The organism is Pseudomonas sp. TE12234 (assembly GCF_054061835.1).
In genome coordinates, this window is sequence record NZ_JBSSEP010000001.1 from 227,733 (window position 1) to 452,865 (window position 225,133).

General features: G+C 58.4%; 209 protein-coding genes, 1 other RNA gene and 2 pseudogenes (2 of these 212 only partly in view). 123 read left to right on the top strand and 89 right to left on the bottom strand.

What is annotated here, in order from left to right:
• The 3 genes from ACVWYU_RS01075 to ACVWYU_RS01085 form a co-directional block, all read left to right on the top strand.
• Positions 1-72: the 3' portion of a hypothetical protein gene (locus ACVWYU_RS01075; RefSeq protein ID WP_457371716.1), read on the top strand. 198 nt of this gene lie to the left of the window's left edge; the window shows 72 of its 270 coding nt (coding positions 199-270); its start codon lies beyond the left edge, outside the window; it ends in the stop codon at positions 70-72.
• A 58-nt stretch (positions 73-130) separates the two neighbouring features.
• The gene (locus ACVWYU_RS01080) at positions 131-313 is read left to right on the top strand and encodes a BPSL0761 family protein (RefSeq protein ID WP_457371909.1); all 183 of its coding nucleotides are present in this window, start codon (positions 131-133) and stop codon (positions 311-313) included.
• A gap of 227 nt (positions 314-540) precedes the next feature.
• Positions 541-1,305 carry an SIR2 family NAD-dependent protein deacylase gene (locus ACVWYU_RS01085; protein ID WP_457371717.1) on the top strand — a complete coding sequence of 255 codons (765 nt, stop codon included), beginning with the start codon at positions 541-543 and terminating at the stop codon, positions 1,303-1,305.
• Positions 1,306-1,375: 70 nt separating this feature from the next.
• Here ACVWYU_RS01085 and ACVWYU_RS01090 read toward each other — a convergent pair whose 3' ends face one another.
• The 3 genes from ACVWYU_RS01090 to ACVWYU_RS01100 all read right to left on the bottom strand — a co-directional run bounded on the left by ACVWYU_RS01090 (position 1,376) and on the right by ACVWYU_RS01100 (position 5,574).
• Positions 1,376-3,037, bottom strand: coding sequence for a P-loop ATPase, Sll1717 family (locus ACVWYU_RS01090; protein ID WP_457371718.1), 1,662 nt, complete (start codon positions 3,035-3,037; stop codon positions 1,376-1,378).
• A 23-nt stretch (positions 3,038-3,060) separates the two neighbouring features.
• Positions 3,061-3,948, bottom strand: a complete 888-nt coding sequence (locus tag ACVWYU_RS01095) for a TIR domain-containing protein (RefSeq protein WP_457371719.1) — start codon at positions 3,946-3,948, stop codon at positions 3,061-3,063.
• Between the two features lie 804 nt (positions 3,949-4,752).
• Positions 4,753-5,574: a MinD/ParA family protein gene (locus tag ACVWYU_RS01100; RefSeq protein ID WP_090324455.1), complete on the bottom strand. Its 822-nt coding sequence runs from the start codon at positions 5,572-5,574 to the stop codon at positions 4,753-4,755.
• Positions 5,575-5,768: 194 nt separating this feature from the next.
• Between ACVWYU_RS01100 and ACVWYU_RS01105 the strand changes: the two genes are divergently transcribed.
• The 8 genes from ACVWYU_RS01105 to ACVWYU_RS01140 all read left to right on the top strand — a co-directional run bounded on the left by ACVWYU_RS01105 (position 5,769) and on the right by ACVWYU_RS01140 (position 13,948).
• Complete coding sequence (locus tag ACVWYU_RS01105) at positions 5,769-5,978, top strand: hypothetical protein (protein WP_090324456.1); 210 nt, start codon at positions 5,769-5,771, stop codon at positions 5,976-5,978.
• 183 nt (positions 5,979-6,161) lie between these two features.
• Positions 6,162-7,151 carry a hypothetical protein gene (locus ACVWYU_RS01110; protein WP_457371720.1) on the top strand — a complete coding sequence of 330 codons (990 nt, stop codon included), beginning with the start codon at positions 6,162-6,164 and terminating at the stop codon, positions 7,149-7,151.
• A 195-nt stretch (positions 7,152-7,346) separates the two neighbouring features.
• Positions 7,347-8,570 carry a hypothetical protein gene (locus ACVWYU_RS01115; RefSeq protein ID WP_457371721.1) on the top strand — a complete coding sequence of 408 codons (1,224 nt, stop codon included), beginning with the start codon at positions 7,347-7,349 and terminating at the stop codon, positions 8,568-8,570.
• A gap of 42 nt (positions 8,571-8,612) precedes the next feature.
• On the top strand, positions 8,613-9,701 hold the full coding sequence (locus ACVWYU_RS01120) for a hypothetical protein (protein WP_457371722.1): 1,089 nt from the start codon (positions 8,613-8,615) through the stop codon (positions 9,699-9,701).
• Positions 9,702-9,762: 61 nt separating this feature from the next.
• The gene (locus ACVWYU_RS01125) at positions 9,763-10,467 is read left to right on the top strand and encodes a hypothetical protein (protein WP_457371723.1); all 705 of its coding nucleotides are present in this window, start codon (positions 9,763-9,765) and stop codon (positions 10,465-10,467) included.
• 56 nt (positions 10,468-10,523) lie between these two features.
• Positions 10,524-11,750 (top strand): CsgG/HfaB family protein, encoded by a 1,227-nt coding sequence (locus tag ACVWYU_RS01130; protein WP_457371724.1) that lies wholly within the window; start codon positions 10,524-10,526, stop codon positions 11,748-11,750.
• A gap of 34 nt (positions 11,751-11,784) precedes the next feature.
• Complete coding sequence (locus tag ACVWYU_RS01135) at positions 11,785-13,119, top strand: hypothetical protein (protein ID WP_457371725.1); 1,335 nt, start codon at positions 11,785-11,787, stop codon at positions 13,117-13,119.
• The gene (locus ACVWYU_RS01140) at positions 13,109-13,948 is read left to right on the top strand and encodes a hypothetical protein (RefSeq protein ID WP_457371726.1); all 840 of its coding nucleotides are present in this window, start codon (positions 13,109-13,111) and stop codon (positions 13,946-13,948) included. The genes ACVWYU_RS01135 and ACVWYU_RS01140 overlap by 11 nt, the downstream gene beginning before the upstream one ends.
• 978 nt (positions 13,949-14,926) lie before the next feature.
• Here ACVWYU_RS01140 and ACVWYU_RS01145 read toward each other — a convergent pair.
• Together ACVWYU_RS01145 and ACVWYU_RS01150 are read right to left on the bottom strand one after the other, a co-directional pair.
• Positions 14,927-16,066, bottom strand: a complete 1,140-nt coding sequence (locus tag ACVWYU_RS01145) for a glycerate kinase (protein WP_457371727.1) — start codon at positions 16,064-16,066, stop codon at positions 14,927-14,929.
• A gap of 106 nt (positions 16,067-16,172) precedes the next feature.
• Entirely contained in the window at positions 16,173-17,273 is a 1,101-nt protein-coding gene (locus tag ACVWYU_RS01150) for a CdaR family transcriptional regulator (RefSeq protein WP_457371728.1), read from the bottom strand.
• Positions 17,274-17,628: 355 nt separating this feature from the next.
• Between ACVWYU_RS01150 and ACVWYU_RS01155 the strand changes: the two genes are divergently transcribed.
• The 6 genes from ACVWYU_RS01155 (at position 17,629) to pcaC (ending at position 22,024) form a co-directional block, all read left to right on the top strand.
• Complete coding sequence (locus ACVWYU_RS01155) at positions 17,629-18,153, top strand: type II 3-dehydroquinate dehydratase (RefSeq protein WP_457371729.1); 525 nt, start codon at positions 17,629-17,631, stop codon at positions 18,151-18,153.
• A gap of 23 nt (positions 18,154-18,176) precedes the next feature.
• Positions 18,177-18,863, top strand: coding sequence for a GntR family transcriptional regulator (locus ACVWYU_RS01160; protein WP_457371730.1), 687 nt, complete (start codon positions 18,177-18,179; stop codon positions 18,861-18,863).
• A 26-nt stretch (positions 18,864-18,889) separates the two neighbouring features.
• Positions 18,890-19,273: a hypothetical protein gene (locus tag ACVWYU_RS01165; protein ID WP_457371731.1), complete on the top strand. Its 384-nt coding sequence runs from the start codon at positions 18,890-18,892 to the stop codon at positions 19,271-19,273.
• Positions 19,274-19,275: 2 nt separating this feature from the next.
• Positions 19,276-20,115, top strand: coding sequence for an alpha/beta fold hydrolase (locus ACVWYU_RS01170; RefSeq protein ID WP_457371732.1), 840 nt, complete (start codon positions 19,276-19,278; stop codon positions 20,113-20,115).
• 118 nt (positions 20,116-20,233) lie between these two features.
• Positions 20,234-21,604, top strand: coding sequence for an MFS transporter (locus ACVWYU_RS01175; RefSeq protein WP_457371733.1), 1,371 nt, complete (start codon positions 20,234-20,236; stop codon positions 21,602-21,604).
• Positions 21,605-21,646: 42 nt separating this feature from the next.
• On the top strand, positions 21,647-22,024 hold the full coding sequence (gene pcaC / locus ACVWYU_RS01180; protein WP_457371734.1) for a 4-carboxymuconolactone decarboxylase: 378 nt from the start codon (positions 21,647-21,649) through the stop codon (positions 22,022-22,024).
• Between the two features lie 78 nt (positions 22,025-22,102).
• Here the strand turns inward: pcaC and ACVWYU_RS01185 are convergent, their stop codons facing one another.
• Positions 22,103-23,020: a LysR family transcriptional regulator gene (locus ACVWYU_RS01185; RefSeq protein WP_457371735.1), complete on the bottom strand. Its 918-nt coding sequence runs from the start codon at positions 23,018-23,020 to the stop codon at positions 22,103-22,105.
• A 114-nt stretch (positions 23,021-23,134) separates the two neighbouring features.
• Here ACVWYU_RS01185 and ACVWYU_RS01190 point away from each other — a divergent pair, with 114 nt between their 5' ends.
• The 7 genes from ACVWYU_RS01190 (at position 23,135) to ACVWYU_RS01220 (ending at position 31,018) form a co-directional block, all read left to right on the top strand.
• Positions 23,135-24,325 (top strand): CaiB/BaiF CoA transferase family protein, encoded by a 1,191-nt coding sequence (locus tag ACVWYU_RS01190; protein WP_457371736.1) that lies wholly within the window; start codon positions 23,135-23,137, stop codon positions 24,323-24,325.
• 16 nt (positions 24,326-24,341) lie between these two features.
• Entirely contained in the window at positions 24,342-25,307 is a 966-nt protein-coding gene (locus tag ACVWYU_RS01195) for a hydroxymethylglutaryl-CoA lyase (RefSeq protein ID WP_457371737.1), read from the top strand.
• Complete coding sequence (locus ACVWYU_RS01200; RefSeq protein ID WP_457371738.1) at positions 25,304-25,705, top strand: VOC family protein; 402 nt, start codon at positions 25,304-25,306, stop codon at positions 25,703-25,705. Before ACVWYU_RS01195 ends, ACVWYU_RS01200 begins: the two co-directional genes overlap by 4 nt.
• Before the next feature lie 10 nt (positions 25,706-25,715).
• Positions 25,716-26,657, top strand: a complete 942-nt coding sequence (locus ACVWYU_RS01205) for a D-2-hydroxyacid dehydrogenase (protein ID WP_457371739.1) — start codon at positions 25,716-25,718, stop codon at positions 26,655-26,657.
• A gap of 43 nt (positions 26,658-26,700) precedes the next feature.
• The gene (dctA, locus tag ACVWYU_RS01210; RefSeq protein ID WP_457371740.1) at positions 26,701-27,999 is read left to right on the top strand and encodes a C4-dicarboxylate transporter DctA; all 1,299 of its coding nucleotides are present in this window, start codon (positions 26,701-26,703) and stop codon (positions 27,997-27,999) included.
• A gap of 89 nt (positions 28,000-28,088) precedes the next feature.
• Positions 28,089-29,312: a CoA transferase gene (locus tag ACVWYU_RS01215; protein WP_457371741.1), complete on the top strand. Its 1,224-nt coding sequence runs from the start codon at positions 28,089-28,091 to the stop codon at positions 29,310-29,312.
• A 398-nt stretch (positions 29,313-29,710) separates the two neighbouring features.
• The gene (locus ACVWYU_RS01220; RefSeq protein ID WP_457371742.1) at positions 29,711-31,018 is read left to right on the top strand and encodes an OprD family porin; all 1,308 of its coding nucleotides are present in this window, start codon (positions 29,711-29,713) and stop codon (positions 31,016-31,018) included.
• Positions 31,019-31,174: 156 nt separating this feature from the next.
• On the opposite strand, the gene ACVWYU_RS01225 is transcribed toward ACVWYU_RS01220, so the two are convergent.
• The 3 genes from ACVWYU_RS01225 to ACVWYU_RS01235 form a co-directional block, all read right to left on the bottom strand.
• On the bottom strand, positions 31,175-31,408 hold the full coding sequence (locus ACVWYU_RS01225) for a BPSL0761 family protein (RefSeq protein WP_457371743.1): 234 nt from the start codon (positions 31,406-31,408) through the stop codon (positions 31,175-31,177).
• A gap of 541 nt (positions 31,409-31,949) precedes the next feature.
• A complete protein-coding gene (locus ACVWYU_RS01230; protein ID WP_457371744.1) occupies positions 31,950-32,564 on the bottom strand; it encodes an HAD family hydrolase in 615 nt (204 codons plus the stop codon).
• A 76-nt stretch (positions 32,565-32,640) separates the two neighbouring features.
• Complete coding sequence (locus ACVWYU_RS01235; protein ID WP_457371745.1) at positions 32,641-34,095, bottom strand: TnsD family Tn7-like transposition protein; 1,455 nt, start codon at positions 34,093-34,095, stop codon at positions 32,641-32,643.
• Between the two features lie 657 nt (positions 34,096-34,752).
• Between ACVWYU_RS01235 and ACVWYU_RS01240 the strand changes: the two genes are divergently transcribed.
• From ACVWYU_RS01240 to ACVWYU_RS01250, 3 genes are all read left to right on the top strand, one after another.
• On the top strand, positions 34,753-35,715 hold the full coding sequence (locus tag ACVWYU_RS01240) for a hypothetical protein (RefSeq protein WP_457371746.1): 963 nt from the start codon (positions 34,753-34,755) through the stop codon (positions 35,713-35,715).
• Positions 35,716-35,843: 128 nt separating this feature from the next.
• A complete protein-coding gene (locus ACVWYU_RS01245) occupies positions 35,844-37,721 on the top strand; it encodes a transposase (RefSeq protein WP_457371747.1) in 1,878 nt (625 codons plus the stop codon).
• On the top strand, positions 37,718-39,067 hold the full coding sequence (locus ACVWYU_RS01250; protein WP_457371748.1) for an AAA family ATPase: 1,350 nt from the start codon (positions 37,718-37,720) through the stop codon (positions 39,065-39,067). Before ACVWYU_RS01245 ends, ACVWYU_RS01250 begins: the two co-directional genes overlap by 4 nt.
• A 335-nt stretch (positions 39,068-39,402) precedes the next feature.
• Here ACVWYU_RS01250 and ACVWYU_RS01255 read toward each other — a convergent pair whose 3' ends face one another.
• Positions 39,403-40,410: an AraC family transcriptional regulator gene (locus ACVWYU_RS01255; protein ID WP_457371749.1), complete on the bottom strand. Its 1,008-nt coding sequence runs from the start codon at positions 40,408-40,410 to the stop codon at positions 39,403-39,405.
• A gap of 218 nt (positions 40,411-40,628) precedes the next feature.
• Between ACVWYU_RS01255 and ACVWYU_RS01260 the strand changes: the two genes are divergently transcribed.
• A complete protein-coding gene (locus tag ACVWYU_RS01260) occupies positions 40,629-44,039 on the top strand; it encodes a dermonecrotic toxin domain-containing protein (RefSeq protein WP_457371750.1) in 3,411 nt (1,136 codons plus the stop codon).
• 77 nt (positions 44,040-44,116) lie between these two features.
• Here ACVWYU_RS01260 and ACVWYU_RS01265 read toward each other — a convergent pair whose 3' ends face one another.
• The 3 genes from ACVWYU_RS01265 to aspA all read right to left on the bottom strand — a co-directional run bounded on the left by ACVWYU_RS01265 (position 44,117) and on the right by aspA (position 48,537).
• Positions 44,117-45,121 carry an asparaginase gene (locus tag ACVWYU_RS01265; protein ID WP_457371751.1) on the bottom strand — a complete coding sequence of 335 codons (1,005 nt, stop codon included), beginning with the start codon at positions 45,119-45,121 and terminating at the stop codon, positions 44,117-44,119.
• A 166-nt stretch (positions 45,122-45,287) separates the two neighbouring features.
• Complete coding sequence (locus ACVWYU_RS01270) at positions 45,288-46,739, bottom strand: alanine/glycine:cation symporter family protein (protein WP_457371752.1); 1,452 nt, start codon at positions 46,737-46,739, stop codon at positions 45,288-45,290.
• A gap of 373 nt (positions 46,740-47,112) precedes the next feature.
• Positions 47,113-48,537, bottom strand: coding sequence for an aspartate ammonia-lyase (gene aspA / locus ACVWYU_RS01275; protein WP_090326741.1), 1,425 nt, complete (start codon positions 48,535-48,537; stop codon positions 47,113-47,115).
• Between the two features lie 180 nt (positions 48,538-48,717).
• Here aspA and ACVWYU_RS01280 point away from each other — a divergent pair, with 180 nt between their 5' ends.
• Positions 48,718-49,629 carry a LysR substrate-binding domain-containing protein gene (locus ACVWYU_RS01280; protein ID WP_390957790.1) on the top strand — a complete coding sequence of 304 codons (912 nt, stop codon included), beginning with the start codon at positions 48,718-48,720 and terminating at the stop codon, positions 49,627-49,629.
• Positions 49,630-49,678: 49 nt separating this feature from the next.
• Here ACVWYU_RS01280 and ACVWYU_RS01285 read toward each other — a convergent pair whose 3' ends face one another.
• A complete protein-coding gene (locus ACVWYU_RS01285) occupies positions 49,679-50,272 on the bottom strand; it encodes a reprolysin-like metallopeptidase (protein WP_457371753.1) in 594 nt (197 codons plus the stop codon).
• Positions 50,273-50,674: 402 nt separating this feature from the next.
• On the opposite strand from ACVWYU_RS01285, the gene purE reads away from it, so the two are divergent.
• The 4 genes from purE (at position 50,675) to ACVWYU_RS01305 (ending at position 53,237) form a co-directional block, all read left to right on the top strand.
• Complete coding sequence (purE, locus tag ACVWYU_RS01290) at positions 50,675-51,166, top strand: 5-(carboxyamino)imidazole ribonucleotide mutase (RefSeq protein WP_090326730.1); 492 nt, start codon at positions 50,675-50,677, stop codon at positions 51,164-51,166.
• A gap of 11 nt (positions 51,167-51,177) precedes the next feature.
• Positions 51,178-52,260, top strand: a complete 1,083-nt coding sequence (locus ACVWYU_RS01295) for a 5-(carboxyamino)imidazole ribonucleotide synthase (RefSeq protein WP_247255264.1) — start codon at positions 51,178-51,180, stop codon at positions 52,258-52,260.
• Positions 52,261-52,366: 106 nt separating this feature from the next.
• The gene (locus ACVWYU_RS01300) at positions 52,367-52,612 is read left to right on the top strand and encodes a GlsB/YeaQ/YmgE family stress response membrane protein (protein WP_259497681.1); all 246 of its coding nucleotides are present in this window, start codon (positions 52,367-52,369) and stop codon (positions 52,610-52,612) included.
• An 88-nt stretch (positions 52,613-52,700) separates the two neighbouring features.
• Complete coding sequence (locus ACVWYU_RS01305) at positions 52,701-53,237, top strand: DUF3299 domain-containing protein (RefSeq protein ID WP_090326720.1); 537 nt, start codon at positions 52,701-52,703, stop codon at positions 53,235-53,237.
• Positions 53,238-53,352: 115 nt separating this feature from the next.
• Here the strand turns inward: ACVWYU_RS01305 and ACVWYU_RS01310 are convergent, their stop codons facing one another.
• Together ACVWYU_RS01310 and ACVWYU_RS01315 are read right to left on the bottom strand one after the other, a co-directional pair.
• Positions 53,353-54,252, bottom strand: coding sequence for a D-hexose-6-phosphate mutarotase (locus ACVWYU_RS01310; protein ID WP_457371754.1), 900 nt, complete (start codon positions 54,250-54,252; stop codon positions 53,353-53,355).
• A 72-nt stretch (positions 54,253-54,324) separates the two neighbouring features.
• Positions 54,325-54,729, bottom strand: coding sequence for an acyl-CoA thioesterase (locus ACVWYU_RS01315; RefSeq protein ID WP_047535207.1), 405 nt, complete (start codon positions 54,727-54,729; stop codon positions 54,325-54,327).
• Between the two features lie 364 nt (positions 54,730-55,093).
• On the opposite strand from ACVWYU_RS01315, the gene ACVWYU_RS01320 reads away from it, so the two are divergent.
• The 8 genes from ACVWYU_RS01320 (at position 55,094) to ACVWYU_RS01355 (ending at position 65,803) form a co-directional block, all read left to right on the top strand.
• Positions 55,094-56,392, top strand: a complete 1,299-nt coding sequence (locus ACVWYU_RS01320) for an MFS transporter (protein ID WP_390957779.1) — start codon at positions 55,094-55,096, stop codon at positions 56,390-56,392.
• Positions 56,393-56,627: 235 nt separating this feature from the next.
• Positions 56,628-57,632: a phosphate ABC transporter substrate-binding protein PstS gene (locus ACVWYU_RS01325; protein ID WP_090326711.1), complete on the top strand. Its 1,005-nt coding sequence runs from the start codon at positions 56,628-56,630 to the stop codon at positions 57,630-57,632.
• Positions 57,633-57,796: 164 nt separating this feature from the next.
• Positions 57,797-60,079, top strand: a complete 2,283-nt coding sequence (locus ACVWYU_RS01330; RefSeq protein WP_390957777.1) for a phosphate ABC transporter permease — start codon at positions 57,797-57,799, stop codon at positions 60,077-60,079.
• A 15-nt stretch (positions 60,080-60,094) separates the two neighbouring features.
• Complete coding sequence (pstA, locus tag ACVWYU_RS01335; RefSeq protein WP_090326702.1) at positions 60,095-61,765, top strand: phosphate ABC transporter permease PstA; 1,671 nt, start codon at positions 60,095-60,097, stop codon at positions 61,763-61,765.
• Between the two features lie 184 nt (positions 61,766-61,949).
• Positions 61,950-62,783: a phosphate ABC transporter ATP-binding protein PstB gene (pstB, locus tag ACVWYU_RS01340; RefSeq protein ID WP_457371755.1), complete on the top strand. Its 834-nt coding sequence runs from the start codon at positions 61,950-61,952 to the stop codon at positions 62,781-62,783.
• Positions 62,784-62,854: 71 nt separating this feature from the next.
• Positions 62,855-63,616, top strand: coding sequence for a phosphate signaling complex protein PhoU (gene phoU / locus ACVWYU_RS01345; RefSeq protein ID WP_090326700.1), 762 nt, complete (start codon positions 62,855-62,857; stop codon positions 63,614-63,616).
• A 166-nt stretch (positions 63,617-63,782) separates the two neighbouring features.
• Complete coding sequence (locus ACVWYU_RS01350; protein ID WP_457371756.1) at positions 63,783-64,700, top strand: response regulator; 918 nt, start codon at positions 63,783-63,785, stop codon at positions 64,698-64,700.
• A gap of 206 nt (positions 64,701-64,906) precedes the next feature.
• Entirely contained in the window at positions 64,907-65,803 is an 897-nt protein-coding gene (locus ACVWYU_RS01355; RefSeq protein ID WP_457371757.1) for a peptidoglycan DD-metalloendopeptidase family protein, read from the top strand.
• Positions 65,804-65,871: 68 nt separating this feature from the next.
• Here the strand turns inward: ACVWYU_RS01355 and ACVWYU_RS01360 are convergent, their stop codons facing one another.
• The 3 genes from ACVWYU_RS01360 to phoB form a co-directional block, all read right to left on the bottom strand.
• Positions 65,872-67,212 carry a hemolysin family protein gene (locus ACVWYU_RS01360; protein WP_090326691.1) on the bottom strand — a complete coding sequence of 447 codons (1,341 nt, stop codon included), beginning with the start codon at positions 67,210-67,212 and terminating at the stop codon, positions 65,872-65,874.
• A 112-nt stretch (positions 67,213-67,324) separates the two neighbouring features.
• Positions 67,325-68,611, bottom strand: a complete 1,287-nt coding sequence (gene phoR / locus ACVWYU_RS01365) for a phosphate regulon sensor histidine kinase PhoR (RefSeq protein WP_457371910.1) — start codon at positions 68,609-68,611, stop codon at positions 67,325-67,327.
• Between the two features lie 75 nt (positions 68,612-68,686).
• Positions 68,687-69,376 (bottom strand): phosphate regulon transcriptional regulator PhoB, encoded by a 690-nt coding sequence (gene phoB / locus ACVWYU_RS01370; RefSeq protein WP_034149326.1) that lies wholly within the window; start codon positions 69,374-69,376, stop codon positions 68,687-68,689.
• A 152-nt stretch (positions 69,377-69,528) separates the two neighbouring features.
• On the opposite strand from phoB, the gene ACVWYU_RS01375 reads away from it, so the two are divergent.
• Positions 69,529-69,915 (top strand): COG4315 family predicted lipoprotein, encoded by a 387-nt coding sequence (locus ACVWYU_RS01375; protein ID WP_390957771.1) that lies wholly within the window; start codon positions 69,529-69,531, stop codon positions 69,913-69,915.
• A gap of 54 nt (positions 69,916-69,969) precedes the next feature.
• Here the strand turns inward: ACVWYU_RS01375 and ubiA are convergent, their stop codons facing one another.
• Together ubiA and ACVWYU_RS01385 are read right to left on the bottom strand one after the other, a co-directional pair.
• Positions 69,970-70,860: a 4-hydroxybenzoate octaprenyltransferase gene (gene ubiA / locus ACVWYU_RS01380; RefSeq protein WP_090326680.1), complete on the bottom strand. Its 891-nt coding sequence runs from the start codon at positions 70,858-70,860 to the stop codon at positions 69,970-69,972.
• Entirely contained in the window at positions 70,860-71,423 is a 564-nt protein-coding gene (locus tag ACVWYU_RS01385; protein WP_457371758.1) for a chorismate--pyruvate lyase family protein, read from the bottom strand. Before ACVWYU_RS01385 ends, ubiA begins: the two co-directional genes overlap by 1 nt.
• Positions 71,424-71,624: 201 nt before the next feature.
• On the opposite strand from ACVWYU_RS01385, the gene ACVWYU_RS01390 reads away from it, so the two are divergent.
• The 5 genes from ACVWYU_RS01390 (at position 71,625) to ACVWYU_RS01410 (ending at position 75,644) form a co-directional block, all read left to right on the top strand.
• The gene (locus ACVWYU_RS01390; protein WP_007995385.1) at positions 71,625-71,795 is read left to right on the top strand and encodes a rubredoxin; all 171 of its coding nucleotides are present in this window, start codon (positions 71,625-71,627) and stop codon (positions 71,793-71,795) included.
• A gap of 18 nt (positions 71,796-71,813) precedes the next feature.
• Positions 71,814-72,962: an NAD(P)/FAD-dependent oxidoreductase gene (locus tag ACVWYU_RS01395; protein WP_247255273.1), complete on the top strand. Its 1,149-nt coding sequence runs from the start codon at positions 71,814-71,816 to the stop codon at positions 72,960-72,962.
• Between the two features lie 194 nt (positions 72,963-73,156).
• On the top strand, positions 73,157-73,432 hold the full coding sequence (locus tag ACVWYU_RS01400) for an HU family DNA-binding protein (protein WP_003213368.1): 276 nt from the start codon (positions 73,157-73,159) through the stop codon (positions 73,430-73,432).
• 397 nt (positions 73,433-73,829) lie between these two features.
• Positions 73,830-74,216, top strand: a complete 387-nt coding sequence (locus ACVWYU_RS01405; RefSeq protein ID WP_090326673.1) for a helicase — start codon at positions 73,830-73,832, stop codon at positions 74,214-74,216.
• Positions 74,217-74,381: 165 nt separating this feature from the next.
• Complete coding sequence (locus tag ACVWYU_RS01410) at positions 74,382-75,644, top strand: hypothetical protein (RefSeq protein WP_457371759.1); 1,263 nt, start codon at positions 74,382-74,384, stop codon at positions 75,642-75,644.
• Positions 75,645-75,770: 126 nt separating this feature from the next.
• On the opposite strand, the gene ACVWYU_RS01415 is transcribed toward ACVWYU_RS01410, so the two are convergent.
• The 6 genes from ACVWYU_RS01415 to exbB form a co-directional block, all read right to left on the bottom strand.
• Entirely contained in the window at positions 75,771-77,171 is a 1,401-nt protein-coding gene (locus ACVWYU_RS01415; RefSeq protein WP_247255276.1) for an aminoacyl-tRNA deacylase and HDOD domain-containing protein, read from the bottom strand.
• A gap of 78 nt (positions 77,172-77,249) precedes the next feature.
• Positions 77,250-79,325: an ATP-dependent DNA helicase RecG gene (gene recG / locus ACVWYU_RS01420; protein WP_090326664.1), complete on the bottom strand. Its 2,076-nt coding sequence runs from the start codon at positions 79,323-79,325 to the stop codon at positions 77,250-77,252.
• Between the two features lie 9 nt (positions 79,326-79,334).
• Positions 79,335-80,264 carry a hydrogen peroxide-inducible genes activator gene (locus ACVWYU_RS01425; protein WP_090326662.1) on the bottom strand — a complete coding sequence of 310 codons (930 nt, stop codon included), beginning with the start codon at positions 80,262-80,264 and terminating at the stop codon, positions 79,335-79,337.
• Positions 80,265-80,518: 254 nt separating this feature from the next.
• Positions 80,519-81,268 (bottom strand): TonB family protein, encoded by a 750-nt coding sequence (locus ACVWYU_RS01430; protein WP_457371760.1) that lies wholly within the window; start codon positions 81,266-81,268, stop codon positions 80,519-80,521.
• Complete coding sequence (exbD, locus tag ACVWYU_RS01435; protein WP_090326656.1) at positions 81,265-81,693, bottom strand: TonB system transport protein ExbD; 429 nt, start codon at positions 81,691-81,693, stop codon at positions 81,265-81,267. The genes ACVWYU_RS01430 and exbD overlap by 4 nt, the downstream gene beginning before the upstream one ends.
• A gap of 6 nt (positions 81,694-81,699) precedes the next feature.
• Positions 81,700-82,668: a tonB-system energizer ExbB gene (gene exbB, locus ACVWYU_RS01440; RefSeq protein WP_390957758.1), complete on the bottom strand. Its 969-nt coding sequence runs from the start codon at positions 82,666-82,668 to the stop codon at positions 81,700-81,702.
• 189 nt (positions 82,669-82,857) lie between these two features.
• On the opposite strand from exbB, the gene ACVWYU_RS01445 reads away from it, so the two are divergent.
• Positions 82,858-83,715, top strand: a complete 858-nt coding sequence (locus tag ACVWYU_RS01445; RefSeq protein WP_457371761.1) for an SDR family oxidoreductase — start codon at positions 82,858-82,860, stop codon at positions 83,713-83,715.
• Positions 83,716-83,780: 65 nt separating this feature from the next.
• On the opposite strand, the gene ACVWYU_RS01450 is transcribed toward ACVWYU_RS01445, so the two are convergent.
• The 6 genes from ACVWYU_RS01450 to ACVWYU_RS01475 form a co-directional block, all read right to left on the bottom strand.
• The gene (locus tag ACVWYU_RS01450; protein WP_390957756.1) at positions 83,781-84,521 is read right to left on the bottom strand and encodes a hypothetical protein; all 741 of its coding nucleotides are present in this window, start codon (positions 84,519-84,521) and stop codon (positions 83,781-83,783) included.
• Positions 84,522-84,588: 67 nt separating this feature from the next.
• Entirely contained in the window at positions 84,589-84,969 is a 381-nt protein-coding gene (locus tag ACVWYU_RS01455) for a RidA family protein (RefSeq protein ID WP_003229509.1), read from the bottom strand.
• A gap of 27 nt (positions 84,970-84,996) precedes the next feature.
• Complete coding sequence (gene spoT / locus ACVWYU_RS01460) at positions 84,997-87,102, bottom strand: bifunctional GTP diphosphokinase/guanosine-3',5'-bis pyrophosphate 3'-pyrophosphohydrolase (RefSeq protein ID WP_090326644.1); 2,106 nt, start codon at positions 87,100-87,102, stop codon at positions 84,997-84,999.
• A gap of 57 nt (positions 87,103-87,159) precedes the next feature.
• Complete coding sequence (rpoZ, locus tag ACVWYU_RS01465) at positions 87,160-87,423, bottom strand: DNA-directed RNA polymerase subunit omega (protein ID WP_007921129.1); 264 nt, start codon at positions 87,421-87,423, stop codon at positions 87,160-87,162.
• Positions 87,424-87,590: 167 nt separating this feature from the next.
• A complete protein-coding gene (gene gmk / locus ACVWYU_RS01470) occupies positions 87,591-88,211 on the bottom strand; it encodes a guanylate kinase (RefSeq protein WP_090326641.1) in 621 nt (206 codons plus the stop codon).
• Positions 88,212-88,223: 12 nt separating this feature from the next.
• Positions 88,224-89,087, bottom strand: coding sequence for a YicC/YloC family endoribonuclease (locus ACVWYU_RS01475; RefSeq protein ID WP_090326638.1), 864 nt, complete (start codon positions 89,085-89,087; stop codon positions 88,224-88,226).
• Positions 89,088-89,353: 266 nt separating this feature from the next.
• Here ACVWYU_RS01475 and rph point away from each other — a divergent pair, with 266 nt between their 5' ends.
• From rph to gltS, 3 genes are all read left to right on the top strand, one after another.
• On the top strand, positions 89,354-90,076 hold the full coding sequence (gene rph, locus ACVWYU_RS01480; RefSeq protein WP_090326635.1) for a ribonuclease PH: 723 nt from the start codon (positions 89,354-89,356) through the stop codon (positions 90,074-90,076).
• 28 nt (positions 90,077-90,104) lie between these two features.
• Positions 90,105-90,473 (top strand): DUF4870 domain-containing protein, encoded by a 369-nt coding sequence (locus tag ACVWYU_RS01485; RefSeq protein ID WP_090326632.1) that lies wholly within the window; start codon positions 90,105-90,107, stop codon positions 90,471-90,473.
• A gap of 432 nt (positions 90,474-90,905) precedes the next feature.
• Complete coding sequence (gene gltS, locus ACVWYU_RS01490; RefSeq protein WP_457371762.1) at positions 90,906-92,111, top strand: sodium/glutamate symporter; 1,206 nt, start codon at positions 90,906-90,908, stop codon at positions 92,109-92,111.
• 76 nt (positions 92,112-92,187) lie between these two features.
• Here gltS and ACVWYU_RS01495 read toward each other — a convergent pair whose 3' ends face one another.
• Complete coding sequence (locus tag ACVWYU_RS01495; protein ID WP_003176915.1) at positions 92,188-92,967, bottom strand: exodeoxyribonuclease III; 780 nt, start codon at positions 92,965-92,967, stop codon at positions 92,188-92,190.
• Positions 92,968-93,048: 81 nt separating this feature from the next.
• Here ACVWYU_RS01495 and pyrE point away from each other — a divergent pair, with 81 nt between their 5' ends.
• Entirely contained in the window at positions 93,049-93,693 is a 645-nt protein-coding gene (pyrE, locus tag ACVWYU_RS01500; protein WP_090326626.1) for an orotate phosphoribosyltransferase, read from the top strand.
• A gap of 173 nt (positions 93,694-93,866) precedes the next feature.
• Here pyrE and ACVWYU_RS01505 read toward each other — a convergent pair whose 3' ends face one another.
• The 7 genes and pseudogenes from ACVWYU_RS01505 to coaBC form a co-directional block, all read right to left on the bottom strand.
• Entirely contained in the window at positions 93,867-94,250 is a 384-nt protein-coding gene (locus tag ACVWYU_RS01505; RefSeq protein WP_390957749.1) for a hypothetical protein, read from the bottom strand.
• Positions 94,237-94,809: a hypothetical protein gene (locus ACVWYU_RS01510; RefSeq protein WP_457371763.1), complete on the bottom strand. Its 573-nt coding sequence runs from the start codon at positions 94,807-94,809 to the stop codon at positions 94,237-94,239. The genes ACVWYU_RS01505 and ACVWYU_RS01510 overlap by 14 nt, the downstream gene beginning before the upstream one ends.
• An 18-nt stretch (positions 94,810-94,827) precedes the next feature.
• Entirely contained in the window at positions 94,828-95,088 is a 261-nt protein-coding gene (locus ACVWYU_RS01515; RefSeq protein WP_457371764.1) for a hypothetical protein, read from the bottom strand.
• A gap of 190 nt (positions 95,089-95,278) precedes the next feature.
• Entirely contained in the window at positions 95,279-96,184 is a 906-nt protein-coding gene (argB, locus tag ACVWYU_RS01520; protein ID WP_047535093.1) for an acetylglutamate kinase, read from the bottom strand.
• 24 nt (positions 96,185-96,208) lie between these two features.
• Positions 96,209-97,612, bottom strand: a pseudogene (locus ACVWYU_RS01525) (phosphomannomutase/phosphoglucomutase); the annotation flags it as partial.
• A 236-nt stretch (positions 97,613-97,848) separates the two neighbouring features.
• Positions 97,849-98,304 carry a dUTP diphosphatase gene (dut, locus tag ACVWYU_RS01530; protein ID WP_047535088.1) on the bottom strand — a complete coding sequence of 152 codons (456 nt, stop codon included), beginning with the start codon at positions 98,302-98,304 and terminating at the stop codon, positions 97,849-97,851.
• 5 nt (positions 98,305-98,309) lie between these two features.
• Positions 98,310-99,518, bottom strand: a complete 1,209-nt coding sequence (gene coaBC / locus ACVWYU_RS01535) for a bifunctional phosphopantothenoylcysteine decarboxylase/phosphopantothenate--cysteine ligase CoaBC (RefSeq protein ID WP_090326620.1) — start codon at positions 99,516-99,518, stop codon at positions 98,310-98,312.
• 135 nt (positions 99,519-99,653) lie between these two features.
• Here coaBC and radC point away from each other — a divergent pair, with 135 nt between their 5' ends.
• A complete protein-coding gene (gene radC / locus ACVWYU_RS01540; protein WP_247255282.1) occupies positions 99,654-100,328 on the top strand; it encodes a RadC family protein in 675 nt (224 codons plus the stop codon).
• Positions 100,329-100,438: 110 nt separating this feature from the next.
• Here the strand turns inward: radC and ACVWYU_RS01545 are convergent, their stop codons facing one another.
• Positions 100,439-102,022 carry an ABC transporter substrate-binding protein gene (locus ACVWYU_RS01545; protein ID WP_457371765.1) on the bottom strand — a complete coding sequence of 528 codons (1,584 nt, stop codon included), beginning with the start codon at positions 102,020-102,022 and terminating at the stop codon, positions 100,439-100,441.
• A 447-nt stretch (positions 102,023-102,469) separates the two neighbouring features.
• On the opposite strand from ACVWYU_RS01545, the gene rpmB reads away from it, so the two are divergent.
• Both rpmB and rpmG read left to right on the top strand, forming a co-directional pair.
• Positions 102,470-102,703 carry a 50S ribosomal protein L28 gene (gene rpmB / locus ACVWYU_RS01550; RefSeq protein ID WP_034147715.1) on the top strand — a complete coding sequence of 78 codons (234 nt, stop codon included), beginning with the start codon at positions 102,470-102,472 and terminating at the stop codon, positions 102,701-102,703.
• An 11-nt stretch (positions 102,704-102,714) separates the two neighbouring features.
• On the top strand, positions 102,715-102,870 hold the full coding sequence (gene rpmG / locus ACVWYU_RS01555) for a 50S ribosomal protein L33 (RefSeq protein ID WP_007894709.1): 156 nt from the start codon (positions 102,715-102,717) through the stop codon (positions 102,868-102,870).
• A 188-nt stretch (positions 102,871-103,058) separates the two neighbouring features.
• Here rpmG and ACVWYU_RS01560 read toward each other — a convergent pair whose 3' ends face one another.
• On the bottom strand, positions 103,059-103,421 hold the full coding sequence (locus ACVWYU_RS01560; protein WP_247255284.1) for a cupin domain-containing protein: 363 nt from the start codon (positions 103,419-103,421) through the stop codon (positions 103,059-103,061).
• Positions 103,422-103,643: 222 nt separating this feature from the next.
• Between ACVWYU_RS01560 and ACVWYU_RS01565 the strand changes: the two genes are divergently transcribed.
• A complete protein-coding gene (locus tag ACVWYU_RS01565; RefSeq protein ID WP_090326607.1) occupies positions 103,644-105,137 on the top strand; it encodes an aldehyde dehydrogenase in 1,494 nt (497 codons plus the stop codon).
• A gap of 187 nt (positions 105,138-105,324) precedes the next feature.
• The gene (locus ACVWYU_RS01570; protein ID WP_248914549.1) at positions 105,325-106,470 is read left to right on the top strand and encodes an MFS transporter; all 1,146 of its coding nucleotides are present in this window, start codon (positions 105,325-105,327) and stop codon (positions 106,468-106,470) included.
• Between the two features lie 27 nt (positions 106,471-106,497).
• Here the strand turns inward: ACVWYU_RS01570 and ACVWYU_RS01575 are convergent, their stop codons facing one another.
• Together ACVWYU_RS01575 and ACVWYU_RS01580 are read right to left on the bottom strand one after the other, a co-directional pair.
• The gene (locus ACVWYU_RS01575; protein WP_457371766.1) at positions 106,498-108,060 is read right to left on the bottom strand and encodes a phospholipase D family protein; all 1,563 of its coding nucleotides are present in this window, start codon (positions 108,058-108,060) and stop codon (positions 106,498-106,500) included.
• 60 nt (positions 108,061-108,120) lie between these two features.
• Positions 108,121-109,554 carry an aminotransferase-like domain-containing protein gene (locus tag ACVWYU_RS01580; RefSeq protein WP_090326599.1) on the bottom strand — a complete coding sequence of 478 codons (1,434 nt, stop codon included), beginning with the start codon at positions 109,552-109,554 and terminating at the stop codon, positions 108,121-108,123.
• A gap of 179 nt (positions 109,555-109,733) precedes the next feature.
• Between ACVWYU_RS01580 and ACVWYU_RS01585 the strand changes: the two genes are divergently transcribed.
• Positions 109,734-109,979 carry a DUF1127 domain-containing protein gene (locus ACVWYU_RS01585; protein WP_090326597.1) on the top strand — a complete coding sequence of 82 codons (246 nt, stop codon included), beginning with the start codon at positions 109,734-109,736 and terminating at the stop codon, positions 109,977-109,979.
• Positions 109,980-110,052: 73 nt separating this feature from the next.
• Here ACVWYU_RS01585 and ACVWYU_RS01590 read toward each other — a convergent pair whose 3' ends face one another.
• Positions 110,053-111,366, bottom strand: a complete 1,314-nt coding sequence (locus ACVWYU_RS01590) for an NAD(P)/FAD-dependent oxidoreductase (RefSeq protein ID WP_457371767.1) — start codon at positions 111,364-111,366, stop codon at positions 110,053-110,055.
• A 147-nt stretch (positions 111,367-111,513) separates the two neighbouring features.
• On the opposite strand from ACVWYU_RS01590, the gene ACVWYU_RS01595 reads away from it, so the two are divergent.
• A complete protein-coding gene (locus tag ACVWYU_RS01595; RefSeq protein WP_090326591.1) occupies positions 111,514-111,867 on the top strand; it encodes a YkgJ family cysteine cluster protein in 354 nt (117 codons plus the stop codon).
• A gap of 105 nt (positions 111,868-111,972) precedes the next feature.
• On the opposite strand, the gene ACVWYU_RS01600 is transcribed toward ACVWYU_RS01595, so the two are convergent.
• Positions 111,973-112,461 carry an Lrp/AsnC ligand binding domain-containing protein gene (locus ACVWYU_RS01600; RefSeq protein WP_003177284.1) on the bottom strand — a complete coding sequence of 163 codons (489 nt, stop codon included), beginning with the start codon at positions 112,459-112,461 and terminating at the stop codon, positions 111,973-111,975.
• A gap of 157 nt (positions 112,462-112,618) precedes the next feature.
• Between ACVWYU_RS01600 and dadA the strand changes: the two genes are divergently transcribed.
• From dadA to ACVWYU_RS01630, 6 genes are all read left to right on the top strand, one after another.
• Positions 112,619-113,923 carry a D-amino acid dehydrogenase gene (gene dadA, locus ACVWYU_RS01605; protein ID WP_090327608.1) on the top strand — a complete coding sequence of 435 codons (1,305 nt, stop codon included), beginning with the start codon at positions 112,619-112,621 and terminating at the stop codon, positions 113,921-113,923.
• Positions 113,895-114,248 carry a RidA family protein gene (locus ACVWYU_RS01610; RefSeq protein ID WP_457371768.1) on the top strand — a complete coding sequence of 118 codons (354 nt, stop codon included), beginning with the start codon at positions 113,895-113,897 and terminating at the stop codon, positions 114,246-114,248. Before dadA ends, ACVWYU_RS01610 begins: the two co-directional genes overlap by 29 nt.
• 97 nt (positions 114,249-114,345) lie before the next feature.
• The gene (gene alr / locus ACVWYU_RS01615) at positions 114,346-115,419 is read left to right on the top strand and encodes an alanine racemase (RefSeq protein ID WP_457371769.1); all 1,074 of its coding nucleotides are present in this window, start codon (positions 114,346-114,348) and stop codon (positions 115,417-115,419) included.
• Between the two features lie 128 nt (positions 115,420-115,547).
• The gene (locus ACVWYU_RS01620) at positions 115,548-116,096 is read left to right on the top strand and encodes a cupin domain-containing protein (protein WP_090326586.1); all 549 of its coding nucleotides are present in this window, start codon (positions 115,548-115,550) and stop codon (positions 116,094-116,096) included.
• A gap of 182 nt (positions 116,097-116,278) precedes the next feature.
• Positions 116,279-116,695 carry a c-type cytochrome gene (locus ACVWYU_RS01625; RefSeq protein WP_090326582.1) on the top strand — a complete coding sequence of 139 codons (417 nt, stop codon included), beginning with the start codon at positions 116,279-116,281 and terminating at the stop codon, positions 116,693-116,695.
• A gap of 255 nt (positions 116,696-116,950) precedes the next feature.
• Positions 116,951-118,876: an acetyl-CoA hydrolase/transferase C-terminal domain-containing protein gene (locus ACVWYU_RS01630; protein ID WP_457371770.1), complete on the top strand. Its 1,926-nt coding sequence runs from the start codon at positions 116,951-116,953 to the stop codon at positions 118,874-118,876.
• 104 nt (positions 118,877-118,980) lie between these two features.
• Here ACVWYU_RS01630 and ACVWYU_RS01635 read toward each other — a convergent pair whose 3' ends face one another.
• A complete protein-coding gene (locus ACVWYU_RS01635; protein WP_090326577.1) occupies positions 118,981-119,553 on the bottom strand; it encodes a xanthine phosphoribosyltransferase in 573 nt (190 codons plus the stop codon).
• A gap of 56 nt (positions 119,554-119,609) precedes the next feature.
• Positions 119,610-121,619, bottom strand: coding sequence for a DNA helicase Rep (gene rep, locus ACVWYU_RS01640; RefSeq protein WP_090326575.1), 2,010 nt, complete (start codon positions 121,617-121,619; stop codon positions 119,610-119,612).
• 264 nt (positions 121,620-121,883) lie between these two features.
• Here rep and ACVWYU_RS01645 point away from each other — a divergent pair, with 264 nt between their 5' ends.
• A complete protein-coding gene (locus ACVWYU_RS01645; protein WP_090326572.1) occupies positions 121,884-123,557 on the top strand; it encodes a putative bifunctional diguanylate cyclase/phosphodiesterase in 1,674 nt (557 codons plus the stop codon).
• Positions 123,558-123,691: 134 nt separating this feature from the next.
• Here the strand turns inward: ACVWYU_RS01645 and ACVWYU_RS01650 are convergent, their stop codons facing one another.
• The gene (locus ACVWYU_RS01650) at positions 123,692-125,089 is read right to left on the bottom strand and encodes a NorM family multidrug efflux MATE transporter (RefSeq protein WP_457371771.1); all 1,398 of its coding nucleotides are present in this window, start codon (positions 125,087-125,089) and stop codon (positions 123,692-123,694) included.
• A gap of 158 nt (positions 125,090-125,247) precedes the next feature.
• On the opposite strand from ACVWYU_RS01650, the gene ACVWYU_RS01655 reads away from it, so the two are divergent.
• Together ACVWYU_RS01655 and ACVWYU_RS01660 are read left to right on the top strand one after the other, a co-directional pair.
• Complete coding sequence (locus ACVWYU_RS01655; RefSeq protein ID WP_457371772.1) at positions 125,248-126,168, top strand: LysR substrate-binding domain-containing protein; 921 nt, start codon at positions 125,248-125,250, stop codon at positions 126,166-126,168.
• Positions 126,169-126,351: 183 nt separating this feature from the next.
• Positions 126,352-128,328 (top strand): methyl-accepting chemotaxis protein, encoded by a 1,977-nt coding sequence (locus ACVWYU_RS01660; RefSeq protein WP_457371773.1) that lies wholly within the window; start codon positions 126,352-126,354, stop codon positions 128,326-128,328.
• Positions 128,329-128,361: 33 nt separating this feature from the next.
• On the opposite strand, the gene ACVWYU_RS01665 is transcribed toward ACVWYU_RS01660, so the two are convergent.
• Together ACVWYU_RS01665 and ACVWYU_RS01670 are read right to left on the bottom strand one after the other, a co-directional pair.
• Positions 128,362-129,855 carry a YifB family Mg chelatase-like AAA ATPase gene (locus ACVWYU_RS01665; protein WP_457371774.1) on the bottom strand — a complete coding sequence of 498 codons (1,494 nt, stop codon included), beginning with the start codon at positions 129,853-129,855 and terminating at the stop codon, positions 128,362-128,364.
• 1,316 nt (positions 129,856-131,171) lie between these two features.
• A complete protein-coding gene (locus ACVWYU_RS01670) occupies positions 131,172-131,432 on the bottom strand; it encodes an accessory factor UbiK family protein (protein ID WP_090326561.1) in 261 nt (86 codons plus the stop codon).
• A gap of 418 nt (positions 131,433-131,850) precedes the next feature.
• On the opposite strand from ACVWYU_RS01670, the gene glnK reads away from it, so the two are divergent.
• The 4 genes and pseudogenes from glnK to sutA all read left to right on the top strand — a co-directional run bounded on the left by glnK (position 131,851) and on the right by sutA (position 134,628).
• Positions 131,851-132,189 (top strand): P-II family nitrogen regulator, encoded by a 339-nt coding sequence (gene glnK, locus ACVWYU_RS01675; RefSeq protein ID WP_002555808.1) that lies wholly within the window; start codon positions 131,851-131,853, stop codon positions 132,187-132,189.
• A gap of 35 nt (positions 132,190-132,224) precedes the next feature.
• Positions 132,225-133,562, top strand: a complete 1,338-nt coding sequence (locus ACVWYU_RS01680; protein ID WP_090326559.1) for an ammonium transporter — start codon at positions 132,225-132,227, stop codon at positions 133,560-133,562.
• Positions 133,563-133,777: 215 nt separating this feature from the next.
• Positions 133,778-134,203, top strand: a pseudogene (locus tag ACVWYU_RS01685) (secondary thiamine-phosphate synthase enzyme YjbQ).
• Between the two features lie 101 nt (positions 134,204-134,304).
• Positions 134,305-134,628 carry a transcriptional regulator SutA gene (gene sutA / locus ACVWYU_RS01690; protein WP_090326552.1) on the top strand — a complete coding sequence of 108 codons (324 nt, stop codon included), beginning with the start codon at positions 134,305-134,307 and terminating at the stop codon, positions 134,626-134,628.
• Between the two features lie 101 nt (positions 134,629-134,729).
• Here sutA and ACVWYU_RS01695 read toward each other — a convergent pair whose 3' ends face one another.
• From ACVWYU_RS01695 to lptM, 6 genes are read right to left on the bottom strand one after another with little or no spacing between them, the layout of a single operon-like run.
• A complete protein-coding gene (locus ACVWYU_RS01695; RefSeq protein WP_090326549.1) occupies positions 134,730-135,437 on the bottom strand; it encodes an HAD family hydrolase in 708 nt (235 codons plus the stop codon).
• Entirely contained in the window at positions 135,434-136,333 is a 900-nt protein-coding gene (xerC, locus tag ACVWYU_RS01700) for a tyrosine recombinase XerC (RefSeq protein ID WP_247255300.1), read from the bottom strand. The genes ACVWYU_RS01695 and xerC overlap by 4 nt, the downstream gene beginning before the upstream one ends.
• A gap of 2 nt (positions 136,334-136,335) precedes the next feature.
• Positions 136,336-137,061 (bottom strand): DUF484 family protein, encoded by a 726-nt coding sequence (locus ACVWYU_RS01705; RefSeq protein WP_130205640.1) that lies wholly within the window; start codon positions 137,059-137,061, stop codon positions 136,336-136,338.
• A gap of 13 nt (positions 137,062-137,074) precedes the next feature.
• On the bottom strand, positions 137,075-137,905 hold the full coding sequence (dapF, locus tag ACVWYU_RS01710; RefSeq protein WP_248914533.1) for a diaminopimelate epimerase: 831 nt from the start codon (positions 137,903-137,905) through the stop codon (positions 137,075-137,077).
• 4 nt (positions 137,906-137,909) lie between these two features.
• Entirely contained in the window at positions 137,910-139,157 is a 1,248-nt protein-coding gene (gene lysA / locus ACVWYU_RS01715) for a diaminopimelate decarboxylase (protein WP_090326539.1), read from the bottom strand.
• A 9-nt stretch (positions 139,158-139,166) separates the two neighbouring features.
• Positions 139,167-139,340 (bottom strand): LPS translocon maturation chaperone LptM, encoded by a 174-nt coding sequence (gene lptM, locus ACVWYU_RS01720; RefSeq protein ID WP_090326537.1) that lies wholly within the window; start codon positions 139,338-139,340, stop codon positions 139,167-139,169.
• Positions 139,341-139,649: 309 nt separating this feature from the next.
• Between lptM and cyaY the strand changes: the two genes are divergently transcribed.
• The 3 genes from cyaY (at position 139,650) to rnk (ending at position 140,765) form a co-directional block, all read left to right on the top strand.
• Entirely contained in the window at positions 139,650-139,982 is a 333-nt protein-coding gene (gene cyaY / locus ACVWYU_RS01725; RefSeq protein ID WP_090326534.1) for an iron donor protein CyaY, read from the top strand.
• A 4-nt stretch (positions 139,983-139,986) separates the two neighbouring features.
• Positions 139,987-140,202, top strand: coding sequence for a DUF1289 domain-containing protein (locus tag ACVWYU_RS01730; RefSeq protein ID WP_090326532.1), 216 nt, complete (start codon positions 139,987-139,989; stop codon positions 140,200-140,202).
• 152 nt (positions 140,203-140,354) lie between these two features.
• Positions 140,355-140,765: a nucleoside diphosphate kinase regulator gene (gene rnk / locus ACVWYU_RS01735; protein ID WP_390957711.1), complete on the top strand. Its 411-nt coding sequence runs from the start codon at positions 140,355-140,357 to the stop codon at positions 140,763-140,765.
• Positions 140,766-140,772: 7 nt separating this feature from the next.
• Here the strand turns inward: rnk and ACVWYU_RS01740 are convergent, their stop codons facing one another.
• From ACVWYU_RS01740 to ACVWYU_RS01750, 3 genes are all read right to left on the bottom strand, one after another.
• Complete coding sequence (locus ACVWYU_RS01740; protein ID WP_457371775.1) at positions 140,773-143,619, bottom strand: class I adenylate cyclase; 2,847 nt, start codon at positions 143,617-143,619, stop codon at positions 140,773-140,775.
• 193 nt (positions 143,620-143,812) lie between these two features.
• The gene (locus ACVWYU_RS01745) at positions 143,813-144,058 is read right to left on the bottom strand and encodes a TIGR02647 family protein (RefSeq protein ID WP_247255303.1); all 246 of its coding nucleotides are present in this window, start codon (positions 144,056-144,058) and stop codon (positions 143,813-143,815) included.
• A gap of 158 nt (positions 144,059-144,216) precedes the next feature.
• Positions 144,217-144,501 (bottom strand): hypothetical protein, encoded by a 285-nt coding sequence (locus ACVWYU_RS01750; RefSeq protein WP_090326520.1) that lies wholly within the window; start codon positions 144,499-144,501, stop codon positions 144,217-144,219.
• A 124-nt stretch (positions 144,502-144,625) separates the two neighbouring features.
• Between ACVWYU_RS01750 and ACVWYU_RS01755 the strand changes: the two genes are divergently transcribed.
• Positions 144,626-145,285, top strand: a complete 660-nt coding sequence (locus tag ACVWYU_RS01755) for a glutathione S-transferase family protein (RefSeq protein ID WP_457371776.1) — start codon at positions 144,626-144,628, stop codon at positions 145,283-145,285.
• Positions 145,286-145,419: 134 nt separating this feature from the next.
• On the opposite strand, the gene argH is transcribed toward ACVWYU_RS01755, so the two are convergent.
• Complete coding sequence (gene argH, locus ACVWYU_RS01760) at positions 145,420-146,814, bottom strand: argininosuccinate lyase (protein ID WP_047534921.1); 1,395 nt, start codon at positions 146,812-146,814, stop codon at positions 145,420-145,422.
• Positions 146,815-147,269: 455 nt separating this feature from the next.
• Between argH and ACVWYU_RS01765 the strand changes: the two genes are divergently transcribed.
• The 7 genes from ACVWYU_RS01765 to rsd all read left to right on the top strand — a co-directional run bounded on the left by ACVWYU_RS01765 (position 147,270) and on the right by rsd (position 153,671).
• A complete protein-coding gene (locus tag ACVWYU_RS01765) occupies positions 147,270-148,016 on the top strand; it encodes a LytR/AlgR family response regulator transcription factor (protein WP_090326516.1) in 747 nt (248 codons plus the stop codon).
• Positions 148,017-148,154: 138 nt separating this feature from the next.
• Positions 148,155-149,096: a hydroxymethylbilane synthase gene (gene hemC, locus ACVWYU_RS01770; protein WP_390957704.1), complete on the top strand. Its 942-nt coding sequence runs from the start codon at positions 148,155-148,157 to the stop codon at positions 149,094-149,096.
• Entirely contained in the window at positions 149,093-149,860 is a 768-nt protein-coding gene (locus ACVWYU_RS01775) for a uroporphyrinogen-III synthase (RefSeq protein WP_248914530.1), read from the top strand. Before hemC ends, ACVWYU_RS01775 begins: the two co-directional genes overlap by 4 nt.
• 16 nt (positions 149,861-149,876) lie before the next feature.
• Positions 149,877-151,019 carry a uroporphyrinogen-III C-methyltransferase gene (locus ACVWYU_RS01780; RefSeq protein ID WP_247255307.1) on the top strand — a complete coding sequence of 381 codons (1,143 nt, stop codon included), beginning with the start codon at positions 149,877-149,879 and terminating at the stop codon, positions 151,017-151,019.
• Positions 151,016-152,254 carry a heme biosynthesis HemY N-terminal domain-containing protein gene (locus ACVWYU_RS01785; protein ID WP_457371777.1) on the top strand — a complete coding sequence of 413 codons (1,239 nt, stop codon included), beginning with the start codon at positions 151,016-151,018 and terminating at the stop codon, positions 152,252-152,254. Before ACVWYU_RS01780 ends, ACVWYU_RS01785 begins: the two co-directional genes overlap by 4 nt.
• Positions 152,255-152,483: 229 nt before the next feature.
• On the top strand, positions 152,484-153,035 hold the full coding sequence (locus ACVWYU_RS01790) for a disulfide bond formation protein B (protein WP_247255309.1): 552 nt from the start codon (positions 152,484-152,486) through the stop codon (positions 153,033-153,035).
• Between the two features lie 177 nt (positions 153,036-153,212).
• Complete coding sequence (gene rsd / locus ACVWYU_RS01795; protein ID WP_090326498.1) at positions 153,213-153,671, top strand: sigma D regulator; 459 nt, start codon at positions 153,213-153,215, stop codon at positions 153,669-153,671.
• Positions 153,672-153,731: 60 nt separating this feature from the next.
• On the opposite strand, the gene ACVWYU_RS01800 is transcribed toward rsd, so the two are convergent.
• On the bottom strand, positions 153,732-154,397 hold the full coding sequence (locus ACVWYU_RS01800) for an FKBP-type peptidyl-prolyl cis-trans isomerase (RefSeq protein ID WP_090326496.1): 666 nt from the start codon (positions 154,395-154,397) through the stop codon (positions 153,732-153,734).
• 192 nt (positions 154,398-154,589) lie between these two features.
• On the opposite strand from ACVWYU_RS01800, the gene ACVWYU_RS01805 reads away from it, so the two are divergent.
• Positions 154,590-155,774 (top strand): AlgP family protein, encoded by a 1,185-nt coding sequence (locus ACVWYU_RS01805; protein ID WP_457371778.1) that lies wholly within the window; start codon positions 154,590-154,592, stop codon positions 155,772-155,774.
• Here ACVWYU_RS01805 and ACVWYU_RS01810 read toward each other — a convergent pair.
• Positions 155,771-156,235, bottom strand: a complete 465-nt coding sequence (locus ACVWYU_RS01810; protein WP_247255312.1) for a TIGR02444 family protein — start codon at positions 156,233-156,235, stop codon at positions 155,771-155,773. The two genes, ACVWYU_RS01805 and ACVWYU_RS01810, sit on opposite strands and share 4 nt — an antisense overlap.
• Positions 156,236-156,285: 50 nt before the next feature.
• Between ACVWYU_RS01810 and ACVWYU_RS01815 the strand changes: the two genes are divergently transcribed.
• The 5 genes from ACVWYU_RS01815 (at position 156,286) to ACVWYU_RS01835 (ending at position 162,215) form a co-directional block, all read left to right on the top strand.
• Positions 156,286-158,196, top strand: coding sequence for an ATP-binding cassette domain-containing protein (locus ACVWYU_RS01815; protein WP_090326489.1), 1,911 nt, complete (start codon positions 156,286-156,288; stop codon positions 158,194-158,196).
• Positions 158,196-158,777 carry a mechanosensitive ion channel family protein gene (locus ACVWYU_RS01820; protein WP_090326486.1) on the top strand — a complete coding sequence of 194 codons (582 nt, stop codon included), beginning with the start codon at positions 158,196-158,198 and terminating at the stop codon, positions 158,775-158,777. Before ACVWYU_RS01815 ends, ACVWYU_RS01820 begins: the two co-directional genes overlap by 1 nt.
• Positions 158,778-158,892: 115 nt before the next feature.
• The gene (gene rhtB / locus ACVWYU_RS01825; protein WP_247255313.1) at positions 158,893-159,525 is read left to right on the top strand and encodes a homoserine/homoserine lactone efflux protein; all 633 of its coding nucleotides are present in this window, start codon (positions 158,893-158,895) and stop codon (positions 159,523-159,525) included.
• A gap of 229 nt (positions 159,526-159,754) precedes the next feature.
• Complete coding sequence (locus ACVWYU_RS01830; protein WP_457371779.1) at positions 159,755-161,653, top strand: FTR1 family protein; 1,899 nt, start codon at positions 159,755-159,757, stop codon at positions 161,651-161,653.
• Between the two features lie 106 nt (positions 161,654-161,759).
• Positions 161,760-162,215 (top strand): YaiI/YqxD family protein, encoded by a 456-nt coding sequence (locus ACVWYU_RS01835; RefSeq protein ID WP_090326478.1) that lies wholly within the window; start codon positions 161,760-161,762, stop codon positions 162,213-162,215.
• A gap of 42 nt (positions 162,216-162,257) precedes the next feature.
• On the opposite strand, the gene elbB is transcribed toward ACVWYU_RS01835, so the two are convergent.
• Positions 162,258-162,926, bottom strand: a complete 669-nt coding sequence (elbB, locus tag ACVWYU_RS01840; protein WP_248914523.1) for an isoprenoid biosynthesis glyoxalase ElbB — start codon at positions 162,924-162,926, stop codon at positions 162,258-162,260.
• 115 nt (positions 162,927-163,041) lie between these two features.
• Between elbB and ACVWYU_RS01845 the strand changes: the two genes are divergently transcribed.
• Entirely contained in the window at positions 163,042-164,277 is a 1,236-nt protein-coding gene (locus ACVWYU_RS01845; RefSeq protein WP_457371780.1) for a sterol desaturase family protein, read from the top strand.
• Here ACVWYU_RS01845 and ACVWYU_RS01850 read toward each other — a convergent pair.
• Positions 164,258-164,890 (bottom strand): DedA family protein, encoded by a 633-nt coding sequence (locus ACVWYU_RS01850; RefSeq protein ID WP_247255316.1) that lies wholly within the window; start codon positions 164,888-164,890, stop codon positions 164,258-164,260. The genes ACVWYU_RS01845 and ACVWYU_RS01850 overlap by 20 nt on opposite strands.
• A gap of 207 nt (positions 164,891-165,097) precedes the next feature.
• On the opposite strand from ACVWYU_RS01850, the gene hemB reads away from it, so the two are divergent.
• Positions 165,098-166,111 (top strand): porphobilinogen synthase, encoded by a 1,014-nt coding sequence (hemB, locus tag ACVWYU_RS01855; RefSeq protein ID WP_090326469.1) that lies wholly within the window; start codon positions 165,098-165,100, stop codon positions 166,109-166,111.
• Positions 166,112-166,129: 18 nt separating this feature from the next.
• Positions 166,130-168,349, top strand: coding sequence for a polyphosphate kinase 1 (gene ppk1 / locus ACVWYU_RS01860; protein ID WP_090326467.1), 2,220 nt, complete (start codon positions 166,130-166,132; stop codon positions 168,347-168,349).
• A 127-nt stretch (positions 168,350-168,476) separates the two neighbouring features.
• Here ppk1 and ppx read toward each other — a convergent pair whose 3' ends face one another.
• The 5 genes from ppx to ACVWYU_RS01885 all read right to left on the bottom strand — a co-directional run bounded on the left by ppx (position 168,477) and on the right by ACVWYU_RS01885 (position 172,956).
• Positions 168,477-169,979 carry an exopolyphosphatase gene (ppx, locus tag ACVWYU_RS01865; protein ID WP_090326463.1) on the bottom strand — a complete coding sequence of 501 codons (1,503 nt, stop codon included), beginning with the start codon at positions 169,977-169,979 and terminating at the stop codon, positions 168,477-168,479.
• Positions 169,980-170,108: 129 nt separating this feature from the next.
• Positions 170,109-170,846, bottom strand: a complete 738-nt coding sequence (locus tag ACVWYU_RS01870; protein WP_090326459.1) for an amino acid ABC transporter ATP-binding protein — start codon at positions 170,844-170,846, stop codon at positions 170,109-170,111.
• Positions 170,833-171,483, bottom strand: a complete 651-nt coding sequence (locus tag ACVWYU_RS01875; RefSeq protein ID WP_090326456.1) for an amino acid ABC transporter permease — start codon at positions 171,481-171,483, stop codon at positions 170,833-170,835. Before ACVWYU_RS01875 ends, ACVWYU_RS01870 begins: the two co-directional genes overlap by 14 nt.
• On the bottom strand, positions 171,480-172,148 hold the full coding sequence (locus ACVWYU_RS01880) for an amino acid ABC transporter permease (protein ID WP_248914521.1): 669 nt from the start codon (positions 172,146-172,148) through the stop codon (positions 171,480-171,482). The genes ACVWYU_RS01875 and ACVWYU_RS01880 overlap by 4 nt, the downstream gene beginning before the upstream one ends.
• Before the next feature lie 22 nt (positions 172,149-172,170).
• Complete coding sequence (locus ACVWYU_RS01885) at positions 172,171-172,956, bottom strand: transporter substrate-binding domain-containing protein (protein ID WP_457371781.1); 786 nt, start codon at positions 172,954-172,956, stop codon at positions 172,171-172,173.
• Positions 172,957-173,212: 256 nt separating this feature from the next.
• Between ACVWYU_RS01885 and ACVWYU_RS01890 the strand changes: the two genes are divergently transcribed.
• The 6 genes from ACVWYU_RS01890 to ACVWYU_RS01915 all read left to right on the top strand — a co-directional run bounded on the left by ACVWYU_RS01890 (position 173,213) and on the right by ACVWYU_RS01915 (position 180,489).
• A complete protein-coding gene (locus ACVWYU_RS01890) occupies positions 173,213-173,920 on the top strand; it encodes a FadR/GntR family transcriptional regulator (protein WP_457371782.1) in 708 nt (235 codons plus the stop codon).
• Positions 173,921-174,041: 121 nt separating this feature from the next.
• Positions 174,042-174,371: a thioredoxin TrxA gene (trxA, locus tag ACVWYU_RS01895; RefSeq protein ID WP_003206727.1), complete on the top strand. Its 330-nt coding sequence runs from the start codon at positions 174,042-174,044 to the stop codon at positions 174,369-174,371.
• A 247-nt stretch (positions 174,372-174,618) separates the two neighbouring features.
• Complete coding sequence (rho, locus tag ACVWYU_RS01900) at positions 174,619-175,878, top strand: transcription termination factor Rho (RefSeq protein WP_003206716.1); 1,260 nt, start codon at positions 174,619-174,621, stop codon at positions 175,876-175,878.
• Between the two features lie 140 nt (positions 175,879-176,018).
• Positions 176,019-177,974, top strand: a complete 1,956-nt coding sequence (locus ACVWYU_RS01905) for an acyltransferase family protein (RefSeq protein ID WP_457371783.1) — start codon at positions 176,019-176,021, stop codon at positions 177,972-177,974.
• An 80-nt stretch (positions 177,975-178,054) separates the two neighbouring features.
• The gene (ubiD, locus tag ACVWYU_RS01910; RefSeq protein ID WP_090326443.1) at positions 178,055-179,521 is read left to right on the top strand and encodes a 4-hydroxy-3-polyprenylbenzoate decarboxylase; all 1,467 of its coding nucleotides are present in this window, start codon (positions 178,055-178,057) and stop codon (positions 179,519-179,521) included.
• The gene (locus ACVWYU_RS01915; protein ID WP_457371784.1) at positions 179,521-180,489 is read left to right on the top strand and encodes a CDP-6-deoxy-delta-3,4-glucoseen reductase; all 969 of its coding nucleotides are present in this window, start codon (positions 179,521-179,523) and stop codon (positions 180,487-180,489) included. Before ubiD ends, ACVWYU_RS01915 begins: the two co-directional genes overlap by 1 nt.
• Positions 180,490-180,536: 47 nt before the next feature.
• On the opposite strand, the gene ACVWYU_RS01920 is transcribed toward ACVWYU_RS01915, so the two are convergent.
• The gene (locus ACVWYU_RS01920; protein WP_457371911.1) at positions 180,537-181,013 is read right to left on the bottom strand and encodes a sn-glycerol-3-phosphate transporter; all 477 of its coding nucleotides are present in this window, start codon (positions 181,011-181,013) and stop codon (positions 180,537-180,539) included.
• A 350-nt stretch (positions 181,014-181,363) separates the two neighbouring features.
• Between ACVWYU_RS01920 and ACVWYU_RS01925 the strand changes: the two genes are divergently transcribed.
• Positions 181,364-182,032, top strand: coding sequence for a gamma-glutamylcyclotransferase (locus ACVWYU_RS01925; RefSeq protein ID WP_457371785.1), 669 nt, complete (start codon positions 181,364-181,366; stop codon positions 182,030-182,032).
• Positions 182,033-182,144: 112 nt separating this feature from the next.
• Here the strand turns inward: ACVWYU_RS01925 and ACVWYU_RS01930 are convergent, their stop codons facing one another.
• Complete coding sequence (locus ACVWYU_RS01930) at positions 182,145-183,122, bottom strand: NADPH:quinone oxidoreductase family protein (protein WP_457371786.1); 978 nt, start codon at positions 183,120-183,122, stop codon at positions 182,145-182,147.
• Between the two features lie 150 nt (positions 183,123-183,272).
• Between ACVWYU_RS01930 and ACVWYU_RS01935 the strand changes: the two genes are divergently transcribed.
• Positions 183,273-183,680 (top strand): flagellar basal body-associated protein FliL, encoded by a 408-nt coding sequence (locus ACVWYU_RS01935; protein ID WP_247254382.1) that lies wholly within the window; start codon positions 183,273-183,275, stop codon positions 183,678-183,680.
• A gap of 34 nt (positions 183,681-183,714) precedes the next feature.
• On the opposite strand, the gene ACVWYU_RS01940 is transcribed toward ACVWYU_RS01935, so the two are convergent.
• The 4 genes from ACVWYU_RS01940 to ACVWYU_RS01955 form a co-directional block, all read right to left on the bottom strand.
• Entirely contained in the window at positions 183,715-184,833 is a 1,119-nt protein-coding gene (locus ACVWYU_RS01940; protein WP_090326428.1) for an ABC transporter permease, read from the bottom strand.
• Positions 184,833-187,556 carry a ribosome-associated ATPase/putative transporter RbbA gene (gene rbbA, locus ACVWYU_RS01945; RefSeq protein ID WP_457371787.1) on the bottom strand — a complete coding sequence of 908 codons (2,724 nt, stop codon included), beginning with the start codon at positions 187,554-187,556 and terminating at the stop codon, positions 184,833-184,835. The genes ACVWYU_RS01940 and rbbA overlap by 1 nt, the downstream gene beginning before the upstream one ends.
• Positions 187,553-188,518, bottom strand: a complete 966-nt coding sequence (locus ACVWYU_RS01950; protein ID WP_247254384.1) for an HlyD family secretion protein — start codon at positions 188,516-188,518, stop codon at positions 187,553-187,555. The genes rbbA and ACVWYU_RS01950 overlap by 4 nt, the downstream gene beginning before the upstream one ends.
• A gap of 132 nt (positions 188,519-188,650) precedes the next feature.
• Positions 188,651-189,100, bottom strand: a complete 450-nt coding sequence (locus ACVWYU_RS01955; RefSeq protein ID WP_457371788.1) for an EVE domain-containing protein — start codon at positions 189,098-189,100, stop codon at positions 188,651-188,653.
• Between the two features lie 196 nt (positions 189,101-189,296).
• Between ACVWYU_RS01955 and ACVWYU_RS01960 the strand changes: the two genes are divergently transcribed.
• On the top strand, positions 189,297-189,452 hold the full coding sequence (locus ACVWYU_RS01960) for a hypothetical protein (RefSeq protein WP_090326416.1): 156 nt from the start codon (positions 189,297-189,299) through the stop codon (positions 189,450-189,452).
• 34 nt (positions 189,453-189,486) lie between these two features.
• Here the strand turns inward: ACVWYU_RS01960 and ACVWYU_RS01965 are convergent, their stop codons facing one another.
• The 4 genes from ACVWYU_RS01965 to ACVWYU_RS01980 all read right to left on the bottom strand — a co-directional run bounded on the left by ACVWYU_RS01965 (position 189,487) and on the right by ACVWYU_RS01980 (position 190,911).
• A complete protein-coding gene (locus ACVWYU_RS01965; RefSeq protein ID WP_247254386.1) occupies positions 189,487-190,092 on the bottom strand; it encodes a 5-formyltetrahydrofolate cyclo-ligase in 606 nt (201 codons plus the stop codon).
• 86 nt (positions 190,093-190,178) lie between these two features.
• A non-coding RNA gene (gene ssrS / locus ACVWYU_RS01970) (6S RNA) lies at positions 190,179-190,357 on the bottom strand.
• A 30-nt stretch (positions 190,358-190,387) separates the two neighbouring features.
• A complete protein-coding gene (locus ACVWYU_RS01975) occupies positions 190,388-190,705 on the bottom strand; it encodes a cell division protein ZapA (RefSeq protein WP_090326411.1) in 318 nt (105 codons plus the stop codon).
• The gene (locus ACVWYU_RS01980) at positions 190,702-190,911 is read right to left on the bottom strand and encodes a TIGR02449 family protein (RefSeq protein ID WP_007982902.1); all 210 of its coding nucleotides are present in this window, start codon (positions 190,909-190,911) and stop codon (positions 190,702-190,704) included. Before ACVWYU_RS01980 ends, ACVWYU_RS01975 begins: the two co-directional genes overlap by 4 nt.
• Positions 190,912-191,103: 192 nt before the next feature.
• Here ACVWYU_RS01980 and ACVWYU_RS01985 point away from each other — a divergent pair, with 192 nt between their 5' ends.
• From ACVWYU_RS01985 to gcvH, 9 genes are all read left to right on the top strand, one after another.
• Entirely contained in the window at positions 191,104-191,664 is a 561-nt protein-coding gene (locus ACVWYU_RS01985; RefSeq protein WP_090326407.1) for a YecA/YgfB family protein, read from the top strand.
• A 26-nt stretch (positions 191,665-191,690) separates the two neighbouring features.
• Positions 191,691-193,025: a Xaa-Pro aminopeptidase gene (pepP, locus tag ACVWYU_RS01990; protein ID WP_390957663.1), complete on the top strand. Its 1,335-nt coding sequence runs from the start codon at positions 191,691-191,693 to the stop codon at positions 193,023-193,025.
• Complete coding sequence (gene ubiH, locus ACVWYU_RS01995) at positions 193,022-194,209, top strand: 2-octaprenyl-6-methoxyphenyl hydroxylase (protein WP_090326402.1); 1,188 nt, start codon at positions 193,022-193,024, stop codon at positions 194,207-194,209. Before pepP ends, ubiH begins: the two co-directional genes overlap by 4 nt.
• Entirely contained in the window at positions 194,202-194,687 is a 486-nt protein-coding gene (locus ACVWYU_RS02000; protein WP_090326400.1) for a DUF4442 domain-containing protein, read from the top strand. Before ubiH ends, ACVWYU_RS02000 begins: the two co-directional genes overlap by 8 nt.
• A gap of 9 nt (positions 194,688-194,696) precedes the next feature.
• Positions 194,697-195,914 (top strand): 2-octaprenyl-3-methyl-6-methoxy-1,4-benzoquinol hydroxylase, encoded by a 1,218-nt coding sequence (locus ACVWYU_RS02005; protein ID WP_247254539.1) that lies wholly within the window; start codon positions 194,697-194,699, stop codon positions 195,912-195,914.
• A gap of 246 nt (positions 195,915-196,160) precedes the next feature.
• Positions 196,161-197,165 carry an extracellular solute-binding protein gene (locus tag ACVWYU_RS02010; protein WP_457371789.1) on the top strand — a complete coding sequence of 335 codons (1,005 nt, stop codon included), beginning with the start codon at positions 196,161-196,163 and terminating at the stop codon, positions 197,163-197,165.
• 185 nt (positions 197,166-197,350) lie between these two features.
• The gene (locus ACVWYU_RS02015; RefSeq protein ID WP_457371790.1) at positions 197,351-198,967 is read left to right on the top strand and encodes an ABC transporter permease; all 1,617 of its coding nucleotides are present in this window, start codon (positions 197,351-197,353) and stop codon (positions 198,965-198,967) included.
• A 156-nt stretch (positions 198,968-199,123) separates the two neighbouring features.
• Entirely contained in the window at positions 199,124-200,206 is a 1,083-nt protein-coding gene (gcvT, locus tag ACVWYU_RS02020) for a glycine cleavage system aminomethyltransferase GcvT (protein ID WP_090326388.1), read from the top strand.
• A 47-nt stretch (positions 200,207-200,253) separates the two neighbouring features.
• Positions 200,254-200,637 carry a glycine cleavage system protein GcvH gene (gene gcvH / locus ACVWYU_RS02025; RefSeq protein ID WP_457371791.1) on the top strand — a complete coding sequence of 128 codons (384 nt, stop codon included), beginning with the start codon at positions 200,254-200,256 and terminating at the stop codon, positions 200,635-200,637.
• Between the two features lie 46 nt (positions 200,638-200,683).
• On the opposite strand, the gene ACVWYU_RS02030 is transcribed toward gcvH, so the two are convergent.
• Positions 200,684-201,823 (bottom strand): DegT/DnrJ/EryC1/StrS family aminotransferase, encoded by a 1,140-nt coding sequence (locus ACVWYU_RS02030; protein ID WP_196585223.1) that lies wholly within the window; start codon positions 201,821-201,823, stop codon positions 200,684-200,686.
• Positions 201,824-201,977: 154 nt separating this feature from the next.
• Between ACVWYU_RS02030 and gcvP the strand changes: the two genes are divergently transcribed.
• The gene (gcvP, locus tag ACVWYU_RS02035; protein ID WP_457371792.1) at positions 201,978-204,851 is read left to right on the top strand and encodes an aminomethyl-transferring glycine dehydrogenase; all 2,874 of its coding nucleotides are present in this window, start codon (positions 201,978-201,980) and stop codon (positions 204,849-204,851) included.
• A 109-nt stretch (positions 204,852-204,960) separates the two neighbouring features.
• On the opposite strand, the gene ACVWYU_RS02040 is transcribed toward gcvP, so the two are convergent.
• The 3 genes from ACVWYU_RS02040 to ACVWYU_RS02050 all read right to left on the bottom strand — a co-directional run bounded on the left by ACVWYU_RS02040 (position 204,961) and on the right by ACVWYU_RS02050 (position 207,563).
• A complete protein-coding gene (locus tag ACVWYU_RS02040) occupies positions 204,961-205,278 on the bottom strand; it encodes a DUF2388 domain-containing protein (protein WP_010466645.1) in 318 nt (105 codons plus the stop codon).
• 71 nt (positions 205,279-205,349) lie between these two features.
• On the bottom strand, positions 205,350-207,134 hold the full coding sequence (locus ACVWYU_RS02045) for a GspE/PulE family protein (RefSeq protein ID WP_390957648.1): 1,785 nt from the start codon (positions 207,132-207,134) through the stop codon (positions 205,350-205,352).
• A gap of 90 nt (positions 207,135-207,224) precedes the next feature.
• Complete coding sequence (locus tag ACVWYU_RS02050) at positions 207,225-207,563, bottom strand: hypothetical protein (RefSeq protein WP_457371793.1); 339 nt, start codon at positions 207,561-207,563, stop codon at positions 207,225-207,227.
• Between the two features lie 125 nt (positions 207,564-207,688).
• On the opposite strand from ACVWYU_RS02050, the gene ACVWYU_RS02055 reads away from it, so the two are divergent.
• Complete coding sequence (locus tag ACVWYU_RS02055) at positions 207,689-208,153, top strand: Lrp/AsnC family transcriptional regulator (protein WP_247254396.1); 465 nt, start codon at positions 207,689-207,691, stop codon at positions 208,151-208,153.
• 124 nt (positions 208,154-208,277) lie between these two features.
• Here ACVWYU_RS02055 and ACVWYU_RS02060 read toward each other — a convergent pair whose 3' ends face one another.
• Positions 208,278-209,645: a CYTH domain-containing protein gene (locus ACVWYU_RS02060; RefSeq protein ID WP_457371794.1), complete on the bottom strand. Its 1,368-nt coding sequence runs from the start codon at positions 209,643-209,645 to the stop codon at positions 208,278-208,280.
• Between the two features lie 156 nt (positions 209,646-209,801).
• On the opposite strand from ACVWYU_RS02060, the gene argE reads away from it, so the two are divergent.
• Entirely contained in the window at positions 209,802-210,962 is a 1,161-nt protein-coding gene (argE, locus tag ACVWYU_RS02065; RefSeq protein ID WP_457371795.1) for an acetylornithine deacetylase, read from the top strand.
• 246 nt (positions 210,963-211,208) lie between these two features.
• Positions 211,209-212,507 (top strand): amino-acid N-acetyltransferase, encoded by a 1,299-nt coding sequence (argA, locus tag ACVWYU_RS02070; RefSeq protein WP_090326363.1) that lies wholly within the window; start codon positions 211,209-211,211, stop codon positions 212,505-212,507.
• A gap of 107 nt (positions 212,508-212,614) precedes the next feature.
• On the opposite strand, the gene tauA is transcribed toward argA, so the two are convergent.
• On the bottom strand, positions 212,615-213,604 hold the full coding sequence (tauA, locus tag ACVWYU_RS02075; protein WP_457371796.1) for a taurine ABC transporter substrate-binding protein: 990 nt from the start codon (positions 213,602-213,604) through the stop codon (positions 212,615-212,617).
• 363 nt (positions 213,605-213,967) lie between these two features.
• On the opposite strand from tauA, the gene ACVWYU_RS02080 reads away from it, so the two are divergent.
• The 9 genes from ACVWYU_RS02080 to ACVWYU_RS02120 all read left to right on the top strand — a co-directional run bounded on the left by ACVWYU_RS02080 (position 213,968) and on the right by ACVWYU_RS02120 (position 223,063).
• Positions 213,968-215,323: an OprD family outer membrane porin gene (locus ACVWYU_RS02080; protein ID WP_457371797.1), complete on the top strand. Its 1,356-nt coding sequence runs from the start codon at positions 213,968-213,970 to the stop codon at positions 215,321-215,323.
• A 412-nt stretch (positions 215,324-215,735) separates the two neighbouring features.
• Positions 215,736-217,103: an OprD family porin gene (locus ACVWYU_RS02085; protein WP_090326354.1), complete on the top strand. Its 1,368-nt coding sequence runs from the start codon at positions 215,736-215,738 to the stop codon at positions 217,101-217,103.
• 363 nt (positions 217,104-217,466) lie between these two features.
• On the top strand, positions 217,467-218,105 hold the full coding sequence (locus tag ACVWYU_RS02090) for a peroxiredoxin (RefSeq protein ID WP_247254401.1): 639 nt from the start codon (positions 217,467-217,469) through the stop codon (positions 218,103-218,105).
• A gap of 291 nt (positions 218,106-218,396) precedes the next feature.
• The gene (ssuE, locus tag ACVWYU_RS02095) at positions 218,397-218,990 is read left to right on the top strand and encodes an NADPH-dependent FMN reductase (protein WP_457371798.1); all 594 of its coding nucleotides are present in this window, start codon (positions 218,397-218,399) and stop codon (positions 218,988-218,990) included.
• A gap of 90 nt (positions 218,991-219,080) precedes the next feature.
• The gene (locus ACVWYU_RS02100) at positions 219,081-220,046 is read left to right on the top strand and encodes a sulfonate ABC transporter substrate-binding protein (RefSeq protein WP_047534739.1); all 966 of its coding nucleotides are present in this window, start codon (positions 219,081-219,083) and stop codon (positions 220,044-220,046) included.
• A 25-nt stretch (positions 220,047-220,071) separates the two neighbouring features.
• A complete protein-coding gene (gene ssuD / locus ACVWYU_RS02105; RefSeq protein WP_457371799.1) occupies positions 220,072-221,220 on the top strand; it encodes an FMNH2-dependent alkanesulfonate monooxygenase in 1,149 nt (382 codons plus the stop codon).
• A gap of 8 nt (positions 221,221-221,228) precedes the next feature.
• Complete coding sequence (gene ssuC / locus ACVWYU_RS02110; protein WP_047534732.1) at positions 221,229-222,011, top strand: aliphatic sulfonate ABC transporter permease SsuC; 783 nt, start codon at positions 221,229-221,231, stop codon at positions 222,009-222,011.
• Positions 222,008-222,814: an aliphatic sulfonates ABC transporter ATP-binding protein gene (gene ssuB, locus ACVWYU_RS02115; RefSeq protein WP_090326342.1), complete on the top strand. Its 807-nt coding sequence runs from the start codon at positions 222,008-222,010 to the stop codon at positions 222,812-222,814. Before ssuC ends, ssuB begins: the two co-directional genes overlap by 4 nt.
• Before the next feature lie 33 nt (positions 222,815-222,847).
• Positions 222,848-223,063, top strand: coding sequence for a TOBE domain-containing protein (locus ACVWYU_RS02120; protein WP_007967989.1), 216 nt, complete (start codon positions 222,848-222,850; stop codon positions 223,061-223,063).
• 57 nt (positions 223,064-223,120) lie between these two features.
• Here the strand turns inward: ACVWYU_RS02120 and ACVWYU_RS02125 are convergent, their stop codons facing one another.
• Positions 223,121-223,753: a TetR/AcrR family transcriptional regulator gene (locus ACVWYU_RS02125; RefSeq protein WP_457371800.1), complete on the bottom strand. Its 633-nt coding sequence runs from the start codon at positions 223,751-223,753 to the stop codon at positions 223,121-223,123.
• 225 nt (positions 223,754-223,978) lie between these two features.
• Positions 223,979-225,133 carry the 3' portion of a glutamine synthetase family protein gene (locus ACVWYU_RS02130; protein WP_090326336.1) on the bottom strand. It continues 222 nt past the right edge of the window, so the window shows 1,155 of its 1,377 coding nt (coding positions 223-1,377); its start codon lies off the right edge, out of view; it ends in the stop codon at positions 223,979-223,981.

Genomic DNA, 225,133 nt, shown 5'->3' on the forward strand with positions numbered 1-225,133 from the left:
AAACTGCTTACCCAGTACCTGATCAGCCCTGGTTACATGGATTCGGACGCGGACGCTGAGGATATCTATTGACTAAATTGGCCCTATTACATTGATCAGTCGATTTCAACACGTGGAGGCTAAAATGACGATGCCATTCGAACGGACCAAGTGTGTTGCACAAGCTCACTCTTTCCTGACGGAACTCGCTAGCGACACAGAGGTGCCCGAGCGCGTTAGAAGAGATGCTCATTTTTTGTTGCGCCACTTTCCCACTAAGCACGATGTGCTACAGGCTGGCCGAATTGAAGAGCAAGCAAAAAAATGGGGATAGGAACATTCAGCCCTGTGTTTTGCTCCTCAATGGAAGACTGGTAGGTACATCTGGCAAGCGCTGAAAACTGCTTTTTGCGACAGACTGCTTATGGCCACGAGCCTCCTTCAAACTGGCACACGAGCTAGCTCATTGCTCATCGAAGATGGCCTGCTTGAACAAATAGTAATAGTACTCAGCCACAACTCCAATAATCCAAAGCGGGAAGATGGGAGAAAATTGGTGTCATGACTGTCATAGAGCAAGCTGTAGACATACTTCAGAAGGCCAAGAAGGTGGTCTTTTTCACTGGCGCCGGTATCTCTGCCGATAGCGGTATCCCTACGTATCGCGAAAAACTTTCAGGAATCTGGGCCGGGCTCGATCCGAGGGACCTAGAGACGGCCAAGGCCTTTCGTGAAAACCCTGCCTTGGTATGGGGATGGTATCTATGGCGCCGTCTCCGAGTCGCACAGGCCGAACCAAATGCTGCACATATTTCGATACCACGCATGGCTCACTCACAGCGCCAGGTTTCTGTGATCACCCAAAATATTGACGACCTTCATGAGCGAGCAGGCTCTTCAGATGTCGTGCATTTGCATGGAAGTTTAGCAATGCCCAAATGCTTCGCCTGCCATAGGCCCGGGGCTGTATCTCCTGATCAATCTGCAGTGCCGGAGGAGGGCGCTCTGATTGAGCCTCCCAGGTGTCAGCGTTGTAACGGAAGAATGCGCCCTGCGGTGGTCTGGTACGGAGAGGATTTGCCACCCCAAGCTTGGAAAGCCGCAGTGCTTCTGGTGAAGGATTGCGATCTTATGGTCTCGGTGGGCACCTCTGGGATCGTCATGCCTGCCGCTGGCCTTCCCGACCTTGCATTGGCATCTGGTGCTTCAGTCATTCATGTGAATAAGGCTGACGTCGCGATGGGGGACCAAAAGGAGTTAATGCTGATAGGGTCTGCCGCCGAAGTACTGCCGATGCTGCTCGAAAAGATAAGTGACGGCGGGTAGTTATCGTCCAGAAACTGACGCTCAACGTTGGTAGTCACTCGCGCCCCCTAGCCGTCGCAGCCCAGCAAGACTAATCAATGCTTTCAGGGTCAAATATATCATGCTGGTCTGCAATTATATCTAGAGAACGATGAAGCATTTTGTGAACTTTAAAATGCTCTGCTCGTTTAATTTCTCCCTTGGTTACTGAGGATTGATCTACGTGTGACCAGATGTACGTGTCTGATGAACTGACCTTGATTCCAAGGGCTCCAACTCGATACAGGCATGAAAGCATGATTGTCTGTATTTCAGACTCTTTTACCGTGCTATTTGTTTCGTAGTATTTGCGCACAATGGCTACGCACGGGTCACGTGAGTCTCCTTCACTAAGACTAACCATAATATCTTCTAGGGTTGTGTCTTTGATCATCGATCTCGTAAAAGTGGACTTAATGTTGCGAAGAATCTCTACAGTATCTTCGAAGCTTGGGAATACGTCGCCCCATTCTTCCTTGAGAGATTTCAATCTCTTTTCTGAGTACTGAGCTTCGGCGGCTAGCATTGCGCGCCAAGAAATTCTTTCACGCTCATAAGCGATAGCAAAACATTCGTTGACAAATTGTAGTGCATCCCTAGGGCGCCTGAGAGTTCTCTCAATGATAAAATCTATGGAGGTCTGGCCACCGCCTTTCCTAGGTTTTGGGAATAAGTCCGTAAACTTTATTCGTTGTCTTGTGTACTGGCTTTTGAATACTTCGTTAAGTCGTGTTTCGATTAGATTGGAGAGATCATCAGCTGACCATTTTAGTGTCATTAGGTAGGATTCGTACTTTTCCTGTTGGAATCCAGAGTCTCTGGTCTTATCGAATACTTGGTCGAGAAGGTCTTTCCTTAATGCGGCGATAATTTTTGCCTGCCGTATTTTTCGAAAGGTTTTAATTTCCTCAATTAGAGCTCGTATAAATCGTACACGTGTCTCGGTTGCGGCCCATTCTTCATCAAGCTGGTCTATTAGGATGAAGAATTTTTTCTGAGGATCTGAAAACGAGTGCTCAGCGAGCAGGTCTAGGACTTCATTTAGCTTTCTGATTTGAAGGCCACTGACTACTTGGCTTGCCCGTTGAGAAACCTCGATTCGTTCTTGGTCGGACAGCCTGGAAACGCTTGCCGAATTCAAACCTATTCCGGAATACTTAACTCCGATGGTGCTTTTTGTATCGGACTCTAGCTTCCTTGTTATCTCTTTAAGATGTTCGTCAGTGTCTAGCCAGAATTTATTGCCCCATTCGTTGAAGTATTCAATAGCTTTCTTTTTTGTTACATCACGGCTGAACGTATTGAATAGACCGTCAATGAAGCTCCGGCTGTCGCTTTCCGATTTGATGTCGTACCGCAGCTTCAAGAACTCCACCGTAAGCACATGGCGCCAGAGTAGTCTATAGAACAAATCGAGACTGACACCAAGACTATCAAAAAACTGGATGATGTCTGAGCTTTCTAAAAATCGGACTGATATATCATTTGGATCAAGCTTTACAAATTTCTGGGCCGTTTTTGCTACTTTATAAAGCAGAGCACTTTTGCCTGAGCCGGTGCGCCCTAAAATGATTGAGGCTGGCGAATCGACATCCATTATTTGGCTGAGATAGCCATTATCGATGAAGCACTTATTAAGAAGATCTGTATCAGCCTCAGCGTCCAATGCACCGACTTTGAGGTTTCGAGTTATTTTTAATACTGGCTCGTCCATGATATCTTCACCTGCTGACATGCTCACGACAAGGTATAGCCCGAAGCTTTCAGGTCTTTAATTATACTGTATGCGATTTCTTCAACGCTTTTTTCGAAGCGCTTGTACACCATTCCGCTTACGTCGCTGGGTAATGTCGTATGGCCTGTGTGAAGGCAACATACGCGAGATCTACCAAGTTTCCCTATAAAGTATCCAAACTCAAATATCACATTAGGGCGCGCACGGTATTCTTTGTTTCGGTCGTTGTCAGGCAGTGTATCTTCGGAAGCGAGATAGGCGACTTCATCAGGAGTGAGTAGGATAAATGCATAACCAACATCGCTATGCTTTTCAAACTTCTCAATGATTGTCATTCCTTCATCAGCCTGTCGGTGTAATACAACTGGCTCGAGACCTATTTCGTGTAAGAAAACCTCTAGGTTGGTTTTCGATATTTCATCCCTACCATGCACTACGAATACTTTATTCGACTTGGATATTTTCAAGTCAAATGATTCTGTCGAGTGTTGACCTATATCTTTTAGGGTTTCATCCAAAGGAATTAGCTCGAGTCGTTCCGAAATCGAGTCTAGGCGATGAATTTTCTTGTCGATGTCCTTATATGTGTCAGCAATTTTTTCGCCGAGTGAAGGCTCTCTTAAAGCGAGAGCTGCGACTCCCCAATAACTATATTCTTTTGCGATTTCGTCAGTGTTGAAACTTTGCTTTAGCAGTTCTACGTTAAACGAATCCCACTTGCTGTAGTCATTTCTCAGCGTGTCATAAGACTCATGAGTGTCAACCTGCCGTTGTTTGAGTTCTAACCCTTTTTCGATTCGCTCTTCAATCTTGGCCTTAGCCTCGTCCCTTGAGCGGGTGAGCTTTAATGTAGGCTTGGGGGATTGAGCGCTGGGACGCTTGCTTGGCATGATTCATTCCTTGATTTCGGGCAGGGGTATTGCCAAAAGTAGCAAGTGGCCACCCTCAGGTCTAGCCAAGTCAGTCGAATAACTTGACCATTTTTGAAAAAGAACATGCACAGGAGCATGACTCCCGGGCCGAAAGGCAACCAATGTCCATCTATTCGCGAATCACATGCTTACCAACTAATTGATCCGATTCGCAGGCAGTAGGGCGTCATTGATGTGCTGGTGGGAGAAAGGATGCAGCGCAGTGACATTATAGTGCAGGGGTTGACAGTACCAGACCTGTCGCCAGTAACACTACCGCACAAGGGCGCACAGAGAATTCACGTGTGGCGATTGTGATGCCTTCGCAGTGAGAACTTCCATGCGGCCTAGGAAAATCTGAGAGATCACATTGGCACCTGGTTTCATACATAGTGCGCTATTTCACGGCCATGAACGCGTACATGGAGCGGCGCAGCTCGTCAATCAACTCGAGCAAGGGCCGCTTCTGGCCGAATTCTGCCGCTGCTGACCGGCAGCTATGGGTCGAAACAGCCTTTTTGAATAACATAATTCAGCTGTTTGTCACTCCGCCTCCTAGCACCCCATACTTGAAAATGGGCTTAATGCCCAGCATTTACTGGGTCTCCCTCTGGCGCTCGCTGCAAACGGTGCCTTACAGAGCCAAGCAGAAAATAGCGAATCCCCGAAAAAGTCCCCATCCCTTTGCGGCGTAATCGGGCGCAGTTGTTCACCTGACGGTCTGGCAAAACACACGCTTTTTTATGCTTATGCAAACGGAAGCACGCTGCCAGAAGTTAGATGTCACCGCCTCGAATTATGGACGAGTCGATCAACGAAGAACTCTATATGCCCTCTGGGAGACGCCGGCAACGGCCAAGCGTCGACCTTTAAAGCGATTTCCTGAAATGCTAGGGCACACTTGGAGCGCGGAAAGTGTTCGTAGACTGCTCGCTGCTTCTGTACTGCCCTACGCGCACAATCATCGTACGGAATCGCTCCGACATACTGTAGCTTTACGCTGAGGAAGCGATCGGTGATTTTGCCCAATTTAGCGAACAGCGCGCGACCTTCCTTTGGGCTCTGCTCCATATTGACCAGCACCCGGAAACGGTCCATTCCGTAATCACGATTAAGCAGTTTGATCAGTGCGTAGGCATCAGTGATGGAGGTCGGTTCGTCGCACACCACCAGCAAGACTTCGTGGGCCGCCCGGACGAGACTGATCACCGAGGAGCCGATGCCCGCTGCTGTGTCGATCACCAGCACATCGAGGCTGTCACCTATTTCACTGAAGGCATGGATCAGGCCTGCGTGCTGAGCCGGAGACAAATGCATCATGCTCTGGATACCTGAAGCCGCGGGGACGATTCGTATCCCGCCCGGACCGCGTAAAAGTACATCGGAAAGCTCACAGCGACCTTCGAATAAATCGACAAGCGTGTACTGCTGCGAAAGTCCCAACAGGACATCGATATTCGCCAAGCCAAGATCGCCATCAAGCAATACGACTCGCCTTCCAAGTTTCGCCAGCGCCAATGAAAGATTCACAGCCACAGTCGTCTTGCCGACGCCACCCTTTCCGCCGGTCACGGCGATAACTTGCACAGAACGCGCACTATCCATCTTATTGATTCCCTTCTATGCGCAACGCGTGCGTGTAGTCGCAAACTATCCCTAAAGCGCAATGGTAGCTGAAAAGTCCAGACACATAGCCCTACCTGTATTACAGGATCTCCTGAAACGTTGTAACCACTACATTGCAATCACGCGAACCGGAGCGGCCGCTGCTACGCTCACCTCTCCACGGAGGATTCGCGATGCCAAATTCAGACCTGCTCCCTTCCCTACTTTCCAAACTCAACGAAAACCAGCTCGCCCTCGAGGCTGCCATCATGGAGCTCACGCTTTGGGTTGAACAGCGCGGCGCTGCCGATGTGGCCGACAATGTGCGCGGCGCCCTGGTCGCAATCGATCGCAATGAGGAATTCATCAAGATGACGCTTGCGGTGATGATGACTCCGGAGTGACTGCAATCGGCCAGAAGCTGCCCCTCACTTACGGGACAGCTGTTTCAGTGTGAGAGCCACTTTTTTACCCAGTGGCTAGGTGGACGGCGCCAATGGGAGCAACTTAGCGCCATCCCGATACGTAAAAAGAGAAAATAATTGTGGCTCGCGATGATCGTAATCTGCCATCATCGGCATGGCTCAGTGGTTCTGCGTGAAGGACCAAAGCTCTGTAGCTTAGAAGCTGAACTTACTACTCTTCTTTTTAGAAAAGTAGTAAACATAATAATGCCTTGGGCGAAATTTATGATTGACACGGATGTTTTCAGCACACCATTTCGGCTCATTAGGCATGTTGATGGTTTTTTGTTGAGGCTCAGATCTGTTTTGTCTGAGACCTATTTCGTATCTAACGAAAATGCGTTGTTTAAGTACGGGTACTGCGCTGCCTTGTTTTTTTCGGTCCATGTTATTTTAGTTGGAATATGGGCCGCTATAAAAACCGACTCATTTTCTTTTTTTGTTGGTGCCATCGGCGTTTCAATTGGATCGCTGCTGATTTTGTATATATCAACGAAATTGATGCCTTCTGTTCTTGCTTTAGTAAAAAACTCACCCTCTACGGTATCCAGTCCTGTTATTTTCGACATCATGGCACTGCTCTGTTTTATGCTGGGTGCTCTGGTTTTGATTTTAGCGATCTACTCTGGAATAAAGTCATCCTCCAGTAATCTTGTATTTTATGGCGTCGGCACATTTATCTCCCTGTGCTATGCCGCCTCAATTTTTTTCAACCCTTCTTTAATCTCGGTATCTGTATCGGAAAAGACCTCGCCAGCCCTTGAAGGGCTGAGTGTTCTGTCCAGCTTTATCAAGGCGGGCGCTCGAGTCGTTGTTATAAATTTTGGCTCGTGGTTGGTGATTGGAGAATGCTCTCTGATCATTGACACCTTCGGTGCCATTTCTGACAAACACTCTGACAGTGTTTCATTCCTTCTCGAGTCTGCAACGTCTCATCTTTCGTTAATTGGTGCTGGCCTTTTTGTTGCGATCATTACCTATTTCACCTTTATCGGTAGCATGTTTGTATTGCAGATTACGGAAGCAATACTCATCATTCCTGATCGATTCCTGGGGTTAAGTAAGGTGATAGCGATCACGTCAAGATCCAACTCAAAAAAACCAGCCCCATAGTCTATAGCCTCCACTGTTGATGTCTGAGTTCCAGTCTGGGGCGACGAGGCGTAAACATTCGAATATACTTTGGCGCGATGTCTTATTGCCATCATCCGGGTTAAGTTTAACTCTTGGATGGATAGGCGTAGAGGCGTAATCATTCGAAGCGAGTTGGTGTGAAATCCTGCCAAGAATAGTTAGAGACTGACTTCATTGAACAAGATTTTTTGCGGTATTCTATTTCGCTTCACGGCGCGTCTACTTAAGTTTAAGCCTTCACTGCGTCTTCTGAGTGGATGCCTTCTGCTGATCGCCGCATTCCCTTCGTTTTCCGCTGAGCCCACAAATGTCTATTTTGCAGGGTTTGCTTTGGCCGGTAACGCGGCTGAGTCGGAAAAGGCTTTTCCGATCAGCTCGCGACTGCTTCAGGAAAAGAACAGCAAGGATGGCACATACCTGCTTGAGGGGGAGCTTTGGAAATATGTCCAAGGTAGCAATCATCCCAAACTGACCATCAAGCGAGACCTTGCCTCAGGCCTCGTTCCTGGTGATTCGGTTGCCATGGCGTTTGTTCTTGAGTGGGAGAATGTCTCGAGCGAGACAGTAGCCGGTAGAACAAAACTGGTTGCTGATTTGCACGGGCAGGTGTTGATTTTCGACTTCGAGAGCAAAAAGGTGATTGGCTCTTATCCTGCAGCCGTGCAGTTGCTGGATGTCATCGATGGCCCGGTTAACGACAAGGTCAAAGAGTCACTCATCAGGAGCCTGTATTTCGGAACCTCGGGTAACAGCCTCTTCGCTCAGGCGGCGAAGCGGTTACCTTCGGTCAGCGTCAAACCATCGACTGGCAATTATATCCAGATCGTCTCCGTCGATCTGGAAGCCAAGGCCAGGCAAACCCTCACTGAGTTTCGTGCAGATCCACAGGTTCTGATTTCTCGTGTCGCAGACGCCTTTGGTGAGCGGCTCTACGAAAATAATCATGTCGCTTATATCCCGTACTCCAAAGGCTCGGCCATCGGTTCCAAGATGGCGGCTAGGTTTGCTAATGGTGATGTTTTCCAACTGGAGCTACCGACCCCTGATTACCGTATTCATTTGGTTGTACGTGGCTATAAGAAACAGCTGCTCGACTCAAATAACGTGGAGGCGGCTTGGGGATACGCCGCTTACATGAATGTTGCGATCAAGAGCTTTGACGACAACACGGTATATCTGGATAGCCCGTTCAAATTTGCCGTTTCGAAGAATGTAGTGTCGGGCACCCACGACCAAGACGATTGGTCGGCGTTCCAAGAAGCAACGTTCTCGCTTATTGACCAGATTACGTTGCAGGTAGCCGCTCCGGACAGCGATTGGCTGAAGCAATGGTCAGAGGGTGGTTCGACGAAGGATCAGCTTAAAAAATTGTCCGGGATTTTGGCTCGCGCCCGTTAGCCTCAACGCATAAGTCAGCCATTACGACACAAGGAATGAGTGATGAGAAGTAAGTGGATTGGAACGCTGTTGGCTTCGTGGCTATTGGCTTCAGCGGTACAAGCAGCCGAAGTCCAAGGAAAAGCAGACCTACCGTTTGAGAATGGTTTTTTCTCGAAAGGTCCTGATTCCAAACTGCGACAACAAGGCATCGTCGCCGCTAAGGCCAATGCATGGAACCGTTACACCGCAACCTTCAACCCGGCCCGCATGAAGAGCTACAAAGCCATACAAAAAGACGTTCTTGCGAATATTGATGAGTACATCATCGACTACAGCGTTTTGGACGAATCCGTTAACAAAGAAACCCAGCTTTTTTCAATTGCCATTCGGGCGAACATCAACGAGGCAGCACTTGATGCGCGCCTCAACGCCTCTGGTAGCGGCCCGGCCAGTTCCGGGGGGGGGCAAATGTTTAGCTTCGTTTTTGTGGCGAGAGAGACGGCAACGCTCAAGTCGTTCGATGATCGCAAGACGGCGATCAACATGGACGAGTCAGAGTTAAAGGCCAAGAAGAGCGGTGGGATTAGTGGTGGCGGGGCTTCAGTTGCTGAGTCTTCGACCTCTATGAACAAGACAACTACTGGCGGTAGCACGCTGCGCCAGGCTGACGACCGAACCTACCGTGTCCGCTCTGGTAGTGATGTGGATGCTGCACTGACCGAAACATTGTCAGGCGATGGCTTTGAAGTCGTTGGCTACCCGGATGTTTATTCCAACTGCGGTGGTCCTGCCCCTGATGTTCTGAATAAGGAATTTGCGGCCTCGGACGAAATGACCCCTGGGTCTCGCTCGGCGGCAATTGCCTCTGCTCGTAGCTGCGAGGTGAAGTATTTCTCCGTTGGAACCCTCGACATTGGTCTGAGCGATGTTGATCCGGTAACGGGCAACAAGCGCGTTTTCGTTTCGGTACGCAGTCAGGTATGGGATATCTCTTCAAAAATGCCGCGTCGAGTGGCCTCGGTTGGCCCAATCCAGTATGCCGGCCTGGGTCCTGACCCAGAGGTGGCATCGCGCAATGCTCTGCGGTTGGCGGCCACGTCGTCGGCCAAGACCATGGTCGATCAGCTGAACTCCAAAGGCGTCCACTGATCCCGCCAGAAAATCCGCACTACTGCCACATACATAACTCCCCCCTGATAAGGAACTTCGAATGTACGTTAAGAAAATCGCCGCCCAGTTGGGTTTGACTGGCTTCATGGCTCTTGCCGCTGCCTTTTCAATGCCTGCTGCCCAGGCTTTTGGTTTGGCGGACATCGCCCCTGCTGGCGGAGCAGCCAAGAGCAGTGCGGTTGATGTCGGTTCTCTGCTGACGCAACAGAAAGACCTGATGGGGCGCTTCAAGCAGTCGATGAGCAACATGCTTACGGCTCAATCGCTGACCCTTGAGGCCGGCGGTTTGAAGGAAGAGGCCCAGAAGGCAAGCGCTGCTGCGGCTAACTACGGTCAAGGCTCTGTCATCACTAAAGACCAACTGGCACGTGATACCAAGGTCTCCGACAATGCCTCCAAGGCGATCAACGACCTGATCAGGAAGAATGGCACCCTGTCCGCGGCAGGTCAGGAAAAACTGCTGTCGGCCGTACCTCACTATGGCGCGGGTATGTATGAAGGCACCAAGTTGCCGAAATCCTTCCAGTCCTGGACCGACTCGGCCAAGAGCGGCCTGAGCGGCTTGAAGACCGACCCGATGAATGCCAGTAAGCTGACTGGCAGCCTCGATGACGTGACCACTGTGGCCACTAACTTGCCGGCCCTGTTGGGTACCTGGACCACCACATCGAAGGCTTTCCTCAACTACGCCAAATCCAACAAGGTCGACACTAAGGACCTGAGTAGCAAGATGGGTAACCTCTAATCAGGTGATGGATTGAAGGTGGCCTCGGCCACCTTTTTTATGCAAGGTGAGAAGACATGAAGTCCAGGGTGTTGGTCGCGTTGACCGGAATTATCGCCATGCTAGCCGTACCTCTCGCATTGGCTGCAGGCAGTCTTGAACGAGTGACCGTGCAGACCGAAGGCTCCGGCAGTTCCTTCGGGACGGCTACGGCCTCGGCGTTGTCGTCCGCTGTCGCTCAAGTGAATGGTGCTGAATTAGCTTCAAGCACCCTGAGTACGGAGCTGACCCAGACGTTGGATACGAACGCAGGCAGTGACTTTGCAGCGGCCAGCGCAACCGTTGAGGCCATTGCCCAACGAACAAAGGGCTTGGTTCAAAGCTACCGGATTTTATCAAAGGCTGAAAACGCAGGAATCTGGACAGTATCGGTCGAGGCCACAATTTCAAAATATGCAAGGTCGGAACAAGCCGATCGTCTGCGTATGACGGTTTTACCCTTTCGCAGCCAAGGCGCCGATCATGGAAATATCAGCGACCGCTTCGTCATGGACTTGACCACAAACCTCACCAGCAGCCGAAAATTCGCAATGCTGGATCGTGCCTTTGAGGGGGAGCGCCAATCTGAAATGGGTGTGCTTTCCTCAGAAGGAACATCGATGGAGGAAATGGCCAAGCTCGGCAACCGGTTGGGCACGGACTACATGATTGTTGGCGTGATTGATGATGCAAGTATTCATACCCAATCAACAGAATTGGCCGGCAGAACACTGACCGCCAAATCGGCCACCCTGTCCATAAGCTACAGGGTCATCGATGCCCCGACAGGCCAGATCAAGATGGCGGATAGCTGGACTGGCGCCATGCCGGGTGGCTCCGTAGACGGGCTGGCGGCCAAAGCAGCCGAGGCCATTAGCCGGCAGATCGTTGATTCCATCGCGCCAATTAAAGTGGAAAGCGTTTTGGGTGATCAGCTTTTCCTTGGCCAGGGCGGCACGTCGATCAAAGTGGGTCAAAGGTACAGGTTGTTACTCGCGGGTGACGTCATTGTCGATAGCTACACCAAAGAGAGCCTGGGCCGTCAAGAGATAGAAGTTGGGCTGATAGAAATCATCGACGTCCAAAGCAAAATCGCCAAAGCCAAAGTTCTGAAATCGAATGTGAACATCGCGGAGAAATTCCCGACATCGACGTTCATCGTGCGCCTGCAATCGGAAGCTGCGAAGCCAGTGTCGGCGGGTGCGTCATCCAAAAAATCTGCTCCAGTGACAGCTCTCAAGCAAAAAGTTGAAAGCGACTGGTGAGATGTTGTTAGAGCGTAAGGAAGGAATACTCGCCATGGAATATCCGTTCAAGAATTTGGCTTCATCAATCGCCCTTGGTGTTGCGCTGATTGCTGCTGTAAGCGTCGCCAATGCGGCAACGATGTCGCTGGATGATTTTGTTCCACCGGTCAGTGGCGGTACAGACAAGCCGCAAAAGGCCGCCTCGCAGGCCGGCGACGTAGTGACTGCCGAAAACATGCAAGACGGCCTTGGGTATGCGTACCAGCAGCTCATTGCCGATAACGGCCAAGGCATTCTCACCGTCAAGACAAAGACCGGTATGGGGGTCATTTCCGCATCGACAGAAGGTTACACCCGTTACGAAAACCTGAACGCTACTTTGCTTAGTAAGCGCGGTGCATACTTCAAGGCGTTTAATAGCGCCCAAGGCCAGATGGTCAAGTACCTTGAGGGCCTTGAGAGCAATTGCAATAGCGCGACTACGTCCAAACAGTTGACGTTGGACACCGGCAAAGAGTCGCAGGCAAACAGCGCGACGGGCGCTGCAGAATCCTGCAAAGAGACCGCCAAGGGCATTCTTGCAGGTTATGTCACTTACAGCGTTAACGATAACGATGCCGACAATCAAGTCACGATCACGCTGGCCAGCAGTACCAAAACCCGTGGTGCGCTCGATCGCATGAATAGTGCGGTTGTCTCGACAGCCGATCCAAAGAAAGCCTTCGAGTACATCGCCAAGGAAATTTCTTTGGGGATCGTCCCTCCCATGGGGGCGAAGCTGATCAATGACCCGGTTACGGGTGAGTCCATTGTGATCGGATTTGGCAGCAGCATCATTCGCCAGAACAAAGACAAGCAAGTCATGGCGACGATGGCCAAGATGGCGAACGAACAGTCCAGGATGCGCGCAAACAATTCCTTGGTGGCCTTCTTGAATGGCAGTGAGGTTTACTGGCAGGGTGGCTTCGACGAAGTTCAGGGCGAATCGGCTCAACAGTTCGATGTGCCTGTGGGGCAGGATAGCAAGCCGCAAACCCCGGTTGCGTTCGACGACACCCGTCATACGTTCTTGAACACTCTAAGCCATTCCGAGGACTTCAAATCAGTCACCGGTGGCAAGCTGCCGGCTGGGGTCATCACCAAAACTTTCTCCAGTGAAGACGGTTATTGGTCCAACACCATCTCCATCTACCGTGCGTCGGCAACCGCTCAGGCCCAGCAAGAGAGCCTTGAGAACCGTCAGGCCGGTGGCAAACTGGGCGTCGGAGGTGTGAGTAGCCAGCAGCAGACTCAGGGCCGCACCATTGAGATTGAAGGCGGCGTATCTCCGGGAAGTGTGAATCCGAAAGGGCCAAGTGGTGCCGTGGTCAGGGACAATGATTTCTGATCGGCTAGCGGTGAAGGTTCTGGTCCTGCTGGGTGCCCTGCTTTCAATGGCAGTTGCACCCACCTTTGCATTTGCCGATGCACAAAGTGAGCTGCGCCAATTCATTCAGGACACTCCTGAGCTTCGTGCCGTATTTGGTGGTTCGGCGGTGGATGCCATATCGCCTTTGCGTGCCGAAATCAGCACGACAAGGGGGAGTGCCAGGCATGCCGTAGTGCTGTTCGAATCAACCCTGAAAATCGGCATTGGCGAGGCTTTTTGCCATGCAGCCTTAGGTGGGGCGGATCGCATCGCCTGGCTATCGCAACTTGAGGGCATGCCTAATAGCGATGGTCGGGTGGCAGAGGTGCTGGCAACAGAGCGATCAGTCAAATCAACGATGCGCAATGTTGAGTATCACTCGCTGAACAGTCCTTCCGGCTGGGAGTCTGGTGTTTGCGTGGTCAAACTGTCCGACCTCAATTCAACCTACCCGGAGCTGCCAGATCAAGCGATGGTGCGAGCCGCTACCTATCAACTTGGGAAGCAGTTATTCGCTGCTGGACGTACCGGTGAGGCCTTAGATCGGTTCAAGTCGTTAAAGCTGGATTCGAAAATATACCCCAATGCGCTGCTCTATATCGTTGTGATCCTGGACAAAGAAAATCCGGCGATTGCCGATGCACTGCGCAACGATTATGTGGATCTGTCGAAAGTGACCGACGTGGATGCCTTGGGGACTTATGTCCAATTCTGCGTGACACGGAAACTGTTAAAGGAAGCTCGTGCTGGAGAGTTTAGATGTGTTGTGCTTGGGAGTCGGTGTTACAAAGTTCCGGCGGATCGATAGAGTCAGATCAGTTCTCTATTGACTCTAACTATAGGTAGACGACACGAGTGGGGTAATTTTTTGCGCTATTTGTGCCTGATAAGGTTCTTTATTCGTGCGTAACTCCTTGTTTGGCTTGAGTGTCGCGGAAGAAAACGGTCTCGGGAGAAAAAACGAGATGACAGACGTGCACATAACGGAGCTAGGGATACCGTGTCCACAGTCTGCTCCTGGCCGTTTTTTGCCTGTCACGAAGGACGGCAACTGACCCAAAGCAGTAATCGATGAGTTGAAGGGATAGTCAGCTATTCGCTTGGAATGTGGGGTTCGTGGATCGGATACAGTTGATCGGAGCATCCCTAGGGATTGCTAAAGCGTTGGGCAGAGTCGATACCCGATCACCAGCCAGGCCAGGAGCTGGCACTATGTTGGCTAGAAGACGCTGGGTGTTGGCGCTGACACGATTTTGACCCAGGATGCTGATTTTGACTGACCCATATGCAGGCTCTGAAATCCTGCGCAAGGTCATCGCCTACTGAGTATTCGGATGGGTTAATGAGTTCCGGCAGTCTGGGTCAACATCCCCTCAGCACCAACAGTGAGTACCTTCGCCGATTTTCACCAAGGTTCCAAAGGCGTCGAAAATAGCCGCCAGTACAGCATACGGTTTTCCGTTCACATAAGGTTGTCTGGTATCCGTAACGTCCGGTTGAAACAAAGGACATCGGATGCAGATTATGGTTGGGCGAAGTGAGTTTGCACGCCCCAGTCTACTCGTCGTCACCGAAAAATTAATCCAGTCCCACGCTGTTGTTTTTACCCGCGAGAGCTCCCCATGGCTCTGGCGAATGAGAAGGTAACTTCAGAAGGGCTAAGGGTATGACAGGATTCGCGGTTTCATAGTTTTCCAAAATATCTCAATTAATACTGACATTGGCGGCTATGGAAGAGAAATCCATAGCCTGTGTTTTTGCTTGATTATCCTGGCTAGCAAGGGAGTCACCGTGCTCCCCCTATTCGAAATAAACTGCCCACATCTCTGGCTCGCTCCCTAAGCAATTCAGGTGCTTGCTGGCACGCTTCTGCAAGCGACATCGGGCCAGATACTACAGAGAACGCGGCACTTATCCCGTGTTCATATAGCTGCGCATATCCGTCGCCTAAGGTCCCGGCAAGAACCACCACAGGTACACCAGCTTGTTGAGCGATACGAGCTACACCCAAAGGAGTCTTACCTCGCAGGGTTTGACCATCAAAGCGCCCCTCGCCGGTTACAACCAGGTTTGCACCCTCGACGTGATCAGCCAGCCTCGTGAGAACTGCAACTACCTCGACGCCCGGGCGGAATGTTGCGTTAAGAAATGCGAGTGCTGCGAACCCAATTCCACCTGCAGCCCCAGCTCCCGGTTCATTACGCCAGTCATTGTCCAGCAGATGCGCGGCATGATCGGCAAAGTTGGCCAGCGCTGCGTCCAACAAAACTATTTGCTCAGGGCTTGCCCCCTTTTGCCGACCAAATGTAGCCGAAGCGCCGTAAGGACCGCAGAGCGGATTATCAACATCCGCGGCTACTTTGACTGTCAGCGAAGAGAGGCGTGGATCTAGCCCAGAGAGGTCGATGTTGGCTAGATTTAATAGCGAAGCGCCACCTGGGGCTAAGCTGTTGCCGTCCACATCGAGGAGGTGCGCTCCCAATGCCTGGAGCATTCCTGCGCCACCGTCATTCGTTGCGCTGCCACCAATGGTGAGGATGACTGATTGTGCACCCACGTCGAGGGCGGCAGTGATCAGCTCCCCGGTTCCCCAAGTTGAGCTGCTGCATGCATCGCGCAGTTCCACTGGTACCAGCTGAAGTCCGCTTGCTTCTGCCATTTCGATGATTGCTGTACATGTATCTGCCAACCAACCCCATCTAGCATTGACCAAGCCACCCAGCGGACCGCTAACTTTTGTAGTGCGCAGCTCACCGCCGAGCGCGGCAAGAATTGCATCAATAGTTCCTTCTCCCCCATCAGCCATGGGGCATGCCACAAGCTCGGCATGTGGAAATACTTCACGAAGTCCGAGTGCGATCGCCTCAGCCGCTGCCGCAGCACTCAGGCTGTCCTTGAATGAGTCGGGTGCGATTACGATTTTCATAAGGAGCTCCAGAATTAGCGATGCTCCTAATCCTGCCCGCTTTCCGAATCACACGCGTTAGGCAAAATTTAACCAAATCAGATCCAGACTTGTGCAAAAGTACAAATTAACCATCTTGAGGTACCAATTGAACACCGACGTATAATTCGACCAGATCGCTCAATCTGTTTACATCCTTTCCCGTCAATTCGGCTATGCGATCCAGTCGATAACGCAGGCTATTTCGATGCACTCCCAAGTCATCCGCGCAGGCTTGCAGCTGGCCGTCATTCTCATACCAACTTCGAAGTGTCCGAAGCAACTGCCCGTTAGCATCTCGATTGGCAAGAGCATCAATTGGGGATATCAGTTCGATGAGTGCGTCATGATTTCGATGAGCCCAAAGCAACGCCGGCAGGCTGTGTTGGGCCAGAGATGAAAACATCAGAGTGGGTCTCACGGCTTGTACATAGGTCAGCAGCTCCGCTGTACGCTGGCAAAGGCGACGTAGATGATGAATGTCGTCTGATGCGCCTCCTGACGCCACGTGCCGCACGATCCAGCCCTGAGATCTAAGCCGCTCACACAAACGAGGAAGGTTGGCCGAAAGTGAAGATGGGCAGCACCACTGCAGAGTTGTATGAGACGGAGCAATACACCAACTGTCCGGAAACTGGCCACGAATCCAGTTGGCCAGATTGATCGAGTCGTGACCCTCGCTGATTTCTAATAGGTGTGGTGTGCGGCTTAAGTGAGGTTTCAACCCAAGCTGATGAGCTTCATCAATCAAACGTTGTGAGCTTCCCGACTCTCCTAAAAGCGCCGCGAGCAAATCATCGCGCCGAGAGTTATGCCATTGCTGCTCAGCTTGAATGTGGCTCTGATCCATAAGCATTTCTGCGGTCATTCGTACCAAGCTGGCATATGTGCGTAGTTCCTGAGGGACTCCGGAAATTCCCAGGACTCCAACCAGTCTTCCATCGTGCATCAGAGGCAAATTGATCCCAGGCTGCACACCTTTCAAGTGACGAGCGGACTGTTCATCGATTTCAACGATCCGGTGGTTGGCCAGTACCAGTTGCGCACCCTCGTGGCGAGTGTCAATCCGATTAGCTTCACCGCTTCCGAGAATTAGGCCTTGGCTGTCCATCACATTCACGTTGTAGGGAAGGATGGCCATGGCTCGATCGACAATGTTCTGCGCGAGCTGGTGATTGAGTTCAAACATACAATTTCCTTTGTCTCGGCAGGTGTTGTTAAAAAATACAATAACTCTTCTTTTTGGCTGTTGAAATGCCTAAATCCACGCCACTGCATTGCTCCTAGACTACTCAGAGGCGGCGCGTTGCCTCCCCGCCAGCTCTATGACGAATCCCTCACCCTTGCGGCATTCTCAATACGATTTTCATCGCAATAGACTGATTTTAAAGAAATATTTTGGCTAAGCGTTTCGGTTCTTCATGCGAGTTCCAGAAAACAAAGCCCAGTTCGTTGACATAACCAGTAATACGGTATTACGGTAATACTCGATGAGCCGCTACAGCGGCAGCACAATTCCAACAACGCGTAAGAAAGGTGTTTGTATGTCCCAGCAATCTCTCCGCACTGGAACCAAGGTTCACCGCATTGCCGTAATCGACGGGCCGAACATGACCAACCTGGGGGCGCGCAACAAACGCGTTTACGGGAAAATTAACTCCTTGTCTGACTTGCAAGGCTATGTGGTCGAGTCGGGTCAAAAGCTCGGTGTTGAGGTCGAAGTCTTCGCTTCGAACTACGAGGGGGCGATTCTGGAATTCATCCATGCCTCCGCGTCGCGTGTAGATGGCTACATCATCAATCCGGCCGGCCTGACCGTGGTGGGTGAAGCAACTCGTCATGCGCTGGAAGAAACACAAAGGCCCGTAGTGGAAGTGCATTTTGCTAATATCGTGTGCCCGCCTACCGCCCCTCGTGGCTTGCCAGGCGGCCCTTGGGAATCAAAATTCAGTCGCTCAGCTACGGGCGTTGCCATGGGCCTGCGTCAATACAGCTATGTAGCTGCGCTGACAGGCTTGACCTTGGCATTGGATGACGAAACTTTCCTGGGCGCACCGGCAGTGGCCTAAATCGTCAAACCTAGGATCTCGAAATGACTCATAACCCTTTTCTTCAGCTCGCAGCACCGCTTAGGCAGCAGACCGCTGACCTCCTGAGGGCGGCAATCGTTGCGATGGAGTTCAAGCCAGGTGAGCGTCTGATCGAGACCCGGTTGTGCGAACGTTTCGACGTTAGCCGGACTGTAGTCCGGGAAGTGCTTCGGCAGCTGGAAGCTGAAGGTATCGTAGAGATGATTCCGAGACGCGGCCCTCGGGTGGCGATCCTCACTGAAAAAGATATTCGGAATCTCTATGAACTTCGAGGTGTTCTGGAGGGCTTGATTGGTCAGCTATTCGCGATTCGTGCTACGCCATCTCAGTGTGAGCAAGCAATCGTATTAACTGAGCAAATTATCAGCTCTCTGGAGCATCTTCCCGTCGGCGAGCGTACTCAACTTAAAGACAAGTATTATCACGTTCTGCTTGCCGGAGCTGATAATGAGGCCGTCGAACGCGCACTGCGCGCTATTCATAGCCGAACAGAGTTGTTACGTGCTTTTACCCTGAATTTGCCTGGACGTGCTGCTCAAAGTGCTGCGGAAATTAAGATCATTACCGAAGCCGCAGCCGTCCTACGCGATCCTATTGCAGCCCGAGCAGCGTGTGAGAAACATGTAAAGGCTGCGTATGAAGCGGCTAAGGGAACCTTTCACGTATTAAGTCAGTTAGGCGGTGAGTGACGGTTACAAGCCCATAGGTGCATGTAATGTCCGAAATACTGAGTTCCGAGTGGATCAGTCAGTGGCTGCAAAATGTTAGTTTGGATAAAGAGCTTTCCCATATTGGGAAGCTCTCCCAGTTTTTTATAAAACTTACGGTAGAACGCCAAGTTTTTTATTTCAGTTTTGAGTGCGGTGAATTCCGGGCCGTCGATGCCATCTCTGCGCCGAACTGCGATGTAGTTGAGTTCGTAGGTATTCGTGACGCGTGGAATAAAATCTTTAAAGTTGTGCCAGAACCTCTCTACAACGATTTTCTGGCACTTGAGAAAATCCATCCTGATTTCTCGATTACGTCAGATCGTATCTATCTACTGCGGCATCTGAGAGTGCTGCAAAAGCTTTTCAGCGTCGCGCCTCGGAGGGGTTGATCATGGCTCACATTGAAAGCGTCACTGGTCGTTACATGCACCTCAATGTGGCTGGGGTCGAGCAACGCATTTTTTTTGAAGAAGCTGGTCAGGGTATACCACTGATTTGCCTCCACACTGCAGGTGCGGACTCTCGTCAATATCGTCAACTGTTGAACGATGCTGAAATCACTAAGTCCTTCCGGGTAATCGCGTTCGATCTGCCGTGGCATGGACGGTCCTTACCTCCAGATCGGTGGTGGGAGCAAGAGTACCTACTGACTGCGGAAGTGTATGCCCAAACCGTGGAGCGATTCGCGGAAGCGCTTAATCTTGATCGTCCCATTGTTATGGGCTGTTCCATGGCCGGCTCGCTGGTATTAGAGTTAGTGCGCCGCGATCCGAAAAGGTGGCGTTGCGTGATCGGATTGTCAGGTGCGTCAAACGTCAAGGGACGCTTTCAAGACTGGTCGCTGGCTCCGAATATCAATGCTCAACAGAGTGTCGCATCTTGGACTTATAGCCTCATGGCGCCTATGAGCCCGGAGTCTTCAAAGCGCGAGGTATGGTGGATTTATAGTCAAGGCGGGCCCGGCATCTACCGAGGTGACACTTATTTCTATAGCCAAGACCTTGACCTGCGTGGTCGGGAAGCAGAGATCGATACTGCGGCCTGCCCGGTGTATTTGCTCACAGGTGAATATGATCATGCCTGCACGGTTGATGATACGCAGCGTACGATTGATGCAATTCCAGGGGCTAAGGGCGGCCGAATGGTTGGTATTGGCCATTTTCCGGTAAGCGAGAACTACCAGCTTTTCAAAGAGTATCTCATCCCAATTCTGGGTGAATTTGCTCAGTAAGTAATGATGGCCGCGCTTATACGGTAAGTGGGGCCATTTAATCAGCGCCTAAATTTTTATGTTGCATCTTTAAAGATGACGGCGCGGCTGCACTCATAATTACAAAAAGGTGTTGGTCATGATAGATCAAAACATAGTTGAGGCTTCACTCAGAGAACCGAGTGCGGCAGACGCTGCCAAAACTGAAAAGATTTCCACGCAAACTGATCAGGAAAAAGTCTTTTCTAAAGTTAAGCGTCACATCATTCCAATAGCAATTCTTGGTTTGTTTGTAGCGTTCATTGATCGCACTAATCTCAGCGTTGCTGGCCACTCCATGAGCGACAGCTTGAGTTTGGGGCCGGCTGCATTCGGTTTGGCCGCCGGCCTTTTTTATCTTGGATATATCCTGACGGAAGTGCCGAGTAACATAGCTTTGCGCCGTTATGGTGCGCGCCGATGGATTGCTCGGATCATGATTAGCTGGGGGGCGATAACAGTGCTCACCATGTTCGTGAATACCGCAGAATCTCTATACGTGGCGCGGTTCCTTCTCGGTATTGCAGAAGCAGGTTTTTACCCTGGAATTCTTTTCTGGATGAGCTTTTGGCTGCCTTCTCGGTCACTTACTCGGGCATATTCATTGTTCCAGCTTGGCATTCCGATTTCCTTGGCCCTCGGCTCACTGGTAACGGCCCAGCTGCTTCGTTTGGATGGTATGGCCGGACTTCACGGGTGGCAGTGGGTGTTTCTGCTTGAAGGTGGAGCAGCGGTGGCCATGGGTCTATTCACGCTCAAATTCATGGCCGACACACCAAGCGATGCGAAATGGCTATCCGACGAAGAAAAGAAGGTGCTGAAGGACGCGCTCAGCGAGGAATCAGCAGATGTAAATGATTCCGACGACGGCCATTCGCGAGCGCTTCGGGAAGTGTTCACAAGTGGAGCCGCTTGGGCGTATGCGATTTGTTTTCTTTTCATGATGATCGGCTTTTGGACCGTCACCTATTGGTTGCCGCAAATCCTTCAGGAGCGGCTGCAAGTTGACAGTGTTCAGGCAGGTGTCCTGTCAGCAGTACCGTGGGTCATCTCAGGTCTGTCTCTTCTGATTGTTTCCAAACGCATCGAGAAAGGCGGTGCGCTGGAGAGATACCTCGTTGGAGTTCTGTTTTTCTGCGCAATCGGATTTGCCATGTCGAGTCTGGCTAGTTCAGCCACTGTTGCATTCATTGGGTTATGCATGGCGGCCTGTATCCAAGCGGCAGTACCACTACTGTTCAGCTTCCCATCGCGGCACTTCGACGGCGCTCGGGCGGCTGTCGCTTTGGCGATGGTCAACTCGGTAGGCAGTCTCGGCGGTTTCATCGGGCCAGTGCTGCTCGGTTGGATGAAAGGAGCTACGGGCAGCAATCAGGCTGGGTTACTGGCCATGGCCGGAGCCTTCGTACTCGCCGGGCTCCTAGCACTCACACTTCCTTCCATTCTTCGTGCTGCAAAAGCAAAAGCTTAACCCCTTAGCCTGAACCTAATAACTTATCTGGAGATCAACCCTATGAATCAAGAACTCTTTGAAATTGGTCTGAAAACCCGCCGCGAGGTGCTCGGCGACGAATATGTAGATACCTCCCTCGCGAGCGCTGATGACTTCAACCGCCGCATGCAGGAACATGTCACCCAGTACTGCTGGGGTGATGTCTGGAATCGCCCAGGATTGGACCGCCGCACTCGCAGCTTCCTTAATCTTGCCATGTTAACCGCGCTGAATCGTCCGCATGAGATCAAGCTGCACGTTCGTGGCGCTATCAACAACGGTCTGACCAAAGACGAGATCGGAGAAGTCTTCCTGCAGTCCGCCATTTACTGCGGCGTTCCTGCGGCCATTGACAGCTTTAAGATCGCGAAAGAAGTGTTCAAGGAAATGGGCTTGTAATCAAAGCCGCTGCCATGGCTGTTCGATTTTTGGGCAGCCAGGGTTTCCTAAGTGTGAAGGCTGGATTGAGTAAGTTCGCTACTCCATTTCATCCTCTGTGTGTTCCATTCGCGCCAGGTAGTCAAAAAGCTTGGCCGCCTCTGGCGACAACAGCGCCTCGTTTGACACCCCTACATACAGAGTGCGCCGAGCCCAGTTATCCGTCAGTGGGATGGCCACCAAGCGAGTGCCCAGCAGTTCCTTTCTCACGGATGCCAATGGCAACACCCCTATGCCCAGGCCCGCTTCAATCATCCTGCAAATGCCATCGAAACTGCTTACCTGAATACGGACCTTTAACATTTTGCCGTTGGCTACAGCCGCATCTGTGAGGCGGCGCAACAACGAGCTTCCCTGATTAAGGGCGACAAAATCATGATCCAATGCCTCTAACAATGCGAGTTCGCGGAAATCTGCAAGTGGATGTTTTACGGGTACGAGTAATACGAGCTGATCGCGTCGGTATACCCGTTTGATTAGTTCATCGGAAGCCACATTGTCTGCAAAGATGCCGATATCCGCTCGACCATCATGTACCGCCGCGACAATGTCATCACTCAACGCTTCTTCCATACCGATTCGCACGAAGGGATTGTCCGCCAAGTATATGGCCAGATCCTGCGGCAGGAACTGAACGACAGCGGATGTGTTTGCGGTAAGACGGACATGTCCTCGCACTCCCATCGCGAAGTCATTCGCATCACATGCCATCCGATTCACGCTATCGAGGATATGACGTGCGTGGTCGACTATTCCACGACCGGCGGCAGTCAGCTCCACACCACGGGGCAAGCGCACGAACAGGGCGCATTCTGTTATCCGCTCAAGCTCCGTCAATCGCTTACTGGCAGTCGAAAGCGTCATATTTGCTCGATTAGCTGCCTGAGTAAGGTTCAGGGTTTCAGCCGCAAATACCAGAAGGCGGAGTGAAACCAGATCGACATGAAGAAGGTTCATTACGAGTACCTAGCCTTTCGCTTTTGGAAAGGGTACTGGAGAATTTCGCAATTTTCATCAACCCAAAGCAGGGAGATCATCGCGCCATAACAAACAACAAAAGCGGGTTACGCCATGAACCTTCCATTGCAAGGCATCAAGGTCATCGAAATGGGTCAGCTGATCGCGGGCCCCTTTGCTGCCAAAATTCTCGCTGAGTTCGGCGCTGACGTTATAAAGATCGAGCCTCCCGTCACCGGTGATCCCCTGCGTAAATGGCGCATGCTCCATAACGGCACTTCCGTTTGGTGGGCATCTCAATCTCGTAACAAGCGTTCTGTAACCCTCGACTTGCGCCAAACCGAAGCCCATGAGGTGGTTAAACGTCTGGTCGAGGATGCAGATATCCTGATCGAAAACTTCCGCCCTGGCACGCTGGAAAAATGGGGGCTGGGCTGGGATGTTTTGCGCGAAATCAACCCTCGACTTGTCATGCTCCGCGTATCTGGTTATGGACAAAGCGGTCCTTACCGCGACCTTCCAGGCTTCGGCGTAATTGGCGAAGCGATGGGCGGTCTGCGCCATCTTTCCGGTGAACCTGGTCGCACTCCGGTTCGCGTCGGTGTATCGATTGGCGACTCGCTGTCCGCGCTGCACGGTGTCATTGGAGTTCTACTTGCCCTACGTCACCGAGAGCAAAATAACGGTGAAGGGCAGCAGGTTGATGTGGCTCTCTATGAGTCCGTTTTCAACATGATGGAAAGCCTGATTCCCGAGTATTCCGTATTCGAGGCAATCCGCCAGCCAGCTGGTAGCAGCCTTCCAGGCATCGCTCCGACCAACGCCTACCGTTGCAAAGACGGAAAGTACGCTTTGATCGCCGGAAACGGTGACAGCATCTACCGTCGCTTGATGGAAAAGATAGATCGCCTCGATTTGGCCAACGATCCCGAGCTTGAACAGAACGATGGTCGAGTACGCCATGTTGCGCGAATCGACGCTGCAATTTCTACCTGGACAGCGGATCGATCTCTTGAGGAAGTGCTGGACGCCCTGAACGAGGCACGTATACCCGCAGGGAAAATCTACGATGCCGCAGATATCGCTAATGACCCCCATTACCAGGCCCGCGGAATGCTGCTTCCGAGCACCTTGGAAGACGGCACTCCCGTCACGCTGCCTGGCATTGTCCCCAAGCTTCTGTCTACTCCAGGGCAACTACGCTCGAAGGCTCCAAGCTTGGGTGAGCATACCGATGAGGTGCTCGCCGCCCACGGTATTGACGCTCAAACACGGGATGAATGGCGCAGCCGCGGCATAATTTGAAGTACGGAGTAGGTAGATGAAACGTCTATATATGCAGGAGGTCGCGACTCGTGACGGCTTCCAGAATGAAGCTACCTTTATTGAGACTGCCGACAAGATCGCAATGATTGATGCGCTCAGTCAGTGCGGTTATGCCAAGATCGAGGTGACCTCTTTTACGTCGCCCAAGGCGATCCCTGCGCTTCGTGACGCAGAGGCGGTGATGCATGGCATCACGCGCAAACCAGGTGTCGAGTACACCGTATTGGTGCCCAATGTGCGAGGGGCGGAACGCGCCCTTGGTTGCGGTGTGGATGAAGCGAACCTGGTGATGTCGGTCAGCGAGCCGCATAACCGTTCGAACCTGCGCATGACGCGTGAACAATCTTTCGCACAGCTCAAGGAAGTTGTTTCGGTCATCGGTCAAGGCCCGGTGGCAGTGAATGTATCCCTGTCGACCGTGTTTGGTTGCCCCATGCAGGGCGATGTCGCTCTCGATGAAATCCTTGGCTGGGTCGACCGATTTGCCAACTTGAACGTGCGAGGCGTGACGCTCTGCGACACGACTGGTATGGCTTATCCATCTCAGGTACAGGCGCTATCGTCAGCAGTGATTCAGCGCTTCCCGCAACTTCAAATCACACTGCATTTCCACAACACCCGCGGAATGGCACTGGCCAATGCCTTGGGCGCCTTAGAAGCGGGTGTTGACCGGTTCGATTCATCGTTGGGAGGGCTTGGTGGCTGTCCGTACGCACCGGGTGCGAGCGGCAACGTCTGCACCGAAGACCTAGTCCACATGCTCGAACTGATGGGCTATGACACTGGAGTGAATCTGGATGGGATTCTCGCAGCATCCGCAAAACTTCCTGGACTCATTGGGCACCCTACGCCGAGCCAAATCCTGACGGCAGGTAAACGACTAGATCTTCATCCGATTCCGGAACACGTGCACACCCTCAGCAAGCAGGTGGTCTCTGCTTTTGCGGAAGTAACCAAATGATCCACCACCTGGATCACCTCGTGCTCACCACCATCGATGTGGAGGCCTGCAAAGACTTCTACGTCCGCGTTATGGGCATGCGACTTGAAACCTTTGGTGCCAATCGGATCGCATTTCAGTTTGGTGAGCAGAAGATCAACGTTCACGTACATGGTCGTGAGTTCGAGCCTAAGGCGCACCTGCCAGTGCCTGGGGCGTTGGATTTCTGCTTCATCGCCAGTACGAGCTTGGAGAAAGTTGTTGCTCATTTCGAAGCTGAGAGTTGGCCGATCGAAGAGGGTCCAGTTCAACGGACTGGAGCTATGGGGCCGATTCGATCGGTGTATGTCCGGGACCCGGATTTGAACCTGATTGAAATCGCCGAGCAGATTGATTCACGCATCACTGCAGAACAATAAGAGGTACACCATGAAAATCGTTTTTCTCGATGGCGCGAGTCTGCCGTCTCCTCTTGAGCGACCAGCGTTTGCTGATGTCTGGACTGTTCGCGAGAGTACCAATGCAGGGGAAATCGTAGAGGCACTCGCGGACGCGGATGTGGCTATCACGAACAAGGTCAAGCTCGGACGCGTCGAGTTGGAGCAATTGCCCCAACTGAAGCTGATATGTGTTGCAGCGACCGGCTATGACTGTGTAGATATTTCAGCATGTCGCGACCACGGCGTTACCGTCTGCAATGTCCCAGCGTACTCAGCTGTCAGTGTTGCAGAGTCGGTCATCGGTTCGTTGTTCGCTCTGCGCCGCCACTTGGTTGAATACCGGGAGGCTGCAATTAATCAGTGGTCAACCTCCAACCATTTCTGCGTCCATGGCTCTCCCATCCTGGATGTTCAAGGATCCACCCTCGGCATAGTTGGACGCGGTGATATTGGTAGCCGCGTCGCTCGGCTGGCCAGCGCCCTTGAGATGAATGTGATCTTTGCGGAGCATCGTGGTGCATCTACGGTGCGGCAGGGGTATGTGTCTTTCGACAAGATGCTCGACCAAGCCGACGCCATTTCCCTGCATTGTCCGTTGACACCTCAAACCCGCCACCTGATTTCTGCTGATCAGTTGGCCCAAATGAAGCCCGGTGCACTCCTGATCAATACGGCCAGAGGACCGCTGGTTGATGAGGATGCCGTGCTGGACTCTCTCAAGCGTGGTCACCTCGGCGGCGCTGCCCTAGATGTACTGGGCTGCGAACCACCTCGGGCGGATCACCCATTCCTGAGCAGTAATCTGCCGAATCTCATCGTAACTCCACACGTTGGTTGGGCTAGCCAAAGCAGCGTTGCCCGGTTGAAAAGCACACTGATTTCAAATGTTGAAGCTTTCACCGCAGGGAAGCCTGTGAATGTGGTGTCGTAACTAACAGATCAATATCAACAACTAATTTTATAGGTAGAGCGCCATGACAAAAACAATCAGCTCTTCGTCCAAATTACCTGAGCTTCCATTGGCTAAACGGAAACCGTTTTACCACCACCTCTATGTTCAGGTATTGGCGGCGATCCTGCTGGGCATCTTGCTGGGCCACCTTAGCCCAGGTCTCGGTGAGCAGATGAAGCCTTTGGGTGACACGTTCATCAAACTGATCAAGATGCTTATCGCTCCGATCATCTTCTGCACCGTCGTCAGCGGCATCGCCAGCATGCAGAACCTCAAAAAAATCGGACGGATCGGCTTTAAATCTTTGATCTACTTCGAGGTTTTGACCACGCTGGCTCTGGTGATTGGCCTTATCGGTGTGAATCTCTTTAAGCCTGGCGTTGGAATGCATATCGATCCGTCAACCCTTGATGGCAGCGCTATCGCGGGTTATGCAAAGGCGGCGCACGATCAGAGCGTGGTCGGATTCCTGACTCATATCATTCCAACAACTGTTTTCGGTGCTTTCACCGAAGGGGATATCCTTCAAGTTCTGTTTATCTCTGTATTGTTCGCATTTGGACTGCAGTTGCTCGGACCAATCGGCAAGCCGTTGCTGGACACGATCGATCTAGTTGCTCAAGCGTTTTTCCGGATGCTTAAAATCGTCATGTACGTTGCTCCGCTTGGCGCTTTCGGTGGCATGGCTTTCACAGTTGGGAAATACGGCATCGGCTCACTCGCGTCCTATGGCAATCTACTGATTTGCTATTACGTGACGGGTTTTTTCTTCGTATTCGTGGTTCTCAATCTAGCTGCACGCCTCGCTGGCTTTAGTCTTTGGAAGTTTCTGAAGTACATCCGGGAGGAGCTGGTACTGGTGCTCGGTACATCATCATCCGAGTCTGCACTGCCACGGTTGATGGGCAAGCTGGAAAAGCTGGGTTGTGAGAAGTCGACAGTGGGATTGGTCGTTCCTTCTGGTTACTGCTTCAACCTCGATGGCAGCTGTATCAATATGACTGTGTTGGCCATCTTTATCGCGCAAGCTCTCGATATTGATGTGTCTATCTACCACCAGGTCACCCTGCTTCTCATCTTGCTGCTGACCTCCAAAGGTGCAGCAAGCGTCACAGGCGGTGCATTCATCACTTTGGCGGCAACCCTTGGCTCTGTTGACGTGATCCCCGCGGCTGGCCTCGTCCTTGTATTGGGTGTCTACCGATTCATTTCCGAAGGTGGTGCCTTGATTAACGTGATCGGCAACGGCGTTGCAACTCTATTCGTGGCTCGATGGGAGGGGGTTCTCGATCGGGAACAACTGAAACGCGAGCTGGGCTAGGTTTGCGTTCTGGCTTACCTGCTTGCCCGCCACGCACGGGTCAAGCAGGTAAGCCGGTGCGTAATAAATCATCAAGTACGAGACCAGACATGCCTTATCCGTTTCTTCAGGACATAAGCGTTATCGAAAGTTCGGCATTCGTGCCGGCCCCGTTGGCTGGTTTGGTACTGGCTCAATTCGGCGCAGATGTTATTCGCATTGATGCAATCGGTGGCGGCATTGACTATCGTCGTGCGCCTCGCGTTCATCCCAGTGGACGAAGCTTGTTCTGGACATCACTCAATGCTGGAAAGCGTTCCTTAGCGCTAGATTTCAGGCGGCCCGAGGCTCAAGAGTTGGTACAGGAGCTGGTCTGTCGTACAGGCAACTTACTCACCAATCGAGCTGCATCCTGGCTGTCGCACGCCAAGCTCGCAGAGCGCAGGTCAGATCTGATCTCTTGCATCATCGAAGGTAATCCTGATGGTTCTTCAGCAATGGAATGTACAGTAAATAGTGCAACCGGCTACCCGATGCTTGCGCGAGAGAGCGATCACGCGAGACCGGTGAACAGCCAGCTGCCCGTGTGGGACGTTGTGACGGCATACCAGGCAGCATTTGCATTCGTTGGCGCCATTAATCGCCGCCTGGTAAGTGGTGAAGGTTCATTGATCAAATTGGCGATTGCTGACGTCGCCTTTTCGACAGTATCCCATTTGGGATTACTGGCCGAAGCTGATGTGCTCGATCGTGACCGGCTACACGTTGGCAACCACATATACGGAGCGTTCGGGCGAGATTTTGAAACCTCCGACGGGCAGCGAGTTATGGTTGCCGCCATCACGATTCCGCAGTGGCAGGCTCTTGTCAGTTGCTGTGGTGTTCAAGCGGAGATCGCAGCAGCTGAGTCTCATTTGGGCCTCGACTTCAATGATGAAGTACAGCGATATCAGGGGCGAGAGGCTATTGAAAAGCTTCTAGCTCCTTGGTTCATTCAGCGGAGCTTATCCGTAGTGCGAGACCTGCTGGACAAGCATCAAGTCTCTTGGGGAAAGTATGCCACGGTGAAGCAACTTCTCCGGGATGATCCTCGTATTGGAATCCTCAATCCCGTTTTCGAGCAGCTAACTACGGAAGGAGTGGGCCATCACATCAGTGCTCAGCTCGCAGCGCGTTTTGAAGGGATAGATCGATCCGCTGGGACTGGGGCACCACTGTTGGGAGCGCACACGGACGAAGTACTGCACGGCGTGCTGGGTCTGTCTGGAATGGAAGTTGCTCGTCTTCATGATGCCGGCGTTGTGGCTGGGCCTGATGCAGACCCCTGCAATTAATTCAGTGCAATTTGAGATCTAATGGTAGCTAGTGACCTGTACGGTTAGTTTTTTATCTAAAGCCGCCGCGTATGCGACACAAAATATATTAAATAGATAAATTAAGTACACGTTCAGTTCACTAGGGGCAACTTTGAATAGGGAATACTACGATTATCATTGTGGCAGGTGCTTTCAGTAGGCTTGGATTTTGCGCTGCGCGATACCATATGGAAGCAGGAAGTTAAATATAATTAATACCTCACTTTCAGCAGGAGACACAGACCAAGAACACGGCGTATCACTTGTCAGATAAGTAAAGAATAACTACATGCCAGTCGGTCGCGCGCGATGCGTTGACCTAGAAGAGTTTTGTGTTTTTTCTGTTGCCTAAAAATAAAAAGAGCGGAGCGTTATAAGTGAGCTTAAAAAAAATTGCTGCAACTTCTTTGTTTGCCGGTTTTATTCTGAGTGCCCAAGCGTATGCTGACTTTCTAGGTGATAGCAAAGCCACCTTGGGAATGAGAAATTTCTATTTCAACAACGACAACCGCGATGGCTCTGCCACCCCCTCGAAAACCGAAGAGTGGGCGCAGGGTTTCATGCTGGATTATAAGTCTGGTTATACCGATGGCACGGTTGGATTTGGTGTCGACGCCCTAGGGCTAATGGGTGTCACTCTGGACAGCGGCAAAGGACGGCACGTCGGTAGCACTATGATTCCTTCTGACAGCGACAACAGTGCTGTGGACGAATGGAGCCGGCTAGGACTGACCGGCAAAGTCAGAATGTCGAAGACTGAACTTCGCTACGGCACCTTGATTCCGAAACTTCCGATTCTGGTCGCCAACGATGGACGTCTGCTCCCACAAACCTTCGAGGGTGGTCAAATCACCTCAAGCGAGTTCAAAGATCTAACCCTGACCGGCGGACGTATTGAGCATGCAACAGGTCGCGGTTCGACCGATCAAACAGGGCTAGCCGCTCTAGGCGGTACACATGAAAGCAACCAGTTCGACTTCGCCGGGGGCGATTGGAAAGTTACCAAAGACCTGACCGCTCAGTATTACTACGCCAATCTCGATAACTACTACACTCAACAGTTTTTCGGCCTGATCCACACCCTGACGATCGCGGAGGGTCAATCGCTGAAAACCGACCTCCGCTACTTCAAAACAGACTCGTCAGGTGAAAACAGCTCCGGTACATCAGGTTACAGAATCAGTGGTTACACAAAAAACGGTGATGGCGAGATCGACAACCGTACCTGGAGCGCCGCGCTTGTTTACACACTGGGAGGTCATGCTATCACTGCGGGCTACCAAAGCGTTTCGGACGGTAGCAGCTTCACCCAACTCAACCAAGGCAGTCTGGCAGACAAAGGCGCTGGCGGCACCAGCCTGTACCTGTATACGGATCGTCTGATCCAGAGCTTCACCCGCGCAGGGGAACGCACGTCATTTGGTCAGTACGCCTATGACTTTGCCGCTCTGGGTGTCCCCGGTCTGAAAGCCTCGGTCATTTACCTCTCCGGCGACAATATCAAGACGAGATCTGGCGATGATCAGAAAGAATGGGAAAGGGATATCAGTCTGGACTATGTCCTTCAGTCCGGAGCGCTCAAAGGTGTTGGCTTCGGCTGGCGAAATGGTAAATCCAATAGCGAAGCCGCTCGGGATCAGGATCAGAACCGGGTATTTGTAAGCTATAGCATCCCGCTTCGCTAACAAATGTCATGCGTGTACAAACTCTCCCCTAAGACCCGGAGCAAAAAGGGCCCTCTCCAGACTGTGTGAAACGTACCGAAGGCCAGCCCAGCAAACGCCCCGACTTGTTCGGGGCATTTGCTTTTGTGCGAGCCATAGACGAAAAAAATCAGCCCATTACCAGTCTTCAGTTGAGGAGCTAAACACAGTACTAAATGCGCCTAAGCCAAGTTTTTTTGCTTCCTCTTCAATTCGGCCAGCCAGTAGAACGTCGCGCTTAGTGGGAAAGTGACGCAAAAGGAATTGAGCGTTTTGTCTAATACGCTCGGGTACTTCCGAGTCGCACGTAAGCTCTGTCAGGAAAGCGTGAGTTTGTGCGACTGATCTGGTCCGTTCAAATGGCATCGTCATTTAATCCTCCATCTGTTGTGATCATCAGTCCAATGCAAGGCAGCTAGGTTCGGTCAAATACTTTGACGGTCCAGCCCAGCTTATCGCCCATTATGGGTCAGTCGCCAGTGACTGCTTTTGGCCCTTTGCCCGTCGGCAAGGGCAGCAAAGGAAAGGGTCTTCTCCGCCGCTCTTGGTCACGAAGCGTGCTGGTCAAGTGCGATGCGTATGTTTGGTCAGGCCGCGTCGGCGTTCTCCAGCATTTCGCGTAGCTCTTCATGGCTGATGATTTCCAGTCTACGGTGCTCACATGGTACGGGTCGGCAACCCGCCTACCGAAGGCTGGAGGGCGGAGCGTGACTCGCAAGACAAACTATGTTTGTTGGCGCTCACTCCGAATTGACCCAGATGCCGAGATGTCACTGACTCAGCCTCATCCCTCGCGAACCATTGCGTGTGCTTGGTTTTGTTGATTTGGAGGCGGGTCAATCTTGCGTCAGCACTTGGGTCAATTCAGCGTCGGCGGCAACAAGTCATGGGCCAAGAGAGGCCGATGAATCAATTAATACCGGTTGCTTAGAATGGCTTTCGTAAACTGATGGAGTGATGTGTACGTACTATTGCCTTGCCGCTCGAGCAAAAACCCGCGCATACCGAATGCAGTAGGTCCCTCACAATCGCAGCGCCGTGAATCGCCAATCATCCAGGCATCAGCGGGCGAAACCGACACCAGTTGCACTGCATGCCGGTAGATCTCGAGCGAGGGTTTGACTGCACCCACGTCAAAACTGTAGCTATAGCCATCTAGCCCGGGATATAGACGTTCGATAGCCGCAGCATATGGTTTTGCCAAATTTGAACACACCACCACTTTTACGCCGGCGTCCTGCAGCATTTGAACGGCAGATAGGCCGTCCGGAAAAGCTTGGATTTCGGCTAGTTCGGCGGCGAGACCGCGTTCGATTTCGGCCATCACCTTTCGATCGACTTGAATGCCAAAAAAATCGGCCGCCTCGCGCAGGTCCAATGGCAGGGTGAGCAGGCATTCTGCATCAGTGGATTGTGGGCGACGTCCTTGCTCAATCCCGAGTTTATGGATTTTCCGGTAAGGGTGAGTGCCTTCGCCGATTTTCACCAGCGTGCCAAAAGCGTCGAAAATAGCCGCCAAAACAGGCATACAGTTGTCCGTTCACATGAGGTTGTTTGGTGCCCGTAACCATTTGAACTGAAGGTAGTTACAGGGCTTGGTGTGTTTACGTCCGCTTGCTTGAATCTGTGTTGACTACTGTTTGCGCTCCCTCTGATGGCGACTTTCCGCAACGTAGATCACGTGTTTGTGCAAGTAGCCACACTCGATCATTTCTATATAGCCATGCATAAATGCCTGGTATCTCTAGGCGAATGCTTTTTGCGCTAGCGCCTGAATGGGCCAAGACGGTGTCATGCCATTTTGACCGATGTTCTCGAAGAGCCGTCTGCTGGAGCCGCTCAGCCCGCAATTTCAGTACCATCTGGGCCGAGCTGGGGAACCCATTGGCAGTGCAAATGGGTTGCCTGAACTTGGCAGTTATTGAATCAGCAGAGTCACCATTCATAAGGCGCTTTAAGGCAGCGTCATGAATCTTCGGCTTGAGATTTTCGGGTTTATTGAGAGGCTTTTCAGCAAACAGCTCACCGGAGTTTGGTGCAGCTGTCACAGCCTTGAGGAATTCCAACTGCGCGATAGGGCCTTCCGGAAGCTGGAGTAGTCTTTCTAGCCGATCATAAGCTTCGATGAATGATTCCAGTCGACCAAAAAGCCAAGTGATTATCGTTAGGTGCTTAAGCGGATGGTAACAGCCACGGGGATTCCGGGTGAGCTGCTTGAGGAAGGCTTCTGCGCCCTGCGTCGTTTTGGGCAGGGTATGGAGAGGAGCGTAGGTCTGAAGCAGTGATGCATACTCTGAGAATGAGGTTGCGATCAGCGCTCCATCTTGGCCGGTGATGCACAGTTGGGTTAATGCATTCTGATAGACGAATCTCACAATCATTGGGTTAAAGCGCCTAGACATCGCGTAGCTCGCAAGATCCAACACACCCTTTCCTAATCGCTGAAGTGCTTCGTGAGCTTCGGTAGAAGATACTGACGCTGTCTGCGGCGCAAGAACATCGTCGCAAGGTAAAGCAAATTGAAGTCGTCCAGGCCATTGGCAATTCACGGCGCTTTCTCGTAGCACCAACCCGTGAATAGGGCACAGAACTACCCCAGGGTATTGATGCGATAGGTGCCAGAAAGCTACCCCATGGATGTCTAGATCCTTAGCCATGCAGGCTGTGCAGGCTTTCAAAGGATGCTCTGCACCGAAACGTCCTGCTAGAAGCCCCAAGCGATACTTGATCGCGCCAATATGAGATATCTCCGCGCTTTGAACCAGTTCTGGGATCTGCTGATCCGACTGAAATGGAAAAAATAGTGGGAGAATCGTGTGTTCCCTGATGATCGATGTCGGATCACCCCATGCCGACGGTGCTTGAGTTGTAAGGGAGCCAAGATTGCGAGGAAAGTCCTGCGTGATGGTGTCGTGATGACGGCTGAACAGCCAATCTAATGTGTCTGAGGTTTTCAAATTCCCCAAAAATTTATGCTGACGGCAGCAAAGACTGTAGAACGTCTCATCCTCGAACCAACGGACGAATACGTCCTGCGATTGAACGGTTGAACAATTCACGATTATCGCCGTTAACGAACCACACTCATGGTAAACACTTCAATATACTTTGCGAAGAGCTCTGTTAGCACTAAAAGCAGTAGTGCCGTTACTGTTCAGTTCGATCCGCTATTTTGACAATAAATAGAAGAACTCGGTGAGGATGGTGAGAGTGCAGAGGCACGCATCCAGAGTGAAGCCGGAGTGGCTTTTGGTTGTCATCGGATAAATTCAAGCGGTACCATATTTCGTTTTACCGAAAAATGGAGCTTTACAATCGTTAGTTTGTACCACGGGATCTCGAAGTTTGTACTACGCAGATCTCGCATTTGTACCACAGACTTGTATATCGCCCGCGCAACGGGAGTGCTAATTGATAGCGGAGTTCAAATGAAAACTTAGCTAATTCTAGAGCTAGAAATCAGATAGACAAAGGCCCAAGTGCTACCTTGGGCCCTTGTGGATAAGTCAGAATTGCGCCCTGACAAATCCATTGTCTATTCCATACATGTGGGACGTCAAGTCTTGCACGACTTCGTTCGTCCACAAGTTGGTACGCGTTATCCACAGACATACGTGTGCTCGACTGCCCGCTGGATAAGGGGTTCGTCCAACGTCATAGCTGTTATCCCCAGCTAACCGGGCGTAGACGTTCCTATAAGACATTGGATTAGTAATATGAATTTTCAGGATAAATTTTCCCTGATCATGAACCGTCAGAGCCGGTTTGAATGGGGAGACGAGTACATTCCGTCAACGCTCGCGGTACCACGTGAAGCACCCAAGGGCTCTCGCATAAGCAGGCTTAACAGTGCAAAGCTGGGCCGTGCGCTGCATGCTCTGTCGACACCCGAGCGGGTATTCACGCAACTCGCGCTTTGTCATCCAGACCTGCTTGATATTCACGAGCAAAAAATGCTGTGGCCTTACAGTGCGGGTCACCCACTTGATGGTCACCCGCTGACGAAAGGAACCTTTCCGGCGTCTGTACGTGGAACAGTTGAGATAGCCAAGGAAATAGGATTCAACCACCACCTGTTCGTGTACGAAGGGCCGGATGGCACGCGCCAGAAGATCCCCTTTCCCTACCAAGGGGACCTTCTCCTATACATGAATGGTCATGACGGCATCCCCTACGCCGTTAACTGGACTGTCAAAGACCGAGAGGAAGCATTTCGCGAGAGAAGGTATTCGAAGCCCAAAACACCAATTCAGCAGAAGAAGGACCGCGACCATGGTGAGCTGCGGAGAGAGCTGGAGAGAGCCTACTACGCCAGCGCGGGCGTCAGAACGGTGCAGGTTTCCCTTGATAGGGTAAAGCCTGAGGTTATCGCGAATCTTGATCTGCTTTTCGTCGTGCACGACATCCCTCTGAGCCATGACCCTGCGTTGCTCAATGAATTCAGCGCAGAAGTAAGGGAGGCAGTTCTATCGGGAAATCCGGTCGCTTATGTGGCGATACAATATGGAAAGCGCTGGGGTAAGCGTGATCAGTTTCTTACTAGAATCTATCAGGATATTTGGAATCAGAAACTACCCATAAATTTTTTTGAAAACATTCATGTCGACCGTCCATTTAACACCGACGGAGGTGATCTCTTTTCTGTGTATGGTTCGCTCTTTGAAGAGTCGGTACCATGAGGATGGGGTCTCGAATCATTGCGCCTGAGGGATTTCTCTGTCTTTCGAAGGACGTTACGTATCACTTCTTAAACAGTAATGGCAATACCAACAGGGTTCGACTAGTACTGTTTATTGATGACGGTAAGATGTTGGGCGCGAATTTAATTAACCTAACCAGGATTGAATTTGAAGACGCGCTCGAGCATGGGTTGTTGCTGGAGGACGGTCCTGTAGACAAATTTCCTCCTTGGCTTTCGGGTATTCAAGGTGTTTCTATCCAGCAGTTGGAAAGCCGAAGGCATTCTGCAAAAGAAACATATGATCAAAAGGTAAATAAGCGATTTGCAGCCATATCGGATCTTGTTGTACGACGGGATGAAATTCTCCTTTGTGATGATCCTGATACTCTAATTAATGCGCACGCTAAATCGATGCGCCCCGTGCAAAATACAGTACGACTGAGATTATGGTTTTACACGTATCTTATATTTGGATACAACAAGTGGGCGTTAATGCCCCCCTTACATCGCATTGGCGGTTGGAATCGCCTTGATCCGGCACGAAAAAATAAGCTGGGCTGCCCTTCGAAAAAGGGTAAGCACTATGGCTATCATTCTGACGCCGAAATGAGGGAAAAGATAATAGAAGGATTTATAAAATATAAATGCATTACTAAGACATCGGAGGAAGTCTATGGTGATGTGGTTACCAAAACCTTCGGGTGCAAATCATTTTATTCAAATGGCTCTATGCAATTTCAGCATCCTGAGGGCAAGGCTTTTCCCACGTACAATCAGTATAGGACCCAAATTAAGCGGTATTTTAGCCCGCGAGATCTTCTATACGAGTTAAAAGGCCAACACAAAGCAAAATTGAAGTTGGGAGCCTCGGGAAGCTTTGCTGATAGCGTTACTAATATATATCAACGCGTTGAGTTTGATGGCTATTACATATCTGAAAAGCTCAGTGGGGTTATTGAGGGAAGCGCGATAGAGGGCTTTTGTGTTGTCCGAGCTTTATGCGGCTTGTCGGGTGCCATACTGGGTATGGGCTTTGCCGAAACTAAAGAGAATATGGATGCTTACAATATGGCGTTGTTTTGTATGGCCATAGATAAGGTTAAATTTTGCGAGCTCTTCGGGGTTGATATAGAACCGTGGGAATGGCCAGGTGATGGGCTTTCAGGCGGCATCATATTTGATCGAGGGCCTGCTGCGTGTTATCCCAGTAAGCCAAATATCAACTGGCTGAAAGCTCATGAGCTTACTCCAGTGTATTCTGGTCAATCCAAAGCAACCGTAGAATCTTCTCATCCTAGGGATAAGAAATTATTAGGTCAGCCTTCGCATAAGCATAGCAAGTTTAATTTTGTTGAGATGTCTCGGCGGGAGATTGTGCAGGCAATAGAAGACAATCGCAGTTCAGATGCGTCCCGCCGGATGAACGACGATATGTATCTCGACGGTGTCAAGCCCACACCTCTAGGAATTTTCAATTATCACGACGGTATTGGTCGTAATTCGTGTATCAGCATGGAATTTGATGTGGCGGTAAGATCATTTCTGAAAGCGTGTCCAGCATGTATAAGAAGAGATGCAGTCTATTTATACGGACGGAAATATAGATCTCCAGGGTTAGAGGCTAGTGGAGTATTCGATTTGGCTGCAAGGGACGGAGTCATTAATGTTAGTGCCTATGTGTTGACGATGTGTGTTAGGCATATATGGGTTGAAGTTAGTGGGGTTTTGTACGAACTAGACTTTGTCCGACCTGCTAGTGCGCGCTCTGGAATGGCGGATATTTCATTGCGGGATCTACAGGACATTGACCAATTGCGACGTGATGCAAATGCGGATCATAGGGAAGAAAAGCCAGCTATTCAGCAATTCTACGGGCAAAAAATCAAAAGCCTGACCGAAAAAGAACGGGATGCTGGCGAGCGCAAACTCGGGAGACCGCCTAAAAACGGAGCGGCTGAGCGTGATACGGCAGACTATAAACGATTTCAAGGAACAGCCAAATGAACGTACAAGTAAGAGCGCGTTTTGACGATTGCCTGGACTTGGACCAAATCCGAACGCGGGTAACGGTTAGGCCTCAACCACTCATTGAGTTGAGCGGTATTGATCCTCTTATTGCTGCAGAAATTATGGAGGAGTCTTTGAGGAATATTTACGTGCCTAACAAATTTTCTCTTGATTTTATAAGGGAAATGTTGGGTCGGGCGTCTCTCCATAATGCAGATCTGTTTAGAAGCGAAACTGAGTATGTTTCCAGAATTTACAACCCACCCGAACTAGAAAAATTCCCAGTATGTTTAACTGGTTTGGCGGGAGTCGGTAAGAGTCAGACTATTGCAGCTTTGAGAAAAGTCTGTCCACCGGCTATGGATTTTAACTGCAGTCATTTCCAAGGTTCGATTGAACTGATTTCTCATTGGTATGTCAGTGCCAGAGGAAAGTCTAGCGGCAAGCAACTGTTGTTAGACGTTGTGTTGGGCGATTTAGAGGCGGGGAAAAAAACTAATGTCGCAAAGTTACTCATTGAAAGTCGGCGGCGAGCAAATCTATACGGCGTCTCACTTGCAATGCTTGACGAAACTCAGCACATAACCGGCTCCGGCGCATCAAAGGTAACTGACATTCTGTTGACGATGGCTGCTATCGGTCTACCAATAATATTCGTTTCAAACTACAGCCTCGTGCATAAGCTGATTCGCCGAAATAGCGAAGATAAACAGAGGCTCCTCTCGGAGCCTCGGATCATGCTGCCCGATCACCCTGATAGCCAAGACTGGAAAGATTATGTAAGCGAGTGCATTCGGGTCTGCAATGGTCACATTCAGGTTGGGATGAATGACCTAACCACAGAGCTTTATCGTTCTACTTTTGGGATTAAGCGGCTTGCTGTACAGCTCCTTAAGCTTGCTTACATAGAGTGCCGCAGCGCTGGCAGGAAATCTATAAACCTCGCCGATGTGAGTAAGGCATTTCGTTCTAGTGCGTATTCAAGCAATTCGCGGGATGTCCAACAGCTACAGCTTCAGTCGTTGCAGCCTCGTAACCCCGGTACCCATTTGGATCTGCGATGCCCATTCGATCTTCCAATTGATAGAAATGCCAATGTCGTGAGTTTCGCTCGTGAGGATCGAGATAATCGCGTGAACGCAGCGGTCTTCGACTCAGCACTGAATGAAAAGGAGCGATTGGCAATGAAGCACATTGGGTTGCTACCAGGTGACGTTGCACGATCTAGCAAGCAAAACCGCCCTGCACCGGTACCTAAGGTTTCAGATGAAGAAATGACAAAATCCTTTTTCGAAATTGTCAGTTCCTTAAAGCAGACAACGACGCCGAGGAAACCTAGATGAAGACGCCATCGCGAAACCGCGAGTCCAAATAGGAAGGAGCGGAAGGAACAGGAGATATGCGATCTAAAAAACCCATTAATTTCAATGAGTTGTCGTTTTGAGACAGTTTTTATTCCCTAGAGCTTCATGAACAAGTAGCTTTTCGGGTGATTGAGACAGTTTTGCAGCATTGTATCTTCGTCCTGCGAATCGCGGAATGCGGGGGCATCGCAAGACAGTTTTTATTATCTAAATTCAGTGGAATGCAGACTCTGTGGAAGCGGGCTCGCCTGCGAAGGTGGCATTACAGCCGCTGTGGATGTGCCGGATGCACTGGCCTCTTCGCTGGCAAGCGCCTACGAGGGCCGGTGCTGCGGGCGGAACTGGCTCGGCGCTACACCACTCCAGCGCACGAAGGCATGGCGAAAGCTGGCGGTCTCGCTGAAACCCAGGGCCTCGGCGATCTGATAGATCGGCAACTGATCCTCGCACAGCATTTGCTTGGCCTGCTCGAAGCGCAATTCATCGAGCAATTCCTGATAGCTGCAGCCCAGGTCCTTGAGGTGCCGACGCAAGGTTCGCGCCGAACAATTCATTTGCTCGGCCAGTCCCTCCAGCCCAGGCGCGGCATTCAGTTGCGCGCTGAGCAGTTGCCGAATTCGCCCCAGCCACGCCTGGCGTCCGGTGAACTCGACGTTCTGTTTGCGGCAGCGTTCGGCCATGGCTTGATGGGTTATCAGGTCGGCCAATGGCAGGGGCTGGTCGAGCCAGCGCCTGTCGAAGGCGAAGGCGTTGTCCCGTGCCCCGAAATGCAGCGGGCAGTCGAAGTGTTCGGCGTAGGTCGCTTCGTAGTCGGGTGCGGCGTGTTCGAAGCGAGCAGCGAGCAGTGGCAGCGGATGACCGAGCAGGTCGTCGCAGATGACCTTGAGCGAAACCAGGCAGAACTCGGCGTTGAACACCGCCATCGCCGGGCTCTCGCGATAATCGGCCGCGACGAACCAGACACGCTCGCCATCCTCCTCCAGGCTCAATTCGAAAAGTGTTCCCAGCAGCGCCGGATATCGCATCGCCAGACGCAAAGCGTCACCGAAGGTGGCACTGGTGAGCAGTGCATAGCCGAGTATGCCGTAGCAGGACACGTGCATCCGCCGACCCAGCTCCAGGCCGATGTCACGCTTGAGTGCGACTGCGTTGGCGCAGACTTGCATCTCTTGATTGGTGGTGATGCGCGTGTCGGCACGGTTCAGATCCGCCGCACTGATGCCGCTGCCGGCCAATAGCGCCTCACTGGACAAGCCTTCGGCCTTGAAGGTGTTGAGGATCAGCGAGACGGCGTTGAGGGTCGTGAGGTGGGAGTGGAGCATGGCGACTTCCAGTCTTGGGTTGCTGGAATGGGAGCAAGTTGTGTGCCGGGACCGGACCAATGGGGTTTCGGCACGCCCGGTGAAGTCGGCGGTTACAGACGCCATACCCGGATACCGCCCCCCGTGTCAGCGAGGTTTTTATCTTGGTCACGGTCGCCGCGCACCTATGCGTTGGCTGTTGTTACGACATTTCATGTACCCAGAGATGGACCTCAATCATGACATCTTCAAACGTTACCCCAACCATCACCCACCCGCCGCATCGGCTTCGGCCGGACGCTGACGTCGTTTCACAGGCCTTGAGCGTTTTGCACTTGTTTGCCGATCGCCCGACCTTGCGAGAAACGGCACGAAGAACCTTGCAACAAGTCCTTGATGACCGGTTTCCCAATCTCGATATCCAGGTGGAAAGCGCTGTCATTCTCGAGCCTCGGTGGAGTGAAACGCCGGGAGGCTCAAGCTTTGCTGGTTATCAAAGCTATGGACTGCCAGATCTTTTGCTCGAAAGTTACTGGCAGGGCAGTTGCAAAGTATTCAGTGACAAGAGCGTTCTCTCACGGCATTCCAACGTAGCAACTCCGCTGGCCATTGACGTCGATTTGAGCGAAATCCAGGAGGTCCTCGATGAGTGGGGGCAGCAGTTACTGGAGTGCTATCAACATGATCTGGCAGCCTTCTGGAGCCAATCGAATGAGGACGATGGCAGCGCCTGGCAACAACTTCGCGACCTGTTCCGGGAGCAACTGTTCATAGCCTCTCAGGCACTTGCCGGTGATCCATTTTTGACGGTCCAGAGCGTACTTGATTACCCCGACAGTACCCAGCGCGAAACAGTCCAGGGCGAAGCTGCGACCGAGACTGCCGTGACATATGTGTACGAGGACGTCAGCACCTCGACGCCGGATGATGTGATTGTCCTGTCGATGATTCGCAAGGTGGAAGGGCGAACCATTGCATTGCTGTACACATTGTCCGGCGGAATCGAAGTGTTCAGCTCCGAGCAAGCCATGGTGCAATCATGGTTTGGCGCCCGCCAGCAGCTGTCGCTAAGAAACTACTGGGCGGAACATGACATTTTCGAGGCGTTGACCCTGAGCCTTCTCGAGCGTCAGCTGCAGGTGATTGCGACGATCAAGCCCGCAGCCTTCGTCGACTTGCCTGGCCTTGAGCGACGATTGGACCAGCTCAGTAGCCCGACGATGTTGCTCGGTGCCTTTCGTTCAGGCCATGAAGCCAGGTTGTCGACCCTGGAAGATTTATTGCCGTCATGGCTCAAGCAGGCTTATCCGGCGGAGCGCGCTACTTACAGCCGGTTGCTGGCCTTGCTGGCGGCCCGGAATCGAACCGGTGCCTCATACCTGTCGGACATCGCCCCGATTCATGAATATGCCGAGCAGGCATTGAAGGCACTGATGGTCGAGGACGATGAGGCCCGCAAGTCTATCAATGTGGGCGATATCGAGGTGACGCTACAGCGATTGGAGAACACGACATTCGAAATCATCGACCCGCCATTCCCCGAGCCTCGCTACCAGACCACCCGCTCGACCTTTGCGCAACTGGCGGTGAAAAACATCGGCGCCTTGCCCCTGGTTCCAGCGCAGATTCATTATCGCAACGGTGAACCACCGCCGTGGCTGACGTATGACTACCTGCGGGAACTGACCACTCGCGCCGACATCGGCCAGCGTTATCCCGACATGTTGCAGCGTAAATTGCTGGACGACCCTTCTGAGTGTAACCAGCGACGACAACAGTTTCGCGCGAGCATGCACATTCAGCTGCCGCTGTTGGCCCTGGAGTTGAAAATCCGTCATCGCTTGTCGGATACGGCCTATTGCCAGGTTGTCGCCGCCCTGCAATCGGAGACGGTCGATCGCCAGGTCGAGGGACATGCCATAGTGGTCAGACCGCTGGGGTTCCAGGTTGGAACCGCCTCCAGTGCTGACTACGTCTTGAACATGTTTGTGATCGGCCCGCAGGAGCTTGGACGTGGGCCACATGTTCTTTACCGGCCTGCTTCGGACGAGCCAATGCTCGAGTTTGCCTCATGGGAAGCTCTATTGATTGCCATTCAGGAGAATGAATCATTGCAGCGCAGCGTGCTTGCCGGGCTGGCACCCTCGATTCGCCACGTCTATGCCAACGGCGGCTTCGTGGAGCCCCACGAGGGACGGGTAGTGTTCGGTGACTTCGACGCGCTCCAGTCGCAACGTGTTTCGCTCGCCAGCGGGCCGCTGGCAATTGATGTGTTCAGCACACTGTACCGGTCTTGTGCCCAAGCGCTGATCGAGCAGGCCAAAGGTGATTCCGTATCGAACTCAGAGGCCCGTTGGGATCAAGTAAAGGACTTCGGGTGGGCATTGTTCAACTTGCTACAGCCACTGTTGGACGGCCCATTGGCAGCTATCGGCCTTTTGGTCCAGCTCACCAAGAGCATTGAAGTGTTTGTTCAACGTGAAAATGCCGAGAATCGATTGGAAGCAGCGGCAGATGTGTTGATGAACCTGGCCTTGATACTGGTGCATACGGGTTCGCCCGTACTTGCTATTGCGCACACCGAAGCGTCTGGCGTCGTCGGCGAAACCGCGCTCGATCAGCGCATCCCGCTCGACAATAAAATCGACAGGCGGCCTGTCGGCCCTTTCGGCGGGGAACCGAAGCTTTCTCATGGCTGGAACACTGCGCGAGGCCAGTTATCAGCTCGTCAGCTGGCCGATCTCAACTCATTCAAGCTCTCGCAGCCGTTGCGCGCAGATGCGGTGGTCGAATCCGGCGAGTTTCGCGGGCTATATCAGCAAGGCGAGTACTGGTATGCCCGTGTCGAAGATGACTGGTTTCGGGTGTCGCCCACATTGGACGGGGTCGTGATCACGGATCCGCAGGGGGCGTCGCGCAGGGGGCCTTGGCTGAAAAGTGACGGGCAGGGTCGCTGGAACTTCGATTTCCGCCTGCGTCTGCTGGGAGGCGCAGGGCTTAGTGTTCGGGCTAAAAGGAAGCTCAAGCAGCTGGAGAAAAAAGCGCAGGATCTATTGGCCGGATACCAAGGGCAGTTGGCTGAGGCCGGACGGATGTCCAAATCTGATCGCCCGCCGGCCGACGTAGAGACTCTCATCATGAATCAGGCTGATCCGTTGGAAGCCGTAGCCGACGATATCGAGCAATTGACCCGGCCAGTGGGTGAAGTGTCATTAAAGCCAATCGTAGATGACTTGAGGGATACAGCCATGCATCTTCGGAAACTGGCACAGCAAACACGGATTGAAATGTACAAATCACGGAAGCCGACTGCGGGAGCAGTGGATTATCTATGGGAGAAAGAAGAGATACGCATCCAGAAGATCGGCGAGCGAACCGACAGCTCAGCAGGCAAAGGCACTGATTTTTTGCAGGAGTACCAGATTCTCGACTCCGCCAACAACAATGTGCTGTGGTATGCACATTTTCATTACTCGACAAAGGAGGCTGCGCCAGCATCCTTCACTAAGGCCCATCTGAAAACAGTCGCGCAGCGTCGCCAGGGTCTGAATTTTCAGAAGGATCAACAAGCGGCTTGCCAAGCAGTGACCCGCATATGGCGTGAAAATATCAGTCCTGCGCTGGCCAGGAAGGTGTTTTTACATCCATAGACTGAAGTGACAGGGCAAGCCTTCCTGGCGGCGACGGTCAGGAAGGCTTGCAAGACTGCAAGCCAGTCCTGTTTACCTCAGACCAGTTCGCCACAGAGGTCGAGTTCGACCAGTCGTCGCACTTCAGCGATTTCCAGCCCCGCCCCCAACAACCCGTGCAATTTGCCGAATGCCGCTTCGCGAGTCATGCCTCCACCGGACAACACACCGGCACCGCGCAAGCGACTGCCGGCCTCATAGACATCCAGCTCGACGCCACCTTCATGGCACTGCGTGACCGCCACCACCACCACGCCTTTGTCCCGCGCTCGCCCCAGGCTGGCGAGAAACCCGGGGTTGTCGCTCGGCCCGGTGCCACTGCCATAGCACTCCAGCACCAGCCCCTGAATACCGCTGGCGAGCAAGCCATCCAGTACCTCGGCGCCGATGCCGGGAAACAGCGGCAGTACCGCAACATTCGCCAGTTGTTTGGGCTGGTTGTAATGCAGCTGCGGCGCAATCGAAGGCGCCTTCACACCACCGCCCTGACGCTCCAGGCGTTTGAAGGGATGACGGCCAAAGCTGCGCACTTTCGCGCAGCGGGTCGGCGCCAACAGCTCGCCGTGGAAGTACAGGTGCACACCCGGTGCCAGACCTTGGCCCAAGGCAACCAGTGCGCCGCTGAGGTTTTCCCAGGCATCGCTGTCGGTGACACCGGCCGGCAGCATGGACCCGGTGAAACACACACGGGCCTGCAGGCCAAGCAACTGGAAGCTCATCGCCGCAGCGCTGTAGGCCAGGGTGTCGGTGCCATGCAGGATCAGCACGCTGTCGCAGCCTTGCACATCCACGGCGTCGACCACGGCTTCACGCAGTTGCTGCCAGTAGGCCGGGGTCATGTTGGCGCTGTCGATCAGGGGCGACATCTCGCGAAAGCGCCACTGCGGCACCACCAGTTCCGGTTGACTGTGCAGGTACTCGCGCATCCGCGCTTCGAAACCGGATGCGGGTGCCAGGCCATGGGCACTGGCTTGCATGCCGATGGTGCCGCCGGTGTAGAGCACCATGACGTGCTGGGCGGCAGGGTAGGAATTGGGGATCATCTGGAGGTCTCCACAAGAGATGACATGTGGGAGCGAGCCTGCTCGCGATGGCTGTTATTCCGCCAACAACAATGTTGAATGATTAACCGCTATCGCGAGCAGGCGCGCTCCCACAGGTAATGCACTTTAACTGACGGGCGCATGGGATGCGCCCGTCATTTACCTGTCAGCGTTGCGCTGCGGGTACGCCTTGCGGCTCAGCCTGTGCCTGAGGGGCGGCGGCCGGCGGATTGGCTGGCCAGGCCTTGCGGTCCAGATCCAGGTCCGGGAACTTGGCGGAGTCGAACACTGGCGTCTTGATCCCGGCGGCGCGTTGGTCGTCGTAATCTCGCAGGATGCGCATGCCGACCTTGAACAGCAGGAACAGCGCGATCAGGTTGACGAACGCCAGCATGGTCATGGTGATGTCGGCGAAGGCGAACACGGTGCCGAGGTTCTCGATGGCGCCCCAGAAGATCAATACCAGTACCAGCGCGCGGTAGCCCATCAGCGCCTTGCGGTTTTCACCGATCAGGAAGCGCAGGTTGCTCTCGCCCAGGTAGTAGTTGTAGAGGATCGAAGTGAACACGAACAACGCCAGCGCCACGGAAATGAACATCCGGCCCCAGTCACCGACCACGGCGGCCAGGGAGTTCTGGGTCAGCGCGATGCCGTCACCTTCGAAGCCGGGGGTGTAGAAGCCCGAGAGCAGGATCAGCAACGCGGTGCAGGTGCAGATCACGAACGTATCGAGGAACACGCTGAATGCCTGCACCACACCTTGCGCCACCGGGTGCTCGACCGACGCGACAGCGGCCACGTTGGGCGCGCTGCCCAGGCCCGCTTCGTTGGCGAACACGCCACGCTTCACGCCCATGACGATGGCGCTGCCGATCAGGCCGCCAAAGGCCTGATCCAGGCCGAAGGCGCTTTTGACGATGGTCATCAGCATGCCTGGCACCTGGTCGAACTGCAGCACGATCACATAGACGGTCACGCCGATGTACACCAGGGTTTTGACCGGCACCAGCAGGTCAGCGACCTTGGCGATGCGCTTGATCCCGCCGATGAACACCAGGCCCAGCAGCACGGCCAGGCCGATGCCGGTGTAAGTCGTGTCCAGACCAAAGGCATTGTTCAGCGAGTGGGTCACGGCGTGGGCTTGCAGGCCGTTGAAGGCGAAGCCGAACGTCACCAGCAGCAGGAATGCCATGAGCATGCCGAGCCAGCGTTTTTGCAAACCGTGCTGGATGTAGTAGGACGGGCCGCCACGGTAGGTGCCGTCGGCATCGGCACGTTTGTAGAGCTGGCCAAGGGAGCATTCGAAGAAGCTGCTGGACATGCCGACCAGCGCGGTCACCCACATCCAGAACACCGCGCCTGGCCCACCAAGGGTCACGGCGATGCCGACACCGGCGATGTTGCCCGCACCGACACGGCCGGCAAGGCTGAGCATCAGGGCCTGGAACGAGCTGAGTTGCCCGGCGCTGCTTTTGAGGCTGTCGCGGAACACCGCGAACATGTGGAAGAAGTGACGCAATTGAACGAAACGCGAGCGGATCGTGAAGTAGCTACCGAGCCCGACTATGAGCACGATCAGTACTTTCCCTGAGAGGAAGTCGTTAATGACTTCGAGCATGGATTATTCCTCGCTGTTTTTTGTGTAGGCAAATGCTGGCCGGATCGAAACATCGCGTTACACCCGTTGGCGCACGGCACAACAGGCGGGTCGATGTTCGTCCCGGTTTCATATCGCGGGTTTGTTATTAGTTCGGGTTTCGCATGGGTTGTGGTCTCGCTACCGACGGCCGCCCCTGCGAAGAGGGGCGGCACTATACCGATGACGGTGCCGTCCGTCTGCACGGTTTTGATGCATTCGTCTCCTGCAGGAGCGAGCCTGCTCTCACCAAAAAGCAAAAAAAAGGGCCTGGAGACTGATCTCCAAGCCCTCAAAAGGTGAGAGGTGTCTAGTCCCTCGACCTGGTGAGCGGTGCTACAGGTAACGCGTCGGATCAGGCTTTAAGCGGAACCAGACGCGGAGCAATCATGTTTTCCGGGCGCAGGATGTCGGCGAGCATGGCGTCGTCGAGCAAGCCTTCTTCGCGCACCAGTTCCAGCACGCCGCGGCCGCTTTCGAGCGCGATACGGGCGATACGGGTGGCGTTTTCATAGCCGATGTACGGGTTCAGTGCGGTGACCAGGCCGATCGAGTGCTCGACCAGTTCACGGCAGCGCTCTTCGTTGGCAGTGATGCCGACGATGCAGTGCTCGCGCAGCATGTCCATGGCGCGTTGCAGCAGGCGGATCGAGTCGAAGATCTTGAAGGCGATCAGCGGCTCCATCACGTTCAGTTGCAGCTGGCCGCCTTCGGCCGCGATGGTCAGCGCCAGGTCGTTACCGATGATCTGGAACGCTACCTGGTTAACGGCTTCCGGAATAACCGGGTTGACCTTGCCTGGCATGATCGAGCTGCCCGGCTGACGCGCTGGCAGGTTGATTTCGTTGATGCCGGTGCGTGGGCCGCTGGACAGCAGACGCAGGTCGTTGCAGATCTTCGACAGCTTGACCGCGGTGCGCTTGAGCATGCCGGAGAACAGCACGAAGGCGCCCATGTCGGAAGTGGCTTCGATCAGGTCGGCTGCCGGAACCAGCGGTTGACCGCTGATCAGGGCCAGGCGTTGAACGGCCAGGTGCTGGTAACGCGGGTCGGCGTTGATGCCGGTACCGATCGCGGTGCCGCCCAGGTTCACTTCGGTCAGGACTTCCGGAGCCAGGGTCTTCAGACGCGCCAGGTCTTCGCCCAGAGTGGTGGCGAAGGCGCGGAATTCCTGGCCCAGGGTCATCGGCACGGCGTCTTGCAGCTGGGTACGACCCATCTTCAGGACGTGGCTGAATTCTTCACCCTTGGCGGCGAAGGCCTGGATCAGGCTGTCGAGGCTGGCGAGCAGGGCGTCGTGACCCAACAGCAGACCCAGGCGGATGGCCGTCGGATAAGCGTCGTTGGTCGACTGCGCCATGTTCACGTCGTTGTTCGGGTGCAGGTACTGGTATTCGCCTTTCTGGTGACCCATGGCCTCCAGTGCGATGTTGGCGATCACTTCGTTGGCATTCATGTTGGTCGAAGTGCCAGCGCCGCCTTGAATCATGTCTACCACGAACTCTTCGTGGAAGTCGCCGCGGATCAGACGTGCACAGGCTTCGCTGATGGCCGCGTGTTTGGCTTCACTGAGGTGACCCAGTTCACGGTTGGCGTCAGCGGCGGCTTGTTTGACCATGGCCAGGCCGACAACCAGCTTCGGGTAGTGCGAAATCGGAACGCCGGAGAGACGGAAGTTGTTCACCGCTCGCAGGGTCTGGATGCCGTAATACGCTTGAGCCGGTACTTCGAGTACGCCAAGCAGGTCTTTTTCTGTGCGGAATGATGCAGCGGAGGACATGATAGAAATCATCTCAATATGGACCCGGTCTGTGCCGGAACACTGCAAATGCTAGGCTTGTGGAGAAATTTGGGCCAATGCTGTTAAACACTGGCCTATGCACATTCGGCATAATGCCTGTGTGACGCCGTGTGTCCGGCGAGCGTGTGACCTAAATTGGTGCGTGTCCGGGAGGACGTGATGAATCTGGAAAGCAAATGGCTGGAGGACTTTAGTGCCCTGGCCGCCACCCGCAGTTTCTCCCAGGCGGCGGAGCGACGTTTCGTGACCCAGCCGGCGTTCAGTCGGCGGATCCGCAGCCTGGAGGCCGCGCTGGGGCTGACGCTGGTCAACCGTTCGCGTACGCCTGTGGAATTGACGGCGGCGGGGCAGTTGTTCCTCGTTACTGCGCGAACCGTAGTCGAGCAACTCGGTGAAGTGCTGCGCCATTTGCATCATCTGGAAGGCGGGCAGGGTGAAGTGATGCAGATCGCTGCCGCTCACTCGCTGGCGCTGGGGTTCTTTCCGCGCTGGATCGCCCAGCTGCGCAATGAAGGCCTGAACATCGCCACGCGATTGGTGGCGACCAACGTTGGTGATGCGGTGCATGCCTTGCGTGAAGGGGGCTGCGATTTGATGCTGGCGTTCTATGACCCGGATGCCGCGATGCAGATGGACCCGGAAATCTTCCCCTCGCTGCACCTGGGCCAAACCGAGATGTTGCCGGTCTGCGCGGCGGATGCAGAGGGCAAGCCGCTGTTCGATCTGGAAGGCGAAGGCAGTGTGCCGTTGCTGGCCTACAGCGCCGGTGCGTTTCTCGGTCGCTCGGTGAACATGTTGCTGCGCCAGCGAGCACTGCGCTTCACCACCATCTACGAAACCGCCATGGCCGACAGTCTCAAGAGCATGGCGCTGGAGGGCCTGGGCATCGCCTGGGTACCGCAACTCAGTGTGCGCGCCGAACTGGCGCGCGGTGAACTGGTGGTCTGCGGCGGACCGCAATGGCACGTGCCGCTGGAGATTCGTCTGTACCGCTGCGCCCTGGTGCGCAAGGCCAATGTGCGGTTGCTGTGGCGCAAGCTGGAGGGTGGGGCGGCGAGCGGTAACAGCTGATTCGGGAAAAATTGGAAGTTTAATTGACCTCTGCCGATGAGATAAAACTTCAAGCTTTGCTGTTCAGGAAGTTTTTTATGTTTTCTCGGTTGGCTGGGCTATAGGTATAACAATTTGATTTCATGGAGTCTCCCTGTGGGGTCATATAAGTCTCACACCACCAGCCGTTGTACTGGACTTCCGAGTCTTCATGTTTGGCACCAAGTAAGTGCCCGATTTCATGGCCGACTGTTGCGTAGCTGGACAGCGAGGCGATAGCAAAGGTTCCGATTTGAGAGGGTTGGCGAACAAGTGCGGCGCCTAGAGTTTTCTCGTTCAGACTATCATTGGTGAGCAGCACTACCAGGGGGATTTCATCAAAGGTATGACCTTGTTCTTCCAGCTTATTTATATACCTGTAGCAATGGGATTCCCATTTTTGTAGAGTTTTCAATGGATCGCTACCCTTGTAGTCGAAGTTGCTATAAGGGTCGCCTTTACCAAAAATGACGTGGAATTTTCGCCCGGTGAAACTTTCCAGTTCCGTTATAAATGGATAAAAGTAATCTGCATAAATCGTTTTCCGTGCGGATGCCGTTACATCGTCGTGAATGATGGCGATAATGATGATGGGTTTTTTCTTTTGCTCAATGGTGTTCGTCATTCTTAAGTCCTTTTAAGAAAAGGTTGTTTCGGCTGTTTGTTTATTGATCGTGGAGTTGGTTAATTTATGTCTGTTGCTCCGGGGTTGCGAATAAATCTATGTTTCTTTCAATTGCATAGTTTCGGTTTTTTGCAAATTATTTGGTGTTGAAGTTGGTGCTTTTATCTATATGAGCCGTGCATCTGGAATAGCTGTACCGGCTGACTTTAAAGTCAGTAAATGTTCATGCCGCCTCAGATGACAGATGGTCGCAACAGGGGCTGTTTATCTGTCGTATTGCGGTATACTGCGCGGCCTTCGGCCGGTTCGCCCGGCCATAATTCGTACAATCAAGCCACGCATTCTGCGTGGCTTGTTGTTTTTTGACGCGCCTGCGGGCGCCCAGAGAGAAGAGGCACGACGATGAGTGCACTGGTTGGCGTGATCATGGGCTCCAAGTCCGATTGGTCCACCCTTAGCCACACCGCCGATATGCTGGAAAAGCTCGGCATCCCTTACGAGGTGAAAGTGGTCTCTGCCCACCGCACCCCGGACCTGCTGTTCCAGTACGCTGAAGAAGCCGAGGCGCGTGGTATCGAGGTGATCATCGCCGGTGCCGGTGGCGCGGCCCACTTGCCTGGTATGTGTGCGGCCAAGACCCACCTGCCGGTACTGGGCGTTCCGGTGCAGTCGTCGATGCTCTCGGGCGTCGATTCCCTGCTCTCCATTGTGCAGATGCCAGCGGGCATTCCGGTCGCCACCCTGGCCATCGGCAAGGCCGGCGCGATCAACGCCGCGCTGCTGTCGGCGAGTATCCTTGGCGCCAAGCACCCGCAGTTCCATGAAGTGCTGAAAACCTTCCGTGCTGAGCAGACAGACAGCGTCCTGGATAATCCAGACCCACGCATTGCCTGAGGTTGTTGACGATGAAGATCGGTGTAATCGGTGGCGGCCAGTTGGGTCGCATGTTGGCGCTGGCGGGTACTCCGCTGGGCATGAACTTCGCTTTCCTGGACCCGGCGCCGGACGCCTGCGCGGCGGCATTGGGTGAACACCTGCGCGCCGACTACGGCGACCAGGATCACCTGCGTCAGTTGGCCGATGAAGTCGATCTGGTGACCTTCGAGTTCGAGAGCGTCCCGGCCGAAACCGTGGCGTTCCTGTCGCAATTCGTTCCGGTGTATCCGAGTGCCGAAGCCCTGCGCATTGCCCGCGATCGCTGGTTCGAGAAGAGCATGTTCAAGGACCTGGGGATTCCAACCCCGGCGTTTGCCGACATCCAGTCGCAGGCCGATCTCGACGCCGCCGTGGCCTCCATCGGTCTGCCGGCCGTGCTCAAGACCCGCACCCTGGGTTACGACGGCAAAGGCCAGAAAGTGCTGCGCACCCCTGAAGACGTGGTCGGCACGTTCGCCGAGCTGGGCAGCGTCGCCTGCCTGCTGGAAGGCTTCGTGCCGTTCACCGGTGAAGTTTCATTGATCGCTGTGCGCGCGCGCGACGGTGAAACCCGGTTCTACCCGCTGGTGCATAACACTCACGACAGCGGCATCCTCAAGCTGTCCGTGGCCAGCACCAATCACCCGCTGCAAGCGCTGGCCGAAGACTATTCCAGTCGCGTGCTCAAGCAGCTGGATTATGTGGGCGTCATGGCATTCGAGTTCTTTGAAGTCGACGGTGGCCTCAAGGCCAACGAAATCGCCCCGCGCGTACACAACTCCGGACACTGGACCACCGAAGGCGCCGAATGCAGCCAGTTCGAAAACCACCTGCGCGCCGTGGCCGGCCTGCCGTTGGGTTCTACGGCCAAGGTTGGTGAGAGCGCCATGCTCAACTTCATCGGCAAAGTGCCGGAGACCGAGAAAGTCCTGGCCATCGCCGATTGCCACCTGCATCACTATGGCAAGGCCTTCAAGGTGGGGCGCAAGGTCGGTCACGCCAACCTGCGTTGTGCGGACCGCGAGACGCTGGCCGCGCAGATCCTCAAGGTCGAAGCGCTCATTGCCGAATAGTTTCATGTGGCAGCGGCGGAACCATTAAGGGGTCGCCGTTCTCTCATGGCAGGATGCGAAAGTCTGGCTAGGCTTTCGCATGACTATCCATTCAGAGGGAAATGCCATGGGAATTATCGGAACCATCTTTATCGGCCTGATCGTCGGCCTGCTGGCGCGGTTCCTGAAACCGGGCGATGACAGCATGGGCTGGATCATGACCATCCTGCTCGGTATTGGCGGTTCGCTGGCAGCCACGTATGGCGGTCAGGCGTTAGGCATTTACCAGGCCGGGCAAGGTGCAGGCTTCATTGGTGCCCTGGTTGGCGCCATTGTGTTGCTGGTGATCTACGGCCTGATCAAAAAGAGCTGATTCGTACGACAAAGTCCTCTCGGCCGCGCAACCCGAGAGGGCTAAAATGCCCGGCGAATCACCGTCCTTCCTTTTACCGAGCACCTTCATGCGCCGTCTTTTGTTGACACTTCTTTTCCTGGGTACGGGCTTTGCCCACGCCGGCGAACTGCCGGAAACCGACTGGCTCGAACTGATGCCCAAGTCGGATCAGAAAGCCCTTGAGGCCATGCCTGAAATCGACCACAACTCCCCCGAGGCCAATGGCACCTTTACACAAAAGGGTGGCATGAAGCAGAGCAAAGGCCTGCCTGCGGTGATGTATTCGACCAAAACCGTTGCGTCGATGAACGATAAGGACATCCGTATCGGTGGCTATCCAGTGCCGTTGGAAACAGACGAGAAAGGGCGCAGCACCCTGTTTTTCCTGGTGCCATACCCAGGCGCCTGCATCCACGTGCCGCCACCACCACCGAATCAACTGGTGCTGGTGCGGTATCCAAAAGGTTTGAAACTGAACGATATCTACACGCCGTTGTGGGTGACCGGCACGTTGAAGATCGAGAAGGTCAGCAATGACCTGGCCGATGCGGCGTATGCGCTGGATGCGGCGAAGGTGCGGGTGGTGAAAGAGTCCGATCTGTAGAGATTCAAATGTGGGAGCGAGCCTGCTCGCGATAGCAACCTGACAGCCAACGATGATGTTGGATGGGGTGACCTCATCGCGAGCAGGCTCGCTCCCACACTGTTTTTAGCGCAGCTTAGAGTGGCTTGCTGGCGATGCTGACGCCCAAGGTATGGCTCGCACCCGGCGCCAGCGAAACCACGTCACCCATCACATTCGCCGTTTCGATGCACAGCATGCGCTGCCAGCCATCGTTGGCCATGTCGCTGAACGCAGCGGCGCGATCGATCCAGGGGTTCCAGATCACCGCAGAGCGTGAGCCAGTGCTGGTCAGCTCGATGCGTCGCTCCCAGGCTGGATCGACGATGCTCAGGGTCGCCGGGGTGTTCAGGTAGATGCGATCGGTCTCGCCGGCAAATCGCAGGTCGCCGGACTGAGTCACGGTTTTCCAGTCGTCCAGTGTCTCGATATAGTCCAGGCCATCCAGTCCTTCGACCTGCACGTTGCGCACATCGCTGACGGCGAAATAGCTGTGCAGCGCCTGGCTGATCGTGACGTTTTCAGCGCCCCGGTTGAGGCTGGTCAAACGGATGTGCAGTTGCTCATCCAGGCGAATGTTCAGCTTCAAGTCCACCTGGTGTGGCCAGCCCGGCAAACCGCCTTCGGGATAGGGCAGGAGGAATTCGACGTTGAGGCTTTCGCCCTCGGTTTCGATGCCACCCAGTTCCCAGTCCATCGCACGCACCAGACCGTGAGCGGTCGCCGGTTCGTGGCTGACGCGCATGGCCTGAACGCTCTGCGGATTGCGCGCGAGGTTACCGAACCACGGCCAGCAAACCGGCACACCGGCGCGAATGCTCTTGCCCGTCTTGAACACCGCCTCGTCGTTGAGCCAGATCAGTGGTGGCTGGCCGGCCAGTTGATAACTGAGGATCTGCGCGCCTTGCTGGGCGACCAGCAATTCGGCCTGGCCGTGGCGGATGCGCCAGCAGTTCAGCTCATCCAGTTTCACGGCTTCAACGTTGGGCGTGTTCATGGGGCAACTCTCGATCAGGAACAATGACGACTACAGACTGCAAAAAGATCGCCGGGTTTAACGAACCTTTTTTTAACGAGCTCTGGGCGGAACCGAACGGGTGCGGCCGCTGCCATCGATGGCGACGAACACGAATACCGCTTCGGTGACTTTGCGCCATTCACTGGACAGCGGATCATCGCTCCAGACCTCGACCATCATCTTGATCGAGCTACGGCCGATTTCCAGTGCCTGCGTATAGAAGGAGAGCTGAGCGCCCACCGCCACCGGAACCAGGAATGCCATACGGTCGATCGCCACCGTGGCCACGCGTCCACCGGCAACCTTGCTGGCCATAGCGGTGCCAGCCAAGTCCATTTGCGAAACCAGCCAGCCGCCGAAAATATCGCCAAAGCCGTTGGTTTCGCGAGGAAGCGCGGTGATTTGCAGGGCCAGGTCGCCTTGCGGAATCGGATCTTCTTGTTCGAGCTCTATCATGCCGGGGGTGCCTCTGACCCGTGACTCTTCGTTGGTATTGCTGGTGGTAGCCGTCTTCGGGAAAAACGATCCAAGCACCGAACATACTACGTTCGTCACGTTTTTCTTCAGGCGCCTAAAGGGAAACTCTGCGAAATCGCCTATGAACCTGACAGGCGTTTTCGCACAGCAACCCTTTCAATCTTCCGCAAGATTGCGAGTATATCGGTCGGTAGACTCCTAGACGACCGTCCGGTTCTCATTTTGACCGTCAAAAACGCACCTCTATGTGCTTTTTCGAACAATTTGTTATGGTGCCGGTCCTGCCCGAGCCCTTGCCAGCGTTGTTGGGGCGGCAGATTTGACTATAAGAGAAGCCCTTGCCATGACCACCGCGCCCTCGAGTATCGCGCAGCCAAGCCAGCCTGCACGCCCGCTGACCCGCAACGACTACAAGACCCTATCGCTGTCGGCCCTGGGCGGCGCGCTGGAATTCTACGACTTCATCATTTTCGTGTTCTTTGCCACGGTGGTGGGCAAGCTGTTCTTCCCGGCGGACATGCCAGAGTGGCTGCGCTTGATGCAGACCTTCGGCATCTTTGCTGCCGGCTACCTGGCGCGCCCGCTGGGCGGCATCGTGATGGCGCACTTCGGCGACCTGCTGGGGCGCAAGAAGATGTTCACCCTGAGCATTTTCATGATGGCGGTACCGACCCTGATCATGGGCTTGTTGCCGACTTATGCGCAGATCGGCCTGTGGGCGCCGATCCTGTTGCTGCTGATGCGGGTGATTCAGGGCGCGGCGATTGGCGGCGAAGTGCCGGGCGCCTGGGTCTTCGTTTCCGAACACGTTCCGCAGCGGCACATTGGCTACGCCTGCGGCACCCTGACCAGCGGTTTGACGGCAGGTATCCTCCTGGGATCGCTGGTTGCAACGGCGATCAACAGCCTTTACACCCCGGTGGAGGTGTCGGATTACGCCTGGCGGATTCCGTTTCTGTTGGGCGGTGTGTTTGGCCTGTTCTCGGTGTACCTGCGCCGCTGGCTGCACGAAACCCCGGTGTTCGCCGAACTGCAATTGCGCAAGGCCCTGGCCGAGGAAGTGCCGCTGCGTGCAGTGCTGCGTGACCACCGTGGCGCCATCGCGATTTCCATGTTGCTGACCTGGCTGCTGTCCGCGGCCATCGTGGTATTGATCCTGATGACCCCGACTGTGTTGCAAACGGTCTACCACTTCTCGCCGACCACATCCCTGCAGGCGAACAGTGTGGCGATCGTTTTCCTGAGCGTTGGTTGCGTCATTGCCGGCGCATTGGCCGATCGCTTTGGCGCGGGTCGAGTGTTCGTGTTCGGCTGCGCTGCCTTGCTGGCCAGCTCCTGGACCTTCTATCACGGCCTGGCCGACCATCCTGACTGGCTGTTCCCGATGTACGCCCTGACCGGCCTGTTGGTCGGCACCATCGGTGCGGTGCCGTACGTCATGGTCAAGGCGTTCCCACCGGTAGTGCGCTTCAGTGGCTTGTCCTTTTCCTACAACGTGGCCTACGCCATTTTCGGTGGACTGACGCCGATGATCGTCAGTCTGCTGCTCAAGGAAAGCCCGATGGGGCCGGCTTACTACGTCGCGATCCTGTGCGGGGTGGGGATTCTGGTGGGTGGGTATCTCTGGAAGAAGGGTCGATAAACCAAGCCCCTTCATCGATTGAACGGGCCTCATCGCGAGCAGGCTCGCTCTCACAGAAGTCTGTGGTGAACGCAGAATCGATGTGGGAGCCTGCTCGCGATGGGGCTGCGCGGTTTATTGCGTAACCCCTAATACTGGCCTTTCATCCAATTGTCATATTTCAGCCATAGAGTGTTCACACGGCCTGCTGATACTTGGCCCCGACTTAACACACCCTATCTGCTAGGAGTAAGGCATGAAACTGAAGCGTTTGATGGCGGCAATGACTTTTGTCGCTGCTGGCGTTGCGACTGCCCACGCGGTAGCCGCTGGCGTTGACCCGGCAATTCCGGCTTACACCAAGGTCACCGGTGTATCGGGCAACTTGTCCAGCGTTGGTTCCGACACCCTGGCCAACCTCATGACCCTGTGGGCTGAGAACTACAAAAAAGAATACCCGAACGTAAACATCCAGATTCAGGCCGCTGGCTCTGCCACCGCGCCACCTGCGCTGACTGAAGGCACCTCCAACCTGGGCCCGATGAGCCGCAAGATGAAGGACACCGAACTGGCTGCCTTCGAGCAGAAGTACGGCTACAAGCCAACCGCTATCCCGGTTGCCGTGGACGCCCTGGCGGTGTTCGTGCACAAAGACAACCCGATCCAGCACCTGACCATGGAACAAGTCGACGCGATCTTCTCGTCCACTCGTCTGTGCGGCGCCAAGACCGAAGTCAAAACCTGGGGTGACCTGGGCGTGACCGGCGACCTGGCCAATAAGCCGGTTCAACTGTTCGGTCGTAACTCGGTATCCGGCACCTACGGCTACTTCAAAGAAGAAGCCCTGTGCAAAGGCGATTACAAACCGAACGTCAACGAACAACCAGGTTCGGCTTCGGTCGTGCAGTCGATCAGCTCCTCGCTGAACGGCATCGGTTACTCGGGCATCGGTTACAAGACCGCTAGCGTGAAAACTGTAGCCCTGGCCAAGAAAGGCAGCACCGACTTCATCGAAGACTCGGAAGAAAACGCCCTGAACGGCAAGTACCCGCTGTCCCGCTTCCTGTACGTGTACGTCAACAAGGCCCCGAACAAGCCTCTGGCCCCGCTGGAAGCCGAGTTCGTGAAACTGGTTCTGTCGAAGCAGGGTCAGGAAGTTGTAGTGAAAGACGGTTACATCCCACTGCCAGCCAAAGTTGCCGCAAAAGCACTGGCTGACCTGGGTCTGTCCGAAGGCGGCGCTGAAGTCGCAAAAAAGTAACAAATTGAGTCCGAAGTGAACCCCCTTCGGACTTTTATGGGGGCGGCAGGAGCCGCCCCCATACACTTCTAATCCTCTATCCACTGCTGGCTAACGCTAGCGGCGGATTTGTCGCGTCACTGTGCTGTCATCTTTCTGTCATACAGGATCGCTAGGGTGTGCGAATGAATGATCTGGCCAATTCCAACATGACTACAAATCCCCCCAAGCGAATTGATTTCAATACGCCTGAGCTGCAACGCAAGCGCCGCATCCGCGCGCTCAAGGATCGCCTGACCCGCTGGTACGTCCTCGTGGGCGGCCTGGCTGTCCTGGGCGCGATCACGTTGATCTTTTTCTTCCTTGCCTACGTCGTCGCGCCCCTGTTCCAGGGTGCCAGCCTGACCGCCAAGGACGCCATCACGCCAGCCTGGATGCAAGACGCCGGCAAGCCGCTGATGATCTCCCTGGAAGAACAGAACCAGGTGGCCATGCGGGTTTCCGACAAGGGCCAGGCGCTGTTCTTCGATATCGACAGTGGCGCCGAACTCAAGCGCGTCGATTTGCCTGTCCCGGCCGGTGTCACCGTGACCTCCATTGCTGAAGACCAGCCAGGTCACCCGCTGGCGGCTGTGGGCCTGTCCAACGGCCAGGCGCTGGTATTCCGTCACACCTACAAGGTCAGCTACCCGGACGGCAAGAAAACCATTTCGCCAGCGGTCGAATACCCGTACGGCGAAACGCCGATCGTGGTGAACGAGACGGGCGGTGCGCTGGAGCACGTCAGCCTCAACGCCAACGATACGACCCTGATGCTGGTCGGTGCCACCGGTTCGCAACTCAATGTTTTGTCGCTGACCAGCGAAGAAAACATGATGACCGGCGAAATCACCAACGAGCAGAAGCGTATCGATCTGCCGCAAATGACAGAACCGGTGAAAAACATCTTCGTCGATCCGCGTCAGCAGTGGTTGTACGTGGTCAACGGGCGCGCCCAGGCCGACGTATTCAGCCTGCGCGACAAGAGCCTCAACGGTCGCTACAAACTGCTTGAAGACGGGGAAGCCCAAGTCACTGCCAGCACTCAACTGGTTGGCGGTATCTCGCTGATCATCGGCGACTCCAAAGGTGGCCTGGCCCAATGGTTCATGGCGCGCGATCATGACGGCGAACAGCGCCTGAAGCAGATCCGTACCTTCCAGATGGGCACCACGCCTATCGTTGAAATCACTGCCGAAGAGCGCCGCAAGGGCTTCGTCGCCCTCGACGCCTCCGGCAAGCTCGGCGTGTTCCACAGTACAGCCCACCGCACCTTGCTGGTGAATCAGGTGGTCGAAGGCCAGGGCCTTTTCGGCCTGTCGCCACGGGCCAACCGCGTGATCGTGGAAGCCGGCGGCAAGCTGCAACCGTTGTTGCTCGACAACCCGCACCCGGAAGTCTCGTGGAGCGCGTTGTGGAGCAAGGTCTGGTACGAGAACTACGACGAACCTAAATACGTCTGGCAATCGACCGCCGCCAACACCGATTTCGAACCCAAGCTGAGCCTGTCGCCGCTGACCTTCGGTACCCTCAAGGCCGCGTTCTACGCCATGCTGCTGGCGGCTCCACTGGCCGTCGCTGCTGCGATCTACACCGCGTACTTCATGGCGCCGGGCATGCGCCGCAAGGTCAAGCCGGTGATCGAACTGATGGAAGCGATGCCGACGGTGATCCTCGGTTTCTTCGCCGGTCTGTTCCTGGCGCCGTATGTAGAAGGGCACCTGCCGGGTATCTTCAGCCTGCTGATGCTCTTGCCGATCGGCATTCTGGTCGCCGGTTTCATCTTCAGCCGCCTGCCTGAATCCATCCGCCTGAAAGTGCCGGACGGCTGGGAAAGCGCGATCCTGATCCCGGTGATCCTCTTCGTTGGCTGGCTCTCGCTGTACATGAGCCCGTTCATGGAGAACTGGTTCTTCGGCGGCGACATGCGCATGTGGATCTCCCACGACCTGGGCATCACCTACGACCAGCGCAACGCACTGGTGGTCGGCCTGGCCATGGGCTTTGCGGTCATCCCGAACATCTATTCCATCGCCGAAGACGCCGTGTTCAGCGTGCCTCGCGGCCTGACCCTCGGCTCCCTGGCCCTCGGTGCCACGCCGTGGCAGACCATGACTCGCGTGGTGATCCTCACCGCCAGCCCGGGCATCTTCTCGGCGCTGATGATCGGCATGGGCCGTGCGGTCGGTGAAACCATGATCGTATTGATGGCCACCGGTAACACCCCGGTCATGGAAATGAACCTGTTCGAAGGCCTGCGCACCCTGGCCGCCAACGTCGCGGTGGAAATGCCCGAATCGGAAGTCGGCGGCAGCCACTACCGCGTGCTGTTCCTCTCGGCGCTGGTGCTGCTGTTGTTCACCTTCATCATGAACACCCTCGCGGAGCTGATTCGTCAGCGTCTGCGCAAGAAATACTCGTCGCTTTAAGAAAGGTAGAAGTCTGTGAAACAGAACTCCCTGAATGGATGGTTCAAGAGCGGCGCCCCCGGCGTCTGGATCAGCGGTGGCGCGGTGTCCATCGCGGTCATCATGACCATTGGCCTGCTGGCGGTGATCGCCGTGCGCGGTTTGGGTCACTTCTGGCCGGCGGATCTGATCCACGCCAACTACGACGTGCCAGGCCAGGCCAATCACCTGGTCATCGGCGAAGTGGTACAGAAGGAAGAAGTGCCCCGCGCGCGTCTGAAGTCCGCTGGTTTGCCGGTGCCGGATCAAGGCCCGGAATTCATGACCCGCGAGCTGATCAAGGTCGGCAACCGCGACCTCAACGGCAACGACTTCACCTGGGTGGTCGGCGAGTGGCTGAGCAACCAGACCACGCCGCTGGAGCTGATGACCATCGAGCGTCGTGAGTGGGGCAACTTCTACGGCTACCTGGTCAACGTCAAGCAGGACGGCAAGGTCATCGCTGAAGGCGAAGCCGCATGGCCTGAGTTGCAGGCCCGCGTGGATCGCGTCAACAAGCTGGCTGCCCAGCTCAAGAGCCTGGAAAAAACCGACATTGGCGCGATCAACTCCGGTCTCGAGCGTATCCGCTTGCACGGTCGCAAGCTGGAGCTGGAAGGCAAACTCGACCCTGCCGCGCAAGCGGACATGGAATCCGAGCGCGCCGAGCTGAACGCTCGCTATCAAGAGGTCGAAGCACGTCTGGCCGATCTGCACGCGCAGTTCAACCGCGACAGCCTGACGGCCCGCGATGCCAACGGCAAGGAAGTGGAAATCGGTATCGGCAAAGTGGTTCATGCCTATCAGCCGAACGCCATGAGCACCATGACCAAGATGGGCTTCTACTTCAGCAAGGTCTGGGAGTTCCTGAGCGACGACCCGCGTGAAGCGAACACCGAAGGCGGGATTTTCCCGGCGATCTTCGGCACCGTGATGATGACCCTGATCATGGCGATGATCGTCACCCCGTTCGGCGTACTGGCGGCGGTGTACCTGCGTGAATACGCCAAGCAAAACACCCTGACCCGCGTGATCCGTATCGCGGTGAACAACCTGGCGGGCGTTCCGGCCATCGTGTACGGCGTGTTTGGTCTGGGCTTCTTCGTCTATGTGCTGGGTGGTTCGGTCGACCGGTTGTTCTTCCCGGAAGCCTTGCCGGCACCGACCTTCGGTACACCGGGCCTGCTCTGGGCTTCGCTGACCCTGGCGCTGCTGGCAGTGCCGGTGGTGATCGTGGCCACCGAAGAAGGTCTGGCGCGGATTCCTCGCACCGTTCGCGAAGGTTCGTTGGCCCTCGGCGCGACCAAGGCTGAAACCTTGTGGAAGATCGTGCTGCCAATGGCCAGCCCGGCGATGATGACCGGCATGATCCTCGCCGTGGCGCGCGCCGCCGGTGAAGTGGCACCGCTGATGCTGGTGGGTGTGGTGAAACTGGCGCCGTCGCTGCCGGTGGACGGCAACTACCCGTACCTGCACCTGGACCAGAAGATCATGCACCTGGGCTTCCACATCTATGACGTCGGCTTCCAGAGCCCGAACGTCGAGGCCGCACGGCCGCTGGTGTACGCCACGGCGCTGCTGCTGGTGCTGGTGATCGCGACATTGAACCTGTCGGCCGTATGGATCCGTAACCACCTGCGCGAGAAGTACAAGGCTTTGGACAGTTAAGACAAACCCTGTGGGAGCTGGCTTGCCAGCGATGGCATCACTGCGGTGCTGCTGGCGGACCGAGTCGCCTGCATCGCTGGCAAGCCAACTCCCACAGGAATCAGCGTCAGACACAGATTTTGAGTAAACCATTGGCCAGGCCAGTGGTTCAAAAAACCGAATTTGTTAGCACAGGGAGCCTCCCATGCAGCACGAAGCACATACCCACGGCATCAACATGTCGGCCCTGGGTCGCGACAAACAGAGCCTGAGCCTCGAGCAGGAAACCGTGGCCATCGAAGTGCCGGGCCTGAGCCTGTTCTACGGCGAGAAACAAGCCCTGTACGACGTCAGCATGAACATTCCGAAACAGCGCGTGACTGCCTTCATCGGCCCGTCCGGCTGCGGCAAGTCCACGTTGCTACGTACCTTCAACCGCATGAACGATCTGGTGGACGGTTGCCGCGTCGAAGGCGCGATCAACCTCTACGGCAACAACATCTATCGCAAGGGCGAAGACGTGGCCGAGCTGCGTCGTCGTGTCGGCATGGTGTTCCAGAAGCCCAACCCGTTCCCGAAAACCATCTACGAGAACGTGGTCTACGGCCTGCGGATCCAGGGCATCAACAAGAAGCGCATCCTCGACGAAGCGGTCGAGTGGGCGTTGAAAGGCGCGGCGCTGTGGGAGGAAGTCAAAGACCGTCTGCATGAATCGGCACTGGGCCTGTCCGGTGGTCAGCAGCAACGTCTGGTCATCGCTCGCACCATCGCCGTGGAACCGGAAGTGCTGCTGCTCGACGAACCGTGCTCGGCACTTGACCCGATCTCGACGCTGAAAGTCGAAGAGCTGATCTACGAGCTGAAGTCCAAGTTCACTATCGTCATCGTGACCCACAACATGCAACAGGCCGCTCGGGTGTCCGACTACACGGCGTTCATGTACATGGGCAAGCTGGTGGAATTCGGCGATACCGATACCCTGTTTACCAATCCGGCGAAGAAGCAGACCGAAGACTACATCACCGGTCGTTACGGCTAGGAAGTTGTAGTTGCTCACTGAACTGACGCTGCGGTCCACCGCACCTTACCGGACGCTCCAAGGACGCCAACATGATTAGCAAAGAAGGCCTTACCCACCACATCTCCCAGCAGTTCAACGCCGAGCTGGAGGAAGTACGCAGCCACCTCCTGGCCATGGGCGGACTGGTGGAGAAGCAGGTCAACGACGCGGTGACCGCGTTGATCGAGGCCGACTCCGGCCTGGCTCAGCAAGTCCGCGAGATCGATGACCAGATCAACCAGATGGAACGCAATATCGACGAAGAATGCCTGCGCATTCTGGCCCGTCGTCAGCCGGCAGCGTCCGACTTGCGTCTGATCATCAGCATCTCCAAGTCGGTGATCGACCTGGAGCGCATCGGTGACGAAGCGACCAAGATCGCCCGCCGCGCCATCCAGTTGTGTGAAGAAGGCGAAGCGCCGCGCGGTTATGTTGAAGTGCGCCACATCGGCGACCAGGTGCGCAACATGGTGCGCGATGCCTTGGACGCTTTTGCCCGTTTCGACGCCGACCTGGCGTTGTCGGTGGCGCAATACGACAAAGTCATCGACCGCGAATACAAGACCGCCCTGCGTGAGCTGGCGACCTACATGATGGAAGACCCGCGCTCTATCTCGCGGGTCTTGAGCATTATCTGGGTGTTGCGTTCGCTGGAGCGCATCGGCGACCACGCGCGCAATATCTCGGAGTTGGTGATTTATCTGGTGCGCGGTACCGACGTGCGTCACCTGGGCCTCAAGCGCATGAAGGAAGAAGTTCAGGGCACAAGTGCTGAAACCGCTAATGTTCCGGGTGAAGCTGACGATAAGTAAGATTGCCCAAGTAAAGCGCCCGGCCCTTTGGCCGGGCGTTTTTGTTTGTGGTTCACGAATTCGAAAGGCAGCACCCGTGAACGAAAAGTCCCGGCGTGACTGAAGGTTTTGGCAAAGTGCCATCAGCAAAGCGGTATGCTTGCCGGGGTTTTTTAAGGGGTTATGGATGAGTAAGGTCAGTGTGTTGGTCGTGGACGATGCCTCGTTCATTCGTGACCTGGTGAAAAAGTGCCTGCGTAACTACTTCCCGGGCATGCGCATCGAAGATGCAATCAACGGTAGAAAGGCTCAGGCACTGCTGGCACGGGAAACGTTCGACTTGGTGCTGTGCGACTGGGAAATGCCGGAAATGTCCGGCCTGGAGCTGCTGACCTGGTGCCGTGAGCAGGACAATCTCAAAGCCATGCCCTTTGTGATGGTGACCAGCCGTGGCGACAAGGAAAACGTCGTGCAGGCGATTCAGGCCGGGGTTTCCGGCTACGTCAGCAAGCCGTTCACCAACGAGCAACTGATCAACAAGGTCAAGCAGGCGCTGCACAAGGTCGGCAAACTCGACACGTTGATGAGCGTCGCGGCGACCAAAACCAGCTCGGCGTTCGGCAACGATTCGCTCAATGCATTGACCGGCGGCAAGGCCGCCGTCGTCGCGCCATCGCCATCGCCTTCTGCTCCTGCACCTGCCGCCGCACCGTCTCGCGGTTTGCTCAATAGCCCGCCGGTCAAGGCACCTGCCTCTGCGGCGACCGGAGGGCGTGGCCAGGGTCAATTGCGTCTGCCGAATGGTATTCAGCAGTGCGTGATCAAGGCACTGAGCCTCAAGGAAGCGCTGTTGGTGGTAAAGCGCTCCGAAACACTGCCACAAGTGCTGGATAGCGCGGTGCTCGACCTGGAGCAGGGCGACAACGCCGAAACCGCCCGTCTGAATGGCTATTTGCACGCCGTCGTCGCCCATGAACCCAAGCCCGATAGCGACTGGTTGCAACTGACCTTTCGCTTTGTCGATCAGGACGCGCAGAAACTCGACTACCTCTCCCGCCTGATCGCCCGCGGCACCGCGCAGAAGCACTTCATTCCGGGGGCGTAAGTCAGGCGTCGCCTGTCAGGTAGCCATCGCGGGCAGGCCCGTTCCCACAGGTGCAGCGCAGAACCTGTGGAGCGGGCTTGCCCGCGATGACGCTGGAACAATCTCAAAACATCAGTCTGACCATCCACTTTGAAACATCTGTCGACAACACGGGTCCATTCCGACTGCTAGGCTCATTCCAGGCCTCACACGACAGAATCCTGCCCATGCTCGCGCGCCTGCTGTTTTTATGTGGTCTGTTCATGGCTGCCTCCCCGGTCATGGCCGTGACGATCTACAAGTCCACCGACGCCAATGGCGTGGTCTCCTACAGCGACCGCCCCACGAAAGGCTCCAAGGTGTTCACCTTCCGCGATCGCATGGAAGAGCATCTTGAGCGTCAGGTGTACCTGGTGATCATGAAGAAGGACGGCGTGGACAGCGTGTACGTGCGTAACGACCTGTATGCGCCGGTAGAGATCGAATTGAGTTTCGATGGCTTGAAGAACGTCAGTGGCGCGCCAAGCCGGCCAATTCGTCGGGTGATGCCGTCACGCAGCAGCATTCGTCTGGCGATGCTCACGGCCACTGAATCCGCAAGACCGATCGCCTATATCCCCAGGTTCGAATACTCCCTGGGCGACCCTGCAGGCGCCTCCGTGGCCTATCGATACCCGTTGCCCTGGCGTGGCGGGCCGTTTCGGGTGACCCAGGGCGCCGAGGGTCAATACAGCCACTTTGGGCCGAAGAACCGTTACGCCATCGACATCGCCATGCCCGAAGGAACACCGATCATTGCCGCACGTGGCGGGGTCGTGGTGAAGATTGAAAACGGGCAGACCGGACGCGGCACCAATCCATCGGGCAATTTCGTGCGGGTGTTGCACGATGACGGGACCATGGGCGTGTACCTGCACCTGAAAAAAGGCTCGGTCAGCGTTCGGGAGGGGCAAAGGGTGATGGTGGGCACCGCACTGGCGCTGTCGGGCAATACCGGCAACAGCAGCGGGCCGCACCTGCATTTCGTGGTGCAGCGCAACACCGGGATGGGCCTGGTTTCGATTCCGTATGAGTTCAACCAGCCGGTGGGGATATTGCCCAACTTTGCGTTGGGCAAGCAATAAAGCGGGCTTGCGAAAACTTATTGTGGCGAGGGAGCAAGCTCCCTCGCCACAAGAGCCGGTCGCTGCACTCAGTCGAGCAACAACACCTTGGCCAGAATGATCTTCGGTCCTTTCATCTTCTTGATGATGATGCGCAGGCCTTCGACTTCCAGCACTTCTTCCTCTTCCGGCACGCGTTTGAGGGTTTCGTAGACGAGCCCTGCGAGGGTTTCGGCTTCAACGTGGTCCAGGTCGATACCCAGCAGTCGTTCGACCTTGAACAGCGGCGTATCGCCTCGAACCAGCAGCTTGCCCGGCTGGTAGGCGAGGATCCCGCGTTCGGCCTTGCGGTGTTCGTCCTGAATGTCGCCGACCAGCACTTCCAGCACGTCTTCCATGGTCAGGTAGCCGATGATGTTGCCGTCAGCCTCTTCAACCACGGCGAAGTGCGAGCCGCCCTTGCGGAACTGTTCCAGTAACTGCGACAGCGGCATGTGTCGGGACACACGCTCCAGCGGACGGGTCAGTTCGGCCAGGTTGAACGACTCGGGAATGTGATCCAGGGCCGCCAGTTCAAGCAGCAGGTCCTTGATGTGCAGCAGGCCGACGAACTCCTGGCGCTCGCTGTCGTACACCGGATAACGGCTGAACTTGTGGCGACGGAACATCGCCAGGATTTCCTTGAGCGGCGCGTTGAATTCCAGGGTCACCAGGTCTTCGCGGGAATTGGCCCAGTCGACCACTTCCAGTTCGCCCATTTCCACCGCCGAGGCCAGTACGCGCATGCCCTGGTCGCTCGGGTCCTGGCCACGGCTGGAGTGCAGGATCAGTTTCAGTTCCTCGCGGCTGTAGTGGTGCTCGTGATGCGGGCCGGGCTCACCCTGGCCGGCAATGCGCAGGATCGTGTTGGCACTGGCGTTGAGCAAGTAGATCGCCGGGTACATGGCCCAGTAGAACAGGTACAGCGGTACGGCGGTCCACAGCGACAGCAGTTCGGGTTTGCGGATGGCCCAGGATTTCGGAGCCAGTTCACCGACCACGATGTGCAGGTACGAGATGACGAAAAACGCGGCGAAGAACGAAACGCCCTTGATCACTTCGGCCGACTGCACGCCGACGGCGTCGAGCAGCGGTTCGAGGATGTGGGCGAACGCCGGTTCACCGACCCAGCCGAGGCCCAGGGAGGCGAGGGTGATACCCAGTTGGCACGCCGACAGGTAGGCATCGAGCTGACTGTGCACGGTACGCAGGATGTGCCCGCGCCAGCCGTGTTTTTCAGCGATGGCTTCGACCCGGGTCGAGCGCAGTTTGACCATGGCAAATTCCGCCGCAACGAAAAATCCGTTGAGCAACACCAGGATCAGAGCAAAAAGAATCATGCCGAAGTCGGCGAATAGTGTGGCGAGGGTCAAACCAGGGGAAGGGTCCATGATGGAGTTTTGCGGGTTCCGTGTATTCGAAAGGAAAGAAAAAAGTGGGCCTGAAAGGCAGGCACAAGTCAGCCAATGTAGCGGCTGACTCAGCGATTGCCTAGTGCCGCTATCAGTCCGCTGGGCTGATGACCCGGGATTTGCTGACCTGGGCAGGGGCGAAATGGCAGGTAAAGGTGCTGCCGTGCCCCGGTACGCTGCTGATTTCCATCCGTGCGCGGTGCCGCAGCAGTACATGTTTGACGATTGCCAGCCCCAACCCGGTGCCACCGGTATTGGAGTTGCGACTGGAGTCGACGCGATAGAAGCGTTCGGTCAGGCGCGGCAGGTGTTTGCTGTCGATGCCGATCCCGGAGTCCTGCACGCTCAGATGCGCACCCTGTTCATCGCCCCACCAGCGAATGCGGATGTTGCCTTCGGCCGGGGTGTACTTGACCGCGTTGAACACCAGGTTGGAAAACGCGCTGCGCAGTTCGGCTTCACTGCCTTTGAGCAAAGTCGTCGGATCGGCTTCCAGGGTGATGCGCTGATTCTTCTGACCGGAAAGCTGTTGAGCGTCACTCTTGATCGACTGCAACAGGCCATCGATGGCCACTGGCTGGTTATCCGATGGGTAGTCGGTGGCTTCGAGCTTGGCCAGCAGCAGCAAGTCATTGAGCAGCGTCTGCATGCGCTCGCCTTGTTGCTGCATCTGCTGCAGGGCGCGATTCCAGCGTGGGTTCACGTCCTCGACGTTGTCGAGCAGGGTTTCCAGGTAGCCGCAAATCACCGTCAGTGGCGTGCGTAATTCATGGGAAACGTTGGCGATGAAGTCTTTGCGCATCTGTTCTAGCTGATGGATGCGTGTCACGTCGCGCACCAGCATCAGATGCTCGTTGTTGCCGTAACGGGTGATGTACAGCTGAATACGCATCCGGTCGTTGGTCGGCGAAGGGATTTCCAGCGGCTCGGCGTAGCTGTCCTGCTCGAAGTATTCCTTGAAGCGCGGGTGACGCACCAGGTTGGTCACCGGCTGACCACTGTCCTGTGGCGTCTTGAGGCCCAGCAGTGTTTCGGCGGCACGGTTCCACCATTCCAGGTTGCCGTCGCTGTCGAGCATGACCACCGCGTCTTTCAAGGCGGCGGTGGATTCCTGTACCCGGTCGATCACGGCTTGCAACCGCCCGCGCACTCGCTGATCGCGACGTTGCAGGTGGTAGATGCTGTCGAACACTTCGCCCCACAGGCCGTAGCCATCGGGCGGGGCTTCATCGGGTTGATGCAGGCGCAGCCACTCGTGCAGGCGCAGCAGTTGCTTGAGGGTCCAGGTCAGGTAAAGGCCCAGTCCCGCGGCGAGGCTCCAGCCGTAGTAGCCGGTGATCAAACCGATCACCAGGCAGGCGGTGACCAGCAGCAGCATGTGGCGAATCAGGGTGCCATGCCAGTTTTGGTTCACGAAAAATATGCGTCCTTGTCAGCGAGTCTGGCGGCTGGCTCAGGCCTTGGTGGAGAACCGGTAGCCGGTGCCGCGCACGGTTTGTACCAGGTTTTCGTAGGCGTCGCCGAGGGCTTTGCGCAGGCGACGGATGTGCACATCGACGGTGCGCTCTTCAACATAGACGTTGCCGCCCCAGACCTGATCCAGCAATTGCCCGCGCGTGTAGGCGCGCTCCTGGTGGGTCATGAAGAACTGCAGCAGGCGGTATTCGGTCGGCCCCATTTCGGCCGGTTTGCCATCGATGGTCACGCGGTGGCCGATCGGGTCCAGCAGCAGGCCACCGACTTCAATCGGCGCTTCGCCATCGGTAGGACCGGCACGGCGCAGCACGGCTTTGAGGCGTGCGACCAGTTCACGGGGAGAAAAGGGTTTGGTGATGTAATCGTCGGCGCCGACTTCCAGGCCCTGGATCTTGTTGTCTTCTTCGCCCTTGGCGGTGAGCATGATGATCGGGATATCACCGGTCAGTTCATCGCGCTTTAGGCGGCGGGCCAGCTCGATGCCAGAGGTGCCGGGCAGCATCCAGTCGAGCAGGATCAGGTCCGGTTTGCGGTCGACAATAATGGCGTGGGCCTGCTGGGAGTTCTCGGCCTCCAGGCAGTCATAGCCGGCCATTTCCAACGCAACGGCGATCATTTCGCGAATAGGCGCTTCGTCGTCGACGATCAGAATGCTCCTGCCAACCATGCCTTAATCCTCTTGTCATTTAACTGTCTTGCGCCGCATTAGATAACGGAATTATTGCAGTCGTGTGACAGTATTTTAGCCGTCCGGCGATTGTCGCGAACCTGGACTAAGCTCTAAGTCCGAATCCTGACAACCGCAAAAGGAAGGTTTCCATGAATTACATCGCTCAATCCTGGAAGGCTTTGCTGGTAACGGCCGTGCTAACGCTGCCGACCCTGGCGCTCGCCGCCGACCCGGCAATGATGAAAGACGGCATGATGGTCGACCATAAAGGCATGACCGTGTACACGTTCGACAAAGACTCGGGCGGCAAGTCGATGTGTAATGGTGACTGCGCGAAGAATTGGCCACCCATGATGGCTCCGGCCGGCGCCAAGCCCGAAGGCAAATTCACGCCCATCAAGCGCGATGACGGCACGATGCAGTGGGCGTATGACGGTAAACCGCTGTACACCTTCATGAAGGACGAAAAGCCTGGAGAAATGAAGGGCGACGGCATGAAAGACGTCTGGCATGTCGTTCACGAGTCGCAGAAGTAACCGACTCGATCCGCCTCCGCATGATTGCTATGCGGGGGCGATATCATTCCTGTCTCAGCGCAACCCGTAATCCAGCACGATCCCGACGAAAATCGCCAGTCCGGCCCAGTGATTGTGCAAAAACGCCTTGAAACAGCGCATCCGCTCCTTGTCGCGGGTGTACCAGAATTCCCAGGCAAAGCAGCCCGCCGCCACCGCCAGCCCGAGGTGGAACCAGGCGCCGAGCTCGAATTTCGAACCCGCCAGCAGCAAGCATCCCAGCGCCAACCCTTGCAGGGTCAGGATGATCACCCGGTCCGCCTCGCCGAACAGAATCGCCGTGGATTTCACGCCGATCTTCAGATCGTCGTCGCGGTCGGTCATCGCGTAATAGGTGTCGTAGCCCACCGTCCACAGCAGATTGCCGATGTACAGCAACCAGGCCGCCGCCGGCAGTTCACCGGTTTCGGCGGTGAACGCCATTGGCATCCCCCAGGAAAACGCCGCGCCCAACACCACCTGCGGGTAATAGGTGTAGCGCTTCATGAACGGGTAAGTGAATGCCAGCGCCAGGCCGCCCAGTGACAACCAGATCGTGGTCGCGTTGGTGCACAGCACCAGCAGGAAACTCACGCCCATCAATAGCGCAAAGAACACCAACGCTTCTTTGGAGCTGATCTTGCCACTCGCCAGTGGCCGTTGTGCGGTGCGTTTCACATGGCCATCGACCTTGCGGTCGGCCCAGTCGTTGATCACACAGCCGCCGGCGCGGGTCAGCACCACACCGAGGACAAAAATCACGATGTTGGCCAGCGACGGCGAGCCCTTGCCGGCGATCCATAGCGCCCACAGCGTTGGCCACAGCAACAGATAGATGCCAATCGGCTTGTCCATGCGCGTCAGCTGAATGAAGTCCCAGGCCCGAGGGTTCAAGCGGTTCAGGGACTTGAGCAGGCTCTGGTACATCAGCAGTTCTCCGGATGCGCGCGGGCGGCGTTCCACAGTGTCGGCAGGAAAATTTCGGCCACCAGTACGCTCAAGGCGCCGCGGTCGAAACGCGAACGGCGGCCCCATAATTCAGGCGACTGGACCTCGTTCGGCAGCCACGCTTGAGGATAGTGACAAACCTCGATGGCCCGGCGCTGGAAGGCGTGATCGCAAAACAGCAATTCGCCCAGGGAGCGGCTGCCCAATTCATCCATGTGCAAGCCGTCGCCCTGCAAGGCGCTGCGCGAGGCAACGCTGCGGGCAAACACCCACGCTTCGCCATGACCGCGCAGATACACCTCGCGAACCCAGCCCTCACTGCCATCGGCCAGATCCAGCGCGGCGCATTCGTCGGCGCGCAGGGTCTGCCAGCCTTCGAACAGCGGCGTGACGCTGAAGCCGTCATTCGACAAACGGGTCAGGCGGCGGGTCAGCGAACCTTCGTCGAATAGCCAGTCGAGGGTAGACGTATCGGGGAGGGGGGCCAGTTGGCTTTGAGGAAGCCAGAGCGGGGCCGGGCAAGGGGATTTTGAGTGCGGCACAGTGAGTCATTATTGGCAGCAAAGGAGGCGGCGAGCTTAACATGTCAGCTCATCAATTTGAGTGATCTGGCCACCCGTTGCGCCGAACAGGCTTGCATCTGCCCGGCCCGATCAGTAAAAAACGCTTTTGAGCGCGATGGCAGCGCAGCAGCCGTTGACCGTCCGTGCCGGCAAAAGCCTGAACCCTGAGGATGTACCTGTATGAAAAAGTGGCAATGTATCGTCTGCGGCCTGATCTACAACGAAGCCGATGGTTGGCCGGATGACGGCATCGCGCCCGGCACTCGCTGGGAAGACGTGCCGGCAGACTGGCTGTGCCCTGACTGCGGTGTGGGCAAAATGGACTTCGAAATGATCGAAATCGCTGCTTGAACAATTGAGGAGTCATGCATGAACGCACCTGTCGTAATCGTCGGCACCGGGTTGGCGGGTTACAACGTGGCCCGCGAATTTCGCAAGCTCGATAGCGAAACCCCATTGCTGCTGATTACCGCAGATGACGGTCGCTCCTACTCCAAGCCAATGCTCTCCACCGGTTTTGGCAAAAACAAAGACGCCGACGGCCTGAGCATGGCCGAGCCCGGCACCATGGCCGAGCAGTTGAAAGCCGAAGTGCGCACCCACACGCGCATCAGTGGTATTGACCCGGGCCACAAGCGCCTCTGGATCGGCGAAGAAGCGGTGTACTACCGTGACCTGATCCTGGCGTGGGGCGCAGAAACCGTGCGCGTGCCCATCGAAGGTGATGCGGCGGACTGCGTATTCCCGATCAACGACCTGGAAGACTACGCACGCTTTCGCGCGGCAGCGGCCGGCAAGCGCCGTGTGCTGTTGCTCGGCGCGGGGCTGATTGGCTGCGAGTTCGCCAACGACCTCAGCCTCGGCGGCTACGAGGTGCAACTGGTGGCGCCGTGTGAACAAGTCATGCCGACCCTACTGCACCCGGCGGCGGCTGCGGCGGTGCAGGCCGGGCTGGAAAGTCTCGGCGCACGCTTCCACCTCGGGCCGGTGCTCAATCGCCTGCAGCGCGTCGCTGATGGCCTGGAGGCGCATCTGTCCGATGGTCAGGTGATCCCGTGCGACGTGGTGGTGTCGGCCATTGGCCTGCGTCCGCGCATCGACCTGGCTGCCGCTGCCGGCGTGCAAGTCAATCGCGGCGTGGTGGTCAACCGTCACCTGCAAACCTCCCACGCCAACATCTACGCCCTGGGTGACTGTGCCGAGGTCGATGGGCTGAACCTGCTGTATGTGATGCCCCTGATGAGCTGTGCCAGGGCTCTGGCCCAGACCCTCGCCGGCAACCCGACGGCGGTCACCTATGGGCCGATGCCCATCACCGTCAAAACCCCGGTGTGCCCATTGGTGGTGTCCCCGCCGCCACGCGGTGCGGAGGGCGTCTGGACCGTCGAAGGGCAGGGTGCCGACATCAAGGTGTTATGCCGCGATGCCAGCGGCAGACTGCTCGGATACGCCCTGACAGGCGCGGCGGTGATGGAAAAACTGGCCCTGAACAAAGAGCTTCCGGCGCTGCTGGCGTAAATACCGGTCGTTCTGTCGGAATCACCCCCCTTTTGCCCATACATTGGCCGCGCCGACACTGGCGCGGCTCCTCGCTGCGTGCCATCCTCACTCCCGTCTGCCGCAGAGTAGAGCACCTGCGGCGCTTTGGGCGCTGCTTCGCAGAGAGCAGCACGGACATAACAACAAAAAACCGTCAAAGGGGCTTCACTAATATGCGTAAACCAGAACTCGCCGCAGCAATTGCTGAAAAAGCAGACCTCACCAAAGAGCAGGCCAACCGCGTTCTCAACGCCGTTCTCGAAGAAATCACCGGCGCCCTGCACCGCAAAGACAGCGTCACGCTGGTAGGTTTCGGCACCTTCCTGCAACGCCACCGCGGTGCCCGCACCGGCAAAAACCCGCAAACCGGTGAGCCCGTTAAAATCAAGGCCAGCAACACTGTCGCCTTCAAGCCAGGCAAATCGTTGAAAGACAGCGTCAATCCGTAATCCGTCGCCATACCCTGCGTAGCAGGGACGCGGAACAAAGAATGGGCACGCCAACCAGGTTGGGTGCCCATTTTTTTGGTTTTCGCGCCATCCCGGAAGCTGATTACGCAACACCCGTAGGAGCCAGCCTTGCTGGCGATGGTCGTTGACGATAACGCGTGTGGGCTGGATAAACGCGGCGCACTTGAGGTCATCGCTCGCAAGCTGGCTACAGAATGTGTTCGATTGGTGTAGGAGTGCAGGGAGGGTGGTCTGTCAGAAGGCTTAAAAAATTGTGACTTGGCGGTCATCGTGCGGCTAATGGTTATGATCTCCTCCTAATGTAACTGGATACTGGCGTTATGGCTTGAAGCCGTTAAACTGCCCCGGCCGTTCATTTTCTTTTTGAGGCTTGCGCATGAAATTTCGTTTTCTGCTGTGGATGCTGGGTTTGTTGATGGGTAAGGCCAGTCGGACCAATCCTGCGTTTCAGCAGCAGTTGGGCGACAAGGACCTGGTGTTTCAGCTGCAGACCCTGGACGGGAAGGTGGCGCGGCACTTTCGTGTGAAGGATCAGCGCATTACCAGCAAGGCCGGCGTGTATGCCGAGCCTGCGTTTGCCATCGCCTTTAAAGACGCTGCCTATGGCTTTGCCACGATGCAGGCGAAGAACAAGCAGTTGGCGTTCATGACGGGGATTCAGGACAAGTCGATTCAGATCAAGGGCAACCCCGCGTTGGTAATCTGGTTCCAGGGGTTGACCAAGTATTTGAAGCCGAAGAAAAAGTCTGCCGTAGCTCGTTGATAGGCGTTCTATCAGAAGGGGGCTCGGCTTTAATTACTTCCAATTCTGAAAATAAAAATTAAAAAGACTGTCATTTATGACAGGTCACAACTGCCTTTTCGCGTGCTCCACTGTGCTGGGTTCAACAAGGTTTTCATTCCTTACTCACCACAATGGAGCAAGAACATGAGCAAGGTAAAAGAAGCGGCAGCGGGGACTCTCGATCCATCCTTTGGCGATAATGGAGTAGTGGATCTGGAGTCCGACGGGAACCTGAGTGTTCCTCAGTCAATTTTTGCGCTATCCGATGGAAAATTGCTTTATGCCAATGGCGATCATAGGGATAGCCAAAATACACTCAGGCTCAGGCGCTTGCACGCCAACGGATTCTTCGACTCGTCGTTCGGTGAAAACGGATCAGTGATTCTGCCTCTTGGTTGGAACACGGCGCCTAGATTCGGATTATTTTCATATCAGGCTGACAGGCTCTTGGTGAAGGGTACACACCTGACTGAAAATGGTCAGAGCGATATGGTACTCGCGCGACTAGACCTGGATGGTCGCATGGATGCCACATTTGGTACTGATGGCATTGTGAAGATCGACCCCTATGATCTGGTTTACCCGCGTAATACCAAGCCGAATCACGAAAGCACCGTCCAAAATCTAACCCCTGCGTTCAATTACATCGGTAGGTCTGTGTGCGTGCAGCCAGATGGCAAGATTCTGGTGGCGCACAGCGGAATTCGCGATGACGAGTATCGAAGTAGCGGGCTGGTTTTTCGTCTGTTGCCGAACGGGTCGATTGACAAGACGTTTAACGGAACGGGTGTATTGCTTATCGAGCTGAATATCGATGGCGCTGAGGATAACGAAGCCATAAGTATCGCCCTGCAGAAAGATGGAAAAATTCTGGTGTGCGGTAGTTACTTGGCTGAGTCAACCGTAAGTGGCTATATCATTCGTTACGAAGAAAACGGTGAATTAGATACCACCTTCAACAATGGCAGGCAGGTGGTAATCACCAACCCGAATTTCAAAATAATTGCAGCTGGCACCCTTTCGGTGAGAGAAAGCGACAATACAATTCTTGTGGTGGGCACCGCCTATGAGGCGTTTAGCCCGATACCATCTGTCAGTACGCCATGGATTGCAGTTCTTGACGCCGATGGCTCGTTCAATATCTTGTTCAATAACAGCAAGCCATTGTTCGCGAGGGTAGTGCCTGGCGATGGATCATGGCGTAATTCTGCTTGGCAGGAAGATGGCAGCGCGATTCTTGTCTCCGGATCGGTCGTAGCGCGCTATCTTTCAAGCGGTTTGCTGGATCCGTCATTCAATGATACGGGCTGGAACTCCCACAAAGGTAGCTATAAGGACATGTTGGTAACAAGCGACAGGAAACTCGTCGTTATCGGACAGAGGAGTTTGTTGCGCTACCTCACATGAGCAGTTGATTAGAAACGCTGAGCGCTAGCCTGGTTAGTCAGGTTTCAAGCGGATTCATCGCGGGCAAGCCACGCGCCCACAGGGATCATTTAAATCCTGTGGGAGCGGGCTTGCCCGCGATGCCTTTCAGCCCTGAGTGAATTGCGAAGCGAGTTCGCGCAGCAATACTTCGGCTTCAAGCACTTTGCTGACCACGTCTTCGGCCTTGGCGCGGGTCAGGCCGAGGCGTTCGAGCAGGGCGTCGGGGATGTCTTCGTCGGGGCCGGAACCAATGCCACGGCTGCGCAGCAAACGCACGCTCAGGCATACGAGGTTCGGGTACTCGGCGTAGTCGCCGTCGTAATGTGGGTCGTGCTGGAAACGCAACGCGGTGGCCAGTTCATCGGGCATGTCCCAGTAGCGCATCAGCCAGGCGCCGATCTGTTCGCGGCTGATGCCCAGCAGGTGTTGCTCGATGTAGCTGTGGCACAGGTGCGGGTTGACCTCCAGGTGGCGGCAGATCAGCGAGAAGTGCGGCGGAAACACGTGGGCCAGCAGCAGGTAACCGAAGTTGTGCAGCAGGCCGGCCAGGTAAGTCAGGCCGGCTTCCGGGCGCTGGGTGCGCGGCATGGCGCGGGTCAGGCCTTCAATGACGGCGGCGGTGTAGATCGATTGCTGCCAGTACGGCGTGCTGTGTTGCGGGTGGTCCTTGGGCAGGCTCAGGGTTTTGCCCAGGGCCAGGCCCAGCGCCAGGTTGATCACCAGGTCGAAACCCAGCACCCGAACGATGGCATCTTCCACCGAGCGGATCTTGCCCGGCGACGCGTAGTAAGGCGACGCCGCCCAGCTCACCACTTGCGCCGCCAGCGCCGGGTCGGTTTCGACCACGCCGGTGATGTCGTCGATGGTGGCGTTGGGGTCGACGCGCAGCTTGATGATCTTCTGCGCGGTCTCGGCCAGCGGCGGAATCTCGATGGTCGCTTCCAGGCGCTGCTGGATACGTCGTGCGGTGAACGCTTGAACGGCCTGGGTGATTTCCTCGCGGTCATCGTCGGGGCGGTCGAGGTTCGGGCGGATGCTGGCCAGCACTTCGCCGAAATTGGCGGCGCTGGCTTTATTCAGCATGGATTTGAAGGCTTCGCTGCTGATTTCCAGCAACACGCCAGGCTCGCCCGAGTTGACCAGCAACATCGGTTCGCGCAGCAGGCTTTCCTCGTACAGGCACGGCGAGCTGGTGAGTGACGGCAGACCTGGCAACAGGCTCAGGTTGTGCTTGCCGAGCATCTTCTCCAGGCGCTCGGTCGGCACCGCCGTGAGGCGGCGGCCGGTGAGTTCGGTGAGGCGATTGAGGTCCAGCAACTGGCTCTGCGGGAACAGCACCATCAGTGCGCCAACGGCATCGTCGAGCAGCACGGCCTGGACCTTGCGCGCCGGATTCAGGCCGTGATGGTCGAGAACTTCTTCGTAGGCAATGCCCAGTTTGCCCAGCATCAGCCGAATGACCGACGGCGCGTGCGGGGTAGCGGGTGCGAGGGCAACTTCGGTCATGGTCTGTATCCGTTCGAAAACAATTGCAGGAGTATAACCAGCTTGCTCAAACCCATCTCTCAGAAACTGCGACGGTGCTCACACTTGGCCGTATTGCTGCCCATGGCGCAACCAGCGGTCGAGCAGTGGGCTGACGTGGTCGGGCCAGCGTTCGAGCAAAGCTTGAGCCGCGTCACGCACGGCGGGTAGCAGGTCGGCGTCACGCATCAGGTCGGCGACCTTGAATTGAAGCAGACCCGTCTGGCGCGTGCCGAGCATTTCGCCGGGGCCGCGCAGTTCGAGGTCTTTTTCGGCGATGACAAAGCCGTCGTTGGTTTCGCGCATGATGCCCAAGCGTTGACGGCCAATCTGCGACAGCGGCGGATGGTAGAGCAACACGCAATGGCTGACGGCACTGCCTCGCCCGACGCGACCGCGCAGCTGGTGCAGTTGCGCGAGGCCAAGGCGTTCCGGGTTTTCGATGATCATCAGGCTGGCGTTGGGCACGTCGACACCCACTTCGATCACGGTGGTGGCGACCAGCAGCTGCAAGTTGCCGGCCTTGAACTCGGCCATCACGGCGGCTTTCTCGGCCGGCTTCATGCGCCCGTGGATCAGCCCGACCTTCAACTCGCCGAGGGCGGCGGTGAGGTCTTCATAGGTGGTTTCGGCGGCCTGGCAGGTCAGCTCTTCCGACTCTTCAATCAGCGTGCACACCCAATAGGCCTGACGACCCTCGGCACAGGCGCCGCGCACCCGTTCGATGACTTCGACCCGCCGGGTGTCGGTGATCAGCACCGTGTTCACAGGCGTTCGGCCTGGCGGCAATTCGTCGAGGATCGAGGTGTCGAGGTCGGCGTAGGCACTCATGGCCAGGGTTCGCGGGATGGGCGTCGCAGTCATGATCAGTTGATGTGGGCACATGCGCCCACCGACCCCTTTCTGCCGTAACGCCAGGCGCTGTTGCACACCGAAGCGGTGCTGTTCGTCGATGATCACCAGCGCCAGGTTCTTGAACTGCACCTCGTCCTGGAACAGCGCGTGGGTGCCGACCACCATCGGCGTGCCATTGGCAATCTGCTCCAGCGCGGCCACGCGGTTTTTTCCCTTCAGCTTGCCGGCCAGCCACGCGACTTCGATACCCAGTGGTTCGAGCCAGCGTTTGAAGGTGATGAAGTGCTGTTCGGCGAGAATTTCGGTAGGTGCCATCAGGGCGACCTGATAGCCGGCCTCCAGCGCTTGCAACGCAGCCAGCGCGGCGACCACGGTCTTGCCCGCGCCGACGTCGCCCTGAATCAAGCGCAGCATCGGCTCGTGTTGACTGAGGTCGTAGGCGATTTCGTTGCCGACCCGCTGCTGTGCACCCGTAGGGCTGAAGCCGAGGTTGGCCAGGTATCTGGCCGGTAGCTTCGTGGCTTTGGGCATGGCCGGTGCGCGCAGCGAACGCATGCTTTCACGCAAGCGTTGCTGGGACAGTTGATGGGTCAGCAGTTCTTCGAAGGCCAGGCGATGCTGGGCCCAGTGGTGGCCGAGGGCGAGTTCGTCGACATCGGCGTCAGCCGGGGGATGGTGCAGGTAGCGGATCGCATCGGCCAGCGGTGCCAATTGATAATCACGGGCCAGTTCGGTCGGCAGCCAGTCGGGCAGGCTGGTGGGGCCGAGCAAGGTCAGGGTCTGCATGCACAGTTGGCGCAAGCGTTGCTGCGTCAGGCCTTCGGTAAGCGGATACACCGGGGTCAGGGTTTCGTCCACCGGCGGCGGCTCGTCGCCGGTAATGGCGCGGTATTCCGGGTGGTAGATTTCCAGCCCCGACGCACCGGGTCGCGCTTCGCCGTAGCAGCGAATTCGCGTGCCGCGCTTGAGGCCTTCTTTCTGTGCGTTGCTGAAATGGTAGAAGCGCAGGCTGAGCCCGCCGGTGCCGTCCTGCAGGCGCACCACCAGGCTGCGGCGTCGGCCCATGACCACGTCGGCACCGCTGACGGTCCCTTCGATCACGGCATCCTGACCCGGGCGCAACGCCCCGATCGGGACCACGCGAGTGCGGTCCTGGTAGCGCAGCGGCAGGTGAAACAGGACGTCCTGGAGATTTTCCAGACCCACCTTGGCCAGTTTCTCGGCCATGGCTTCGCCGACACCCTTGAGTGCCGTCACCGACACTTGCGACAACTCGGTCATGACGCGTGCTTAGCCGGCCACCACCGGTGCCGATGGCTTGGCCACCGAACACAGGCGAATGGAGTCAGCGAGAATTTCAATCGCTTTCGGACGCGGGAAGCTCGCACGCCAGGCGATGGCCACGGTGCGAAACGGCACCGGCGCCGACAACGGCCGAACTTCGATCACGCCAGGGGCGTAGTGGTGGCTGTCGACGGCCGACAGCGGCAGGATCGAAACCCCGAGGCCGGAGGCAACCATGTGGCGGATGGTTTCCAGCGAACTGGATTCCACCGTGGTGTGTTTGGCGCCGTCGTTGCCTTTGGTCAGGGTCGGGCAGGCTTCCAGTACCTGATCGCGGAAGCAGTGACCTTCGCCGAGCAACAGCAGACTCTTGTCATTGAGCAGGCTGGCGTCGATGGATTCTTTTTGTGTCCACGGGTGCTGCGCCGGCATCAGGACGTAGAACGGCTCGTCGTAGAGCTGCAGGGTCAGGACGTCGGCTTCATTGAACGGCAGGGCGATGATGATCGCGTCGAGCTCGCCGTTGCGCAGCTTGTCACGCAGGATGTGGGTGAAGTTTTCTTCGATGTACAACGGCATCTGCGGGGCAACCCGGTGCAGTTGCGGGATCAGGTGCGGGAACAGGTACGGGCCGACGGTGTAGATCGCGCCGACTTTCAGCGGGGCGGTCAGTTGGTTCTTGCCGGCTTGGGCCAATTCGCGAATGCCTTGGGCCTGCTCCAGGACTTTCTGTGCCTGGGCCACGATGCCTTCGCCAACCGGGGTCAGGCGCACGGCGCTTTTGCTGCGCTCGAAAATCAGCACACCGAGTTCGTCTTCAAGCTTTTTCACGCCCACCGAAAGGGTCGGTTGGCTGACGTGGCAACGCTCGGCTGCATGGCCGAAGTGCTGCTCTTGGGCGAGGGTAACGATGTAGCGTAATTCTGTGAGGGTCATAGCAAGCGTCCATGAAGTTGCGAGCCAAGCATACCGGCTGCAATCGATAGACGCACGTTATCAGACTGTGTGTATCGGGTGACACCGGACAATGCCGGTTTGCCGCTGGCAGATACGTAAAAGGCACCTTTCGATGCCTTTGGTGGATCGCTGCAGAATCTGTAGAAGCGAGCTTGCTCGCGATAGCGCTCCAACAGTCAACGATGATGTTGGACGTCAGGCAGCAATCGCGAGCAAGCTCGCTCCCCTATTGATCAGCGCCGGTCTTTATCCAGCGAGTAGACAAAGGGCGCAACAATCTCGATGGAGCCGTTGCTCAACATGTCAGCCGGGGGCTTGGGCAGCGGTTGGGCGCGACGGATCATCTCCAGCGTGGCCCGGTCAAGATCGGCCGTACCAGAGGCGCCGACCAGTTCGAACGACAACACCTTGCCTTCAGCGTCCACCACGAACCGCAGGCGGTTCATGCCTTGTTTGCCCCGTGCCTGTGCACTGGCCGGGTACTTTTTGTACTTGGCCAAATGTGCGAGCAGGGCGCCTTGCCAACTGGCCTTGGCCGCCACTTGAGCCGCCGATGGGCCAGGGGCTGGCTGAGCGGATTGCTCCGTCGGTGCCGGCGTCGGTGGCGCTTCGCTCGGCTTTGCCTCGGATGGCTTTTCCTTGGGCGGCTCGGGCTTTTTCTCCACAGGCTTGGGCGGTTGAGGCTTGGGCTTGGGTTTGACCGGTTTCGGCACCGCAATCTCGGCCTTGGGGGCTTCGGCGAGCTTCGGGATCGGCAGTTCTTCAACCGGAGCCGGCGGCTGCGGCGGTGTGACGACCTTCGGCGGCGCAGGCGGTGGCGGGGCGGGAAGCGGTGCCAGCTCGACCATCATTGCCTGGGGTGGCAATTCGATGGGCGGGCGAGCCTTCCAGTTTACGGCCAGCGCAACGGCCAGCGCGTGAACACCCAGCACCACGGCCAGGCTCGCGCCGTATCGCGTCAGCTTATGGCGCGTCGTGATCATTTCTTGGCTGCCGACTCGAGACCGACCAGACCCACCTTCAGGTAGCCGGCGGAGCGCAGGGTGTCCATCACGCTCATGAGGTCACCGTAGTCCACGCCCTTGTCGGCCTGGAAGAAGATCGTCGTGTCTTTCTTGCCATGGGTCTTGGCGTCGAGTGTGGCGCCGAGTGTTTCGGCCTTCACTTCGTCTTCGCCGAGGAACAGGCGCTGGTCAGCCTTGACGCTGAGGAATACCGGTTTTTCGGGGCGTGGCGCCGGTTTGGCGGTGGACGCCGGCAGGTCGACCTTGATGTCCACGGTGGCCAGCGGTGCTGCGACCATGAAGATGATCAGCAGCACGAGCATGACGTCGATGAACGGCGTGACGTTGATTTCGTGATTCTCGGCCAGATCGTCGTCCGCGCCTTCTTTCAAATGCAGGCCCATGGCCGATTACCCCACTTTCACCATGTGCGGTGGCGAGCTGCGCTCAGGCTGGTGGTCGAGGTCGCGGCTGACCAGCAGCAGGACCTGCGCCGAAGCGTCGGACACCTGCGCCTTGTAACCGGCGATGGAACGGGCGAATACGTTGTAGATAACGACCGCAGGAATCGCGGCAACCAGCCCCAGTGCCGTCGCCAGCAGGGCTTCGGCGATGCCGGGAGCCACCACGGCGAGGTTGGTGGTCTGGGTCTTTGCGATGCCGATGAAGCTGTTCATGATGCCCCATACGGTACCGAACAGGCCTACGAACGGCGCCGTGGAACCGATGGTGGCGAGCACGCCGGTACCGCTGCTCATGTTGCGACCGCAGGCAGCGACCAGGCGTTCGAGGCGGAAGCTGACGCGTTCCTTGATACCTTCCTTCTCGCGGCTATTGACCGACAGGCGCATTTCTTCGAGGGCGTCGTGCACCAGCAGGTTAGCGAGGGTGCCAGCCTTTGCCGCAGTGACGCTGGCTTCCTTGAGCGAGGCAGATTTTTTCAGCTGGGCGATTTCGTCACGCAGACGGCGCTTGGCGCCCATCAGTTCCAGGCCTTTGGCGATCCAGAGGGTCCAGGTGATGATCGAGGCGATGGCCAGACCGATCATGACGATTTTCACGATGATGTCGGCGTTCTGGTACATGCCCCACGGCGACAGGTCGTGGGCCATGCCCAGGGAATTATCGGCTTCGAGGACTTCGGGCGCGTCTTCGCTGGCGACGGCTTGGGTCTGTGCCGGGTCGGCGGCGACCGGAGTGACAGCCGGGGCAGTGTGATCGGCTGGAGCGGGGGCGGTGGCGACGGTCGGAGTGGCTGGTGCTTGGGCGTCGGCGAATGCGGCAACTGGTGCCAGCAGTACGCTGAACAGCAGGGCGGTCAGCGTGCTCCAGATGCGAGGTCGTTTGGTAGGCGAAGCGGAGAGTGGATTGCGTGTCATGCTGGCCGGACCTGAGAGGAAAATTCGATTAATGTTCTTCCAGGCCTCGTGGGGGCCGAGAACAAAGTGGCGTGCATTATTGCAATTAATTCTTGTTAACAAAAGTAATAGAGTCTCTTTTTTTCTTGCATTGCTAACCGCTTGTCCACTGTCGGCGCTAGCTTATCCGTTCCCGAGAGGAGTTTTTTGATGTCCGCACCTTCTGTTCTGATCGCCGGTTGTGGTGATGTCGGTGGTCGTCTGGCCACGCAATTGTTGGCGTTGGGGTGGGAAGTTCATGGCCTGCGGCGTGACATTTCGCGACTGCCCGAGGGTGTCATCGGCGTGGCGGGCGACTTGTTCAATGAAGACTGTCCGGCCAGTTGGCCAATCGGTGCCGTGGACTACCTGGTGTATTGCGCGGCGGCTACCGATCACGATGAGGCCGGTTACCGCGCTGCTTACGTGCAGGGCTTGCAACACGTGCTGGGCTGGTTGAACGACTACGGGCAGGTGCCCGAACGTTTGTTGTTCGTTTCCAGCAGCAGTGTTTACGGGCAGCAGCAGGGCGAGTGGGTCGACGAGACTTCGCCGGCCGTGGCGGCTGGCTACTCCGGGCGTGTGATGCTCGAAGCCGAGCAGATTGCGCTCAATAGCGGCATTCCGGCCAGCATTGTGCGGTTGACCGGTATTTATGGTCCAGGCCGCGAGTGGTTACTGACTCAGGTGCGCCGGGGGTATCGCGTGGCGGTCGATCCTCCGCTTTATGCCAATCGGATTCATGCCGATGACGCCGCAGGGTTGATGGCATTTCTCCTTGAGGCCGCTCGACGTGGCGTGGCGTTGGAGGATGTTTATATCGGCGTCGATGATGCACCCGCTGCGTTGGCGGATGTGGTGGGTTGGTTGCGCGAGTACCTGGGGGTGACCGAGTGGGCAGATGACGCCAGCGTACGCCGCACCGGAAGCAAGCGTTGCAGCAACGCGCGGGCGAAGGCCTTGGGCTGGACGCCTAAGTATCCGAGTTTTCGTGAGGGGTATGCGGCGATTCTCGAAGGGCGCTGCTGACGTTCAGGCGCCATAAACACCTGTAGGAGTGAGCAAGCTCGCTCCTACGGGTGTTTATGTATTGCTTACTGCTTCTCGAGCAGCCACTTGCGATCGCCTGGCGTGAACGAAGGCATCTCGTCAGCCTGTGCGGTGTTAACGGTCTGGAAAATTTCCAGTTCTTTGCCTTTGCGGGTAAAGATCCACGCGTTCCCTTGGCCGTTGAGTTGCAGCCACATGTTGTCGTTGCCGCCGCTCATCGACGCACAATCGCCAGCCAGGCACAGCGCGTAGCGATCAGTGTTCGGCAGGCCGCTGACCTGGCCGTCGGCCTGGAACTGCACAGTGTTGCCTTCGCCCGGGCCGCTGACGATTTTCCAGTTACCGCCCATGTAGGCTGAGTAGAGTGCCCGTTCGAAGCTGGCGCCGATCGGCGCGCCATCCGGTACGGGGATCAATGCGCGGTCGAAGACTTGTGCCGGTTCGTTCTCGGTCGAGGCCTGGCTCAATTGCTTGCCATCGCGCTTCAACTCACTGCTGGAACTGCCATAAAAGTCGACTTTCCAGGCGTTGGACTCTTCGCCCAGCAGCTTGCCTTCGACATTTTCAAAACCATTGGTGTAGCGGGCCTGAGCAGCCTTGGTGTTGACGTTCCATTCCAGGTTCGGACCATAGGCCTGGAGCGCTTCACGCAGGGGAACGCCTTTGGATGCCGCGTCAATCGCCACCTGGTTGATCCAGGTGCCGCTGATATCACGGTCGGCAGGGTTGCTGGCACATCCGCCCAAAAAAAGGGCGAGCAGCGAGAGAGCAAGCGCTTTGCGCATGGTGGAATCCTTTCAAACTTTCTTTACAGCTGAGCAGTCGGCGCAGCCTCAGGCTGCGCCAGACGCATTACTCGATGACCAGGATGGCATCCATTTCAACTTGCGAACCCTTTGGCAGGGCCGCTACGCCGATGGCGGCGCGGGCAGGGTAAGGCTGGTCGAAGTACTTGCCCATGATCTCGTTGACCTTGGCGAAGTGGCTCAGGTCGGTGAGGAAGATGTTCAGTTTGACGATGTCCTTGAACGAGCCACCGGCAGCTTCAGCCACGGCCTTGAGGTTCTCGAAGACCTGGACGGTCTGGGCTTCGAAGCCTTCAACCAGTTCCATGGTTTTTGGGTCCAGAGGAATTTGACCCGACATGTAAACGGTGTTGCCAGCCTTGATCGCCTGAGAGTAAGTACCGATGGCGGCCGGGGCCTTGTCGCTGGTGATAACGGTCTTGGTCATGAATGACTCCTTGTAAGGGTTGGATGGCTACGCACGCATGCGGGTGATGCGGATCACCCCGGTCAGGGCGCGCAGTTTCTTGATCACGCGGGCCAGGTGCACGCGGTCGTGCACGCTGACCACCAGTTGGACCACGCTGATGCGACCATCGCGTTCGTCCATGCTGATTTTTTCGATGTTGCCGTCGGCCGCATTGACGCTGCTGGCCAGCAGGGCGATCAGGCCACGCTGGTGTTCCAGCTCGACACGCAGTTCGACATTGAATTCGCCGGTGACATCCTTGGCCCACGAGAGCTGGATACATTTTTCCGGGTTGTGGCGGATTTCGCTGATGTTACGGCAGTTGTCCAGGTGCACGACCATGCCTTTGCCCGCGGACAGGTGGCCGACAATCGGGTCGCCCGGGATCGGTGTGCAGCACTTGGCGTAGCTGAGCACCAGGCCTTCGGTGCCGCGAATGGCCAGCGGACCTTCCGGGCTCGGTAGCTGTTCACCTTCGCCGAGCAGGCGCCGGGCGACAACGTAGGCCATGCGATTGCCCAGGCCAATGTCTTCCAGCAGGTCTTCGATCAGCTCGAGGCGGTACTCGGTGAGCATGGCCTTGACGCGCTCGGCCGGAATTTTTTCCAGCGAGCTGTCGAAGCCGTTGAGGACTTTGTTCAGCAGGCGTTCGCCCAGGCTGATGGACTCGGAGCGGCGTTGCAGCTTCAGCGCATGGCGGATGTGCGTACGCGCCTTGCCGGTGACCACGAAGTTGAGCCACGCCGGGTTCGGCCGCGCACCCGGAGCGCTGACGATCTCGACCGTAGAGCCGCTTTGCAGAGGTTCGGACAGTGGCGCGAGTCGACGGTTGATCCGGCAGGCGATGCAGCTGTTGCCCACGTCGGTATGTACCGCATAAGCGAAGTCGACCGCCGTGGAGCCCTTGGGCAGCTCCATGATCCGGCCTTTGGGCGTGAACACGTAGACCTCGTCCGGGAACAGGTCGATCTTCACGCTTTCGATGAATTCCAGCGAGTTGCCGGCGCGCTGCTGCATTTCCAGCACGCCTTTGACCCATTGGCGCGCGCGGGCGTGAGTGCCTTTTGGCTGCTCATCGCCGCTGGATTTATACAGCCAATGGGCTGCGATGCCGTTGTTGGCCATCTCTTCCATTTCGCGGGTGCGGATCTGGATTTCGATCGGAACGCCATGCATGCCGAACAGCGTTGTGTGCAGGGACTGATAGCCGTTGGCCTTGGGGATCGCGATGTAATCCTTGAAACGACCTGGCAACGGCTTGTACAAATTATGCACGGCACCCAGGACGCGGTAACAGGTATCGACCTTGTCGACGATGATCCGGAACGCGTAGACGTCCATGATCTCGTTGAAGGCCCGACGCTTGCCGCGCATTTTCTTGTAGATGCCGTAGAGGTGTTTCTGTCGACCGCTGACCTCGCCCTGAATGCCGTCGATGGCCAGGCAGTGGCTGAGGGATTCCTCGATCTTGTTGACGATTTCCTTGCGGTTGCCCCGGGCGCGCTTGACCGCCTGGTAGATTCGCGCGGAACGCATCGGGTGCATGGCCTTGAAGCCGAGGTCTTCGAATTCTATGCGGATGGCGTGCATGCCCAGCCGGTTGGCGATGGGCGCATAGATTTCCAGGGTTTCCTTGGCGATGCGCCGACGTTTTTCGCCGGACAGCACTTCCAGCGTGCGCATGTTGTGCAGGCGGTCGGCCAGCTTGACCAGGATCACGCGAATGTCACGTGCCATGGCCATGGCCATTTTCTGGAAGTTTTCAGCCTGGGCTTCGGCCTTGGTCTCGAAGTTCATCTGGGTCAGTTTGCTGACCCCGTCGACCAGTTCGGCCACGGTTTCGCCGAACTGCGCCTGCAGCGCTTCCTTGGCAATACCGGTGTCTTCGATCACGTCATGCAACATGGCCGCCATCAGGCTCTGATGGTCCATATGCATGTCGGCAAGAATATTCGCTACAGCGAGCGGGTGCGTGACGTACGCCTCGCCACTGCGGCGGCGTTGGCCGTCGTGGGCTTGTTCGGCGTAGAAATACGCTCGGCGGACCAGATTGACCTGGTCCTTGCCGAGGTAGGTCGATATGCGATCGGCGAGGGCGTCTATGCTCGGCATGATGACTCCTGCCGTAAGCTGTGATCCCGCGCCGTGCTACGTCGACCAGGCATAGGCTTAGACGGCCTCGTTGGACTCGTCCTCGAATGCAGCAAAAAGCGGTTCATCTTCAACGATTTCGGCTTCGGCGATAGCTGCGTAGTCGATCAGGCCTTCAGCGATTTCACGCAGGGCGACGACGGTAGGCTTGTCGTTTTCCCATGCTACTTTCGGCTCTTTGCCGCCGGTGGCCAGTTGACGGGCACGCTTGGTAGAGAGCATGACCAGCTCAAAGCGGTTATCCACGTGTTCTAGGCAGTCTTCAACGGTTACGCGGGCCATGGTCTTCCTCGTAGCAAATGCAATATGCGCGCTGCCCGGATGGGCGAGCGGACTCAACAGTTTAAAAAATCACCAGCGATTAGGGAAGCGCTGATTTTTTGATCAAGCCCTTCAACGCGCTGCAAGTGCCAATGTAAAGCCCTCGCAGCGGTTTTGGGAAGAGTTGTTTAACCGAGCAATTCAGCCAGCAATTTGCCGAAACGCTGTTGTTGGCGTTTCTGTTGCAGCTGATTGGCGCGGAAAATTGCCTTCAGATCGTGCAGCGCGTGGGCGAAATCGTCGTTGATGATCAGGTAGTCGTAGTCGACATAATGGCTCATTTCGCTGACGGCTTCGCGCATGCGCCCGTCAATGATCTCGTCGCTGTCCTGGCCACGGTTGGTCAGACGTTGGTGCAGGGCCTGAAGCGATGGCGGCAGAATGAAGATCGAGCGGGCCTTGGGCATCAGTTGACGCACTTGCTCGGCACCCTGCCAGTCGATTTCCAGGATCAGGTCGTGGCCTTCGTCGAGGGTCTGCTGCAGGTGGCTTTGCGAGGTGCCGTAGAGATTGCCGAAAACCTCGGCGCGCTCGAGGAAATCCCCGTGCTCGATCATCTTCACGAACTCGCTGCGTTCGACGAAGTGGTAGTTCACGCCGTTCACTTCACCGGGGCGCATGGCGCGGGTGGTGTGGGAAATCGAGACGCGGATCTCGGGATCGGCGTCGGTCAGGGCCTTGACCAGGCTGCTTTTGCCCGCGCCCGATGGGGCGGAAATAATGTACAGGGTGCCGGTGCTGTGGGTCATGTCGGGAATGCCTTACTCAATATTCTGCACTTGTTCGCGCATCTGCTCGATCAACACCTTGAGGTTGACCGCAGCCTGGGTGCTGCGCGGGTCGAAGGCTTTGGAGCCCAGTGTGTTGGCTTCGCGGTTGAGCTCCTGCATCAGGAAATCCAGGCGCCGCCCGGCAGCGCCACCGGACTTGAGTACCCGGCGAACTTCAATGATGTGAGTGCTCAGGCGATCCAGTTCTTCGGCGACGTCGCTCTTTTGCGCGAGCATGACCATTTCCTGCTCCAGGCGCTGCGGGTCCATCTCGGCCTTCATGTCGGCGAAACGGTCGAGGACCTTCTGACGCTGGGTGGCGAGCATCTGCGGGACCAATTCGCGCAAGGTCACCACGTCTTCTTCAATGGAGGTCAGGCGCTCGTTGATCAACCGCGCCAGCTCCGCGCCTTCGCGCTCGCGGCCGGACTTGAGTTCCTTCAGTCCCTGGTTGAACAGCGCCAGTGCTTCGGCGTTCAGCGCTTGCGGGTCGGTGGCATCGCCTACCAGCACGCCGGGCCAGGCGAGGACTTCGAGGGGGTTCAGCGCTGCCGGATTTTTGATCAGGCTGGCGATCGTCTCGGCGGCGGCGACCAATTGCGCGGCGCGCGCCTGGTCGACTTGCAGCGGTTTGCCCGTGTTTTCTTCGGTGAAGCGCAGGGTGCATTCCAGCTTGCCTCGGGATACGCCCTGGCGCAGGGCTTCGCGCACGGCACCTTCAAGGTCGCGAAAAGACTCGGGCAGACGCAAGTGGGGTTCCAGGTACCGGCTGTTGACCGAGCGCAGTTCCCAGCTCAGGGTGCCCTGAACGCCGGCTTTCTCGACGCGGGCGAAGGCGGTCATGCTGTGCACCATGGCGGTACCTCGCAATGCAGATCGGCCGGAACAGCGATTCCGGTCATCCGATATCAATGAATTTAAGCCGACTGGCAGCAAAGGCGCAGGATTGTAGCGCAGTGGTACGTATGCGCCCAAACACAGGCTGTCACAAACGGCTGCAAAGCTTCGGCGACGGGCTGTTCAGAGCCTTCGGTCGTCGGAGGATTTTTTTAGAAGTGCCCAGCGGTGGCCGTCGGCTCTATAATGCTCCGCAGTTTTCCGTCCCCGTACAGGTATCCCTTATGAAACGTCCAAGTGGTCGCGCTGCCGATCAGCTCCGCTCGATCCGCATTACCCGCAACTACACCAAACACGCCGAGGGATCTGTACTGGTCGAGTTCGGTGATACCAAAGTCATCTGCACCGTCAGCGTCGAGAATGGCGTGCCGCGTTTTCTCAAAGGTCAGGGCCAGGGCTGGCTGACGGCCGAATACGGCATGCTGCCGCGCGCCACCGGTGAGCGTAACCAGCGTGAAGCAAGCCGCGGCAAGCAAGGCGGTCGCACTCTGGAGATCCAGCGCCTGATCGGCCGTTCCCTGCGCGCTTCGCTGGACATGTCCAAGCTGGGCGACGTTACCCTGTACGTCGACTGCGACGTGATCCAGGCTGACGGCGGCACCCGTACCGCATCCATCACTGGTGCCATGGTTGCGCTGGTCGATGCCTTGAAAGTGATCAAGAAGCGCGGCGGCCTCAAGGGCGGCGACCCGCTCAAGCAAATGATCGGTGCCGTTTCGGTGGGCATGTATCAGGGCGAGCCAGTGCTGGACCTCGATTACCTGGAAGACTCCGCTGCCGAGACCGACCTGAACGTGGTGATGACCAGTACCGGTGGTTTCATCGAAGTCCAGGGTACTGCCGAAGGCGCACCGTTCCAGCCTGAAGAGCTGAACGCCATGCTGGAACTGGCGAAGAAAGGCATGAACGAGATCTTCGATCTGCAAAAGGCTGCACTGGCTGACTAACCGGAATGGTCCAGGCAAGGAGGACGCCATGAGTGACGAACAGCAGCTGCTTCCCACCCCGAGCAAAGAGGTTCGGCAGTGGGCGATGTTTTGTCACCTGTCCGCCTTGCTGGGGATCTGGATTCCATTCGGTACCTTGATCGGCCCATTGATTCTCTGGCAGATGAAGCGTGAGATGGACCCGTTTGTCGATGCGCAGGGCAAGGAAGCTCTGAACTTTCAGCTCACTGTCGCCATAGCTTCTGCCATTTGTTTTTTGCTGATGGTGGTGATCGTCGGATTCTTCCTGTTTGGTCTGATCGCGATTGGTGCGTTGGTACTGACCATTATTGCTGGAGTGAAAGCCAATGAAGGGGTGCCTTATCGGTATCCGTTCACCTGGCGGCTGATCAAATAAGCAATCCGTGCCCTGTCGGCATGAGTTTGTTGGCCAGAAAAGACGACATTACTCGCTTATCTTTTTCGATTTAAAACAAATGCCCCGATTTCGGGGCATTTGCTCTTCTAAAACAGTTGAGTGTTTCAAGTTGTGTGAAGCGCTTGTCACTGCAAAATTCAGGCGCTGCAGAAATTTTCTCATACACATATATACAATCGTCTTACACGTTTAGTCACAACTGCAACGCTTTAACACGGCCTATATGCTTGGCAATGAGACTTGGTGGTTGATAAGGTTGCGCCAAGTAATATTTATCTAGAAATATTTCGATATATTCAAACCATTGACGGTCCTTGAATCTCAATTAATCAGTGTTGAGTGATCAACCTGTTCAAGAGGCGAGTCCAGGTAAAAAGTTCGCCCCTGAATATATATCAATGAATTATTCCAATGCTTCAGCTTGATTTTTACGGAACACTTGTGGCTGCCTCCCTGGTGCTGTTACTGGGACGAGGGCTTGTCACGCGTGTCGGCTTTTTACGTACTTACAATATCCCTGAGCCTGTAGCAGGAGGACTGCTGGTTGCTCTGGCTCTCCTGGCCCTGCGAGGCCTGGACATTGAAGTTCGATTTGATACTTCACTGCAGACACCTTTGATGTTGGCGTTTTTTGCCACCATTGGCTTGAGTGCAGATTTCGCCAGCTTGAAGAAAGGCGGGCGCATAGTGGGGATTTTTCTACTGGCGGTCATCGGGCTTCTGGTGGTCCAGAATGCCATGGGCATCGGTCTCGCAACGGCGTTGGGGCTCGATCCCTTGATGGGCCTGCTGACAGGCTCCGTTACGTTGGCGGGTGGGCACGGTACAGGCGCGGCGTGGAGCGCGACGTTCAGCGAGAAGTATGGCCTGGCCTCTGCTTCCGAGCTGGCGATGGCTTCTGCAACCTTTGGCCTGGTCCTGGGCGGATTGATTGGTGGGCCGGTCGCTCGCCTGCTCATCAACCGTGTTCAGGTGCCCGGCCTTGAGCAAGCAAAGCCAGGGATGCCCAGGGGCTTTGAGCAACCGAACAAAGAGCGCTCGATCACGCCATTTTCGTTCATCGAGACGCTCGCGCTGATTGCGGTCAGCTTGCTGGCAGGTTCTCTCCTGAATGGTCTGTTGAAGGACACCGCCTTTGAGCTGCCGACGTTCGTTTGCGTCTTGTTCGTGGGTGTGGTTTTGCGCAACAGTCTTTCCGCACTTGGCTTGTATCAGGTGTTTGAACGTGAAGTTTCAGTGCTGGGTAATGTCAGCTTGTCGCTGTTTCTGGCGATTGCGCTAATGTCACTCAAACTTTGGGACCTGGCTGCACTGGCGTTGCCTATCTTCATTATCCTGGCTGCGCAAACCCTGGTCATGGCACTATTCGCGATGTTTGTGACTTTCAGGGTCATGGGCAGCAACTACGATGCGGCAGTGCTGGCGGCAGGACACTGCGGTTTCGGGCTGGGTGCCACGCCAACGGCGATCGCTAACATGCAAGCGGTGACTCAGCGTTATGGGCCTTCGCAGATAGCATTTCTGGTGGTGCCGATGGTGGGGGCATTCTTCATCGACATCATTAATGTGATCGTGATCAAGTTGTACCTTGCGTTGCCGATCTTCGCCGCTGCCTGAAGATCCGAACACTGCTGATGATCCAAAAAAAATGCCCGTATCTTGCGATACGGGCATTTTTCATTCGATGCAACGCTTAGATGGTCAGCGTCCAGTCGTAGTCCACGATCAGCGGCGCGTGTTGCGAGAACCGCGGCTGGCGTGGCAAGCGTGCGCTGCGTACGAAGCGACGCAGACCCGGGGTCAGCAGTTGATAGTCGAAACGCCAACCGAGGTTGAGCATTTCGGCTTGTTCGTTATCCGGCCACCAGCTGTACTGATCGCCTTCACGGCTGACTTCGCGCAGGGCGTCGACATAGCCCATGTTGCCGACAATCTCGTCCATCCAGGCACGTTCAGGTGCCAGGAAGCCCGGGGATTGCTGGCTGTCGCGCCAGTTCTTGATATCCAGCTTCTGTTGCGCCACGTACAGCGAGCCACAGTAAATGTACTCGCGACGTTTGCGTCGCTGTTTATCCAGGTAACGGGCGAAGTCGTCCATTAGCTTGAACTTCTGGTTCAAGTCTTCATCGCCGTTCTGCCCCGAAGGGAGCAGCAAGGTCGCGATGCTGACCTTGTCGAAATCGGCTTGCAGGTAGCGCCCGTAGCGGTCGGCCGTCTCGAAACCGAGACCGCTGATGACAGCCTTCGGTTGCAGCCGCGAATACAAAGCCACGCCACCTTGGGCGGGGACTTCGGCATCGCAGGCATAAAGGAAGTATCCATCCAGTTGGAAGGCTGGATCGTCCAGTTCAAAGGCGGAGGCGCGGGTGTCCTGCAGGCAGATGACGTCGGCATTCTGTGCTTGCAGCCAACTGAGCAAACCACGCTCGACTGCAGCCTGAATACCATTGACGTTCACACTGATGATCCGCATAAATGGCCCCAAAAATCGCGTGCGTGTATGATACACGGCGTCAAGCTAATTAGCTAAATCCGTGGTATTTGGGGTTTTTCCATGCAAGCGTATCAGCGCGATTTCATTCGTTTTGCCATCGATCGCGGCGTTTTGCGCTTCGGTGAGTTCACCCTGAAGTCCGGACGTACCAGTCCTTACTTCTTCAATGCGGGCCTGTTCAATACAGGTTCGGCCCTGGCGCAGCTGGGGCGTTTCTATGCCGCAGCCATTGCCGAAAGCGGTATTTCCTTCGATGTGCTGTTCGGGCCAGCCTACAAAGGCATCCCGTTGGCGGCGACCACCGCCGTGGCATTGGCCGAGCATCACAACCGTGACCTGCCCTGGTGTTTCAACCGCAAGGAAGCCAAGGCTCACGGCGAAGGCGGCAGCCTGGTTGGCGCACCATTGACCGGCAACGTGCTGATCATTGACGACGTGATCACCGCTGGCACCGCCATTCGCGAGGTGATGCAAATCATCGCGTCCCAGGACGGCGCCAAGGCCGCTGGCGTGCTGATCGCCCTGAACCGTCAGGAGCGTGGCAACGGCGAGCTGTCGGCGATTCAGGAAGTGGAGCGTGATTTCGGTATCCCGGTGATCAGCATCGTTTCGCTGAACCAGGTGCTGGAATTCCTGGCGGACGATCCGCAGCTCAAGCAGCACTTGCCGGCTGTAGAAGCGTACCGCGCTCAGTTCGGCGTCTAAGCGCAATCCCATGTGTGAGCGAGCCCGCTCGCGATGGACATCAGAGCACTGCTTTTCGTCAGGTACCCCGCGTTATCGTTGACGATTTTCGCGAGCAGGCTCGCTCCTACAAGGATCGCAGGCAAAAAAGACCCCGCGCAGCCAGGCTGAGCGGGGTCTTTTTTTTTGCGTCATCAGTGCAGCCTCCGCCATTTTCCTGTCAGTTTCAGTGACAGTCCCCAGTTGAACAGCGCAAAAACCAGCAGTGCCATGACGACCAGCACGTAAAGCGTGCGGTCCACATCGAAATTCCACAGATCCAGCCTGCTGCTACGCATGATTCCAACGGCGGCCGGCAGGTTGATATAAAACAGTGCTGTAAAGGCGCATGCCAGGGGCAGAGCGCAACCGAAAAGAACACCAGAAATCATCTCTCGACTACGCTTCCTGGCCAGTGGACCTGGTTGCTTTTCATCCAGCCGCAACGCCTCATGCAGCTTGGGCCATGCCAGGTTGAACATGAAGGTGGTCAGGGTCAGCAGTAAGCCGCTGACCGCGACTACGTCACTGAACGGCATTCAGGCCCAGTGTCTGGCACAACAGCGCGTGGGAATCCTCACTGATTTCGAACTGACCTGCACTGCCTTTGCGTTTGATGATGGGTTTGAAGGTCGGCTCGTTCTGTGTGATCAACATATTCAGTTCATCGCGGATGACATCCGAACTGATCACGACCAAATACACCGTCTGAGCATGCTCCGCAGACTCGATCACGGCTCGCATGCTGTGTTGCAGAATCTCGTCCAGTTGATTCCGAAAGCGTGACACAGTGTTTTTCAGCAGCGTTTTGCTTTGGCTCTGGGTCAGCTGGAAAATCGTCGATATCTGCGATTCCGTCGGCAGTGTCTGCCCGAAGTAACTTTGAATCAGGTACAGCAAACGGTCCTGTTTGGCTTCATCGGCCCGGCTTGGCATGCCGCCTTCAACCAACATTTTCAAGTATTCGGTCAGACTTGCCTTGGCGATACGCTGTAAGGCGTGAGCAATTTCCGTGTCTGAAATCTTCAGGGTTTTTTTGACCGGTTCCTTCTGCTCTTGCTCGAAAGCCTGGGCATCGATCGTGAACGAGATCTGCATGGCTCAGTGCCTCCGTGGCTACTTTTTACTGACAGGGCTGGATGTCTCGGCCTGATTGATATCGACGGTTTTTTCGGTTTTTTGCGGGTAGGGATCAATGACCGCGTCACCCTGGCCGGTGAGAACTTTCCAGCCATTTTGCGTGTGCGTCGATTTCTTATATTGAGGGCAAGGAGGAATCGAGGTTTTTGCCTGATTCGAATACTGATGTCCGCAGTCCACACACTCAAAAGTGCCGGATGAAACATCGCTACCGTAAGGAACGTAGTTTTTTTGCATGAGGTAGTTCTCCTGTGGATACAGGGAAGATCCTATGCGGACAAATGCTGGTGGGATGTCGGACGTTTCGCTAATTCGGGTAGGGCATTTCTTGTGCGCATAAAAAAGATCGCAGATCTCATCAGATCCTACGGAATATTCATACATCCGTAGGTACCGATGAAGGCTGCGATCTATCGGTATTCGTGAATCAGTGACGCTTGCGATTGCTGATCAAGGTACCCACACCGGTATCGGTGAAGATTTCCAGCAGGATCGCATTCGGCACGCGACCGTCGATGATCAGCGAGCTGCCCACACCGCCTTGAACCGCTTCCAGCGCGCAACGGATCTTCGGCAACATGCCGCCGTAGATGGTGCCATCGGCGATCAGATCGTCGACCTGCTGAGTGCTCAGACCGGTCAGGACCTTGCCCGACTTGTCCATCAGGCCGGCAATGTTGGTCAGCAGCATCAGCTTCTCGGCTTTCAGCGCTTCGGCAACTTTACCGGCCACCAGGTCAGCGTTGATGTTGTACGACTCGCCGTTCTCACCGACGCCGATGGGCGCGATCACCGGGATGAAATTGCCTTTGACCAGCAGGTTCAGCAGTTCGGTGTTGATCCCGACCACTTCGCCCACCTGACCGATATCGATGATTTCCGGTTGGGTCATCTCCGGCGTCTGGCGAGTGACGGTGAGCTTTTTCGCGCGAATCAGCCCGGCGTCTTTACCGGTCAGGCCGATGGCGCTGCCGCCGTGGCGGTTGATCAGGTTGACGATGTCCTTGTTGACCTGGCCACCGAGGACCATTTCCACGACGTCCATGGTCGCAGCGTCGGTGACGCGCATGCCATCGACGAAATGGCTTTCGATCGACAGGCGCTTGAGCAAATCACCGATTTGCGGACCGCCGCCATGAACGACCACCGGGTTGATGCCCACGGCTTTCATCAGCACGATGTCGCGGGCGAAGCCGGTTTTCAGCTCCTCGCTTTCCATCGCGTTGCCGCCGTATTTGATCACCAGCGTCTTGCCGACATAACGGCGAATGTAAGGCAGTGCTTCGGACAGGACCTTGGCGGTGTTGGCGGCGGCTTCGCGTTCGAGGGTCATTCAGGGCTCCGGTGCTTCAATAAATCAAAACGGTAGTTGGAGATCAGGTGCAACACGCTTCAGTTGAACGTGGAATACGTCCTTGATGCGCTGCAATTCAGCCTCGTCATCGGCCTCGAAACGCAGCACCAGCACCGGTGTGGTGTTGGACGCGCGAACCAGGCCCCAGCCTTTGGCATAGTCGACTCGCACGCCGTCAATGGTGGTCAGGTCAGCGCCTGCGCCCCACTGCGCGTCGTGCAGTGCATCAATGATGCTGAATTTGCTCTCTTCGGTCACATGGATATTGATTTCCGGCGTAGAAATATCATTCGGGAAGGTCGCGAACAGCTCTTCGGCCGATGATTTTTCCTTGCTGAGGATCTCCAGCAGCCGCGCGGCGCTGTAAATGCCGTCGTCGAAACCGAACCAGCGCTCCTTGAAGAAGATGTGCCCGCTCATTTCGCCGGCCAGCAGGGCGCCGGATTGTTTCATTTTCTTCTTGATCAGCGAGTGACCGGTCTTCCACATCAGCGGACGGCCACCGTATTCCTTGATCAGCGGGATCAGGCGACGGGTGCATTTGACGTCGAAGATGATTTCCGCGTCCGGGTTGCGCGCCACCACGTCGCGGGCGAACAGCATCAGCAGGCGGTCCGGATAGACGATGCTGCCGGTGTTGGTCACCACGCCGACACGGTCACCGTCACCGTCGAAGGCCAGGCCGATGTCAGCGTTGGTTTCCTTGACCTTGGCGATCAGGTCGACGAGGTTTTCAGGCTTGCCCGGATCCGGATGGTGGTTCGGGAAGTTGCCGTCGACTTCGCAGAACAACGGAATGACTTCGCAATTCAGCGCTTCGATCAGCTGCGGAGCGATCACACCGGCGGCGCCATTGCCGCAGTCCACGACCACTTTCAGGCGGCGGGCCAGTTTGATGTCCTGGACGATTTCGGTGGTGTAACGATCGAGGATCTCGACCCGGGTGATGCTGCCTTGGCCGCTGCTCAGGTTGTTGGTCTTGAGGCGTTCATGCAGTGCCTGGATCTGTTCGTTGGCCAAGGTATCGCCAGCAATGACGATTTTGAAGCCGTTGTAGTTCGATGGGTTGTGGCTGCCGGTCAGCATGACCCCGGATTTGCCGGCCAAAATGTTGGCGGCGTAGTACAGCGCTGGCGTTGGCACCAGGCCGACGTCGCTGACGTGGCAGCCGCTTTCAGCCAGGCCCTGAATCAGTTTTTCCACCAGCTCCGGGCCGGACAGGCGACCATCACGGCCAACGGATACATTGGGTTCGCCCTGCGCGAGGCTTTGTGCACCGATGGCGCGACCGAGCCAGTAGGCCGTTTCTGCGTTCAGAAATTCCGGGACGGTGCCGCGAATGTCATAGGCGCGGAAAATACTGTCTGGGAATTTGGGGGCAATTTTGGCCGGGGTGCTCATCTGGGGGAAACTCCATCTCGAATGTGGCTGGACCTGCCTGCGAGTGACTCGGCAGACTCAAACTGAAGGGTATGACGGCGTTTTCCACAGAGAGTTCGTGGTGCGAAAAGGCCATCCTGGCGAAATCAGCGACTAATTGGTTGGCTAATGCCTTGATTTTGGGCGGCCACCCTTCCCGTTGAGGCCGCTCAAAATGTATGGCGAGGATGCGTGTTCCCTCGCCTCGGGGACAGCCTATGAGATCAGTGGCTGCCTGAGTGACCGAAGCCACCCGTGCCACGTTGGGTTTCGACGAACTCTTCGACCATCTCGAAATGTGCCTGCACCACCGGTACCAGCACCAGTTGCGCCAGGCGTTCGCCCACGGCCATGGTGAAGTCGGTCTGGCCACGGTTCCAGCACGAAACCATCAGCGGACCCTGGTAATCAGAGTCGATCAGCCCCACCAGGTTGCCCAGCACGATACCGTGCTTATGGCCCAGGCCGGAGCGCGGCAGGATCAGTGCGGCGAGGTTCGGGTCGCCGATGTAGACCGACAGGCCGGTAGGGATCAGCACGGTTTCACCCGGCTTGATCACGATGTCCTGCTCCAGCATGGCGCGCAGGTCGAGGCCGGCGGATCCCGGTGTGGCGTATTGCGGCAACGGGAATTCGGTACCGATGCGGGGGTCGAGGATCTTGGCTTGCAAAGCGTGCATGTAAATTAAACCTGGTTCAGACGTTCGGCGATAAAAGTGATCAGCTGGCGAGCAATCTTGCTCTTGCTGGTCTGGGCGAAAAGTGTGGCGTGAAGCTCGCGGTCGATCACGCTGCAGGCGTTTTCTTCGCTGTTGAAGCCAATGCTCGGGTTGGCGACGTCGTTGGCAACGATCAAATCGAGGTTCTTGTCCTTCAACTTGCGGGCAGCGTAGTCGAGCAGGTGTTCGGTTTCAGCGGCGAAACCGACACTGAACGGACGGTCGGGGCGTGTCGCGATGCTGGCCAGGATGTCCGGGTTACGCACCATTTGCAGCAACAAGCCGTCGCCGTTCGTAGGATCTTTCTTGAGTTTTTGTGGGGCGACTACTTCAGGGCGGTAATCCGCGACCGCCGCAGAGGCGATGAACAGGTCGCAGGGAATCGCGGCTTCGCAGGCGGCCAGCATGTCGCGGGCACTGACGACATCGATGCGTGTGACACGGTCCGGGGTCGGCAGATGCACGGGGCCGGTGATCAGCGTCACCCGAGCGCCGGCTTCAACAGCCGCTTCAGCCAGGGCGAAACCCATTTTTCCGGAGCTGTGATTGGTGATGTAGCGCACCGGGTCGATGTTTTCCTGGGTCGGGCCGGCGGTGATCAGCACGTGCTTGCCGGTCAGCGCCTGGCGCTGGAAGCAGTCGGCGGCGCACTGGGCCAGATCGGTGGCTTCGAGCATTCGGCCCAGACCGACGTCGCCGCAGGCCTGGCTGCCAGACGCCGGGCCAAAGACTTTCAAGTCGCGACTTTCGAGGGTTTGCAGGTTGGCCTGGGTTGCCGGATCGCGCCACATGGCCTGGTTCATCGCCGGGGCGACAGCGACGACTGCGTCGGTAGCCAGCACCAGGGTGGTCAGCAAATCATCGGCAATGCCTTGGGCCAGGCGGGCGATCAAGTCTGCGGTAGCGGGCGCGATCAGTACCAGATCGGCCCATTTCGCCAGCTCGATGTGGCCCATGGCGGCTTCGGCTGCCGGGTCCAGCAGATCCAGATGGACCGGATGCCCGGACAGGGCCTGCATGGTCAGCGGGGTGATGAACTCGGCGCCGCCACGGGTCATGACCACGCGCACTTCAGCACCCTGATCCATCAGGCGGCGAACCAGGTCGGCGCTCTTATAGGCAGCAATGCCGCCGCCGACGCCCAGAACAATGCGTTTCCGATACAGCCGCTGCATAGGCCTGCCTTTCAATTCGTTGATGACTGCTGGGCGATACCCCCTCCCCAGGAGTGAAATCGCCCGCAAAAAAGATGGGCTACGATATCACAGCGACCGCTATGGAACAGCGGCGCCCACAGACAGGGAGGTGCTATGAGTATTCGCAATTGGCCGGCGGCGGAACGGCCGCGGGAGAGATTACTGACGCTGGGAGCGGCGAGTCTTTCAGACGCCGAGTTGCTGGCGATTTTTTTACGAACTGGCGTATCCGGCAAAAGCGCGGTGGATCTGGCGCGGCATCTGCTGAGCCAGTTTGGCAGCTTGCGTGCATTGCTCGAGGCCGATCTGGTCACGTTCAGCCTGCATTTGGGACTTGGGCCCGCGAAATTCGCTCAGTTGCAGGCAGCGCAGGAAATGAGCAGGCGCCATTTGGCCGAGCGTGCGCGGCAAAAACCGGCACTGGAAAGCCCGCACGCCGTTCGCGAATATCTGAAATCGATGTTGCGCCACGAGCCGCATGAGGTGTTCGGCTGCCTGTTTCTGGATTCCAAACATCAGGTGCTGAGTTTCGAAGCGCTGTTTCGCGGTTCCATCGACAATACCAGTGTGCATCCGCGGGAGGTGGTCAAGCGTGCGCTGGCAAACAACGCCGCGGCGTTGATCCTCTGTCACAACCACCCGTCGGGCAACAGCGACCCCAGTCAGGCTGACCGGGTGCTGACCAGGCGCCTGCAAAAGGCGCTGGAGTTGATCGATGTACGAGTGCTTGATCACTTCATCATCGGTGATGGCGATCCACTGTCCATGGCCGAGTACGGTTGGATGTAAATGAGTGCGTAACACTGTAGGAGCGAGCTTGCTCGCGATGAACCCGTGAACGCCGCGGGGTGTCAGGTTGCCCGCTTTATCCTTGACGATCATCGCGAGCAAGCTTGCTCCTACAATTTGACCTTCGAAAAGTCCTGACGCCCAAACGGGCTGACCGAATAACCCTCAACCTCTTTGCGCGTCAGTGCGAACGCGGTCGGGTGGGCCAGCGGCAGCCAGAGTGCCTGTTGCTGGATCTGCGTCTGGGCCTGTTCATAGAGTTTGCTGCGTACACCTTGCTCGCCGGTGGTTTTGCCGGCACTGATCAGCTTGTCCAGATCCGCATTGCAATAGCGGGAGAAATTGGTGCCGGACTTCACCGCAGCGCAGGAAAACTGAGGTGTGAGGAAGTTGTCCGGGTCGCCGTTGTCGCCAGCCCAACCCATGAACAGCAGGTCGTGCTCACCGGCCTTGGCGCGGCGGATCAGTTCGCCCCATTCGATCACGCGGATCTCGGCCTGAATGCCGATTTCCGCGAGGTCAGATTGCAGCAGCTGAGCGCCGAGGCTCGGGTTCGGGTTCAGCAGGCTGCCGGTAGGGCGGGTCCAGATGGTGGTCTGGAAACCGTCCTTGAGCCCGGCCTTGGCCATCAATGCCTTGGCTTTCTCGACGTCATGCGGGTAGCCCGGCAGGTTTTTCGCGTAGCTCCAGGTATTGGGTGGGTACGGGCCGTTGGCTGCTTCGGCGGTGTCCTCGAACACGGCTTTGACGTAGTTGGCCTTGTCGAACGCAAGGTTGATCGCCTGGCGTACTTCCGGCTTGTCCAGCGGTGGATGTTGGCTGTTGATGCCGACGAATGCGGTCATGAACGCGTCAGTCTTTTCCACCTTCAGGGTCGGCTCTTTCAGCGCGGCCTGCACGTCCAGAGGTTTGGGCGACAGGGCGATCTGGCACTCATTGCGTCGCAGCTTCTGCAAGCGCACGTTGGCGTCCGGGGTAATGGCGAAGATCAACGGGTCCACTGACGGCTTGCCGCCAAAGTAGTCCGGGTTGGCTTTGTAGCGAACCGAAGAATCCTTCTGGAAGCGTGTGAAAACGAACGGGCCGGTGCCGATTGGCTGGCTGTTGAGCTTGTCTGTGGTGCCGGCCTTCAACAATTTGTCGGCGTATTCGGCCGAGTAAATCGAGGCGAAACCCATGCTCAGGGTCGCGAGGAATGTCGAGTCCGGATGGTCCAGGGTGAAGCGCACGGTCAGCGGATCGAGGGCATCGATCTTCTTGATCAGTGCTGGCAATTGCATCGATTGCGCATGAGGAAAGCCACTCTGGGCAACCTGGTGCCACGGGTTGGCCGGGTCGAGCATGCGGTCGAAGCTGAATTTCACGTCTTCGGCGGTCAGCTCGCGGGTCGGGCTGAAATACTCGGTGCGGTGGAATTTCACCTGTGGGTGCAGCTTGAAGACGTAGATCAGGCCATCGGGGCTGACTTCCCAGCTGTCCGCCAGGCTGGCGACCACTTTGCCGCTGGCGGTATCGAAGTCCACCAGCCGGTTCATCAGTACGTCGGCCGAGGCATTGGTGGTGGTCAGCGAGTTGTATTGCACCACGTCGAACCCTTCCGGGCTGGCCTCGGTGCAGACGCTCAGGGCGGCGGCGAAGGCCTGTGGGCTCAGCAAAAACGGGGCGAGCAACAACGGTAGGGCAGCGAGGCGCATGGTCGGATTCCTTTACAGATCGAAGGCCCATCTGCAAGTGCAGTCTGGAAAAGGCTTACCCTAGTGGGCTCGATTGCAAATGACTATCCCCTTTTTGATTTTGAGGGGACCATAGGCGATTGATTTTGGTGGGCATCGGGCGCCAAACGGCAAGATGGGTGGGTTGGGCGGATTCTCTGCGACGAGCGGTCAAAATCGACGACAGCCTTTATCCAAGGCGGCTGGCGCCGGAAAAATGGGGTTTTTATCAACTCATCGCACACCGAATGTTGTTGCTCTCCAGTCTTTCTGGTATAAAGCAGCGCTCTTTTCTAGGGGCCCGGTTCCTTCGTTTGTAGGTGTAGCCGGTAAGACCCCTAAAGAAACGCGGCGCCTGGCGCCAAATGACTGAGAGATTAAGCGGCCAACCCATGCCGGGTTGGGCATGTGGTTTTAGAGGGCTGAGGCATGTCTAGAGTCTGTCAAGTTACCGGTAAGGGTCCGGTGACTGGGAATAACATTTCCCACGCAAACAACAAAACCCGTCGTCGTTTCCTGCCGAACCTGCAGCATCACCGCTTCTGGGTTGAAGAAGAGAAACGTTTCGTGCGTCTGCGCGTATCTGCCAAAGGCATGCGTATCATCGACAAGCGTGGCATCACTGCCGTGCTGGCCGAAATCCGCAAAGCCGGCAAGATCTAAGGGAGCTAATCATGCGTGAATTGATTCGTTTGATTTCGAGCGCCGGTACTGGTCACTTCTACACTACCGACAAGAACAAGCGTACTACTCCGGACAAAATCGAGATCAAGAAATTTGATCCGGTTGTTCGCAAGCACGTGATCTACAAAGAAGGCAAAATCAAGTAATTGATTTTCTCCTCTTACGAAAAAGGCCCGTATCGCGAGATACGGGCCTTTTTTGTTGCCTGAGTTTTGTGGTGCTTGTCAGGGCCTTCGTACGGAGCAAGTCCGCTTCCACAGGTTCTGCGAATGACGCAGATCTCTGTGGGAGCGTGGCTTGCCCGCGATAAGGCCGGTCCAGACTATGGACGTCTTCAGGCCTTCTGTTCAAACGCCACATAAATCTTGCGGCACGGCTCCAGCACTTCCCACGTGCCCCGGAACCCGGCCGGGATCACGAAGCGATCACCCGCGCGCACGGTTTTGCTGTTGCCATCGTTATCGCGCAGCACGGAAACGCCCTGAATGATTTCGCAGTATTCATGCTCGGTGAAGTTCACCAGCCACTGGCCGACGGCACCTTCCCACACGCCAGCATTCAATTGACCGCAAGGGCTGTTGTAGTGGTTGTAGACCGTTTGCTCGGGGTCGCCCTTGAGCACTCTGGCCGGGTCTGGTCGATAGCGCTCGGGCTCGGTGGTGGCCTGGCCAAAGTCGACGATGTTCTGGATGCTCATTGTTGTATTCCCCAGTCATTGTTGGTATTGCCAAAGTCTATGTTTATTAAAATGAACATCGCAAGGCCGTTTGCCGGTGTTATGTCAAATATATTGAAACTTCACCTGCCGCTGGTTTAGGGTGGCGGTTGCCTTGGGCCGAAAGCAGGCTGGCCGGGCAGAATTCCTGACAGCGCCCGCGAAGATCGCGGGTGTCGTATTCAATAAGAGGAGGACACTCGCATGACCACCCTGACTCGTGCCGATTGGGAGCAGCGGGCTCGCGATCTGAAGATCGAAGGCCGCGCCTACATCAATGGCGAATACACCGATGCCGTCTCCGGCGAGACCTTCGAGTGCATCAGCCCGGTCGATGGCCGTCTGCTGGGCAAGATTGCCAGCTGTGATGCCGCCGATGCCCAGCGCGCTGTTGAAAACGCCCGTGCCACCTTCAATTCCGGTGTCTGGTCGCGCCTGGCGCCGACCAAACGCAAAGCCACCATGATCCGTTTTGCCGGCCTGCTGAAACAGCACGCCGAAGAGCTGGCCTTGCTTGAAACCCTGGACATGGGCAAGCCGATCAGCGACTCCCTGTACATCGACGTTCCCGGCGCGGCGCAAGCCCTCAGCTGGAGCGGCGAAGCCATCGACAAGATCTACGACGAAGTCGCGGCAACCCCGCACGATCAACTGGGCCTGGTGACTCGCGAGCCTGTCGGTGTTGTCGGCGCCATCGTGCCGTGGAACTTCCCGCTGATGATGGCGTGCTGGAAACTCGGCCCGGCGCTGTCCACCGGTAACTCGGTGATCCTCAAACCGTCGGAAAAATCGCCGCTGACCGCCATCCGCATCGCTGCTTTGGCCGTCGAAGCCGGGATTCCGAAAGGCGTGCTCAACGTCCTGCCGGGTTACGGTCATACCGTCGGCAAGGCCCTGGCCCTGCATAACGACGTAGATACTCTGGTGTTCACCGGTTCGACCAAGATCGCCAAGCAACTGCTGATCTACTCCGGCGAATCGAACATGAAGCGCGTCTGGCTTGAAGCCGGCGGCAAAAGCCCGAACATCGTGTTCGCCGACGCGCCAAACCTGCAGGAGGCAGCTGAAGCCGCTGCGGGTGCTATCGCCTTCAACCAGGGCGAAGTCTGCACCGCTGGTTCGCGCCTGCTGGTGGAGCGTTCGATCAAGGACAAATTCCTGCCACTGGTGATCGAAGCCCTGAAAACCTGGAAGCCGGGCAATCCGCTGGATCCGGCGACCAACGTCGGTGCACTGGTGGATACCCAGCAGATGAACACCGTGCTGTCCTACATCGAGTCCGGTCACACCGACGGCGCCAAACTGGTGGCCGGTGGTAAACGTATCCTCCAGGAAACCGGTGGTACCTACGTTGAGCCGACGATTTTCGACGGCGTGAGCAACGCGATGAAAATCGCCCAGGAAGAAATCTTCGGCCCGGTACTGTCGGTCATCACCTTCGACAGCGCCGAAGAAGCCGTCGCGATCGCCAACGACACTCCGTACGGTCTGGCCGCTGCAGTATGGACTTCCGACATTTCCAAGGCGCACCTGACCGCCCGTGCACTGCGTGCCGGTAGTGTGTGGGTCAACCAGTACGATGGCGGCGACATGACCGCACCGTTCGGTGGCTTCAAGCAGTCCGGCAACGGTCGCGACAAGTCGCTGCACGCGTTCGACAAGTACACCGAGCTGAAGGCGACCTGGATCAAGTTGTAAGTCGTTACAGGCGGCCTGTTGCAGAGCAGGCCTCCTGAACGAAGCAGATCCCTTGTGGGAGCGAGCCTGCTCGCGATAGCGGTGTGACAGTCGACGAACAAGTTGAATGTTGCTCCGTTATCGCGAGCCGGCTCGCTCCCACAGTGTTTTGTGCCGTACATAAAAATTATCCACAGGAGCGTGGAACATGCGTTGGGCGACGTATTTCGCCGTGTTGGCGTCTGTCTTGAGTGTCGGTCTGGCCCTGGGTGTCAGCATGCCGCTGGTGTCGTTTCGCCTGGAAAGCTGGGGTTACGGCTCGTTTGCCATTGGTGTGATGGCGGCGATGCCGGCCATCGGTGTACTGGTCGGGGCGAAGATTTCCAGTCGTCTGGCGGCGCGTTTCGGCACCGCCAACCTGATGCGCCTGTGCCTGTGGGCCGGAGCGGTTTCCATCGGCTTGTTGGCACTGTTGCCGAGCTACCCGATCTGGCTGGTACTGCGGCTGATGATCGGGGTGATCCTGACCCTCGTGTTCATCATCGGTGAAAGCTGGATCAACCAACTGGTGGTCGAGCAATGGCGTGGGCGTTTGGTAGCGCTGTATGGCAGCAGTTATGCGTTGAGTCAGCTGGCCGGACCGGTGTTGTTGGGCTTTCTTGGCACCGAGCACGATTATGGTTTTTGGGTCGGCGTCAGTCTGCTGATGGCGGCACCGTTCCTGTTGTTGGGCCGCAGCGGTGCCCCGAGCAGCGAGTCCAGCAGCGTGACTCTGAGAGATTTGCTCGAGTTCTGTCGGGGTCTGCCGGCGATTGCCTGGGCGGTGTCGCTGTTTGCCGCGTTCGAAGCAATGATCCTGACGCTGCTGCCGGTCTACTGCTTGCGCCAGGGCTTCACCACGGAAATCGCCCTGGCGATGGTCAGTACGGTGGTGGTCGGTGATGCCGTGCTGCAATTACCGATTGGCGCATTGGCCGATCGTCTGTCGCGGCGCGCGTTGTTCACCGGGTGCGCGGTGGTGCTGCTGGGGTCGAGTCTGGCCATCCCGTTGCTGATCGATACGCTGCTGATCTGGCCGCTGTGGGTGTTGTTCGGTGCCAGCGCGGGCGGCTTGTTCACCTTGTCGCTGATTCTGATCGGCGAGCGTTATCGCGACGACGCGCTGGTCAGGGCCAACGCGCACATAGCGCAGTTATGGGGGATCGGCTGCCTGATCGGACCATTGCTGGCCGGTGCCGGCAGCCAGTGGATCAGCGGGCACGCCTTGCCGTTGCTGATGGCGGTGGGGGCGTTGGGCGTTTTGATCGTCGTTTCGCGCCAAGGGGCATTTGGCTCGGTTGCCGAGCCGGCCTAAACCCTGTGGGAGCAAGCTCCCGCAGGGTTACAACATCCGTTCCAGGCCAACCGTATTACTGAGCCAGGCATTGAAGTGTCGCCACCAACTGCCCGGCTGCCTGGTCAGGGTGTGCAGTTTGCCATTGTCTTCGGTGACCCAGACGAGCTGGTTTTTTTCCAGTTCAACTTTGTAGCTCAGGGGCGGCGCCATGCCTTGCAGCGCCAGTTCGCGCGCGTGTGCCGCGAGTTCCGGGCTGTCCACCAGAACGCCGACTTCGGTGTTCCACAGCACCGAGCGCGGATCGAAGTTGAACGAGCCGATGAAGGCTTTCTGCTGGTCGAAAATGATCGCCTTGCTGTGCAAGCTGGAATCGGAGCCGCGATAGGATCGGCTGTAGAACAGTTTGGGGCCGCTGCCGCCTTCGCCCGGCTGGCGGCGCAACTCGAACAATTGCACGCCATGTTCCAGCAACGCCTTGCGATACGGTGCATAACCGCCATGCACCGCCGGTACGTCCGTCGCTTCCAGGGAGTTGGTCAGCAGTCGTACTGAAACCCCGGCATCGGCGCGCCCGGTCAAGTAGACCAGCCCTGGCTGACCCGGCACGAAATAAGCCGAGACCATGATCAACTCTTTGCTGACGCCATTGAGTTCGGGCGCCAATTGCGTGGTCAGCAGCAATTGAGGGTCTGGTTCGCCATCGGCCAGCACCTTGCTTGGTGCATCCCACAACGCCTGGTTCCAGGCCCATACCAACTCTTTGCGCCAAATGTCCAGGCGCGGTTTGGTGGCGTAAGTCATCAGATGTTTATAGAGGGCGTGGTTCTCCTTTCGGGTTGCCTCCAGGGATTCTTCGAGCCGGGTCCGGGTGTATTCCAGGTCCTTGGCGGTCGGTTTGCTGTATAGAAACCCATCGATCGGCTTGCTCAGGGCGCTGTTCCAGTACTGGTCGAAACTGTGGCCCAACTGCTCGGCGACCGGGCCCACGCCGAGCATGTCGATGTCGGTGAAGTTCAGGTTGGGTTCGGCATCGAAATACTCGTCACCCAGATTGCGGCCGCCCACGATGGCCATGCTGTTGTCGGCCAGCCACAGTTTGTTATGCATGCGCCGATGTTGCTGCGACAGGTTGAACAAGCGGCCCATGGTTCGCGTCACGCCAGTGCTGCGGCCCAGATTCAGCGGGTTGAACACGCGAATCTGGATCTGTGGATGCGCCGCCAGCGTGGCGATGGTGAAGTCCAGGCCGTCACTGGTGGTGTCGTCGATCAGTATGCGCACGCGCACGCCACGGTCAGCGGCCTTGAGCAGTTCATTGGCCAGCATTCGTGTACTGATGCCGTCGTGAACGATGTAGTACTGCAAATCGAGACTGCGTTGCGCGTTGCGGATCAGCTCGGCGCGCGCAGTGAAGGCTTCGGTGCTGTCGGAAAGCAGGCGAAAACCGGACTGCCCTTGATGGGGCGCTGCCTGGGCCAGGACCGAGCGACCGAATGCCGAGTCACTCGCTGGCAGCGCCTGGCTCGGTTCGCGCTGCACGTCGAGGCTGGCGCAACCACCGAGAAACGAGGCCAATACAAGAGCAAGCAGGGGCTTTGTGACTCTCACGTGGGATCGTTCCGATTGGCGGCAGGTCTTGGCATATGGACGTTGGTATCCGCAGAAAGGTCAGTCGTTGAGATTGCTGGTTTCGGCCAGCAATTGGATGGCCGCCGCACCGACCTTGCGTACCGCGTCTTCGATCTGTGCTGTTGGTTTGGCAGCGTAGTTCATCCGCAGGCAATTGCGGTATTTGCCAGAGGCGGAAAAGATGCTGCCGACGGCAATCTGTACGCCCTGGTCGTGCAAGGCGCGATTCAGTTTCAGGGTGTCGAACCCTTCCGGCAGTTCAACCCACAGCATGAAGCTGCCTTGCGGACGACTGGCGCGCGTGCCGGCCGGAAAGTAGCGGGTGACCCAGTCGATCATGGCGTCGCGATTGCGCTGGTATTGCGTCCGCATCCGCCGCAAATGCGGTTCGAAATGGCCGCCCTTGAGGAATTCGGCGATGGCGATCTGTGGCTGTGGCGCCGTGGAGCCAGTGCTGATGTATTTCATGTGCAGCACCCGTTCCAGGTAACGACCGGGTGCCACCCAGCCGATGCGCAGGCCAGGTGCCAACGTCTTGGAAAATGAACTGCACAGTAAGACGCGACCGTCCTCGTCGAAGGATTTGATCGTACGCGGACGCGGATAGGTGTAGGACAGTTCGCCATACACATCATCCTCGATGATCGCCACGTCGAAACGCTGTGCGAGCGTCAACAGCCCGCGTTTTCGCGACTCCGGCATGATGTAGCCCAGCGGGTTGTTGCAGTTGGGGGTCAACTGTATGGCCTTGATCGGCCATTGTTCCAATGCCAGTTCCAGAGCTTCCAGGCTGATGCCGGTGAGCGGGTCAGTGGGGATTTCCAGGGCTTTCATGCCCAGGCCCTTGAGGGTCTGCATGGCGCCGTGGAAGCTGGGTGAGTCGACCGCCACGATGTCGCCCGGCTCGCAGATCGCCCGAATGCTGGTAGACAGCGCTTCATGGCAACCGGTTGTGACCACCAGATCGCCCGGGCTCAATTGGCAGCCGGAATCGAGCATCAGGCGTGCAATCTGTTCGCGCAGCTCGATATTGCCGTGGATGTTGTCGTAATACAGGCCGGGCATGTCCTGCCGCCGACTGATCCGCGCCAGATCACGCAACAACGGTTTCATGGTCGGGCTGGTGATGTCCGGCATGCCGCGACCCAGTTGCACCACATCCTTTCGCGGTACCGCGCGGATCAGTTCCAGCACCTGATCCCATTGGGAGATATCCACAGGGCGTTGAGCCGGGCGACCAATCGCCGGCAGTTCCGGCAACTCGCGACTGACCGGCACGAAATACCCGGATTTGGGTTTTGGCGTGGCCAGTCCGTTGTCTTCCAGCATGCGATAGGCCTGCTGCACCGTGCTCAGGCTGACCCCGTGCTCGATGCTCAGTGCCCGCACCGATGGCAGCCGGTCACCCGGGCGATAGAAGCCCTGTTCGATACGCGTACCGAGCAATTCGGCGAGGTTCACATAAAGGGTCATGGCACTGCCTCGGTGCGGGTGATTCGGTAGACCAGTACAGATGCGGTAAAAATCGACAATTCAGTGCTTCGAACGGCAATTCTGTATGGAAATAATACATCAGTGTTGAATCTGTAATGCTTTTGCTCGCCCACGCATCATGGAATCTCTGGCTACCCAAGTAAACAGGAGCAATGAAAATGAACGGCTTGAGCGATGTGCGGCTGACGTTACACAGTCAGGAACTGGCGGCAGGGCAGAATAACGGTGCGCACAGGTCAGTCATGCGCAATGCACCGATGGGCCTGAGTCGCTGGGCTCTGTTCTGGCAGCGTCTGCACACGCGCCAGGCGCTGCTGAGGCTGACACCCGAGCAGCTCAAGGATGTCGGGCTGACGCGTGAACAGGCGCGGGAGGAGGGGCTCAAGCCTTTCTGGCGGATCTGAGTTTTGCAGTGTTATCTCCGGGCCTCTTCGCTGGCTTGCCAGCGAAGGCGCCAGGGATGACACCAAAGCCATATCAGACCCACTCTTTGAACCGATGCCACAACATCCCCAACGCCAGTAACGGCGAACGCAGATGCTTGCCGCCGGGGAAGGTGATGTGTGGCACCTTGGCGAACAGATCGAACCCGCCACTGTGCTGGCCACTGATCGCCTCGGCCAGCAACTTGCCCGCCAGGTGCGTGGCATTCACGCCATGGCCGGAATAGGCCTGGGCGTAATACACGTTCGGCTGGTCGTTGAGTCGACCGATTTGCGGCAAGCGGTTGGCGCCGATACCGATCATGCCGCCCCATTGGTAATCGATTTTCACATCGGCCAGCTGCGGGAATACATCCAGCATCTTTGGCCGCATGTAGGCGGCAATGTCCTTGGGGTCTCGACCTGAATAATGGCAGGCGCCGCCGAACAGCAAGCGTCGATCCGCCGAGAGCCGGTAGTAATCCAGCGCTACTCGCTGATCACAGACCGCCATGTTCTGCGGCAGCAGGGCGTGCGCCTGCTCCTCGCTCAACGGTTCGGTGGCGATGATGTAACTGCCGGCGGGCAGCACTTTGCCGCTGAGGTGCGGGTTTAGTTCATTGAGGTAAGCGTTGCAGCCCAGCACCAATGTCCTGGCGCGGACCGAGCCTTGGGCGGAATGAACCTTGATCTCGGGGCCGTAATCGATTCGGGTAACTGCGGACTGTTCGAATAGTTTGACGCCCAATCGCAGGGCGGCAGCCGCTTCGCCCAGTGCCAGGTTCAACGGGTGCAGGTGCCCGGAACCCATGTCGACAAGACCGCCGACGTAGCGGTCGGAGCCCACCACCGTGTGCATTTCATGGGGTTGTACCAGGCGGGTTTCGTAGCGATAACCGAGGCTGCGCAGTTCTTCGGCGTCTTCGGCGAAGCCTTCGAGGTCGCGGGGTTTGTTGGCCAGGTCGCAGTAACCCCAGGTCAGGTCACAGCGGATCTGAAATCGCTCGATGCGCTGTCGGACGATTTCCACCGCTTCCAGGCCCATGAGTTTCATCTGACGCACACCGTCCGCACCGATCACATTGGCGAATTGATCGAGGCCGTGCCCGACGCCGCGAATCAACTGCCCGCCATTGCGTCCGCTGGCGCCCCAGCCGATCTTGTGCGCTTCGAGCAACACCACGCTGAAGCCGCGTTCGGCCAGTTCAAGCGCCGTGTTCAATCCCGAGAACCCGCCACCGACCACGCACACGTCGGCCAGCACTTCGCCCTTGAGCAGCGGATACTCCGGCTGCGGCAAGCTGCTGGCGGCATAGTAGGAGGCGGTGTGCTGGTGGTTCGAGACAGGTTGCCGAGCACGAGCAGTCATCTACGTGATCCTGATACTTGTGTTTATAAAATTTGACGGAGCATAAGCCGGAGCTTCGCAGACGGGCAACATTGGTCGGTTGCTGCTGTCTGGAACGGGGCTTTTGCGTCAGAATCCCGCTCTATTCCGATATCGGTCACCGCTTCGATGAGCTGCAACAGTCAGAAAATCCGCACCCTTCGCCAGCAGATTCCCTCATTCGAGTGCGTCCCCGGCTGCCACGACTGCTGTGGCCCGGTGACAACCTCCCCGGAAGAAATGTCGCGCCTGCCGCGCAAGACCCGGGCCGAGCAGGACGCGGCGATGGAGGAACTCAACTGTGTGCACCTGGGACCGAATGGTTGCACGGTGTATGACGAGCGGCCGCTGATCTGCCGATTGTTCGGCACGACCAAGAGCTTGCCGTGCCCCAACGGGCGAGGGCCGGTGGAGCTGATTCATCCGCGGGTGGAGAAGCAGGTGTTCGAATACATGGCCAGTACACGGCAGGTGTTGGTTTAAACGGCGGTGTACTTCAGCGGAACTGAGCCGACCCTGTCGCGGGCAGACCCGCTTCCACAGGTCAGCGCAACACCTGTGGGAGCGGGCCTGAACAAACTGTAAGTTTCAATCCGGAATCGGCAAACTCAAGCTCTCTTTCACCTCTTCCATCACGATGTAACTCTTGGATTCGCGCACATGGGGCAGCTTGAGCAGGATGTCGCCCAGCAGCTTGCGGTACGAGGCCATCTCGGAAATCCGCGCTTTCACCAGATAGTCGAAATCCCCTGACACCAGATGGCATTCCAGCACGTGGGGCAGCTTCAGCACTGCGCGTCGGAACTCTTCGAAAGTGTCGCCGGATTTGTAGTCGAGACTGATCTCGACGAACACCAGAAGACTTCCCTTGAGGTGTTGCGGATTGAGCCGCGCGTTGTAGCCCATGATGATCCCTTCGCGCTCCAGGCGCCGCACCCGTTCGGTACAGGGCGTGGTCGAGAGCCCGACCTTCTCCCCCAGCTCGGTGAAGGAAATACGTCCGTCCGCTTGCAGGATCCGCAGAATATTGCGGTCGATCTTATCCAGCTCACGTTTGGTTTGAGTGTTGGTACGCATAGGGGATGCGCCTCCGTGAAAAGGGTTTTTGCCGAGAATTGTCGCCAAATATAGGCGCTTATATAGTGAAAATCACTGGCTATTCTTTTTTACACTGCGCACATCTAAAGCTCTGAACAACAAACGTCAGCGGTTAGCCGCGATGAGGGATATGAAAATGCGCGTTATGGTCTTGGGTAGCGGCGTCATCGGCACCACCAGTGCTTACTATCTGGCCCGTGCCGGGTTTGAAGTGGTGGTCGTCGACCGGCAGCCAGCTGCCGCGATGGAGACCAGTTTCGCCAACGCCGGCCAGGTTTCGCCCGGTTATGCCTCGCCGTGGGCCGCACCGGGCGTGCCGCTCAAAGCCATCAAGTGGCTGTTGCAGCGCCACGCGCCTCTGGCGATCAAAGCCACTGGCGACATCGATCAATACCTGTGGATGGCGCAAATGCTGCGCAACTGCACCGCCAGCCGTTACGCGGTGAACAAGGAGCGCATGGTCCGTCTGTCCGAGTACAGCCGTGACTGCCTCGACGAACTGCGCGCCGAAACCGGCATTGCCTACGAAGGCCGCAGCCTCGGCACGACTCAATTGTTCCGCACCCAGGCCCAGCTCGACGGCGCAGCGAAAGACATCGCCGTGTTGAAAGAGTCTGGCGTGCCGTTCGAACTGCTCGACCGCGCAGGCATTGCCCGCGTTGAGCCGGCCCTGGCGAGTGTCACCGACATCCTCGCCGGTGCCTTGCGCCTGCCGAACGACCAGACCGGCGACTGCCAGATGTTCACCACCAAGCTTGCAGAGATGGCCGCGAACCTCGGCGTGCAATTCCGTTTCGGTCAGGACATCCAGCGCCTGGACTTCGCCGGCGATCGCATCAACGGTGTATGGATCGACGGCAAGCTGGAAACCGCTGACCGTTACGTCCTGGCACTCGGCAGCTACTCGCCGCAATTGCTCAAGCCTCTGGGCATCAAGGCCCCGGTGTATCCGCTCAAGGGTTACTCCCTGACCGTGCCGATCACCAACCCGGCCATGGCCCCGACCTCGACCATTCTCGACGAGACCTACAAGGTCGCGATCACCCGTTTCGACAACCGCATCCGCGTCGGCGGCATGGCTGAAATTGCCGGTTTTGACCTGTCGCTGAACCCGCGTCGGCGCGAAACCCTGGAGATGATCGTCAACGACCTCTATCCTCAGGGCGGCAATCTGGCCGAGGCCAGCTTCTGGACCGGCCTGCGTCCGACCACTCCGGATGGCACGCCAATTGTTGGTGCCACACCGTTCAAGAATCTGTTCCTGAACACCGGTCACGGCACCCTGGGCTGGACCATGGCTTGTGGCTCCGGCCGCTTGCTGGCTGATCTGATGGCGAAGAAAAAGCCGCAAATCAGCGCCGAAGGCCTCGATATTTCCCGTTATGGCAACAAAACCCAGGAGTCCGCAAAACATGTCAATCCAGCGCCAGCTCACCAATGAGCGCATGAGTCAGATCGTCACCCACAACGGCACGGTGTATCTGGCCGGACAGGTTGGCGACGACATGAACGCCGGGGTTGAACAGCAGACCCGTGAAGCCCTCGCCAACATCGAGCGTTTGCTCGATCTGGCCGGGACCGACAAAAACCGTCTGCTGTCGGTGACGATTTACCTGAAAGACATCGATGCACACTTCGCCGGCATGAATGCCGTCTGGGACCAGTGGTTGCCCAAAGGCGTCGCACCGGCCCGCGCCACCGTTGAAGCGAAGCTGTGCGAAGCGGAAATCCTGGTGGAGCTGTCGGTTGTAGCCGCTCTGCCATAAGCAAGTCAGAAAGATCCCTCTCCCGGCGCGACTGGCGGCTAACGTCATCAGCCTGCGCCGGTTTTTCTTCCAAACGACCGACCAGAAGTCTGCCGCCATGCGCCCTGCCCGTGCCCTGATCGACCTTCAAGCCCTGCGTCACAACTACCAAATCGCCCGTGAAGTCACGGGTGCCAAGGCCCTCGCGGTCATCAAGGCCGATGCTTACGGCCATGGCGCGGTGCGTTGCGCCCAGGCGCTGGAAGCGGAGGCAGATGGTTTTGCCGTGGCCTGCATTGAAGAAGCCCTGGAGCTTCGGGTCGCAGGCATTCGTGCGCCGGTGTTGTTGCTGGAAGGTTTTTTTGAGGCCGATGAGCTTTCGCTGATCGTCGAGCACGATTTCTGGTGCGTGGTGCATTCGCTGTGGCAACTCGAGGCGATCGAGAAGGCCGCTTTGAGCAAACCGATCGTGGTCTGGCTCAAACTCGATTCGGGCATGCACCGGGTGGGCCTGCATCCGAAGGATTACCAGGCGGCCTATCAACGTCTGCTGGCCACTGGCAAGGTCGCGAAGATCGTGCTGATGAGCCACTTCGCCCGGGCCGATGAATTGCACAGTCAAGCGAGCGCTGAGCAAGTCGCGGTGTTTGAAGCGGCGCGTCAGGGACTGTCGGCCGAGGTCAGCCTTCGCAACTCGCCAGCGGTGCTCGGCTGGCCGCAGGTACCGAGTGACTGGGTGCGTCCAGGCATCATGCTCTACGGTGCCACACCGTTTGAAGAAGCCAATGCCGTGGCTGCACGCCTGCAGCCGGTGATGACCCTTGAATCGAAAGTGATCAGCGTGCGTGAACTGCCGGCCGGCGAGCCGATTGGTTATGGCGCCAAATTCATTACCCAGAAACCGATGCGCGTGGGCGTGGTGGCCATGGGTTACGCCGACGGCTACCCGCGCTTGGCACCGACCGGCACGCCAGTGTTGGTCGCCGGGCAGCGTAGCCAGTTGATCGGCCGTGTGTCGATGGACATGCTGTGCATCGACCTGACCGATGTGCCGCAAGCGGGTCTGGGCTCCACCGTGGAGTTGTGGGGCAAGAATATTCTGGCCAGCGACGTGGCCATTGCGGCTGGCACGATTCCTTACCAGATCTTCTGCAACCTGCGCCGGGTGCCACTGCTCTATTCCGGGAGCTAGGGCCAGACAGGCCGGACCGGAAGCTGTCTCGCCGAACAGGATTCAGGTCAAAGTGTTGTAAATACTGAACGCTGTCGCCATGATAACGCTCATTATTCCAACAACCTGAATTCCTGGAGGCTCCAGCATTGGACGTCGGTGAGCGACTGCAATCAATCCGTAAGCTCAAAGGACTTTCCCAGCGTGAGCTCGCCAAACGTGCGGGCGTCACCAACAGCACCATTTCGATGATCGAGAAGAACAGCGTCAGCCCCTCGATCAGCTCGCTGCGCAAAGTGTTGGGCGGGATTCCCATGTCCATGGTCGAGTTCTTTTCCGAAGAAATCCTGCAGGAAAAACCGGCTCAGATCGTCTACAAAGCTAACGAACTGATCGATATTTCCGATGGTGCAGTGACCATGAAACTGGTCGGCCGGGCACACCCGAGTCGGGCTATCACCTTCCTCACTGAAATCTACCCGCCAGGCGCCGATACCGGTGAAGAGATGCTCACCCATGAGGGCGAGGAAACCGGCATTTTGGTGGAAGGGCGTCTGGAACTGGTGGTCGGACTCGAAACATTTGTGCTCGAAGCGGGCGATAGCTACTACTTTGAAAGTACCAAGCCGCATCGTTTCCGTAATCCGTTCGATGCGCCGGCGCGACTAATCAGCGCAGCTACACCGGCGAATTTTTAAGCAAAGAAGCGCCCTGCCAGCACGGCCGAGGCACCCGAGCTGTTTTACCGTTGCGCAACAAGACCCCTTCGACTTTGGGGTTGTTTCAGTGTCGCGGGCTTACCGCTATACTTGCGCCCGCCTGCGAACCGTGGCCGTAGGCGTGACTAGCCACCATTGAGGGTGAACGCGTGAATCTAATTATGAAAATGCTGGCCGTACCAGCAACCGTATTGGCCCTCTGGGCTGTCAGCGCTCAAGCTGCGACCAACGACGAAATTGCCAAGCGCCTTGAGCCAGTCGGCCAGGTTTGCGTACAGGGTAAAGAGTGCAAGGGCATGGAAGTCGCCGCCTCTGCCGGCGGCGGTGGTGGTGCCAAGACGCCTGATGAAGTGATTGCAAAACATTGCAACGCTTGCCACGGTACCGGCCTGCTGGGCTCGCCAAAAATCGGTGATACCGCCGCCTGGAAAGACCGTGCCGATCACCAGGGCGGCCTGGACGGCATCCTGGCCAAAGCCATTACCGGTATCAACTCGATGCCGCCTAAAGGCACCTGCGCCGATTGCTCCGACGCCGAGCTCAAAGGCGCGATCCAGAAGATGTCCGGCCTGAAATAAGGCGCCGCATCTTTCGCAAAAAACCGTCTAAGGACGGTTTTTTTGTGCCCGCAGATCGCCGCCACCCCCTGTAGGAGCGAGCTTGCTCGCGATGTTTTCGAAGGCGCCGAGGCGTGTCAGATTCACCAGGTTATCGTTGACGAGCATCGCGAGCTTGCTCCTACAGGGTTTTGTGTTTCTTGTGGGCTGTTCATTGCAGCCAAGACCCGGCAAGCTCAGTCCAACCCCACGTCATGGAATGTAAGGGAGGTTCGGATGGTTCAGCTGTGTTCTATCGAGCAAGCGGTTGATGACGTGTTGGCGCGGTTGCCGGCGCATATTCACATGGGCCTGCCTTTGGGCCTGGGCAAGCCCAATCACTTCGTTAACGCGTTGTACCAACGTGTCGCGCAATTGCCGGAGCGGCGACTGACGATCTACACCGCGCTGTGCCTGGGGCGTCCTGCGTTGGGCGATGGATTGCAAAAGCGCTTCCTCGAACCTTTCACCGAACGGGTTTTCGGCGACTATCCGGAACTGGATTTTCTTGCCGATCTGCGTCGCGACAGGCTGCCGGGAAACATCCATATCCAGCAGTTCTTCATGCAGCCCGGCAGCCTGCTACACAGTGCGTGTGCGCAACAGGACTATGTCAGCAGCAACTACAGCCATGCCGCGCGGGACATCAACGCCGCCGGGTTGAACCTGGTTGCACAGTTGGTGGCCAGTCATGCCGAGCACCCGGACCGTTTGAGCCTGAGCTGCAACCCGGACATCACCCTCGACCTGTTGCCGATGATCGCCAAGCGCCGGGCTGCCGGGGAAACGATCCTGATGCTCGGCCAGGTGCACAGCGATTTGCCCTACATGCCCGGTGATGCCGAAGTCGCCATCGATACGTTTGACCTGTTGATCGACGCGAAGGACAGCACCACGCTGTTCTCCACGCCGAACATGCCAGTGGGGTTCCAGGATCACTTCATCGGTTTGCACGCCAGCACGCTGGTCCGCGATGGCGGCACCTTGCAGATCGGCATCGGCGCCATGGGCGATGCGCTGACCGCTGCGTTGCTGGCGCGGCAGGCCGATAACAGCGGCTACAAGGCGCTGTTGGCGGATCTGAATCTGAGCCAGTGGGCACAATTGATCGAGCGCGAAGGCGGCACCGAGCCGTTCGCCAATGGCCTTTACGGTTGTAGCGAAATGTTCGTCAACGGCCTGCTGGTGCTGGCGGATGCCGGGATCGTGCGGCGCAAGGTCTACCCGGATGTGCCGACTCAGCAACAGGCGAATGCCGGCACTCTGGACCAAGCGGCACAGACTGACGGCATTTCGGTGCATGGCGGCTTCTTTCTCGGGCCGCGCAGTTTCTATGAGCGCTTGCGTGAATTGCCGCAAGGCAAGCGGCTCGAATTCAACATGACCCGCATCAGCTACATCAACGAACTCTACGGCCAGGAAGAATTGAAGCGCTTGCAGCGCCTCGATGCACGGTTCATCAACACCGCATTCACCATGACCTTGCTTGGTGCAGGCGTGGCGGATCAACTGGAGGACGGACGTGTGCTCAGCGGAGTGGGCGGGCAATACAACTTCGTTGCCCAGGGTCATGCGCTGCAGGGTGCGCGCTCGATACTGTTGCTGCGCAGCTGGCGCGAGTCGGGTGGCGAGGTCAGTTCCAACATGGTTTGGGAGTATGGTCACTGCACGATTCCACGGCATTTGCGCGACATCGTCGTCACCGAGTACGGCATCGCCGATCTGCGGGGCAAGACCGATGCGGCAGTGATTGAAGCGTTGTTGAATATCAGCGACTCACGTTTCCAGCCGGGGCTGATCGAGCAAGCGCAGAAGGTCGGCAAATTACCGAAGGATTTCCGCCTGGATCCGCGGTTCACCGACAACAGTCCGCAACGTTTGCAGGCGATTCAGGCGCGGCATCCGCATTTGTTTCCGGAGTATCCGTTGGGCTGTGATTTCACTGACGTGGAGCGGGATTTGTTGCGGGCGCTGAACTGGCTCAAGAGCAAATTCAAACTGAGCGAGATTCTGGAGCTGGGCAAGGCTGCGCTGGATGCGCCGGAGCCTGCGGCGTTTCCTGAGCATCTGGAACGCATGCTGCTGACCAACCCAGAAGGGTTGAAAGAGGATTTGTATCAGCGGTTGTTGCTTGCGGGCCTCAAGGCCACCGCTTCGCTGTAGGCGCTGGCTTGCCAGCGAAGGCGGTATGACAAGCAACATGGACGTTGGAATCAGGACCTCTTCGCTGGCAAGCCAGCTCCTACAAGGGGTTGCGGTATGACAGGTTACTCGATGAAGGTCACGACGCCGCCGGCGAGGGATTTCACGCGAGCCAGGGACTCGACGCGATAACCCTGCGCATCCAGCTCTGCACGACCGCCCTGGAACGATTTCTCGATCACGATACCCAAGCCTGCGACGGTGGCGCCGGCCTGCTTGATGATCGAAATCAGCGCCTGGGACGCCTTACCGTTGGCCAGGAAGTCATCGATTATCAGTACGCGGTCGCTGCTGGTCAGGTGGCGCGGGGAGATCGCCACGGTGCTTTCGGTCTGCTTGGTGAACGAGTACACCGTCGCCGACAGCAGGTTTTCGGTCAGGGTCAGGGACTGGTGCTTGCGGGCGAAAATCACCGGTACGCCAAGGTTCAGGCCCGTCATGATCGCCGGGGCGATGCCCGAGGCTTCGATGGTGACGATCTTGGTAATGCCCGAGTCCTTGAACAGCGTGGCGAATTCGTCGCCGATCAGCTTCATCAGGGCGGGGTCGATCTGGTGGTTCAGAAAGGCGTCGACCTTCAGAACCTGGTCGGAAAGCACGATGCCTTGTTCGCGAATTTTCTGGTGCAGTGCTTCCATGAAGCTGTCCTCTATAGGCGTCTTTTGCGCCGAAGGTCTAATTAAAGGGGGCAATTCTAGCGCTTTAACATGGCGCGTATATCCGCCAGTGCGCTATTGCCGCGAACGGCTTTGACTTCGGTCGGGGTGTCGTCGTTGCCTTCCCAGGCCAGGTCGTCCGGCGGCAGTTCATCGAGGAAGCGGCTCGGTGCGCAGTCGATGATCTCGCCGTATTGCTTGCGCTTGGCGGCGAAAGTGAAGGCCAGGGTCTGACGTGCGCGGGTAATACCCACGTACGCCAGGCGACGTTCTTCTTCGATGGTGTCGGCTTCGATGCTGGAGCGGTGCGGGAGGATTTCCTCTTCCATGCCCATGATGAACACGTAGGGGAATTCCAGGCCCTTGGAGGCGTGCAGGGTCATCATCTGCACACCTTCGGCACCGTCTTCCTCTTCCTGCTGACGCTCCAGCATGTCGCGCAGCACCAGTTTGCCGATGGCGTCTTCGACGGTCATTTCGCCGTCTTCGTCTTTTTCCAGGGTGTTCTTCAGCGCCTCGATCAGGAACCAGACGTTACCCATGCGGTAATCAGCGGCCTTGTCGCTGGAGCTGTTGGTGCGCAGCCAGTTCTCGTAGTCGATGTCCATGACCATGCTGCGCAGGGCCGAGATCGGGTCTTCGCCGGCACATTGCTCGCGCACCTTGTCCATGAAGCGCTTGAAGCGCGACAGGCGATCGGTGAAGCGCGAATCCAGGTGCTCGCCCAGGCCGATTTCGTCGGTGGCGGCGTACATCGAGATTTTTCGCTCGGTGGCGTAGTTGCCCAGCTTCTCCAACGTCGTCGAACCGATTTCCCGACGTGGAACGTTGATCACTCGCAGGAAGGCGTTGTCGTCGTCCGGGTTCACGATCAGGCGGAAATAGGCCATCAGGTCTTTCACTTCCTGGCGTCCGAAAAAGCTGTTGCCGCCAGACAGGCGATACGGCACCTGGTGGTGCTGCAATTTCAGCTCGATCAGCTTGGCCTGGTAGTTACCGCGATAGAGGATGGCGAAATCGCTGTAAGGGCGGTCGGTGCGCAAGTGCAGGCTGAGGATTTCCACGGCTACGCGCTCGGCTTCGGCGTCTTCGTTGCGGCAGCGGATCACGCGGATCTCGTCGCCGTGGCCCATTTCACTCCACAGCTGCTTTTCGAATTCGTGGGGGTTGTTGGAAATCAGCACGTTGGCGCAGCGCAAGATGCGGCTGGTGGAGCGATAGTTCTGCTCCAGCATTACCACTTTCAACGACGGGTAGTCGTCCTTGAGCAGCATCAGGTTTTCCGGGCGCGCGCCGCGCCAGGCATAGATCGACTGGTCGTCGTCACCCACCACGGTGAACTGGTTGCGCTTGCCGATGAGCATTTTCACCAGCAGGTACTGGCTGGCGTTGGTGTCCTGGTATTCGTCGACGAGCAGGTAACGCACCTTGTTCTGCCACTTTTCCAGGATGTCGGCGTGTTCTTCGAACAGCTTCACCGGCAGCAGGATCAAATCGTCGAAATCCACCGCGTTGAACGCCTTGAGCGTGCGCTGGTAGTGGGTGTAGACGATAGCGGCGGTCTGTTCCTTGGGGTTGCGCGCGTTTTCCAGGGCCTGGGGCGGCAGGATCAGGTCGTTCTTCCAGGCACCGATCATGTTCTTGATCTCGTCGACGCCGTCGTCGCCCGAGTATTCCTTCTGCATGATGTCGGTCATCAGGGCCTTGACGTCGGCCTCGTCGAAGATCGAGAAACCCGGTTTATAGCCCAGCCGCACGTGTTCCTTGCGGATGATGTTCAGGCCCAGGTTGTGGAAGGTACAGACCGTCAGGCCGCGGCCTTCACCAGCGCGCAGCAGCGTGCCGACCCGTTCCTTCATCTCGCGCGCCGCCTTGTTGGTAAAGGTCATGGCGACGATGTACTGGGCGCGGATGCCACAGTTCTGGATCAAGTGTGCGATCTTGCGCGTGATCACGCTGGTCTTGCCGGAGCCAGCGCCGGCGAGCACCAAAAGAGGGCCGCCGACGTAGCTCACGGCTTCTTGCTGCCGGGGATTGAGTCGGGACATACGTAAATTCAGGAGTCAGGACGAAATGGGCCGGCATTTTAACAGGCTCAGCGATTTGTGCTGCTCTCTCCGACTTGTGACGTATAACGCGATCTCTATTTGCCGGTTTTGTTACTTTCACGCAGGATGCGCGAGGAAATTGCGTCTAATGTTCGTAATTCCGGATACAAAGGCCTCGTTTTGATAACTGATGTCATTGGTCATTAGTTATCGGCACGGCATAATGCCCATCGCCTACATCTTTGCAGAGTCTAGGGAGCTAGCTTGTCTACGCCTGTCGAACCCTTGCGTTTGCTGCTACTGGCCGAAGAGCCAGCGTGGGCAGCGTTGTTGCGCGAGTGTCTGGCTCCGATGGGGAGCTCGGCCGTGCTCATCAGCGCGCCGAGTTGGGAGTCGGTCAGCAGTCTGTTCGACGACAACCGCAGTGCGGTGTTGTTGACGATCCCGGCTCTTCAGCCGGCGCCTGGCCGTTGCTGTCTGCCGACGGTGTTGCTGCTTGAGCATGAACCGCTGACGCCACCCGACGGTGTGAGTGACTGGCTGGTACGCGACCATCTCGACCCGGGCATGCTGCGCCGGTGCCTGCGGCATGTTCGCGAGCGCGGGGTGCTGGAAAACACTCTGCAGCGCCTCGCCGAACAAGACCCTTTGACCGGCATTGCCAATCGTCAGGGCTTCCAGACATTGTTGACGGCCCGATTGGCCGAAAACGAAGGGCGTGGCCTGGCGCTGGGTCACCTCGATCTCGACAACTTCCGTCACGCCAACGATGCCCTTGGCCACCAGGCCGGTGACCGGTTGATTCTGCAAGTGGTCGCGCGGCTCAAAAGCCAGCTTGAGGCCGGCGATCAACTGGCACGGCTGGGCAGTGATGAATTCGCCTTGCTGATCGACACCCGCCGCGCCCCTCAGCGCGCCGAGTGGATGGCCGAGCGCATCACCGAAGCGCTGGCCGAGCCGTATTGGGTCGATGGCGAAAGCCTGTTGATCGGCTCCAGCCTGGGTATCGCCCACGCTCGGGCCCAGGCCGGTGCCGACCCATTGATGTGGCACGCACACATCGCCATGCAGCAGGCCAAAAGCACACAGGGCTGCACCTTTCATATCTTCAACGAGCGCATCAACCGCAATGCCCGCAGCATCGCCGACCTCGAAAGCGAACTGCGCCGGGCATTGCGCCGCGATGAGCTGGAACTGCATTACCAGCCACGCCTGAACCTTGAGGACGGGCAGATCGTCGGCCTCGAGGCATTGGTGCGCTGGCGTCATGGCGAGCGTGGCTTGCTGCCGCCGAGTGAATTCGTGCCGCTGGCCGAGCAAAGCGGCTTGATCGTGCCACTGGGCTACTGGGTGATTTCCCGGGCCTTGCGCGACATGCAGGCCCTGCGTGAGCGCGGCTTGCCGCCTTTGCACATGGCGATCAATCTGTCGTTCCGGCAGTTTCAGGACAGCCAGTTGCTCTCGACCCTGAGCCGGCTGATTGCCGAGCGTGGCGTCGAGGCGCAGTGGCTGGAGTTCGAATTGACCGAAACCGCGGTCATGCGCCGCAGTGATCTGGTCAAGCAGACCATGGACGCCCTGGGGCGCCTGGGGGTGCGTTTCTCCCTCGACGATTTCGGTACCGGGTTCTCATCGTTCGTACACCTCAACAGCCTGCCGATTACTTTGCTCAAGATCGACAAGAGCTTCGTCGGCGGCATGGAGCAGCGGGAAGAGAATCGCAAACTGGTCCACGCCATGATCAACCTGGCGCACAACCTCAACCTCGAAGTCGTCGCCGAAGGGGTGGAAACCCCGGAGCAACTGGAGCTGTTGCGCGGGTTTGATTGCGATCAGGTGCAGGGTTATCTGATCAGCAAGCCGTTGGCCCTGGCGGATCTGGTGGACTACCTGACGTTTGATTCCAGCCAGCAGGCGATGCTGGAAGTGGTGAGCTGACCGCGAATAATAGGCTGCCACGGAGCCCGCAGGAGCAGGCTCGCTCGCGATGAACGACAACGATAATGCCGGTTGGCAGGTGCCCCGCGGCGTTCTCAGGTTTATCGCGAGCAAGCTCACTCCTACAAGGGATCTCAGTCAGTCTGAGCAAACCCGAAGCGCTGCTCTGGCGACGTGTCCTGCCGAATCATTCGCTTCATCTTCCACTCGAACGCCAGCGTCAAACTCACCGCCGAGCACGCCAGGCCCAGCGCCAGGCCCCACCAGACGCCCGTCGGCCCCCATTGCAAGTCGAACGCCATCCACCACGCCGCAGGCGCGCCGATCAGCCAATAGCAAGCCAGACCGACCAGGAATGTGGTCTTGGCGTCCTTGAGTCCACGAATGCAGCCCATGGCGATGGTTTGCGTACCGTCGAACAGTTCGAACCAGGCTGCGACCGCCAACAGGCTCACCGCCAGGTGGATGACGTCGCGAAACGCCGGGTCGTTGTGGTCAAGAAACAGGCCCACCAACTGGTTCGGCAACAGCCAGAACACCATCGCGAAACACAGCATCGCCGCGGCACCGAAAGCGAGGCCGACCCGGCCAGCCAGTCGTGCATCGAGCAGTTGCCCGGCACCGTAGTGCTGGCCGATGCGCATGGTGATCGCGTAGGAAATCCCCGCCGGTACCATGAACGCCACCGAGACGATCTGCAGGGCGATCTGGTGTGCGCCCAATTGCGTGCTGCCCATGGTGCCCATGCACAGCGCCGCGAAGGCAAACAGCCCGACCTCCACCGCGTAAGTGCCGCCAATCGGCAGGCCCAGGCGCCACAGCTCTTTCAGGTACTGTCGGTTGAGCCGCAGCAGGCCCTGACGCAGCGGATAGGCGTCGTAAGCCGGGTGCCGGCGAATATGCAGCGCCAATGCCAGGGCCATGAGGTTGGCGACAATCGCCGTGACCAGGCCAATACCCATCAGCCCCAGTTTCGGCAGGCCAAACATGCCGGTAATCAAGGCGTAGTTGAGCAGGAAGTTCGCCACCGTACCGCCCAGGCTGATCACCATCACTGGCGTCGCACGGCCGATGGCACTGGTGAAGCCACGCAGGGCCATGAAGCTCAGATAGCCGGGCAGGGCGAACGGCAGAAAGATCAGAAACTGGCCGGCCGACTGGACGTTGCTTTCAGTCTGGCCGAACAGCAGCAACACCGGTTTCAGATTCCACAACAGCAGCCCGGCGACCAATGCCATCAGCCACGCCAGCCACAAACCGGCCTGGGTCAACCGGGTCGCGCCGAGGATGTCGCCGGCACCCTGACGGATCGCCACCAGGGTGCCGACTGCCGCAATCACGCCAATGCAGAAAATCGACACGAACGAATAGGTTGCCGCGCCGAGCCCGCCGCCGGCCAGTGCCTCGGGACTCAGGCGCGCCATCATCAAGGTGTCGGTGAGGACCATCAACATGTGCGCCAACTGCGAGGCAATCAACGGCCCCGCCAGCCGCAGGATGGCCCAGAGTTCAATACGCGCTGGATGCTGCATGGTCATCACGCTCGTTTATCAAAGAGGACAGGAAAGCGTCGATTCTCGGCGCTCTGGACGGAATGCACAAAGGGATAAAAAGGATGGGTGGCATGATTCAAACTCATGCTGGAGAGTTTCTGCTAGGGTGGCCAAATCCCGCTGTAGGAGCTTTCCCAATGTCACGTCGTCTCCCTCCCTTGTATGCCTTGCGCGCATTCGAAGCTGCGGCGCGGCACAGTTCGTTCACACGAGCGGCCGAAGAACTGTCGATCACACAGAGTGCGGTCAGCCGGCACATTCGTACGCTCGAAGAGCACTTTGCCTGTCGCTTGTTTCATCGCAGTGGCCGTCATCTGCAACTGACCGAATCGGCGCGCTTGCTATTGCCTGGCATCCGCGAGGGCTTCACCGCCCTGGAGCGCGCCTGTAACACCCTGCGCGCCGAAGACGACATCCTGCGCATGAAAGCCCCGTCGACCCTGACCATGCGCTGGTTGCTGGCGCGCCTGAGTCGCTTCCGCCATTTGCAACCGGGCAACGAGGTGCAATTGACCAGCGCCTGGATGGATGTCGATTCTGTGGATTTCAACGACGAGCCGTTCGACTGTGCGGTATTGCTGAGCAACGGGCACTTCCCGCCGGATTGGGAGGCGAGTTACCTGTTTCCCGAGGAACTGATTCCAGTGGGCGCGCCCAACCTGCCGAATGATCAGCCTTGGGATGCGGCGCGCCTGGCAAACACCGAGTTGCTGCACCCGACACCGGATCGCCGCGACTGGCGTAACTGGCTGGAGCGCATGGGCCTGGCCGATCAAGTGTCGCTCAAGGGTGGCCAGGTGTTCGATACGCTGGAACTGGGCATGATCGCGGCCGCCCGCGGCTACGGCGTGTCCATGGGCGATCTGCTGATGGTGGCGGAAGATGTGGCACAGGGACGCTTGAGCCTGCCATGGCCAACCGCTGTCGCAAGCGGCGAGCGTTATTACCTGGTCTGGCCGAAAACCCGCCCCGGTGGCGAGCGCATGCGTCGGCTCAGCGACTTCTTGCAAAGTGAGGTCCGGGCGATGGAGTTGCCGGATGTCGAGCACTTGAGCTGAATCGATAGAGCCTCAACACCGACGGGCTTGAGCTATATCCGGGTCAAACGCTCAAGTATTCCCGTTCACCGCCGAATAGGTGCACATGGGACCTTCGTGCAGGTTCGACGCTTTCCCATCATCAGAAACTTTTACTGAGTGCGCCGCGATCAGGATGATCCGCTCGCTCGGCCAGGAGCTGTCATGCCTCAACCTCATGCCCGGATCGCCTCACAGCTGGGTCTTGCGCTCGCCTTGATTCTGGTGACAGTCATCAGCGCAAGCACCTTGTTCGCCCTGCGTTCGCTAGATGCCGCCAACCTCGCTACCCGCGAAGAGCACCTGACCAGCGAGGCCCGGTTGCTGGCCGATCAGTTGAGCACCTTCCACGGCACGTTGCGTGAAAGCACCCAGCGCCTGGCGGGTCTGTTCGAGAAGCGTTTCAGTGCCGGCTTGAGCGTGCACCCGGATGAGCCGGTGACGGTGGCGGGCACGCAGACCCCGGGCCTGCACCTGGGCAGCGAAGTGCTGAACAACGACTTCAAGGAAGTGGACGAGTTCAAGCAGATGACTGCCGGTGCGGCCACGGTGTTCGTGCGCAGCGGCGAAGACTTTATCCGGGTCAGCACCTCCCTGAGCAAACAGGACGGCAGCCGGGCCATCGGCACGATGCTTGATCACGCCCACCCGGCTTACGCACGCCTGATGGCGGGGCAGAGCTATGTCGGGCGTGCCTTGCTGTTCGAACGCTCCTACATGACGCAATACACCCCGGTACGGGACAGCAGCGGCAAGGTGATTGCCGTGTTGTTCGTGGGCTTCGATTACACCGACGCGCAAAATGCTCAGTTCGAAAACCTCAAGCGTTTCCGCATCGGCCAGACCGGTTCCCTGGCACTGCTGGACGAGCAGAACAAATGGCTGGTGCCGATTGCCGGTGTGCAAGCGCTGGATCAGGCCGTCCCGGCAGTCATGGCGCTGGTCAAGACGCCAGGCAAAGGCCGGTTCTGGAGCGACAAGTCCGAAGACTTCTACAGCATTGCCGTACCGTTTGAAGGCGGGCCGTGGTCGGTGGTGGCAAGCATGCCGAAAACCGAAATCAGCGCTGTGACCTGGAGCGTCGGTATCCAGTTGGCTATCGGCAGTCTGTTGGCGATGTTGTTGGCGGTCGGCGCAGCGGTCTGGCTGTTGCGCAGCAAACTGGCGCCGCTGGGTGATCTGGTGCGTCAGGCCGAAGCCTTGGGTGCCGGTGATTTGAGTGTGCGTCTGAGCGTGTCGAGCAACGATGAAATCGGCCAGTTGGCTCGCGCCTTCAACCAGATGAGTCAGGCGTTGTCGACCATGGTCGAGCACATCCGCAACGCCTCGATGGAGGTCAACAGCCGCGCCCAGGCCTTGTCCGGGTTGTCCGGCGGTGCCTATGAAGGGATGGAGCAGCAATCGGGCGAGATCACCAGCATGGCCGGGGCCGTGGAAGAGTTCAGTGCCACCTCCCTGAACATTGCCGACAACATGGGCAGCACCCAGCGTCTGGCACAGGAAAACGCTCGGCAAACGCAAATCGGTCGTACGTCGATGGACGAAGCGTCCTCGTCGCTTGAGCAAATTGCCGGCGCATTGAACAGCACGGCGACGGTGATCAATACCTTGGGACAGCGCTCCCAGGAAATCGGCGGCATCGTTGGCGTCATCACCTCGATTGCCGAACAAACCAACTTATTGGCGCTCAACGCCGCGATCGAAGCGGCGCGTGCCGGTGAGCAGGGACGTGGCTTTGCCGTGGTGGCCGACGAAGTGCGCAACCTCGCCTCGCGCACCCGTCAGGCCACGGACGAAATTTCCGTGATGATCCAGAGCATTCAGCAGGAAACCGGCAACGCCATCAGCACCATGGAGCAGGGTAATGTGCTGATGCAGGAAGGCTTGTCGCGCAACGCCAACGTGGCTTCTGCACTTGCACATATCGATGAGCAAAGCCGTTCAGCCGGTCAGCAATTCGCCGCGATTACCACGGCGACCCAGGAACAGAGCAGTACGGCGACGTTGCTCAGCAGCAACTTGCAAAGCATTGCGCTGGCCAACAGCGAGCAGCGGGAAGTAGTGTCGAACCTGGCGGTCACCGCTAAAGAGCTGGAGAAGCTGGCGGCGGATTTGCGGTCGGAGGTTGACCGGTTTCGCTGATGTGCCTTTGAAATAGTCATCGAGAGCAGGCACTCATTGCGTTGCCGGCCGATACTGCAATGCCTCCGCCAGATGCTCCCGCTTGATCCCGTCGACCTGTTCCAGATCCGCCAGGGTTCGCGCCACCTTCAGCAACCGATGCGCCGACCGCAACGACAACGTCAGCCGTTCACAGGCCGTTTCCAGCCAGTTCTCATCGACTGTGGATAACTTGCAGTGCCGGCGCAGCCCCGGCAAATCGAGAAAGGCGTTGGCGCACCCCTGACGCTTTTGCTGGCGTTCACGGGCGTCAGCGACCAGTCCTGCCGCGCTGGCGCTGTCCTCCCCGGGTTTCACCGTCGGATTCAACGCCGTGGCCTCCCGCGCCACCGTCAGGTGCAAATCGATCCGATCCAGCAAGGGCCCGGACAGTTTGTTGCGATAGCGCTGAACCATGTCCGGCGTGCAGGAGCAGCGGCCAGTGGGTTCGCCAAGATATCCACAAGGGCACGGATTCATTGCCGCCACCAACTGAAAACGTGCCGGAAACCGCACGCGATCCTTGGCCCGGGAAATCACGATATGGCCTGACTCCAGTGGCTCTCTCAAAACCTCGAGCACTTTGCGGTCGAACTCTGGAAGCTCATCGAGAAACAAAACACCGTGGTGGGCGAGGGTGATTTCACCGGGCTGTGGTTTCGAGCCGCCACCGACCAGCGCCGGGCCAGAAGCCGAGTGGTGCGGTTGTCTGAAGGGGCGCTGCGGCCAATGGCTCAACGGGACGCAACTGGTGACGGACTGAATGGCGGCCACTTCCAGTGCTTCGCACTCTGCCAGTGGGGGCAGCAGCCCTGGCAGGCGACTCGCCAGAAGCGTCTTGCCCGTTCCGGGAGGTCCGCTGAAGAGGAGGTTATGCGCACCCGCCGCTGCAATCAGCAACGCCCGTTTGGCTGCTTGCTGACCCTGCACTTCGTTCAGGTCGGGGTAGGGTTTGCTGGCGTGGATCAATCCATCGGACACATAGGGCTCAACCGGCGTGTGCCCGTTGAAATGCGCCACGGCCTGCAGCAGATGATCCACCGCAATCACCTTCAACCCCGACGCCAGGCACGCTTCTTCGGCATTCGCACGCGGCACCATCAACGAGCGTCCGGCCTTGCGCGCGGCCAACGCCGCCGGCAACACGCCCCGCACCGCACGCACTGCGCCTGACAGGGCCAGCTCGCCCAGACACTCCACATCATCGAGCGTCAATGTCGGCACCTGCACACTGGCCGAAAGAATCCCCAAGGCAATTGCCAGATCGAACCGTCCGCCATCCTTGGGCAAATCCGCCGGGGCCAGATTCAAGGTGATCCGTCGCGCCGGAAACTGCAGCCCCGAATTGATGATCGCGCTACGTACTCGATCTTTGCTCTCCTTCACCGCCGCTTCGGGCAGGCCGACCATGGTCAGCGACGGCAAGCCATTGGCCAGATGAACTTCGACGGTGACGGCGGGGGCATCCACGCCAATCTGGGCGCGGCTGTGGACGATGGAGAGGGACATGGTCGTTCCTTGAGTTGTACGGGGGCCGCTTCCTGCGGGTTTTTGCAAGGGTAGACGGCAGTGCTGTTTCCGCGGTGCATGGCAGGCAAGGAATTTTCGCAAGATGTTGCGCGGCTTCACGGGCAGCGCATTGATTCTGTGGCGAGGGGGAGCGCTCCCCCGCCGCAAACGATTGCAGTCTTTAATCTCTTTGAAGGGCGATTAAAGTGCGATGCGCCAGTGTTAGTGGAAAGTGATCAGTTATTGCATTACTGCGTGTGGATAGATATGGGTGGCCAACTAAGTTGGCTCAGGATCGCTCGCTCGGTTGAGGCGGCTTAGAGGAAGACTGTTCGTCGTCAGGCAGATTGCTATCACTATTTAGAATTTTTAGTATAAAGCTTTCTATGTCGACCTTCTCTTTGCCTTCTGCGACATGCGTCAAATAGTTAAAGTCTAAAGCTATCAATTCATTAAGTCTGGATTCGTAGTCGCTCGGGTACTCTGCTTGTTCTATTCGAGGTAAGCCTTTGTAATGGTCAAGGACGCTTTGGAAGAATTTGGTCAGTTTTCCTGTGGTGTTGTATTCATGCTCTGCCTCGGCAACGACTCTTTGCCTCCATGCGAATTCTTGTTTGTCTGACTCTTCCAGCGCTGCCCGTCTTTCATTAACGGTAAATGTGCCGCTGTCATCGTTATTGATCCAGTCAGGGCTAGACTGCTTTTCACTACAGGATTGCTTGTTGAGTTAATCATCACTGCAACTCCTTTGTTTTTATAAGTCAGATAGGATCTGCCGAAAAAATTACCTGTTGGCAAGGGGAAGGTCTTTCAAGGCCCGCGACGTTATTTACTTCATCGTGATTTCTACTGACCAAGCAAAGGTGGATAGGTTGGTTCTGGTTGCTCTTATGGTGCAGGTAGCACCGCCGCTGGGAGTGGCTGTGTTATTCCACTTTGGGATTTTGCTTCCGTCTGGGCCGGGGGGCGTCACAAATATAGACAGATATACACAGCTTTTTGCGGTGTTACTCCTTGTGATGTTAGGAATATTCCATTGGTATCAATAACTAATATTCACTGCGGGCTAGATTTTTTTCGTGCTGATGCAGTGCTCGCGTTCAAATGACTCATTTGAGAGGAGAGCTTAGAAAGGGGGGATTTGCGGCGCAATCAGACGGCGGATGAGAGTTTCGTAGGATGTTGCCGGGACTCTTGCGGGCTTGAAGACCGCAGTCTCGGCAATTCCTACAGATAAATCTGACAGTCGTTACGACCTTGTCGCGAGCAGGCTCGCGTACACGGTGGAATGGGGCTAACCATTAGGGATTGGGGCGTTATTCTGCAGGCGGATTGAGCCTCGCTTCCATCTCCGCGACCTTCGTTTCAAGTGCTTCCAACCGTGCTCGCGTCCGCGCCAGCACGACCATCTGGCTATCAAACTCTTCCCGGCTCACCAGATCCAGCTTGCTGAAGCCACTCTGCAGCAGGGCCTTGAATTGGCTTTCGATTTCGCTTTTCGGCAATGGGGTGTCGCCGCTGAAGAGACGGGAGGCGGTGCCAGTCAGGGCGTCGAGGAAGTCTTTGGGCGCGAGCATGGGAAAGGTCCTGATAACAATGGCAGGCAGTGTATCACGCAGTGTCTATAGTCATTTCGCGGGCGGTCGATGCACGCTTTTCGCGCATGGGGACGGACGGCATCGCACCGTTGTTGTGCGTAACGCATGGAGTGTTGTTGCGAAGTTGCTGGCATCTACTGGTAAAGGCTTGAAAACAGTAGGTTTTGTGGAGATGGCAAGCTTTCTGCTTAGTCCATGGTGACCCATGCACTGATGCAGTCGCTGTGACGAATGCAGTGCGCCAAGCGAAACGCGGGGAGTGTTTCGTGAGGAGCGGGTAGCTGGCGTCGGACGGGCAGGTAAGGCCGACGATGCGTTACAAAGCCAGGCACTGCGCTTAGACTTGAGACGGGTTTGTTTTCCTGGGGCAAGTCCACCAATTCGGGAGAGAGTTTTCATGAAGCTAGTCACTGCCATCATCAAGCCGTTCAAGTTGGACGACGTGCGCGAATCGTTGTCCGAAATCGGCGTGCAGGGCATTACCGTCACCGAAGTCAAAGGCTTCGGTCGGCAGAAGGGGCACACCGAGCTGTATCGCGGCGCGGAATACGTGGTCGATTTCCTGCCAAAGGTGAAGATTGATGTCGCCATTGACGACAAGGATCTCGACCGGGTTATCGAGGCGATAACCAAGGCCGCCAACACCGGCAAGATCGGTGACGGCAAGATCTTCGTGGTCAATCTGGAACAGGCGATTCGCATTCGTACCGGCGAAACCGATACCGACGCAATCTAAGCCGCCACAAACCCAACGCCCCAGGAGAAAACAATATGACTCTGCGTAAATTCGCAGGGCTAGGAGCCCTGTTGTCCATCGTAATGCCCGGCCTGGCCATGGCGGCAGATCCGGTGGCGACTCCAGTCCTCAACTCCGGCGATACCGCCTGGATGTTGACCTCGACTGCCCTCGTGCTGTTCATGACCATTCCCGGTCTCGCGCTGTTCTACGGCGGCATGGTTCGTTCGAAAAACATTCTTTCCGTGATGATGCAGTGCTTCGCCATTACGGGGCTGGTTACCATCCTGTGGTTCATTTATGGCTACAGCATGGCGTTTGACACGACGGGCATGGAAGCAGGGGTGGTCAACTACAATTCCTTTGTCGGCAGCCTTGCCAAGGCCTTCCTCGCCGGCATCACACCGGCCAGCATTACCGGCCCTGCGGCGCTGTTCCCTGAAGCGGTATTTGTTACCTATCAGATGACTTTCGCCATCATTACTCCAGCGCTGATCGTCGGTGCGTTCGCTGAGCGGATGAAGTTCTCTGCAATGCTGGTCTTCATGGGCGTGTGGTTCACTCTGGTATATGCGCCGATTGCGCACATGGTCTGGAGCGGTCCGGGTTCTCTGTTGGGCGACTGGGGCGTACTGGATTTCGCCGGTGGCACCGTGGTGCACATCAACGCCGGTATTGCAGGTCTTGTAGCCTGCCTGGTGCTGGGCAAGCGAAAAGGCTTCCCTACGACTCCAATGGCTCCGCATAACCTTGGTTACACCCTGGTAGGCGCGGCCATGCTGTGGGTCGGCTGGTTTGGTTTCAACGCCGGTTCCGCAGCTGCGGCCAACGGTACTGCCGGCATGGCGATGCTGGTGACCCAGATCGCAACCGCCGCCGCCGCGCTGGGCTGGATGTTCGCCGAGTGGATCACCCACGGCAAACCTAGCGCACTGGGTATCGCATCGGGTGTGGTTGCCGGCCTGGTCGCCATTACCCCGGCCGCCGGTACTGTAGGCCCAATGGGCTCACTGATAATCGGCCTGGCCGCGGGCGTGGTGTGCTTCTTCTGTGCCACCACCCTGAAACGCAAGCTCGGCTATGACGACTCCCTGGACGCCTTCGGCGTGCACGGTATCGGCGGTATCCTCGGCGCGATCCTGACCGGTGTATTCGCTGCACCGTCCCTGGGTGGCTTCGGCACCGTCACCGACATTGCCGCTCAAGTCTGGATTCAGTGCAAAGGCGTGGGCTTCACGGTGATCTACACCGCGATCGTCACCTTCATCATTCTCAAGGTGCTGGACGCCATCATGGGGCTGCGTATCACCGAAGAAGAAGAAGCCGTCGGTATCGACCTGGCGCTTCACAACGAACGCGGCTACAACTTGTAAGCACGCGCATGAGAAAACTTGCCCGGCTTGCCGGGCATTTTTTTGTCCGGAATTTGTCATCGGGGGCTGCGCTGAAAGGTTTTTTCTTACAGCTTTTGCGACGTTTAGGACGCGGGTTTTTGTGCCGCTGATGGCTTACAGGAATGAAGGAATATTAGGGCCTTTGTTTTTTCCCAGAGCGCGCTAGAATGCGCCCCGAACGTGCGGAGAACTGTATGTGGCAGCAGACTCTGATTACCCTGCGGGCGAGGCCCCGGGGCTTTCATCTGGTAACGGACGAGTTACTCGCCGGCTTGCCTGAACTCAGGGCGTGTCGGGTTGGTCTGCTGCATTTGTGGCTACAGCATACCTCGGCGTCGTTGACCATCAACGAGAACGCCGATCCGGCGGTACGTCGCGACTTCGAACGATTTTTCAATCGTCTGATCCCACAAGGAACAGACGGCTATGAGCATAACGACGAAGGCCTGGACGACCTCCCGGCGCACTTCAAGGCCAGCGTGCTTGGCTGTCAGCTCAGTTTGCCGGTTTCGGCGGGCCGACTGGCGCTAGGGACCTGGTAAGGCGTTTATCTGGGCGAGCACCGTGATCATGGCGGTGCCCGTAAAGTCCTCGCCACCTTGCACGGTGAAGGGGCATAACCGCTGGTCAGCAGCGGCTGTTGATTTTTTTCCGGCAGCCTTCGACAGAGGGCAAAGCTGGGCTATAACTAATCTGCTTTTCGCAAGTCATGAGGTAGAACATGAGCGACGATGATCTGGAAAACGACGACCTCGAAGTAGGCGACGACGACGAAACCGAAGAAGGTCTGGAAGCAGCGGCGGAAGACGTCGCTGAAGATGACGGCGGTGATGCGCCGGTTCCGACCGCCAAAGGCAAAGCCAAGGCAGCGGTATCAATCGATGAGCTGCCGAGTGTCGAAGCCAAGAACAAGGAGCGCGACGCCCTGGCCAAGGCCATGGAAGAGTTCCTGGCTCGTGGCGGCAAGGTGCAGGAAGTGGAGGCCAACGTGGTCGCCGATCCGCCCAAGAAGCCTGATAACAAGTACGGCAGCCGGCCTATCTAAGCCTGTTTCCTTGCTTGCTGAAAAAGCCCGCCGTCGCTGCGGGCTTTTTCATGCCTGAAACAAAAATATGAAAACTGTGGTGATCTCTCTGAGCGAGCTTGTCAGTTCGAGGCCTTGTTCCAACTCGCCAACAACGCCGGCAACTCGGTCAGGCTACGGATCTCGGCGTCCGGCAATCGCTCGGCTTCCCAGTCCTTGCCGGCCGGGTTGAACCAGATCGCCCGCAGTCCCGCTTGCTGGGCGCCGGCAATGTCGTCGCCTGGGTGGTCACCGATGTGCACCGCTGTCTCGGCCGTGGCACCGCCACGCTGCAGCGCCTCATGGAACAATCGAGAATCAGGTTTGGCGATGCCGATGTCTTCGGCGCATAACGCAAACTTGAAGTAGTCCGCGAGCCCCAGGCGTCGTACGTCGGCATTGCCGTTGGTCACCACGCCGAGGGTGTAATGGTTGGCCAGCACTTCCAGGGTCGGTTGTACTTCAGGGAAGATTTCCAGCTGATGCCGGGCATGCAGAAACACTTCGAAGCTCTGATCGGCCAGGTCGGACGCTTCTGTATGGGCGTAACCGGCTTCTTCCAGCGCCTGGAACAGCACCCGGCGGCGCAGGGCGCTGATGCGGTGCTTGAGGTTCGGCTCGATGCTCAGGATGCGTTCGCGAATGGCCCACAAGTGCTCCACCGGCACCGCGCCCAGATTCGGTGCGTGTTCAGCCAGCCATTCACGCAGGATGGCTTCGGCGCTGACGATCACCGGAGCGGTGTCCCACAGAGTGTCGTCGAGGTCGAAGGTGATCAGTTGGAGAGTCATGAATCATCGCCTTTAATGCGTTTGGCCCGTGGATGAGCACTGTCATAGACCGTGGCCAGGTGCTGGAAGTCCAGGTGGGTATAAATCTGCGTGGTCTTGATGTCCGAATGGCCGAGCAGCTCCTGCACCGCCCGCAGGTCCTGGGAGGACTCCAGCAAGTGGCTGGCAAAGGAGTGGCGCAACATGTGCGGGTGCAGGTTTTGCCCGAGCTCACGTTCGCCAGCGGCTTTTACCCGTAGCTGAATCGCCCGTGGGCCGAGCCGCCGGCCTTGCTGGCTGACAAATACCGCGTCGTCCGCCGGATTGGCCAATGCCCGCAATGGCAACCAGAGTTCCAAGGCTTCGCGCGCCATTTTGCCCACCGGCAGCAGACGGGTTTTGCTGCCCTTGCCGAGCACCTGGACCATGCCATCCGCCAAATCAAGCTGATCAAGATTCAGTCCGGTCAGCTCCGACAGGCGCAGCCCGGAAGAGTAGAACAGCTCAAGTATCGCCTGATCGCGACGTGCCAGAAAATCATCCTCCACACCGCCTTCAAGCAGTTGCAGCGCGCGGTCAGTGTCGAGGGTTTTCGGCAGGCGGCGTTCGCCCTTGGGTGGCGTCAGGCCGTTGGCCGGATCGTGGTCGCACAGGCCTTCACGGTTCAGGTAGTGATAGAGCCCTCGCACCGCCGACAACAACCGCGCCAGGCTGCGGGAGGACTGGCCTTGTGCATGCAGGCGAGCGATCAGGCTGCGCAGGCGCTGGATGTCCAGCGCTGCCCAACTGCCGATGTTCTGTTTGACGCACCAGCCCAGCACCTTGTCGAGGTCGCGACGATAGGCCGAAAGGGTGTGTGGGGACACCTGCCGCTCACTGCGCAGGTGTTCGCAGTAAGCGTCCAGTTGCCGTTCCATGTTCAGCGTACCGAGCGCAGGGAGTTGTTGACCCGTGGCAGCACGCGGCCCATGACTTCGGCGATGTAGCTCAGGAACAAGGTGCCCACCGAGCTTTTGTAGTGCTGCGGATCACGGCTGGCGATGGCCAGGATGCCGTGGATGCCCTGATGGCTGATGGCGACGACGGCGGTGGAACCGATCTGCTTGCGCTGCTCTTCGCCGAACAGGAAGTCCAGCTCGTGCTCGCGCAGGCTGCCGCTGACGCTTTTGTCTTCCTGCAACAAGCCGCCTATGGCCACTTGTGCCTCGGCGTGGGTCACCCAGCGGCCGACCGGCATGGCGTTGTCGCCAAGCAGAATGAGGCTGACAAAAGGCACCTGGAAGTCCTGGCGCAGGCTGTCTTCGACAGACATCACCACGTCTTCCAGGCTGGCGGCGTCCATCAGTGCGAGGATCAGGCGGCGGGTCTTGTCGAACAACCGGTCGTTGTCGCGGGCCACATCCATCAAGTGTGAGAGTCGGTGCCGCAACTCGATGTTGCGATCACGCAGGATGGTCATCTGGCGTTCCACCAGCGACACGGTGTCGCCGCGCCGGTGGGGAATGCGCAAGGCCGGCAGCAATTCTTCGTGCTGGACGAAGAAGTCCGGATGAGCCTCCAGGTACGCGGCAATCGCCGCCGCCTCCAGGCTCTCGGACGGGGATTCGTCGGACTGTCGGGCGGGTACCTGAGGCTTATCGGTCATGGCTTTGGCTCACTCAAAGACGCACTTGTCCTTCATATACACGGACTGCCGGGCCGGTCATCAATACCGGGTGGCCAGGGCCTGCCCACTCAATGGACAGACGCCCGCCAGGCAGGTCGATCAATAGCGGCGAATCCATCCACCCCTGGCTGATCGCGGCCACTGCGGCGGCACAGGCGCCGGTACCGCAAGCCTGGGTTTCCCCGGCCCCGCGCTCCCAGACGCGCAATTGCGCGCGGCCCCGGTCGATGACCTGGAGAAAACCGACATTGACCCTTGCCGGGAAGCGCGGGTGATGTTCGATTTTCGGCCCCAGTTCATGTACCGGCGCATTGTTGATATCGCTGACCCGCAGAACCGCATGGGGATTGCCCATGGACACGGCGGCCAGTTCCACGGGTGTGCCATCGACGTCGACCTGATAGCTCAGGGCCTGCTCGGGTGCCAGGAACGGGATGTCGGCCGGTACCAGGCGCGGGGCGCCCATGTTCACGCCGATCTGCCCGTCGTTGCGCACGTCCAGCTCGATGATGCCACTTTTGGTTTCGACGCGGATCTGCCGTTTTGCGGTCAGGCGCTTGTCGAGCACGAAGCGGGCGAAACAGCGCGCACCATTGCCGCACTGTTCCACTTCAGAGCCGTCGGAGTTGAAGATCCGATAACGGAAGTCCACGTCCGGGTTGCTGGGCGCTTCGACGATCAGCAGCTGGTCGAAACCGATGCCGGTGTGCCGGTCACCCCAAAGCTTGGCGTGCTTGGGCAGAATATGCGCGTGCTGGCTGACCAGGTCGAGGACCATGAAGTCGTTGCCCAGGCCGTGCATTTTGGTAAAACGCAGCAGCATGGTTTTACTCCGGCAGCAGGCTTTCGCCAGCAAACAACTCGGCTACCGTTTCACGGCGACGCACTTCAAATGCCTGATCACCGTCCACCAACACTTCAGCGGCGCGGCCACGGGTGTTGTAGTTGGAGCTCATGACAAACCCGTAGGCGCCAGCCGAATGCACGGCCAGCAGATCGCCTTCTTCCAGGGCCAATTCACGATCCTTGGCCAGGAAGTCGCCGGTCTCGCAGATCGGGCCGACGATGTCGTAGGCGCGACCGGCCGTGTTGCGCGGGCGCACGGCAGTGACGTCCATCCAGGCTTGGTACAGCGCCGGGCGGATCAGGTCGTTCATGGCCGCGTCGACGATGGCGAAATCCTTGTGTTCGGTGTGCTTGAGGTACTCGACCTGAGTCAGCAGCACGCCGGCATTGGCCACGATGAAGCGGCCCGGCTCGAACACCAGCGCCAGGTCGCGACCGTCCAGACGTTCGCGCACGGCCTTGATGTAATCGGCAGCCAATGGTGGCTCTTCGTCGCGATAACGCACGCCCAGGCCGCCACCGAGATCGATGTGGCGCAGGTAAATGCCGCAATCGCCGAGACGGTCGACCAGGCCCAGCAGGCGGTCGAGGGCGTCGATGAAGGGTGGCAGGGTGGTCAGTTGCGAGCCGATATGGCAGTCGACGCCGACCACTTCCAGGTTCGGCAGCTGCGCGGCGCGCACGTACACATCCTCGGCGTCGGCAATGGCGATGCCGAACTTGTTCTCTTTGAGACCGGTGGAAATGTACGGGTGAGTGCCGGCATCGACATCCGGATTCACGCGCAGCGAGATCGGCGCGCGAACACCCAGTTCGGCGGCAACCACTTGCAGGCGTTCCAGTTCGTCGGTGGATTCGACGTTGAAGCAGTGCACGCCGACTTCCAGGGCGCGACGCATGTCGTCACGGGTCTTGCCGACACCGGAGAACACGATCTTGTCGGCGCTGCCGCCGGCGGCGAGTACGCGTTCCAGCTCGCCACGGGAGACGATGTCGAAACCGGCGCCCAGGCGCGCCAGGACATTCAGTACACCCAGGTTGGAGTTGGCCTTGACCGCGAAGCAGACCAGATGTGGCATGCCCGCCAGTGCATCGGCGTAAGCCAGGTATTGGGCTTCGATGTGGGCACGGGAGTAAACGTAAGTCGGTGTACCAAAGCGATCGGCGATGGCAGACAGGGCAACACCTTCCGCGAACAGTTCACCGTCACGGTAGTTAAAAGCGTCCATGAGGTTCCCTTATTGGTAGACGTCGTGCTTGTGTGCCTTGGAGGCGGGCTTTTGCGAGGACTGGGCTTGCGCCGCAGGATCCTGGTTGTCGTCAGGCAGGTACAGCGGGCCTTTTTGACCGCAGGCCGACACAAGGCAGGCAACCGCGAGGAGCGCAGCAAGGGAGGAGATCAGGCGCTTCATGGCGAAATCCTTGAAAATGCATTAATTGCGCCGGAGTATACCGGCCACCCGGCAGCTTGCCTATGCGACGGGGCTCCCGTCTGGCGGGCCTTGGACCGATGCCGGTCGGTATCATGCAATCCTTGTGGGAGCGAGACTGCTCGCGATAGCGGTGTTTCCGTTGACCATAATGTTAAATGTGCCGGCGTCATCGCGAGCAGGCTCGCTCCCACAGATTGGGGTTGCTGGGCGTTATCCTTTGCAATCGGGAGGCCTCGGTCGTATCTTGCGGCGCTTGAGCCTGATCAGACACTTTTTGAGGTTGCCGTAATGAGTTTGTCCGAAGCGCGTTTCCATGACCTGGTCGATGCCACCCAGCAGACGTTGGAGGACATCTTTGACGACAGCGACCTGGATATCGATCTGGAAAGCTCGGCCGGTGTGCTCACCGTCAAGTTCGAAAACGGAACCCAGTTGATTTTCAGTCGGCAAGAGCCGTTGCGTCAGTTGTGGCTGGCGGCAGTGTCCGGTGGCTTCCACTTCGATTACGACGAAGAGAGCGAGCGCTGGATGTGCGACAAGAGCGAAGAGCAACTGGGCGAGATGCTTGAGCGCATCGTCAAGGCGCAAGCTGACGTCGAACTCGATTTCGAAGGCCTGTAACGCCGTGACACAGTCAGCGCCCGTGCGTCCGCCCAAGCCGCTCTACAGCAACGTCAGCCCGGCGGTGCCATCGCCGTGCAGCGGCGTGTGTCGGCTGGACGCGCAAAAAGTCTGCCTGGGCTGTTTTCGCCACGTCGAAGACATCCGCGAATGGCGCTCGGCGGATGACGAACGTCGCCGGGTGATTTGCGAGCAGGCTCTGCAACGCCGATCCCTGTAGGGAGGGCCATGACCGCCCGGTGGCGACTTGTATATTTTTTGAGCTGTGTTAGTGTCCGGATACGCCTCAACTCATCGAGGCTCGTGAAAACCCCGCCTTTTTCTGGCGGGGTTTTGCTTTTTTCGCGCAGAAGAAAGGAGTCTGCCCTGATCATGACCGCACCTTCCATCACCCTTACCCGTCTGGACGTACAGCGTCTGGAGCGTCTGATCGACAGCCTTGATGAAACGCTGCCGGGCGTTATCGCGTTGCAAACCGAGCTGGACCGCGCCGATACATTGGTCAGTCACGAAGAAGTGCCGGCCGATGTCGTGACCATGAATTCGCGCGTGCATTGCCGTGAAGAGAGCAGTGGCAAGGATTACCACCTGACCCTGGTTTATCCAAAGGATGCCAACGCCGACGAAGGCCGGATCTCCATCCTGGCCCCCGTGGGCAGCGCGTTGCTCGGCCTGAAGGTTGGCCAGCACATCGACTGGCCGGCGCCGGGTGGCAAGACGCTGAAGCTGACCCTGCTGGAAGTCGAATCGCAGCCTGCCAATGGCGGCGCCTTCCCCGAGTGACAACCTGTCAGACCTGTTCGAGCGCCCCGTTCAGTGCGTGCTCCAGGTCGGCCTTGTAGCGCAGGTACAAATTGCTTGAACTCTGCCCATCACCGAGCAGGCCTGTCAGGTCAAGGTCGGTGATGTAGCAGCGATAGCGCTCGGTTTCCCGGCGCTGTTCGATGATTTCCCGGGCGACCACGCTGAATAGTTGGTCGCCATGCTCCAGCTCTGAAAACTCCCGCTGATTGCAATACAGGGTGACCTGTACCTTGCCCGGTGCCGCTTTGCCGATGATCGCCTGCACGTCATAGAACGGTTTGTTGGCCGGTGTTTGCGGTGCCGGCCGGGCCTCGACCCGGCGCGCGCGCCCCGTTCCCGAGGGCAGAAGCTGATAAAACAATGTGTCCAGGCTCAAGGGGTGGGCCGCGTCCATGGGCAGCAAGGCGTCGCGCCGGTACTGGATCGACTGCAGGAACCGTTGCAGCGGCACCAGCAGGCTTTGCTCGTCATGCCACGGCAAGCGTTGCTGCCACAAGGCATTGAATTCATCGAGTACGTACAGTTCGGCCTGGTCTTCCTTGACCCGGTAAAACACCTGGAGGCAGTCGGGCTGCCCCATGGGCAGGAGCAGTGCCAGATCGTGGTTTTCCAGTGCCTTGTGATCAAGGTGCAGCGGGCTGTAACGGGTCAGGTCTTCGCTCAGGTAATCGAACAGCTCAGGCAGTGTGGTCAGGGTGACGTGATTGACCTGGCCGGGTATCAGCTCAAGTACGTGGTAATGCTGCTGAACCTGAATCAGGTAGCGGTAATTGAGTTTGCTCAGCAGCAGGTTCTGCGCCGTTTCGAGGATCTCTTCGACGCGCTGGGCAATGAATTGCGCGCGGTTGTGGCAGAAGCACCGCACCCGCAGCCTGGGCTGCTGCGGTCCGTTGGGCAGATTGTTGAGGTAGTCGCGCAGGCAGTCGAGCAGGGCGTGGGGGCCGTCGAAGCGATTGACCAATACTTCGTTCCAGCTATTGAGCGTGACTTGATCCAGGGTCAGCACCAGGTTTTCCCTGACGCCGGCATAGCTCAGGGAGTCGGTGCGCTCGGTGGTCATCAGGATGTTCAGGTCGCGATGGTGCTTGAGCGGGTCGACGCCGACGTTCACCAGGATCAGCACCTCGCTGGGCACGCTGGCGCGCAACAACGGTTCTTCGGCGACGGTCTGCAGCGGCAGGCGAATGCTCTGTTGCAGGCTGCCCAGCAGGTTGAACAGTTCGAATTCGCTCAGGTCGCTGCTTCCGGGGTGCAGGGCCAGGCGGGTGCTGCTGTCGATCACGCCGTTGCGGTGGCACCAGGTCAGCAGTTCAAGCAACTGACGGCTGCGCTTGATCGGGGCGAAGTGCTCCCACTCAAGGGCGGTCAGGCTGCCGTTGTACAAGCCCCACTGGCTCGGTTCCGATTCCTTTTTGCTCGAAGCATGTACCAGTGTCAGGGTGTCTTCGGCCAGATCCGGCGCGATGCCCGGGTTGATGAATTCGACCTTGTCCGCCTTGCGCTCGAAGGCGGCATACAGGCGTCGGCCCAGCACACTCAGGTCGCGTTTGTTGATCAGACTGGCAGTTTGGTCGTTACGGGCAAATTGGGTCAGGAAGCGGTAGCTGTAGTTCAGCTCGTTGACCAGGGCTCGGCGCTCCGAGCTGACCTGGCGGACTTTCCACTGACTGCGGCTGTCGAGCAGCGCCAATTGCCGTGGGTCCCATTGCCATTCGTGGGCCAGCCGTTCCAGCAGCGAACGTTGCCAGCCCTGGCTTCGACCGCTGCTGCCGGTGAGCTTGCGATTGACCTTCAGGTAAAGCGCGCGACGCACCAGTTCCAGGCGCTCCGGCTCGTTGCGGGCAATGAGGTATTCCTCGATGCGCCGGTAGACCACGACGTACGGGTCCAGCTCGTCGAGGTCGAGCCGGTTGGCGAACACGGCTTGCTTGAAACGCAGGCTCAGGCACTGGACCCTGGGGTGTTCGCTGGCGTAAACCTCGGTCAGCAGCAGCTTGAGCACCGATTTGTATGGCGACTCGATGCCCTTGAACAGTTGCCAGAGTCCGGCACCGATAAATTCACCGGGCGGAATGTAGGCCAGATGCCCCAGGTCGAGGGTTTCGTCAGCGCGGATGAAGCGCTTGGAAATCAGCGTGTGGGTATAGCGGTCGTAACTCGCTTCTTCATAGACGGGCACCAGCCACCAGATCGGCGTGCGCCCGGCCAGCCAGATCGCGGTACGGTAAAACTCGTCCAGCAGCAAGTAGTGCTGGGTGGTACCGCAGTCTTCCGAACTCAATTGGCTATCGCGTTCGCCGCGTACGAAGCGAACCGGGTCGATCAGGAAAAAGTGCGCTTCGGCTCCCTGGCTGTCGGCCCATGCTTCGAGCAATTGGCATTTCTTGCGCAGCTCGGCGAGTTCCTGCTCGGTTAAATCCGGGCTGTGGCAGACCCACACGTCCATATCGCTCTGATCGGCCTGGGCCAGCGTGCCGAGGCTGCCCATCAGGAACAGGCCGTGAATCGGCCGCGGCGGATTGCTGCCGTGGCGCGGCTTATAGGAAAACGAGCGGGTCAGGCGTTGAGCTTCGGCCAAAGCGTTGGCATCCGGCTCGAAATTCGAAAGCCCGGCCGGTGTGCTGCCGGAAACGTAACCGGGCAACAGCGGATGGTTGACGTGAAAAAACAATGGCAGAAGGTTCAGCACCCCTTGCTGGCGGGTCGACAAACCCTCCATGGCGCGAGCCATGCGGCCCTGGTTGAGCTTCAGAAAGCGCGCGCGCAGTTGGCTGAGAACCTTGCGGTCGATTCCCTCGTCCAGATCGGGGCGGATTTCATGGGTGCGGGTCATGTCAGCTCAAACCGGCTCACAGGGCTCGGATGTGGGGCTCTCGGTTGAGGGGCAGTTTAGCGCCTTGGCGCGGAGGCATTTAAGCTGATTTTGTTTTTCTGGCGTCAGATTTTTATCGCGTGGCGATTACAGGTCACAGAGTTTGCCCGCGGAAATCCCGTGGTGGAGGTTTCCGTGGGCAATGCGATGGAATTCAGGCTGTTTCTTTTACGCTCAGAATGGTCAGCAGGGTTTGCACATTTTGCGCGGCGTCACGACCCAGGCTGGTCAGGTAGCCGCCATCGGGTTGGTCGATCAGATCTTTTTCATACAGGCGACGGGCAGCGGCAATGGCTTTGGGGGCAGCGGTCTGATGAATTTTCAAACCTTCCTGGGAACTGTCCAGGTTGAAGAGTGCGAGGATTTCCAGTTCGGCAACCAACTCAGGGGTAAGCGACATAGGGACTCCAGACTTTCTAGGAATTAGACGACAGCGCCCCTAAGGTGATCCCACTCGTGCGGCATGTCCAGCCCTCGCGACAGGGTTTTTTCATCATGGTGAGCTTTCCCCGTTTCCGGGGCTTGCAGGAGCGGGCTCGCTCCTGCGGGGGGAAGGGGTTATTTCTTTTCCGGGGGCAACTCGGGCAGCGCGCGCAATGCCGCTTCGTACCATTCGGTGTCGAACGCGCGGTCTTCTTCGAGGATTGCGTCGATTTCTACGGCCAAAACATGGGCCATCAGGTTGAGAATTTCTTCCTTCTCGTAGCCCACCAGTGTCAGCTTGTTGAAGGTTGCCTTGGCGGCCGGCGGATTTTCGCTTTCGATCTGGTTTTCGATGGCTTCGATCAGGGTGTTTTCGGTGAATTCTTCTTCGTCGCTATCGATGTCTGTAGGCTCGCTCATGGCAGGCTCCTCAAGTTAAGGCGGCCAGTTTACCCGCATTCAGCAGCGTGATGCTGCTGGCAAGAAAGCCTCGAGCGATCTATAAACAGGCACTGCCCACCCCGCACGGCCTGGAGGCTCTGTGATGATCAAGCTTTATGGATTTTCCGTCAGCAACTACTACAACATGGTCAAACTGGCGTTGCTGGAAAAAGGCCTGACCTTCGAGGAAGTGCCGTTTTACGGCGGCACCAGCGCCGAGGCGCTGGCCATCAGTCCGCGCGGCAAGGTGCCGGTGTTGCAGGTCGAGCAGGGCTTCATCAACGAAACCAGCGTGATTATCGAGTATATCGAGCAGAGCCAGCAAGGCAGGCCCCTGCTACCAAGCGAACCATTCCAGCGCGCGCAGGTGTTGGCGCTGGCCAGGGAAATCGAGTTGTACATCGAACTGCCGGCGCGCGCCTGTTTCGCCGAAGCGTTTTTCGGCATGACAGTGCCCGATGCGATCAAGGAAAAGACCAGGGCCGAGTTGCTGCTGGGAGTGGCGGCCCTGGGCCGGCACGGCAAGTTCGCCCCCTATGTAGCGGGCGACAGCTTGAGCGTGGCGGATTTGTATTTCCTGTACAGCGTGCCGCTGGCGTGTGGCGTGGCGCACAAACTGTTCGGGATGGATCTGTTGGCTGAAGTGCCACAGGCCAAGGCGCTGCTGGAGCGATTGGGAGAGAACCCGAACGTGCAGCGAGTGGCGGCGGATCGGGAAGCGGCGATGCCGGCGTTTATGGCAATGGTTGCGGCGAAGAAGTAGGAATCTTCAGCGCTCTTGCGAATGCCATCGCGGGCAAGCCCGCTCCCACAGGTTTTGTGTCGTGGCGCCTTCGGGCGAACGCCACAAAACCTGTGACAGCGAGCGGGCGGCGTGCAGCCTGCTCGCCAAGCTTTTTAGCGGCTGGCGAGCAACGCCTGACCGCGAACCACGGCGGCCTTCACCTGCGCCGGCGCTGTGCCGCCGATGTGATTACGGGCGTTGACCGAGCCTTCCAGGGTCAGTACTGCGAAAACGTCCTGATCGATCTGGTCGCTGAACTTGCGCAGTTCTTCCAGGCTCATCTCCGCCAGGTCCTTGCCGCTTTCCACGCCGTACTTCACCGCATGGCCAACGATTTCATGGCAGTCACGGAACGGCAGACCACGGCGGACCAGGTAGTCAGCCAGGTCAGTGGCGGTAGAGAAGCCGCGCAGGGCCGCTTCGCGCATCATCGCGTGCTTGGGCTTGATCGCCGGGATCATGTCGGCAAAGGCCCGTAGCGAGTCGCGCAGGGTATCGGCGGCGTCGAACAGCGGTTCCTTGTCTTCCTGGTTGTCCTTGTTGTAAGCCAGAGGCTGGCCTTTCATCAGGGTTAGCAGGCCCATCAAGGCACCGAACACGCGGCCGCTCTTGCCGCGCACCAGTTCCGGCACGTCCGGGTTTTTCTTTTGCGGCATGATCGAACTGCCGGTGCAGAAACGGTCTGGCAGATCGATGAACTGGAATTGCGCACTGGTCCACAGCACCAGTTCTTCGGAGAAGCGCGACAGGTGCATCATCGCGATGCTGGCGGCCGAGCAGAATTCGATAGCGAAGTCACGATCGGACACGTTGTCCAGCGAGTTGCCACCCACTGCGTCGAAACCCAGCAACTGGGCGGTGTATTCACGGTCGATCGGGTACGTGGTGCCGGCCAGTGCGGCGCTGCCCAGAGGCATGCGGTTGGTGCGCTTGCGGCAGTCGACAAGACGCTCGTAGTCGCGGCTGAGCATTTCGAACCAGGCCAGCATGTGGTGCCCGAAGGTGACGGGCTGTGCGGTCTGCAGGTGGGTGAAGCCTGGCATGATGCTGCCCGCTTCGCGTTCGGCCTGTTCCAGCAAGCCTTTTTGCAGGCGGGTGATTTCGCCCAGAATCAGGTCGATTTCGTCGCGAAGCCAAAGGCGGATATCGGTGGCGACCTGGTCGTTACGACTGCGTCCGGTGTGCAGCTTCTTGCCGGTCACGCCGATGCGGTCGGTCAGGCGCGCCTCGATGTTCATGTGTACGTCTTCGAGGTCGATGCGCCAGTCGAACTGGCCGGCCTCGATTTCACCCTGGATGGTCTTCAGGCCATCGATGATGCTGTCGCGCTCGGCATCGGTGAGCACGCCGACCTTGGCCAGCATGGTGGCGTGGGCGATCGAGCCCATGATGTCGTGGCGATACAGGCGCTGGTCGAAGGTGACGGAGGCGGTGAAGCGGGCGACGAAGGCGTCGACGGGTTCACTGAAGCGGCCGCCCCAGGACTGATTGGTCTTGTCAGTGCTCATGAATTCGCTCGTATCGGCTGAAGAAAGATGGCGTTGAAAGCTGCCGCGGATAATAACAGGGTTGCCATTGCTGTCGCTGACACTGGTCGCCTGGTTTTTTCATGGCCAGCGCCTGTCCCAGGCAAGTCCTGTGCAATTGGCTCAACGATATTTTTCATTTGAGCAATATCGTCCCGGCAACCGTCTACAGTTGGACAGTAGGATCAGTGCACTTCTCGGTGCGCAAGCGGACTATAAGAAGAGGGGGTGTTCAGATTGCGTATCAGCAAACCCTGTGGCGCTGTGTCGCCAATGCGAGCCTGGGCCGCCAATTGCCCGGCGGATGAAAATTTAGCCGTCGGTCTCGCGGCACTTTTTGACGCTCGCGCTAGTCTTAGCGTGGATCGCGGTGACGGACGTCACTTACCCTGTCTACGCTATCCTTGTGCGAGACTCACGCAGGAATCCAGCGCAATATGAATGTCCTGATCGTTGATGACGACCCCCTAGCCCGCGAGCGCCTGAGCCGAATGGTTGGCGAACTCGAGGGATACAGTGTCCTGGAGCCCAGCGCCACGAACGGCGAAGAAGCGTTGGCACTGATCGACAGCCACAAGCCGGATATCGTGCTACTCGATATCCGCATGCCAGGCCTTGATGGCCTGCAAGTGGCCGCGCGATTGTGCGAACGCGAAACCCCGCCCGCCGTGGTGTTCTGCACAGGGCCCGATGAATTTGCCGTGGAAGCCTTACAGGCCAGCGCCGTAGGCTATCTGGTGAAACCTGTGCGAACCGAACATTTACATGACGCATTAAAGAAAGCCGAGCGACCCAATCGTGTTCAACTCTCGGCCCTGACCCGCCCGGCCGCCGAAAGTGGCAATGGTCCACGCAGCCACATCAGCGCCCGAACCCGAAAGGGAATCGAGCTGATCCCGCTGGATCAGGTGGTCTACTTCATTGCCGATCACAAATACGTGACCTTGCGCCACGAGAGCGGCGAAGTGCTTCTGGATGAGCCGCTCAAGGCCCTCGAGGACGAGTTCGGTGACCGCTTTGTGCGGATCCACCGCAACGCACTGGTCGCTCGTGATCGCATCGAACGGCTGCAACGAACGCCACTCGGGCACTTCCAGCTGTTCCTCAAAGGCCTGAACGGTGACGCCTTGATCGTCAGTCGACGCCACGTGGCGGGCGTTAGGAAAATGATGCAACAGCTTTAATTCGCCGGTTACAGGCGTATTTCACACCCGAATGCCGGAAATCCGGGGCCAGGGAGGCCGAGTAGTATCTGATACAAGTCAAAGTGGATTTGGCTGAGCTGTTATTATCCGCCGTATCTATTCAGTACGGATTGATCCATGTCCTCTCGCGAAATCCGCATCGCCACGCGTAAAAGTGCTCTCGCCCTGTGGCAGGCCGAATATGTCAAAGCCCGTCTTGAAGAGGCCCATCCCGGTCTGCTCGTGACGCTGGTCCCGATGGTCAGTCGCGGCGACAAGCTGCTTGACTCGCCGCTGTCGAAAATCGGTGGCAAGGGGCTGTTCGTCAAAGAGCTGGAAACCGCGTTGCTGGAAAACGAAGCCGACATCGCCGTGCATTCCATGAAAGACGTGCCGATGGACTTCCCCGAAGGCCTGGGGCTGTTCTGTATCTGCGAGCGCGAAGACCCGCGCGATGCATTCGTCTCCAATACCTATGCCAGCCTGGATGAGCTGCCCGAAGGCAGCATCGTCGGCACGTCGAGCCTGCGTCGCCAGGCCCAATTGCTGACCCGTCGTCCGGACCTGGAAATCCGCTTCCTGCGCGGCAACGTCAACACTCGTCTGGCCAAGCTCGATGCCGGTGAATACGACGCCATCATCCTTGCATCCGCCGGTTTGATTCGCCTGGGATTCGAAGATCGCATTACGTCGGCCATCAGTGTCGACGACAGCCTGCCCGCCGGTGGCCAGGGTGCCGTGGGCATCGAATGCCGCAGTGCAGACAGTGAAATTCACGCACTGCTGGCACCGCTGCATCACCAGGACACCGCCACCCGCGTGACGGCCGAACGTTCCCTCAATAAACACCTCAATGGCGGCTGCCAGGTGCCGATTGCCTGCTATGCCGTGCTTGAAGGCGAGCAGATCTGGTTGCGTGGTCTGGTGGGGGATCCGAGCGGCGGTCTGCTGCTGAATGCCGAAGCTCGCGCGCCGCGTGATCAGGCCGAGGCCTTGGGTGTGCAAGTGGCCGAAGACCTTTTGAGTCAGGGCGCCAACGAGATTCTCAAAGCGGTCTATGGCGAGGCAGGTCACGAGTGACGGGCTGGCGCCTGCTGCTGACGCGTCCGGCGGATGAGTCGGCGGCGCTGAGCGATCTGCTGGCCGAACAGGGGATTTTCAGCAGTAGCTTGCCGCTTTTGGACATAGCGCCGATCCCTGCCTCTGACACAATGCGCCAGGTGATGCAGGAACTGGATCGCTACAGCGCCGTGATCGTGGTCAGCAAGCCAGCCGCCCGGATTGCCCTTGAGTTGCTTGACCGGTTTTGTTCGTCAGCGCCCCGTGTGCAGTGGTTCAGTGTCGGCGCGGCGACGGCGCAGATCCTTGCCGATCATGGCCTGGACGTGAGCTTTCCGGCGCAGGGCGACGACAGCGAAGCCTTGCTTGAACTCGCGTCGTTGCGCGAGGCTATCGCCGGGCCTGATCCGCGCGTGCTGATCCTGCGTGGAGAGGGCGGTCGCGAGTTGCTGGCAGAGCGCCTGCGCGAGCGAGGTGCTAGTGTCGAGTATCTGGAGCTGTACCGTCGTGAACTGCCGCACTACCTGCCGGCAGCGTTGCCACGGCAGATCGAAGCGGAACGCCTGAACGGGCTGGTGGTCAGCAGTGGGCAGGGTTTTGAGCACCTGCATCAATTGGCCGCGGATGCCTGGCCACGGTTGGCACGATTGCCGTTGTTTGTACCAAGCCCCAGGGTCGCCGAGCTGGCACGTGCCGCCGGAGCCCTGACAGTTGTGGATTGCCGCGGCGCCAGTGCCGCGGCTTTGCTGACGGCGTTACGGGAGCACCCCGTGCCCGTTCTCTAATGCAAAGGATGGATACGTGAGCGAAACAGCCTTGCCTAAAGAAGACGTCCGGCCAGTGCTCGATGCACCGGTTGAAACTCCACCACCCGCTGCAGAGCAGCGCCGAGGCAATGGGCTGGCAATCGTCGCGCTGCTGTTGGGCGCTGCCGGTGTCGCGGTGGGGGGCTGGGGAGTCTGGCAGGTGCGTCACCTGCAAGCGACTAACCAGCAACAGCTGAGTCAGGTGCAGGCTTTGAGTGATGAGTCGCAAAGCCTGAAGCTCAATGAGCAGCGCCTGAGTGCGCGCCTTGAGCAACTTCCCGGCGCCGATGTGCTGGAAGAGCGCAGCCGCCTGGTAATTCAGTTGCAGGGCGATCAGCAGCGCCTGAACCAGCGTCTGGAAACCGTTCTCGGCGCCAGCCGCAAGGACTGGCGTCTGGCCGAGGCCGAGCACCTGCTGCGTCTGGCCAGCCTGCGTCTTTCCGCCTTGCAGGACATCAGCAGTGCCCAGGCCCTGGTGCAGGGCGCCGATGAAATTCTGCGCGAACAAAATGATCCCGGTGCCTTCGCCGCCCGCGAGCAAGTGGCCAAAACCCTGGTGGCCTTGCGCAGCACCGAGCAACCGGATCGCACCGGACTGTTCCTGCGACTGGGAGCATTGCGTGAGCAGGTGGTCGGCCTGACCGAGCTGGCGCCCGAGTACAAGGATCGTGGCGAATCGCTGCTCGGCCTCACCGCCGATGGCGACGGTGCGAGCCGTTGGGCCCAATGGTGGGATCAGATTTCGCGCTACATCCGCATCGATTTCAATGCCGATAAAAATGTCCGCCCGTTACTGGCCGGGCAGAGCCTGAGCCAGGTGCGACTGGCCCTGAGCCTGACGCTCGAGCAAGCGCAATGGGCCGCGCTCAATGGGCAGGCGGCAGTGTACTCCCAGGCACTGGACGAAGCGCGCGATGTGCTCAAGGGCAACTTCAACCCGGACAACCCGCAGAGCAAAGTGATGCTTGAACAGGTGGCCGAGTTGAGCAAGCAGCCTGTCACCGTGGTCACTCCGGATCTGACCGGCACGCTGAGTGCGGTTCAGGCTTATCTTGAACGGCGTAACGTGAATGCCGAAGACTCGGTCAAGCCCATGGCCAAACCTGCCGCGAATACGGCGCAGGAGACCACGCCATGAAGCGCCTGTATGTGATCGTGTTCCTGGTCATCGCCGCGACCGCCGCGCTGGGCTTGGCGATAGCGGAGCACTCCGGCTACGTGCTGATCGCCTACAAGACCTTTCGCTACGAATCGAGCCTGTGGGCAACGTTGGCCCTGGTGGCTGTCCTTTGGCTGGTGCTCTGGGGGATCAAGGCGTTGGTCGAGTTGGTGACGACTTCCAGTGGCGTGGTCAACCCATGGTCACGGCGCAATCGCAGTCGTCGGGTGCAGGTTGCGATCGAGCATGGTCAGCTGGATCTGGCTGAAGGTCGCTGGGCCAGCGCGCAGCGTCATCTGGCCCGGGCGGCGGAAGCCGAACGCCAGCCGCTACTGTATTACCTCGGTGCTGCCCGTGCCGCGAACGAACAAGGTCATTACGAGGAAAGCGACAACTTGCTGGAGCGTGCGTTGGAGCGTCAGCCCCAGGCCGAGCTGGCAATCGCCTTGAGCCACGCGCAATTGCAGACCGATCGCGGTGACACCGATGGCGCCCTCGCGACCCTGCAAGCAATGCACGAGCGCCACCCTCATAACGTCCAGACCCTTCGCCAGTTGCAGCGCCTGCATCAGCAGCGGGGCGACTGGCCGGCGTTGATCCGGTTGCTGCCGGAGTTGCGCAAGGACAAGGTCCTGCCCGCGGCTGAACTGGCCGAGCTGGAGCGCCGTGCCTGGGGAGAGAACTTGTCCCTGGCGGCACATCAGGAAGCAGACGGAACCGTCGGCTTGCAGACGCTCAATCGTGCCTGGCAGCAGCTGAGTTCGGCCCAGCGTCAGGAGCCTCAACTGGTGCTCGCCTATGCCGAACAACTGCGCCAACTGGGGGCTCAGGTCGAGGCCGAAGACGTCTTGAGGACAGCGCTCAAGCGCAACTACGACAGTCACCTGGCGCGGCTCTACGGTTTGGTTCGTGGCAGTGATCCGGCGCGTCAGCTGCAACTGGCTGAAGGTTGGCTCAAGGAGCATCCAGCCGACCCGAGCCTGCTTTTGACCCTGGGGCGCCTTTGCCTGCAAAGCAGCTTGTGGGGCAAGGCGCGGGATTATCTGGAAAGCAGTCTGCGCGTGCAGCGCAACCCGGAAGCCTGTGCCGAACTGGCTCGGCTGCTGGCGCAGATGGGGGATACCGAGCGCAGTAATCAGCTGTTCCAGGAAGGTTTGGGCTTGCTGGACGAGCGTTTGTTGGCAGCACCACTGCCGGTGCCGTCTCACGCTTGAGAGTGAGTGAAGGGTCGCCCGAAGGGGCGATCCGATGGTGCAAATTTTTGTCGGAATTTTCCTTTCATGATGGGGCTTCAGCAGAATCCTACAAGCGACTACATCTGATCCTCTGTTTTCTGTCGGGAATTCCCTACACTCTTGCTGAAGTGTCCCTGCCAACCTGCCTTGAAAGGCTGTCGCGCTTTCCTCTACCGTAGCCGTCGGTCCTCACTGTTACGGAAAAGCCATGCCTATGGCCTGCTCACGTTCTCTGTTTTTCATGGTCTTCATTGCGGGCACCCTGGTCCTGGGCGTGTCCTATTACCTTGAATACGTCGTCGGCCTGAAGCCATGTGGCTTGTGCTTGTTGCAACGGTTTTGCCTGGCACTGCTGACAGGCTTCTGCCTGATGGCTTCAGTGCATGGTCCCGGTCGCTTCGGTTCTTTCCTGTATTGGCTGCTCGGACTGATCAGTAGTCTGGTCGGCACTGTCCTGGCATGGCGACAGGTGTTGCTGCAAAGTGATCCGGCGCAGCAATTGTCGACCTGTGCGCCCAATTTGAGTGACCTGTTCGCCAGCGCGCCCTGGACGTGCATCTTGCAGCAGATGTTCAAAGGCACCATCGACTGCGCACAAATCTCCTGGACGCTGTTTGACTTGAGCATCCCGGAGTGGAGTCTGCTGTTCTTCGTCGCGATGATGATTCTGGCGGGTTATCAACTGCTGCATCATGTCTGGACCGCCGTTCGGCGACCGCTCAGCGACGAGTCGTCGCACCAGGCCCTGGTGGGTGATTAAACACTTGTATGAACTTTATCGCCTGCGTACCTTGAAGCCACAGTCGTGCGGGCATAATCTGGCCCGCACGTGTCATTGGAATTATGTTGCTCGATGACGCTCTGCCTGGCCGATTCTTGACCTTCAAGAGTATGACGGGTGTAGGGCAGCATGACCCACAAGGGAAGAGAGATCGCCATGCTCGAAAGTTGTCAGAATGCTCAGGAACGTTGGGGTGGAGTACATCTGCTTATCGATCGTTGGTTGCAGGAACGTCACGAACTGGTTCGTGCCTATGATGCGCTCGGTGCCAGGCCCGAGGCTCTGGGGGAAAACCGCAAACCTTTGCAGGAATTCTGCGGTGTGCTGGTTGATTACGTGTCCGCCGGGCATTTCGAGATCTACGAACAGCTGACCGGTGAAGCCAAGGCTTTCAATGACAAGCGTGGTCTGGAGCTGGCTGAGACCCTCTACCCGCGCATCGACGTCATCACCGAGAAACTGCTCGCGTTCAACGACCTGTGCGATGCAGGCAAGTGCGTTGCAGAGAAATTCAAGGAGCTGGGTGGTCTGTTGCATGAGCGCTTCGAACTGGAAGATTGCCTGATCGAAGTTCTGCACACCGCTCACAAGGCAGAAGACTCGGTTCAAGCCTGAAGTCTCTCCTCGCAATACCAAAAACGGTGCGCTTTGCGCACCGTTTTTCGTTTCTGCCATTCAGCCAGTGGCACCACGCAGTTCGACTTCGAACACCAGCGGTGTAAACGGCGCGATCAAGTCGCCGGCACCATCGGCGCCATAGGCTTGCGCCGATGGAATCACCAGGCGCCATTTCGCACCGACCGGCATTTGCTGCAGCGCACTGCGCCATCCGCTGATCACGCTATCGAGACTGAACCATTGTGGCTGGCTGTTCTGGTCGAACACCGTGCCGTCGGGAAGGCGACCGATATACAGCACCTGCACCTTGCCGTTGGGCCCGGCCTTGGCGCCAGTGCCTGGCGTCAGTTCTGTCAGCAGTATTCCATCTGCCAGTTCACGAACACCGGGCTTGGCTTTTTCCTCGGCGAGAAAGCGCTGCTCTTTTTCCAGGGCCACTTCGCTTCGGGGCGCAGGCGTTTGCATGGCGACCCGGGCTTCGTGCTCATTCAGGATCTGTTCGATCTGCTCGTCTTTCAAAGCCAGAGGCTTGCCTTGATAGGCTTGCTGCAAACCTTCGACGAGCGCCTGCAGTTGCAGATCGGGGACCTCCTGGCGCAGGCGTTCGCCGAGGCTCGCACCCAGACTGTAAGCCAGATCGTGAGCGTCATTTTCCTGGGTTTTTTCGGCCGCGTGGGCAGTGGAAAAAATCACGCACAGCGATAAAAAAAAGTAGCGCGACATGGGCACCCTCCAACCTGAGATGCGGGCGATTATGCCAGTGCGAATGCATTCAACGGTGAACTGCTTTTACGCAAGAGCAGAACATTTTCGATTCGTTGCAACGCAACGCTCTGGATACTGTCAAGATGCCCTAGCGGCGGTAGCAGCAGAGGTCTAGTATGAGCCGCACCCACGTCAGCCAGGAGGTAAACCATGTCGGCCACCAAGAAGCCTGTAAATACCCCGTTGCACTTACTTCAACAACTCTCGGGCAGCTTGCTCGAGCATCTGGAAACCGCTTGTTCCGAAGCACTGGCTGATGCTGAAAAACTGCTCGCCAAGCTGGAAAAGCAGCGCGGAAAAGCGCAGGAAAAATTGCACAACGCCCGCACCAAATTGCAGGACGCTGCATCGGCCGGCAAGGCCAAGGCACAAGCCAAAGCGAAGGACGCCGTGAAGGAACTCGAGGACCTGCTTGATGCCCTCAAGGAGCGTCAGTCGGACACTCGCGGCTACATCCTGCAACTCAAGCGCGACGCTCAAGAAAGCCTGAAACTGGCCCAGGGCGTTGGTCGCGTTCAAGAGGCTGTCGGCAAGGCATTGTCCCTGCGTGCGGCCAAGTCTGCTGCGGCCCCTGCGAAGAAAGCCGCTGCCAAACCGGTTGCTGCAAAAGCACCGGCCAAGCCTGCCGCCAAACCGGTTGCCAAGGCACCGGTGAAAGCCGCAGCCAAGCCTGCTGCAAAACCTGCGGCGAAAAAAACCGTCGCGGCCAGCGCTGCCAAACCGGCAGCTAAAACAACCGCCGCCAAACCGGCTGCGGCCAAACCGGCTGCTGCAAAAACAGCTGCTGCAAAAACAGCCGTAGCGAAAACTGCTGCAGCGAAACCAGCGGCAAAACCAGCGGCAAAAGCCGCCGCTAAACCTGCAGCCAAAACCGCAGCGGCGAAACCTGCTGCCAAGCCAGCCGCTAAACCTGTCGCAGCTAAACCTGCTGCCAAGCCAGCCGCTAAACCTGTCGCAGCTAAACCCGCTGCCAAGCCAGCGGCAAAACCTGCTGCAAAAACGACGGCTAAACCAGCCGCCAAACCTGCTGCGGCGAAACCTGCCGCTGCCGCCAAACCTGCCACGGCCAGTGCAGCAAAACCCGCCGCAGCAAAACCCGCTGCCAAGCCAGCTGCAGCCAAGCCTGCCGCTAAGCCAGCCGCCAAACCTGCTGCCAAACCAGCCGTGAAAAAACCGGTTGCCGCCAAGCCGGCCGCCGCGCCAGTTGCCAAGCCAGCCGTCCCGGCTGCAGCCGCCACACCTGCTCCGGCAGCCACCCCCTCGACAGTCGCGCCAGCGCCAACGCCGGCCGCTGCTCCGAGCGCAACCACCTCCAGCCCAACCAGCGCTTCCTAAGTGCCGGATACCGCGACGCGCAGCTGATGCAGCGCGTCGCGGTCCAGGTGAGCGGCGCCCGCCGTGACACCTTCGAGCCAGACCGACAGATCGGTCGCTTCTTCCTGCGGCCAACCTTGTGCCGATCGCTCCAGTCGTAGCAACAGATGTCGCTCGGCTTCCAGCTCCAGGGTCTTCACCTGTTCGCGCAGTGCATTCAGTTCAGCATCATTCATGGCGATGGCTTTCCATTGCATGCGTAATGCCCGCAGCGGTTGCACGACATCGCTGTCCCACGGCTCAACCACGCTGCGTAGTTGCTGCAGGCGTTGCCCATTGCAGGCGACCCCGCGCTGTCCCAGCCAGGCCGCGCAGAGCAGCAGGCACACGTTGACACCCGCCGACTGCAATTGCAGGCACGCCTGTTCAACGCCCGGACGGGCATAAGTGCTCAGGGAAAAGCTCCACAGGTCAGAGGACATAGTGCTACTCGCGCCAGTTGCGAGCGAAGCTGGTAGACTCCGCCGCCATTATGATTCGACTTCAGAACCTGACTTTACAGCGTGGCCCGCAACGTCTGCTAGAAGACGCCGAGTTGACGCTGCACGCCGGCCAGAAAGCCGGCCTCATCGGTGCCAACGGCGCCGGCAAATCGAGCCTGTTCGCCTTGCTTCGGGGTGAGCTGCACCCGGACTCGGGTGATTGCTTCCTGCCGGCCGACTGGCGTATCGCCCACATGCGCCAGGAAGTCGATACGCTCGAACGCCTGGCGGTCGACTACGTGCTCGATGGCGACCTGCGCCTGCGTCAGGTGCAACGCGACCTCGCTGCAGCCGAAGCGGCCCATGACGGTGCCGCTCAGGCCCGTCTACACTCGGAACTCGACAGTGCCGACGGCTACACCGCCGATGCCCGTGCCCGCAAGCTGCTGGCGGGCCTTGGATTCACCAACGAGCAAATGGACCGGCAAGTCGGTGATTTCTCCGGTGGCTGGCGGATGCGTCTGAACCTGGCGCAGGCCTTGATGTGCCCCTCGGACCTGTTGCTGCTCGACGAACCGACCAACCACTTGGACCTCGACGCCATCATCTGGCTGGAAGAGTGGCTCAAAAGCTATCCCGGCACCTTGATGCTGATTTCCCACGACCGGGATTTCCTCGATGCCGTGGTCGATCACGTGGCTCACGTCGATCAACGCAAGATCACCCTGTATCGCGGTGGCTACAGCGCCTTCGAACGCGCTCGCGCCGAACGCCTGGCCCAGCAACAACAGGCTTACGAGAAGCAGCAGGCGCAACGTGCGCACATGGAAAGCTACATCGCCCGTTTCAAGGCCCAGGCCACCAAGGCCCGCCAGGCCCAGAGCCGGATCAAGGCGCTGGAACGGATGGAAGAGCTGACCGCGGCCCACGTCGACTCGCCGTTCGACTTCGTCTTCCGCGAATCGCAGAAAATCTCCAGCCCGCTGATCGACCTGTCCGATGCCCGACTGGGTTATGGCGAGAAGGCGGTGCTGGAGAAGGTCAAGCTGCAACTGACGCCTGGCGCACGGATCGGCCTGCTTGGCCCCAATGGCGCCGGCAAATCGACCCTGATCAAGAACCTTGCGGGTGAGCTCACGCCGCTGGCCGGTCGCTTGACCCGTGGCGAGAACACGGTTGTCGGTTACTTCGCCCAGCATCAGTTGGATTCCCTGGACTCGAAGGCCAGCCCGTTGCTGCACTTGCAGCGCCTGGCACCGACCGAGCGCGAGCAGACCCTGCGTGACTTCCTCGGCGGCTTCGACTTCCGTGGTGCGCGGATCGATGAGCCCGTGCTGAATTTCTCCGGTGGCGAGAAGGCGCGTCTGGCGTTGGCGCTGATCGCCTGGGACCGACCGAACCTGTTGCTGCTCGACGAACCAACCAACCACCTGGATCTGGAAATGCGCCTGGCGCTGACCATGGCCCTGCAGGAGTTCAGTGGCGCGGTACTGGTGGTTTCCCACGACCGTCATTTGCTCAAAAGCACCACCGACAATTTCTATCTGGTCGCCGATGGCAAGGTCGAAGAGTTCGACGGTGATCTGGAGGACTACACCCGTTGGCTGGTGGAGTACCGTCAGCGCAATGCCCCGGTCAGCAACACGCCGGTCAATCCGGACAAGACCGACAAGAAAGCCCAGCGTCAGGCTGCGGCGGCGTTGCGTCAGCAACTGGCACCGCACAAGCGCGAGGCCGACAAGCTCGAAGCCGAACTGGGCAAGCTCCACGAGAAACTGGCGAAGATCGATGCCAGTCTCGGTGACAGCGATATCTACGAACCGGCGCGCAAGAACGAATTGCGTGATCTGTTGGCCGAGCAGGCCAAGTTGAAGGTGCGTGAGGCCGAGCTGGAAGAAGCCTGGATGGAAGCCCTGGAACTGTTGGAAAGCATGCAGGCGGAGCTGGAGGCGCTGTCCTGATGGACGCCCTCAAGTTACCGTTGCCGGCAGTGTGGGTCGAGCCGATCTGGCTCGGTGCGCAAATCCTGTTGATCCTGCTGGCCGGTTACTTCACCCAGCGCTTCGTCGCGAAATGCCTGAACCGTCTCGGTGAGCGCTACCCGTTTCCGCCACAATTGCTGATGCCGCTGCGCGGCGGCCTGCGCTGGCTGATCATGGGCAGCGCGCTGATTTTCGTGCTGGAGCGTCTCGGGGTTTCGGCCACGGTGCTCTGGACCGCGCTGTCCGGATTCGTCGCGGTGGCAGCGGTGGCGTTTTTCGCCATGTGGAGCGTGCTCTCCAACCTGCTCTGCGCGATTCTGATCTTCACGGTCGGCCCCTTCCGCCTCGGCGATGTGGTCGAGCTGGTGGACACCACCGACAAGCCCGGGGTCAAAGGCCGGGTAGTAGCGATCAATTTGCTTTACACCACATTGATCGAGGCCGAAGAGCTCGGAACCGGCAGTGCCATGGTGCAAGTGCCCAACAGCCTGTTTTTCCAGCGTTCGGTTCGACGCTGGCGCGGCAGTGATGTCTTTCCTTCGAGCGGTTTCGAAAAGTAGCCGAGACACCGGCCGCGCTGGTCGGCAGTCGTCATGTCCTACAAAAAATCGGTGGTCATCGGGCTAAAGCCGCATTAGCTTAGACGTCTGTTACGAGTCTGAGTCGAGGTGTGCGATGGAGCTTCAAACATGGTTGGCGTTTTTCGCCGCCTGCTGGGTGATCAGCCTGTCTCCTGGTGCGGGCGCCATTGCGTCGATGTCCAGCGGCCTGCAATACGGTTTCTGGCGCGGGTACTGGAATGCCCTTGGCCTGCAATTGGGGCTGGCGCTGCAGATCGCGATTGTCGGCGCCGGTGTGGGCGCGATTCTCACGGCGTCGGCGACCGCGTTCTACGCAATCAAATGGTTCGGTGTGGCGTATCTGGTCTATCTCGCGATCAAACAATGGCGTGCGTTGCCCAGCGACATGAGCGATAACGCCGCCGTGCGCCCGATCGGCAAACCGCTGGTGCTGATATTCCGTGGGTTCCTGGTCAACATCAGCAACCCCAAGGCGTTGGTGTTCATGTTGGCGGTGCTGCCGCAGTTCATCGACCCCCACGCACCGCTGCTGGCGCAGTACCTGATCATTGGTGTAACCATGATCTGCGTCGACCTGATCGTCATGGCCGGTTACACCGGGTTGGCATCCAGGGTGCTGCGAATGTTGCGCACGCCCAAGCAGCAGAAACGCATGAACAGGACCTTTGCCGGCTTGTTCATTGGAGCGGCGGCCTTCATGGCGACCCTGCGCAAAGCCGTCGTTTAACCCCACGCTGACAAAAAAGGCGACCTTTGCAGGTCGCCTTTTTTATTGCCGCAAGGGTGGGATCAACGCGCCCGATTGGCCTGACGACCCATGGCTGCGGGTCGGCGAACGGTCGATGGGGGCGCCGGCTCCTTGTTTCGCTCTGACGCCAGCAGAGCAGACAACACTTGAGTGAAAGTCATTGAGAGTGAACAATATATTACTTCGTATTTCTAATTGAGACTCATTCATGATTGCCCCGTCCCGTTTCCTGGCCTGGCTGTTTGTGCCGTTGCTGGCCTTATGCAGCTCCCATCTGCTGGCCGACACGGTGGAAGGCGCGCCGAAAGCGCTGCACCTGCTCGACTACATCGGTGCGGATTACCCGGCAACGGTGCAGGCAGGCAAGGTCACTGACGAGTCTGAATACCGCGAGCAGCTCGAATTCACCCGGGTGCTGCAAGGGCTGGTCGCCGCCATGCCGGACAAGCCGGAAAAAGCCGGGCTGGAGCAGGGCATCAATGCGCTGCATGCGGCGATCACGGCGTGTCAGGACGGCGCGGATGTCGCCCGTCAGGCCCGGCAACTGGGCGCGAAACTGGCCGTGGCCTACGAGGTCAGCCAGGCCCCTGTCATAACCCCGGACTCAACTCGCGGCGCATCGCTGTACGCGCAGCATTGTTCGGTGTGCCACGGCGATGCGGGTGCTGGCGACGGCCCTGCGGGTGTCGGCCTGACCCCGCCACCGGCCAATCTGCGGGATGCCGCGCGCCTGGATCACCTGAGCCTCTACGGGATCTACAGCACCCTGGGACTTGGCGTCGAAGGCACCGACATGCCGGCCTTCGCCGATCAGCTGGACGATCGTCAGCGCTGGGATCTGGCCACTTACGTCGCCAGTTTCAGTGCCGATCCGGCGGCAGCCAGTAGCGACAAGCTTTACAACATTGCCGATCTGGCCCGTCAGACGCCATCCGAAGTTCAGGTGGCGGAAGGCCCGCAAGCGGCTGCGACCTTCCGTGCCCAGCGGGCGCAACCACCGCAGGTCAAGCGCGGCCCGGCGCAGTTGCTCGACTACACCGCCGCCACGCTGGACAAGAGCATCGCGGCCTATCGCACCGGTGAACACGATCAGGCCTATGACTTGTCGGTTGCGGCGTATCTGGAAGGCTTCGAACTGGTCGAAAGCTCGCTGGATAACGTCGATGCCAACGTGCGCAAAGACACTGAAAAATCGCTGATGGCCTACCGTCAGTCATTGCAGGATGGCTTGCCGTTAGAGCAGGTCGAGCAGCGCCTGGAGGCCGCCAAGGCCAAGTTGAAAGTGTCCGCCGGGTTGTTGGGCAGTGATGGTTTGAGCTGGTCCCTGAGCTTCATCTCTGGTCTGCTGATTCTGTTGCGCGAAGGTCTGGAAGCCATCCTGGTGCTGGCGGCAATCCTCGCCTTCTTGCGTAACACCGGTCAGCAATCGGCGGTGCGCAGCGTCAACGTCGGTTGGGGGCTGGCGCTGCTGGCCGGTCTGGGGACATGGGCGCTGGCGGCGTATGTGATCGATGTCAGCGGCTCCCAGCGGGAACTGTTGGAAGGCGCGACGGCACTGTTTGCCAGCGTCATGGTGCTGTGGCTCGGCGTGTGGATGCACGACCGTCGTCATGCCGCAGCCTGGCAGGATTACATCAAGAGCAGCCTGGTGGGCGGTGGCGGGCGTTTCGGCTTTGCGATCCTGGCGTTTTTCTCGGTTTATCGGGAGCTGTTCGAAGTGATCCTGTTTTACGAAACCCTGTGGCTGCAGGCCGGCCCTGCCGGTCACGATGCGGTACTGGCGGGTGGGGCAACGGCGCTGGTGCTGTTGGTCGGCCTGGCATGGGTCATCCTGCGTGGTTCAGCGAAACTGCCGCTGGCGCTGTTCTTCAGCATCAACGCTGCTCTGCTGTGCGCGCTGTCGGTCGTGTTCGCCGGGCATGGCGTGAAGGCGCTGCAGGAAGCCGGGATCTTCGGTACGCGGCCGGTGCCGTTCTTTGAATTCGACTGGCTGGGAATTCATGCCGATGCGTATTCGCTGAGTGCTCAGGCGGTGGCGATAGTTGCGATTGTTGTGTTGTATGGTCGGAGCTGGATGGCTGAGAAGCGTCGGGTAGCTGTTTCTTAACGCATTCGCTTTGCTCACATTCGCGAGCAGGCTCGTTCCCACAGGATTAGCGCTAACCTTGTGGGAGCGAGCCTGCTCGCGATGCTTTTTTGAAGAGGAAAAACTGATGCGTGTCTGGATCGATGCCGACGCCTGCCCCAGGGCGGCCAAGGACCTGGTGGTGAAGTTCGCCCTCAAGCGCCGCTTCGAAGTGGTGCTGGTGGCCGGGCAGCCGCAGATCAAGCCGGGCCTGGCGCTGGTGAAGCTGATCGTGGTGCCGAGCGGCCCGGACGCGGCCGACGATTACCTGGTTGAGCACGCGGTGCCTGGGGAGTTGGTGATCTGCAGCGATGTGCCGCTGGCCGACCGTCTGGTGAAGAAGGGCGTTGCCGCGCTGGACCCGCGAGGCAAGGAGTTCGATGCGCAGAACATGGGTGATCGGCTGGCAGTGCGTAACCTGTTCACCGATCTGCGAGAGCAGGGGCAGATGGGTGGTGGCCCGGCGCCGTTTGGCGAGCGGGAAAAGCAGGCGTTTGCCAATGCACTGGATCGGATTTTGACCCGGTTATCGCGCAACGCCTGAGCGTGTGCCGCCCTCGCCACAGAAATCAGTCACTGCGATGTGTCAGGCGTCGTTTTCGTGGGTCAGCTCAAGCACTCGGTCGACCAGCTTGTTGATACCGGACGCCGCTTCGCTGATCGACTGCGCCAACATGTACGCCGGAGTGGTCACCAGTTTGCGAGCCTTGTCTTCGACGATTTCGCTGACTGCACATTCCTTGTGGGTTGCGCCCATCTTGTTCAGGGCGGCTGCGGTGTCGGCGTCGTTGCCGATGGTGCAGGTCACGCCCGGCCCATAGATCTTCGCTGCCAGTGCCGGCGAGATGCAGATCAGGCCGACCGGCTTGCCGGCCTCGGCAAAGGCTTCGGTCAAGGCCAGTACGTCTGGTTGCACGGTGCAGCCGGTGCCTTCGACGGCAAAGTTGGAGAGGTTCTTGGCCGAACCGAAACCGCCGGGAACGATCAAGGCATCGAAATCCTCGACGCTGGCTTCGCGGATGTCCTTGACCTCGCCACGGGCGATGCGCGCCGACTCCACCAGCACATTGCGCGACTCGGGCATTTCTTTGCCGGTCAGGTGGTTGATCACATGCAACTGCGCGATGTCCGGGGCAAAACACTGCACCTGGGCGCCGCGCTGGTCCAGGCGCAGCAAGGTAATCACGCTTTCGTAGATCTCTGCGCCGTCGTACACGCCACAACCGGAAAGGATCACTGCAACTTTTTTGCTCATGGGCTTTTCTCCAGATTCATGGCGTTAAATGTCCACTAATTTGTCACTCGTTGCCATAGGGTTAAATCGCGGCTACACATAGCATCTATCCCCAGGATTCCGATCAGGGCGCGTCATGGACTTCATTCTGTATGCGGTGCCGTTTTTCTTTGTGCTGATTGCCTTCGAGCTGTTGGCCGACCGTTGGCGCGGGGTGAGCAACTATCGGGTGGCGGACGCGATCAACAGCATCAGCACCGGTGTGCTGTCGACCACCACCGGCCTGCTGACCAAGGGCGTGGGGCTGGTCACCTATGCCTTTGCCCTCAAGCATCTGGCGCTGTTCGAGCTTTCGGCCGACAGCGTTTGGGTCTGGTTTTTCGCCTTCGTCTTCTACGACTTCTGCTACTACTGGCTGCATCGCATGGGCCACGAACGCAACATTCTCTGGGCCGCGCATTCGGTGCACCACCAGAGCGAGGACTACAACCTCTCCACCGCCCTGCGTCAGACCAGCACCGGATTTCTGCTGAGCTGGATCTTCTACCTGCCAATGGCCGTGGTCGGCGTGCCGCTGCTGGTATTCGTCAGCGTCGCCGCGCTGAACCTGCTGTACCAGTTCTGGGTGCATACCCGGCACATTCCCAAGCTTGGCTGGTTCGAGTGGTTCTTTGTCACGCCGTCCAATCATCGGGCTCACCATGCACAGAACGCTCTCTACATGGATCGTAACTACGGCGGGGTGTTCATTATTTGGGACCGTCTATTCGGCTCGTTCCAGGAAGAAGACGATAACGAACCGGTGATCTTCGGCGTGACCACGCCGCTGGCGAGCTGGAATCCGATATGGGCGAACGTGCAGTTCTATGCGCAGTTGTGGGCGGATGCGCGGCGTGCGCAAAGCACCTGGGACAAGTTGCGGATCTGGTTCATGCGCACCGGTTGGCGGCCGGTGGACGTAGCGGCCAAATACCCGATGAGCAAACCGGACCTGACCCAGTTCCGCAAATTCGAGGTGCCGCTGGACGGGCGTCAGCAGCTCTACGTCTTGCTGCAGTTCTGCGTTTACATCGCGTTGGGCAGTTACTTGATGAATCTGGAGCCGAGCCTGTCGACCGCCGCTCTGGTCTTGGGCTGGAGTGCAATGGCGTTGGGACTGTTCGTGCTGGGCGTGGCCCTGGAGAATCGCCCGTGGGCGTTGAAGCTGGAGTTACTGCGACTGGTGTCGAACGTGCCGCTGGTATGGCTGGCGCCGCTGGTGGGGCTGTGGCCGGCCAGCGCGGTGGGCTGGGTCGGCCTGCTCAGTTACAGCTTGCTCAGCGGCATCGGTCTCTACTGCTGCAGAAACCGCTTCACTCGGCTGGCGTCTTAGGACTTTCGGTTTTGGCCCGCTCGGCCTTCAGGGCTTGCTCGTCGGCATAGATCTGTTTGGCCAGGCGGGCATTCTTGAAGCGTCGGCGCAGCCACAGGATCAGGCCCAGGATGAGCAGGGCGCCCAGCACCCATAGCTCGTATTTCTTGATGCTGCCGAGCATGCCTTCCAGCACCGCGCCGAAGTGATAGGCGGCGGCAGCCAGTGCGGCAGCCCAGATCGCGGCCCCAATGCCGTTGAGCAGCAAGTAGCGGCCCGGTGGGTAGCCCGACAGGCCGATGGCGACGGGCATCACGGTGCGCAACCCATAGACGAAGCGGAAGCTCAGCACCCAGATGTCCGGGTGTTTGCGGATATGTTCCAGCGCCCGGTCACCCATCAGTTGCCAGCGTGGTTTGCGCGCAAGCAACTTGCGCCCGTGCTTTCGTCCCAGGAAGTACCACAGCTGATCGCCGGCATAACTGCCGAAGAACGCCACGACCACCACCAGGTTGATATCCATGTATCCACGGAACGCGAGGAAGCCTGCGAGCACCAGAATGGTTTCGCCTTCGAAGAACGTGCCGAGAAACAGGGCAAAGTAGCCGAAGTCATGCAGAAATTGTTGGAGCATTGTCTGGGTGCTGGCGAAATGAACGCGCAGCCTAACCCTTCGTACACATTCAGGAAAGTGTCCAAATGTGTCTCGACGTGAACATTTCCTACAAGGACAATGGAATGCGGCTACCTGTCGCAGCGTGCACATAACTGTCACACGTTGGTCATAATGGCCGCTTATAACTGTCACGCTCGCCCGTCAGCGCGGGCTCAGGAGTCTGCCGTGAGCTTTACCCCCGCCAACCGTTTGTTCCCTGCAACCCGCCTGCGCCGCAACCGCCGTGATGATTTTTCGCGTCGTCTGGTCCGTGAAAACGTGTTGACCGTCGATGATCTGATCCTGCCGGTGTTCGTGCTGGACGGTGAGAACCGTCGCGAAGCGGTTGCCTCGATGCCGGGCGTCGAACGCCTGACCATCGATCTGTTGCTGGAAGAGGCGGCCAAATGGGTCGAACTGGGGATTCCGGCGCTGGCGCTGTTCCCGGTCACTCCGCCTGAACTCAAGTCGCTGGACGCCGCCGAAGCCTGGAACCCCGAGGGTATTGCCCAGCGTGCCACCCGGGCCTTGCGCGCGCGGTTCCCTGAGCTGGGCGTGATCACCGATGTCGCGCTGGACCCGTTCACTACCCACGGTCAGGACGGCATTCTCGACGAAGAAGGCTATGTGCAAAACGACATCACCGTCGACGCACTGGTCAAGCAGGCCTTGTCCCATGCCGAAGCCGGCGCTCAGGTCGTTGCTCCGTCGGACATGATGGACGGTCGCATCCAGGCTATACGCGAGGCACTGGAACTGGCCGATCACGTCAATGTGCGGATCATGGCCTACTCGGCCAAGTACGCCAGCGCCTATTACGGCCCGTTCCGCGATGCGGTGGGCTCGGCGCTGAACCTGGGCAAGGCCAACAAGGCCTCCTATCAGATGGACCCGGCCAACAGCAACGAAGCCCTGCACGAAGTGGCGGCTGACTTGTCAGAAGGCGCAGACATGGTCATGGTCAAGCCAGGCATGCCCTATCTGGACATCCTCTGCCGGGTCAAAGAAGAATTCAAAGTGCCGACTTTTGTTTATCAGGTCAGCGGCGAGTACGCCATGCACATGGCAGCGATCCAGAATGGCTGGTTGAGCGAAGGGGTGATCCTCGAATCCCTGACCGCCTTTAAACGTGCAGGCGCTGATGGCATCCTGACGTACTTTGCCGTTCGCGCAGCTCAATTGTTACGAGAGCAAAAATAGCCCTCCCAGGAACATTCGATGAATACCGAAGTACTCACTGAAGTTGCCGTAAAAGACGCTCAGCCTGTGGTGGAGCAAATCGACGAAACCCCGCCGGAGCTGGAGCCCGCTCCGCAAGCGGTCGCCGAAACCGCCGCGGCAGCGCCAGCGATTGCGATTCCGGGCCTGGATGACAGCAGCCTGTATATCCACCGCGAGCTGTCGCAACTGCAGTTCAACATCCGCGTACTGGAACAGGCGCTGGATGAGTCCTACCCCTTGCTGGAGCGGTTGAAGTTTCTGCTGATCTTCTCCAGCAACCTGGACGAGTTCTTCGAAATTCGCGTGGCCGGCCTGAAGAAACAGATCACCTTCGCCCGTGAACAGGCCGGTGCCGATGGCCTGCAACCGCACCAGGCCCTGGCCCGCATCAGCGAGCTGGTGCATGGTCACGTTGACCGTCAGTACGCGATTCTCAACGATATCCTGCTGCCGGAGCTGGAAAAGCATCAGGTCCGCTTCATTCGTCGCCGGCACTGGACGACCAAGCTCAAGACCTGGGTTCGTCGTTACTTCCGCGATGAAATCGCCCCGATCATCACCCCGATCGGCCTCGATCCGACGCACCCGTTCCCGTTGCTGGTCAACAAGAGCCTGAACTTCATCGTCGAGCTCGAAGGCATCGACGCCTTCGGTCGCGATTCGGGCCTGGCGATCATTCCGGCCCCGCGCCTGTTGCCACGGATCATCAAGGTGCCGGAAGAAGTCGGCGGCTCCGGCGACAACTATGTGTTCCTGTCATCGATGATCCACGCTCACGCCGATGACCTGTTCCAGGGCATGAAGGTCAAGGGCTGCTATCAGTTCCGCCTGACCCGTAACGCCGACCTGGCGCTGGACTCCGAGGATGTCGAGGACCTGGCCCGCGCGTTGCGCGGTGAACTGTTCTCCCGTCGCTACGGTGACGCGGTGCGTCTGGAAGTGGCTGATACCTGCCCGAAACACCTGTCCGACTACCTGCTCAAGCAATTCAACCTGAGCGAGACCGAGCTGTATCAGGTCAATGGCCCGGTGAACCTGACGCGACTGTTCAGCATTACCGGCCTGGACAGCCAGCGCGAGCTGCAATACGTGCCGTTCACGCCGCAGATCCCCAAACTGCTGCAGAACAGCGAAAACATCTTCAGCGTGATCAGCAAGCAGGACATCCTGTTGCTGCACCCGTTTGAGTCATTCACCCCGGTGGTCGACCTGCTGCGCCAGGCGGCAAAGGACCCGCACGTTCTGGCCGTACGCCAGACCCTGTACCGCTCCGGCGCCAACTCGGAAATCGTCGATGCGCTGGTGGATGCCGCGCGTAACGGCAAGGAAGTCACCGCCGTCATCGAATTGCGCGCGCGGTTCGACGAAGAATCCAACCTGCAACTGGCCAGCCGCCTGCAAGCGGCGGGTGCGGTGGTGATCTATGGCGTGGTCGGCTTCAAGACCCACGCCAAGATGATGCTGATCCTGCGTCGCGAGGCCGGTGAAATCGTGCGTTATGCCCACCTGGGCACCGGTAACTACCACGCCGGCAACGCCCGCCTGTACACCGACTACAGCCTGCTGACCTCCGACGACGCCTTGTGCGAAGACGTCGGCAAGCTGTTCAGCCAGTTGATCGGCATGGGCAAGACGCTGCGCATGAAGAAGTTGCTGCATGCGCCGTTCACCCTGAAGAAGGGCATGCTCGACATGATTGCCCGCGAAACCCAGTTCGCCCTCGACGGCAAACCGGCGCACATCATCGCCAAGTTCAACTCGCTGACCGATCCGAAGATCATCCGCGCGCTGTACAAGGCCAGCCAGTCGGGCGTGCGCATCGATCTGGTGGTGCGTGGCATGTGCTGCCTGCGGCCGGGCATCGCCGGGGTTTCACACAACATCCATGTGCGCTCGATCATCGGTCGCTTCCTCGAGCACACCCGGGTCTTCTACTTCCTCAACGGCGGCGACGAGCAGATGTTCCTGTCCAGTGCCGACTGGATGGAGCGCAACCTCGACAAACGCGTTGAGACTTGCTTCCCGGTCGAGGGCAAGAAGCTGATCATGCGGGTCAAGAAGGAGCTGGAGTTGTATCTCACTGATAACACCCACAGCTGGAGCTTGCAGTCGGACGGCCGTTACATCCGCAATACGCCGACCGGCAACCAGAACCCGCGCAGCGCACAAGCGACGTTGCTGGAGCGCCTGGGCAGCCCGATCCTGACGGTTCGTTAACGCACAAAACCTGTGGGAGCGAGCAAGCTCGCTTGTATGTTTAGACTTGAAGGGGTGGGTTACTTGCTGAATCGCGGGCACAAAAAAGGGCGATCCATTGGATCGCCCTTTTTGCTTTTGCTGGTTTTCAGCGAGCGTTCAGGACGATGTCGACCCGGGTGAGCCATTCCGCTTCGATGGCGAAATCAGCCTGTGTCAGCTGGTTGTCGTCCAGCCAGTTTTCCGGGAATACCACTTCCAGGCTGTTGCCATTGGCATTGAGTTCGACCTGAGGCATGGCTTGAGTGCCGCGGATGTGATGGAACAGGATCGCGAAGCGCAGCAGCACGCACAGGCGAATCAGTTTGATGCCGTCATCGCCGAACTCGGCGAATTTGTCCTTGGGAATATTGCGACGGTGGCCGCGCACCAGCAGTGCGAGCATCAATTGGTCTTCGCGGGAGAACCCGGCCAGGTCCGAGTGTTCGATCAGGTAGGCACCGTGCTTGTGGTACTGGTAGTGGGCGATGTCCAGGCCCACTTCGTGGACCTTGGCGGCCCAGCCGAGCAGTTCACGCCAGACACCGTCCTCCAGATCCCAGTCCTTGGCCACCTGATCGAACGCATGCAGGGCCTTGCGTTCGACCCGCGCCGCCTGTTCAAGGTCAACGTGATAACGCTCCATCAGCGAGGTGAGGGTGCGCTCGCGCACGTCTTCGTGGTGATGGCGGCCCAGCAGGTCGTAGAGCACGCCTTCGCGCAGGGCGCCTTCACAATGGTCCATGCGTTGCAGTTCGAGGGCGTCGAAAATGGCTTCGAGAATCGCCAGGCCGGCCGGGAAAATCGCGCGCCGGTCGGGCTTGATGCCTTCGAAGTCGATTTTCTCGACATCACCGAGCTTGATCAGCTTGCGCTTGAGCCAGGCCAGCCCCTCGGCGTTGACTTCGCCCGCACCATGACCGCCGGCCTTCAATGCCAAACCGATGGCGCGGATGGTTCCCGAGGAGCCGATGGCTTCATCCCAGGTCAGGCGGTGCAGGGCGTGTTCAATGCTCATGATCTCCAGCCGTGCCGCCGTGTACGCCTGGGCGTAGCGGGCCGGGGTGATCTTGCCGTCCTTGAAATAGCGCTGGGTGAAGCTGACGCAGCCCATTTGCAGGCTTTCGCGCAGCAAGGGTTCGAAACGCTGGCCGATGATGAATTCAGTACTGCCGCCACCGATGTCGGCCACCAGGCGCTTGCCCGGGGTGTCGGCGAGGGTGTGGGACACGCCGAGATAGATCAGGCGCGCCTCTTCACGGCCGGAGATGACCTCCACCGGGTGCCCCAGGATTTCTTCGGCGCGACGGATGAATTCGGCGCGGTTGCGGGCTTCGCGCAGGGCATTGGTGCCGACGATGCGCACGGCGCCCGTGGGCATACCGTTGATCAGTTGGGCAAATCGTTTGAGGCAGTCGAGCCCGCGCTGCATGGATTCTTCACTGAGCTGGCGCTCCTCGTCGATGCCGGCGGCCAGCTGAACCTTTTCCCCGAGACGTTCGAGAATGCGGATTTCGCCGTTCTGGGCCTTGGCCACGACCATGTGAAAGCTGTTGGAGCCCAGGTCGATTGCGGCGATCAGGGACAGATTCTTGGCTTGGGATTGCGGCATGGTCAGGGTCTCGGTCGATAACCCAGACATCGTGCCACGATCAAAGGCTGCCGCCAACGCGCAGTGTTCAAAGCCTTGATCCTGCGCAGGTTCTGTGGCGAGGTAGCAAGCTCCCTCGCCACAGAGGATTTAACCGGTTGCTTCTACGGTGCCAATGAAATTCGCCAGCTCCGCCGTCTGTGGATTGGCGAACAGCACTTTCGGATCCCCCACTTCATGCACCTTGCCCAGATGCATGAACACCAACTTGTCCCCAACCTCCCGGGCAAAGCGCATTTCGTGGGTGACCATGATCAGTGTCATGCCTTCCCTGGCCAGTTGCCGGACCACGCTCAACACTTCATTGACCAGCTCCGGGTCCAGTGCCGAGGTGATTTCATCGCACAACAGCACTTTCGGCGACATCGCCAGGGCACGGGCAATCGCCACCCGTTGTTGCTGCCCACCGGACAGTCGATCGGGGAAGGCGTCGAATTTCTCGCCCAGTCCTACGCGCTCCAGCATCTGCCGCGCCAGTTCGGCGGCCTTGGCTTTCGGTACTTTCTGCACCACTTGCGGCGCGAGCATCACGTTCTCGCCCACCGTCAGGTGCGGAAACAGGTTGAACTGCTGGAACACCATGCCGACTTTTTGCCGCAAGCTGCGAAGGTCCGCGCGGGCGGCGTCGAGGTATTCGCCGTCGACTTCGATGACGCCATCGTTGATCGACTCCAGACCGTTGAGGGTGCGCAGCAGGGTCGATTTGCCCGAGCCGCTGCGCCCGATGATTGCCACCACCTGGCCTTCCTCGACACTCAGGTCGATGCCTTTGAGTACATGGTGATCGCCGTAATATTTATGCAGGGCGGAAATTCTAAGCAGAGGCATGCAGTCTCCTTTCCAGGTAGCGCGCACTGAGGGACAAGGGGTAGCAGAGCAAGAAGTAGCCGAGGGCGACGAGGCCGTAGACCATGAAGGGTTCAAATGTCGCGTTGGCGAGCATGCCGCCGGTTTTGGTCAGCTCGGTGAAGCCGATGATCGAGGTCACGGCGGTGCCTTTGACCACCTGCACCGAGAAGCCCACGGTCGGCGCCACGGCGATGCGCAGCGCCTGGGGCAGGATCACATAGCGCAACTGTTCCAGAGGGCTCAGCGCCAGGCTCGACGAGGCTTCCCACTGGCCGTTGGGAATCGAATCGACGCAACCGCGCCAGATCTCTGCCAGGTAAGCGCTGGTGAACAGGGTCAACGCCAGCGCTGCCGCCGCCCACGGCGAAATTTCCACCCCGGCCAACGCCACGCCGAAGAACACCAGAAACAGTTGCATCAACAGCGGCGTGCCCTGGAACAATTCGATGTAGGTGCGGGCGAAGTTGCGTGGCAGGGGATTGTCCGAGATACGCATCACCATGATCAGCAGCCCGATCAAACCGCCACCGATGAACGCCACCAGCGACAGCGCCAGGGTCCATTGCAGGCCCGTGAGCAGGTTGCGCACGATGTCCAGGAAGGTGAAATCGCTCATCGGCTGCTCCTTGCTACGAATCGGTGACCGATCCAGTTGAGCAACTGGCGGATCAACAGGGCCATGCACAGGTAGATCAGCGTGGTCAGGGCGTAGGTTTCAAAGGCGCGGAAGTTGCGCGATTGAATGAAGTTGGCGGCGAAGCTCAGCTCTTCGGTGGCGATCTGCGAACACACGGCAGAGCCGAGCATGACGATGATGATCTGGCTGCTCAGGGCCGGCCAGACCTTGCTCAGCGCCGGCAGCAGCACTACGTGACGGAACGCTTCGAAACGCGTCATCGCCAATGCCGCCGCAGCTTCCAGTTGACCGCGGGGGATCGCCTGGATGCCGGCGCGGATGATCTCGGTGGAGTACGCGCCCAGATTGATCACCATCGCCAGCACGGCGGCCTGCCATTCGGAAATCTGCAGGCCCAGCGAGGGCAGGCCGAAGAAGATGAAAAACAACTGCACCAGGAATGGCGTGTTGCGGATCAACTCGACATAGACGCCGAAGATCCCGGCGAACGGACGGATGTTCCACGCCCGCACCAAGGCTCCCACGATGCCGACACTCACACCGAGCACCGCGCCAATGGCCGTCAGCTCAAGGGTGAACAAGGCCCCGCGCAGCAGCAGATCGGTGTTTTGCACCACCGGCAGGAAATCGAACTGATAAGCCATAAAGGGGCTCCTGCGCGCAGAGTCAGAGGTCGGCCGGCAGCGGTTCTTTGAGCCAGGTCAGGGCGTTCTTCTCCAGAGCGCCGTCGCCCTTGGCGGTGACGAGGATCTGGTTGACCTTGTCCAGCAGCGCCGGCTCGTTCTTGTTGATGCCCACGTAGACCGGCGAATCTTTGAGCTTTACTTTCAGCGTCGGCACGCGTTTCGGGCTCTTCTCGCTGATCGCCACCATCACCACGTTGCCGCTGGCGATCAGGTCGACCTGACCGGCCAGGTAGGCGGCGATGGTCGAGTTGTTGTCTTCGAAACGCTTGATGGTCACGCCTTCGGGGGCGACCTTGGTCAGTTCGATGTCTTCGATGGCGCCACGGGTGACGCTGATGGTTTTGCCCTTGAGGTCATCCAGGCTCTTGACGTTGGCGTCTGGCGGACCGAACACGGCGAGGTAGAACGGCGCGTAGGCACGGGAGAAGTCGATGACTTTTTCACGCTCGGGGTTCTTGCCGAGGCTGGAGATCACCAGATCCACCTTGCCGGTGGTCAGGAACGGAATGCGATTGGTGCTGTTGACCGGCGTCAGCTCAAGTTTGACCTTGAGCTGGTCGGCCAGCAATTTGGCGGTATCGATATCCAGGCCGCGCGGCTTCATGTCCGGGCCGACCGAGCCGAAGGGCGGAAAGTCCTGAGGCACGGCGACTTTAAGGACGCCGCGCTTGAGCACATCCTCCAGGCCGTCGGCGTGGGCGGGTGCCTGGCTCAGCATCAGACTGGCAAACAGGGCAGCGAGGAGGGCGCTGTATCGCTGGATCATGGCAAATCTCCGAATCGGCGAGGAGTAAATTCTGCGATTCGACAGAGCACGGGGCATGCCAACATGGGGTTTCTCGGGTCCAAGGCCGCGGTTTTGCTGGCTTCGCAAGGTCTTACTGGTCTGAACAGTCAGGTGTTGTTTCGCACCTCCATAGCGCACCTGAGAAAATCGCCGAACCCCCATGGGGCACGACTTGCCGGGCGCCGCGAATAGCTTTACAACTAGCCGCTCATTGGCCTGGTTCGTCTGGAAAACCATGAATTCGATCTCCCGCGCCGTACCTGAAGTGGCGCTGCAAGCCATCCGCAAACTGATCACCGAACAGGGTTTCGGTCCGGGCGATGCCTTGCCCTCGCAAAGGGACCTGGCGCTGCAATTGGGGGTCAGTCGAGCGTCGCTGCGCGAGGCGTTGTCATCGCTCAGTGCGCTGGGGGTTATCAGCATCCAGCCCGGTAAAGGCGTGTTCGTGCAGTCGCCCGTGGAGCTGCCGCGAGGCGAGGGCGCACCGGGCTGGCCGTTCGCGGCGCAGGCTTCGCCGCTGGATATCTTTCAATTGCGCTATGCACTGGAAGGTTTTGCGGCGGGGCTCGCCGCCGTGACCTTGAGCACCGATGAGCTTGATGCGCTGGAAGACAATGTCGCCGCCATGCGCGTTGAGCTGAAGTCCGGCTCCTTCGAGGCGGCTGCGCGCCTGGACTTCGACTTCCACCGGCGCATTCTGCTCGCCAGTGGCAACCAGGCGATGCTGAGCATCCTGACCGCCAGCGCCGACATCTTCCTGGAAAGCCAGAAGCTACCGTTCATCCGGGCCGAGCGGGCCATGGAAACCTGGCAGGAGCACCGTAAAATCCTGCGGGCGCTGGCCCGGCGTGCCTCTGGGGCCGCGCAGAAAGCCATGCATGAGCATGTGCGCAATGCCGCCCTGCGCACCGGAATCGCTTTCGTCGCTCCCGCCGCGACCTGACTTGGGCTATACCCAAACTCATGCACCACCATAGCGAGACTCAATCAACTGCGGCTTCCTGAACGTGGGAAGGGCAGCTATGATGGGCCACGTTTTTTTGCTTACAACCCTGGAGAATTCCATGAGCAGCGATCTTATCAAACACGTTAGCGACGCTAGCTTCGAGGCCGACGTACTCAAGGCTGAAGGCGCTGTACTGGTCGATTACTGGGCTGAATGGTGCGGCCCTTGCAAAATGATCGCTCCTGTTCTGGACGAAATTGCCGAGACCTACAAAGGCAAGCTGACCGTTGCCAAACTGAACATCGACGAAAACCAGGAAACCCCGGCCAAGCATGGCGTGCGTGGTATTCCGACCCTGATGCTGTTCAAGAACGGCAACGTTGAAGCGACCAAGGTCGGTGCGCTGTCGAAGTCGCAGCTGGCGGCCTTCCTCGACGCCAACATCTAAGCGTCGTTGTAGCGTGCCATGAAAAAGCCCCGCAAATAGCGGGGCTTTTTCGTTATAAGGGGCTAGACGCTCCGAAACTCAGGTGTTACATTCGGCCCCGCACTGGTTTCTCCAGTGCCCCCTGCTAGCCGTCGCCGACGCTCTCCTTTTCGAATAAGTACGCGATCCTGTCGCCTTCTCCGCGGCGCGGCCTCATTAAGCCAAAAGCTTAATTTCCCCCCTCCATAAATGATTACGTCATTCCTATATGAATCTGACTGAACTCAAGCAAAAGCCGATTACCGAACTGCTCGAATTGGCCGAACAGATGGGCATAGAAAATATGGCCCGTTCGCGCAAGCAGGACGTGATTTTCTCCCTGCTGAAAAAGCACGCGAAAAGCGGCGAGGAAATCTCCGGTGATGGCGTGCTGGAGATTCTCCAGGACGGCTTCGGCTTCCTCCGCTCTGCAGACGCCTCCTATCTCGCCGGCCCTGACGATATCTACGTCTCGCCGAGCCAGATCCGTCGCTTCAACTTGCGCACCGGTGACACCATCGTTGGCAAGATCCGTCCTCCGAAGGAAGGCGAGCGTTATTTCGCGCTGCTCAAGGTCGACACGATCAACTTCGACCGTCCGGAAAACGCGAAAAACAAGATTCTCTTCGAGAACCTGACCCCGCTGTTCCCGACCGTGCGCATGAAGATGGAAGCCGGCAACGGTTCCACCGAAGACTTGACCGGTCGTGTCATCGACCTGTGCGCCCCGATCGGCAAAGGCCAGCGCGGTCTGATCGTTGCACCGCCGAAAGCCGGTAAAACGATCATGCTGCAAAACATCGCGGCCAACATCGCCCGTAACAACCCTGAAGTTCATCTGATCGTGTTGCTGATCGATGAACGTCCGGAAGAAGTAACCGAAATGCAGCGCACCGTGCGCGGCGAAGTGGTTGCCTCGACGTTCGACGAGCCGCCAACCCGCCACGTGCAGGTTGCCGAAATGGTGATCGAGAAGGCCAAGCGCCTGGTCGAACACAAGAAAGACGTGGTGATCCTGCTCGACTCCATCACCCGTCTGGCCCGTGCCTACAACACCGTGATCCCGAGCTCCGGCAAGGTATTGACCGGTGGTGTCGATGCCCACGCCCTGGAGAAACCGAAACGTTTCTTCGGTGCAGCGCGGAACATCGAAGAAGGCGGCTCGCTGACCATCATCGCCACCGCACTGGTTGAAACCGGTTCGAAGATGGACGAAGTGATCTACGAGGAATTCAAAGGCACCGGCAACATGGAACTGCCTCTGGATCGTCGTATCGCTGAAAAACGCGTCTTCCCGGCGATCAACATCAACCGTTCCGGCACCCGCCGCGAAGAGTTGCTGACCGCTGACGACGAGTTGCAGCGCATGTGGATCCTGCGCAAGCTGCTGCATCCGATGGATGAAGTGGCTGCCATCGAGTTCCTGGTCGACAAGCTGAAAACGACCAAGACCAACGATGAGTTCTTCCTGTCGATGAAGCGCAAGTAACAAGAAAGCTGTTTAAAAAGAAGCGCCCCGAAAGGGCGCTTTTTTTGTGCCGGTCTATTTGTATCTGGATTGAAATCTGTGCTGTTGATAACGTGCGCCCTTTCCTTGGACTATGTATCCAAAAATGAGAAAGGGCTTTTATGCACACGTTTGGCAATCGCCGTGATATCGACGGATTACGGGCACTGGCGGTTATTCCCGTCGTACTTTTTCATTTCGGATTCAATACATTCAGTGGCGGCTTTGTCGGCGTCGACGTATTTTTCGTCATTTCCGGCTTCCTGATCACCACCATCCTGTTCCGTGAAATCAGTGCACAGCGTTTCAGCTTCATTGATTTCTGGGCGCGTCGTGCCCGTCGTATCATTCCTGCCCTGACCATGGTCATGTTGGTCACGCTGGCGCTGGGCTGGCTGCTGCTGACGGCCAAGGACTTTTCCGAGCTGGGACGAACAGTGCGCTATCAGTCGCTGTTCATCTCCAACATTCTGTTCATGCGTGAGGACGGCTACTTCCAGCCCGCCTCCGAGCTGAAGCCGCTGCTGCATACCTGGTCGCTGGCCGTGGAAGAGCAGTACTACATTTTCTTCCCGTTGCTGATGGCAGCCCTGATCCGTTATGTCCGCCACTGGCGCTGGATGTTGCTCGCCGTGCTGCTGATCTCGTTCGGCTTGAATATTCATTCCATCGAGCAAAAGCCGGAATTCACGTTCTTTTCGCTGCCGACCCGGGCCTGGGAGTTGCTCTGCGGAGCCATGCTGGCTGTGATGCCGGCGCCCAAGCAGGCGGTGCGTGCGTGGGTGTATCAGGTTGTCGGCCTCGCCGGGCTGGTCGCGGTGCTGGTTGCGGTGTTCACTTTTGACAAATCCACTGTATTTCCGGGCTGGGCCGCCCTGTTGCCGGTGCTGGGCACGACTGCGCTGATCTGGTCAGGTGCGCAAGGCGCGAGCTGGACCGCGCGGTTGTTGAGCCTGCGTGCGCTGGTCTGGGTCGGCCTGCTCTCTTACTCGCTGTATCTGTGGCACTGGCCGGTCTATGTCTATGCCAACGCCATTTCCATCGACGGCATTCAGCCGCTGGAGGCGATCGGCTGGATCGCGCTGTCGCTGGGGCTGGCGTGGTTGAACCTGCGCTATGTCGAGTTGCCGTTCCGGGAGAAGCGTCTGCTCGCCAGTCGTAACGCGGTATTGACCGGGGCTGTTGCTGTCATCGTGGTGCTGGCGACGACGGGGACGGCGATCAATTCAGCTGACGGCCTTCCCCAGCGCTTGACCGGCAAGGCGCGGGAATATGCCCAGGCCCAGGAATGGCGGGCCGGGCAGTTGAATTGCATGCTGGTCACCCAGGACAAGTCGCTGGACAAGGCTTGTCTGGTCGGTGACAACAAGGATATCCCGGCCACACAAATGTTTTGGGGCGACAGCCACGCCGCGGCATTGCTGCCGGCCATCGAACGCAACGCCCGTCGCGAAGGGCGCCCGATCTGGCTGTTCAGCATGAGCGCCTGCTCGCCGGTACTCAGTAATGATCAGCGCCAGCGTTGTATAGACTTCAACGAACAGACCATGGAAAAAGTGCGCAGTCTCGGGATAAAGGATGTGGTGCTGGCGTCCAATTGGAGCCTGAACGTATATGGTCGTGAAGACGGCGACAAAAAAGTATTGCTCAACTCCAATGACAATACCGCTCAGGCCGAGCAACGTATGGCTGCTGCGCTGAAGGCGCGCGTGGCCGCGTTACGAGAGGCAGGGGTGCAAGTCTGGCTGTTCAAGGACGTACCACTGCAAAGCAAAGGCAGTGTCAACCGTCTCACTAGCCTGGCTCGGATCGGGCGTTCGGCCGAGGGGCTCGGTCGTCCGCTCGAAGAACATCTGACACGACAGCATTTCATCAATGCCTTGTTCGATTCCATGAGTGCTGCCGATCCAGGGGTGCACGTGATCGACCCTACGCCAATGATGTGCACCAGTAGAATTTGCAGCATCGAGGTCGACGGCCGCTCGCAATACCGGGACGAGGATCACTTGTCAGATGTGGGAGGCGCCAGGTTGAGTCCGTTGTTTGCGCCGCTGCTGCTGGGTGCGAGCCACAATTGAGCGATGCCGGGCACTGACGGGCTGCTGTTTGACCGTCAGAGCAGGTAGGATGTACGCCTATTTTAGGGGTGCCATCTTCAATGAAATTCAAGGATCTTCGGGATTTCGTGCAGCAGCTTGAGCAGCGCGGAGAGTTGAAACGCATCCAGATCCCCGTCTCTCCTGTGCTGGAGATGACCGAGGTCTGTGACCGTACGCTGCGGGCCAAAGGCCCGGCGCTGTTGTTCGAAAAGCCAACCGGGTACGACATTCCGGTGCTCGGCAACCTGTTCGGTACGCCTGAGCGGGTGGCCATGGGCATGGGCGCCGAATCGGTCAGCGAACTGCGCGAGATTGGCAAGCTGTTGGCGTTCCTCAAGGAACCCGAGCCGCCGAAGGGGCTGAAAGATGCCTGGTCCAAGTTGCCGATCTTCCGCAAGATCATCTCCATGGCGCCCAAGGTCGTCAAAGATGCGATCTGCCAGGAAGTGGTCATTGAAGGTGATGACGTCGACCTTGCCATGTTGCCGGTGCAGACCTGCTGGCCTGGGGATGTCGCCCCGCTGATCACCTGGGGCCTGACTGTCACCAAAGGCCCGAACAAGGATCGGCAGAACCTCGGCATCTACCGCCAGCAAGTGATTGGCCGCAATAAGGTCATCATGCGCTGGCTGAGCCACCGCGGCGGCGCCCTGGATTACCGTGAGTGGTGCGAGAAGCATCCGGGCCAGCCGTTCCCGGTCGCCGTGGCGCTGGGCGCCGATCCCGCGACCATCCTCGGCGCCGTGACCCCGGTGCCCGATACCCTCTCCGAATACGCCTTCGCCGGCCTGCTGCGTGGTAACCGCACCGAACTGGTGAAGTGCCGTGGCAATGACCTGCAAGTGCCGGCCACGGCCGAAATCATCCTTGAAGGCGTGATCCATCCAGGCGAGATGGCGGACGAAGGTCCGTACGGCGACCACACCGGTTACTACAACGAAGTCGACAGCTTCCCGGTGTTTACGGTCGAGCGCATTACCCACCGCATCAAGCCGATCTACCACAGCACCTACACCGGGCGTCCACCGGATGAACCGGCGATTCTCGGGGTGGCGCTGAACGAAGTGTTCGTGCCGATCCTGCAGAAGCAGTTCCCGGAGATCACCGATTTCTACCTGCCTCCCGAAGGTTGCTCGTATCGCATGGCCGTCGTGACCATGAAGAAGTCGTATCCGGGCCATGCCAAGCGGGTAATGCTCGGCGTCTGGTCGTTTTTGCGACAGTTCATGTACACCAAGTTCGTTATCGTCACTGACGACGATATCAACGCACGGGACTGGAACGACGTGATCTGGGCCATCACCACGCGCATGGACCCCAAGCGCGACACGGTGATGATCGAAAACACGCCGATCGACTACCTCGACTTCGCCTCTCCGGTGTCCGGTCTGGGTTCGAAGATGGGGCTCGATGCCACGCATAAATGGCCGGGCGAAACCACGCGGGAGTGGGGTCGGGTCATCGTCAAGGACGAAGCCGTGACCAAGCGGATCGATGCCATCTGGAATCAGTTAGGAATAGATTGATGCGTGTAACTTTGCAGCCCTCCGGAGCGGTGCTGGATATCCTGCCCGGCGAGCGGATTCTCGATGGCGCACGCCGTCTGGGCTATGAATGCCCGCAAAGCTGTCGTAACGGTAATTGCCACGTGTGTGCCGCGCTGCTGGTGGAGGGGCGTGTCGAACAGGCCGGTGGTGTGCGCGACCATGGTGAGTTCTACACTTGCATAGCAGAGCCGCTGGAAGACTGCATCGTGCTGTGGGATGGCGTGCTCTCGCTGGGAGAGTTGCCGGTGCGCAGTCTGTCGTGTCAGGTCACCAGTTGCACCGACGTCGGCGGTGATACCTGGCGGGTACGGCTGCGGGCGCCGGCCGGCAAGCCGCCGCGTTATCACGCGGGGCAGTATCTGATGATTCACCGGGACAACGGCGAAAAGTCGTCGTTTTCCCTGGCCTCGGCTCCATCAGGCGGGCGCGATCTGGAAATCCATGTGCTGGCGCGCGAAGCCAGTGCGCTGAACCTGATCAAACAATTACAACGCGAAACGATGGTGCGGATCGACATGCCGTTCGGCGACACGCACCTGGCCGAGTTGCCAGACGGTCCTCTGGTGCTGATCGCCGCAGGTACCGGCATGGGTCAGGTCCACGGTCTGATCGAACATTGCCGTGCCACGGGATTCAAACATCCCGTACACCTGTATTGGGGTGTGCGCCGTCCGGACGATTTTTATCAAATCGAACATTGGGACGAGTGGCTGAAGTTGCCCAATCTGTTCCTGCATAAAGTCGTCAGCGATCAGTGCGGATGGCCGGGGCGTTGCGGCATGTTGCATGAAGCCGTTCGCGAGGACTTCCCGGATCTCAAGGCACTGCACGTGTATGCCAGTGGTTCGCCGGCGATGGTCTACGGCACGCTGGATGCGCTGGTCGAGGCGGGGATGGACGCCCACCAGATGCGAGCCGACGTATTTGCGTACGCGCCGCGATCTTGATCCGCGATCTTGATCCGCGCTCTTGATTGCCACCCGGCAGGCCCTTTCTAGAAGCGTATGCCCGTCGTCACCATGGCCGCGTTGGCGCCGAGGAACACCAACTCGGCGGCCAGCGGGCCGTAGTGCGCGCCAACGGATGGAATGATCACCGGCGCAATGCCGAAGTGGTTGAGTGGAATCTTGTCCTTGTACCGGCCGCTGTAGCCCTCGAGCAGCCCGCCGGTCAATTTCAGATACACCGGATACTCGGCACTCTCATAGCGTTTGCCGGCATAGGCATAGTTGGAGCGCTGGCTGAACGAGTTGCGAAAAGTTGCTCCACCAAATACCCAGCCAGACGCTTCATTGCGTTCAATGCCAATCAGATCCTGATTGTTATTGTGGTCGGGATCAGGTGAGTAATGTCGGGTGTAGATGCTGGTCTGTGCATACCAGAAGCCTTTGTCCTGTTGTGCATCATCCGCTGCCAGAACATGGCCAGCCTGGACCATCAACAACATGGCAAAAAGCCCCGGTTTTCTCATCATCCAGCCTCTGTTAAACGGTATGGCTTACGCCTGAGGGGGCTTTATACGTGTACGCCTGGCAACGGGGAAGGCAGAAAATCCGAGAGTTTAGTAGGAAATTTCCTGCGCATTATGAACCTGCCCTGAACAGGCCGAATGCCTATGCATATGTCATTCAGGTATTTAAGCCATTTCCAAAATGGTATTAGGCTATATAAAACGAGGTGGCTGCAGTGATAGCCGGTATTTAGGGGCATCACGAGTGTCATACATCCCTTAGCACTTTTCGTTTTACAGTTACTGCTATATGTTCTATGTAACGAAATTTGCTGCATCTTGTAATACTTGTGGGGCCGAACACTTCCGCCATGACAGCCATTGAATCGACTTTTCTGAATCTGGCTTACCCTCCGCGGCTCGATCTGGGGCCGCAGCTCACTCATGAACAATTGCTCAGCTCGATGCAGTCGACCATGGCACGCCACAAGGGCGGCCCGGTCTGGTTGTTCGCGTATGGGTCACTGATCTGGCGTCCCGAATGCACGGCGGTTGAGCGGGTTCGCGGGCGGGTGCATGGCTACCATCGCGGTTTGTACCTGTGGTCCCACGAACATCGCGGCACGCCGGAAATGCCCGGCCTGGTGTTTGGTCTGGATCGCGGCGGCTCTTGCAGTGGATTTGCCTATCGATTGCCGGAAGAGCAACTGGAGGCTTCGCTGTACGCGCTCTGGAAACGGGAAATGCCCTTTCCGTCCTATCGCCCGCACTGGCTTAATTGCCGACTTGAAGACGGCAGCCAGGTTCAGGCGTTGGGATTCGTTCTGGAGCGGCACCTGCCCAGCTATGCCGGTAACTTGCCGGATCACGTGCTCAGTCATGTGTTTGAAAACGCTTGCGGGCGCTACGGCACTACTCGCGATTATGTCGAGCAGACCGCCCACGCCCTGCGTAGCCACGCCATGCCGGACCGGAATCTGGAAGCGAGGCTCAAGCGCTGTAAAGCCAAGTCCCATCAGTCGGATGCGCCGCCGATGTGAAAGGGCGCAGGAAACATTACCTGCGCGCCCGCTTCGTGGCTTTAGAGCTACGAATGAACAGGCCAGAACAACCTCGTCAGTTGTTCTGGCCTTTTTGGTCTCTGGCGAAGGCTCAGCGAACCTGCACCACCACTTTCCCGACGGCCTTGCGCTGGCTGAGGTCATTGATGGCCTGAGCGGCGTTGCTCAACGGGTAGACCTGCGATACCAGTGGCTTCAACTTGCCTTCGGCAAACCAGCCAAACAATTGCTGGAAGTTCGCCGCGTTGTCCTGAGGCTGACGCTGGGCGAACGAGCCCCAGAACACACCAAGCACCGCTGCGCCCTTGAGCAAGGCCAGGTTCACCGGCAGTTCAGGGATACGCCCACTGGCAAAGCCAACCACCAGCAGGCGGCCGTTCCAGGCGATGGCGCGGATGGCCTGGTCGAACAGGTCGCCGCCCACCGGGTCGTAGATCACGTCGGCGCCCTGGCCATCGGTCAGGCGTTTGATTTCGTCCTTGAGGCTGGTTTCGCTGTAGTTGATCAGTTCATCGGCACCGGCGGCCTTGGCCACGGCGAGTTTTTCCGCGCTGCTGGCGGCGGCGATGACCCGAGCGCCCATGGCTTTGCCGATTTCCACGGCGGCCAGGCCGACACCGCCGGAAGCGCCGAGAACCAGCAGGGTTTCACCCGGTTGCAGGTTGCCCCGTTGCTTGAGCGCATGCATCGAGGTGCCGTAGGTCATGCTGAAGGCGGCGGCAGTATTGAAGTCCATGGAAGGCGGAATCGGCAGCACGTTGTAGCCCGGCACCGCGACCTGTTCGGCGAAACTGCCCCAGCCGGTCAGGGCCATGACCCGGTCACCGACTTTCAGGTGGCTGACCTTTTCGCCTACCGCGCTCACCACGCCGGCGGCCTCGCCACCCGGAGAAAACGGGAAGGGCGGTTTGAATTGGTATTTGCCCTCGATGATCAGCGTGTCCGGGAAATTGACCCCGGCGGCGTGCACGTCCAGCAGGATTTCGTTCTTCTTCGCGACAGGACTGGCGACGTCTTCCAGCACCAGCGATTCGGCGGGGCCGAAGGCTTTGCACAGCACGGCTTTCATCAGGGCTATTCCTTTGGGAGTGATGGCCGATAAGTGTAGGTGTGTGAGTCGATGGGTCAACGAGCATGCCCGGCCCTGATAGTCAGCCATAAGCTTGTGCTTGAGCGGCGGGTCGTTATGCTAGGCCGCAAACCGGATAAGGAGCGAATTGTGAAAGCGTGGATCGTGTTGATGATGGCCCTGTCTCTGCCTGTGGCAGCAGTGGCCGAAGAGGCAAAAGAAGGTGAGGCTCCGAAGGTCAATTACATCACCCTCAGCCCGCCGTTCGTGGGCAACTATGGGTTGGACGGCACGCCGAAGCTCAAGGTCTACAAGGCCGACGTGGCGTTGCGAGTGACCGGTGACGAGGCCACCAAAGCGGTGAAAGCCAATGAACCGCTGATCCGCAATCAACTGGTGGCGCTGTTTGCCCAGCAGACCACCGAGACGATGAACAACGTCGAAGCCAAGGAAAAACTGCGTCAGGAAGCCCTGAAGCAAACCCAGCAAGTCATGAATGACGAAACCGGCAAACCGGTGGTCGAGGATCTGTTGTTCAACAATCTGATCATCCAGTAACGCTGGATCTACAGGCATTGGCTTGAGCAGCGCTTCAGGACGCCAGGCTCTTGCGAAACCGCATCAGCGCGATCGCAAAGAACAGCAGGCCGATGCCGGCGAGCTCGAGCAAGTCCGGCCACACCACGCTCAGCCCGGCGTCGCGAAACAGGATCGCGGCGCCAAGGCTGACGAAATGTGTCGATGGCGACCCCTGCATCACCCATTGCAACCATTGCGGCATGCTGTCGAGCGGCGTGCTGCCACCGGACAGCAGCAGCATCGGAATGATGACCGGAATGGCCAGCAGGCCGAACTGCGGTGTCGACCGGGCCAGGGTCGCGAGGAAAATCCCCAGCGCCGTACTGGCGAACAGATAAACCGCGGTCACCATCAAAAACAGACCCATGGAGCCGGCCAGCGGCACGCCGAGTGCGCCTTTGACGATCACTTCCAGTGAGATCCAGGTGCACACCACGACGACGAGCATGTTGCTCCAGATTTTCGCCAGCATGATCTCCAGCGCTGTCAGCGGCAGCACCAGCAAATGGTCGAGGGTGCCGTGTTCGCGCTCACGCAGCAATGCAGTGCCGGTGAGGATGATTGCGAGGATGGTGATGTTGTTGACGATCTGAATCACGGCCAGGAACCAGCCACCTTCCAGATTCGTGTTGAACAGCGAGCGGGTAGTCAGCAGGATCGGCGCCTGGCTGGCGGGATCGCTTTGACCACTGTAGGTCAGCAATTCGCGCTGGAATATCCGCCCGATGTAGCCGGCCCCCATGAATGCCTGGCTCATGGCCGTGGCATCGACATTCACCTGCACCGCAGGCTGGCGACCGGCCAGCAAATCCGTCTGGAAATTCGCCGGCACGTTGATTACAAAGGTGTACCGGCCACTGTCCAGGACCTGATCGAGTTGCCCGTAAGGCAGCGGTACAGGGCGCTGAAACTCGGGTGGTTGCAGGGCCTGGGCCAGTTGTCGTGACAGGTGGCTGTGATCTTCGTCCACCATCGCCACGCTGGCGTTGTGCACGCCGATCACCGAACCGGCGGCCGGCATGTAGATCGCCACGGTGAAGGCGTAGAACAGAAACACCAGCAATACGCTGTCGTGCCGCAAGCTGGTCAGTTCCTTGATGCCCAGACGCAAGATGTGAGCAAGCTTGTGCATCAGGCCTCCTGCTTTTTCAGCATGATCAGGCTCAGCCCGGTAAACCCGAGAAAGAACCCGAACAGCGCCAGGCATTGCGGCCACAACTGCCGCAGGTCCAGCGCTTTGGTGAAAGTGCCGACGGTGATATCGAGGAAATAGCCCGCCGGAAACAACATTCCCATCACCGCCGCCGCACCCTCAAGAGAAGAGCGCGGCACGATCAGCCCGGAAAACTGGATGGTTGGCAGACTGGTGATGATCATGGTGCCGAGGATGGCGGCGATCTGGGTCCGGGTGAACGCCGAGATCAACAGCCCCATGCTGGTCGTGGCCAATACGTAGAGCAGTCCGCCGAAGGCCAGGGTGAGGCCGCTGCCCTTGAAGGGCACGCCGAACAACCAGCGGTTCATCGCCGTCAGCACGGCCAGATTGATCAGGCTGATCAGCAGATACGGCGCCTGTTTGCCCAGCAGGAATTCCAGGCGGGTGAGCGGCGTGGCGTAGAAGTTGGTGATCGACCCCAGTTCTTTCTCCCGCACGATCCCCAGGGCCGTCAACATGGCCGGGATGAACGCGAGGATCAGCGCCATCACCCCGGGGCCGATGGCGTTGACGCTGACCACGTCCTGGTTGTAGCGGAATCGGGTTTCCAGTTTGGCCGCCGCGGGGGCCTTCAGTGCGGGGCTGCTCTGTTCGGCCAGTCGCTCCAGATCTGACTGGTGCACCGCTTCCACATAGTTGCGACTGGTTTCGGCACGAAACGGCATGCCCCCATCCAGCCAGGCCGCCACAGTGGGTTGGCGTCCGGCGTACAGGTCGCGACCAAAGCCAGGCGGGATCTCCAATGCGAGTTTGATTTCCGAGCGCTGAAGGCGTCGATGCAGTTCTTTCGTGTCGCGGATCGGGGATTGTTCGGCGAAGTAGCGAGAGCTGCGAAAGGCCTCCAGGTAGGTGCGGCTTTGCGGCGTCTGGTCTTGATCGAACACGGCGAAAGCGAGGTTTTCCACATCCAGCGAAATGCCATAGCCGAAGATCACCATCATGAAAATGGCCCCGAGCAAGGCAAAGGCCATTCGCACTTTGTCGCGCAGCAATTCCTTGCCTTCGCGGGTGGCCACTGCCACCAGTCGCCCGACACTGAAACCGCGCTCTTTCATTGGCTTGGCCGCTGTGACAGGTGCGTCGACCGGGGCTGGCGGAGTCGGTGTCTCGGCCGTTCCTTGAGCCTGTTCCAGACAGGTGACAAACGCAGCCTCCAGGGTTTCGCCGTTGAACTGTCGTTGCAGCGCTGCCGGGGTGTCACAGGCCAGCACCTTGCCGGCGTGCATCAGTGAAATGCGGTCGCAGCGCTGGGCTTCGTTCATGAAGTGGGTGGAGAGGAAAATCGTCACGCCTTGCTCGCGCGACAGTTCGATCAGCAGTCGCCAAAAGTCGTCTCGCGCCGCCGGGTCGACACCGGACGTGGGTTCGTCGAGGATCAGGACTTCCGGTCGATGTAACACCGCGACGGCCAGTGACAGCCGTTGGCGCAAGCCCAACGGCAAGGCGCCGGACTGTTGGTCGGCCACACCGCCCAGGTTGAAGCGCTGGATCAGTTCGTCGATGCGCCGGACGCTATCGGCCTTGGGCAGATCGAACAGGCGGGCGTGCAAGTCCAGGTTTTGCCGCACGCTGAGCTCGCCATACAGCGAGAAGCTCTGGGACATGAAACCGACCCGTTTTCGCGTGGCCAGGTCCTTGGCGTTCACCGGGTTACCCAGCAACGTGGCGCTGCCTTCGCTGGCCGGCATCAGCCCGGTGAGGACTTTCATGGTGGTGGTTTTGCCGCAGCCATTGGAGCCGAGGAAGCCGAAAATTTCGCCGCGACCGATGGCGAAGCTGACCTTGTCCACGGCGGTAAAATCGCCAAAGCGCAGGGTCAGGTCGTGGGCCTCGATGGCAATGTCGGTAGTGGAGCCGGTCCGGGGAGGAATCACCAGCGGCTGGTTGTCGTGGCCACTGTCGCCCTGGAAATGTGTGAACGCCTCGTCGAGTTTGCCGCCGGGCGTGACGGCGGCCAATTCGCTGCTCAGGCCCGTGGCAATCAACCGACCGCCGTCGAGCATCAGGCAATGTTCGAATTGCTCGGCCTCTTCCATGTACGCGGTAGCGACCAGCAGTGTCAGTTGCGGGCGTTGACGCCGCACATCGTCCACCAGTTCCCAGAAGCGCCGCCGGGACAAGGGATCGACGCCTGTGGTCGGTTCGTCGAGGATCAGCAGGTCCGGCTCGTGGATCAGCGCACAGCAGAGCCCGAGCTTCTGCTTCATGCCGCCAGACAGTTTGCCGGCCGGGCGATCGGCAAAGTGCAACAGATCGGTGGCCAGCAGCAAGTTGTGCCTGCGCTGGTCGCATTCGGCTTTTGAAAGGCCGAACAGTGTGGCGAAAAACTGGATGTTCTCGCTGATCGACAATTCAGGATAAAGGTTGCCGCCCAGGCCCTGAGGCATGAAGGCGATACGCGAGTAGAGGCTATTGCGATGGCGACGGTCCTGAATCGAGCCGTCAAGCACGTTCAATTGACCTTGTTGCAGGGTTTTCACGCCTGCGATCAAACCCAGCAAACTCGACTTGCCGGCACCGTCCGGGCCGATCAGGCCGCAGCGTGTGCCGGTGGGCAGGCTGAAACTGATGTCGGTCAGGGCCTGCTGTTTGCCGTAAAGGTGGTTGATGCCAGTGGCTTGCAGCGCCAGGCCAGTCATTGCAGGTTGGCCGGCCAACTGATCGGCGCGGTACGTACATAACCGGCACCGGGCATTCCCGGCTTGGCCTGGGGCAGGGCGCCTGGGTCAGTCAGGCGCAGTTTGACCCGGAACACCAGTTTTTGCCGTTCGTCGCGGGTTTCGACTTCCTTGGGGGTGAATTGCGACTTGGCGGCGACGAAGCTGATTTTGGCTGGCTGCGGGTGATCGGGCAGGGCATCGAGCAGGATCCGTGCATCATCGCCAACCGCCAGGCGTCCGGTAATGGAAGCTGGAAGGTAGAGGTTCATGTACTGGTCGCTGGGGTCTATCAGCAATAGCACCCGCCCCCCGGCACCCAGCACCTCGCCGGGTTCGGCCATGCGCAACTGGATGACCCCGTCGATGGGGGCTCGCAGGCTGCTGTCATCGATTTCGCTGGTCAACATCGCCACTTGGGCCTGGGCTGCGCCAATCGTCGCGCTGACCGCCGATACCTGGGCTCTGGAAGCGGCGACTGCGGCAACGCCTGTGTCCAGGCGCGCCTGTTGTTGATCGACGACCTGGCTGCTGACGAAACCGTGCTTTATCAGTTCCTGGGAGCGCTTGAGCTCCTGTTGAGCCAGCAGTTGTTCGCTCTGGCGCAGTTGCACGTTGGCCTGGGCGGCGGACAGGTTTTCCCGGGCACGCAGCACCTCGGCTTCAGCCTGGTTGCGCTGGGCTTCGAGGGTGCGGGTATCCATGCGAGCCAGCAGTTGGCCCTTGGTGACCTTGTCGCCTTCATCGACGAACACCTCTGCCAGGCGTCCGGGTGTCTTGCTGGCGATCTGCACTTCGGTGGCTTCAAGGCGGCCGTTGCCGACGTACAAGCCTTCGGGCAGCCGGTCATGCATTGACTTCCAGTAACCGAAACCACCGGCGGCCAACAGCAAAACCATCAACGAACTGGCGAAGAAAATCGAAGAGCGACTGTGGGTAGACATGCGGGCATCCTGCGGCTGTTGCGTCCTAGTCTGGTTGATCGAGCACCGGGGCGATTTGATACCAGTCAACTGAGGGGCAAGCCTAACCTGATTGGTCAGGCAAAGTAGGACGATCGGCGCCTTCTGCTTTATTTAGCGTAATTCGAGGACGGCCGCCCATTGCTCGGCGGTCACCGGCATTACTGACAATCGACTGCCTTTCTGCACCAGTGGCATTTGCGCCAGTGCGGTCTGCTGTTTCAGGTAATCGAGCTTCAACACCCTGGGAAACGTCTCGACGTGCGCGACATCAATCGCGCTCCAGGCGTTTTTCTCCGGTGAGGCCTTTGGGTCGAAGTAGTGGCTTTCTGGTTCCAGCGCCGTCGGGTCCGGATAAGCGGCTTCAACGATCTTGCCAATCCCGGCAATCCCCGGCTCGGGGCAGCTGGAATGGTAGAAGAAGAACTCGTCGCCGACCGCCATGGCCCTTAGGAAATTGCGCGCCTGATAGTTGCGAACCCCGTCCCAGCGCGCTTTGCCGAGCTTCTCCAGACCTTTGATCGAGAGTTCGTCGGGCTCGGATTTCATCAGCCAATAGGCCATGGTTTTAGCTCCTTGCGAGGTCATTGGGCGGCTTGTCCGGCCATTTTATGACAAACCGACAGTCGGTTGACGCCAGCATTTGCGTGCCGGTTCACGTTGTCGCAAAATGCCGGCCTTTAGAGCTTGACGCTGCTGCACGGCCTACAAACGGAAACCGCTGCTGTCATCGTGTTGATATGCCTTTGGGGGGCAATCGATGAAACGCAAACCGGATTTACTATGGATTTTGGTTATTTTGTTCGGCCTTGGGGTCGTGACTACCGGCTATGCCCAAAGCCTGTGGACCAACAAGACCGATGCCCCGGTCGAAGTCGCACAGTTACAACAACAGTCGACCGCTTTCAAACGCTGAACCCGTCTCTCGACGCCGCTGATTCCGGTGGCGTCTAGCCTGCGTAATACCAAGCCTTGTCTGTCACCGTGCCCTGCAACGGTACATCCCAGCTCGCCTGAGCCAGGCGCTCTACCTTCTGGCATTCATGGGCCAGCCCCAGCAGCGTCGGTTTGCGCCAGTCATGCCGGCGCGACAGATAGGCCAGGCTGCGATCATAGAAGCCGCCGCCCATGCCCAGGCGTCCGCCGACATCGTCAAATCCCACCAATGGCAGCAGCACCAGGTCCAGCGCCCAGACTTTGCGTTGTCGGGCGAGGTTGTGCCTGGGTTCGAGAATCCGGAAGCGATTGGGCTTGAGTTTTTCGCCAGGGCGAATGCGCTGGAACACCATTTTGGTGCGCGGCCAGGCGCTGAGCACCGGAAGATAGGTGGCCTTGCCCCGACGCTGGGCGGCACGCAGCAGCAGGCGCGGATCGATTTCACCGTCGGTGGGCAGATAAAGAGAGATGTGTCTGGCGCGGCGAAACAGCGGTTGCTGGGCCAATTGCCTGTACAGTCCGCGAGCGGCCTGGCGCTGCTGACTGGCGGTCAGTGCACGGCGGGCCTTGCGCAGCATGCGTCGAAGTTGCGGGCGGGGAAGCAGCGCAGGTTCGGTCATGGATTCGGGCTTCAGCAGATCGGGTACGTGAAGCGTACCCGTAAAAACGCCGATGCCGGTATTAAAACCGGCATCGGACTGGAATCAGGCTCCCCGGATGAACCGCTGTCGACTTAGCCCTTGAACCCGAAAGTTCAAGGTGGAAGATGCAGTAGGCTTTAAGGCTTTCCGTCTAGCGGACATGCACACCAGCCCAACGTGCAACCTCCAGGGTATAGCAAATCGGCTCAGGGACATCGCCAACTGGCAAGCACCCCAGGGAGTGTTGGGAGTATACCGCAAGCGTCGGCGCGAATCAGCCTTTGGTGACATCCGGATCGGTAGACAGCACCAGATCGACGCGATCAAGCAGGTCCCGTACCTGTTCGCGGGTCGAGCTGCTGGCCTGAACATCCGGGCGCTCTTCCTTGTGCAGCAGGTCGTGCGTGATGTTCAACGCGGCCATGACAGCGATGCGATCGGCGCCGATGACTTTGCCGCTGCTGCGGATTTCACGCATTTTGCCGTCCAGGTAGCGAGCAGCGCTCACCAGGTTGCTGCGTTCTTCCTGGGGACAGATGATCGAATATTCTTTGTCGAGGATCTGCACGGTGACGCTATTGCTTGAACTCATGAGTCTTGCTCCAGGGCCTTGAGGCGCGAAATCATCGATTCGACCTTACGCCGGGCGATTTCGTTTTTTTCAATGAGGTGAGCGCGTTCCTCGCGCCAGGTCTTTTCCTGAGCTAGTAAGAGTCCGTTTTGGCTCTTAAGTTGCTCGACTCGGGTAATCAGCAGCTCGAGTCTGGCCATCAGCGCTTGCAGGTCGGTGTCTTCCATTGTCTTCACTGTCTGATGGGGGCGAACTGTAGGCGCGAACCTGCTCGCGATGGTCGCCAACGTTACCGCTGGGGCTCTGACACCCCATGGCGTTCTCGGGTTCATCGCGAGCAAGCTCGCTCCTACAGAGGAGTCGATGTAGGATACAAGGCCTTCATTCTAGACATAGCGCCGTCTGGCGCCTAGCTACCCATGCCCATTCAGAATTCCCCGTACCAAGCCTTCGCCACCCTGCTGACTTCCAGCGGTCATCCTGTCTCGCCCGCCGAACTGCACGGCTTGCTGCTCGGCCGCAGCTGCGCCGGCGCTGGTTTTGATGCCGAAGGCTGGCTGATCGATGCCGCCGAGCTGCTGGAAACCGAGCCGCAGGAAAACGTCCGCAATGCCTTGATCGGCCTGCAGGAAATGGTCAAGGGCGAACTCACTGGCGACGACGTGACCGTCGTTCTGCTGCTGCCCACCGATGACGCCCCCCTTGCCGAACGTGCCGCGGCACTGGGTCAATGGTGTCAGGGCTTCCTCAGCGGTTTCGGCCTGAACTGCCGCGATAGCAGCATGCTGAGCACCGAGGCCACCGAAGTGTTACAGGATCTGGCGGCGATTTCCCAGGTCCAGGACGCTCTGGAAGAGTCCGACGACGGCGAAAACGACTATATGGAAGTCATGGAGTACCTGCGCGTTGCGCCGCTGCTGCTGTTCTCCGAAACCCGGAAGGCGGACGCGCCCGCTGCCGCCAAGCCGTCGCTGCACTGATCAACGCCAGGGAACGCCATCTGCCCATGATTCATATCCCGAAATCGGAATACAGCCGTCGCCGCAAGGCCTTGATGGCGCAGATGGAACCCAACAGCATCGCGATCCTGCCCGCTGCCGCGGTGGCCATTCGCAACCGCGACGTCGAGCACGTTTACCGCCAGGACAGCGACTTCCAGTACCTCAGCGGTTTTCCAGAGCCCCAGGCCGTGCTGGTATTGATACCGGGACGCTTGCACGGTGAGTACATCCTGTTCTGCCGCGAACGCAATGCCGAGCGAGAGTTGTGGGACGGCTTGCGTGCCGGGCAGGAAGGCGCGATCCGCGACTTCGGCGCCGACGACGCGTTCCCGATCACCGACATCGACGACATCCTGCCGGGCCTGATCGAGGGCCGTGACCGGGTGTATTCAGCCATGGGCAGCAACCCGGAATTCGACCGGCATCTGATGGAGTGGATCAACGTGATCCGCTCCAAAGCCAACCTTGGCGCCCAGCCACCGAACGAATACGTTGCCCTGGATCATTTGCTTCACGACATGCGCCTGTATAAATCGGCGGCAGAAGTGAAAGTGATGCGCGAAGCTGCAAGGATTTCCGCCCAGGCCCATGTGCGTGCCATGCAGGCCAGCCGTGCCGGGTTGCATGAATTCAGCCTGGAAGCCGAGCTTGATTACGAGTTCCGCAAGGGCGGGGCGAAGATGCCGGCCTACGGTTCGATCGTCGCGGCGGGGCGCAACAGTTGCATCCTGCATTACCAACAGAATGACGCGGTGCTCAAGGACGGCGATCTGGTGTTGATCGACGCCGGGTGCGAAATCGACTGCTACGCCAGCGATATCACGCGCACCTGGCCGGTCAACGGCAAATATTCTGCGGAACAGAAGGCCATCTACGAATTGGTGCTGGCGGCGCAGGAAGCGGCGTTTGCCGAGATCGCCCCGAACAAGCATTGGAATCAGGCCCACGAAGCCACGGTTCGGGTAATCACAACGGGGCTGGTCGAGTTGGGGTTGCTGCAGGGCGATGTCGACGAACTGATCGCCAGCGAAGCCTACAAGGCGTTTTACATGCACCGTGCCGGGCACTGGCTGGGCATGGATGTGCATGACGTCGGTGAATACAAGGTCGGCGGCGAATGGCGCGTGCTGGAAGTCGGCATGGCGCTGACCGTGGAGCCGGGGATCTACATCGCCCCGGATAACCAGAATGTGGCGAAGAAATGGCGCGGCATTGGCGTGCGCATCGAGGACGACGTGGTGGTGACCAGAACCGGCTGTGAAATCCTGACCAAAGGCGTGCCGAAAACGGTCGCCGAGATCGAGGCCCTGATGGCCGAAGCACGGACACAAGCGGCATGAGTCGAGTCAATCTGGCGATTATCGGTGGTGGCCTGGTTGGCGCCAGTCTGGCGTTGGCCTTGCAGGCCGGGGCCAAGGCCCGCGGCTGGAAGATCGTGCTGATCGAGCCTTTCGCTCCCGGCCATACCTGGCAACCGAGCTACGACGCGCGTTCCACGGCGTTGTCCTTTGGTGCCCGGCAGATTTATCAGCGCCTGGGCGTGTGGCAGGAAATTTCCCGCCGCGCCGAGCCGATCAAGCAGATTCACGTCTCCGACCGTGGGCGCTTTTCCACGGCACGGCTGTCGGCGATGGAAGAGGGCGTTCCCGCGCTGGGTTACGTGGTGGAAAACGCCTGGCTCGGGCAATGCCTGTGGCAAGGCCTGGACAAGGACGTGATCAGTTGGCGCTGCCCGGCGGAAGTCACGCGCATGGAGCCGCTGACCGACGGCTATCGCCTGACCCTCAATGATGAAACCACCCTGGAATGCGACCTGGCTGTGCTCGCTGACGGCGGCCGTTCCGGCTTGCGCGAGCAGTTGGGCATCGGCATCAAGAAACGCCCGTACAACCAGAGCGCGCTGATCGCCAATATCACGCCGAGCGAAGCCCATAACGGCATGGCGTTCGAGCGCTTCACCGACGATGGTCCGATGGCCCTGTTGCCACTGCCGGACAACCGTTGTGCACTGGTCTGGACTCGCCAGGGCATGGATGCGCAGCGGCTGGCGGCCCTCGATGAACGCAGCTTCCTCAGTGAGTTGCAGGGTGTATTCGGCTATCGTCTCGGCACCTTGAAGCAGGTCGGCGCCCGTCATTTGTATCCGCTGGCGCTGGTAGAGGCCGAAGAGCAGGTGCGGCCGCATCTGGCTGTGCTCGGCAACGCGGCACACAGCCTGCACCCGATCGCCGGTCAGGGTTTCAACCTGTCCCTGCGTGATGCCCAGGCATTGGCCGATGCGCTGCTTGCCAGCGACGGAACGCCGGGCGATTTTGCGACCTTGCAGGCTTACCGTGAGCGTCAACGCCTGGATCAGAACCTCACGGTGGGCTTCTCCGACCAGGTCACGCGTTTGTTCGGCAGCACTCAGCCATTGGTTTCCATGGGCCGCAACCTGGGTCTGCTGGGCCTCGACCTGCTGCCGCCGGCCAAGCGCTGGTTCGCCCGGCAGGCGATGGGCCTGGGTACTCGCCCCGATGCTTGAATGGCTAACCAAAAAGATCGGCAAGGCGCGGCTGATGCGCTGGTTTATGGGTCTCTACCCGCCGTACCTCGGTGCCGGGGTTCGGGTGCGGCACATCAGCGATGATTTTCGCGACATCCAGGTGTCCATGGGCTTGAGCTGGTACAACCGCAATTACGTGGGCACGCAGTTCGGTGGCAGCCTGTATTCGATGGTCGACCCGTTCTTCATGTTGATGCTCATGGAAAACCTCGGGCGTCATTACATCGTCTGGGACAAAGCCGCCGACATCGACTTCATCGCGCCGGGCAAAGGCACGGTGTATGCCCGTTTCAACATCGATGACACCCTGCTCGACGAGATCCGTCGGCAGACTGCGGGTGGCGACAAGTACCTGCCGCAATTGCAGGTCGATATTCACGACGGCGCCGGCCACCTGGTGGCGCGTGTCGGAAAAACCCTTTACGTGCGGCTCAAGCCGCAAGCGAGACAGGCTTAAAGCATGGAAATGCGCGCAGATCTGCTGATTGTCGGGGCTGGAATGGTCGGCAGCGCCCTCGCGCTGGCGTTGCAGGACAGCGGGCTGGAAGTCCTGCTGCTGGACGGCAGCCCTTTGAGCGTCAAACCCTTTGACGCCCAGGCGCCATTCGAGCCGCGAGTGAGCGCCTTGTCTGCCGCCAGTCAGCGGATTCTTGAGCGACTGGGTGTCTGGGACGGCATCGTCAGCCGCCGCAGCAGTCCTTACCGCGATATGCATGTCTGGGACGGCAGCGGCACCGGAGAAATCCACTTCTCGGCCGCCAGTGTGCATGCCGATGCACTGGGCCATATCGTCGAGAATCGCGTGGTTCAGGACGCCTTGCTTGATCGCTTGCACGACTGTGACCTGGGCATGCTGGCCAATGCGCGCCTGGAACAAATGCGCCGCTCTGGCGACGACTGGCTGCTCACCCTGGCCGACGGCCGCACCCTGCGCGCGCCACTGGTGATCGCCGCGGATGGTGCCAATTCGGCGGTGCGGCGTCTGACCGGTGTCGCGACCCGCGAGTGGGATTACATGCACCATGCAATCGTCACCAGCGTGCGCAGCTCAAAACCTCATCAAATGACCGCCTGGCAGCGCTTTACCGATAACGGCCCGTTGGCGTTCCTGCCGCTGGAGCGGGACGGTCAGCAGGATTGGTGTTCGATCGTCTGGTCGACCACCCCTGGTGAAGCCGAACAGCTGATGGCCATGGATGACGAAGGCTTCTGTCGCGCGCTGGAGCGGGCCTTTGAAGGCCGGCTCGGTACTGTGCTCAGCGCTGACCCTCGTCTGTGTGTACCGCTGCGTCAGCGACATGCCAAGCGTTACGTCGCTGAAGGCCTGGCCCTGATCGGTGATGCGGCGCACACCATTCACCCGTTGGCAGGCCAAGGCGTAAACCTCGGGTTCCTCGATGCCGCCGTGCTGGCCGAAGTGCTGCTGCAAGCGTCGAGCCGGGGTGAACGTCTGGCGGATGTGAAAGTGCTGAGTCGCTACGAGCGCCGGCGCATGCCCCATAACCTGGCGTTGATGGCGGCGATGGAGGGTTTCGAGCGCTTGTTCCAGGCCGATCCGTTGCCGGTGCGCTGGTTGCGAAATGCCGGGTTGAAAATGGTCGAGCAAATGCCCGAGGCCAAGGCGTTGTTCGTGCGTGAGGCCCTTGGGTTGACCGGGGACTTACCGGCGCTGGCCAAGGCCTGAAGTGGGTATGGACCTGTGGCGAGGGGGCTTGCCCCCGTTGGCTGCGAAGCAGCCCCGGCATTTCTTCAGGCAGGACCTGCATTCCGATTTGCGACCGCTTCGCGCTCGAACGGGGGCAAGCCCCCTCGCCACAGGGTTAGTGTCTCCACGCAACATCTGGTAACTCCTCCGCAAACTGTTCGATTGAGAAGCTAAATGTGAGTCCTTATCATTTGCCCTCACTTTTTCAATCGAGGGACCGCTCCCATGTTGGCACCAAAGCGTCTATTGACCGCACTGGCCCTGACCCTGATCGGCAACACCGCCGCCCAGGCTGCCGACGAGGTGGTGGTCTACTCCTCGCGTATCGATGAGCTGATCAAACCGGTCTTCGATGCCTACACCGCGAAAACCGGGGTGAAGGTGAAGTTCATCACCGACAAGGAAGCCCCGCTGATGCAGCGGATCAAGGCCGAGGGCGAGAACGCTACCGCCGACCTGTTGCTGACCGTCGACGCCGGCAACCTCTGGCAAGCCGAGCAGATGGGTATCCTCCAGCCGTTCCCCTCGAAAACCATCGACGCCAATATCCCCCCTCAGTACCGCGCATCGTCACACGCCTGGACCGGCCTGAGCCTGCGGGCGCGGACCATCGCCTATTCCACCGAACGGGTGAAACCGGGTGAATTGACCACTTACGAAGCCCTGGCCGACAAGAACTGGGAAGGCCGCCTGTGCCTGCGCACGGCGAAGAAGGTCTACAACCAGTCCCTGACCGCGATCATGATCGAAGTCCACGGTGCCGAGAAAACCGAGAAGATCCTCAAGGGCTGGGTCAACAACCTGTCCACCGACGTGTTCTCCGACGATGTCGCGGTGCTGGAAGCCATCAAGGCCGGCCAATGCGACGTCGGCATCGTCAACACCTACTACTACGGCCGTCTGCACAAGCAGAAACCTGACCTCCCAGTGAAGCTGTTCTGGCCGAACCAGGCGGATCGAGGCGTGCACGTCAATCTGTCCGGCATCGGTCTGACCAGGCACGCGCCACATCCGGAAGCCGCCAAGGCGCTGGTGGAGTGGATGACCACGCCTGAGGCGCAGAAAATCTTCGCTGACGTCAACCAGGAGTTTCCGGCCAACCCTGCCGTGCATCCATCGGCTGAAGTCGCTGCCTGGGGGCAGTTCGTGGCCGATACCTTGCCGGTGGAAGTCGCCGGCAAGCGTCAGGCCGAGGCGATTCGCATGATGGATCGCGCTGGCTGGAACTGAGTTGCTTAGTAGACTGCGCCCCGCCAATGCGGGGCGTTTTGTCTATGGGCCAAGCGCCTTGGCCCTGTAGCCGGCTTGCCAGCGAAGGCGGTGTACCTGACAACCGTGCTGACCGGTTCACTGGATAGCCAGCTCCAGCAGGGGAGCTGCTGTTGTATCTATCTCATCCGTTAGAGAGTTTTTCCTTGGCCCACCCCGCCCAACGCCGCTGGTACCCGCTGGTCTTCGCCATCGCTGCGCTGGTCCTGCTGCCCCTGAGCGTTTTGCTGCTTTCCTGGCAAACCATCGATCAGCCAATCTGGTCCCATTTGTGGGACACGCAGATGTCACGCTTGCTGGGCAACACGCTGACGCTGGTGCTTGGCGTCGGTGTCGGCGTCACGTTGCTGGGCGTGAGCCTGGCCTGGCTCACCAGCCTGTGCGAATTCCCCGGCCGGCGTTGGCTCGACTGGGCATTGATGCTGCCGTTTGCGATACCGGCCTATGTGCTGGCCTTCGTTTTCGTCGGCTTGCTGGATTTCGCCGGCCCCGTGCAAACCCTGCTGCGCGAATGGTTCGGAACGGGCATGCGCTTGCCTCGGGTGCGTTCCACGGGCGGGGTGATTATGGTTCTGGTGCTGGTCTTTTATCCCTACGTTTATTTGCTGGCACGTACCGCGTTCCTGGCTCAGGGCAAGGGCTTGATGGAAGCGGCGCGCGTCCTTGGGCAATCGCCATGGCAGGCGTTCTGGCGGGTGGCCTTGCCCATGGCGCGACCGGCCATCGGCGCGGGTGTGGCATTGGCGTTGATGGAAACCCTGGCGGATTTCGGCGCGGTGTCGGTGTTCAACTTCTACACCTTTACCACCGCGATCTACAAGACCTGGTACGGGTTTTTCAGCCTCTCCACCGCCACGCAACTGGCCAGCCTGTTGCTGTTGGTGGTGATGGTGGTGCTGTACGGCGAGCGTCGCGCACGGGGTGCCAACCGGGCGAGTAATGAGCGGCCAAGGGTCAAGGCCTTGTATCACCTGCGGGGGTTCAAAGCGCTGCTGGCCATGAGCTGGTGCGGTCTGGTGTTTGCCTGTGCCTTTGTCATTCCGATGCTGCAATTGCTGGTGTGGTTCTGGCAGCGTGGACGCTTCGATCTGGATGAACGGTACGCCGGACTGATCGTCCACACCCTGTACCTGGGCGCGATGGCCGCGCTGATCACGGTCAGTGTCGCTCTGGTGTTGGCATTCGCCAGGCGCCTGGCACCCACGCCAGGGATCCGTGCCGGAGTCAGTCTGGCCAATCTGGGCTACGCCTTGCCCGGCTCGGTGCTGGCGGTGTCGATCATGCTGGCGTTCAGTTACCTGGATCGCGAGCTGGTGATGCCGCTCTCCGGTTGGCTCGGTGGGGCCGGCAAACCTTTGTTGTTGGGCAGTCTGTCGGCGTTGTTGCTGGCATATCTGGTGCGCTTCATTGCCGTGGCCTATGGCCCCCTGGAAAGCAGTCTGGCGCGTATACGGCCTTCTTTGCCCGAAGCGGCCCGTAGCCTTGGCGTCAGTGGCCCACGACTGTTTTTCAAAGTGTATCTGCCGTTGCTGCTGCCCGGCTCGTTGAGCGCGGCACTGCTGGTCTTTGTCGACGTGCTCAAGGAAATGCCCGCGACCCTGCTGATGCGTCCGTTTGGCTGGGATACGCTGGCGGTTCGGATCTTTGAAATGACCAGCGAGGGTGAGTGGGCGAGGGCCTCTTTGCCGGCGTTGACCCTGGTATTGGTCGGGCTGCTACCGGTCATCGGATTGATCCGACGTTCAGCACATCGAAACAGCTAGGTGTCAGTCCTACACCTTGCAGCTACAATGCGCGGCATTCGGTGCGGTCCGTCTGACAGACACGGTAGTGAAAATCGGCTGGAGGCCCTTTATTTCAAGGCTTTCACCCGAAAAGACATTCAACCGCACCTTCGCCACGCCCGGAAGGAGAAACCCATGGGACAGCGTACGCCTCTGTATGACCTTCATCTCGCCCTCGGCGCGAAGATGGTCGATTTTGGCGGTTGGGATATGCCTTTGCATTACGGATCGCAAGTCGAGGAACACCATCAGGTGCGCCGCGATTGCGGTGTGTTCGATGTATCCCACATGACCGTGATCGATGTCGGCGGGTCCCAGGCCAAGGCCTGGCTTCAGCATCTGCTGACCAATGACGTCGAACGTTTGCACAGCTCTGGCCGTGCCTTGTACAGCGCCATGCTCAACGAGCAAGGTGGCATCGTCGACGACATGATCGTTTATCGCCTCGACGACGGTTATCGCCTGGTAGTCAACGCCTCGACCCGCAATCAGGATCTGGCGTGGATGCAGGCTCATCTCGACGGCTTTGACGTGCAGCTCAATGAGCGCTCGGAGTTGGCGATGCTGGCCATCCAAGGCCCCCACGCCAGGCAAAAAGTAGGCGAGCTGGTCACCCAGTCCCGTGGCAATCTCATCCAGCTCCTCAAGCCTTTCGAAGGCCAACCCGATGGGGACTGGTTCATCGCGCGCACCGGCTACACGGGTGAAGACGGCCTGGAAATCATTCTGCCGGCCAATCAGGCACCGGGATTCTTCAACGATCTGGTCGGGGCGGGCATTTCCCCGATCGGCCTTGGCGCGCGGGACACCTTGCGGGTTGAGGCCGGCATGAATCTGTACGGGCAGGACATCGGCCAGGATGTTTCACCGCTGGTCTCCAACATGGCCTGGAGCATCGCCTGGGAACCGGCCACCCGCCAGTTCATCGGTCGTGCGGCACTGGAGGCTGAACAGGCCGGCGGTATACAGCATCGGCTGGTCGGGCTGGTCCTCGAGGAGCGTGGGGTATTACGCGCTCATCAAGTGGTCCGCATCGCTGATGTTGGCGAAGGGGAGATCACCAGTGGTAGTTTCTCTCCTACGCTTAGCAAGTCGATTGCACTGGCGCGCGTGCCAATGGCAACTGCCGACCGCGCAGAAGTGGAAATCCGTGGCAAGTGGTACCCGGTCCGAGTGGTCAAACCGACCTTCGTACGCCATGGCAAAACCTTGATTTAACCTATTCTGGCGGCATTGACCGCCGACAATTCCCGAGGATACAGAACATGAGCGATATCCCTGCCGACCTGCGTTTTGCCGAAAGTCACGAATGGGCACGCCTGGAAGCCGATGGCACCGTCACCGTGGGCATCAGCGATCACGCGCAGGAAGCGCTGGGTGATGTGGTGTTTGTCGAGCTGACCGACGTCGGAAAAACCTTTGCAGCCGGTGATCAATCCGGTGTGGTGGAATCGGTAAAAGCCGCGTCCGACATCTACTCCCCGGTTGCCGGTGAAGTGATCGCGATCAACGAAGAACTGAGCGGCTCGCCAGAGCTGTTGAACTCCGACCCGTACGGCGCGTGGATCTTCAAACTCAAGCCAAGCAACGCCGCTGACCTGGACAAGCTGCTCGACGCGGCGGGTTACAAGGCCGCCATCGGCGAGTGAGACCCGCCCCGCAGGAGCCGGCAAGCCGGCTCCTGCAAGGTTGGACTCAAGGCTTCAGTACGGCTTTGACCGCTGCCACCGAACGCTCGACGTCCGCTTTGGTCATCGCGGTAAACATCGGCAGCGAGACAATCAAGCGTCCCACCCGTTCGGCTGTCGGGAACATCCCCTCCTTGAAACCGCGCTCGCGGTAAAGACTCAGCAAGTGAATCGGCGGGTAGTGATAGCCGATACCGATACCCAATGCCTGCATCTGTTCCATGAAGGTGGCTCGGGCCGGTTTGCCATCCTGACGCTCAGGCAATACCAGCTGGAACAAATGCCAGTTGCTGTTCTCGAAGTCCGCCGGGGGGAGTTGCGCCCCGTATTGCGCTTCAAAATCTTCGCCAAAGCAGCTGAAGTAGTGTTTGGCCAGTTCACGCCGATGAGCGGTAATCGCTTCGAGATGAGCAAATTGCCCCAGGCCGATGGCTGCGGCGACATCGGTCATGTTGAACTTGCCGCCCAGCACATCGACGTCCAGGCCATCAAAGCCGCTGCGCGTAACGCCTTGCAGACGGTACTTTTCCGCCAGCTTCACTTCTTCGGCATTGTTCAGCACCAGGCAGCCGCCCTCCGACGACGTGACGTTCTTGTTTGCCTGAAAGCTGAAGGAAACGAAATCGCCGGTCGAACCGATGCGCTGGCCGTTCCAGCTGGAGCCCAACGCTTGTGCCGCGTCTTCGATGATCCGCAGGCCATGCTTGTGAGCCAGGGCGTACAAGCGAGTCATGTCCACGGGCAGCCCGGCCAGATACACCGGGATGATGGCTTTGGTGCGCGGGGTGATCGCGGCTTCCAGTTGATCCAGATCGATGTTGCGGGTCACCGGGTCGATGTCGGCAAACACCGGTGTGGCGCCGACTTCCAGAATAACGTTGGCGGTGGCGACCCAGGAAATCGGGGTGGTGATCACTTCGTCACCGGCTCCGATGCCGGCAATGCGCAAAGCGATTTCCATGGTGCAGGTGCCGGAATTGAATGTGCGCACCGGGCGTCCGCCAAAATATTCCGACAGTTGCGCTTCAAAGGCCTGAACCTTGGGGCCGCTGGTAATCCAGCCCGAACGCAGGACCTCGCCGACGGCGGCGATGGTGGCCTCGTCGATAGTGGGTTTGGAGAAGGGCAGGAAAGGCAGTTGGCTCATAAATGTAAGCACCTCAGCAGCAGATATTGAGTAAGCGACGGACATGATGATCCGTAATGCCCGGCAGCGCCATGCTCTCGGTGTCGGCAGCGGCTGCTATGCTGGTTTGACCGTGTTGCATCGACGCTGAGCGCCAGTCCAGAGAGAGCCCGTCATGTCCCAGTTGCCGTCCCTGAGCCAGTTACGCGATCCCAATGCCTTCCTTCGCCGTCACCTGGGGGCCGATGCCGCCGAGCAACAGGCGATGCTCGACAGCCTCGGCCTCGGCAGCCGGATCGAACTGATCGAGCAAACGGTGCCGCCGGGCATTCGCCTGAACCGGGCGCTTGACCTGCCGCCAGCCCTCGATGAAGAAGCCGCGCTGGCCAAGTTGCGCGGCTACGCCGAGCAGAACCAGGTCTGGACCAGCCTGATCGGCATGGGCTATCACGGCACGCTCACACCCACTGTCATTCTGCGCAACGTGCTGGAAAATCCCGGCTGGTACACCGCGTACACCCCCTATCAGCCGGAAATTGCCCAGGGACGTCTCGAAGCGTTGCTGAACTTCCAGCAATTGACCATCGACCTCACGGGCCTTGAGCTGGCCAATGCCTCGTTGCTCGACGAAGCCACAGCGGCGGCGGAAGCCATGGCCTTGGCCAAGCGGGTGGCCAAATCCAAAAGCAATATTTTCTTCGTCGACGAGAATTGCCATCCGCAGACGATATCCGTGGTGCAGACCCGTGCCGAAGGCTTTGGGTTCGAGCTGGTCATCGGCCCTGTGGATAACCTGAAACAGCACCAGGTGTTCGGTGCACTGCTGCAATATCCCGACACCCACGGCGAGATTCGCGATCTGCGGCCCTTGATCGATCACCTGCATGCCCAGCAGGCATTGGCGTGTGTCGCCGCCGATCTGTTGAGTCTGTTGTTACTGACCCCTCCGGGGGAGTTGGGCGCGGACGTGGTGTTCGGCTCCTCCCAGCGTTTCGGCGTACCGATGGGCTACGGCGGGCCTCACGCAGCGTTTTTTGCCAGCCGTGACGAATACAAGCGTGCGATACCCGGGCGGATCATCGGCGTGTCGAAAGACGCGCGTGGCAATGTGGCCCTGCGCATGGCGCTGCAGACCCGTGAGCAACATATCCGCCGGGAGAAGGCCAACTCGAACATCTGCACGGCCCAGGTGCTGCTGGCCAATATCGCCAGTTTCTACGCGGTCTATCATGGCCCTGAAGGGTTGAAGCGGATCGCCCAGCGCGTGCATCGCCTGACCTGCATCCTCGCCGCCGGCCTTGAGCGCAAGGGCCTGATCCGCGTCAATGAACATTTCTTCGACACCCTGACCCTGGACGTCGGCGGCACCCAGACCGCGATCATTGAAAGCGCCCAGGCTGCGCAGATCAATGTGCGCATTCTGGGGCGCGGGCGATTGGGGGTGAGCCTGGACGAAACCTGTGACGAAGCCACGGTGGCGAAACTGTTCGATGTGTTCCTGGGCGCCGATCATGGGTTCAAGGTTGAAGAACTGGACGCCGAAACCCTGAGCCCCGGCATTCCCGGGGCGCTGGCGCGTACCTCGCCTTATCTGCGCCATCCGGTATTCAACGCCCATCACAGCGAAACCGAGATGCTGCGTTACCTCAAGCAGCTGGAAAACAAGGACCTGGCGCTCAATCAATCGATGATCCCGTTGGGCTCCTGCACCATGAAGCTCAATGCCACCAGCGAGATGATCCCGATTACCTGGCCGCAATTTGCCAATCTGCATCCGTTCGCACCGAAAGAGCAGGCTGCCGGTTATGCGCTGATGATCGAAGAGCTGGAGCGTTGGCTGTGCGCGATCACCGGGTTCGATGCGATCTGCATGCAACCCAACTCCGGTGCCCAGGGCGAGTACGCCGGGTTGCTGGCCATTCGCAAATACCACGAGAGCCGGCATCAGGGTGCCCGGGACATCTGCCTGATCCCGTCCTCCGCCCACGGCACCAACCCGGCTTCAGCGCAGATGGCCGGGATGCGCGTGGTGATTGTCGAATGCGATGAGGCGGGCAACGTCGATCTGGAGGACTTGAAAGACAAAGCGGCACAGGCCGGGGACAAACTCGCCTGCCTGATGGCGACCTATCCTTCGACCCATGGGGTGTACGAGGAAGGCATCAGCGAGATCTGTGAGGTGATCCACAGCCATGGCGGTCAGGTCTACATGGACGGCGCCAACCTCAATGCCCAGGTCGGGCTTGCGCGTCCGGCGGATATTGGTGCGGATGTATCGCACATGAACCTGCACAAAACCTTCTGCATCCCCCATGGCGGCGGCGGTCCGGGCATGGGGCCGATTGGCGTGCGCGCACACCTGGCACCCTTCGTGGCCAATCACCCGGTGGTGCCGATCGACGGGCCACTGCCGCAGAACGGTGCCGTCAGTGCCGCACCCTGGGGCAGTGCGAGCATTCTGCCGATCAGTTGGATGTACATCGCCATGATGGGGCCGCAACTGGCGGACGCCAGTGAAGTGGCGATCCTTGCCGCGAATTACCTGGCGCAACACCTGTCCGGGGCGTTCCCGGTGCTCTACACCGGGCGCAACGAGCGAGTGGCCCACGAGTGCATTCTCGACCTGCGCCCCCTCAAGGCGCTGACTGGTATCAGCGAAGAGGACGTGGCCAAGCGACTGATGGACTATGGCTTCCATGCGCCAACCATGTCGTTCCCGGTGCCTGGGACCTTGATGGTCGAACCCACCGAAAGTGAATCGAAGGCAGAACTGGACCGCTTTATCGGCGCGATGCTGAGCATTCGCGCGGAAATTACCGAGGTGCAGAACGGTAACTGGCCGGGCGAGGACAACCCGCTGAAACGTGCGCCGCATACCCTGGCCGACATCACCGGTGTCTGGGAGCGGCCTTACAGCATCGAGCAGGCCGTTACGCCGGACGCTCACACCAAGGCCCACAAATATTGGCCGGTAGTGAATCGGGTGGACAATGTCTACGGCGACCGAAATCTGTTTTGTGCGTGTGTGCCGGTGGATGAGTACCGCTGATAAACACGCATTCCTTGTAGGAGCTGGCTTGCCAGCTCCTACAAGGGGATTTGTGTTGGCCATAAAAATGCCGCTCCATTTGAGCGGCATTTTTATTCAACTTGAAGGCTTATTCCGACGCCACGGCATTCTTCGCCAGGATCGCATTCGCCAGTTCCATGTCTGTCGCCTGCAGGCCCGGGTTGTCGGCGCGGACTTTCTGCATGGCGGCTTCCAGGTACGGGCCGCGGATACCGCCGTCGCTGGCGACGAAGCTGCCGGCATCGTCCTGGGCGGCGACGATCAGCTTGTGATCCTTGAACGTCAGGTAGGTCGAACCGGTGGTGGCACCGGAGGAAATGACGTTACGCCAAAAGCTATCGGCCATCGCCGAACCGACAGGCAGGGACAGCAGGGCGATGGTTGCGACAGCAAGTTTCAGACGCATAAAAGTGACTCCACAGGGTTAACTCCGGTGTTTGATAGCGATTCCCCCAATCGAGTTCCACAGCGGCCAATCTACTTTTGCTCACTCTGTGGCGTCACTCGCAGCACCTCCTCGATGGTCGTCAAACCGGCCGCCACTTTCTGCGCGCCGGACAATCGCAGACTGCGCATGCCTTCCTTAAAGGCCTGACGCCGCACGGCGAGCAAGTCCGTATCCGGGTTGATCAGCGCCTTGAGACCATCGGTCAGTTGCATGATTTCGTAGACCCCGGCGCGGCCGTGATAGCCGGTGTCGCGGCATTCCAGGCAGCCGGTGGCGCGTTGCGCATGGGTGGGGAGCGGCGCTTGCCAGGGCCGGGTCAGGGTTTGCCAGTCCTCTTCGCTCAGGTCTTGCGGAGCCTTGCAGTGCGGGCACAAGGTGCGCACCAGCCGTTGGGCCATGACGCCCAGCAGCGTGGCCTTGATCAAATAATGCGGTACGCCAAGTTCCAGCAGGCGACTGATGGCGCCGGGCGCGTCGTTGGTGTGCAGGGTCGACAGCACAAGGTGCCCGGTGAGGGCCGCCTGAATGGCCATTTCCGCGGTTTCGAGGTCGCGAATCTCGCCGATCATGATGATGTCCGGGTCTTGTCGCATCAGTGCGCGCACGCCGGCGGCGAAGCTCAGGTCGATGTTGTGCTGGACCTGCATCTGGTTGAACGCCGGCTCGACCATTTCGATCGGGTCTTCGATGGTGCAGAGGTTGACCTGCGGCGTCGCCAGTTTTTTCAGCGTGGTGTAGAGCGTGGTGGTCTTGCCGGACCCCGTCGGCCCGGTGACCAGAATGATGCCGTTGGGCTGGCGCGTCATGTCGTGCCAGCGCCGCAGATCGTCGGCTGAAAACCCGAGCTGATCGAAGTCCTTGAGCAGCACCTCCGGGTCGAAGATCCGCATGACCATTTTTTCGCCGAAGGCTGTCGGCAGTGTCGATAGCCGCAACTCGACTTCGCCGCCCTCCGGGGTCTTGGTCTTCACCCGGCCGTCCTGGGGTTTGCGTTTCTCCGCAACGTTCATCCGGCCCAGGCTTTTCAGGCGGCTGACGATGGCCATGGTGACCTGTGGCGGGAATTGGTAGACGTTGTGCAGCACGCCGTCGATGCGAAAACGCACGGTGCCCTGTTCGCGCCGGGGTTCGATGTGGATATCGCTGGCACGTTGCTGGAAAGCGTACTGGAACAGCCAGTCGACAATGTTGACGATGTGCGCGTCGTTGGCGTCCGGCTCCTGGTCGCTGGCGCCGAGATTGAGCAGCTGTTCGAAATTGCCCAGGGTGTTGAATGGCTGATCGGCGTTATTCGCGCCGCTGACCGACTTGGCCAGGCGAAAGAACTCCACGCTGAAGCGCTGGATATCCACCGGATTGGCCACCACACGTTTAATGGGTAGCTTCAGCACATGGGTCAGGTCGGCTTCCCAGCCTTTGACGTAGGGTTGTGCGCTGGCCACGGTCACAGCGTCGCGATCGATGGACACCGCCAGAATCTTGTGGCGTTGGGCGAAGGCGTAAGACATCAAGGGCGTGATGGCGGCGACGTTGATCTTCAGCGGATCGATGCGCAAGTAAGGCTGGCCAGCCTGCTGCGACAGCCACAGCGTCAGGCTTTCGAGGTCGAGGTGTTTGCCGGGTCGGCTGAGGTCCTCAAGCTGTTGGCTGGCGATGAACTCCAGGGGGTGCATCTGGCCATTGGCGACATGGCGACGGCGGGCGTTGAGCGCGTGTTCGGCCGAATCCTGGTTGATAAATCCCTGGGCGACCAGTTCACGCAGCAAATCACTGAGATCCAGCCAGCGGTCCTGAAGGGCGAGTTGAACGGACATGCGGGTTCCTTGTGAACGACAGTTCGCAAAGGATAGTCGTGACCCTGCCGACCGCTGGGCCACTACCCGACCAAGCCGTATCGACTTTTTTCAGCCTGTCGCCTGAGCCGTTTCGCCCCAGGCAGAATCCGCCGATTGCAGATCGACCGAGCAGACGCTGATCAGGTTACGCAGTTTTTCCGCAATCACCTGGGCACGGTGCCAGGTCAACCCGTCGACGACTACATGGATGTCCATCAGGTCGTCCTGGCGCTGCACGTTCACTTGTTCCGGCGTCAGAAACTGCAGGGCGAACAGGTTCAATGCGCGGCAAAGCAGGTCCGGCTCAGCTTCGGCCAGCAACTGATAGCGAACGCGGCAGAGCGTGTTGCTGACGTTCCAGACATCGGCGCGGGTGGGTGGGGTGTTCACGGCTTCCAGATACGGCATGGTCGATCTCCAAATCACTGGAGAAATTTTTACATTCGTGGCCGGGTATTTCTTATCTATGATGGGGCGTATGGCGGCTATGTCGAATCGTTTAATTCATAAATTTGCTAATTAAGGGTTTTTTTATGCAGAGCGAACTGGATGGCTACGACCGCAGGATTCTCGCGTTGCTGCAAGAGGACGCTTCGCTCTCCAGTGCGCAGATTGCCGAACAGGTAGGGCTATCGCAGTCACCGTGCTGGCGGCGGATTCAGCGGATGAAAGAGGAGGGGATCATTCGGGGTCAGGTGACGTTGCTCGACCGCAAGAAAATCGGTCTCAACACGCAGATTTTCGCGCAGGTCAAACTCAACGCCCACGGACGCTCGAATTTCACCGAGTTCACCGAGGCCATTCGCGGCTTTCCCGAAGTGCTGGAGTGTTATGTATTGATGGGAGCGGTGGATTTCATGCTGCGGATCGTCGCGGCAGACATCGAGGCGTATGAGCGATTTTTCTTCGAGAAACTATCGCTGGTGCCGGGGATTCAGGAGGTCAATTCGGTTGTGGCGTTGTCGGAAATCAAGTCGACCACCAGTTTACCGGTCTGAAGTGTTGTGGTGACGGTGCTGGCCTATTCGCTGGCAAGCCAGCTCCCACAGGGATTAACCGTCGTACACAAATTTTGTGTTTGCCAACGGTCCTGTGGGAGCGGGCTTGCCCGCGATGGCGGTATTACAGGCGCAGAAGCATCTTCCAGGCACGATTCTGATAAACCGCAATCGCCTGCTGCTTGCGCGCATCCAGGGTTTCGTCGGTGATCGGTTCGTTGGCCAGTTGGGCCAGCTTGTTCAGCTCGCCATACAGGCGATCCATTTCCGGGATGTCCAGCACGTGACGCGCGTGGTGCAGCCAGGCCTGGATGCGTTCAATACGCGGCAGTTGCTCGGCCAGGTCTTCCGGTTGCTGCTGGTAACGCTGCAATTGCAGCGAGTTGGCTTCTTCGCCCAGCAGGCGTGGCAACCAGCTGCCCAGTTGCGCCGCGCCCTGGCGATTGCCGCGGGTATTGCGGTCGGCGGCCCAGGTGCGAGCGAGCAACCAGCGCGAGGTGTTCAGGGAGAACAGGCCCCAGCGCGGGTCTTCGAGTTCTTCAAGGAACTGCTCCGGCGCGGCTTTGCGTACATCTTCGTCATCCAGGCCGGCCTGGACCAGCGGACGCCAGTCTTCGAGCAGGGCATCGAGCGCGACGCGCAGGTCGTGGGTCGATTGACGCGGCGCAGCCTGGCCGAGGCTGCTCACCAGCGCGCGCAATTCGGCGAGGTTTTCCACCCAGTCCTGCAGCAGGCGCCAGTGGCCATTGAAGCGATATTGTTCGGCCAGACGCTGGCTGCTGCCCAGCAAGTGCCAGCTCAGGGCGGCGAAGGCGTCGTCCAGCGGCGTTTCGGCGGTGATCTGCGGTGCCGGCAGGCTCAACGAATAACTGTTGGCGTCGTACAGGCGATAGCCGCGTTCGGCCTTGCTGATGTCGCAGGGCATCAGGGCCAGGGTCGCGGCCAGCTCGGCGGCCAGTTCCAGCAACGCAGCCGGTTCGCCTTCGCGCAATTCCAGTTCCAGCTCGCAGATTTCTTCTTTCTGTTTGCCCACCACCACGTGGCCCAGGTCCAGCGCGGCTTCGATGACCACTTTGGTCTTGCCGCGGCCCCAGGCGATTTCAGCGCGTTCGCGGACAAAATCGGTGGTGAAAATCGGCTTCAGGGTTTTCTTGTCCAGTTCAGCCAGGGCTTCGGGCCAGCATTCACCGTCGAGCTTCTTCACGTCGAGCTTGGCTTTGGGCAGGTGCCAGTCGTACTCATTGCGCTCGGACAGACCGGCGACGCTCTGGCCACGGGTCTTGAGCGTCTGAATGACTTCTTCGCCATCCTTGCGCAGGCGCAGGGCGACCTTGGCGCGGGCCAGATCGCGCTCGGGCGTGTCGAAGTACTGGTTCATCAACTCACGGCGTTCCCAGCCACTTTTGTTGCGTTTTTTCAGTAGCGGGTGCTCGCGCAGCGCAGCGAGGGTTTCGCGGCTGACGCGGAGTTTGATTTCGGTTTCTTTCTGCATGGCCGGAAAATCCAGGATCGGGAGCGCAGCCGGGGGAATGTGTGGCTGCCAAGGTCGTGCAGTGTACAGGAGTCGTCCTTGCTCCGCCCTGCGACGGTTTATTCCTGTCGCCGGATGGTTCTATGATGGACTTCAATCCGCGAGTGGGAGCCAGCGATGCCTTTGCCGTCCATGAAAGATCAGTTCGCTGCATTGATCGCGGCACCGTCGGTCAGTTGCACCCAGGCGAATCTCGATCAATCCAATCGCCCGGTGATTGACCTGCTGGCCGCCTGGCTTGGCGATCTGGGTTTTGCCTGCGACATCCAGCAGGTCAGTCCCGGCAAATTCAACCTGTTGGCCAGTTTCGGCTCCGGTCCTGGCGGTCTGGTGCTGGCCGGCCACAGTGACACCGTGCCCTTCGATGGCGCGCTGTGGCAGACCGACCCGCTGAAGCTGACCGAAGTCGACGGTCGCTGGGTCGGCCTGGGCAGTTGTGACATGAAGGGCTTTTTCGCCCTGGCCATCGAGGCGGTCAAACCGCTGCTCGATCAGCCGTTCAAGCAGCCGCTGCTGATCCTGGCCACCTGCGATGAAGAGAGTTCGATGTCTGGCGCACGCGCCCTCGCACAAGCCGGACGGCCGTTGGGGCGAGCGGCGGTGATCGGCGAGCCGACCGGGCTCAAGCCGATCCGCATGCACAAAGGCATCATGATGGAGCGCATCGACATTCTCGGGCAGAGCGGCCACTCCTCCGACCCACGCCTGGGGCACAGCGCCCTCGAAGCCATGCACGATGCCATTGGCGAACTGCGTGGACTGCGTCTGTTGTGGCAGCGTGAATTTCGCAATCCACAATTCAGCGTGCCAATGCCGACGATGAATTTCGGCTGCATCCATGGCGGCGATAATCCCAACCGAATTTGCGGGCAATGTTCGCTGGAGTTCGACCTGCGGCCATTGCCGGGCATGGACCCCAAAGCCCTGCGCGCGGCGATTTTGCAGAAGCTCAACCCGATTGCCGAACGGCATCAGGTCAAGATCGATTACGCACCACTGTTCCCCGAAGTGCCGCCGTTCGAACAGGCCGAAGACGCCGAACTGGTGCGGATCGCCGAAAAGCTCACCGGTCATACGGCCGAAGCAGTGGCGTTCGGCACCGAAGCGCCTTATCTTCAGCAACTTGGCTGCGAGACACTGGTGCTCGGCCCGGGCGACATCGCCTGCGCCCACCAGCCGGGGGAATACCTCGAAATGTCACGTTTGCAGCCTACGGTGCATCTATTACGACAGTTGATTGAACATTACTGCCTGGCACCGGCAAACAACCCCCTGTAGGAGCGAGCCTGCTCGCGATGGACGTCAACGATGACGAGGGCTGCCTGGAGCAACGCGGTAGCTCTACCACCATCGCGAGCAAGCTCGCTCCTACAGGTGTTTGCGGTTAAATTGCCGATACCCAAACCCGTATTCATGAGGAGAGCGCGCGTGTCGCCAAGCCTGTTCCGACGATAACCATCAGCCCGCTGTGCGTTTTCTGTTTCGCCCTTTTTTTCGGCTGCTATTTATTACAGGCCCAGGTTCATGCCCGAATACGTCAATTGGCTTCGTCACGCTTCGCCATACATCAACGCCCACCGCGATTGCACCTTCGTCGTCATGCTGCCCGGCGATGGCGTTGAGCATCCCAACTTCGGCAATATCGTCCACGACCTGGTGCTGTTGCACAGCCTGGGCGTACGACTGGTGCTGGTTCACGGCTCGCGTCCGCAAATCGAAGCGCGTCTCGCCGCTCGCGGCCTGACCCCGCATTACCATCACGGCATGCGCATCACCGACGCGGCAACGCTTGAGTGCGTGATCGATGCCGTCGGCCAGTTGCGCATCGCCATCGAAGCGCGGCTGTCGATGGATATGGCTTCCTCGCCGATGCAGGGCTCACGCTTGCGCGTGGCCAGCGGCAACCTCGTTACAGCCCGGCCGATCGGCGTGCTCGAAGGCGTCGACTATCACCACACCGGCGAAGTACGCCGGGTCGACCGCAAGGGCATCAATCGCCTGCTGGACGAGCGCTCCATCGTGCTGCTGTCGCCATTGGGCTACTCGCCGACCGGTGAAATTTTCAACCTCGCCTGTGAAGACGTCGCCACCCGCGCGGCCATTGATCTGGGCGCGGACAAACTGCTGTTGTTTGGCGCAGACCTTGGCTTGATCGATGAGCATGGCCGTCTGGTTCGTGAATTGCGTCCGCAACAGGTGCCGGCGCATTTGCAGCGTCTGGGCAGCAATTATCAGGCGGAACTGCTGGATGCCGCCGCAGAAGCCTGCCGTGGCGGCGTGGCGCGCAGTCATATCGTCAGCTATGCCGAGGACGGCGCTCTGCTGACCGAACTGTTCACCCGCGACGGTGGCGGCACGCTGGTCGCCCAGGAACAATTTGAAGTGGTGCGCGAAGCGGCCATTGAAGACGTCGGTGGTCTGCTGGACTTGATCAGTCCGCTGGAAGAGCAGGGGATTCTGGTGCGGCGTTCCCGCGAGGTGCTGGAGCGCGAGATCGAGCAGTTCAGTGTGGTCGAGCGTGAAGGCATGATCATCGCCTGCGCGGCGCTGTATCAGATTGCCGATTCCGATGCCGGTGAGCTGGCCTGCCTGGCCGTTAACCCTGAGTACCGTCATGGCGGTCGTGGGGATGAGCTGCTGGAGCGCATCGAAACCCGTGCACGGGCGCAAGGGCTCAAGACACTGTTCGTACTCACGACCCGCACCGCGCACTGGTTCCGCGAGCGTGGTTTCGAGCCCAGCAGCGTCGAGCGCCTGCCGTCGGCGCGGGCGTCGCTGTACAACTATCAGCGTAATTCGAAGATCTTCGAAAAGACCCTTTAACCGTGGTGGCCCTATCGCGAGCAAGCTCGCTCTCACAAGGTTCTGTGTCGTTCGCAGAACCTGTGTGCAAGCCTGCTCGCGATGGGCCGCGCAGCCGCCTTCAGCAATCACTCAGTGACGAACTTCGCGCTCACATAAGGCGAATAATCCGGCAGCACCGTTTCAACCTTCCCTTGTTCCTTCAAGAATTTCGCCGTCTCACCAATCGCCTTCGCCGTGCCGCCGTCCAGCAATGCGCTGGTCAGTTGCGCCTTGGCGTCCGGGAAGGCGGAGCCGGCCAGCAGTTCCGGCACGTCAGCGGCGTTGGCACCGGTCAGTTTGGCGATTTTTTGCACGGGTAGTGAGTCAGCGGTCCAGCTGTCCTTGTGCGCGGCATAGTCGGCAAAAGAGTCCAGGGTGACCTTGGCGAACCTGGCGACCACTTCCGGATGCTTCTCGGCGTAGTCCTTGCGTGCCACCCACACTTCGAAGGTGGGCGCTCCCCATTGGCCGACCTGTGCGGCATCCGTCAGGGTCTTGCCAGTCTTGCGAATTTCACCCAGGGCCGGCGACCAGACGAACGCCCCATCGATGTCTCCACGTTTCCAGGCCGCGGCGATTTCCGCCGGTTGCAGGTTCACCACTTTGACTTTCGAGGTGTCCAGGCCCCAGTGCTTCAGTGCACCCAGCAGGCTGTAGTGGGAGGTCGAGACGAACGGCGTCGCGATGGTTTTGCCGATCAGATCTTCCGGTTTGTTGATGCCGCTGCCGTTGCGCACCACCAGGGCTTCGGCCGCATTGATCTGGGCGGACACAATGAACGCGACGATCGGCAGCTTGCGCGAGGCTGCCGCAGCCAGTGGGCTGGAACCCAGATTGCCGATCTGCACATCACCGGAGGCAATCGCCGTGACGACTTCCGGACCGCTATTGAAACGACGCCAGTCGATCTTCTCGCCGATGGTTTTTTCGTAGACGCCGTCCGCCTGGGGGACTTTGCTGGGGTCGATACCAGTCTGGTAGCCCACTGTGAGATTTGTGGCATGGGCGAAAAAAGAATATGCCAGCAACACACAAACTGTAACAATTCGTCTGGATAGTTCGCGCTTGAATCTCATGGGGGGCGGCCTTTGCGTAAAGGAATTGTTTCCGAATTGAGTCAACGCTAAACGATCTAAAAAACGACCAATAAATACCATTTAGGAATTAGCTTATGAGTCGACCGCTCTAGGCTGGGGTAGCGCGCGGCGGTGAGTTAAATTCCTAAAAGGTATGAGAAAAGAATTGGTCTATTCTTTTCAGGTTTGTGACAGTTTCATGACCTGCAGGGACCAAAAAAACGGGCATTAGACTATGGTCGTAGACACACATGGTTACGATTGACTTGTGGGTCACGGTACAGCGCTAATCGCGCATCTTAGGAATCGGGGCATCGACTCTGAGCCAGGAACACAAGAATTAGAAACGAGAGGAGCTAAACAATGAACAAGTCCACCTTGGCATTGGCCGTGGCGGTTGGGGTTTTGGCGCAGCAGGCAGGCGCAGCAGGTTTCCTGGAAGACAGCAAGGCTTCGGTCAGTTCCCGGACCATGTATTACGACGCCGACGTGCGGGAAGCGCCTTCTAGTACCGCTCCTAGTAATGCCAAAAACAGACAGCGGGAAACCGCTGAAGGTCTTAAGTTCGATTACCTGTCCGGTTTCACCCAAGGTACCGTTGGTTTCGGTATTGACGCCCAGGCACTGGTGGGTATCCATCTGGACGGCGGCAGAGGGCATCACCCGCTCGGTAACGACAACTCCTTCTTCCCGAGCGACGGCGACAGGTCCGCCGACGAGTGGAGCCGTCTGGATGCCAACGTCAAGGCGCGTTTCTCCAAGACTGAGGCCCACTTGGGTGGCGGCCTGGCACCTAACCTGCCGATCCTGATTGCGAACGACAGCCGTCTGCTGCCGCAAACCTTCGAAGGTGGCACCATCTCCTCGAAGGAAATCGACAACGTGACCTTCAACCTGGGTCAACTGGAGCACGCGTCGGGTCGCGCTTCCTCCAACGACACGGGTATGGCAGTGGCTGGCGGTACCCAGGACAGCAACAAGTTCCGTTACGCCGGTGCTGACTGGAAGGTCACCAAAGACCTGTTGCTGCAGTACTACTATGCGAACCTGGAAGACTACTACAAGCAGAACTTCCTCGGCCTGGTGCACGTCTACCCGATCGCGGCGAACCAGTCGTTCAAGACTGATCTTCGTTATTTCGACAGCAGCTCCGACGGCAAGAACGGCGAGGCCGGCTACCGCTTTAACAACAACAATGGCTACGCCAAGAATCCAGGCGAAGTCGATAACAAGACCTGGAGCGCGACCTTCACCTACACCCTGGGTGGCAGTGCGTTCCTGCTTGGCCATCAACGTGTCAGCGATGACGGCGGCTTTGTTTTCTTGAACCAGGGTAGCCTGATCGATAGCAAAGGTCGTCCAGAAGGTGCCGGTGGCTCCAGCTTCTACTCCTTCACCGACGCCACCGTGGGCAGCTTCATCCGTGCCGGTGAAAACACCACGTACGGTCAGTACTCCTATGACTTCGCCTCGCTGGGCGTGCCAGGTTTGAAAGCTTCGATTGCTTACCTGGATGGCCGGGACATCAAGGCCACCAGCGGCGTGGGTAAAGACCTGAATGAGCACGAGACCGACGCACGTATCGACTACGTGATTCAAACGGGCCCACTCAAAGGCTTTGGTACGACGCTGCGTCACGGTACTTACGGCGGTAACACCAGCACCGCTGACCAGGACCAGACCCGTCTGATCTTCAACTACACCTACAGCTTCCTGTAATACGCGCCACCCAAAGAAAACCTCGCCCATCGGCGAGGTTTTTTTTGTGCTGCGTTTTATATTCCATAAACAATGCACATGATGATTTTTTATTCTTTTTAGCTTTTTCTTCAAGCGCATAAAGTAGGCGCATCCGACTCGCCATGCGTCTCGGATTTGGCGATTTCACCCCTCGACAAACCAACCATCAAGGAATTGGCCTGTCAGCCGATACCTCGGTTTCGTGCTGCGGATGTATATAGCCAAATGGCATTAAAAGTAATTATGTAATTCTTTTAAGGTTTGTGTCGAGGTATCCTGTAGCAATGAAAACCCCGATTTAGAGCGGTTGACGCGATTGGCGCGTCTGCGGATCCAGGGCGTACGACCCAGGACCAGCAACAGAAAAATTAGAACCAATAGGAGCGAAACAATGAACAAGTCCACCTTGGCCCTGGCTGTGGCCGTAGGGGTTTTGGCGCAGCAGGCAAGCGCCGCCGGTTTCATCGAAGACAGCAAGGCTACCTTGGGTCTGCGTAACTTCTACATCAACACCGACAACCGCGATGGCCAGCCATCGGCGACGTCCAACACTCGTAACAAGAACGCCGAATGGGGCCAGGGCTTCGACCTGCGCTTCATCTCCGGTTACACCCAGGGCACTGTCCAGTTCGGTGTTGACGCCATCGGCCTGTACGGCGTGCGTCTGGACTCCAGCCGTGCAGAACACGGTAACTACACCGGCACGGCTTCGGGCGGCACCGTTTTCCCTAGCGATGGCAACGAAGCTGTGAATGATTTCGCCAGCCTGGGCGTGACCGGCAAGGCCAGGATCTCCCAGACCGAGCTGAAAATCGGCACCCTGCAACCCAACAACCCGGTCATCAAATACAACGATGGTCGTCTGTTGCCACAAACCTTCCAGGGCGGCGCCATCACCTCGAACGAGATCAAGGACCTGACCCTGACCGCTGGGCAAATCGAGCACGCCAAAGGCCGTAACTCCAGCAACAATGAAGGCTTGTCCATCGCGGGTGCCAACGGCAGCTCGAACTATGACGCTGGTGAATTCGTCAACAAGTTCTACTACGGCGGCGCTGACTACAAAATCACCAAAGACCTGACCGCTTCGTACTACTACGGCAACCTGGAAGACTTCTACAAACAACACTTCCTGGGTCTGGTGCACAACTGGGCCATCGGCCCTGGCGTGTTGAAGTCTGACTTCCGTTATTTCCATAGCTCCGACGACGGTGCCAACGGCAGCGATCCGCTTTACTACAGCTCTGGCAACTACAGCGGCGTGGCTAACGGTAAAGGCAAGGTCGACAACAACCTCTACAGCGGCCTGTTCCTGTACAGCGTTGCCGGTCACACCTTCGGTGGCGGTTACCAGGTCAGCAACGGCAGCAGTGACTTCCCTTGGCTGAACCAGGGCGACGGTTCGTCGAACTACACCATCACCGACTCGCAAATCCAGAAGTTCAGCCGTGCCGGCGAGCGCACCTGGCAAGCCCGTTACTCGTATGACTTCGCCACCGTCGGCGTGCCTGGCCTGACGGCGGGTGTGGTTTACCTGCATGGCGATAACATCGACACCGTTAACGCACGCGGTGGCGAAGCGGCTAACGGCGCTACCGAGTGGGAGCGTGACCTGAGCGTTGGTTATGTGGTCCAGTCGGGCGCACTGAAGAACCTGGGCGTGGCGTGGAAAAACGCCACCTGGCGCACCGATCTGCCGAGCACCCGCTCGCAGGACGAAAACCGCCTGATCGTCAGCTACTCGATCCCGCTGTTGTAACAGCGAGTGGGAGCGAGCCTGCTCGCGAAGGTGTCGTCTCAGCCACAAACGTGCTGAATGACGCACGCCTTCGGGAGTAAGCCGTGACCAAAAAAAAGCCCCGCCCGGCATCTCGCCGGGCGGGGCTTTTGCGTTTTCAAGGCGGGCTCACCCCCGCAAACCCGCCTTGAAACTCCCCTTTTTTGCAGCAACTCAAGGCCTTCTCGAACCTCGGTGGCGATGTTCGGCGGGATGGGCAGGCACGTCCAGTGAACAGATCTTTAATATTACTTATAGGTATAAATAAATCGATATTTATTCTTTTTAATAGATAAAAAACGCAGGCACAGTTGAGCTCATCAAGCACTCACAAGGAGCAGCACCATGAGCCTCAGACTCGGCGATATCGCCCCCGATTTCGAACAGGATTCAAGTGCCGGCACCATCCGGTTCCACCAGTGGCTGGGCGACAGCTGGGGTGTGCTGTTTTCCCATCCGGCGGACTTCACGCCGGTGTGCACCACCGAACTGGGATTCACGGCCAGGCTCAAGGACGAGTTCGACAAGCGTGGGGTCAAGGCCATCGCGCTGTCCGTCGACCCGGTGGATTCGCATCACAAGTGGATCGAAGACATCAACGAAACCCAGAACACGGTGGTTACCTTTCCGATCCTCGACGATGCCGACCGCAAGGTCTCGGACCTGTACGACCTGATCCACCCCAACGCCAACGACACCCTCACAGTGCGCTCGCTGTTTGTGATCGATCCGAACAAAAAGGTGCGGTTGACCATCACCTACCCGGCGAGCACTGGCCGCAACTTCCATGAAATCCTGCGGGTGATCGACTCGCTGCAACTCACCGACAACTACAAGGTGGCCACCCCGGCCAACTGGCAGGACGGTGATGAGGTGGTGATCGTGCCGTCGCTCAAGGATGAAGACGAAATCAAGCAACGCTTTCCCAAGGGCTACCGCGCCGTCAAACCTTACTTGCGCCTGACGCCGCAGCCGAACCGCTAATCACCTTTGTAGGAGCCGGCTTGCTGGCGATTGATGCGGCGCGGTGTGTGAGAGGGGCCGCCTTCGCTGGCAAGCCAGCTCCAGAGGTATGTGCAAACCACAAAGCAGGGGATTTCAGGCCGTTTCGACGGCCTTTTTTTTCGCCTGGAAGAAGTGGATTCATATATCTCTTAATTGCATAACTAAATGAATAAATATGATTTATGGATATATAAATCACCTGTTAAGGTCACTCCATCGAAGCGAGATCGCAAACCGCGAATCGCCCCCACCGTTCAAGGAATCGTCTGGATGCTGGTCGTCTCACTCGGTGGCAGTCCCAGCCAACGCTCCCGTTCCGGGGTGCTGCTGGACCGCTCCCAGCGTTGGTTACAAGAGCAAGGCGTGGAAGTGGTGAGTTACCAGGTACGGGACTTCCCGGCCGAAGACTTGCTGCATGCACGCTTCGACAGCCCGAAGGTGATCGACCTGTTGCAACAGATTGAAAACGCCGACGGTCTGCTGATCGCCACACCGGTGTACAAGGCGTCGTTCTCCGGCGCGTTGAAAACCGTACTGGATCTGCTGCCCGAGCGCGCGCTGAGCCATAAGGTGGTTCTGCCGATGGCAACCGGGGGCAGCATCGCCCACATGCTGGCGGTGGATTACGCACTCAAGCCGGTGTTGTCGGCCTTGAAGGCCCAGGAAATGCTCCACGGCATTTTCGCGGTGGACAGCCAGATCGCCTACGGCGAAGGCAGCGCACTGGCGCAGTTGGCGCCGGAGCTGGAGCAAAGACTGATCGAATCGCTGGAGCTGTTTTTCAGCGCCATGGCCCGACGGCCCAAGCCGCTGGATCCGAACCTGTTGAATGAACGTTTGTTGAGTGCTCGCTGGAGCATTTAAGCCCCATCCGACATTGATGTACTGGCCTTACTCGCCCGCTAACGGGCAAGCAGGTGCAGCCAAAACCCAACTGCAAAAAAGGAGAGCGCCATGCGCCCTGTCATTTTGCGTCGTGGTCTGGTCGCTCTGTTTGCAGCGGCTGTAGCCTTCGGCGCCATTACACAAGCTCAAGCTGAAACATTACGAATCGGCTATCAGAAATACGGCACCCTGGTGCTGCTCAAAGCCAAAGGCACGCTGGAAAAACGCCTCGCCGCCCAAGGCGTGGACGTGCAATGGACTGAGTTCCCCGGCGGCCCGCAGTTGCTTGAGGGCCTGAACGTCGGTTCCATCGACTTCGGCGTCACCGGCGAAACCCCGCCCGTGTTCGCTCAGGCGGCGGGCGCCGATTTGCTTTACGTCGCCTACGAACCCCCAGCCCCTCACAGTGAAGCGATCCTGGTACCGAAGGACTCGGCGATCAAATCGGTGGCGGATCTCAAGGGCAAGAAAGTCGTCCTGAACAAAGGCTCCAACGTGCACTACCTGCTGGTTCGCGCGCTGGAAGACGCCGGCCTCAAGTACACCGACATCCAGACCGTGTTCCTGCCGCCGGCCGATGCCCGCGCTGCGTTCGAACGTGGCAGCGTCGACGCCTGGGTCATCTGGGATCCGTACCAGGCAGCCGCCGAACAACAACTGCAGGCGCGCACCCTGCGCGATGGCCAAGGCATCGTCGACAACCATCAGTTCTACCTGGCGACCAAGCCTTACGCACAGAAAAATCCTGAGGTGATCAAGACCCTGGTGGAAGAAGTGCGCGCCGTCGGCGAGTGGTCCAAGGCCAATCCACAAGAGGTGACCCAACAAGTGTCGCCACTGCTCGGCCTGCCGGCGGACATCACCCTGACCTCGGTGAAACGCCAGGGCTACGGCGCATTGTTCCTGACCCCGGACGTGGTCGCCGCGCAACAGAAAATCGCCGACAGCTTCTACCAGCTCAAGCTGATTCCCAAGCCGTTGAGCATCAAAGACGTGATCTGGACGCCACCGGCAGCCGTTGCCAAAGCACAGTAATTCGATCCCCCAAGGAGACCACTCCATGAGCCTCAATATATTCTGGTTCCTGCCAACCCACGGCGACGGCCATTACCTTGGCACCGCCGAAGGCGCTCGCGCCGTCGACCACGGTTACCTGCAGCAAGTCGCGCAAGCGGCGGATCGCCTGGGCTTCGGCGGGGTGCTGATTCCCACCGGTCGCTCCTGCGAAGACTCGTGGCTGGTGGCGGCGTCGCTGATCCCGGTGACCCAGCGTTTGAAATTCCTTGTCGCCCTGCGCCCCGGGATCATTTCCCCGACGGTGGCCGCGCGTCAGGCCGCGACGCTGGATCGCCTGTCCGGTGGACGTGCGCTGTTCAACCTGGTGACGGGCGGTGATCCGGAGGAGTTGGCCGGCGATGGTCTGTTCCTCAGTCATGAAGAGCGCTATCAGGCTTCGGTGGAATTCACCCGCATCTGGCGCCGCGTGCTGGAAGGCGAAACCGTTGATTACGACGGTCAGCACATCAGCGTGAAGGGGGCCAAATTGCTCTATCCGCCGATTCAGCAACCGCGTCCGCCGCTGTACTTCGGCGGCTCCTCGGAAGCGGCGCAGGACCTGGCGGCAGAGCAGGTTGAAATGGTGCTGACCTGGGGCGAACCACCCGCCGCCGTTGCCGAGAAGATTGAGCAGGTACGCGCCAAAGCCGCGAAGCTCGGCCGTACCGTGCGCTTCGGTATTCGTCTGCATGTGATCGTGCGCGAAACCAACGCCGAGGCCTGGCAAGCGGCGGACCGCCTGATTTCGCATCTGGACGACGACACCATCGCTCGCGCCCAGGCTTCCCTGGCGCGCTTCGATTCGGTCGGCCAGCAGCGCATGGCCGCGTTGCACGGTGGCAGTCGCGACAACCTGGAAGTCAGCCCCAACCTGTGGGCCGGTGTTGGCCTGGTGCGCGGCGGTGCCGGTACGGCGCTGGTGGGCGATGGTCCGACCGTGGCCGCTCGCGTGAAGGAGTACGCGGACCTGGGCATCGACACCTTCATCTTCTCCGGTTATCCACATCTGGAAGAGTCGTATCGCGTAGCCGAGTTGCTGTTCCCGCACCTCGATATCGAGCGTCCCGAGCTGCCGAAAAGCGCCGGCTACGTCAGCCCGTTCGGCGAGATGGTGGCCAACGACATTCTTTCCAAAGCCGCGTCCCAGAGCTGAGGCGCGCCATGAAGAAAATTATCCACAGCCTCGCGCCCTGGGCGTTGCCGGTGTTGCTGCTGGCGGTGTGGCAGTTGTCGGTGTCGGCGGGCTGGTTGTCGACTCGGATTCTGCCGGCACCGATCGCCGTGATCGAAGCCGGGGTGAGCCTGGTGCGCAGTGGCGAAATCTGGACACACCTGGCGATCAGCGGCTGGCGTGCCGCACTGGGTTTCACCATCGGCGGCAGCATCGGCCTGACCCTGGGTTTCATCACCGGACTGTCGAAATGGGGTGAACGCCTGCTCGACAGCTCGGTGCAGATGATCCGCAACGTGCCGCACCTGGCGCTGATCCCGTTGGTGATTCTGTGGTTCGGCATCGACGAGTCGGCGAAGATTTTCCTGGTGGCGTTGGGCACCTTGTTCCCGATCTACCTCAATACCTACCACGGCATCCGCAACGTCGATCCGGCGTTGGTGGAGATGTCGCGCAGTTATGGTTTGTCCGGTTTCAGCCTGTTCCGTCAGGTGATTCTGCCGGGGGCGCTGCCGTCGATCCTGGTCGGCGTGCGCTTCGCGCTGGGCTTCATGTGGTTGACGCTGATCGTCGCCGAGACCATTTCCGCCAGTTCCGGCATCGGCTATCTGGCGATGAACGCCCGGGAGTTTCTGCAGACCGACGTGGTGGTGCTGGCGATTCTGCTGTACGCGGTGCTTGGCAAACTGGCCGACCTTGCCGCCCGTGGACTTGAACGTGTGTGGCTGCGCTGGCATCCGGCCTATCAAGTCGCCAAGGGAGGTGCCGCATGACCGCACAGCAACCTCCACGCCTGCTGCGCGGCATCCCGCTGGCGGTGCGCAATCTGCAAAAAACCTTCGGTTCGCGACAGGTGTTGCGTGACATCGACCTGCACATTCCGGCAGGCCAGTTTGTGGCTGTGGTCGGTCGTAGCGGCTGCGGCAAAAGCACCTTGCTGCGTTTGCTCGCGGGCCTTGATCAGCCTTCCGGCGGTGAATTGCTGGCCGGCGCCGCGCCGCTCAGTGATGCGCGGGAAGACACACGCTTGATGTTCCAGGAAGCGCGTCTGCTGCCATGGAAACGGATCATCGACAACGTCGGCCTCGGGCTCAAGGGTAATTGGCGGCCGCAAGCGCTGGAGGCCCTGGAAGCGGTCGGCCTGGCGGATCGCGCCAACGAGTGGCCGGCGGCGCTGTCCGGAGGGCAGAAGCAACGCGTCGCCTTGGCCCGTGCGCTGATCCATCAACCACGCCTGCTGTTGCTTGACGAGCCGTTGGGCGCGCTGGATGCGCTGACCCGAATCGAAATGCAGCAACTGATCGAACGGCTTTGGCAGCAGCACGGTTTCACCGTGTTGCTGGTGACCCACGACGTCAGTGAAGCGGTGGCGATTGCCGATCGGGTGATCCTGATCGAGGACGGCGAAGTCGGCCTCGACCTGCAGGTGGAACTGCCGCGCCCTCGGGTTCGCGGCTCCCATCGGCTGGCGGCGCTGGAAACCGAAGTGCTCAACCGTGTGCTGTCACTGCCCGGCCAACCGCCGGAGCCGGAACCTGTTTCACCCTTGCCTACGCAGTTGCGTTGGGCTCAATAACTCAAGTCTTATCCCACGACAGGAATCAACATCATGACGATCAAAGCCATCAACGTTCGCAACCAGTTCAAAGGCTCCATCAAGGAAATCGTTCTCGGCGACGTGCTGTCGGAAATCGACGTGCAAACCGCTTCCGGCATCGTCACTTCGGTGATCACCACGCGTTCGGTGAAAGAGCTGGAGCTGGCCGTCGGCAGCGAAGTGATCGCATTCGTGAAATCCACCGAGGTGTCGATCGCCAAGTTGTAAGCCGTGCGCGCAAACAACAACCCCGAAGGGTTTGAGCCCTTCGGGGTTTTTTGTTCGTTAAAGATCGCGCTTGGGCAGATAGGGCGGCAAATACAGCCCAAGGTAAGCATCAAACACCCGCATCCCTTCTTCAGCCATGCGCGGCGTGATCTGTCCGTGCTGCTGGACCGAACGCGCATAGACCCGATCGCCGAGCTCCATGGCCAGCGCAAATACATCGACATCGCCCGGCAGCTTCGGCAGTTCGAAGTGGTGGTCGAACAGTTTGTGCATCAGGTCGCCCAATTCGATGTCGTGCTGACGATCGGCCTGGGTGACCTCGGTCAGGCCGTGTTGGGCAAGAATGAGTTGGCGGGCGGCGGCGTCTTCGCTGTAGATCTCGAGCATGCGCTGTTCCACCAGGCGCGACAGATCCCGCCAGCTGCTCAGCGCCTGATGGTCGATGGGCGCTTGCAGGCAGGCGCGGAACGCGGCGTGGACATCGGCGGTCAGGGCTTCGAGCAGGGCCGGGACGCTGGCGAAGAAGTGGTAGACGGAGGAGGGCGGGATCTCCGCACGCTCAGCCACGCTGTAGATCGACAGACTGGCCACGCCCTCGGCGGCCAGCAGCGTGCGGGCCGCATCGAGTATCGAATCGATCCGGGCCTGGCTGCGTGCGCGGGGTTTGCGGGGGGTGGCTAGGCGTGTCATTGAGGTCTCCTGCGGGGCAGCGGGCATTGTACGAGCGGGGTTGCGTGTTGTCTCGTCGGCCGCCATCGCTGGCAGGCCAGCTCCCACAGAAATTTCCGGTGTACACGGAATTTATGTTCACTGGAGATCAACTGTGGGAGCTGGCTTGCCAGCGATCCGCCGCAGGCGGCCATAAAAAAACGCCGCAAGCTGTAAAGCCTGCGGCGTTCTTTTCACTGCAATCGCTTACACGGTATGCAGGTACCAGTTGTACTCGAGGTCGGAGATGGAGTGTTCGAACTCTTCCAGCTCGCTCTCTTTACAGGCCACGAAGATATCGATGTATTTCGGATCGATGTACTTGGCCATGACTTCGCTGTCGTCCAGCTCGCGCAAGGCATCACGCAGGTTGTTCGGCAGGCTTTGCTCGTTCTGCTCGTAGCTGTTGCCTTCCACTGGCGCGCCCGGCTCGATCTTGTTGACCAGGCCGTGGTGCACGCCTGCCAGGACCGAAGCCATCAGCAGGTATGGGTTGGCGTCGGCGCCGGCCACGCGGTGTTCCAGGCGGACCGCGTCGGCGGAACCGGTCGGCACGCGCAGGGCAACAGTGCGGTTGTCCAGGCCCCAGCTTGGCGAGTTCGGCACGTAGAACTGTGCGCCGAAACGACGGTAGGAGTTGACGTTCGGGCAGAGGAAAGCCATCTGCGCCGGTAGGGTCTCGAGCACACCGCCGATCGCGTGACGCAGTGCGGCGTTCTGCTCGGGATCCTCACTGGCAAAAATGTTTTTGCCGTCTTTGTCGAGAATCGAGATGTGGACGTGCAGACCATTGCCTGCCTGGCCTGGATAAGGCTTGGCCATGAAGGTGGTGTCCATTTCATGGTCGTAGGCGATGTTCTTGATCAGGCGCTTGAGCAGGACCGCGTAGTCGCATGCCTTGATCGGGTCGGCCACGTGGTGCAGGTTCACTTCGAACTGCGCCGGGGCGCTTTCCTTGACGATGGCGTCGGCCGGGATGCCTTGTTCTTTCGCACCTTCCAGAATGTCCTGGAGGCAGTCGACGTATTCGTCGAGGTCGTCGATCAGGTAAACCTGTGTCGAGTGCGGGCGTTTGCCGGAGATCGGGGAGCGCGGTGGTTGTGGGCGGCCGTTCACGTTCTCCTGGTCGATCAGGTAGAACTCCAGTTCGAACGCGGCGCAGATGGTCAGGCCCAGCTCATCGAACTTGGTTACGACTTGTCGCAGCACTTCGCGCGGGTCGGCGAAGAAAGGGTCACCTTCGAGTTCGTGCATGGTCATCAACAGTTGCGCGGTCGGGCGCTTCTGCCATGGCTCATTGCACAGGGTGTCGGGGATTGGATAGCAGATTCGGTCAGCATCGCCGATGTCCAGGCCCAGGCC

Bases quoted from the DNA above. Each gene is read 5' to 3' on its own strand.
- ACVWYU_RS01080 (WP_457371909.1), top strand. From the start codon at position 131: ATGCCATTCGAACGGACCAAGTGTGTTGCACAAGCTCACTCTTTCCTG.
- ACVWYU_RS01085 (WP_457371717.1), top strand. From the start codon at position 541: ATGACTGTCATAGAGCAAGCTGTAGACATACTTCAGAAGGCCAAGAAG.
- ACVWYU_RS01090 (WP_457371718.1), bottom strand. From the start codon at position 3,037: ATGGACGAGCCAGTATTAAAAATAACTCGAAACCTCAAAGTCGGTGCA.
- ACVWYU_RS01095 (WP_457371719.1), bottom strand. From the start codon at position 3,948: ATGCCAAGCAAGCGTCCCAGCGCTCAATCCCCCAAGCCTACATTAAAG.
- ACVWYU_RS01100 (WP_090324455.1), bottom strand. From the start codon at position 5,574: ATGGATAGTGCGCGTTCTGTGCAAGTTATCGCCGTGACCGGCGGAAAG.
- ACVWYU_RS01105 (WP_090324456.1), top strand. From the start codon at position 5,769: ATGCCAAATTCAGACCTGCTCCCTTCCCTACTTTCCAAACTCAACGAA.
- ACVWYU_RS01120 (WP_457371722.1), top strand. From the start codon at position 8,613: ATGAGAAGTAAGTGGATTGGAACGCTGTTGGCTTCGTGGCTATTGGCT.
- ACVWYU_RS01125 (WP_457371723.1), top strand. From the start codon at position 9,763: ATGTACGTTAAGAAAATCGCCGCCCAGTTGGGTTTGACTGGCTTCATG.
- ACVWYU_RS01130 (WP_457371724.1), top strand. From the start codon at position 10,524: ATGAAGTCCAGGGTGTTGGTCGCGTTGACCGGAATTATCGCCATGCTA.
- ACVWYU_RS01135 (WP_457371725.1), top strand. From the start codon at position 11,785: ATGGAATATCCGTTCAAGAATTTGGCTTCATCAATCGCCCTTGGTGTT.
- ACVWYU_RS01140 (WP_457371726.1), top strand. From the start codon at position 13,109: ATGATTTCTGATCGGCTAGCGGTGAAGGTTCTGGTCCTGCTGGGTGCC.
- ACVWYU_RS01145 (WP_457371727.1), bottom strand. From the start codon at position 16,066: ATGAAAATCGTAATCGCACCCGACTCATTCAAGGACAGCCTGAGTGCT.
- ACVWYU_RS01150 (WP_457371728.1), bottom strand. From the start codon at position 17,273: ATGTTTGAACTCAATCACCAGCTCGCGCAGAACATTGTCGATCGAGCC.
- ACVWYU_RS01155 (WP_457371729.1), top strand. From the start codon at position 17,629: ATGTCCCAGCAATCTCTCCGCACTGGAACCAAGGTTCACCGCATTGCC.
- ACVWYU_RS01160 (WP_457371730.1), top strand. From the start codon at position 18,177: ATGACTCATAACCCTTTTCTTCAGCTCGCAGCACCGCTTAGGCAGCAG.
- ACVWYU_RS01165 (WP_457371731.1), top strand. From the start codon at position 18,890: ATGTCCGAAATACTGAGTTCCGAGTGGATCAGTCAGTGGCTGCAAAAT.
- ACVWYU_RS01170 (WP_457371732.1), top strand. From the start codon at position 19,276: ATGGCTCACATTGAAAGCGTCACTGGTCGTTACATGCACCTCAATGTG.
- ACVWYU_RS01175 (WP_457371733.1), top strand. From the start codon at position 20,234: ATGATAGATCAAAACATAGTTGAGGCTTCACTCAGAGAACCGAGTGCG.
- pcaC (WP_457371734.1), top strand. From the start codon at position 21,647: ATGAATCAAGAACTCTTTGAAATTGGTCTGAAAACCCGCCGCGAGGTG.
- ACVWYU_RS01185 (WP_457371735.1), bottom strand. From the start codon at position 23,020: ATGAACCTTCTTCATGTCGATCTGGTTTCACTCCGCCTTCTGGTATTT.
- ACVWYU_RS01190 (WP_457371736.1), top strand. From the start codon at position 23,135: ATGAACCTTCCATTGCAAGGCATCAAGGTCATCGAAATGGGTCAGCTG.
- ACVWYU_RS01195 (WP_457371737.1), top strand. From the start codon at position 24,342: ATGAAACGTCTATATATGCAGGAGGTCGCGACTCGTGACGGCTTCCAG.
- ACVWYU_RS01200 (WP_457371738.1), top strand. From the start codon at position 25,304: ATGATCCACCACCTGGATCACCTCGTGCTCACCACCATCGATGTGGAG.
- ACVWYU_RS01205 (WP_457371739.1), top strand. From the start codon at position 25,716: ATGAAAATCGTTTTTCTCGATGGCGCGAGTCTGCCGTCTCCTCTTGAG.
- dctA (WP_457371740.1), top strand. From the start codon at position 26,701: ATGACAAAAACAATCAGCTCTTCGTCCAAATTACCTGAGCTTCCATTG.
- ACVWYU_RS01215 (WP_457371741.1), top strand. From the start codon at position 28,089: ATGCCTTATCCGTTTCTTCAGGACATAAGCGTTATCGAAAGTTCGGCA.
- ACVWYU_RS01225 (WP_457371743.1), bottom strand. From the start codon at position 31,408: ATGACGATGCCATTTGAACGGACCAGATCAGTCGCACAAACTCACGCT.
- ACVWYU_RS01230 (WP_457371744.1), bottom strand. From the start codon at position 32,564: ATGCCTGTTTTGGCGGCTATTTTCGACGCTTTTGGCACGCTGGTGAAA.
- ACVWYU_RS01240 (WP_457371746.1), top strand. From the start codon at position 34,753: ATGAATTTTCAGGATAAATTTTCCCTGATCATGAACCGTCAGAGCCGG.
- ACVWYU_RS01245 (WP_457371747.1), top strand. From the start codon at position 35,844: ATGTTGGGCGCGAATTTAATTAACCTAACCAGGATTGAATTTGAAGAC.
- ACVWYU_RS01250 (WP_457371748.1), top strand. From the start codon at position 37,718: ATGAACGTACAAGTAAGAGCGCGTTTTGACGATTGCCTGGACTTGGAC.
- ACVWYU_RS01255 (WP_457371749.1), bottom strand. From the start codon at position 40,410: ATGCTCCACTCCCACCTCACGACCCTCAACGCCGTCTCGCTGATCCTC.
- ACVWYU_RS01260 (WP_457371750.1), top strand. From the start codon at position 40,629: ATGACATCTTCAAACGTTACCCCAACCATCACCCACCCGCCGCATCGG.
- ACVWYU_RS01265 (WP_457371751.1), bottom strand. From the start codon at position 45,121: ATGATCCCCAATTCCTACCCTGCCGCCCAGCACGTCATGGTGCTCTAC.
- ACVWYU_RS01270 (WP_457371752.1), bottom strand. From the start codon at position 46,739: ATGCTCGAAGTCATTAACGACTTCCTCTCAGGGAAAGTACTGATCGTG.
- aspA (WP_090326741.1), bottom strand. From the start codon at position 48,537: ATGTCCTCCGCTGCATCATTCCGCACAGAAAAAGACCTGCTTGGCGTA.
- ACVWYU_RS01280 (WP_390957790.1), top strand. From the start codon at position 48,718: ATGAATCTGGAAAGCAAATGGCTGGAGGACTTTAGTGCCCTGGCCGCC.
- ACVWYU_RS01285 (WP_457371753.1), bottom strand. From the start codon at position 50,272: ATGACGAACACCATTGAGCAAAAGAAAAAACCCATCATCATTATCGCC.
- purE (WP_090326730.1), top strand. From the start codon at position 50,675: ATGAGTGCACTGGTTGGCGTGATCATGGGCTCCAAGTCCGATTGGTCC.
- ACVWYU_RS01295 (WP_247255264.1), top strand. From the start codon at position 51,178: ATGAAGATCGGTGTAATCGGTGGCGGCCAGTTGGGTCGCATGTTGGCG.
- ACVWYU_RS01300 (WP_259497681.1), top strand. From the start codon at position 52,367: ATGGGAATTATCGGAACCATCTTTATCGGCCTGATCGTCGGCCTGCTG.
- ACVWYU_RS01305 (WP_090326720.1), top strand. From the start codon at position 52,701: ATGCGCCGTCTTTTGTTGACACTTCTTTTCCTGGGTACGGGCTTTGCC.
- ACVWYU_RS01310 (WP_457371754.1), bottom strand. From the start codon at position 54,252: ATGAACACGCCCAACGTTGAAGCCGTGAAACTGGATGAGCTGAACTGC.
- ACVWYU_RS01315 (WP_047535207.1), bottom strand. From the start codon at position 54,729: ATGATAGAGCTCGAACAAGAAGATCCGATTCCGCAAGGCGACCTGGCC.
- ACVWYU_RS01320 (WP_390957779.1), top strand. From the start codon at position 55,094: ATGACCACCGCGCCCTCGAGTATCGCGCAGCCAAGCCAGCCTGCACGC.
- ACVWYU_RS01325 (WP_090326711.1), top strand. From the start codon at position 56,628: ATGAAACTGAAGCGTTTGATGGCGGCAATGACTTTTGTCGCTGCTGGC.
- ACVWYU_RS01330 (WP_390957777.1), top strand. From the start codon at position 57,797: ATGAATGATCTGGCCAATTCCAACATGACTACAAATCCCCCCAAGCGA.
- pstB (WP_457371755.1), top strand. From the start codon at position 61,950: ATGCAGCACGAAGCACATACCCACGGCATCAACATGTCGGCCCTGGGT.
- phoU (WP_090326700.1), top strand. From the start codon at position 62,855: ATGATTAGCAAAGAAGGCCTTACCCACCACATCTCCCAGCAGTTCAAC.
- ACVWYU_RS01350 (WP_457371756.1), top strand. From the start codon at position 63,783: ATGAGTAAGGTCAGTGTGTTGGTCGTGGACGATGCCTCGTTCATTCGT.
- ACVWYU_RS01355 (WP_457371757.1), top strand. From the start codon at position 64,907: ATGCTCGCGCGCCTGCTGTTTTTATGTGGTCTGTTCATGGCTGCCTCC.
- ACVWYU_RS01360 (WP_090326691.1), bottom strand. From the start codon at position 67,212: ATGGACCCTTCCCCTGGTTTGACCCTCGCCACACTATTCGCCGACTTC.
- phoR (WP_457371910.1), bottom strand. From the start codon at position 68,611: ATGCTGCTGCTGGTCACCGCCTGCCTGGTGATCGGTTTGATCACCGGC.
- phoB (WP_034149326.1), bottom strand. From the start codon at position 69,376: ATGGTTGGCAGGAGCATTCTGATCGTCGACGACGAAGCGCCTATTCGC.
- ACVWYU_RS01375 (WP_390957771.1), top strand. From the start codon at position 69,529: ATGAATTACATCGCTCAATCCTGGAAGGCTTTGCTGGTAACGGCCGTG.
- ubiA (WP_090326680.1), bottom strand. From the start codon at position 70,860: ATGTACCAGAGCCTGCTCAAGTCCCTGAACCGCTTGAACCCTCGGGCC.
- ACVWYU_RS01390 (WP_007995385.1), top strand. From the start codon at position 71,625: ATGAAAAAGTGGCAATGTATCGTCTGCGGCCTGATCTACAACGAAGCC.
- ACVWYU_RS01395 (WP_247255273.1), top strand. From the start codon at position 71,814: ATGAACGCACCTGTCGTAATCGTCGGCACCGGGTTGGCGGGTTACAAC.
- ACVWYU_RS01400 (WP_003213368.1), top strand. From the start codon at position 73,157: ATGCGTAAACCAGAACTCGCCGCAGCAATTGCTGAAAAAGCAGACCTC.
- ACVWYU_RS01405 (WP_090326673.1), top strand. From the start codon at position 73,830: ATGAAATTTCGTTTTCTGCTGTGGATGCTGGGTTTGTTGATGGGTAAG.
- ACVWYU_RS01410 (WP_457371759.1), top strand. From the start codon at position 74,382: ATGAGCAAGGTAAAAGAAGCGGCAGCGGGGACTCTCGATCCATCCTTT.
- ACVWYU_RS01415 (WP_247255276.1), bottom strand. From the start codon at position 77,171: ATGACCGAAGTTGCCCTCGCACCCGCTACCCCGCACGCGCCGTCGGTC.
- recG (WP_090326664.1), bottom strand. From the start codon at position 79,325: ATGACCGAGTTGTCGCAAGTGTCGGTGACGGCACTCAAGGGTGTCGGC.
- ACVWYU_RS01425 (WP_090326662.1), bottom strand. From the start codon at position 80,264: ATGACCCTCACAGAATTACGCTACATCGTTACCCTCGCCCAAGAGCAG.
- ACVWYU_RS01430 (WP_457371760.1), bottom strand. From the start codon at position 81,268: ATGATCACGACGCGCCATAAGCTGACGCGATACGGCGCGAGCCTGGCC.
- exbD (WP_090326656.1), bottom strand. From the start codon at position 81,693: ATGGGCCTGCATTTGAAAGAAGGCGCGGACGACGATCTGGCCGAGAAT.
- exbB (WP_390957758.1), bottom strand. From the start codon at position 82,668: ATGACACGCAATCCACTCTCCGCTTCGCCTACCAAACGACCTCGCATC.
- ACVWYU_RS01445 (WP_457371761.1), top strand. From the start codon at position 82,858: ATGTCCGCACCTTCTGTTCTGATCGCCGGTTGTGGTGATGTCGGTGGT.
- ACVWYU_RS01450 (WP_390957756.1), bottom strand. From the start codon at position 84,521: ATGCGCAAAGCGCTTGCTCTCTCGCTGCTCGCCCTTTTTTTGGGCGGA.
- ACVWYU_RS01455 (WP_003229509.1), bottom strand. From the start codon at position 84,969: ATGACCAAGACCGTTATCACCAGCGACAAGGCCCCGGCCGCCATCGGT.
- spoT (WP_090326644.1), bottom strand. From the start codon at position 87,102: ATGCCGAGCATAGACGCCCTCGCCGATCGCATATCGACCTACCTCGGC.
- rpoZ (WP_007921129.1), bottom strand. From the start codon at position 87,423: ATGGCCCGCGTAACCGTTGAAGACTGCCTAGAACACGTGGATAACCGC.
- gmk (WP_090326641.1), bottom strand. From the start codon at position 88,211: ATGACCCACAGCACCGGCACCCTGTACATTATTTCCGCCCCATCGGGC.
- ACVWYU_RS01475 (WP_090326638.1), bottom strand. From the start codon at position 89,087: ATGGTGCACAGCATGACCGCCTTCGCCCGCGTCGAGAAAGCCGGCGTT.
- rph (WP_090326635.1), top strand. From the start codon at position 89,354: ATGAAACGTCCAAGTGGTCGCGCTGCCGATCAGCTCCGCTCGATCCGC.
- ACVWYU_RS01485 (WP_090326632.1), top strand. From the start codon at position 90,105: ATGAGTGACGAACAGCAGCTGCTTCCCACCCCGAGCAAAGAGGTTCGG.
- gltS (WP_457371762.1), top strand. From the start codon at position 90,906: ATGCTTCAGCTTGATTTTTACGGAACACTTGTGGCTGCCTCCCTGGTG.
- ACVWYU_RS01495 (WP_003176915.1), bottom strand. From the start codon at position 92,967: ATGCGGATCATCAGTGTGAACGTCAATGGTATTCAGGCTGCAGTCGAG.
- pyrE (WP_090326626.1), top strand. From the start codon at position 93,049: ATGCAAGCGTATCAGCGCGATTTCATTCGTTTTGCCATCGATCGCGGC.
- ACVWYU_RS01505 (WP_390957749.1), bottom strand. From the start codon at position 94,250: ATGCCGTTCAGTGACGTAGTCGCGGTCAGCGGCTTACTGCTGACCCTG.
- ACVWYU_RS01510 (WP_457371763.1), bottom strand. From the start codon at position 94,809: ATGCAGATCTCGTTCACGATCGATGCCCAGGCTTTCGAGCAAGAGCAG.
- ACVWYU_RS01515 (WP_457371764.1), bottom strand. From the start codon at position 95,088: ATGCAAAAAAACTACGTTCCTTACGGTAGCGATGTTTCATCCGGCACT.
- argB (WP_047535093.1), bottom strand. From the start codon at position 96,184: ATGACCCTCGAACGCGAAGCCGCCGCCAACACCGCCAAGGTCCTGTCC.
- dut (WP_047535088.1), bottom strand. From the start codon at position 98,304: ATGCACGCTTTGCAAGCCAAGATCCTCGACCCCCGCATCGGTACCGAA.
- coaBC (WP_090326620.1), bottom strand. From the start codon at position 99,518: ATGCAGCGGCTGTATCGGAAACGCATTGTTCTGGGCGTCGGCGGCGGC.
- radC (WP_247255282.1), top strand. From the start codon at position 99,654: ATGAGTATTCGCAATTGGCCGGCGGCGGAACGGCCGCGGGAGAGATTA.
- ACVWYU_RS01545 (WP_457371765.1), bottom strand. From the start codon at position 102,022: ATGCGCCTCGCTGCCCTACCGTTGTTGCTCGCCCCGTTTTTGCTGAGC.
- rpmB (WP_034147715.1), top strand. From the start codon at position 102,470: ATGTCTAGAGTCTGTCAAGTTACCGGTAAGGGTCCGGTGACTGGGAAT.
- rpmG (WP_007894709.1), top strand. From the start codon at position 102,715: ATGCGTGAATTGATTCGTTTGATTTCGAGCGCCGGTACTGGTCACTTC.
- ACVWYU_RS01560 (WP_247255284.1), bottom strand. From the start codon at position 103,421: ATGAGCATCCAGAACATCGTCGACTTTGGCCAGGCCACCACCGAGCCC.
- ACVWYU_RS01565 (WP_090326607.1), top strand. From the start codon at position 103,644: ATGACCACCCTGACTCGTGCCGATTGGGAGCAGCGGGCTCGCGATCTG.
- ACVWYU_RS01570 (WP_248914549.1), top strand. From the start codon at position 105,325: ATGCGTTGGGCGACGTATTTCGCCGTGTTGGCGTCTGTCTTGAGTGTC.
- ACVWYU_RS01580 (WP_090326599.1), bottom strand. From the start codon at position 109,554: ATGACCCTTTATGTGAACCTCGCCGAATTGCTCGGTACGCGTATCGAA.
- ACVWYU_RS01585 (WP_090326597.1), top strand. From the start codon at position 109,734: ATGAACGGCTTGAGCGATGTGCGGCTGACGTTACACAGTCAGGAACTG.
- ACVWYU_RS01590 (WP_457371767.1), bottom strand. From the start codon at position 111,366: ATGACTGCTCGTGCTCGGCAACCTGTCTCGAACCACCAGCACACCGCC.
- ACVWYU_RS01595 (WP_090326591.1), top strand. From the start codon at position 111,514: ATGAGCTGCAACAGTCAGAAAATCCGCACCCTTCGCCAGCAGATTCCC.
- ACVWYU_RS01600 (WP_003177284.1), bottom strand. From the start codon at position 112,461: ATGCGTACCAACACTCAAACCAAACGTGAGCTGGATAAGATCGACCGC.
- dadA (WP_090327608.1), top strand. From the start codon at position 112,619: ATGCGCGTTATGGTCTTGGGTAGCGGCGTCATCGGCACCACCAGTGCT.
- ACVWYU_RS01610 (WP_457371768.1), top strand. From the start codon at position 113,895: ATGTCAATCCAGCGCCAGCTCACCAATGAGCGCATGAGTCAGATCGTC.
- alr (WP_457371769.1), top strand. From the start codon at position 114,346: ATGCGCCCTGCCCGTGCCCTGATCGACCTTCAAGCCCTGCGTCACAAC.
- ACVWYU_RS01625 (WP_090326582.1), top strand. From the start codon at position 116,279: ATGAAAATGCTGGCCGTACCAGCAACCGTATTGGCCCTCTGGGCTGTC.
- ACVWYU_RS01630 (WP_457371770.1), top strand. From the start codon at position 116,951: ATGGTTCAGCTGTGTTCTATCGAGCAAGCGGTTGATGACGTGTTGGCG.
- ACVWYU_RS01635 (WP_090326577.1), bottom strand. From the start codon at position 119,553: ATGGAAGCACTGCACCAGAAAATTCGCGAACAAGGCATCGTGCTTTCC.
- rep (WP_090326575.1), bottom strand. From the start codon at position 121,619: ATGTCCCGACTCAATCCCCGGCAGCAAGAAGCCGTGAGCTACGTCGGC.
- ACVWYU_RS01650 (WP_457371771.1), bottom strand. From the start codon at position 125,089: ATGCAGCATCCAGCGCGTATTGAACTCTGGGCCATCCTGCGGCTGGCG.
- ACVWYU_RS01655 (WP_457371772.1), top strand. From the start codon at position 125,248: ATGTCACGTCGTCTCCCTCCCTTGTATGCCTTGCGCGCATTCGAAGCT.
- ACVWYU_RS01660 (WP_457371773.1), top strand. From the start codon at position 126,352: ATGCCTCAACCTCATGCCCGGATCGCCTCACAGCTGGGTCTTGCGCTC.
- ACVWYU_RS01665 (WP_457371774.1), bottom strand. From the start codon at position 129,855: ATGTCCCTCTCCATCGTCCACAGCCGCGCCCAGATTGGCGTGGATGCC.
- ACVWYU_RS01670 (WP_090326561.1), bottom strand. From the start codon at position 131,432: ATGCTCGCGCCCAAAGACTTCCTCGACGCCCTGACTGGCACCGCCTCC.
- glnK (WP_002555808.1), top strand. From the start codon at position 131,851: ATGAAGCTAGTCACTGCCATCATCAAGCCGTTCAAGTTGGACGACGTG.
- ACVWYU_RS01680 (WP_090326559.1), top strand. From the start codon at position 132,225: ATGACTCTGCGTAAATTCGCAGGGCTAGGAGCCCTGTTGTCCATCGTA.
- sutA (WP_090326552.1), top strand. From the start codon at position 134,305: ATGAGCGACGATGATCTGGAAAACGACGACCTCGAAGTAGGCGACGAC.
- ACVWYU_RS01695 (WP_090326549.1), bottom strand. From the start codon at position 135,437: ATGACTCTCCAACTGATCACCTTCGACCTCGACGACACTCTGTGGGAC.
- xerC (WP_247255300.1), bottom strand. From the start codon at position 136,333: ATGGAACGGCAACTGGACGCTTACTGCGAACACCTGCGCAGTGAGCGG.
- ACVWYU_RS01705 (WP_130205640.1), bottom strand. From the start codon at position 137,061: ATGACCGATAAGCCTCAGGTACCCGCCCGACAGTCCGACGAATCCCCG.
- dapF (WP_248914533.1), bottom strand. From the start codon at position 137,905: ATGCTGCTGCGTTTTACCAAAATGCACGGCCTGGGCAACGACTTCATG.
- lysA (WP_090326539.1), bottom strand. From the start codon at position 139,157: ATGGACGCTTTTAACTACCGTGACGGTGAACTGTTCGCGGAAGGTGTT.
- lptM (WP_090326537.1), bottom strand. From the start codon at position 139,340: ATGAAGCGCCTGATCTCCTCCCTTGCTGCGCTCCTCGCGGTTGCCTGC.
- cyaY (WP_090326534.1), top strand. From the start codon at position 139,650: ATGAGTTTGTCCGAAGCGCGTTTCCATGACCTGGTCGATGCCACCCAG.
- rnk (WP_390957711.1), top strand. From the start codon at position 140,355: ATGACCGCACCTTCCATCACCCTTACCCGTCTGGACGTACAGCGTCTG.
- ACVWYU_RS01740 (WP_457371775.1), bottom strand. From the start codon at position 143,619: ATGACCCGCACCCATGAAATCCGCCCCGATCTGGACGAGGGAATCGAC.
- ACVWYU_RS01745 (WP_247255303.1), bottom strand. From the start codon at position 144,058: ATGTCGCTTACCCCTGAGTTGGTTGCCGAACTGGAAATCCTCGCACTC.
- ACVWYU_RS01750 (WP_090326520.1), bottom strand. From the start codon at position 144,501: ATGAGCGAGCCTACAGACATCGATAGCGACGAAGAAGAATTCACCGAA.
- ACVWYU_RS01755 (WP_457371776.1), top strand. From the start codon at position 144,626: ATGATCAAGCTTTATGGATTTTCCGTCAGCAACTACTACAACATGGTC.
- argH (WP_047534921.1), bottom strand. From the start codon at position 146,814: ATGAGCACTGACAAGACCAATCAGTCCTGGGGCGGCCGCTTCAGTGAA.
- ACVWYU_RS01765 (WP_090326516.1), top strand. From the start codon at position 147,270: ATGAATGTCCTGATCGTTGATGACGACCCCCTAGCCCGCGAGCGCCTG.
- hemC (WP_390957704.1), top strand. From the start codon at position 148,155: ATGTCCTCTCGCGAAATCCGCATCGCCACGCGTAAAAGTGCTCTCGCC.
- ACVWYU_RS01785 (WP_457371777.1), top strand. From the start codon at position 151,016: ATGAAGCGCCTGTATGTGATCGTGTTCCTGGTCATCGCCGCGACCGCC.
- ACVWYU_RS01790 (WP_247255309.1), top strand. From the start codon at position 152,484: ATGCCTATGGCCTGCTCACGTTCTCTGTTTTTCATGGTCTTCATTGCG.
- rsd (WP_090326498.1), top strand. From the start codon at position 153,213: ATGCTCGAAAGTTGTCAGAATGCTCAGGAACGTTGGGGTGGAGTACAT.
- ACVWYU_RS01800 (WP_090326496.1), bottom strand. From the start codon at position 154,397: ATGTCGCGCTACTTTTTTTTATCGCTGTGCGTGATTTTTTCCACTGCC.
- ACVWYU_RS01805 (WP_457371778.1), top strand. From the start codon at position 154,590: ATGTCGGCCACCAAGAAGCCTGTAAATACCCCGTTGCACTTACTTCAA.
- ACVWYU_RS01810 (WP_247255312.1), bottom strand. From the start codon at position 156,235: ATGTCCTCTGACCTGTGGAGCTTTTCCCTGAGCACTTATGCCCGTCCG.
- ACVWYU_RS01815 (WP_090326489.1), top strand. From the start codon at position 156,286: ATGATTCGACTTCAGAACCTGACTTTACAGCGTGGCCCGCAACGTCTG.
- ACVWYU_RS01820 (WP_090326486.1), top strand. From the start codon at position 158,196: ATGGACGCCCTCAAGTTACCGTTGCCGGCAGTGTGGGTCGAGCCGATC.
- rhtB (WP_247255313.1), top strand. From the start codon at position 158,893: ATGGAGCTTCAAACATGGTTGGCGTTTTTCGCCGCCTGCTGGGTGATC.
- ACVWYU_RS01830 (WP_457371779.1), top strand. From the start codon at position 159,755: ATGATTGCCCCGTCCCGTTTCCTGGCCTGGCTGTTTGTGCCGTTGCTG.
- ACVWYU_RS01835 (WP_090326478.1), top strand. From the start codon at position 161,760: ATGCGTGTCTGGATCGATGCCGACGCCTGCCCCAGGGCGGCCAAGGAC.
- elbB (WP_248914523.1), bottom strand. From the start codon at position 162,926: ATGAGCAAAAAAGTTGCAGTGATCCTTTCCGGTTGTGGCGTGTACGAC.
- ACVWYU_RS01845 (WP_457371780.1), top strand. From the start codon at position 163,042: ATGGACTTCATTCTGTATGCGGTGCCGTTTTTCTTTGTGCTGATTGCC.
- ACVWYU_RS01850 (WP_247255316.1), bottom strand. From the start codon at position 164,890: ATGCTCCAACAATTTCTGCATGACTTCGGCTACTTTGCCCTGTTTCTC.
- ppk1 (WP_090326467.1), top strand. From the start codon at position 166,130: ATGAATACCGAAGTACTCACTGAAGTTGCCGTAAAAGACGCTCAGCCT.
- ppx (WP_090326463.1), bottom strand. From the start codon at position 169,979: ATGCCGCAATCCCAAGCCAAGAATCTGTCCCTGATCGCCGCAATCGAC.
- ACVWYU_RS01870 (WP_090326459.1), bottom strand. From the start codon at position 170,846: ATGCCTCTGCTTAGAATTTCCGCCCTGCATAAATATTACGGCGATCAC.
- ACVWYU_RS01875 (WP_090326456.1), bottom strand. From the start codon at position 171,483: ATGAGCGATTTCACCTTCCTGGACATCGTGCGCAACCTGCTCACGGGC.
- ACVWYU_RS01880 (WP_248914521.1), bottom strand. From the start codon at position 172,148: ATGGCTTATCAGTTCGATTTCCTGCCGGTGGTGCAAAACACCGATCTG.
- ACVWYU_RS01885 (WP_457371781.1), bottom strand. From the start codon at position 172,956: ATGATCCAGCGATACAGCGCCCTCCTCGCTGCCCTGTTTGCCAGTCTG.
- ACVWYU_RS01890 (WP_457371782.1), top strand. From the start codon at position 173,213: ATGAATTCGATCTCCCGCGCCGTACCTGAAGTGGCGCTGCAAGCCATC.
- trxA (WP_003206727.1), top strand. From the start codon at position 174,042: ATGAGCAGCGATCTTATCAAACACGTTAGCGACGCTAGCTTCGAGGCC.
- rho (WP_003206716.1), top strand. From the start codon at position 174,619: ATGAATCTGACTGAACTCAAGCAAAAGCCGATTACCGAACTGCTCGAA.
- ACVWYU_RS01905 (WP_457371783.1), top strand. From the start codon at position 176,019: ATGCACACGTTTGGCAATCGCCGTGATATCGACGGATTACGGGCACTG.
- ubiD (WP_090326443.1), top strand. From the start codon at position 178,055: ATGAAATTCAAGGATCTTCGGGATTTCGTGCAGCAGCTTGAGCAGCGC.
- ACVWYU_RS01915 (WP_457371784.1), top strand. From the start codon at position 179,521: ATGCGTGTAACTTTGCAGCCCTCCGGAGCGGTGCTGGATATCCTGCCC.
- ACVWYU_RS01920 (WP_457371911.1), bottom strand. From the start codon at position 181,013: ATGAGAAAACCGGGGCTTTTTGCCATGTTGTTGATGGTCCAGGCTGGC.
- ACVWYU_RS01925 (WP_457371785.1), top strand. From the start codon at position 181,364: ATGACAGCCATTGAATCGACTTTTCTGAATCTGGCTTACCCTCCGCGG.
- ACVWYU_RS01930 (WP_457371786.1), bottom strand. From the start codon at position 183,122: ATGAAAGCCGTGCTGTGCAAAGCCTTCGGCCCCGCCGAATCGCTGGTG.
- ACVWYU_RS01940 (WP_090326428.1), bottom strand. From the start codon at position 184,833: ATGCACAAGCTTGCTCACATCTTGCGTCTGGGCATCAAGGAACTGACC.
- rbbA (WP_457371787.1), bottom strand. From the start codon at position 187,556: ATGACTGGCCTGGCGCTGCAAGCCACTGGCATCAACCACCTTTACGGC.
- ACVWYU_RS01950 (WP_247254384.1), bottom strand. From the start codon at position 188,518: ATGTCTACCCACAGTCGCTCTTCGATTTTCTTCGCCAGTTCGTTGATG.
- ACVWYU_RS01955 (WP_457371788.1), bottom strand. From the start codon at position 189,100: ATGGCCTATTGGCTGATGAAATCCGAGCCCGACGAACTCTCGATCAAA.
- ACVWYU_RS01960 (WP_090326416.1), top strand. From the start codon at position 189,297: ATGAAACGCAAACCGGATTTACTATGGATTTTGGTTATTTTGTTCGGC.
- ACVWYU_RS01965 (WP_247254386.1), bottom strand. From the start codon at position 190,092: ATGACCGAACCTGCGCTGCTTCCCCGCCCGCAACTTCGACGCATGCTG.
- ACVWYU_RS01975 (WP_090326411.1), bottom strand. From the start codon at position 190,705: ATGAGTTCAAGCAATAGCGTCACCGTGCAGATCCTCGACAAAGAATAT.
- ACVWYU_RS01980 (WP_007982902.1), bottom strand. From the start codon at position 190,911: ATGGAAGACACCGACCTGCAAGCGCTGATGGCCAGACTCGAGCTGCTG.
- ACVWYU_RS01985 (WP_090326407.1), top strand. From the start codon at position 191,104: ATGCCCATTCAGAATTCCCCGTACCAAGCCTTCGCCACCCTGCTGACT.
- pepP (WP_390957663.1), top strand. From the start codon at position 191,691: ATGATTCATATCCCGAAATCGGAATACAGCCGTCGCCGCAAGGCCTTG.
- ubiH (WP_090326402.1), top strand. From the start codon at position 193,022: ATGAGTCGAGTCAATCTGGCGATTATCGGTGGTGGCCTGGTTGGCGCC.
- ACVWYU_RS02000 (WP_090326400.1), top strand. From the start codon at position 194,202: ATGCTTGAATGGCTAACCAAAAAGATCGGCAAGGCGCGGCTGATGCGC.
- ACVWYU_RS02005 (WP_247254539.1), top strand. From the start codon at position 194,697: ATGCGCGCAGATCTGCTGATTGTCGGGGCTGGAATGGTCGGCAGCGCC.
- ACVWYU_RS02010 (WP_457371789.1), top strand. From the start codon at position 196,161: ATGTTGGCACCAAAGCGTCTATTGACCGCACTGGCCCTGACCCTGATC.
- gcvT (WP_090326388.1), top strand. From the start codon at position 199,124: ATGGGACAGCGTACGCCTCTGTATGACCTTCATCTCGCCCTCGGCGCG.
- gcvH (WP_457371791.1), top strand. From the start codon at position 200,254: ATGAGCGATATCCCTGCCGACCTGCGTTTTGCCGAAAGTCACGAATGG.
- ACVWYU_RS02030 (WP_196585223.1), bottom strand. From the start codon at position 201,823: ATGAGCCAACTGCCTTTCCTGCCCTTCTCCAAACCCACTATCGACGAG.
- gcvP (WP_457371792.1), top strand. From the start codon at position 201,978: ATGTCCCAGTTGCCGTCCCTGAGCCAGTTACGCGATCCCAATGCCTTC.
- ACVWYU_RS02040 (WP_010466645.1), bottom strand. From the start codon at position 205,278: ATGCGTCTGAAACTTGCTGTCGCAACCATCGCCCTGCTGTCCCTGCCT.
- ACVWYU_RS02045 (WP_390957648.1), bottom strand. From the start codon at position 207,134: ATGTCCGTTCAACTCGCCCTTCAGGACCGCTGGCTGGATCTCAGTGAT.
- ACVWYU_RS02050 (WP_457371793.1), bottom strand. From the start codon at position 207,563: ATGCCGTATCTGGAAGCCGTGAACACCCCACCCACCCGCGCCGATGTC.
- ACVWYU_RS02055 (WP_247254396.1), top strand. From the start codon at position 207,689: ATGCAGAGCGAACTGGATGGCTACGACCGCAGGATTCTCGCGTTGCTG.
- ACVWYU_RS02060 (WP_457371794.1), bottom strand. From the start codon at position 209,645: ATGCAGAAAGAAACCGAAATCAAACTCCGCGTCAGCCGCGAAACCCTC.
- argE (WP_457371795.1), top strand. From the start codon at position 209,802: ATGCCTTTGCCGTCCATGAAAGATCAGTTCGCTGCATTGATCGCGGCA.
- argA (WP_090326363.1), top strand. From the start codon at position 211,209: ATGCCCGAATACGTCAATTGGCTTCGTCACGCTTCGCCATACATCAAC.
- tauA (WP_457371796.1), bottom strand. From the start codon at position 213,604: ATGAGATTCAAGCGCGAACTATCCAGACGAATTGTTACAGTTTGTGTG.
- ACVWYU_RS02080 (WP_457371797.1), top strand. From the start codon at position 213,968: ATGAACAAGTCCACCTTGGCATTGGCCGTGGCGGTTGGGGTTTTGGCG.
- ACVWYU_RS02085 (WP_090326354.1), top strand. From the start codon at position 215,736: ATGAACAAGTCCACCTTGGCCCTGGCTGTGGCCGTAGGGGTTTTGGCG.
- ACVWYU_RS02090 (WP_247254401.1), top strand. From the start codon at position 217,467: ATGAGCCTCAGACTCGGCGATATCGCCCCCGATTTCGAACAGGATTCA.
- ssuE (WP_457371798.1), top strand. From the start codon at position 218,397: ATGCTGGTCGTCTCACTCGGTGGCAGTCCCAGCCAACGCTCCCGTTCC.
- ACVWYU_RS02100 (WP_047534739.1), top strand. From the start codon at position 219,081: ATGCGCCCTGTCATTTTGCGTCGTGGTCTGGTCGCTCTGTTTGCAGCG.
- ssuD (WP_457371799.1), top strand. From the start codon at position 220,072: ATGAGCCTCAATATATTCTGGTTCCTGCCAACCCACGGCGACGGCCAT.
- ssuC (WP_047534732.1), top strand. From the start codon at position 221,229: ATGAAGAAAATTATCCACAGCCTCGCGCCCTGGGCGTTGCCGGTGTTG.
- ssuB (WP_090326342.1), top strand. From the start codon at position 222,008: ATGACCGCACAGCAACCTCCACGCCTGCTGCGCGGCATCCCGCTGGCG.
- ACVWYU_RS02120 (WP_007967989.1), top strand. From the start codon at position 222,848: ATGACGATCAAAGCCATCAACGTTCGCAACCAGTTCAAAGGCTCCATC.
- ACVWYU_RS02125 (WP_457371800.1), bottom strand. From the start codon at position 223,753: ATGACACGCCTAGCCACCCCCCGCAAACCCCGCGCACGCAGCCAGGCC.